The organism is Schumannella sp. 10F1B-5-1 (assembly GCF_006517535.1).
Taxonomy (GTDB): Bacteria; Actinomycetota; Actinomycetes; order Actinomycetales; family Microbacteriaceae; genus Schumannella.
The window spans coordinates 1-230,686 of sequence record NZ_VHQH01000034.1; the positions used below are offsets into that span (position 1 = coordinate 1).

Here is a 230,686-nt window from a genome sequence, read left to right on the forward strand (position 1 = left end):
CCTACCGCACCGTCACCAACCTGCTGACCGAGTACAGCTAGGGCGCGAGGCCCACGGCCCGCAGCGCCCGCAGCAGCGCGCCGTGCTCGCCGCCGCGGTGGTCGGCGCGGTCGAGGGCGCGCTGCGCCGTCGTCATCGCGGCGTAGACCGCGGGCTCGGGCGGAAACGGCGCGGGCCGCTCGCGCACGACCGCGAGCTCGGTCAGCTCGGTGCGCTCGCCCGCGAGCAGGTCGAGCATGACCCGCCCGGCGAAGCGCGCGGTGCCGAGTCCCGTGCCGCTGAAGCCGCCCGCGTAGACGACGCGCCCCTCGCGGGCCGTGCCGTAGTGCCCTGATCCTCGGGTGTCGCGGTCGATCGCGCCCGCCCAGCGGTGGCTGAAGCGCACGCCCTCGAGCTGCGGGAAGGTCGTGAGCAGGTGGGCTGCGAGCGCGCGGTGCAGGTCGGGGCGGTCTTCGTGCGCCGCGCGCAGCCGGCCGCCGTAGTGGTACTGCGCGAAGAAGCCGCCGAACACGACCCGGTCGTCGCCGGTGCGCCGCATCCAGTGCGACCGTCGGCCGAGACCGCGCAGGGCCTGCCGCCGCTCCCACGCGAGGGTCTTCATGCGCCGCGGCTCGAGCGGCTCGGTCGCGAGCGCGTACTCGTAGACGGGCAGCGTGAGCAGGCGCGCGCGACGCAGCAGCGACGGGAACGCGCTCGTCGCGAGGGCGACCGCGCGGGCGCGCACCCGACCGGACGCGGTGACCACATCCATCCCGTCGGGCGTGTCGATCAGGGCGCGCACGGGGGAGCTCTCGACGATCTCGACCCCGAGCTCCTGGGCGACCCGGGCCAGCTCGATCACGAGGCGCGCCGGATCGAGCGTCGCCGCATCCCGGCGCCGCCAGCTGCCGCCGAGAGCGCTGGGGGAGTCGATCTCGCGGCGCACCGCCTCGGCGCCGAGCAGCACGGTGTCGGGCAGCGATCCGTCGGGGTTGGGGCGCGATCCGCGCAGCAGCTCGAGCTGGTGCGGCTCGGCGGCGACGAGCAGCTCGCCGCTGCGGTGCCAGTCGACGTCGAGGCGCAGCGACCCGACCGCGAGCTCGATCTCGTCGAGGTTCTCGCGCCCGAGGCGCTGCAGGCGCGCGGCCTCGCCGGGCCAGCGCTGCGCGGCATGGGCGCCCGCGAGCCGGGAGTCGACGATGCCGCCGCTGCGACCCGAGGCCGCCCATCCCAGCCGTTTGCCCTCGACGAGCAGGATGCGCCGCCCGGGTTCGCGCTGCGCCGCGAGCACCGCGGTCCACAGGCCGGTGAGCCCGCCGCCGACGATGCACAGGTCGGCCGACGCGTCGCCGACCAGCTCGGGGCGCGGGCGCCGCTGCGGCAGCTCGTCGAGCCAGAGCGCGGCGAGGCGGGTGTCGGCGAGGGCGGCGTCGAGCACGGCGTCGCTGGGAGGATAGCGTTCGAAGACGGTCGTGCCGGGCACGCCCCCATCCTGCCGTGGATGCCCGGACGATCCTGGGAAGCGGCGCACGATCCGGACCTCCCGCGCCCGTATCCTGGGCCGGTGCCGCTGACCATCCGCCGAGCCGTGCCCGCCGACCTCGATGCCGTCGTCGCGATCGCGCACCTGACGTTCCCGCTCGCCTGCCCGCCCGACGCCCCCGCCGAGGAGATCGCGGCGCACCTGGCGAACGTGTTGACGCGCGAGGCCTTCGCGGCCTGGCTCGCGGACGACGACCACATCATCCTGCTCGCCGAGCTCGACGACGCCGATGCTGCCGCCGCCGCGGATGACGCCGCGCCCGAGACGGTCGGCTACACGATGCTCGTCGCGGGTGAGCCGACGGATGCCGACGTGGCCGCCGCGATCACGGTGCGTCCCACGATCGAGCTGAGCAAGTGCTACGTGCATCCGGGGCACCACGGCGCCGGGATCGCGCACGAGCTCATGGCCGCGACCGTGACCGCCGCCCGTGAGAGCGGCGTGGCGGGGGTGTGGCTCGGCGTCAACGACGAGAACGCGCGGGCGAACCGCTTCTACGGCAAGCACGGCTTCGAGGTCGTGGGGCGCAAGACGTTCCGCCTCGGGTCGCGCGTCGAGAACGACTACGTGCGCGAGAAGGCGCTGATCTGACGCGGCGGGCGGGCGGCGCGCGCATCGCGCGCGCCGCGGGGACGATCGCGACTCAGGCGCGCACGAGCTCGTCGACCGCGTCGGGGCTGAGCGCCGCGTCGATCGCGAGCATGCTCGCGCCGTAGACGGCGGCGTGCTCGCGCGTCTGCGACAGCGTCACCTGCAGCGCGCGGGTGGCGGCCGGCGTCGAGCGGCTGTAGACGACCTCGCGCACGCCGGCGAGCAGCTGCTCGCCGATGCGGGCGAGCGACCCGCCGATCACGATGACCGAGGGGTTGATCAGGTTCACGCAGGTGGCGAGCACCTCGCCCAGGTCGCGACCCGCCTGGCGCACCGCGGCGACGGCGCGCGCATCTCCGCCCTCGATGGCGCCGACCAGGTCGTCGACGGTCACGACGTCGAGGCCCTCGGCGCGCAGCGCGGCCGCGAGTGCGGGCCAGGCGGCCAGCGCCTCGAGGCAGCCCTCGCCGCCGCAGGTGCAGGCGACGCCGGCGCCGCGCGCGACGCGCACGTGGCCGAGGTCGCCGGCGGTGCCCTGGGCCCCGCGGCGCAGCTCGCCGTCGGCGACGAGGCCGAGGCCGATGCCGGTGGCGACCTTGACGAAGAGCAGGTCGGCGACCTCGGGATGCGCGTGCGAGCGCTCGCCGAGGGCGGCGAGGTTCACGTCGTTGTCGACGAAGACCGGCACGTCGAGGCGGCGGCGCAGCAGCCCGGGCACGTCGGCGTCGTTCCAGCCGGGCATGATCGGCGGGCTGACGGGGCGTCCGCTGCCGTGGTCGACGGGACCGGGAACACCGATGCCGGCCGCGAGCAGGTCGCCGCGGGTGCGGCCGAGGCGGTCGAGCAGCTCGTCGGCGCGGTCGGCGACCCACTCGATCACGGCATCCGGGCCGTCGGCGATGCGGATGTCGGCGCTGAGTTCGGCGAGCGTCACGCCGAGCAGGTCGGTGAGGGCGATGCGCGCGTGGCTGGCGCCGAGGTCGGCGGCGAGCACGACGCGGGCGTCGGGGCGCAGCGCGATGCGGCTGGGCGGCCGACCGCCGGTCGAGACGCCGTCGTCGCCGGGGCCGACCAGTCCGGTGTCGAGCAGGGCGTCGATGCGCAGTCCGAGCGTCGACCGGGCGACGCCGAGCTGCTCGGCGAGCTCGGCGCGCGTGCGGGGGACCCCGTCGCGCAGCAGTCGCAGAAGCTCGCCCGCGCCGGTCGGCACGGGCGGCGCCGGCCGTGCGGTGATGCTCATGCGGAACAGTCAAGCACGATCCGTGCGCCGTCGGACAGATGTATGTCACCGCCCGACGCACTTCTGCTTGACCGTCGACAGAAGTCGGACTAGCGTCTCCCGCAGGTCGACGACGACGTCGGATGCGCGAGCCACCGCAGCAGCGGAGCGAGCGCGCACGGGCACCGCTGCCGGCCGCATCCCCCGACCGCGACCCCTCTGGAGATCGACCCCGTGGCTCAGCCCCTCTCCGTCCAGCTCTACACGGTGCGCGACGCCTTCGGCGCCGACCCCGTCGCCGCGCTGAAGCGCCTCGCCGACATCGGCTTCACCCAGGTGGAGCCGTTCGCCATCGCGAACTTCGCCGACCAGCTCGCCGAGGCCCTGCCCGCATCCGGTCTCGGCGTCTCGAGCGCGCACGCCGGCCTCGTCGCCGACGACGTGGATGCGCACGAGGTGCTCGCCGTCGCGCAGCGCCTGGGCGTTCCGGTCGTCATCGACCCCTTCGTCGCCCCGGAGAAGTGGCAGAGCCGCGACGACGTGCTCGCCACGGCCGCGAAGCTCAACGAGCTCGTCGCCCCGGCCGCCGATCTCGGTCTCAAGGTCGGCTACCACAACCACGCGCACGAGCTGCAGAGCCGCATCGACGGCGTCACCGCGCTCGAGCTCTTCGCCGGAGCGCTGCACGAGGCCGTCGTGCTCGAGGTCGACACCTACTGGTCGGAGATCGGCGGCGAGAGCGCCGTCGCGCTGCTCGGCCGTCTCGGCGAGCAGGTGCAGTTCCTGCACATCAAGGACGGCCCGCGCGTCGACGACGTGAAGACCCAGACCGCGGCCGGCCGCGGCGAGATGCCGATCGCCGAGATCCTCGCGGCGGCGCCGCACGCCACCCCGGTCGTCGAGCTCGACGACCACGCCGGCGGCGACATGTTCGACGACGTGACCGAGAGCTTCCGCTACCTCACCGAGGAGCTCGGGCAGACCGCCGGCACCCGTGCCGGCGGCGCGAACGGGGCAGCGCTCTGATGGCCGGCACCGGCAAGGTCGGCGTCGGGATCATCGGCGCGGGCGTCATCAGCACGCAGTACCTCGACAACCTCACCCGGTTCCCCGACGTGCAGGTGCACGCGATCGGCGACCTGTTCCCCGAGGCGGCGAAGGCGCGAGCCGAGCAGTACGGCATCGCCGAGCACGGCGCGCCCGACGTGGTGCTGAACCACCCCGACATCGAGATCGTCGTCAACCTCACGATCCCGGCGGCGCACGTCGAGGTCGCGACGCAGGCCGTGAACAGCGGCAAGCACGTGTGGAGCGAGAAGCCGTTCTCGATGGACCGCCCGAGCGGCCAGGAGCTGCTCGCGCTCGCCGCGGCGAAGGGCATCCGCCTGGGATGCGCGCCCGACACCTTCCTCGGCGCCGGACTGCAGACCGCCCGGCGCATGCTCGAGCGCGGCGACATCGGCGAACCGCAGTCGGCCTTGACGCTCATGCAGAGCCCCGGCCCGGAGTCGTGGCACCCGAACCCCGCGTTCCTGTTCCAGGAGGGCGCCGGCCCGCTGTTCGACATCGGACCGTACTACCTGACCGCGCTCGTGCAGTTCTTCGGCTCGATCGCGCGCGTCGGCGCCTTCGGCAGTCGCTCGCGCCTGACCCGCACGATCGGCTCGGGCCCCAAGGCGGGCGAGGAGTTCGACGTGACCGTGCCCACGCACGTGAGCGCGATCGCCGAGTTCGCGAGCGGGCAGACCTCGCAGTCGATCTGGAGCTTCGACTCCTTCTCGGGGCGCCCGCCGCTGATCGAGATCACCGGCACGGAGGGCGTGCTCAGCGTGCCCGACCCGAACATGTTCGACGGCGAGATCGGCATCCGCACCCGCGACGACGAGGACTGGCGCACGGTGCCCTCGGTCGGCTCGACCGACAGCCGCGGCGCCGGCGTGCTCGAGATGGCCCGCGCCATCCGCGCCGACCGCCCGCACCGCGCGCCCGGCGAGCAGGCCTTCCACGTCGTCGACGCGATGACCGCGATCACCGAGTCGATCGACCAGAAGCGGTTCGTCGACCTCGAGAGCAGCGTCGCCCCCATCCCCCCGCTGCCGGAGGACTGGGACCCGACCGCCGAGACCCTGTAGGAGTTCCTGAGATGTCGATGACCCCCCGCCGCTCCGGCGCCCCGCTGCGGGTCGCCCTGATCGGCTACGCCTTCATGGGCCGCGCTCACTCGAACGCCTGGCGTCAGGTCGCGTCGTTCTTCGACGTGCCCGCGTTCGAGCGCGCGGTGCTCGTGGGCCGGGATGCGGCGGGGGTGCAGGCGGCGGCCGACGAGCTCGGCTGGGCCGAGGCGGCCACCGACTGGCGCGAGGTCATCGCCCGCCCCGACATCGACATCGTCGACATCTGCACGCCGGGTCACCTGCACGCCGAGGTCGCGATCGCGGCGCTCGCCGCGGGCAAGCACGTGCTCGTCGAGAAGCCGCTCGCGAACACCCTCGACGAGGCCGAGCGGATGGCGGCTGCGGCCGCCGACGCCCGTCGCGATCACGGCGCGGTCGCCATGGTCGGCTTCAACTACCGTCGCGTGCCGGCGCTCGCTCTCGCACGGCAGCTCGTCGCCGAGGGCCGCCTCGGCACGATCCGCCAGATGCGCGCCAGCTACCTGCAGGACTGGCTGGTGGATGCCGACGCGCCCATGACCTGGCGCCTGCGCAAGGAGACGGCCGGCTCGGGCGCGCTCGGCGACCTCGCCTCGCACGCCATCGACCAGCTGCTCAGCCTGAGCGGCGCATCCATCGCCGGGGTGTCGGCGCAGACCGCCACCTTCACGCCCGAGCGCCGCGGCGACCACGGCCTCGAGCGCGTCACCGTCGACGACGCCGCCTGGGCGACGCTGACCTTCGACACCGGCGCCCGCGCCAGCCTCGAGGTCTCGCGCACCGCCACCGGGCGCAAGAACGCGCTGCAGATCGAGCTCTACGGCGACCGCGGCGCGATCCGCTTCGACCTCGAGCGCCTCGACGAGCTGCAGTTCCTCGACCTCGACGAGAGCATCACCACCCAGGGCTTCCGCACGATCCTCGTGACCGAGCCCGAGCATCCCTACCTCGACGCCTGGTGGCCGCAGGGCCACATCATCGGCTGGGAGCACAGCTTCGTGCACGAGGTGCGCGACCTGCTGCACGCGGTCGAGAACGGGGATGCGGTGTCACCCGACTTCGGCGACGGCCTCGCCGTGCAGCGCGTGCTCGATGCGATCGAGCGCAGCGCCGCACAGGGAGGATCCCTCGTCGTGAACGACGTCCCCGACACCGTCGGGGTCGACGGCCGGCAGGAGGCGACCGCCTCGGCCTAGCCGCAGAATCCGCACGACCGCGCGGGTCGACACCACGGAGGTGCCGACCCGGGCCGCACGACAGCTCGACCCGCACGACCAGCTCCACCCCGCAACACCGGCACCACCCGCGCACCTGCACCCCGCGCGGCACCACCACACATGTGCAAGGAGGCACACAGTGAAACGATCCGTTCTGGCGAAGATCGCCGCGGGAATCACGGCGGCGGCCACGCTCGCCGTCCTGTCGGGATGCTCCGGGGGAGGTGCCGGATCGGGTGACGTGCTCACGATCGGCATGCCCAACGGCCCGCAGAGCAACAACTCGAACCCGTTCGCCCCGACCTCGTCGGCGAGCGTGCTCGGCTACCGGGGCATGATGTACGAGCCCCTGGCCCAGATCAACCCGACCCTCCCCGACCGCGACCCGGTTCCGTGGCTCGCCAAGGAGTGGAAGTGGTCGGAGGACTACACGTCGGTCGAGATCACCGCCCGTGACGGCGTGAAGTGGTCCGACGGCGAGAAGTTCACCGCCGACGACATCGCCTACACCTTCGAGATGCTCGAGAAGTACCCCGCGTTCAACACCAACGCGCTGCCCTTCGACGACATCAGCGTCTCGGGCGACACGGTCAAGCTCAGCTTCGACGTGCCTGAGTTCATCAACCAGACCAAGGTCATCAACCAGTTCATCGTGCCCGAGCACATCTGGTCGAAGATCAAGGACCCGGAGAAGGACGCCAACCAGAAGCCGGTCGGCACGGGTCCCTACACGCTGAAGACGTGGACCCAGCAGGCCATCTCCTTCGTGCCGAACACGGATTACTGGGGCGGCAAGCCCAAGGTGCCCGAGGTGCGCTGGACGTCGTACACCGACAACAACGCCATGCTGACAGCGCTGCTCAACGGCCAGGCGCAGTGGAGCTACGTCTTCATCCCCGACATCGAGAAGACCTACGTGTCGAAGTCGGAGACGAACAAGAACTGGCAGCCCACCGGCCTCGGCATCGACGCGCTGTTCTTCAACACGACGACGGCGCCGTTCAACGACGTCGCGGTGCGCAAGGCCGTCAACATGGTCGTCGACCGCAAGGCCATCAACACGCAGGGCTACTCGGGCTTCAAGGGCCTCGTCGACAACGTCAACGGGCTCCCCTCGCCGGCCGGTGACAGCTTCGCCGCCCCGGAGTACAAGGACAAGAAGGCCGAGATCGACGTCGACGGCGCCAAGAAGGTGCTGACGGATGCCGGCTACACCTACTCGGGCGACAAGCTCATGGACCCGAGCGGCAACCCCGTCACCTTCACGCTCGTCGACCCGGCGGGCTGGTCGGACTACCTCGCGTCGCTGCAGATCATCGCCGACAACGTGAAGCAGATCGGCATCGACGCCAAGGTCGACACCGCGACCGTCGACAACTGGACCGCCGCCGTGCAGAACGGCGACTTCCAGGCCACGCTGCACTGGACGAACACGGGCGCGACCCCGTGGGACATCTACTCCAACATCATGGACGGCACTCAGCTGAAGCCGGTCGGCACGACCGCCAACTGGAACTTCGGGCGCTTCGACAGCCCCGAGGCGACGGCGGCGCTCGCGGCCTACGCGAACACGACCGACGACGCCGAGCGCACGACGGCCATGAACACGCTGCAGAAGATCTTCGTCGACGAGGTCCCGGCCATCCCCGTGGCCGCCGGCCCGATGGGCGCCGAGTACAGCACGAAGTACTTCACCGGATGGCCCGACGAGAAGGACCCGTACGCGGTGTCGCAGCCCACGCAGCCCTCGGTCTCGCAGGTGCTCATGAACCTCAAGCCGGTCAAGAAGTAAGGGACCCGTCCCCCACCTTCCCGACCGCACGCGGGGCCCGGTTCGTCACCGGGCCGGGCCCCGCGTCGCTCCCGCCGTCTGCTCCGAGCGCATGAGGATGCCGATGCCCACCGATGACGCCGCGCCCGCGGCACCCCAGAACACCCGCCCGCCCTCGATCCCGAACACGAGCTCCGCGACGACCCCGGTCATCGAGACCGTCGCGCTCACCAAGCACTTCCCGGTGCGCCGCGGACGCGGCACGGTCGTGCACGCCGTCGAAGGCGTCGACCTGCGTCTCGAGGCCGGCAGCGTCGTCGCCCTCGTCGGCGAGTCCGGCTCGGGCAAGTCGACCGTCGCCCGACTGATCGCGCAGCTGCTGCCGCGCACCTCCGGCGAGGTGCTGCTGCACGGCAAGCCCGTGCGCGTGCGGCTCGGCCGCAGCTTCCGGCGCTACGTGCGCAACGTGCAGATGATCCTGCAGGACCCGTTCGCGTCGCTGAACCCGATCCACACCGTGCGCTACGTGCTCACCCGCTCGGTCAGCATCCACAACCCCGGCCTCTCGAAGACCGAGCGCGAGCAGAAGGTGCGCGGTCTGCTCGAGCAGGTCGAGCTGCGGCCCGCCGAGCGCTACCTCGCGAAGTTCCCGCACGAGCTCTCGGGCGGACAGCGCCAGCGCGTCGCGATCGCCCGCGCCCTCGGCGCCACCCCGCAGGCTCTGCTCGCCGACGAGCCCGTGTCGATGCTCGACGTGTCGATCCGCATCGGCGTGCTCAACCTGCTGCAGCGGCTCAAGGAGCAGCTGAACCTCGCGATCCTCTACATCACGCACGACATCGCGTCGGCCCGGTACTTCGCCGACGAGACCGTCGTGATGTACGCCGGCCAAGTCATCGAGCGCGGGCCGAGCGAGGAGGTCACGCAGCGGCCGCGGCATCCCTACACGCAGCTGCTGATCGCCTCCGCACCCGACGCCGACCAGCTGGCCGGCCGCGAGGAGCGCCCCGCGAAGGGCGAGCCGCCGAGCCTCATCGACCCGCCGACCGGATGCCGGTTCAACTCGCGCTGCCCCTTCGCCATGGACGTCTGCCGCCAGGAGCGCCCGCCGATGTTCGAGCTCGAGGACGGCCAGAAGGCCGCCTGCTGGCTCTACTCCGACGACCGCGGCGCCGAGCGCGAGGCCGCGTTCGGCGCGGGCGTCGCCGCCGGGATGCCTGTCGCCGGCCCGGTCGCCGCCGGGATCACGAACGGGGGAGCGAGCGCATGAAGTTCCTCATCCGCCGCGTGATCTTCTACGTGATCACCGCCTGGGCGGCCGTGACGCTCAACTTCTTCATCCCGCGTCTGCTGCCCGGCGACCCCGTGCAGTCGCTCATCAACAAGTACCAGGGCCGACTCTCGACCGACGCGATCCAGTCGCTCTACGTGCTGTTCGGTCTCGACAAGGACTCCAGCCTCTGGGACGACTACGTCAAGTACTGGGCCGGGCTGTTCCGCGGCGACTTCGGCATCTCGTTCACCTACTTCCCGACCCCGGTGAGCGAGATCATCAGCCAGTCGCTGCCGTGGACGCTGCTGCTCGTCGGCATCTCGACCATCCTCGGCTTCGTGCTCGGCACGCTCGCCGGCGTCGGCCTGGGCTGGCGGCGCGGCACCTGGGCCGACGGCCTGCTGCCGGTCGCGAACTTCTTCTCGGCCATCCCGTACTTCTGGCTCGGCCTCATCGCGATCAGCCTCTTCGCCGTCATCATCCCGGTGTTCCCGGCGTCGGGCGGCTACGAGGGCGGACTCATCCCCGAGTTCAGCGGACAGTTCATCGGGTCGGCGATCTATCACGGCATCCTGCCGGCGCTCACGATCGTGATCTCGTCGATCGCCGGCTGGATCCTCAGCATGCGCAACATGATGGTCACCGTCTCGAGCGAGGACTACGTGACGGTCGCGCAGGCCAAGGGCCTGCCCGAGCGCACGGTCATGTTCGGCTACGCCGCCCGCAACGCGGTGCTGCCGAGCATCTCGGGCTTCGCCCTCAGCCTCGGCTTCATCGTCGGCGGCACGCTCGTGACCGAGATGGTGTTCAGCTACCCCGGGATCGGCTTCACGCTGTTCCAGGCGATCAGCTCGAAGGACTACCCGCTCATGCAGGGCATCTTCCTCATCATCACGCTGAGCGTGCTGGTGGCGAACATGGCCGCCGACTTCGCCTACGCCCTGCTCGACCCGCGCACCCGACAGGAGGGCTGAGACATGTCCGTGCAGATCGATCCGGTCACCGCCGATCCCACCTCCACCGCCACCCTGACCGCCGTCGCGGTGCGCTCGAAGCGCGGCCGCCGGGTGCAGCTCGGCATCCTGCGCAACCGCAAGGCGCTCGTCGGCATCATCATCCTCGCCGTCTTCGTCGTGCTGGCGATCATCGGCAAGTGGATCGCGCCCTACAACCCCGACACCGTCAACGCCACGGCGGGTCTGCAGCCGCCCTCGCCCGACCACTGGCTCGGCACCACCGCGACGGGGCAGGACATCCTGTCGCAGCTGCTGGTCGGCACCCAGGGCGTCATGCTCGTCGGCCTCACCGCCGGCATCGTCGCCACGCTGATCTCGGTCATCGTCGGCGTGGTCTCGGGGTTCATCGGGGGCATCGGCGACGAGATCCTGTCGCTGATCTCGAACGTGTTCCTGGTCATCCCGGCGCTGCCGCTGATCATCATCATCACCGGGCTGCTGCCGAGCGCCGGCGGGCTCACGGTCGCCTTCGTGATCGCGATCACGGGATGGGCGTGGGGCGCCCGCGTCATGCGCGCCCAGACGCTGTCGCTGCGCAAGCGCGACTTCGTCGAGGCGGCCCGCGCGAACGGCGAGCCGCTGTGGCGGATCGTGTTCTTCGAGATCATGCCGAACCTCACCGCGATCATCGCGTCGGGCTTCATCGGCACGGTGATCTTCGCGATCCTGTCGGAGGTCACGCTGGCCTTCATCGGCGTCACGAGCATCAGCGACTGGAACTGGGGCACCGTGCTGTTCTGGGCGCAGAGCTCGCAGGCGCTCGTGCAGGGCGCCTGGTGGTGGTTCGTGCCCGCGGGCCTCTGCATCGCCGCCGTCGGCACCTCGCTCACCCTCATCAACTTCGGGATCGACGAGTTCGTCAACCCCCGACTGCGCTCCACGGCCGCCAACGCCGGCGTGCTGCGGCGCAAGAAGATCCGCGCGCGCATCGGGTTCACGCCCGTCTACCGCGGGAAGGACAACCGATGACCCTGCTGGATGCGGCCACCGCCGCGACCCCGCCCCGCGAGCGCAAGCCCGTGCTCGAGATCCGCGGCCTCAGCGTCGACTACGGCTACGACGAGAACGCGGTGCACGCGCTGCAGGGCGTCGACCTGACGCTGCACGCCGGCGAGGTGCTCGGCCTCGCGGGCGAGAGCGGATGCGGCAAATCGACGCTCGCCTACGCCGCCACCCGGCTGCTGCCGCCGCCCGGCGTCATCACCGGCGGCTCGGTCACCTTCACCTCGGCCCGCGACGGCCACGGCGGCGACCTGCTGCGCATGGGCGACGCCGAGCTGCGGGCGCAGCGCTGGCGCGACACGGCGATCGTGTTCCAGGGCGCGATGAACTCGCTCAACCCCGTCTACACGATCGGCCGGCAGCTGATCGACGGCATCCTGGCCCACCGCGGCCGGGGGAGCGGCGCGCGCGACCGGGCACGGGCCCGGGCGCTCGAGCTGCTCGACATGGTGGGCATCCCGAAGGACCGCCTCGGCTCGTACCCGCACCAGCTCTCGGGCGGTATGCGCCAGCGCGTCATGATCGCCATGGCGCTCGCGCTCGAACCCGAGATCGTGATCATGGACGAGCCGACGACCGCGCTCGACGTGGTCATGCAGCGCCAGATCGTCGAGCAGATCATGCAGCTGAAAGACGAGCTCGGCTTCTCGGTCATCTTCATCACGCACGACGTGTCGCTGCTGCTCGAGCTCGCCGACCGCATCGCGATCATGTACGCGGGTCGCATCGTCGAGGACGCGTCGAGCGAGGAGGTCTACCGCCGACCGCGCCACCCCTACACGGCGGGCCTGCTGCACTCCTTCCCGCCGTTGCGCGGTCCCAAGCGCGACCTGGCCGGCATCCCCGGATCACCGCCCGATCTCGTGAATCTGCCCACCGGGTGCAAGTTCCACCCGCGGTGTCCCTACGGTTTCGACGAATGCAAGCTCACCGATCCGGCCCTCGGCCCCACGCGCTTCGGCGACGCGGAGCCGCAGCGCCAGGTCGCGTGCCTCCTCAACGACGAGAAGGCGGCCCCCGGCCCCATCCCCCTCGAGCTGGGCGTGCGCCCGGAAGGAGACCGAATCGCATGACGACCAACCCGGTGACGCTGTTCACGGGCCAGTGGGCCGACCTGACCCTGGACGAGGTGGCGGGCCATGCCGCCTCGTGGGGGTATGACGGTCTGGAGATCGCGTGCTCGGCCGAGCACCTCGACGTCTGGCGCGTGGAGGAGGATCCGGGCTACCTGGATGAGCGGCGCGCGGTGCTCGACAAGCACGGCCTGACGACCTGGGCCCTGTCGAACCACCTCACCGGTCAGGCCGTGTGCGACGACCCGATCGACTTCCGCCACAAGGCGCTGCTGCGCTCGAAGGTGTGGGGCGACGGCGAGCCCGAGGGCGTGCGTCAGCGCGCCGCCGAGGAGCTCAAGCTGACGGCGAAGGCGGCTCGCAAGCTCGGCGTGGATGTGATCACCGGCTTCACCGGGTCGTCGATCTGGCAGTACGTGGCGATGTTCCCGCCGGTCGGGCAGGACGTGATCGACGCCGGCTACGAGGACTTCGCCCGACGCTGGAACGACATCCTGGATGTGTTCGACGGCGAGGGCGTGCGCTACGCCCACGAGGTGCACCCCTCGGAGATCGCCTACGACTACTGGACCTGCCAGCGCGCACTCGAGGCCGTCGACCACCGGTCGGCGTTCGGCTTCAACTGGGACCCGTCGCACATGATGTGGCAGGGCATCGACACGGTCGACTTCATCGTCGACTTCGCCGACCGGATCTACCACGTGGACTGCAAGGACACGCGGATGCGCGATCGCTCGGGCCGGGCCGGAATCCTCGGCTCGCACCTGCCCTGGGGCGACCCGCGTCGCGGCTGGGACTTCGTCTCGACCGGCCACGGCGACGTGCCGTGGGAGGACGCCTTCCGCACCCTGCGACGCGTCGGCTATACCGGCCCGATCTCGGTCGAGTGGGAGGACGCCGGCATGGACCGCATGGTCGGCGCCGAGGAGGCGCAGCGCTTCGTGCGCGGCCTGCTCTGGGACCTGCCCACCGCATCGTTCGACGCGGCGTTCTCGCACAACGCCGACTGACGCGGGGCAGAGGAGGGGCGCCGCGCGAGTCGCGCGGCGCCCCTCCCTCGTACCGCGGCTCGTCAGGCGGCGGCCATGCGCCCGAGCTCGGCCTCGAGCGTGTCGAAGAAGTGCGCGTAGCCCTGGCGCAGCGCCTCCTCGGCGCCCTCGGGGATCGGCGTCTGGGTCATCGTGACCTCGGTCGCCGGGCCGGTCGCGCCGTCGGCGCCCGCGACCTCGGCGAAGTCGACGACGAGGTGCGAGCGCGCCGGGTCGTCGGGCTGGTCGGTGATCGTCAGGCGCAGGTGGCGAGGCGCATCCACCTCGACGAACTCGCCGACCCAGTGGATGCGGTTGCCGTCCGGCAGCACCATGTCGGCCTTCCAGGCGCGGCCGAGCTCGGCGACGTAGTCGAGCGTGTCGAGGGGGACCTCGACCTGGTCGCCGCCGAACCAGGCGGAGAAGTGCTCCGCCGTGGTCCAGGCGCTCCACACGAGCTCGGCGGGGAAGGGGAAGGTGCGGGTGACGGTGAGGTCGGTCATGGGTCTATCCGTTCTGGTCGGTGTTCGTGGTGGTCTCTTCGGGCCCGGCCGTCGACGCGAGCCGGGCGAGGTAGCCGCCGAGTGCGTCGAGGCTGTCGCCCCAGAAGCGCGCGTAGTCGCCGACCCACTGCGCGGCGTCGCGCAGCGGGCGGGCGTCGAGCGTCGCGGGGCGGTACTGCGCCTCGCGACCGCGGGTGACGAGCCCGGCCTGCTCGAGCACCCGCAGGTGCTTCGAGACGGCGGCGAAGCTCATGTCGAAGGGCTCGGCGAGCTCGCCGACCGTGGCCGGTCCGCGGCTGAGCCGGGCCAGGATGTCGCGTCGGGTCGGGTCGGCGAGGGCGGCGAAGGTGCGGCTGAGCTGGTCGTCGGCCATCGTGTCCTCCTCGTCGCGCCGGGTGCGGCAGGCGCCGCGCATCCTGATCTCGATCTCTCAGGTATTGAACCGAATGGTTCAGAACCGATGGGTTGAATATAGATCCGATGAGAGCCCGGGTCAACCCCCTCGTGCGACGAGGTCCGCGACCCGGGCTCGAGGCGCCGCAGCGCCGCATCGCCGAAGTGCTGCGGCTCTACCCCTCGCAGACCTTGAGCACGAGCTTGCCGCGCGTATGACCGCCCTCGAGCGCGCGGTGCGCCTCGGCCGCGTCCGCGAGGTCGTAGACCCCGTCGACGAAGACGCGCACGTCGCGCGACTCGATCAGCCGCGAGATCACGGCGAGGGTCGAGCCGTCCGGCGCGACCCGGTAGCCCGTCGCGCGCACGCCGGCGGCCTCCGCCTCGGTGCGCATGCTCGGCCACGACCCGGTCGGTCCGTTCACGATCAGCCCTCCCGGGCGCAGCACCGTCAGCGAGCGCGACGCGGTGTCGTCGAGCACGTTGCCGATCAGGTCGATCACCACATCCACCTCGTCGAGCACCTCCTCGAAGCGCTCGGTCGAGTGGTCGATGACCTCGCTCGCACCGAGCTCCTTGAGCCAGCGCAGGTTGCGGGTCGATCCGGTCGCGATCACGTGCGCGCCGAAGTAGGCGGCGAACTGCACCGCGAAATGCCCGACGCCGCCGGCGCCGGCGTGGATGAGCATCCGCTGCCCCTCGTGCGCCTTGGCCGTGTCGACCACCATGCCCCAGGCCGTCAGCGCGGCCAGCGGAACTCCGGCGGCTTCGACGTGCGACAGCGTCGGCGGCTTGCGCACGACGCTCAGCTCGGTGACCGTGAGGTACTCGGCGTAGGCGCCGCTCATGCGCGGCACCATGCCCATCCCGTAGACCTCGGTGCCGGGCTGCAGCGCGTGCGCCTCATACGGCGACTCGACGACGATGCCGCTGAAGTCGTTGCCCAGCACCGCCGGGAACGTCGCGATCGCGCCGAACGCCCCGCGCCCCGCGCGGGTCTTCGCGTCGATCGGGTTGACGCCCGCGGCGACGACCTTCACGAGCAGCTCCGCGTTCGTGCGCACCGGCATCGGCACCGAGTCGAGCCGCAGGACCTCCGGCCCCCCGGCGTCCATGAACGTCATGGCGCGCATCCTGCTCACCTGGCCTCCCTGCCTCGTGTCGACCAGTGAACCCGGCGAATGAGTCGCCCGTGTTTCGCGCGCGTCACCGGGGTGGAAAACCCTGTCCGCCCCGCTATGTTCGAGTCACGACGCCGACCGCCGACCCGCTCGGCGGCTGCGGGAGGAGACCGGATGCGCGCCCTGTTCGTGATCGTGAGGCTCGCCGGTGCGGCGGCCGTGATCGCCGCGATCGTGGCCCAGCTGATGCTGAGCCTGCAGGTGTGGGCGGCAGTTCCGGTACGGGATGTGCCGAACCAGATCGCGCACTTCTTCAGCTTCTTCACGATCGACTCGAACCTGCTGTCGCTCGTGTCGTTCCTGGTCGGCGCGGTCTTCCTCATCCTGAAGCGCGACGACTCGGCGGCGTGGGGCGTGTTCCGCGCGAGCGTGACCTCGTACATGGCCGTGACGGGAATCGTCTACAACCTGCTGCTGCGCGGCATCGAGCTGCCGCAGGGCAGCACGGTGGCCTGGTCGAACGAGATCCTGCATGTGGTCGCGCCGATCCTGGTCGTGCTCGACTGGTTCTTCGCGCCCGGCCGTCGCCCGCTGCGCTGGCCGGCGATCTGGGTCGTGATCGCCTTCCCGCTGGTCTGGACGATCTACACGATGATCCGCGGACCGCTCGTCGTCGACGGCGTGACGGGCAACCCCTACTGGTACCCCTATCCCTTCCTCAACCCGAACGTCGCGCCCGAGGGCTACGTCACCGTGTTCTTCTACATGGTGCTGATCGCCGCGATCATCGGCCTGGTCGGCGCGGGCGTGATCTGGGTATCGCGCAAGGGCGGTCGCTGGCCGCTGGCCGCGCGCGCGGCCGACTGACGCCGTGAGCCGCCGATCCGGCCTGCGCCGCGGCGCCGCCGCGCTGGGCGCGCTGCTCGCCGTGGCGGCGCTCGTCGTCATCTGGGCGGCGCGGGCGCGCATCCCGCACGACCTCTACGTGAGCGAGCTCGGCGCCGACGGCATGCCCACGGCAGGGATGTTCCGGGTCGCGTTCCTGCTGCTCGTCGCCGGGGGAGCGCTCGTCGCCGTCGCGGCGCGCGGGGTGCGCAGTCGCGCGCGGCTGCTGCGGCACTGGCCGCCCACCGTCTCGCTGCTGGTGTCGTGCGCCTTCTTCCTCGTGGCATCCCAGGTGCCGTGCACGGCGGGATGCCCGGTGCCGGTTCCCGGGTCGGCCGCGTTCACCTGGCAGGACTTCACGCACACCTCGGCGGCGGTGCTCGCCTTCGCGGCCGCGGCGGTCGCGATGCTGCAGTGCGGCTTCGCGCTCGGGCATCCCGTGCTCGCGGTGCTGTCGCGGGCCTGCGCGATCGCGGTGGGCGGCATCGCCGCGGTCGGCGGGCTCATGTCGGTGCTGAGCTTCTACTCCTGGCTCGGCAGTCGCTTCGAGTTCGTGGCCACGACGATCGGGCTCGGCTGGGTGGCGGTGCTCGGCGTCGCGCTCGCGCTCGAGCGGCGGCGTGACGTCGCCGTCTCGCCCGGGCCCGAGGTCGAGCCGGACGCGGAGCTCAGCGCCGCCGCATGAGCTCGAGCAGCCGGTCGGCCATCACGACCAGGCGGTGGATCTCGCTCTCGTCGCGGTCGACCCAGCGCGACTCGGGCACCGCATCCACCGGCACGAAGTCGCGGTGCTGCTCCCACACGACGAGGGTGCGCTCGGCCCCGAGCACGTACTGCTGCCACCAGACCTGACGCAGGTACGAGCGCGGGATGCTGCGCCACGCCTTCGAGGTCGTCTTGATCTCGCAGAGATCGAGCGCCGACCCGCGCTCGCGCACCCCGTCGGGCGTGGCCAGGTGCGCGCGCTCGCCGTCGGCGTGGAAGAGCTGCGTGCTCGGCTGCATGCCGTGCTCAGCGCGGGCCCAGCGCGCGATCTCGGGTTCGCGGGCCCGGCCGTGGTCGGTGTAGGCGTTGCCGCCGAAGCCGGTGCCGAGCACCTTCTCCATCGCGATGCCGGCGAGCGGACGGTCGCTCGAGAAGCGGGCGACGTCGGTCGCGGTCACGCCGCGGGCGCGGGCGATCAGCCAGCCGCGCCGGTCGGTCGAGTCGGCGACCACGCGCTCGCGCCACGGGACCGGCGGCGCATCCCAGAGGGAGAGCATCGGCTGGGCGGGCGGGGTCACGTCTCCATTGTCGCGCGGGCCGCCGACGTGGATGCGCGACACGGCGCGGGGCGCGACACGGCGGGGGGCGCGACACGGCGGGGGGCGCGACACGGCGCGGGGCGCGACACGGCGGGGCATCCGGGGCGCCACTGGCGTGCCCGCCGTCGAGGGTGACGTAGTGTCGCCCCCAGTCCACGTCATCGTCGCCGGGAGGAGCGCGCGTGCCCGAGCTGATCGCCTGCCTGCCGTGGGTGCCGATCGCGCTCGTGCTGGCGCTCGGCGCGATCACGCTCGTCGGCGTCATGGCGCTGCGGCGCGACCCGGGCGACGACCGCGACGACGAACCTCTCGAGGGCTCCGTCGACCGCGCGCCGGAGGCCTCGGACTGAACCGCGCCGGTTTGCGTTCCGGCATCCGGAGGGGTATTCTCCTCGAGGCCGTAGACCGCTGGTCTCCGCCGCGCACGATCCCCGGATCGGGTGCGACGGACGAAGTCCTTCCTCGTGAAGAGACCCGCGCAGGTGTGTGAAGTGATCAGCCTTCGTGGCTCCAGCTCCGTGCGCTTGCGCCGGAGCTTTTTTTCGTGGCCGGACCTCTGATCCCGAACGGGATGTCCTGCGACCTGCGGCGTCGAATCCAACCACAAGGAGCGCCATGGCGAACAAGGAAGCAACGGTCGCCGAGCTGACGGAGAACTTCCGCAGCTCGAACGCGGTCGTGCTCACCGAGTACCGCGGTCTCACGGTGGCCCAGCTCAAGCAGCTGCGCAACGACCTCCGTGAGCACGCGACCTATGCCGTGGTGAAGAACACGCTGACCAAGATCGCGGCCAACGAGGCGGGAATCACGTCGTTCGACGACGCCCTCGCCGGTCCCTCCGCGATCGCCTTCGTGCACGGCGACACCGTCGCCGTCGCGAAGACTCTGCGTGACTTCGCCAAGGCGAACCCTCTGCTGGTGGTCAAGAGCGGCTACTTCGATGGAGCCCCGCTGACCGCCGACGAGGTGAACAAGCTCGCCGATCTCGAGTCGCGTGAGGTGCTGCTGGCCAAGCTGGCCGGCGCCTTCAAGGCCTCGCTGTTCGGTGCCGCGTACATGTTCAACGCGCCGCTCGCGCAGGCCGTTCGCACGGTCGACGCGCTGCGCGCGAAGCAGGAGTCCGCGGCGTAACCCGCCCGCGGCGAGACATTCAGCACTAAGGAGACAGAAATGGCCAAGCTCACCACCGACGAGCTGCTCGACGCGTTCAAGGAGCTGTCGCTCATCGAGCTCAGCGAGTTCGTCAAGAAGTTCGAGGAGACCTTCGAGGTCACCGCCGCCGCCCCGGTCGCCGTGGCCGCCCCCGCCGCCGGTGGCGCGGGTGCCGCCGCCGCCGAGGAGGAGGAGAAGGACTCGTTCGACGTCATCCTCGAGTCGGCCGGTTCCGCCAAGATCCAGGTCATCAAGGAGGTCCGCGGACTCACGAGCCTCGGTCTCTCGGAGGCCAAGGCTCTCGTCGACGGCGCCCCCAGCGCCGTTCTCGAGGGTGCGAACAAGGAGACCGCCGAGAAGGCCAAGGAGGCCCTCGAGGGCGCCGGCGCCACGGTGACCCTCAAGTAAGGACTTCCCTTACTTCACGACAGCGTCGCTCCCGGATCCGTCCGGGGCGGCGCTGTCGTCGTTAAGCGGCACTGGCGGGGCTCACGGCGTTGCGGCCCGCGAAGAGAGTTGACGAGCGGGGTCCCGGTAACCAGCCGGATCCCCCGCTCGTCGGCGCGCTCGGGCGGCCGGGATCAGGGACGGCCGGGCGAGCGCCCGTTCATTGAATCGGATCGACCTCGGGCGGCGCAGAGTGACCGAGGGGTGATCCGGGGGTGACGTAGAGGCCGAGGGCCTGCGCCTTGCGCACCGCCTCGCCGCGGGAGCCGACGCCGAGCTTGCGGTAGATGTTGCGCAGGTGCGTCTTCATCGTGTTGCCCGAGACGAAGAGCTCCTGAGCGATCGTGGCGACGGTCTTGCCCTGCTTCAGCTGGTGCAGCACGATCGTCTCCCGCGTGGTGAGCGGGGCGAGCATGCCGCCGTCTCCGTCGGCGGAGGCGAGTCGCGCATCCATGGTCTCGCGGATGCGCGTCACCAGATCGGCGACGCCGTGCGGCTGGCGGCGCTGCGAGGCCTGCACCATGAGCTCGCGCACCATGAGCGGCGGCACGATGATGAGCGGCGTGCGGGTGCCGGTGCGGTGCATGTGGTGCAGCGCGCGGTCGCACCAGAGCGCGGACTCGGCGGTCGCGCCCCGCTCGTGCTCGATCGCGGCGCGCAGCAGCTGCACGTCGGCCAGCGTGCGGGCGGCATGCAGCTCGCCCAGGGCGTCGCAGGCCGCGAGGGCCTCGGCGGCGCCCTCGACGTCGCCGTTCACGAGGCGCAGCTGCGCGATGTAGCGACCCGGACAGAGGTCGTGGCGCTCGTCGGCGGGCAGCGTCGACAGCACGGCCCAGGCGGCGTCGCCCTGACCGTGGCGGATGAGGATCGCGGCGCGCAGCAGCTCGCCGAGGGCGGCGCCCGTGCCGGCTGGCGCCCAGGCGCGGTAGTTCTCGCCCGCGCGCCGCAGCAGCTCGAGCGCGCCCGAGAAGTCGCGCTCCATGGCGTGCAGGCGGGCCGTGGTGACCCAGCCGAAGGCCTCCCAGTCGCTGCCTTCGGCCGCGGCGGCGAGCTCGGTCGCGGACTGGTGCGCCGTGGGCGCGTCGATCCGCTCGATCGCGCTCAGCAGCTCGGCCGTGAGCGCGGGGGCGGCGAAGGGGCCGCGCAGCAACAGGGTGCCCTCGGCGGCCCGTCGCGCCCGGTCCGCGAACCCGGCGGCGTCGGCGATCTCGCCCGCCGAGAAGGCGAGCAGGGCCCGGCCGCCCAGGCACTCGACGTGCTCGGCGCGGGTCAGGTGGCGGTCGCCGAGGCCGTCGGCGAAGGCCAGGAGGGGAGCGGCGTCGTCATAGCGCCCGCGGTGCAGGTGCACCATGCCGCGCTGCAGGGCCGCGATCGCGCGCACCGTCACGCGCCATTCGATGCCCGGACCGACGGCGCTCTGCGCCTGTTCGGCGGCGAGATCGAGCGCCTCGTCGGCATCGTCGAGTCGGCCGAGCGCGCGCAGGGCGGCGGCGGACTGCAGCCGCACGATCACGGCATCGGGCGCGTCGGAGGCGAGGGTCGCGAGCGACGCCTCGAAGTAGGCGAGCGCCGACCGCGAGCGGTCGCCGCGGGCGGTGCGGTAGCTCGCGCCGAACGCGGCGGCGATCAGGGGATCGTCGCGCCAGGCGTCGTCGGGGATGGTCTCGATCAGCTCACGCAGGCCCGCCGGGGACTCGGCGGCGAGCGCGCGCCAGACGTCGTGGACGAGCGCGACGGCGCCGGGCGGATCACCCGCGTCGAGTCGGGCATCCACCTCCCGGCGGACGTCGTCGAGGGTGGTGGTTCTGGGCACGGTCTGGAGTCGCTTCCCCACGTCGGGTGCCCGGCGCCGGACCGGATTCGGGGTCGGTCGACGCGGGGGCACGCTTCGGAGTGATGCACACCCCCGGTCGGTTCCCAGTTCCTCGCGGCGGTCTGATCTTCTCCAGGATGCTACTTGCGCCGCGCAAATCGTGTCCACAATAATGGGGACAACTCCGGCGACCCCCCGATCGCCCGAGGGCCGGTTGTCCCCCGCGGCCGGAACAGTACGGCCCTGTGCTGACGCGCTCATCTCAGGACTGGACGGTCTTACCCTCCGCCCAGCCCCGTCCCCCGCGAGCGTGCGCAGCACCGTGCCTTTCGATCCAGAGAGCAAACCCCCGTATGCGCTCGCATGTCTCGTCCCCTGCCCGAATTCTCGATCGGGCCCTCGCGCGTCTGACGCGCCGGGGCCTGCGCACCGCTCGCGGCCGCATCGCGGCCGCGATGGCGGGCCTCGTCGTCGTCGGCCTCGCCGCCTCGGGCATCGCGCTCGTCGGCGCGTCGGCCGAGGCGCACACGCCGAACGTCAGCGCCTCCTGTTCCGCGCTCACGGTCGACCTCAAGAGCTATGCCGGTTCGAAGACCAACGACAACAACAAGCTCGTGGTCACGATCGACGGCGTCGCCCAGAACACCGCGTTCGGCAACTCCTTCTACAAGGTCTACTCCTTCGCCTCGAACTCGAAGGCCCACACCTGGCGTGTGCAGGTCACGGTGAGTGACGACCAGAAGTGGAACCTCGACAAGAGCGGCACCGCGCAGCCCTGCGCGACGCCCACTGTCAAGGTCTCCGCGACCGAGTGCACCGTGACGGGCGGGTCGAGCGACCTCACCGCCTCGTTCGCCGGGCTCACCTCGGGTCGCAGCTACACCGCGCAGCTGCAGAAGAACGGCGACGCGAGCGGCGCCCCGCAGGTCTTCACGGCCGGCGCCACCACGGCGACCCTCACCTGGGCGAAGCAGGCCGCGGGCGCCACCTACAACGTGCTCGTCTACGAGACGGACAACAACGACGTGCAGGCCACCAGCGCCGACGTCACCGTGATCGGCTGCCCCGGCGGCGAGAGCGACGCGCGCGTGTCGGTCGAGCAGTGCGTGGCGCCCGGTCAGGGCACCGTGCCGGCGACCGTCACGATCGACGGCCTCGTTCCGGGTCGCACCTACATCGCGCAGGCCAGCGTCAACGGGCAGAACATCGCCGGCGCCGTCGCCACCTTCCCGGCCGGCTCGTCGAGCGTCACCGTCCCGGTGCCCGTCGACACGAAGGACATCACGATCACCGTCTCGACCGGCGGCGTCAGCGTCGGCACCGTGAAGCTCGACACCGAGAGCTGCCCGATCATCCCGGCCGCCCCCGTCGTCAGCATCGCCCCGTGCACGCTCGACGCCCCCAGCGGCAAGCTCACGGTGCAGTCGACCGGGCTGGTCGACGGCCGCGTCTACGAGGTGCGTCTGGATGGCGGCGTCGCCGACACCTTCACCGCCTCGGGCGACTACAGCACGACCTTCCCCGTCGCGGCCGGCACGCACACCGTGAAGATCGTCGACCAGGTCGCCGGTGACGCCGCGTCGTCGCCGCAGGTCTCGATCGACCAGCCGGTCTGCGCGGTGACCCCGAAGATCGCCGTCACCCCGACCGAGTGCGTCGCACCCGACGGCCAGGGCTCGCTCGGCGGCACCATCACGGGCACGGCCGTCGGCCGCAGCTACACCGTCACGCTCAGCTCGAACGGCAAGCCGGTGACCAATGGCACCAGCACCGTGCAGGGCTCGGTCGCGGGCATCCCGGTCGGCTACGACGACCTGAAGGCGGGCGAGACCTACACGCTGACGGTCGTCGACAGCGACGACTCCGACGCGACGGCGACCACCGAGGTCACGCTCGCCGACTGCCCGAAGAACGTCGACGTGTCGGCGATCGCGGCCGGCTGCTCGGCGACCGACAAGACCTCCGACCTCGAGGTCACGCTGAGCGACCTCGCCCCCGAGAAGGAGTGGACCGTCACGGTCGCCACCGGCTCGGACGACGCCTGGACCGTCGTCGCCGAGAAGCAGATCTCGACCGTCGGCGCCGGCGACGGCTCGGGCAGCGAGCCTCAGGTGGTCACCTTCGACGGCGTCAAGAACGACGCCGACTACCGCGTGATCGTGAAGGACGCCGACGGCGTCTTCGAGAACAGCGCCGACGTGACGGTCAAGGACTGCGGTGTCTCCGACGAGGAGACGACGCCGCCGGGTGACAACCCGTCGACGCCGCCGACCCCGACCCGCCCGCAGGCGGGTGGCGGAACGGGCCTCGCCGCGACCGGTGTCGACGTGCTCGTGCCCGGCCTCGCCGCACTGCTCGTGCTGCAGCTCGGCATCGCGCTGCTCGCCGTCGGAGCGATCCGTCGACGCAAGGCCCGCCAGCAGGGCTGACGCCCGGCTGGTGCAGACCCGGACCCCTGGCTGATGGGACGAGAGGCCGGGGTCCGCAGCTGACGGGGACGATCAGCTGGCCGGGGGCGTGACATCGTTCACGCCCCCGGTGCTCCCCGCCACAACGAGACGACCGGGAGTCGGGTGCCGCGGAGGGCGCCCGGCTCCCGGTCTTCGCTGTTACCGGTTCGGCTGCTCGCACCGAACCACTCCCACCGAGTCGCTCGCACCGCGTCGACCGCGAGCACGCGCCCCTGCGCCATGTCCTCGGCGCGGCTTAGGCTCGCCGCGTGAGCATGCGCGGCGGAGGTGGCGGCGGAGGTGGCCGCGGCGGTCGCATCTCGTCGAGCGATGCCGCCGCGCAGCGGGCCGCGAACGCCGAGGCGCCGCGCATCCCGCACCTGATCGCGCGCATCGCCGATCTGTTCACGCCGCACCGCCGCGCGCTCGTCACGATCGTCGTGCTCGTGCTGATCAGCGCCGGCATCAGCGTGCTGCCCCCGCTGCTCACCCAGCAGGCCTTCGACCGGGGTCTGTTCCCCGCCGGCGGCCGCCCCGACGTGCCCGTGCTGCTCGAGCTCGTCGGCGCCATGGTGTTCCTCTGGGTCGCGTCGGCCGCGCTCGGCGTGTGGCAGACCTGGCTCACGGCCCGCGTCGGCAACAGCGTGATGGGGCGGCTGCGCATCCGGCTGTTCTCGCACCTCGAGGCGATGGAGCTCGGCTTCTTCACCCGCACCAAGACCGGCGTGATCCAGTCGCGTCTGCAGAACGACGTCGGCGGCGTCGCCGGCGTGCTCAGCAACACGGTGCAGAGCGTGATCGGCAACACCGTCACGGTCGCCGCCGCGCTCGTGTCGATGCTCGTGCTGAGCTGGCAGATGACGATCGTCGCGGTCGTGCTGCTGCCCCTGCTCGTGATCGCTCAGCGCCGCGTCGGGCAGGTGCGGGCGCGCATCGCGACGAAGACGCAGGAGTCGCTGTCGGAGATGACCGCGATCACGCAGGAGGCGCTGAGCGTCTCGGGCATCCTGCTGACCAAGAGCTTCGCCCGGCAGAACGCCGAGATCGGCCGCTACCGGGCCGAGAACGAGAACCAGATCGTGCTGCAGGTGCGGCAGGCGATGAGCGGTCAGTGGTTCTTCGCGCTGGTGAACATCTTCCTGTCGATCATCCCGGCGATCGTCTACCTCGTCGCCGCCTGGCTGATCCTCGACCGCGTCGACGTGACCGCCGGCACGGTCGTGGCGTTCACGACGGTGCAGGCGCGCCTCATGTGGCCGCTCATGGGCCTGCTGCGCGTCGCCCTCGACCTGCAGACCTCGCAGGCGCTGTTCGCGCGCATCTTCGAGTACCTCGACCTGAAGCCGGCGATCACCGAGGCCCCGGATGCGCGACCGGTCGATGCCGCGGGGCTCGGCCGCATCGCGTTCGACGACGTCGTCTTCCGCTATCCGGATGCGCCGAGCGACGGCCCGGCGACGCTGCGCGGCGTCAGCTTCACGGTCGAGCCGGGCCAGTACGCGGCCTTCGTCGGCCCCTCAGGTGCCGGCAAGACGACCGTGTCGTATCTGGTGCCGCGCATGCACGACGTGACCTCGGGCCGGGTGCTGTTCGCGGGCGACGACGTGCGCGAGCTGCAGCAGGCGTCCCTCGCCGAGTCGATCGGTCTCGTGAGTCAGGAGACCTACCTGTTCCATGCCTCGATCGCCGACAACCTGCGTTACGCGAAGCCCGACGCGAGCGACGAGGAGCTGGTCGCGGCGGCGCAGGCGGCGAACATCCACACGACGGTCGCGTCGTTCCCCGACGGCTACGACACGATCGTGGGCGAGCGCGGCTACCGGCTGAGCGGCGGCGAGAAGCAGCGCATCGCGATCGCGCGCGTGCTGCTGAAGGACCCGGCGGTGCTCGTGCTCGACGAGGCGACGAGCGCCCTCGACACGGTCAGCGAGCGCATCGTGCAGCACGCGATCGACACCGCCGCCCGCGGGCGCACGACGATCGCGATCGCGCACCGGCTGTCGACCGTCGTCGGCGCCGACGTGATCTTCGTCGTGGATGCGGGCCGCATCGTCGAGCGCGGAACGCACGCCGAGCTGCTCGCCGCCGACGGCGTCTATGCGCGGCTGTTCGCCGAGCAGCTCGCGGCGGCCGGCCCGCGCGACGCGGCGGGCTGAACGCGGGCGCTGAGCGGCCGGCTCTGAGGGGAAGGAGCCTCAGCCCAGCTTCTTCAGCATCTCGCGCAGGGTCGTGATCTCGGCCTTCTGCGACGCGACGATCTGGGTCGCCATCGCGACCACCTGCGATTGATCGGTGCGGTGCAGCACCGACTCGGCCATCTCGACCCCGCCCTGGTGGTGGGCGATCATCAGCGTCAGGAAGAGGCGGTCGGCGTCCTCGCCCTGCGCGGCCGTGAGCTTCGCGATCTGCTTCGCCGTCGCCATGCCGGGCATCGGCCCGCCGGCCTTCTGCGCCGAATCCGCCGAGCCCGACGCTCCGCTCGCGGCGTGCCCGTGGTCGCCGCCGCTGCCGTCGATGGTCGGATACGACATCCACGTCATGCGCGGCTGGGCCGAGGCCTGCGGCAGGTTCCAGGCATCGAGCAGGCCGTACATCTGGCCGGCCTGGGCGCCCTGCCCGGTCGCGATGTCGTACGCCAGCAGGCGCACGGCGTCGTCATCGCTGCGGTCGCGCACGAGCATCGACATCTGCACGGCCTGCGCGTGGTGCACCTGCATGTCGCGCAGGAACCCGGCGGCCGCGCTCTCGCTCGTCGGGGTCGCGGGGGCGGCGCCGACGCGGCCGAGCAGGATGCCCGTCGCGAACAGCAGCAGCGCCACGGCCGCGGCGACGATCCACCAGGGGCGTCCCGGGCGGCGGCCCGCGCCGACGGCGGTGGTCGCGGACTCGGGGTCGCGCGCGTCGCTTCTCATCGGCTCATGCTCTCACCGTCGCCCGGACCGACGTCGGCGCTCAGCCCACCTTGCCCGGAGCGTCGAGCCCGCCGGTGCACGGGGCGCCCGGCTCGGGCGCGTTCGGCGAGCGCCAGTAGTCCTCGATGAACTGCGCGACCTTCGCGTTCTCGGGGTTCGAGAACTTGATCTGCGCGCCCCAGGCCGAGGCGGCCATCGGCGCGTTCAGCCCCGGGTAGGGCGAGAGGGTGGCATAGCTGTCGGGCATGATCGCCTTCAGCGCGTCGAGCTTCACGCCCGAGACGCGGTCGGGGTCGTAGGTGAACCAGATCGCCCCGTGCTCGAGGTCGTGCACCGCGTTCTCGTTCGGCACCGGCTGGTCGTAGACGCCGCAGTTGAGCCAGGTGGCGTTGTGCGGGCCGCCGGCCGGGGGAGACATGCGGTAGTCGACGGTCTTGTTGGTGTGGGTCGACGAGAGCCCGCTCCAGGTCTGCACCTCGTTGAGCTTCGCCGGCGCCGCGGCGTTCCCGCCCCCGGCGCTCAGCGGCAGCACGATCGCGAGCGTGATCGCCACGATCGCGGCGACGCCGGCCGTGATGCCGCCGCCGATCGCGAGCCGGCGGTTGCGGCGGCGGGCGACCTCCTTCTTCTTGAAGGCGGCGACCTTGGCCTCACGCTGGGCGGCGCGCTGCTGCTTGGTGGTGGCCGGGGCGCCGGCGTTCGAGCGGGGGGCGGATTCGTCGCGGGGCACGGTTCTCCTCGGGCGGCGGATGCGCTCCTCGAGCGCGGACGGCAGGTGCAGGTCGACGTCGTCGTCAGGTGGGGCAGGACGGTGACAGGACACATCCTGTCCTCAACAACCTGACAACAGACCCGGGCCTGCCGGGCATTCCCAGCCACGCGTAACAGCCTCGGCGCCGCCGGTACCCTCGACACCATGGAATACGCGGAGTCCGTGCTCGACCTCGTCGGGAACACCCCGCTCGTCAAGCTCACGAAGGTGACCGAGGGCATTCAGGCGACCGTGCTCGTCAAGGTCGAGTACGTGAACCCCGGCGGCTCGTCGAAGGACCGCATCGCGGTGCGCATCATCGACGCGGCCGAGGCCGAGGGCAAGCTGAAGCCCGGCGGCACGATCGTCGAGCCCACGAGCGGCAACACCGGCATCGGCCTGGCGCTGGTCGCCCAGCAGCGCGGCTACCGCTGCGTGTTCGTCTGCCCCGACAAGGTGAGCGCCGACAAGCGCGCCACCCTGCAGGCCTACGGGGCCGAGGTCGTCGTCTGCCCGACGGCGGTCATGCCCGACGACCCGCGCTCGTACTACAGCGTGAGCGACCGGCTGGCCCGCGAGATCCCGGGCGCGTTCAAGCCCGACCAGTACTCGAACGTCAACGGCCCGCGCAGCCACTACGAGACCACCGGTCCCGAGATCTGGCGCGACACCGACCAGAAGGTCACGCACTTCGTCGCCGGCGTCGGCACGGGCGGCACGATCAGCGGCGTCGGGCGCTACCTCAAGGAGGTCAGCGACGGCCGCGTGCAGGTCGTCGGCGCCGACCCCGAGGGCTCGGTCTACTCGGGCGGCACCGGCCGTCCGTACCTGGTCGAGGGCGTCGGCGAGGACTTCTGGCCGACCGCCTACGACCCGAGCGTGGTCGACGAGATCATCGCCTCGAGCGATGCCGAGAGCTTCGACCTGACCCGCCGCCTCGCCCGCGAGGAGGGCCTGCTGGTCGGCGGCTCGAGCGGTCTCGCCGTCGCGAGCGGTCTCAAGGCGGCCCGCCGTCTCGGCCCCGACGACGTCATGGTGATCCTGCTGCCCGACGGCGGCCGCGGCTACCTGGCCAAGGTCTTCAGCGACGAGTGGATGGGCACTCACGGCTTCCTGCCCGCCGGCGAGGGAGCGACCATCGGCGAGGTCGTCGGCCGCAAGGGCGACAGCATCCCGGCGCTCGTGCACGTGCATCCCGACGAGACCCTCGCGACGGCGATCTCGATCCTCGGCGAGTACAACGTCTCGACCATGCCGGTGCTGAGCGCCGAGCCGCCGGTCGTGCTGGGCGAGGTGCTCGGCGCGATCGACGAGCGCACGATCCTCGCGGCGCTCGCCGGGGGAGCCGCCCTCGACGCCCCGGTGCGGGAATTCGTCGGCCCGGCGCTTCGTTCCGTGGGGATGAGCCAGCCGGTCGACGTCGCCACGGCGGCGCTGACCGACGTGGATGCGCTGCTCGTGCTCGACGAGGGCAAGCCCGTCACGGTGCTGACCCGCCACGACCTCCTCGACTTCCGCGACGCCTGAGTCGCGGCCGGCCCGGGTCTCCCGACTCCGAGCCGACCGCTCCGGCACGACCGGCGACCGCATCCGCGAACCGACCCGAAAGACCTGAGCATGTCCGACTTCCTCACGCCCGACTCCGCCCTCGAGACCCGCGCGATCCACGCGGGCCAGGGCTTCGACCCGGCGACCGGCGCGGTCAACCCGCCCGTGCACTTCAGCTCGACCTTCGTGCAGGACGGGATCGGCGGCTTCCGCGGCGGCTACGAGTACGCGCGCGGCGGCAACCCGACCCGCGACCACCTGCAGGAGCTGCTGGCCTCGCTCGAGGGCGGCGAGGTCGCCTACAGCTTCGCGTCGGGGCTCGCCGCCGAAGACGCGCTGCTGCGCGCCGTGCTGAAGCCCGGCGACCACGTGGTCATGGGCAACGACGTCTACGGCGGCACCCACCGCCTGGTGAACCGCGTGTTCGTGCCCTGGGGGGTGCACCTCGACACGGTCGAGATGGGCGACCTGGATGCGGTGCGCGCGGCCGTCAAGCCGGGCGAGACCCGCGTGCTGTGGGTCGAGACGCCGAGCAACCCGCTCATGAAGGTCACCGACATCGCGGGCCTGGCTCAGATCGGCCGCGACGCCGGCGCGATCGTCGTGGTCGACAACACCTTCGCCTCGCCCTACCTGCAGCAGCCGCTGTCGCTCGGCGCCGACGTGGTCGTGCACTCGACCACCAAGTACCTGGGCGGCCACAGCGACCTGCTCGGCGGCGCCGTCATCCTGAAGGACCGCGAGCTGGCCGAGAAGGTCGGCTTCATCCAGTTCGGCGTCGGCGCGGTGTCGTCGCCCTTCGACGCCTGGCTGACGATGCGCGGCATCAAGACGCTGCCGGTGCGCATGGACCGCCACTCGACGAACGCGCAGGCGCTGGCCGAGCGCCTGGTCGGCCACGCGAAGATCGACCGCGTCTACTACCCGGGTCTGCCCGAGCACCCGGGCCACGACATCGCGGCGAAGCAGATGCGCTCCTTCGGCGGCATGATCTCGCTCGGCCTGACCGGCGGCGGGGATGCGGCCCGCAAGCTGGCCGAGTCGACCCGCCTGTTCCAGCTGGCCGAGTCGCTCGGCGGCGTGGAGTCGCTGATCGGCTACCCGACCGAGATGACCCACGCCTCGGTCAAGGGCACGGCGCTCGAGGTGCCCGACAACATCGTGCGCCTCTCGGTCGGGCTCGAGAACCTCGACGACCTGACGGCCGATCTGCTCGGCGCGCTCGATCGACTCTGAGCCCGCGCATCCGGTCGCCGCACCCGCGCTGAGCGAGACCGGGAGGCCGGATGCGCGTGGTTACGTGATCGTTGCGTTCACAGGTTGACGACAAGACGGCGCGTGGGGCACAGTGAACGCCATGAGGACGACGGGGCTCTCTGAGGCAGAGCGACGCCCGCGTCCCGGATCCCAGAGTGCCCTGCGCGGCCGCAATCGACAGCGCATCGTCGACGCGCTGCGCGAGGCCGGGCCGCTGACGCAGGCCGAGCTGTCGCGACGCACCGGACTCAGCGCCGCGACGATCTCGAACATCGTGCGCCTGCTCGCCGACGAGGGCGCCGTCAGCACCGACACGACCACGAGCTCCGGCCGCCGGGCGACCTCGGTGCGGCTCTCCGACGACGGGCGCCTCGTCGTCGGCCTCGACTTCGGCCGGCGCCACGCCCGCATCGTGCTGGTCACCCCCGGCTACGAGGTCGTCGCCGAACGGGCGATCGAGCTGCCCCGCGGCTACCCGGCGCTCGAGGGCGTGCGGGCCGTCCGCGACGTGCTCGACGACCTCATGGCCGAGCGCGGCGTGCGCCGATCCGCCGTGCTCGCGGCCGGCCTCGGCATGCCCGGCCCGATCGACCGGCGCAGCGGCACGGTCGTGCAGGGCACGATCCTGCCCGAGTGGATCGGCGTGACCGCCGACGACCTGAGCGAGCAGCTCGATATCCCGGTTCTGCTCGACAACGACGCCAATCTCGGGGCTCTCGCCGAGGTGAGCTGGGGCGCCTACAGCGAGGTCGAGAACCTCATGTTCGTCAAGATCGGCTCGGGCATCGGCTCGGGGCTGATCATCAACGGCAAGCCCTATTACGGCAACATCGGCGTGACGGGCGAGATCGGGCACACGACGATCAACGAGCAGGGCGCCGTGTGCCACTGCGGCAACCGCGGCTGTCTCGAGACGGTCGCCTCGACCGTCGTCATGCTCGAGCTGCTCTACCGCCGGGCTCCCGGCAGCCGCGGCACGGCCGACATCGTGCGGCGCGCGCTCGAGGGAGATCCCGGCACGCTGCGTGTGCTCGAGGATGCCGGGGCCGCGATCGGCGCCGCGCTCGGCAACACCGCGAACCTGATCAACCCCGAGGTGATCCTGATCGGCGGGCCGCTGGCCCCGATCGGGCCGGCGTTCCTCGAGCCGATCGCGCGCTCGTTCGGTCGGCACGCGGTGCCCCGCGTCGGCGATTCGACGGCGATCGCGATGGGCTCGCTGGGCGACCGGGCCGAGGCCCTCGGCGGGGCGTCGCTGGCGCTGCGTCACGTCGACGCCCTGGCGTTGCTCTAGCCGCACCACGTCTCTCGGGCATTCGTGACCGAACCGTTGCGTTCACAAGTTGACGGCGGGCGCGAGATCCGCGTTACAGTAGTGCCCGCACCACCCGCACCACCACCCGCGACGGCGTCGTCCGCACCCTCGGACACGCCGGCACCACTGCCGTTGCCCCGAGGAGGACTATCCGTGGTCGACGCCCCCTTCATCCTCGAGATGCGCGGCATCACGAAGCGCTTCCCCGGTGTCATCGCTCTCGACGACGTCACCCTGCGCGTGCGCGCCGGCGAGATCCACTCGATCTGCGGTGAGAACGGCGCCGGCAAGTCGACCCTCATGAAGGTGCTCTCGGGCGTCTACGGCTACGGCACCTACGAGGGCGACATCGTCTGGGAGGGCGAGGTGGCGCGCTTCCGCGACATCCGCCAGAGCGAGGCCGCGGGCATCGTGATCATCCACCAGGAGCTCGCGCTCATCCCCGAGCTCTCGATCACCGAGAACATCTTCCTCGGCAACGAGCCCAAGACCCCCTTCGGCTCGATCGACTGGTCGACGGCCCGCCTCCGCGCCCGTGAGCTGCTGCAGCGCGTCGGCCTGCGCGACGACCCCGACACGCAGATCAAGAACATCGGCGTCGGCAAGCAGCAGCTGGTCGAGATCGCCAAGGCGCTCAACAAGAACGTCAAGCTGCTCATCCTCGACGAGCCCACCGCCGCGCTCAACGAGAACGACTCGCAGCACCTGCTCGGCCTGATCCGCGACCTGCGCGACAAGGGCGTCACGAGCATCATGATCAGCCACAAGCTCAACGAGATCGAGGCGATCAGCAACTCGATCACGATCATCCGCGACGGTCACACGGTCGAGAGCCTGGATGTGAAGGCCGACGGCGTCGACGAGGACCGCATCATCCGCGGCATGGTCGGTCGCACCCTCGAGAACCGCTTCCCCGAGCACGATGGCTCGGGCATCGGCGACGTCTTCTTCGAGGTGCGCAACTGGACCGTGCAGCACCCGCTGACCACCGAGCGCCTGGTCGCCAAGAACTCCCACTTCACCGTGCGCCGCGGCGAGGTCGTCGGCTTCGCCGGCCTCATGGGCGCCGGTCGCACCGAGCTGGCGATGAGCATCTTCGGCCAGAGCTACGGCACCGTGCTCTCGGGCGAGATCTACAAGGACGGCCAGGAGATCAAGGTGCCCAACGTGGCCGCCGCGATCAAGCACGGCATCGCCTACGTCAGCGAGGACCGCAAGGCGCTCGGCCTGAACCTGCTCGACGACATCAAGACCTCCGTCGTGTCGGCCAAGCTGTCGAAGATCGCCCCCGCCGGCGTCGTCGACGACCTGCAGGAGCGGGAGATCTCGGAGAACTACCGCAAGGAGCTCCGCATCAAGACCCCGACGGTCGACGAGGGCGTCAACAAGCTCTCGGGCGGCAACCAGCAGAAGGTCGTGCTGGCGAAGTGGATGTTCACCGACCCCGACCTGCTGATCCTCGACGAGCCGACCCGCGGCATCGACGTGGGCGCCAAGACCGAGATCTACGGCATCATCCGCAAGCTCGCCGAGTCCGGCGCCGGCGTGATCCTCATCTCATCGGAGCTGCCCGAGCTGCTCGGCGTCGCCGACCGCATCTACACGATCTTCGAGGGCACCATCACGAGCGAGATCCGCGCGAAGGATGCCGACCCCGAGACCCTCATGAAGAGCATGACCTCCGACAAGAAGAAGGACGCCGCCTGATGACCGACACCGCAGCCGCCCCGAAGAAGTCGGGCGGCATCCGCGACCTGGGCAAGATGTTCGGCGGCGGGCAGTCGAGCCTGCGCCAGTTCGGCATCCTCGGCGCCCTGATCGTGATCATCCTCTTCTTCGAGGTCGCGACCGGGGGGCAGACGCTCAAGCCGGGCAACGTGATCAACATCGTCAACCAGAACGCCTACGTGCTGATCCTGGCGATCGGCATGGTCATGGTGATCATCGCCGGCCACATCGACCTCTCGGTCGGATCGGTCGCCGCGTTCACCGGCATCGTGGTGGCGATCGCCATGAACCGGGGCGGCCTGCCCTGGTGGCTCGGTGTGCTCATCGGCCTCGGCATCGGCGCCGTCGTCGGCGCCTGGCAGGGGTTCTGGGTCGCCTACGTGGGCGTGCCCGCGTTCATCGTGACCCTGGCGGGCATGCTGATCTTCCGCGGCGCCAACCAGTTCATCGGCAACGCGACCACCGAGCCGGTCAAGGACGACGTGTTCCTGCAGATCGGCGGCGGCTACCTGCCCGACCCCGACCTCGGCCTGCCCTACAACGTCCCGACCCTGATCCTGGGTCTGGTCGCCGTCGCGCTCGTCGTCTTCGCCGAGTTCCGCGGCCGCGCCCGCCGCCGCAAGGTCGGCGCCGAGGCGGTGCCGCTGTGGGTCAGCCTGGTCAAGGTCGTGCTGCTCGCCGCGGTCATCCTCTTCGCCGCGTTCCTGTTCGCCGGCGGCCGCGTCGGCACCAGCTTCCCGATCCCCGGCGTCATCCTCGTCGCGCTCGTCGTGATCTACGCCTTCGTGACCAACAACACGGTCACGGGCCGCCACATCTACTCGGTCGGCGGCAACTGGCACGCGGCCGAGCTGTCGGGCGTCAAGATCAAGCGCATCAACTTCTTCGTGATGATGAACATGTCGATCCTGGCCGCGGTCGCCGGCATGGTCTTCATCTCGCGCTCGGCGGCCTCCGGCCCCGGTGACGGCACCAGCTGGGAGCTCGACGCGATCGCGGCGGTCTTCATCGGCGGCGCGGCCGTCTCGGGCGGCATCGGAACCGTCATCGGCTCGATCGTCGGCGGTCTCGTGATCGCGGTGCTCAACAACGGCCTGCAGCTGCTGGGCGTCTCGAGCGACCGCGTGCAGATCATCAAGGGCCTCGTGCTTCTGCTGGCCGTCGGCATCGACGTCTGGTCGAAGCGCTCGGGCGGCCGCTCGATCATCGCCCGGTTCTCGCGCCCCAAGAAGGTCAGCGCGACCGACGACAACATGACCTACCCCCTCAACCGTCCTCTGGTCGAGCCCGGCGACAGCGCCGAGTCGAGCAGCCGACCCTCGAGCACTACGCCGAACGCCTGACGATCAGGTCGAGCGCACGTCGTAGCCATCCCCCCATCGCAGCGTCGCTGGGGAACCTGCACCACCACACATCACAACGAAAGTGACGGAACACATGCGAAAGATCGCACTCACCACCACGGCCGTCGCCGCGGTCGCGCTGCTGGCGCTCTCCGGATGCTCCAGCCGCTCGGCCGACACCGGCAGCGGTGACGCGTCGGGCTTCGAGAAGGGCTCGCTCATCGGCGTCGCGCTTCCGGACAAGACCTCGGAGAACTGGGTGCTCGCGGGCGACCTGTTCACGTCGGCGATCGAGGACGCGGGCTTCAAGGCCGACGTGCAGTACGCCGGTCAGAGCACCCCGGTTCCCGACCAGCAGTCGCAGATCAGCTCGATGACCACCAAGGGCGCGAAGGTCATCATCATCGGCGCCAAGGACGGCGGCCAGCTCGGCACCCAGGTCAAGGACGCGAAGGCCGCCGGTGCGACCGTCATCGCCTACGACCGTCTGCTGACCGACACCAAGGACGTCGACTACTACGTCGCCTTCGACAACTACAAGGTCGGCGAGCTGCAGGGCCAGGCCCTGCTCGACGGCCTCAAGGCGAAGTTCCCCGACAAGAGCACCTACAACATCGAGCTCTTCGCCGGCGACCCGGGTGACGCCAACGCCCCCACCTTCTTCGACGGCGCCATGTCGGTGCTGAAGCCGGAGATCGAGAAGGGCACCCTCAAGGTCGTCTCGGGTCAGACCGAGTTCAAGCAGGTCTCGACGAAGGACTGGCTCGCCCAGAACGCGCAGAACCGCATGGACACCCTGATCCAGGGCAACTACGCCAGCACCGACCTCGACGGCGTCCTGTCGCCGAACGACACGCTGGCCCGCGCGATCCTGCAGTCGGTCTCGAGCGCCGGCAAGCCGGACATCGTGGTCACCGGTCAGGACTCGGAAGAGGCCTCGATCCCGCTCATCATGTCGGGCAAGCAGTACATGACCATCTACAAGGACACCCGCGAGCTGGTCAAGAAGGCCATCGACATGACCACGCAGCTCTCTGAGGGCGGCAAGGCCGACACCACCACGACGACCGACAACGGCGTCAAGAAGGTTCCGACCTACTACCTCGACCCGGTCATCGTCACCAAGGACAACGCGGCCGAGGCCTACAAGAACAACCCCGACCTCGAGGCGCTGACCAAGCAGTAAGCACCCCGGGTCCGCGAGCGCTGCACCGCTCGCACCTCACCACGGCGAAGGCCGCTCGATCCGATCGGGCGGCCTTCGCTGCGTCAGGGGCGCTGTGTCATAGCCGGCCCACAGCGTTCGTCGGGATGCGCACAGGATCGCCCTGCGGCCGCCATAGCGGGCGGTCGGATGCTCGGACGCATGACTTCCGACGGCACGACCGCTCACGGCACCCGGCCCGTCGCATCCACGGTCTCGGCGGATGCGGCCGGTTCGGCCCCGCTGCTCGAGATCGTGGTGCCCGTCTTCGACGAGGAGCGCTCGCTCGAGCAGAGCATCCGCACGCTGCACGCGGCGCTGCGCGGGCAGTTCGGCGATCGCTGGCTGCTGACGATCGCCGACAACGCGTCGACCGATGCGACGCCGGCGATCGCTGACGCCCTCGCCGCCGAGCTCGAGCGGGTGCGCGCCGTGCACCTCGCCGAGAAGGGGCGGGGCCGCGCCCTCAAGCAGGTGTGGCTGGCGAGCGAGGCCGAGGTCGTCGGCTACCTCGACGTCGACCTGTCGACCGACCTCGCCGCGCTCGCGCCGCTCGTGGCGCCGCTGCTCTCGCGCCACTCCGACCTGGCGATCGGCACCCGGCTCTCCGCCGACGCGCGGGTCGTGCGCGGAGCGAAGCGCGAGATCGTCTCCCGCGGCTACAACGCGCTGCTGCGGGCGACCGGCCTGCGCGCCTCCGACGCCCAGTGCGGCTTCAAGGCGATGCGCAGCGACGTCGCCCGGCGCATCCTGCCCTTCGTCGAGGACACCGGCTGGTTCTTCGACACCGAGGTGCTGATGATCGCCGAGCGGTCGGGGCTGCGCATCCACGAGGTCCCCGTCGACTGGGTGGATGACGAGGACAGCAAGGTCGACATCGTCGCCACCGCGCTCGCCGACCTGCGCGGTGTCGTGCGCGTGCTGCGCGGGATCGGCTCGCGGCGCATCCCGGTCGAGGCGATCTACGCCGAGCTGGGGCGTCGGCCCTTCGAGCCCGCGCACCGCCCCGGATTCTTCGGCCAGGTGCTGCGGTTCGGCCTGATCGGCGGGGCGTCGACCGTCGCCTACGCCGTGCTCTACCTGCTGCTGCAGCTGGCGATCGCGCCGCAGGTCGCGAACTTCGCGGCGCTGCTCGTCACCGCGGTCGCGAACACCTGGGCCAACCGTCGCATCACCTTCGGGGTGCGCGGGCGGCCGGGGATCGTCGGCGACCAGCTCAAGGGGCTGCTCGTCTTCCTCCTGGCCTGGTGTCTCACGAGCGGGTCGCTGCTCGTGCTGCACGCCGCACGACCCGAGTCGGGTGCGGTCGCCGAGCTCGTCGTGCTGACCGTCGCCAACCTCGTCGCCACCGTGCTGCGCTTCGTGCTGCTGAGGGCCTGGGTGTTCCGCCGCGCGCGCCGCGGAGTCGCGTCCGCCGCGCTCGACCCGGCGGCCGACGCCGCCACTGCCATCCCCACCTCGCGTCGCGCCGATGATGCCGACGCCGCTCTGCAGAAGGAGGCCGCCGCATGAGCGCCACCACGACGACCAGCACCACGACCCATCCCGTCGGCGTCGCCGACGACGCACCCGGCGCGCGCCTGCGAGCGGGGCTGCGCGAGCGCGCCCGCGCCCTCGTGCTCGGCCGCCGCGGCGCGCTGGTCTGGGAGCGCCCGGCGCTGCTCGGGCTGCTCGCCGTGACCGCCGTGCTCTACGTCTGGAACCTCGGCGCGAGCGGCTGGGCCAACTCCTTCTACTCCGCGGCCGTGCAGGCCGGCAGCGTGGACTGGGAGGCCTTCTTCTACGGCTCCAGCGACGCCGCCAACTCGATCACGATCGACAAGCCGCCGGCGAGCCTCTGGATCATGGCGCTCTCGGTGCGGCTGTTCGGGCTGAGCTCGTGGAGCATCCTGCTGCCCGAGGCGATCATGGGCGTCATCACGGTCGCGATCATCTACGCCACCGTGCGGCGGCGCTTCAGCGCGCCGACCGCGCTGTTCGCCGGCGGGGTGCTGGCGATCACGCCGGTCGCGGCCCTGATGTTCCGCTTCAACAACCCGGATGCGCTGCTCGTGCTGCTGCTCAGCCTCGCCGCGTACTTCACGATCCGCGGCATCGAAGACGGCCGCGTCCGGTGGGTGCTGTGGGCCGGGGCGATGATCGGGCTCGGCTTCCTGACCAAGCAGCTGCAGGCCTTCCTGCTGCTGCCGCCGCTCGCGCTCGTCTACCTGTGGGCGGCGCCGCGTCCGCTGCGCACCCGACTCCTGCACTCGCTCGCCGCGCTCGGCGCCGTGATCGTGTCGGCCGGCTGGTGGGTCGCGATCGTCGAGCTCGTGCCCGAGTCGTGGCGGCCCTACATCGGCGGCTCGCAGACGAACAGCTTCCTCGAGCTGACCTTCGGCTACAACGGCCTCGGTCGCCTCACCGGCGACGAGACCGGCAGCGTGACCGGCGGCGGAGGCGGCACGACGACCGGCGGCATGTGGGGGTCGACCGGCATCACGCGCCTGTTCGACGGCGAGATCGGCGGGCAGATCACGTGGCTGCTGCCGGCGGCTCTCGTGCTGGGCGTGATCGGCCTCATCCTGCTGCGGCGGGCCCCGCGGGTGTCGGTGCGGCGGGCGATCCTCGTGCTGTTCGGCGGGTGGATGCTCGTCACCGGTCTCGCCTTCAGCTTCATGGCCGGCATCTTCCACGCCTACTACACGGTCGCGCTCGCTCCGGCGATCGCGGTGGTCGTCGCGATCGGCGCGACCATGCTCTGGGAGCGTCGGGCCGCGGTGTGGGCGCGGGTCGTGCTCGCCGCGGTGCTGCTCGGCAGTGCCGGGTGGGCCTACGCCCTGCTGACGCGGCCGAGCGAGTGGATGCCCTGGCTCAAGTTCGTCGTCGTCGGGCTCGCCGTGATCGGGGCCGTGCTCCTGCTGCTGCCGCCGCTCGGACGTCGCATCGCCGCCGCCACGGCCGCGGTGTCGCTGCTCGCGGCGCTCGCCGCGCCGGCCGCGTACTCGCTGCAGACGGTGTCGACGGCGCACACGGGATCGATCGTCACGGCGGGACCGAGCGTGTCGTCGGGCGGGATGGGCGGCATGGGCGGATTCGGCGGCGGCGGCCAGGGCGGCCCGGGCAGCGGCCAGGGTGGCACCCCGCCGCAGGGCTTCGGTCAGAACGGCGGAACGGGCACCGGCAACGGCACGCCGCCGGGCTTCGGCCAGAACGGCTCGACCGGCGGCCAGACCGGGCAGAACGCGACCGGAAACGGCGGAACCGGCACGGCTCCGACCGGCGGCTTCGGCGGCGGCCAGGGCGGCCCCGGCGGCACCGGCGGCACCGGCGGCGGGGGAGCGGGCGGCCTGCTCGGCTCGAGCACGGTCAGCGACGAGCTCGCCGCGGCGCTGACGAAGGACGCCTCCGACTACACCTGGGTCGCGGCGACGATCGGCTCGAACAGCGCGTCGGGCTACCAGCTCGCGACCGAGCTGCCCGTCATGGCGATCGGCGGATTCAACGGCAGCGACCCGTCGCCGACCCTCGCCGAGTTCAAGGCCCTCGTGAAAGAGGGGAAGATCCACTGGTTCATCGCCAGCGGCGTGAGCGGTCGGTCGAACGGCGGCTCGGATGCGGCGAGCTCGATCTCGAGCTGGGTCGAGGAGAACTTCGAGTCGACCACGGTCGACGGGGTCACCCTCTACGACCTGAGCTGAGCATCCCGAACCGGCACGATCCCGAACCGACGCGATCCCGAGCCCCGCGCCGACCTCATCCGGTGCGGGGCTCGCGCGTGCTCTCGCCGATCTGCGAAGATCTGACGGTCGTCAGGGAATAGCGGGCCGCGAGCGCCGTTGCACCACGGCAGCGGCGCCACCGGATGCGGGGCGGCCGGATCACCACGACGCCATCCGCGTCACCGCCACCACCACCTTCCGGAGCGCCCAGCCATGTCCGCCCTCGTGCACCCCGGCGACGCGATGTCGCGGGGTCAGCGCATCCTGCACATCATCCTGCTCGGCGCCCTCGTCGGTCTGGGTCCGTTCACGATCGACCTCTACCTGCCGGCGTTCCCGAGCGTCGTCAAGGAGCTGTCGACGACCGAGGCGGCCGTGCAGCTGACGCTGACCGCCACCACGGTCGGCTTCGGGCTCGGCCAGCTCGTCGTCGGACCGTGGAGCGACCGGGTCGGTCGGCGGTTGCCGCTGCTGCTCGCGACGGCGCTGCACGTCGGCGCGAGCATCGGCGTCGCGCTCGCGCCCGACGTGATGTGGGTCGGCGTGTTCCGCGTGCTGCAGGGCATCGGCGCGGCGGGCGGCGGCGTCGTGGCGATGGCGATGGTGCGCGACCTGTTCTCCGGTCACGCGCTCGTGCGCACGCTCGCGCGCATGGCGCTCGTGACCGGGCTCGCGCCCGTGCTGGCTCCGCTGATCGGCTCGCAGATGCTGCGCGTCGTCGACTGGCGCGGCATCTTCGTCGCGCTGGCGATCTACGGCTTCGTGTCGGTCGTCGTGGCCGCGTTCCTGATCGCCGAGACGCGCCCGCGCGGGGCGCACATCCCCTCCGCGTCGACGACGACGCGTCAGCGCTACCGCGCGCTGTTCACCGACCGTGTGTTCATCGGCGTCGCGATCATCGGCGGCATGCAGTTCTCGGGGCTGTTCGCCTACCTGTCGGCGTCGTCGTTCCTGCTGCAGGACGTCTACGGACTCAGCGCTCAGACCTACGGGATCATGTTCGGCGTCAACTCGCTCGGGCTGGTGATCTCGTCGCAGCTCGCCTCGCGACTCATGCGGCGCGTGGGACCGCAGTGGATCCTGGCGGTGGCGGTCGGCATCATGCTGCTCGCGTCGACGTCGATCGCGATCACGGCGCTGCTCGGCGGTGCGCTCGTGCCGATCCTGGTCGCGCTGTTCTTCATGCTCGCGGCCTGCGGACTCGCCTTCCCGAGCGTGCAGGTGCTCGCGCTCGCGCACCACGGCAGCGAGGCCGGCACCGCCGCGTCGCTGCTCGGCGCCGTCAACTTCGGTCTGGCGGGCGCGATCTCGCCCATCGTCGGCGTGCTCGGCATCGACTCGGCGCTGCCGATGGCGGCCGTCATGATCGGCTGCCACGTCGTCGCGAACGTGGTGCTGTGGACGATCGTGCGGCCGACGACGGTGCCGTCGATCGAGTAGCGGATCGGGTCACCCCCGGATCGCCCGCGACACCCCTGAAAGGGGGGGTGGACCGGGCATGGCACGCGACCTGTGCGCTGGCTATGGTGAGCAGGCTTCATCTCGCCGGAGGGTTCCATGCCGCGTACGTCCCGTCTCCTCAGCGTCGCCGTCGCGGGCGTCGCCGCCCTGTCGCTCGCGCTCGCTCCCGCGGTGGTCGCCGTCGCCGCGCCCACGGGGTTCGTCGCGCTGACCCTCACCGGCTCGGGTGCCCCGGTGCCCGGCAGCATGGTCACCCTGCGGGTCAACGGCAGCATCGATCAGACCCAGTTCACCGACCCGGATGGTCTGCTGACCTTCACGGGTGTGCCGGCCGGGCAGATCGATCTCGACGCCGGTGCCGATCGTCAGGGCTGGACCCCGCAGCGCTCGACGGTGGATGTGGTGGCCGACGCGACATCGCAGGTGTCGATCGACCTCGTGCCCAGCCCCGACTTCGTCGTCACGGGGCTCGTCACCGGCCCGGACGGCGCGCCCCTCGTCGGAGCGTCCGTGACGCTGACCGCGCCGTGGGACGGCATCTACGACTCCTGGGGAACGCAGACCGACGAGAGCGGTCGCTACCGGCTCGACGGGATCTGGACTCCCGTCGCCCAGCTCATGGTGACCCCCGTCGACGCCGCGCTCGTGCCGTTCTCCCAGACCATCGACACCACCGTCGGCGGGCGGGACGTGCAGCTCGCGGCCGCGGCGACCGGCACCGCCCGGCTCTCGGGCCGGCTCGTCGACCGTGCGACCGGCGAACCCATCGAGGGCGCCTCGGTGTCGGTCGGCGCGATGAGCGCGAACGGCGGATGGTTCTCGCGCTCGGCGACGACGACCGCCGACGGGCGCTACGACCTGACGGCGCTGCCGGCGGGCGAGTACTCGATCAACGTCTGGGTGCCCGTGCTGCCGGGCGAGACCCCCTGGACTCCGTACTCCTCGCGCATCACGCTGGCCGACGGGCAGGACCGCGCCCGCGACATCTCGATCAAGCGGGTGCGCACCGGCACCGCATCCATCTCGGGTCATCTGCGTGATGACGCCGGCAACCCCCTCCCCAACGTCTGGATGTCGCTGGCCGGGGCCTTCAGCTCGGTGACGACGGATGCCGAGGGCGCGTACACGATCCCGAACCTCGTCGCCGGGCGGTACACCGTCGTGGTCGGCAGCATCGGCGAGCGGTTCAAGCCGCTCGACTGGGCGACCAGCGCCGTCACGGTGCCCACCGACTCGAGCGCGGTCGAGCGCGACTTCACCCTCACGCGCTGGCCAGTGGGGCAGCGCACCGTCTCGGGTGTCGTCACCGACGACCGCACGGGAGCGGCGGTGGCGGGCGCCCAGGTCGGGCTCTACCCGGTCGAGTCGGGCACGGCTCCCTACCGCAACACGACGGCGGATCCGAATGGGCGCTGGAGCTTCACCGACGTCGCCGCCGGCGACTACCGCGTGAGCGTCAACGCGCCGAACGGCGGCGGCAACTGGGCCTGGTCGGCGCCGAGCGACGTCGTGACGGTCGGCGCGACCGACGTCACCCTGCCGCTGCACCTGACCTCGGTCGTCGCGGGCGTCGGCGGAGTCCAGGGCCGGGTCGTCGACGCCGACACCCACCTGCCGATCGCCGGGGTGGAGCTCGCCGCGACCCGCAGCCAGGGCGGGTGGAACGCGCAGACCACCAGCGACGCGCAAGGACGCTACGCGCTCGCTCAGCTGCCGGCCGGCGAGTACTACCTCTCGGCGCAGAGCGACGGGCGACAGGTGCGCGGCGGCGGTGTGCAGGTCTCGATCGCCGACCGCGTCGAGCGCGTCAGCATCCCGATGATCGCCGCGCCGAGCCAGGTCGGCGGCGACGGTCTCGCCGAGGTCAGCGTCGTCGACGCGGCAGGTGATCCGATCACCGGCGCCTCGGTCTGGGTCACGACGCCCCGCGGAGACTGGGTGGCGACGAACGGCTCCTCCTCCGACAGCGACGGCCTCGTCGAGCTCGCGAACCTGCCGGTCGGCGAGGAGCTGATCGTGCACTCCCGCTCGGGCTGGATGGGCGGCAACGATCTCGTCGGATCGGCGCGGCTCACGGTCGCTCCCGGTGATGCCGCGACCGCGCTGACGCTCACCCTCGCCGCGTCGAGCACGATCGCCGGCGCGGTGGACGCGGCCGGCGTCGAGGGCGACCTGATCGTCGCGGCGCTCTCGGGTGACGGCAGCATCCTCGGCACCTCGGCTGTCGAGGACGACGGCACGTATCGCATCGTCGGCCTCGAGCCGGGTTCGTATCGGGTCATGCTCACCGGCGACTCGCTCAGGTTCTCGGGCGAGGCGGGTGAGGCGATCAGCGACGAGCTCGTCGCCGGTCAGCGCTTCTGGTCGTCGAGCTCCGTCACCGGTGTCGCGGCGATCTCCGACGCGGATGCGGTGCCGGTGACCGCCGACGAGGTCAGTCTCGGTCACGACTTCCGCGCGGTGCTCGGCGGAACGATCGCCACGACCGTGCGCGTCAGCACCGGCGACGGCGTCGCCGACCTGCCGGCGGGCAAGTTCCTGCGCGTCGCGGTCTTCGAGCGCCTCGGCGCGACGTGGTCCGAGCGCACGGACTCGGAGACCTGGGTCGCCGCGACGTCGGGCGGTCAGCTGCTCGTGCGCGCGCTTCCCGACGGCGACTACAAGCTCCGTATCGAGGACTCGGTGCAGGGCAACCGCGCGCTCGCGACGGTCTGGAACGGCGGTGCCGCGTCGCGCTCGGCGGCGGCGGTCATCCACGTCACCGGCGGTCACGTCACGCGACCCGACACCACCGTCATGGAGGTCGCCCGACCCGGTGACGACCCCGAGGCGATCGACCTCGACGACTACGACGGCGAGGTCGTGGCCGGACTCGAAGGCGGGGTCGACGCGCCCGCATCCGTGTCCGAGGGCCAGAAGGTCTCGGTCGACGTCGGCACCGAGTTCGCCGGCGAATGGGTCGCCGTCTGGGCGAACTCGACGCCCACGCTCGCCGCCGACTGGGTGCAGGTGCAGGCCGACGGCACGGTGGCCGTGCGAGTGCCCGCCGGGCTCACGTCGCAGGGATCTCAGCACCGGCTGGTCGTGCAGGATGCCGATCAGACAGCGATCGGCTGGGCCCCCGTGACCGTGTCGGCGACGCCCGGCGGCGGTTCCCTGCCGGGTTCCGGTGGCGGGACGATCCCCGGCTCGGTCGGAGACGGGTCGTCGGCCGCACCCGTCGGCGGCGGTATCGGCGCGACGGCGGCATCGGCGCGGGCCTCGCGTCTGGCCGCCACCGGGGTCGAGGGGTCGGGTGACCTCGCGCTCGCGGCGCTGGCGACCGCGGTGCTCGGTGCTGCGCTGCTGATCATGGGACGCCGTCGGCGACGGAGCGCGCGCGTCTGACGCCGCGTTCGCGTCGTGTGATCCGCGTCGTGCGATCCGCGTCGGCGGCGGCGATTCGGGTCGGTCACTCGCGGCAGCGCCGTGACCCGCTCGCTCAGAAGGGCGCGGGCTCGCGCGTAGGTGCGGCTGACGCTGACACGTCGCGCGATGTCCCGTTGTCGGGTGGGTCGTCGGGGTGGGCGGCGTCGTAGGTCCAGTCGGGTCCGGGATCGGGCACTCGGTAGGGGACGAACGCGACCGGTGAGATGGGGGCGTCTTCGCGGTAGATGCGGCCGGTCGGGGAGGTCCATTCCAGGTGACCGTGGGTCTTCTGCTTCACCGTCCACGGCGTGAACTGCTTCATCGAGTGATGCCGCTGGCACAGATGCGCGAGGTTGCTCAGCGCCGTCGGCCCGCCGAGGGCGTGGTCGTGGGTGTGGTCGAGTTCGCAGCGGATCGCCGCCATCCGACATCCCGGCCAGCGACAGTGCTGATCCCGCGCCCGCAGATGCCGACGCTGCGCCCACGCGGGACGGTAGGTGTCGACGGCGAGGACGGTGCCATCGGCGGGGTCGGTGAGCATCCGCGTCAACGACGGGGCGTTGCGGGCGAGGGTTCGGGCGGTGGCCGCGTCGATCGGGGCGCGGCCGATCAGGTCGGCGGGAGTGTCGTCGTGGCCGATGATCGACAGCGCCGACACCACGACCTGCACCTGCGCCCGGATCGCACCCAGCGCACCCTCCCCATCACCGTGCGCGGTGGGGTCGAGGGCGGGCGTGCCGGCGAGGAGGAGATCGGCGAACACATCGGCGCGCACCTGATCCACCGTCCGGCGATCCGCCGAGGAGGGATCTGCCGGATCGGGTTCACGCGCATCGACGATGACCTGCGCCTGACGTGTCAGGCGGTCGAGGATGCCGTCGCCGATCACGGTCGGGACCGTCGCGACGATGTCGCACATCCCATCCCGCCCGAGCACGAGACGCACACCCCGGCCCCGCGCCGCCTCGTCGTGGCGCTCGGTCAGCGTGCGGTCGGTGAGACGTTCGGCGAGCAGTTCGAGAGCGGCCCGCACCCGATTCGGGGTCTCGGACAGGCAGCGGTCGATCGCGGAGAGCTCGAACCGCTCCCGCACCTCGATCGGCACGATCCGCCCCGCATCCACGATCACCCGCACGTGCCCGCGGGTGATGCGGCCGTCCTCCCATGCGGCGAGGGTGGTCGGGAAGCACTCGACGAGCTCGCGGGCTTCGCCGATGCGCGCCTGCACGGTCCGGTCGGTGATCCGCAGCACACCACCGAGCTCCGCCGCGATCGACCTCAGGGCCATGTCATGCGACCGCACATTCGCCGACGCACCCGCAGCATCCAGCTCGGCCAGCTGTCCGGCGCGGGCGAGCATCCGCACCTCCGCGACCTGCGCCGCCGACACCGCCGCCGCGACGCTATCGGCCTCGCCCACGAGCACTCGCAGCGCATCCACCGACGCCCCGAGCACGACGGAAGAGCCGTCGCCTCGAGGTGTCGTCGCGGTTGCTTTCATGACTTCATCGTGGCAACGACCAGCGACATCCCGGGGTACCGGTCACTACCGTCACAACCGCAGGTCAGGGCACGATGTAACGGCCCGGGAAACATGGGGTCCGGCTACTCAGAAGCGACCCCGAGGCAGCCGGATGGCAGCACCGCCAGCTCAGACGATCGGCTGCGACGTCCGTCTTCGAGCCGTCCGCGCGCTGTGCGATCGGCGGTCGGCGCGGCGGCGCCCGCTAGCGTGACGGGATGCCGCCCGCACCCGCCGAACGACCGCATCCCGTCGCGGCGGTGCAGCGCCGCACCCCGATGTTCGCGGCTCTCGTGGTGCTCGGCATGGCCTTCGGTCTCGGCGCGCTGCTCGCGGTGCGCGGCGCGCAGCCGCCGGGATTCGACCGCGAGTGGATGGCCGAGATCATCGAGCACCGCAACCCGATCTGGGAGGCGCCGTCGCTGCTGTTCAACGCGATCGGCGGCGGCTGGTTCGCCGTGTTCGTCGTGCCGCTCGGGGTGCTCGCCGTGCTGCTCATCGTGCGCCGACCGTGGGCGGCGCTCTACTGGGCGCTCGCCTGCGGCGTCAGCGCGCTGCTCGTGCAGGTGCTCAAGGCGCTGTTCGGGAGGGCGCGGCCGGAGGACATCCTGGTCGCCGTCGATCCCGGCTCATTCCCCTCGGGGCATACGGCCAACGCGGCGACGCTCGCGGTCGTGCTGGGCATCGTGATCGGGCGGCGCTGGGTCGGGGTGCTCGGCGTCGTCTACACCGTGGCGATGATGCTGAGCCGCACCTACCTCGGCGCCCACTGGATGACCGACACGCTCGGCGGCCTGCTCATCGGCGTCGCGGTCGGGCTGCTGGGATGGGCGGCGCTCGCCGGTCCGCTGGAACGCGAGCGGGCGCGCCGACGCGAGATCGCGGCGGCGCGGTTCGCGGGCGCGGCGGGTGCCTCGGCTGCCGCGTCATCGGCGTCGTCCAGTCCGTCCGCGACCTCGACCTCGAATCCGCCCTCGCCTGACGACGGAGTCGCGCGCTAGCCTCCCGGCATGAGCGATGCGAGCGCCGCGAGCGACCCGAGCGACGACCTGACCACCCGCCCGATGCGCATCCTGCTGGTCGGGGCCGGCGGCGTCGGCGACGCCTTCGCGCGCATCGCCGCGCGCCGTGCGTTCTACGAGGCGATCGTCGTGACCGACTACGACGCGGCACGGGCCGAGCGCACCGTCGCGTGGATCCGCGAGCGGCACGGCGATGAGGTCGCGGCGCGCTTCACGGCGGCGCGCATCGACGCCTCAGACCCGGCCGACGTCACCCGCGTGGCGCAGGAGCACGGCGCGACGCATGTGATGAACGCCGTCGAGCCGAAGTTCGTGCCGACGATCTTCCGCGGCGCGCTGGATGCCGGCGTCGACTATCTCGACATGGCGATGTCGCTGTCGGAGCCGCATCCCACCGACCCCTACGGCACGACCGGCATCAAGCTGGGCGACGACCAGTTCGCGCAGGCGCCCGACTGGCAGGCCTCGGGTCGGCTCGCGCTCGTCGGCATGGGCGTCGAGCCCGGGCTCTCGGACGTCTTCGCGCGCTACGCCTCCGACCACCTCTTCGACACGATCGACGAGCTCGGCACGCGCGACGGCGCGAACCTGGTCGTGCGCGACGAGGCCGGCAACGAGATCTTCGCCCCGTCGTTCTCGATCTGGACGACGATCGAGGAGTGCCTCAACCCGCCCGTGGTCTTCGAGAAGGACAAGGGCTGGTTCACGACCCCGCCGTTCAGCGAGCCGGAGACCTTCACGTTCCCGGAGGGGATCGGCGAGGTCGAGTGCGTCAACGTCGAGCACGAGGAGGTGCTGCTCATGCCGCGCTGGCTCGACGCGCAGCGCGTGACCTTCAAATACGGCCTCGGCGACGAGTTCATCGGCGTGCTCAAGACCCTGCACCTGCTCGGTCTCGACTCGACGTCGCCGATCCGCGTGCGCAGCGCATCCGGCCCGGTCGAGGTGGCCCCGCGTGACGTCGTCGCGGCGGCGCTGCCCGACCCCGCGACCATCGGACCCCGGATGACCGGCAAGACCTGCGCGGGCGTGTGGGTCACGGGACTCGGCGCGGAGGGCACCGAGTTCGCCGGCCGCCCGCGCGAGGCCTACCTGTACCACGTGAGCGACAACGAGTGGACGATGGCCGAGTACGGCGCCCAGTGCGTCGTCTGGCAGACGGCGCTCAACCCCGTCATCGCGCTCGAGCTGCTCGCCACCGGCGTCTGGTCGGGGCTCGGCGTGCTCGGCCCCGAGGCCTTCGACGCGGCGCCCTTCCTCGAGCTGATGGCGCGCCCCGTCGCCGACGGCGGCTACGGCCAGGCATGGGGTCTCGAGGAGCGCACGCCCGCGAGCTGACGCCTCGTCGTCGAGCGCGGGATGCGCGGGCGAAGGCGGCTGCGACGGGCGAGGGCTCGAGGAGAGCGCCCCAGGCCGCCTGACCGCGGCCGGCCCGCCGCAGCCGCCGCTCAGCTCGCGCTGCCGCCGTGGCCGCGCCCGCCGAGGCGAGGCGTGCGGGCCCGACGCCGGGCGAGCACGAGCCCGCCGGCGCCGAGCACCATCAGCAGCAGTGCGAAGAGCAGGGGCAGCCCGCCGTCGACGCCGGTGCCGGCGAGCCCGCCGGAGCCCGTGCCGCCCGTGCCGGGCGCACCCGGAGTGCCGGGGTCACCGGGCGCGGTCGGAGCGCCCGGGCCGTCGATCGTGAGCACGGCCTGCGACAGCGTGCCCGCCTGGTCGGCCACCTGGTAGCCGATGCTGGCGACGCCGCGGAAGGCGGGGTCGGGCGTGAAGGTGATCGTGCCGTCGGGGTTGGCGACGTAGACGCCGACGCCCGCGACCTCGACGCGCTGCACGGCCGCGCCGCTGACCGGGTCGATAAGGCGCAGCGAGCTGCGCACGAACGGCGAGGCTCCCGGCTGGTCGTTGCCGAGCACGTCGACCGTGACCGGCTGACCGTCGCGGGCCGAGGCCCGGTCGTCGACGGCCTTCGGCGGCGTGACCGACACGGTGAGCGTGGATGCGGTGGTCACTCCGTTGCCGTCGGCCACCCGGTAGGGCGTGGTGACCGAGCCGGTGAACCCGGCCGCGGGCGTGAAGGCGATCTCGCCGGCGACGACCTCGAAGACGCCCTGCGGCACCTCGAGGCGGGTGACCGGGTTGCCGTCGCCGTCGAGCAGCACGAGGGTGGCCGGGTCGAGCGGCGAACTCGTCGCGGTGTCGTTGGCGAGCACATCCACGGTCACGGCGACACCGGGATCGGTGCTGGCGCTGTCGGGCTGCGCGGCCGGCGGGGCGAGCACGGTCGGGGTCAGCGTCGCCTCGGCGGTGCCGCCGATGCTGGTGCCGACCCGGTAGGTGATCGGGGTGCCGGCGCCGACGAAGCCGCTGACGGGCACGAAGCGCACCGTGCCCGCGGCGGTGTCGACCGTGTAGGTGCCCTCGCCCGCGACCGTGAGCGTGGTGACCGGGTCGCCGGTGGCCGGGTCGATCAGCACGAGCGTCGACGGCACGAACGTGACGTCGGGGTCGCCGGTCGCGTCGTTCGCCAGCGGGCTGAAGTCGACCGGGCTGCCGACGGGCGCCGAGGCGACGTCGTCGTTGGCGGCCGGCTGGCCGGGCTCGAGCACGGTGACCGTGATGGTCGACGTGGCGGCGGTTCCGAAGGTCGTCGCGGCGCTGTAGCCGACGGGGCTGGTCTGCCCGACGAAGGTGTTCAGCGGCGTGAAAGTGACCTGGTTGCCGGCGACGCTCCAGGTGCCCTGGTTGGGCACGATGAGCGTCGTGACGGAGTTGCCGCCGCCGTCGAGCAGGCGCACGCCCGCGTCGACGAAGGTCGACTGCGCCGAGCCGGTGCTGTCGTTCGTCGTCGGGTCGAGGGTGACGGCCGTGTCGAACGGCGTGGTGCGCTCGTCGGCACGTCCGGTCGGCGCGGCGCCCGGGGTGACGGTGATCGTCAGCTGGGCGGCGGCGGTGCGACCGAGGGTGTCGGCGGCCTGGTAGCCGACCGGCGCCGCGGTGCCGCTGAAGCCGGGCACCGGCGTGAACCGGATGCCTCCGGCGACGACCGCGTAGTCGCCCTGCCCGGCGACGGTCAGCGCGGTGACCGGCGTGGTGCCGTCGAGCAGGCGCAGCGTGCTCGCGTCGAAGCGGGCGGCGGGGTTGTCGGTGTCGTTCGCGAGCACGTCGGTCGTGACCCCGACGCCCTGCGGCGTCGTGTTCTGGTCGTCGGCCGCGCTGGGCGCCGGCGGGGCGCCGACGGTGACCGTGATGGTCGACGCGGCGGTGCGCCCGAAGGTGGTCGTGGCGCGGTAGCCGATCGGGTCGGCCTGGCCGGTGAACGAGGCGCGCGGGCTGAAGGTGACGACGCCGTTCGCGACGGTCCAGGTGCCCTGGTCGGCGACCATGACGGTCGTCGCGGGCTGACCGCCGGCGTCGATCAGCCGCACGCTCGAGGCGACCCAGGTGGCCGTCGGGGCGCCGGTCGCGTCGTTGTCGGTGGGGCGCACATCCACGCTCGTGTTCCAGGGGGTGGATGCGGTGTCGGGCTGCGCGATCGGAGCGTCCGCCGCCGTCACGGTGACGGTGACGGTCGAGGTCGTGCTGCGGCCGAGGCCGTCGCCGACGCGGTAGCCGACAGGGGTGCCGACTCCGGCGAACTCGGGCACCGGAGCGAAGCGCACCGCGCCGTTCACGACCGAGTAGGTGCCCTCACCGGTGATCGTGCGGGTGCTCACGGCCTGGCCGTCCGCGTCGATCAGCACGAGGGTCGCGGGGTCGAGCGGCGCCGCCGGGGTGGCGGTGTCGTTGTCGAGCACCGGCACCGTGATCGGCGTGTTCTCGGGCGTCGTGGCCGTGTCGGGCTGGGCGCTCGGCGCCGGCGGCGCGCCGACGGTGATCGTCAGCGTCGAGCTGACGGTCGTGCCGAGGTTCGTCGCGGCCGTGTAGGTGACGGCCGGGGCGGCGCCGCGGAACGCGGGATCGGGGTCGAACGACACCGTGCCGTCGGTCGCGACCGTGTACACGCCGACGCCCGCGACCTCGAGGGTCGTGACGGGGGCGTCGCCGTTCGCGGCGTCGATCAGGCGCAGCGTGGTCGGGTCGAACGTCGCGTTCGCCGCGCCCGTGCTGTCGTTGCCCAGCACGGCGATGCCGGTGACCGTCGTGTCGTAGGGCGTGGTCGCCGTGTCGGCCGTGCCCGTGGGCGCGGCGGCCGGCGTGACCGTGTCGGTCAGCGTGGTGCTGGCGAAGCGGCCTAGTCCGTCGGTGACGCGGTAGGTGACGGGCGCGGCCGGGCCGGTGAAGGTCGGCACCGGCGTGAAGCGGATCTGCCCGTCGACGACCTCGTAGAGGCCCTGGCCGGTCACGTTGAGCGACGCGGCCCAGGTGTCCGGTCCCGTCTGCAGCTCGAGCGAGTCGGGGTCGAACACCGCGGCCGGGTTGTCGCTGTCGTTCGCGAGCACGTCGGTCGTCACGGCGACGCCCTGCGGTGTCGTGTCGGTGTCGGGGTCGGCGGTCGGCGCCGGGGGCGCATCCACGGTGATCGTGATGGTCGAGCCGACGGTCTTGCCGAAGTTCGTCTGCACGCGGTAGTCGACCGGCGCGGTCTCGCCGCTGTAGGTCTCGACCGGCGTGAAGTCGACCGTGTTGTCGCTGGTGTCGACGACGTAGGTGCCGACGCCGGGCACGACGAGCGAGGTGACCTCGGTGCCGGAGCCGTCGACGAGCACGAGCGAGCCGACGACGAAGGCGGCGGCCGTCGAGCCCGGCGACGCGCTGTCGTTGGCCGTCGGGGTGACGGTCACGGGCGTGTTCCACGGCGTGCCCTGGGTGTCGGGCGCGGCCGTCGGGTCGGCGGCCGCCGTCACGGTGGGCGTGTAGCGCGAGGTGGCGACGCGGCCCTTCGTGTCGGAGACCTGGTAGGGCACGCCGCTGGTCGTGCCGGTGTAGGTCGGCAGCGGGGTGAAGCGGATGCTGCCGGCCGGCACGGTGCCGCCGACCGAGTAGGTGCCCTGCCCGGCGATCGTGCGCGAGGTGCCGGTCGTGCCGTCGGGGAAGCGCAGCAGCACCGATCCCGGCACGAGCTCGGCATCGGCGGCGTCGGTGTCGTTGCCGACCACGTCGGTGGTCACGGCGACGCCCTGCGCGGTGGTGTCGATGTCGGGGCTGGCCGCGGGGCCGCCCGTCTCGCCGACCTGGATCGTGATGGTCGACTGCGCGGTCTGGCCGAAGGTCGTGTCCTCGCGGTAGGTGACCGGGGTCGTGGTCGCCCCCGCGAAGGTCGACAGCGGCGTGAACACGGCGCGGCCGTTCGCGATCGTCCAGGTGCCCTCGTTCGCGACGACGAGCGTGGTCGACTCGACGCCCGCGGCGTTGACGTAGCGCAGCGTCGAGGCGACGAAGGTCGCGGCCGTCGAGCCCGGGTCGTCGTTCGCGGCCGGGTTCAGGTTGACCGCCGTGTTGTAGGGCGTCAGGCGCGTGTCGGGGTTGCCGGTCGGCGCCGCGGCCGGCACGACCGTGTCGACGAGGGTCGCGCTGGCGTAGCGGCCGAGGCTGTCGGCGACGCGGTAGGTGACGGCGGATGCGGTGCCCGAGAACGTGGGCAGCGGCGTGAAGCGGATCTGCCCGTTCACGACGTCGTAGGTGCCCTGGTTCGCGACGGTCAGGGTCGACGCCCAGGTGCCCGGTCCGGTCTGCAGCTGCAGGGTGCCCGCGTCGAAGCGCGCGGCCGGGTTGTCGGTGTCGTTGGTGAGCACGTTCGTGGTCACCGGCACGCCCTGCGGGGTCGAGTCGGAGTCGTTCGCGGCGGTCGGCGCCGGGGGCGCATCCACCGTGATCGTGATGGTCGACTGTGCGGTCTTGCCGAACGTGGTCGTGGCGCGATACGGCACGGCCGTGGCGACGCCCGAGAAGGTGTCGACCGGCGTGAATCCGACGGTGCCGTCGGCGTTCACGACGTAGCTGCCCTGCCCGGCGACCGTGAGCGACTTGACCGGGTTGGCGCCGTCGAGCAGCACGACCGAGCTCGCGACGAAGCTCGCGGCGGTCGATCCCGGGTTGTCGTTGGTCAGTGGAGAGACGCTGGTGGCGGTGTTCCACGGCGTCGACTTCGTGTCGGGGGTCGCGGTGGGCGCGGGTGCCGGCGTGACGGTGATCGTCAGCGTCGACTGCGCCGTGCGGCCGAGCGAGTCGGCGACACGGTAGGGCACCGAGGTGGCCGTGCCGCTGAAGGTCGGCAGCGGCGTGAAGCGGATCTGGCCGCTCACCACGTCGTAGGTGCCCTCGCCCGCGATCGTGCGGGTCGCGACGGCGTTGCCGGCCCCGTCGAGCAGGGTGAGGCTCGAGCTCTGCAGCGGGAACGCGGCGGGCGCGGTGTCGTTGGCGAGCACGTTCGAGGTGATCGCGACGCCCTGCGGCGTGGTGCCGGTGTCGCTGTTGGCGACCGGCAGCGGCGGCTCGCCGACCGTGATCGTGATGGTCGACTGCACGCTGCGGTTGAACGTGGTGGTGGCGGTGTAGTTCACCGCGGTCGCGGTGCCGCGGAACGACGCGAGCGGCGTGAAGGTGACGATGCCGGTGGTCGTGTCGACCGAGTACGAGCCCTCGTTCGCGACCGTCAGCGACGTGACCGGGGTCGAGCCCTGCAGCAGACGCACGCTCGACTTGGTGAACGATGCCGCCGTCGAGCCGGGGTTGTCGTTCGCGGTCGGGTCGACCGTGGTGGCGGTGTTGTACGGGGTCGACTTCGTGTCGGGCGTCGCGGAGGGCGCGCCCGCCGCGGTGACCGTCGGCGTGATCTTGGCGGCGTTCGAGGTGTGGCCGAGCGAATCCTGCACGGTGTAGCTCGGCGGCGTCGAGACGGTGCCGGTGAAGGTCGGGAGGGGCGTGAAGACGACCTGGCCGCTCTGCACCGTATAGGTGCCCTGCCCGGCGACCGTGACGGTGCTGCCGGTGGCGCCCGAGACCGGGTCGATGAGCGTGATGGTCGACGCGTTGAGCGTGCCGGCGCGGGCGGTGTCGTTGCCGATCACGTTGATCGTGACGGGCGTGCCCTGCGGGGTCGTCGCCGTGTCGTCGGCGGCCAGCGGCGGCAGGTTGATCGTGAACGGCGTCGGGTCGGTCGTGCCGGCGACCGCCGGGTCGTCGGAGGTGACCGTCTGCGAGCCGTACTGCACCGTCGCGGTGTTGGTGTTCGATCCATTCGTCGCCGTGGCGCCGACGAGCGCCTTCGCGGTGAAGGTCAGCTTGCCGGCGCTGGCCCTCGGCACCGTGATCGAGGGGATGCTGAGGGTGCGCCCGCCGTTCGAGATCGCGGGCGTGCCGCCGCCGGGCTGGGCGGGCGAGACGCCGCCGCTGACCCAGGTGAGGCCGGTCGGCAGGGTGTCGAGGAAGTTGATCGCCGACACCGACTGCGCCGTCGGGTTCGACAGCTGGAACGTGAAGGTGAGCTGATCGCCGACGGTCGCGATCGAGGGCGAGACCGACTTGCCGAGCGTCGCCGGCAGGCAGGCGGTGGCGTCGAAGGCGCCGAGGCCGGTCTGCGGGATCGCGCCGAGGTCGGTCAGCACCCGGGCGCTCGGGTCGAACTTCCAGATGTGTCCGGTGCCCGTTCCCGGCGTGTCGCGGTTCTGGTAGTAGTACAGGTTGCCGAGCGCGTCGCTCCACGAGCCGCCCGCGCGCCGGGTCGGCGAGAGCAGCTGCGGGGCCGCCGACATGGTGACCTTGCCGATCGTCGGACCGCCGGCCGCATCCAGGTCAATGTCCCACATCTGACCCGCGTCGTCGGGGGCGTAGAGGTGGCCGTCGTAGGGGTTGAACGAGACGTCGTCGAGCTGCGAGGTCGGCAGCGTGCCGGCGACGGTCGGCGTCAGCGTCTGGCTCGTGCCGACCTTGGTGCTCACGTTGAGCTTGGTGATCTGCGTGTTGTCGGTCGACACCCAGATGAGCTGGTTCTCGTCGTCGATGACGCCGTTCAGCGGCTGGCTCTGCTTCGGGGCGGTGCCCTGGTAGGTGGGCGCGCCGATGTCCTCGAGGTCGCTGCCGTAGCCCGCGCCGAAGCGCAGGATGTGCCCGGCGGTGGCGCCCGTGCCGGTGTCGATGCCGTAGACCAGCCCGTCGTTGACGTTGTAGCCGATCGCGTTCATCGGCCGCGTCAGCGTCACACCTGGCGTGAAGGTCAGTGTTCCGCCGTTGTTGGAGATGCGCGACACGACCGCGTTGGTCGTCGTGCTGGCCGCCGACACGGTGATGCCGGCGTCGGTGCACGGGATGGCCGCGGGCGCCGCATAGGCGGGCTGCGCGGTCTCGACGGTGCCGATGACGACGAGCGCCGTCGCAGCGACCGCCGTGGCGGTGAGGATGGACAGCCCCCGGAGGGCAGGACGATGCGAGGACATCGAGCGCTCTTTTCCCTGATCAGGAAGGGTCCGACGGTGGTGAGTCGCCCGGCCGCACCTCGCCCCCGCGAAGTTCGTTGACAGCCGTGAAGGATCCCCCTTGCGAGGGAGCGTAATGGAGAACCCCTTGCCTGCCTACCCCGTCAGTGAGAGCCACTCACCCGGGTGACGAGGGGTGTCTGCGGCCGTGCCCGAGCGTGTCCGTTCGCCGCCGGACGCACGGGAGGGCGGGACCGACCGTGTCGATCCCGCCCTCCCACGGTGCTCAGCGTGCCTCGGCTCAGCTCGCGGCGTCACCCTCCGCGCGGCGGCGGCGCAGCTGCAGGCTGAGCAGCGCGAGCGCGCCCGCGAGCAGCAGCGACAGCGACACCGTGAGGCCGGCGATCGGGCTCACCCCCGTGGCCGCGAGGCCGCCGGCGCCCGAGCCGGATCCGGCGGGAACCGCATCCGGGCCCTCGATCAGGATGACCGACTCCGACAGCACCCCCGCCTCATCCTCGACCTGGTAGCCGATGCGGTAGTCGCCGGTGAAGCCGGCGACGGGCACGAAGGTGACGGTGCCGTCGGCGTTGACCGAGAACACGCCCACGTTCGGCACGTCGACGCGCGTGACCGGCGCGTGCGTCGTCGGGTCGAGCAGACGCAGCGTGCTGCGCACGAAGGGCGTGCGGCCCGGGGTGTCGTTCGCGAGCGGGTCGATCGTGACCGGGCGACCGGCCTCGACCTTGACGACGTCCTGCGTCGACTCCGGCTCCTTCACGGTGACGGTGACGGTGGATGCGGTGGGCACCCCGTTCTCGTCCTCGACCTGGTACGACGCCACGGCCTTGCCGGTGAAGCCCTGCGCCGGCGTGAAGACGATCTCGCCCGCGACCACCTCGAAGACGCCCTGCGGGGTCTCGAGGCGGGTCACCGGCTTGCTCTCCGCATCCAGCAGCACCAGGGTGCTCGTGTCGAGCGGCGAGGTGGTGGCCTCATCGTTGTCGAGCACGTCGACCGTGACCGCGCGGCCCGGGTCGGTGACGGCCGTGTCGGCCTTCGCCACCGGGGGAGCGAGGATCGTCGGCACCAGGCGCGAGCCCGTCTCGTCGCCGAAGCTGGTCTCGACCGTGTAGGCGACCGCGTCGGCCGTGCCGACGTAGCCGGCGACCGGCGTGAAGGTGACCTCGCCGGTGGTGCGGTTCACGCTCCAGGTGCCCTGGTCGGCGACGGTGACCTCGGTCACGGGGTCGCCGGTCTTCGGGTCGGTGAGCGACAGGGTGTCGAGCTTCCAGCTCGCCGCCGGCACGCCGGTGCTGTCGTTGCTCAGCGGCGTGAAGACGATCGGCTTCTCGAAGGGGCCGCTCTTCTCGTCGATGCTGGCCGTCGGAACGCCCGGTCGGCCGACCTTCACGTGGATGGTCGAGTCGGCCGTGGTGCCCAGGTTCGTCGTCGCGCGGTAGCCGACGGCGTCGGCCGTGCCGGTGAAGTCGGCGTCGGGCGTGAAGGTCACGACGCCGTTCTCGATGGTCCAGACGCCCTGGCCGGCGACCTCGACGCGGTCGGTCGGAACCGGGGTCGCGTCGCGGCTGAGCAGCACGGTCTTCGACGTGTCCCAGGTCGCGTAGGGCGAGCCGAGGTCGGTGTCGTTGGCCGTCGGGGTGATCGAGACCGGGGTGTCGTAGTCCGTCGACGTCTCGTCCTTGACCGCCGCGGGCGCATCCGCTGGCGTCACCGTGATCTGCACGGTGTCGCTCACGTCGCGGCCCAGCGCGTCCTGGGTGACGTAGGTGAGCTTCGTGCCGGTGCCCGAGAAGGTCTTCGCCGGGGTGAAGACGACGTCGCCGTCGATGACCTCGTAGATGCCCTCGTCGAGCACGACCTTCGTCTTCGCCACGTCATCCGCCGGGTCGACGAGCTTCAGCTTCGAGCCGTCGAGCGGCGCCGCCGGGGTGGCGGTGTCGTCGCCGAGCACGTTCACTGTGACCGAGGTGCCCTGGTCGATCGTCTGCGCGTTCGGCTTCGTCGTCGCGACCGGCGGGATGCCGACGGTCGGGGTGATCGTCGAGCTGATCGGCTCGCCGAAGGTCGTCGTGGCCGAGTAGCCGATGCCCTCGTCGGGGGTGCCGGTGAAGGAGGCGTCGGGCGTGAAGGTGACCTCGTCATCCGCGTTCACGGAGTAGGTGCCGACGCCCTGAACGTAGACCGCGTCGCGGGTCGGGCCGTTCGGTCCGGCCAGCATCAGGCTGTTCTTCACGAAGCCCTTCGCGGTCGACGTCGACTCGGGAGCCGGGTCGTCGTTCGCGAGCGGCGAGAGCGTGACCGCCGTGTTCCAGTCGGTCGACGGGGTGTCGGCCGTGGCCTTCGGCGCGGCGGCGGGGTCGACGCTGACGACCACCGTGGATGCCACGGTGCGGTTCAGCGTGTCGGTCACCCGGTAGTCGACGGCCACGCCGGCGCCCGTGTAGGTGGGCAGCGGAGCGAACTCGACCGTGTCATCCGCGGTCACCGTGTAGGTGCCGACGCCCTCGATCGTGACGCTCTTCGCCCACGTCGTGTCGGCGCCGTCGGTCTTCTTCAGCTCGAGCGTGCCCTTCTTGGGCGGGTTCGCGGGGGTGAAGGGGTCGTCGGCGAGCACGTCGACGGTCTTCTTCACACCCTGCGGGGTGCTGTCGCTGTTCGGCAACGCGACCGTGGCGGCCGGGGCCGAGACGGTCACGTCGATCGTCGTCGTCGCGGACTTGCCGTAGGTCGTCGAGGCGGTGTACTTCACCTGCGTGGCCGCGCCCGAGAAGGTGTCGAGCGGGGTGAAGGTGACGCGGCCGTCGGCGCCGACGGTCCAGGTGCCCTCGTCCGCGACCTCGAGGGTCGTGACGGGCTGCGCCGGGTCGCCGTTCTTCAGCAGCTTCACGCTCGTGGCGACCCAGGTCGCGCCGGTCGCGCCGGTGTCGTCCTTGCCGGCCCCGTCGGCATCCCCGTTCAGCACGTCGAGCGTGATGGCGGTGTCATAGGGGGTCGTGCCCGAGTCGGGCTTCGCGACGGGGTTCGGCGCGGCGACGACCGTGTCGGTCAGGCTCGCGGAGGCCGTGCGGCCGAGCGAGTCCGTCACGCGGTACGGGATCGTCGTGCCCTCGCCGGTGAACGTCGCGACCGGCGTGAAGGTGATCTGCCCGTCGGCGGTCGTCTCGTAGACGCCCTCGTTCGGGATCGTGACCTTCGTGCCCCACGCGTTCGTCGCCGGGTCCTGGATCTGCAGGGTCGTCACGTCGAAGCGCGCGGCGGCGTAGTCGGTATCGTCGGCGAGCACCTTCGTGGTCACCGGCGTGTTCTGCGGCGTCTCGTCGGTGTTCGCCTTCGCGGAGGGAGTCGGCGGGGCGCCGACCGTGATCGTGATGGTCGAGCCGGTCGTGCGGCCGAAGCTCGTGCCGACCTCGTAGGAGACGGCCGTGGCCGGGCCGGTGAAGCTGTCGAGCGGCGTGAACTTCACGACGTCGTTGCCATCGCCGTCGACCACGACCTCGTAGGTGCCCTGGTTCGCGACGACGAGCTTCTTCGTGGTGCGGGTCGCGCCGCTGCCGTTCGGGTCGACGAGCACGAGACTGCCGGGGGTGAAGGTCTCGACGGTCGAGCCGGTCTTGTCGTTCGCGAGCGGGTTCACGGTCGTGGCCGTGTTCCAGTCGGTGTCCTTCGTGTCGGCCTGCGGCGCGGGAGCCGGGGCCGGGTCGACCGTGACCTTGACGGTCGAGACGTTCGACCACTGGCCCAGGCTGTCCTTGACGCGGAAGCTCACCGCGCCCGGGTCGCCGGTGAAGGTCGCGACGGGGGTGAAGACGACCTTGCCGTCCTTCACCTCGTAGGTGCCCTTGCCGTCGATCGTGATCTTGCTGACGTCGGCGTTGCCGTTCGCGGTGTCGACGAGGGTCAGGGTGCTCGCCGCGATCGTCGCGGCGGAGCCGCCCGTGGTGGCGTCGGCCAGCACATCCACCGTCTTCGCGACGCCCTGCGGCGTCGTGTCGGCGTGCGACTTCGTGGTCGGCGGGGCCGGTTTGCCGACCGTGATCGTGATGGTCGAGCTCAGCGGGGCGCCGAAGTTCGTGGATGCCGTGTAGGTCACCGCGGTCGCGGTCTTGCCGGCGAAGCTCGCGAGCGGCGCGAAGGTCACGACCCCGTCGACGACCTTGTAGGTGCCCTCGTTCGGGATGCTCAGGGTCGTCACGGGCGCGTTGCCGTTGTTCGGGTCGAGCAGCTTGACGCTCGAGGCGTCGGCGGTCTCGTTCGTACGCAGCGGCACGTCGTTCGCGAGCGGCGAGACGCTCACCGCCGTGTTGTAGGCGGTGTCCTTCGCGTCCGGCGTGGCCGTCGGCGCGCTGCCGGTCGCGGCGGTCACGGTCGGGGTGATCGTGGCCTGGTTCGACTCACGACCCGCGGTGTCCTTGACCGTGTACTTCGCCGGCTTCGTGACCGTGCCCGTGAAAGTGCCGGCGGGGGTGAACACGACCTCGTTCGACACCACCGTGTAGGTGCCCTCGCCGTCGACCGCGACGGTGTTGTTCGTCGCGGCGGTGCCGTCGGGGTTGTAGAGCGTGATGGTGGCGGGGTCGATCGGGCTGGTGCGGGCCGTGTCGCCGGTGCGTACCGGGATGCTGACGGCCTTGCCCTGCGGCGTCGTCGCGGTGTCGTCGTTCGCGAGCGGCGGCATGACGAGCGTGAACGGGGTGCCGTCCTTCTCGCCGAGCTGGTTCGGGTCGTCGGAGGTCACGGTCACGTCGCCGGTCGGCGTCGTGTAGATGACGCTCGCCTGGTTGATGTTCGTGCCGGCGGCAGCGGTGTAGCCGACCTTCGCCTGCGCCGTGATGACGGTGCGTCCGTCGCGCGCGCGGGGCACCGGGATGTTCCCGCTGACGGAGAGGGTCCGACCCGAGATCGAGGCGGTCGCCGAGGCCGGCACGCCGGTCACGCTGCCGGCCACCCAGGAGAGCCCGCTCGGGAGGGTGTCGGCGAAGGCGTGGGCGTTGGTGGCCTGGTTGGTGGGGTTGCTGATCGTGAACGAGAACGTCAGCGTGTCGCCGACGGTCGCCGAGCTCGGCGACACCGTCTTCGACATGGTCGGCGGGAGACAGGCCGTGGCGTCGAACACCGAGGCGGCGGCGATCGCTCCCATGTCGGTGTAGGTGGCGGTGCTCGGGGCGTATTTCCAGAGGTGATGCTGGGCGGCGAGGTTCTGGTAGAAGTACATGTTCCCGACCGAGTCGCTCCACGATCCACCGGCTCGGCCGTTCGGTGCGCCGGGGCTGTTGAACGCGGGCGTGGTCAGGGCCAGCGTCGCCTCGGCCGTCGTCGGATCGATCTTGAGCATTCCGCTGTCGGTCAGGGCGTAGAGCGAGTTGCCGTACGGGTCGAACGAGATGTCGTCGATCTGCGGCACCGTGCCGGTGATCTTGGTCGAGGTCGCAGTGCGCGAAGCGCCCGTGGCGAGCGAGACCTTCGAGACCCACGCGTTGCTGTTGTTGTTGCGGACGATGAAGTACATCGTGTTCGTGTCGTCGACGACACCGTTGAGCAGCTGAAGCGTTCCGACGCCGGAGATGTTCCAGTTGATCAGGCCGAGGTCCTCCTCGCCGGAGCCGTAGTCGCTGCCGAACCGCACCAGATGCCCGGCCGAGTTGACGCCATAGACGAGGCCGTCCATCACGTTGTAGCCGATTCCGTTGACGTTGTCGTTCAGGGTGCCGACCGCCTCGAGCGCACCCGTCGTGTTGTTCACCCGCGAGACGGTGCTCGGGTCGCCGGCGGCGTTGGCCGAGACGGTGATTCCGGCCGTGGTGCAGGTCACCGGCGTCGCCGCCTGCGCGGCCTCGGGTGCGGCGATCGCGCCGAGCACGGCGAGGCTGGACGCGGCGAGCGCTCCGGCGGTCAGGGTCGCCAGGGCACGGATGGGCGTACGGGTGCGCACGAAGAGTTCTCCCCCTGACGCTCCACCGGGTTTCGGGGCCATCGCGTGCGGTCGCCCATCGGGGTCGGGCGGTCGGGGGCACGCGCAGGAGCGTCTCCAGCAGGCTATCCGACGGACATTCGGATTCCAGCCCCGTTTTGAGGGTGATCCGGTCGGTTTCCGGGGTACGCGCGTACCCCGCGAGGCGGTGGATGCGGCCTGTCGCGGGACAGGTCCGCTCAATAGGCTGAGCCCATGAGTGACGCCGAGGACAAGGTCGCGGCCGCCCGCAAGGCGCTCGAGGAGGCGCAGGCGGCGCTCGCCGCCGCCGAGGCGGAGTCGGCGGCCCCGGCGGCGCCCGCCACCCCTGCCGCCCCCGAGCCCGTCGTATCCGACGCCCTCGAGCCCGCGGCGCCCGCGGCCGACGCCCCCGCCGGCCCGCTCGCCCCCGAGCAGATCGACGTGATCCGCGCGGGCTACGCCTTCGACGGGCCCGCCCTCGAGATGGGAGCCCTCGTGAACGGGGATGCGCTGGCTGATGTGCCCGTGCGCATCCCGCTCGGCATGACCAACCGCCACGGCCTCGTCGCCGGCGCCACCGGAACCGGCAAGACCAAGACCCTGCAGGTGCTGGCCGAGCAGCTCAGCGCCAACGGCGTGCCCGTCTTCGCGGCCGACATCAAGGGCGACCTGTCGGGCATCGCCAGCCCCGGCGAGGGCAACGAGAAGCTGCTCGCCCGCACCAAGGGCATCGGGCAGGACTGGACGCCGCAGGCCGCGCCGACCGAGTACTACACGCTCGGCGGACTCGGCACCGGCATCCCGATCCGCGCGACCGTGTCGAGCTTCGGCTCGCTGCTGCTCAGCAAGGTGCTCGGCCTCAACCAGACCCAGGAGTCGAGCCTCGCGCTCGTCTTCCACTACGCCGACCAGGCCGGCCTGCCGCTGCTCGATCTGAGCGACCTGCGCGCCGTGCTCACCTTCCTCACGAGCGACGACGGCAAAGACGAGCTGAGCCAGCTCGGCGGACTCTCGAAGGCGACGGCCGGGGTCATCCTGCGCGAGCTGATCGGCTTCGCGGATGCGGGGGCCGACGTCTTCTTCGGCGAGCCCGAGATCGACACCGCCCAGTTCCTGCGCACCGCGACCGACGGACGCGGAATCGTGAGCCTGCTCGAGGTGCCGAGCGTCGCCGACCAGCCGGCTCTGTTCTCGACCTTCCTCATGTGGCTGCTCGCCGACCTGTTCAACGATCTGCCCGAGGTCGGCGACCTCGACAAGCCGAAGCTCGTGTTCTTCTTCGACGAGGCACACCTGCTCTTCAAAGACGCGTCGAAGGACTTCGTGGCGCAGATCACGCAGACCGTGCGCCTCATCCGCTCGAAGGGCGTCGGCATCTTCTTCGTCACGCAGACCCCGAAGGACGTGCCCTCGGATGTGCTCGCCCAGCTGGGCAGCCGGGTGCAGCACCAGCTGCGCGCCTTCACCCCCGAGGATGCGAAGGCGCTGCGCGCCACCGTCACCACCTACCCGAACAGCGGCTACCAGCTCGGGGACGTGCTGCAGTCGCTCGCGACGGGCGAGGCGATCGTGACGGTCATGAACGAGAAGGGCGCGCCGTCACCCGTCGCCTGGACCCGTCTGCGCGCCCCGCAGGGGTTGATGTCGCCGACCCCGCACGAGCAGATCGCCGCGAGCGTGAACGCCTCGCCCCTGCTCGAGCAGTACGGCACCGCGATCGACCGCGAGTCGGCCCGCGAGATCCTCGCCGCGAAGATGGAGGCCGCGGCGGCCGCCGACCGCGCCGCCGAGGAGAAGGCCGAGGCCGAGGCCGCCGCCGCGCAGAAGGCGAAGGACGACGCGAAGGCGCAGCGCGACTACGACAGGGCGCTCGCCGACGCACGCAGGGCGCAGGGGCGCACGACGACGACCCGCACGACCGCGAGCCGCGCATCCACCCGAACCTCGACGAAACGGCAGAAGACCGTCGTCGAGGAGGTGCTCGGCTCGACGACCGGGCGCACCGTCATCCGCGAGATCGTGCGCGGCATCTTCGGCACGCTGAAGCGCAACTAGGAGCGCGTCGGCGCCGACGGTCGACTCCGCTGCGCGCGGCGGGACGTGCGGGCTCAGCGCCCGAACATCTGCTCTCCGCCGAGCGTGAGCATCGCCCCGGCGGCGACGCCGAGCGCCAGCAGTCCGGCACCCAGGATCGCGGCGACGCGCAGCCAGGGCTTGTTCTCGAACCAGTACTCCGAGCCGGGGTAGGTCGAGAAGAACAGCTTGGCCGGGATCGGCTCGGCGACCACCTGCACCGGAACCGGCATGGCCGCGGCGATCCGCTCGAGCAGACCGTCTTCCCAGAAGTTGCCGCGCAGGCGGAAGAGCCGACGCCCGTTCTCGTCGCGAACCAGCAGCTGCTGCACCGGATCCGGCGCCGCGCCGATGAAGATCGGCACCACCAGCACCTCGTGCACGTCGTCGAGGTCGACCCGCACCATCGGGCTGAAGATGCCGTTGCCGCTCAGCTCGGTCTCGGTCAGGCGGGTGTGGATCGTCAGCTGGCGCAGCCCCAGCGACACGCACGTGGCGATCGCGACGACCTCGACGATCACGGTCGGCAGCCAGTCGTCGCGCAGCACCACCAGCGCCACGGTCACGGGCACGAGGGCCAGCACGAGCGCCGTGATGCCGGTGATCAGCAGCGAGCGCTTGGGGCGCGCGAAGACGAGTGTGGTCGGTGTCGTCATGGTCGTCACCCCGCCATCCCCTCGGGTCGTGTGCCTCGATGGTCGCAATCATCCCGGATGCGCGCGGCTCCCAGTTCGGGGGCGACCTGATTCGGGGGCCGTCGGGTCGGGTTCAGGGCACGTTCCCAGCGCGTAGGCGCGCTGGAACGCCTCGGCGCCGGCGCGCGCGCTCGCCCGCACACGGCGCCGGGTCGGCGGGGCCGGGTCGAACATCCCCCGGTCGAGGTCGGCGCCCATGATGAGGAAGGCGAAGTGCTCGGCGGTGAGGCGGGGGGATGCGGCGCGCAGCAGCCCGCGCTCGGCGAGATCGCCGAAGAGGCGGGCGAGCGCGCGCATCACCGCCTCGGGCGCATGGTCGCGGTACTCGGCGGCGAGCTCGGGGAAGCGGCGCGACTCGCTCGCGAGCAGTCGGCGCAACGGCAGCACGGGGCCGATCAGCACCGACTCGGCCAGGCGCACCGCGATCTGCGACAGCGCCTGGGCGAGGTCGCGGGCCTCGGCGATCGCCGCGACCTCCACAGCCAGCGAGGCGCTGAAGCGGTCGGCCGTCGCGATCGAGCGGAGGATCGTCGCCCGGAACAGCTCGTCCTTGTCGCCGTAGATGTTGTAGATCGTGCGCTTGGCGACGCCGGCCGTCTCGGCGACCTGGTCGACGGTCGCGTCGACGAAGCCCCGCTCGAGGAAGACGGCGGCCGCGGCGTCGAGGATCAGCGCGCGCGAGCGCACCGTGCGCGGGTCCTCGTGCTCGTGCGGCATCCGCGCCCTGCTCTCGTCGATCGCCCTTCTCGGCGGCCCGGCGCTTGCGCGCCGCGATCGCTGCTCGCTACCGTACCGCGCAGTGCAGTAATGCACTCGAGAGTGCAGGAGAGCGCATGCCGGGACCCGACGACGACCTCGACCGCGGCGCCGCCGCGACCCGCAGCCTGCTCGGCTGGGGTGTGGTCGCCGGACCCTTCTACGTCGTGGTCGGGCTGGTGCTCGCCCTCACCCGGCCCGGCTTCGAGCTGAGCCGGCACGCGCTGTCGCTGCTCATGCTCGGCGACCTCGGCTGGCTGCAGCGCGCGAACCTGGCGCTCACCGGACTCATGGTGCTGGCGGCCGCCGTCGGCATCGTGCGCGCCATCCGCAGCGGGCGGGGCCTCGCGATCGGCGTCCTCACCGGGGTGCACGGCGTCGCGCTCGTGCTGAGTGCGGTGTTCGCGCCCGACCCGGTGGCCGGGTTCCCGCCCGGATCGGCGGGCGGCGAGTTCAGCCTCTCCGGCATCCTGCACCTGCTCTTCGGCGCGATCGGCTTCGTCGCGATCGCCGTCGCGGCGTTCGCGCACGCCGCATGGAGCCGCGGTGTCGGTCGGCCGCGCGTCGCCGTGCTCAGCGTCGCGCTGGGAGTGCTCGTGCTGCTCGGCTTCGCCGGCGGCGCCGCGCTCTCGGGCGGACCGGCCGCCTCCGCCGGTATCGCGCTGCTCTGGATCGCCGTGCTCGCCCAGTTCGGCTGGCTCGCCCGCGCGTCGTCGCAGATCTACGCCTGGTCGCCGCATCCGCTGCGCTCGAAGCGCGGCTGAGCCGGCTCAGTCACGGCCGGGTCGGAGCGTGTGCTCATGCCCGGTAGGATGGGCGTCGGCTCCGCCACGGCGGACGCCAGGAGGATTCGCCTAGTGGCCTATGGCGCACGCTTGGAAAGCGTGTTGGGTGAAAGCCCTCGGGGGTTCGAATCCCCCATCCTCCGCAAATCGGGGCGGGACGCGAGTAGTGTCCCGCCCCGATCCCGTTCTCCCCTTGTCGCACGGCTCGTTTATCGTGAGCCGAGGTCCGCTTCGGGCTGCGACGAGAGGGGCGCCGTGCACGTTCAGGAGATCCGACTCCAGCAGGTACTGGAGGGAACCAAGCAGTACCGGGTGCCGCTCTACCAGCGGACGTACTCGTGGACTCCGCGGCAACTGAACCGCCTGTGGAGCGACGTCGCGGCTCTTGCCGAGTCGCGGTTGGCTGATCCCTCAGCGACACACTTCACCGGCTCGCTCGTCCTCTCCACGGGCGAGATCGGGCCCGGCGGCTCCGAGTTTCTGGTCGTCGACGGGCAGCAGCGGTTGACGACCCTCTCGGTGCTGATTGCGGCGATTCGGGACCACATCGCGCGATTCCAGCCGTCTTCGGTGGCCACGGTTGCTCGACTGCACGAGACCTACCTCGTCGACAGGTTCAAGTCCGGCGACGACCGCTTGAAACTCCTCCCGACCCAGGCTGACCGCGCTGCGTTTCGGGCAATCGTCGACGACGCCGTTCCCGATGGAATCCAGTCCGGCGTGGTCGACGCCTACCGCTTCTTCCGCGGGAAACTCGCCCAGGTCGATGATCCCGACGATCCGAATGACATCGACCGAATCGCGTCGGTCGTCTTGGACGGACTCGTCTTCGTCGCAATCACGGCGAATCAGGACGACAACGTCTATCGGATCTTCGAGTCGCTCAACAACACCGGGATGAAGCTCACCCAGGGTGACCTGCTCCGCAATTACATCTTCATGCGGCTCGGGCACCGAGGAGATGAGGTCTACACGTCGATCTGGCTCCCCATGCAGTCGCTGCTCAGCGCGAGTGAATTGGAGAGTCTGTTCTGGATGGAGATGACCTGGAGCCGTCCAGAAGCGAAGGTCGGTGACATCTACGCACTTCAAGAGGGACGGCTGTCGTCGCTTGCTGACGAGCAGATCGAGATCGAAGTCCGGCGATTCGCTCGCCTGTCTGAGCTCCTCGCGCAGATCCGTGAACCCTCGCATGTGCGCGAACCGCAGATCCGATCCGCACTCGAACGGCTCGCGGAGTGGGGGAGCACCGCCACCGACCCACTGGTGCTGAAGCTGCTTTCTTTGCACGCCGATGAGGGCATCAGTGCCGAGGACGTCGCGCGAGCCCTGAAAATCCTCGAGTCCTACCTCGTTCGCCGTCTCGTCATCAACGCTCCCTCGAACGGGCTTTCGCGCATTGTGCTTCGGGCCGCCGGGGAACTGGACCTCAGCGACGTCGTCGGATCTCTCCACCGATATCTCTCGACGGGACGCAAATTCTTCGCCTCCGACCGACAGATCGCGGAAGCCGTCACGTCCAAACCGTTCTATTTCTCGGGTCGGCCGAACCAGCGGAAGACGCTGCTGTCGTGGCTCGAACTCGCTGTCGCGGGAAAGGAACCTGCCTCGTTGAGCAGTGCATCGATTGAGCACGTGATGCCGCAGACATTGAACGAATCCTGGCGCGCCGATCTCGCGGTCGACATGGGTGAGTTCGCAACGGTGGACGATGTGCATGAGGCATACCTCCATTCCCTCGCGAACCTCACCCTCACCGGGTACAACTCGGAACTCAGCAACTCGCCCTTTGCGACGAAGCGTGAACTCTTCGCTCGCAGCAACATCGCGCTGAATTCGTACATCGCTGGGCAGAGCGCTTGGGGCGTTACGGAGCTGAACGCTCGCGGCGCGGACCTCGCGGCTCTCATCAGCCGAGAGTGGACAGCGCCGGTCGACGACGTCTTGGTCCAGGAGTCAACGGTGTCCTGGAGCGTCGCGGCGGAGATCATCGACTCGATTCCCGTTGGCCGTTGGACCACTTACGGCGACGTTGCGAGTCTGGCTGGCACTCACCCTGTACCGCTTGGCGGGTACATCAGCCGAACACCGATTCGTCACGCCTGGCGCGTTCTGCAGGCGGCAGGAACGGTTTCCCCCGGATTCCGCTGGATTCCGGGAAGCGAGCACGAGGGTGCCGATGTGCGCGCCGTGCTCGAGTCGGAGGGGATCGAGTTCGATCTGGACGGTCGCGCCGCCGGAACAGCGCGAGTGAACATCGCGGAACTCGCCGAACTCGCCGGAATTGAATTCGATGACGCGGGCTCGATGGATTTCGGTGACGAACAGGGCGACGAAGAGGTCGTTTTCACTCTCGATGGAATCGAACGCCGTCTGACTCGTGAAGCTGTGCGTGACCGACTCCGATCCGCGACCCCGGGCAAGATCACGACCTATTGGGTGGAGGTCGACGGGATCGTCTGGCCGGTCAAACAGGCCCTCGCCGTCGCGCTCGGGATCGAGGCTACGCAGTTCCAGTCATGGACCGCTCGCCAGCGCTTGAGCACATTGGGTTTCGAGATCGGCGGCGAATGAAGACACTGTGCGGATCCCGCATTCCCAGCAGGTCAGGGCATCCTCACTTCTAGGCTGGTCGGGTGACGACCCGCATCTTCATCGCGTCCGCCGAAGGCCATACGGGAAAGTCGACGGTGGCCCTCGGCGTCGTCGAGCTGCTGCAGCGCCGCGCGACCCGGGTCGGCGTGTTCCGGCCGGTCGCCCGCACGACGCAGGAGCGCGACTACGTGCTCGAGCTGCTGCTGGCGCATTCGAGCGCCGAGCTCGACTACGACACCTGCATCGGCACGACCTACGAGCGCGTTCACAACGACCCCGACGGCGCCCTCGACGAGATCGTGACGCGGTTCGCGGCGGTCGAGGCGGCGAGCGACGCGGTCGTGATCGTCGGCAGCGACTACACCGACATCGGCTCGCCGACCGAGCTGAGCTTCAACGCGCGCGTGGCCGCGAACCTGGGCGCGCCGGTGCTGCTGGTGCTCGGCGGCCGCCAGCAGGACGGCGCGAGCGCCCGCACCCCCGACGAGCTGCGGCAGGTGGCCGAGGTGACCCGCGCCGAGCTGCGGGCCGAGCACGCCGGGCTGCTGGGGCTCATCCTGAACCGCGCCGATCCGGCGCACCTCGACGAGGCGGTCGCCGCAATCGAGAGCGGCTTCGACGTCGAGGCCGAGCGCGTGCCGGTGTGGGCGATCCCCGAGGATCCGGTGCTCGTCGCGCCGTCGTTCCGCACGATCGTCGAGTCGCTGGATGCGCGGCTCATCCGCGGTGAGGAGGCCCTGCTCGATCGCGAGGTGCTCGGCACGGTGATCGCGGCGATGTCGCTGGAGAACGTGCTGCCGCGGCTGCTCGAGGGCGCCGTCGTGATCGTGCCGGGTGACCGCTCCGATGTGCTGCTCGGCACGCTGCTGGCACACGAGTCGGAGACCTTCCCTTCGCTCGCCGGGGTGGTGCTGAACGGCGGTGTCGAGCCGGCCGCATCCATTCAGCGCCTGCTCGACGGACTCGGCTCGCCGCTGCCGATCGCCGCGGTCGGCACGGGCACCTTCGACACCGCGGTCGGCATCACCCGCACGCGCGGGCGCCTGGCGGCCGATTCGGCGCGCAAGCAGGATGTGGCGCTGGGCCTGTTCGAGCGCAGCGTCGACGGCGAGGCGCTGGCGAACCGCCTCGATCTGGCGCCTCCGTCGGTCGTGACGCCGCTGATGTTCGAGCACGGGCTGCTCGACCGCGCGCGGGCGGACCGTCAGCACATCGTGCTGCCCGAGGGCGACGACGACCGCGTGCTGCGTGCCGCGGGCACTCTGCTGCAGCGCGGAACGGCGCAGCTGACGATCCTGGGCGAGGAGGCGGTCGTGCGGGCTCGGGCCGCCGAGCTGGGCGTCGATCTCTCGGATGCGGCGGTCATCAGCCCCTTCGACGAGCAGCTGCGTCAGCGCTTCGCCGAGGAGTACGCCCGCGTGCGATCGCACAAAGGCATCACGGTCGACCAGGCCGCCGACACCGTGACCGACGTGAGCTACTTCGGCACGATGATGGTGCACCTCGGCCTCGCCGACGGCATGGTGTCGGGCGCGAAGCACACGACCGCCCACACGATCCGCCCGGCCTTCGAGATCATCAAGACCAAGCCGGGCGTCTCGGTCGTCTCCAGCGTCTTCCTCATGGCCCTGGCCGACCGGGTGCTCGTCTACGGCGACTGCGCGGTCATCCCCGACCCGACCTCGGAGCAGCTGGCCGACATCGCGATCAGCTCGGCCGCCACGGCCCGGCAGTTCGGCATCGAGCCGCGCGTGGCGATGCTGAGCTACTCGACGGGGGAGTCGGGAACCGGCGCCGACGTCGACAAGGTGCGGGCCGGAACCGCGCTCGTGCGCGAGCGCGCGGGCGACCTGCTGGTCGAAGGGCCGATCCAGTACGACGCGGCCGCCGACCCGACCGTCGCCGCCACGAAGATGCCCGATTCGGCCGTCGCCGGGCGTGCGACCGTGTTCGTATTCCCCGACCTGAATACGGGCAACAACACCTACAAGGCCGTGCAGCGCAGCGCGGGCGCCGTCGCCATCGGACCGGTGCTGCAGGGGCTCAACAAACCCATCAACGACCTCTCGCGCGGAGCCCTCGTGCGCGACATCGTCAACACGGTCGCGATCACCGCGATCCAGGCCCAAGGGAGCGAGCGGTGAGCCGCGTCTTCGTCGTCAACTCCGGATCGTCGTCGATCAAGTACCAGCTGGTCGACCCCGAATCCGGCGAGACGATCCTCTCGGGAACCCTGCAAAGACTGGGCGAGGAGGGCGGCGACGCCGCCGATCACGACGCGGGGATGCGCATCGTGCTCGACCGGCTGGGGCCGGACGCCGGAGTCACCGCGGTCGGCCACCGGGTCGTGCACGGCGGCGCGCGATTCGATCGCGCGGTCGTCGTCGACGACGCTGTGATCGCCGAGATCGAGAAGCTCAACGACCTCGCTCCGCTGCACAACCCGGCGAACCTCGACGGCATCCGCGCGGCCCGCGCCGCGTTCCCCGATGTGCCCCACGTGGCCGTCTTCGACACCGCGTTCCACCAATCCATGCCGGAAGAGGCATGGAGGTATGCGATCGACCGCGAGCTCGCGGATCGGCACGCCGTGCGGCGCTACGGATTCCACGGCACGAGCGTCAAGTACGTCACCGAGCGCGCGGCCGCTTTCCTCGGACGACCGCTCGGCCAGCTCAAGCAGATCGTGCTGCACCTCGGCAACGGCGCGAGCATCACCGCCGTCGACGGCGGACGCAGCGTCGACACCTCGATGGGCCTCACGCCGCTCGAGGGCCTCGTGATGGGCACCCGCTCGGGCGACCTCGACCCGGCGATCGTGCCCTACCTCGGTCGCGTCGCCGGCCTCGATCTGGCCGAGCTGGATGCGCTGCTCAACAAGGGCAGCGGACTGCTCGGGCTCACCGGCACGGGCGACATGCGCGACGTGCAGCGGGCCGCGGCGGAAGGCGAGCCCCGGGCGCAGGAGGCGCTCGCGATCTGGCGCCACCGGGTGAAGCACTACGTCGGCGCCTACGCCGCCATCCTCGGCGGGGTCGACGTGATCGTCTTCACGGCCGGCATCGGCGAGAACAACCCGCTGCTGCGCCGGCGCACGATGTCGGGACTCGAGTTCCTCGGCATCCGCGTCGACGACGATCGCAACGAGCTCGACTCGCGCGCCGAGCGCCGCATCTCGCCCGACCGCGCGCCGGTCGAGGTGCTCGTCATCCCGACCGACGAGGAGCTCGAGATCGCACGGCAGACGGTGGCGCTGACGCGCTGACGCTCAGAGCCCCGCGACCGCCTCGGCGATCGGCGTCGGGCCCGAGGTGAGCTCCACCTGGCGGTGCACGCCGCCGCCCGTGCGCAGCAGCTCGGCGAGCACGGCGGCGACGTCGGCGCGCGGGATGTCGCCGCGTGGCACCTCGTCGGCGACCGCGATCGCTCCGGTGCCCGGCTCGTCGAGCAGGCCGCCGGGCCGCAGGATCGTCCAGTCGAGCTCGTCGCGCTCGCGCACCGCGGCATCCGCCTCGCTCTTGGCGCGCAGGTAGACCTGGAACACGTCGTCGGAGTCGGGATCGAAGCGGTCGGCGCCGATCGCCGACACCAGCAGGTAGCGCGTCACGCCGGCCTGCACGGCGGCGTCGGCCAGCAGGATCGCCCCGTCGCGGTCGAGGGTGAGCTTGCGCGCGGCGCCGCTGTTCGCGCCGGCGCCGGCCGCGAACACGACCGCGTCGGCGCCCGAGATCGCCTCGGCGACCGCGGCGTCGTCGGCCTGCTCGAGATCGAGCACGACGGCCTCGGCACCGGCCGCGGCGAGGTCGTCGGCGTGGTCGGGGTTGCGCACGAGGCCGCGCACGCGGTGTCCGTCGGCGCTGAGCAGAGAGGAGAGGAGGAGGGCGATCTTGCCGTGCCCGCCCGCGATCACGATGTCCATGGCGCCAGTCCACCGCATCCGCCGAGATCACCGCCGCGTCGGGAGTCGATGCGGATGCGACGCCCAGGAACGCGCGCGGGTCGACACCGAGGAACGCGCGCGGGTCGATGCCCAGGATCTCCGGCGGATGGAGCGACGCCGTGCCGCTACACTGAAGCCCGGCTCCCCGCGTGGCGCCATCCAGGCCAACTCCCCCAGGGCGGAAACGCAGCAAGGGCAACCGGGCTCTGGCGGGTGCGCGGGGGGTCCTTTTCTTTGTGCGAGTCTCCGCCGCCCGCGGCTGCTGGAGCATCTGCGACTTCCGCATCCTCGCCCGCAGCCTCAGTCCTGAGCCGCTCTCCGGGCTGCCCCCGAGGGATGCCCGGTCCTGGGATTCGCATGTCCGTTTGGGTTCTCGCCGTGCCCGTTTCGGTGGGCCGAACGGGAAACTGGGGATGCCCGGATAACCGTTCAGGGGGCTTGAAAACGACATTCACCCGCGTATCGTGAGAGTCAGTCACCCGACGGGGAACCCGATCCCGGACCAACCACCCGAGAGCGCTCTCCGTCAGTCGGATCAGGACACGGGGAAGTGTGACGTGGGGGAAATGAATCGCGCGATCCGTCGCGCAGAGAAGTTCAGCAAGTGGGGAAGCCGGGGGCTGGCTCTCCTCGCCGCCGTGATGACCGGGGTCTTCCTGGTCGGCATCGGCGACAGTCAAGCGGCCCCCGGTGACCGCTCGAGCGCGAGCGGCACCTTCCTGTCGGGCTCGCTGCTCGGCGTGGTCGACCCGGTCGTCACGCAGGCCCAGGCGCAGAACCTCGGCACGACCGCGACACAGATCGACCGGCACAGCCTCGATGTCGGGCTGATCGAGGGTCGCGTGCTGCAGCTGCCGGCGAACCTCGGCATCCCGCTGCACCTCGCCGACGCGGGCGCGCTCGGCTCGTACGCCAAGGCAGAGCCGACCGCCAGCTCGGTCGGCGCCTCGGGCCTGGTCGGCAACGACGGCGCCGTCGGCGTCGGCTCGGTGCCGCCGAACCAGGTGCCCGGCAACCTGACCCTCGACCTGCACGACATCATCGGGCCGACCCTCGCTGCCGAGCTCGCCGATCTGCACCTCGACGCCGGCGCGATGAGCGCTCGGGCCGAGTCCGTCGGCGGCGGCGTCCCCAGCGGGACCTACGAGATCGCCGGCGGCAAGCTCCGCATCACGAGCAACACGCTCAAGGGGCTCAACGCGGCCGTCACCCCCGCGGTGAACAACCTGCAGACCAGCCTGCAGGGCACGCTGACGACCAACACCGGCACCGCTCTGACCACCCTGCAGAACAGCCTCAGCACTCTGCTCGGCTCCGTGCTGCCGGTCAGCTTCCCGGCCGCCAACAACAACGCCTCGATCAGCCTCGACCTCGCCTCGGTCGGCACGCTGCCGCAGCAGCTCACGACCTCCGACGGCAGCGTCAGCATCGACCTCGCCACCGGCGAGATCAGCGCCGACCTCAGCAAGATCGGCGGCGGTCTCAACGGCCAGCCCGCCAACACCGAGGTTCTCTCCGCGACGGCGCTGCAGCAGATCTCCGGATCAGTGCTCACCCTGGTCGGCTCCGCCGTGGACCAGCTGCAGAGCAAGCTCAACACCGCCGTGCGCAACGCGGCCGTCACCATGAACGTGCAGCTGCGTGTGGCCGGCGTCAACGTGATCACGCTGCGCGTCGCCGCCCCGCTCGGCCAGTTGGTCGACGGCACGGCGCCCGCCGCATCCATCTCGCTCTCGACGCTCGGCATCGGCCTCGGCATCAGCCTCGGCGCGGTCACGCCGCTCATCGGGGCGGCGCTCGCGCCCGTGCTGACGGCCGGCACCACCGGCGTCGGCACCGCGATCACCAACCTGCGCACGACGCTCGTCACGCCGGTGACGAATCTGCTGCAGCCGGCGCTGACCGCGCTGAACACGATCTTGTCGCTGAAGGTCAACGTGAAGGAGCCACTGCCTGCCCAGGCCGGCCGGCCGTTCAGCCAGACCGCGTTGCGGATCAGCCTGCTGAACTTCGCCAGCCTGCCGGGCGGAGACGGGGGCGCGCCCGGTTCGCCGGGCGTCGCTCGCACGGCGCTCACCGACCCCGGTGTGCTCTTCCTCGACATGGCGAACGCCGAGGTCGGGCAGGCCGTCGACGGCAACGCCGTGGCCGTGCCGCCGCGCGTCGACTCGCTGAGCCCGACCTCCGGCCCCGAGGCCGGCGGCACCGTCGTCACGATCAACGGCGCCGGCTTCAACGGCACCCAGTCGGTCACCTTCGGCGGCACGCCCGCGACGGTGCTGACGCAGACCGACACGCAGCTCACCGTCAAGACGCCGTTCCACGTCGCGGGCGCCGTGCCCGTGATCGTCACGACCGGATCCGGCGCATCCCAGCCCGGCACCTTCACCTACGTGCCCGGTCTCGCGCTGACCACCGCCGTGCCCAACGTGGGTCCGATCGCGGGCGGCACCGTCGTCACCCTCACCGGCTCGTGCCTCGACACCGTCACCGGCGTCACCTTCGGAGGTACAGCGGGGACGATCATCAACCACGTCTCGGCGCAGGAGCTGACCGTGAGCACCCCGGCGCACGCCGCGGGCGCCGTCGACGTGACCGTGACCGGACCCGCCGCGTGCGGCACCAGCGCGACGCTGGCCGGCGGCTTCACCTTCCAGACGCCGCAGCCCCTCGTGCCCGCGATCACCGGCGTCGCCCCGCAGCGCGGACCCGAGACCGGCGGGCAGACCGTCGTCATCACCGGCAGCAACTTCACCGGTGCGAGCGCCGTCACCTTCGACGGCGTCGGAGCCACGGCCTTCACCGTGAACAGCCCGACGCAGATCACCGCCACCACGCCGCCGCACGCGGCCGGCACGATCGGCGTCGCCGTCACGACCCCCGTCGGCACGTCGGGCACCTCGCCCTACGTCTACGAGCCGGTCATCGCGATCACCGCGGTGACGCCGGGCTCCGGACCGACCGCCGGCAACGCGCCCATCACGATCGACGGCCGCTGCTTCACCGGCGCGACCAGCGTCGACATCGGCGGCGCCCCGGCGACGAACCTGACCATCACCGACACCCGCATCACCGCGACGACCCCGGCGGGCGCCGCGGGTCCGGCCGACGTGGTCGTGCACGGTAGCACCGCCTGCTACGGGGATGCGACCGCCGCCGGCGCCTACAGCTACGTCGCTCCGGCCAAGCCGGTCGTGACGGACCACACGCCGATCGAGGGCCCGAGCACGGGCGGCACGACGGTGCTGTTCACCGGCACCGGCTTCACCGGCACGACCGGCGTGCAGTTCGGCGGGGTCCCCGCCACGGACGTGCAGGTCATCAGCGACACGGCCCTGCGCGCCACGACCGCGGCCCGCACGCCCGGCCTGGTGACCATCCTGGTGCAGCACCCGAACGGCGACACGACGATCGCCGACGGCTTCACCTACACGCCGCCGCCCGCGCCCACCGTCAGCGGATTCACCCCGACCAGCGGCCCGACCGCCGGCGGCACCGAGGTGACGATCACCGGAACCGGCTTCACCGGATCCACCGGCGTGACCTTCGACGGCGCCGCGGGCACCGCGTTCGTCATCGACTCCGACACGCAGATCCGCGCCACCACGCCCGCCCACGCGGCCGGCCCGGTGACGGTGGCCGTGCAGCACCCGAGCGGTGACGCCGCAGCCGCGGGCACCTTCACCTACGAGGCGCCGCCCGTTCCGAACGTCACCCAGCTGTCGCCCGCGAGCGGCACGCAGCTCGGCGGCACGCTCGTCACGATCACCGGCACCAACCTCGGCGACACGAGCGGCGTGACCTTCGACGGCCTCGCCGGCACGCTGCAGAGCGTCAGCGCCACCCAGGTGACCGTGCTGACCCCGGCGCACGCGCCCGGCCCGGTGGATGCGGTCATCCAGTCGCCCAGCGGCGACGTGACCCGCTCGTTCACCTACCTGCCCGACGGCGCGCCCTCGGTCACGACGCACACGCCCACGACCGGCCCGACCGCCGGAGGGACGCTCGTCACGATCGACGGCGCCGACCTCGACGGCGTGACCGCCGTGGAGTTCGACGGTCTCGCGGGCACCATCCAGAGCAAGACCGCGACGCAGATCACCGTGCTGACCCCCGGCCACGCCACGGGCGCGGTCGATCTGGTGCTGCGCGACCCGGCCGGCGACGTCACGATCGCGGGCGGCTTCGACTACCGCGACCCGGCCGCGCCGACCATCGCCACGGTCGACCCGACCACCGGCACCACGGCCGGCGGCACGGTCGTCACGATCACGGGCAGCGGCTTCCTCGCCGCCACCGGCGTGACCTTCGGCGGCGACGCCGGCACCGGCTTCACGGTCGTCAGCGACACCGAGATGCGCGTCAGCACCCCGGCGCACGCCGCCGGCGGCGTGCCGATCGTCGTGCAGCACCCCGACGGCACCGCGGCAGCGGGCACCTTCACCTTCACGGCGACCCCGCCGACCGCCACCGCGATCACCCCGAACTCGGGCAGCACCGCGGGCGGGGAGGTCGTGACGATCACCGGCACCGCGATCGGCACCGCCACCTCCGTCGCCTTCGGCGCGGATGCGGGGACCGCCATCGAGGTCGTCGGCCCCGACACGATCCGGGTCACCACCCCGGCGCACGCCGCCGGCACCGTGTCGGTCGTCGTGACGACGCCCGACGGGCAGACCGCGCCGCTCGACTACACCTACGTGCCGGCCCCGCCGACGCCCACGATCGGCGGCATCTCGCCGGTGTCGGGCCCGACCACCGGCGGCACCGCGGTGACGATCACCGGAACCGGGTTCACCGGCGCCACCGGCGTCACCCTGGGCGGCACCGCGGCGACCGGCGTCACGGTCGTCAACGACACGACCATCACGGCCACCACCCCGGCGCACGCCGCCGGCGCGGTCGACGTGGTCGTCACGGCCCCGGGCGGCACGGCGACGCTGACCAACGGCTTCAGCTTCCAGCCCGGCCCGGCCATCACCGGCCTCACGCCGACCAGCGGCGGCGTCGCGGGCGGCACGAGCGTCACGATCATCGGCTCGAATCTGACCGGCACCACCGCGGTCAGCTTCGGCGGCACGGCGGCGGCCGGCTTCACGGTCGACAGCGACAGCCAGATCACGGCGACCACCCCGGCGCACGCCGCCGGCGCGGTCGACGTGCAGGTCACCACGCCCATCGCGGCGACCACGAGCGCGGGCGCGTTCACCTACCTGCCCGCTGCCGCGGCCGCCTCGGTGAGTCCCGCATCCGGACCGGACACCGGCGAGCAGGCCGTCACGATCACCGGCACCGGCTTCACCGGCGCCACCGGCGTGACGATCGGCGGCACCGCCGCGACGAACGTCACCGTGGTCAGCGACACCCAGATCACCGCCACCACGCCGGCCCACACGGCCGGGGTCGTGGATGTGGTGGTGCAGCACCCCGCGGGCGACAGCACCCTCACCGGCGCGTACACCTTCGTCAGCAGCGCTCCGCCGACGGCGACGAGCTTCACGCCGACGACCGGATCGACCGCGGGCGGCACGACCGTGACGATCACCGGAACCGGCTTCATCGGAGCGACGGGCGTGACCTTCGGCGGCACCGCCGGCACGTCCTTCCAGGTGGTCGACGACACGACGATCACGGTCTCCACTCCCGCCCACGCCGCCGGCGACGTCACGGTCGTCGTGCAGCACCCGAACGGCACCGCGGCGCTCGCCGACCCCTTCACCTACACGGGCACGGCGCCGAGCATCCAGTCGGTCTCGCCGGCCACCGGCCCCGCGGCCGGCAGCACGACGGTCACGATCTCGGGCCCCGGCCTGGGTGACGCGACCGGCGTGACCTTCGGCGGACTCGCCGGCACGACCCTCACCCGGGTCGACGCCGACGCGATCACGGTCGTCACGCCGGCGCACTCGGCCGGCACCGTGGATGTGGTGGTCACCCTGCCCACGACGACGCTCACGCAGTCGAACGGCTTCGAGTACACGGGAGCGCCGACGGCGCCCACCGCGAGCTCGATCACGCCGGCGACCGGATCGACGGCGGGCGGCACGACCGTCGAGATCGCCGGCACCGGGTTCACCGGGGCGACGGCCGTGACCTTCGACGGCACCGACGGCACCTCGTTCCAGGTCGTGAACGACACGCTCATCCGGGTCACGACGCCGGTGCACGCGGCCGGCAACGTCGCGGTCGTGGTCGAGCATCCGAACGGCGACGCGACGGTCACGGGCGGCTTCGACTACACGGCGAGCGCGCCGAGCATCGACGGCATCTCGCCCGCCGACGGCCCCGCCGCCGGGAACACGACGGTCACGATCACCGGACCCGGCCTGGGCGACGCGACCGGCGTGACCTTCGGCGGAACCGCCGCGACCGACCTGACCCGCGTCGACGACGACACCATCACGGTCGTCACGCCGACGCACGCGGCCGGGCCCGTGGATGTGGTGGTCACGCTGCCGACGACCACCCTGACCGCGACCAACGGCTTCGAGTACACGGGAGCGCCGACCGCGCCGACCGCCACCGGGATCACGCCGGCGAACGGCGCGGCCGCGGGCGGCACGACCGTCGACATCGCCGGCACCGGGTTCACCGGGGCGACCGGCGTGACCTTCGACGGCACGGACGGCACCTCGTTCCAGGTCGTCAGCGACTCGCTGATCCGGGTCACGACGCCGGCGCACGCCGCCGGGAACGTCGCGGTCATGGTCGAGCACCCGAACGGCGACGCGAGCGTCGCCGGCGGGTTCACCTACGACCCGGTCGCGCCGAGCATCCAGCAGATCGCGCCCACCGCCGGACCGGCGGACGGCGGAACCACCGTCACCATCACCGGCCCCGGCGTCGGCGACGCCACCGGCGTCACCTTCGGCGGCAACGCCGCCTCGACGCCGACCCGGGTGGATGCGAACACGATCACCGTCATCACCCCGGCGCACGCGCCCGGAGCCGTCGACGTGATCGTCACGCTGCCGACCGCCACGCTGACCGCCACGAACGGCTACACCTTCGCCGGCGACGCTCCCGCGATCACCGACGTGACGCCGAGCGCCGGCCCGGCCGGCGGCGGAACCACCGTCACGATCGGCGGCACCGGCCTCACCGGCACCACCGAGGTGCAGTTCGGCGGAACGCCCGGAACCGACGTCACGGTCGTCGACGACAGCACCGTCACGGTGGTCTCGCCGCCGCACCTGCCCGGCAACGTGCACATCCTGCTCGTCAACCCGAAGGGCGACGTGCAGGTCGACGACGGCTACGGCTACGTCGGCGCGAACGACCCGGTCGTCACCGGCGTCAGCCAGGACCCGCTGCCCACGACCGGCGGACGCATCCGCATCTTCGGACGCTTCTTCACCGGAGCCACCGGCGTCACCTTCGACGGCGTGCTCGGCTCGGACTTCGCGGTCATCGACGACAACACCATCGAGGTGACCGCACCGCCGCACGCGCCCGGCCGCGTGCAGGTGCGCATCCTCACCGCGACCGGCGGCTCGCTCCCCTGGGAGATGGAGTACGTGCTCGCCGCAGACCCCGGTGCGCCGGGCGACGGTTCGGGTCCGTCGTCCAGCGCTGCCGGAAGCGGTGGCCTCGCGGCCACCGGCACCGACGGAGGACGCTGGGTATTCGGGGCTCTCGCGATGCTGTTCGCGGGTGCAGCCCTGCTCCTCCGAGGTGCACGTCGCCGGCGGTTCACCGCCGCGTGACCGAGCGGGGGGAGCCCTTCGGGTGGGCTCCCCCCGTTCCGCCCCCTCCCGGGCTGACTGCTCGGGCAGTCCCCCCTCCGACCGACCCGGGTCGGGCATCCGCACCCCCTCTTCAGCGGATGCCCGACCCGGGCCGCACCCCGTGCGGCGCCCGTGCGCCGAGGGGTGGATGCGGGCCTGCCGACGTCGGAGGTCGCCGGTAGTCTGTGCGGGTGGTCACCGCCCTGTATCGCCGCTATCGGCCGGAGAACTTCGCCGAGCTGATCGGGCAGTCGCAGGTGACCGATCCGCTGCGCACCGCCCTGCGCACCGACCGCGTCAATCACGCCTACCTCTTCAGCGGCCCGCGCGGCTGCGGCAAGACCACGAGCGCGCGCATCCTGGCCCGCTGCCTCAACTGCGCCGAGGGCCCCACCGACACCCCCTGCGGCACCTGCGCCTCGTGCGTCGAGCTGGCCCGCGACGGCGGCGGCTCGCTCGACGTGATCGAGATCGACGCGGCCAGCCACAACGGCGTCGACGACGCCCGCGACCTGCGCGACCGCGCGGCCTTCGCCCCGGCCCGCGACCGCTTCAAGATCTTCATCCTCGACGAGGCCCACATGGTCACGAGCGCGGGCTTCAACGCCCTGCTCAAGCTCGTCGAAGAGCCGCCGGAGCACGTCAAGTTCATCTTCGCGACGACCGAGCCCGAGAAGGTCATCGGCACGATCCGCTCGCGCACGCACCACTATCCGTTCCGGCTGGTGCCGCCCGCGACGATGCTCGACTACCTGCAGCAGCTCTGCGAGAGCGAGGGCGTCGAGGTACAGCCCGGCGTGCTGCCGCTCGTCGTGCGCGCCGGCGGCGGCTCGGTGCGCGACACCCTCTCGCTGCTCGACCAGCTCATCGCCGGCAGCGAGGGCGCGCTCGTGCAGTACGAGCGCGCGGTCGCGCTGCTCGGCTTCACGCACGGCGCCCTGCTCGACGAGATCGTGGATGCGCTGGCCGCCGACGACGCGCCGGGCGCCTTCGCCGCGGTCGACCGCGTCATCCAGACCGGTCAGGACCCGCGCCGCTTCGTCGAGGACCTGCTCGAGCGCCTGCGCGACCTGATCGTCGTCGCCGCGACCCGGGAGGGCGCCGCCGCCGTGTTGCGCGGCGTGCCGGCCGACGAGCTCGAGCACATGGGCCGACAGGCGGCGTCGTACGGCTCGGCCGCGCTGTCGCGCGCCGCCGACATCGCCAACGCCGCCCTGACCGAGATGACCGGCGCCACCTCGCCGCGCCTGCACCTCGAGCTGCTGCTCGCCCGCCTGCTCGTGCCCGCCGCCGACGCGACCGAGCGCGGCGCGCTGGCCCGCGTCGAGCGCCTCGAGCGCCGCGTCGGCATCGAGGATGCGACGGGCTCGGGCGCGTCGGGAGGGGCGCGTGCCGCTGTGCCGGCGGCTCCGGAGTCGGCCTCGTCCACACCGTCGGCATCCATATCGACGCCCTCGGCTGCTCCGGCCTCGACCGCTTCGGAGCCGGCCGCTCCGGCGCCTGCTGTCCCGGCGACCGCTGCGGACCCCGCATCCGGCCGGCCCGCGTCGAGCCAGCGCGACGCCGCGCCGACGGAGCCGACCGCACCCGCCGTCGCCGCAGAGACCGCCCCCGAGCCCATCCCGACCTCCGAGCCGCGCCGCGCCGAGCGCCCGGCCGCACCGGCGCCGGTCGGCCCGGTCACCCTGCAGCAGGTGCGCGACGCCTGGCCCGAGGTGCTCGAGGTCGTCCAGGAGTCGAACCGGCGCGCCTGGATGGTCGCGATGACGGGCGTCGTGCGCGACTTCCACGACGAGGTGCTCACCCTCACCTTCCCGAGCCAGCGCGACATCGAGGGCTTCCGCGGCTCGGCGCAGCAGGCGCTCGAGAGCCCGAGCGAGCAGCTGCGCAGTGCGATCCAGAAGGTGCTGGGCGTGCGCGTGAAGTACATCGTCAAGCCGGTCGACGGCCCCGCGGCTCCCGCCGCGGGCGGGTCCCGCCCGGCGGAGCCCGCGGCTCCGCGCGGGGGAGCGTCGTCGGCGCCGGCCGCCCCGGCCACCCCGTCGAGTGCCCCGACCGGCGCGGGCGCCGGCGCGTCGGCGAGCACGACCTCCGCGGGCGGCTGGAACGTCGCGCGCATCCCCGACTCCGACCCGTCCGCGCCCGCCGCGGACCCCGACCCGGCCCCCGCGAGCGCGGCCGCGGGCGCCGCGACGTCCGCAGCGACGCCCGCCCCCGCCGAGCCGGGCGGCATCGACGCCGCGGGATGGGCGGCTCCGGGCCTCGGTGGATCCCCCGGGTTCAGCGCCGCCGCCGACGCGGCGGATCAGGCCGGCGACTCCGCAGCGAAGGCCTCAGCCGGCGACGCGCCGTCCGACGACGACGCCCCGCCGGACTACGACGCCCCGCCCCCGCCCGACGACGGCGTGAGCCGGCCCGCCGCGCGCAGCTCGGCCGCCGCATCCATGCCGACCGCCGCCGCGGCGCCGGCTGCCCGCCGCACGCCGCCGACCGCCCCCCGACGCCCCGCCGCGCCGCAGGGGCAGCGCTACGGCGAGGCCGTCGTGCGCGAGATCCTCAACGCCACCTTCATCGAGGAGCACCAGATCGAGTCGAAGGTGCGCCCCGTCGCCGAACCGCCCCGAGGGGATGACTTCTGATGTACGAGGGCATCGTGCAGGAGCTGATCGACGAGCTCGGCCGCCTCCCCGGCGTCGGACCGAAGTCGGCGCAGCGCATCGCGTTCCACATCGTGCAGACCGAGACCTACGACCCGACGCGGCTGTCGCAGGTGCTCGCCGAGGTGCGCGACAAGGTGCGCTTCTGCCAGCGCTGCGGCAACGTCGCCGAGGGCGAGCTGTGCTCGATCTGCCGCGACCCGCGCCGCGTGCCGACCGTGATCTGCATCGTGGAGGAGGCGAAGGACGTCGTCGCGATCGAGCGCACGCGCGAGTTCCGCGGGCTGTACCACGTGCTCGGCGGCGCGATCAGCCCGATCGACGGCATCGGCCCCGACCAGCTGCGCATCACCCAGCTCGTGCAGCGCCTCGCCGACGGCACGGTCACCGAGGTGATCATCGCGACCGACCCGAACCTCGAGGGCGAGGCGACCGCGACCTACCTGAGCCGCCTGCTCGTGCAGCCGGGCCTGCGGGTCAGCCGCCTCGCCTCGGGCCTGCCGGTCGGCGGCGACCTCGAGTACGCCGACGAGGTCACGCTCGGCCGCGCCTTCGAGGGCCGCCGGCTCGTCGAGAACTGAGCCGCGAGTTGCCCAGTTCTGCCGCGTTCTGGCCCGGGAACCCGGCAGAACTGGGCAACTCGGACGCTCTCGCGGCCCCGCGATGGGCGCGGCGCGCGCGTGCTCGGGAGCGCCGCGCGTGCCGCTGACGCCCGAGCGCCGCGCCGAGCTCACCGCCCTGCGCCGCGCCCGCGACCTCATGGACCGCGAGTTCGCCTCCGGGCTCGACGTCGCCGCGGTCGCGCGCCACGCGCACATGTCGGCGGCGCACTTCTCGCGCCGCTTCCGCGCGGCCTACGGCGAGAGCCCGCACTCCTACCTGATGACCCGGCGCATCGAGCGCGCCATGCTGCTGCTGCGACAGGGCACGAGCGTCACCGACGTCTGCCTCGCGGTCGGCTACAGCTCGCTCGGCTCGTTCAGCACCGCGTTCACGACGATCGCGGGGGAGTCGCCGAGCGCCTATCGCGCCCGCCCGCACTCGCCCTTCGAGGAGATGCCGGGCTGCGTCGCGCGCGCCGTCGCGCGCCCCACCCGGCTGCCGCGTCCGCCGAGCGCCTGACCCGCATCCACCGCGCTCGGCATCGACTGCACCCGCATCCACCGCGATCCGCCGCTGCACCGCGCATCGAGCACGATCCGAGAAGCGGATGCGCGCCCCCGCGCCTAGCGTGAGACCCATGAGCATCGGACTCCGCTTCGTGAACATCACGGTCGACGACGTCGACGCCGCCATCGTCTTCTACCGCGACGGCCTCGGCTACGAGACCCGCAACGACATCGCCTACGGCGACGGCCGCTGGGTCACCCTGGGCGTGCCGGGCGAGGCCGCCGAGCTCGTGCTCTCGCAGCCGCACGCCGGCCGCGCACCCGCCGATGCCGACGCGCTCGGCGAGCTGCTGGTCAAGGGGATGCTGCCGAACCTCGTCTTCCTCAGCGACGACGTGGATGCGGCCTTCGCCCGTCTGCAGCAGCACGGCGCCGAGATCGTGCAGGAGCCGACCGACCAGGACTGGGGCCCGCGCGACTGCGCCGTGCGCGACCCCGCGGGCAACATGATCCGCATCTCGGCGGCCTGAGGCGCGCATCCACGGCCCGCGAGCCGACCCTCGAGCCGGCCCGCGAGCGCGCTCGCGGCGCCCGGTGTCACACGGTCGGGCGCGCATCCCGTGCCTCGGTATGATTCCCGAGGAATCGAGCAACCGGGAGTCGGCGCAGTGAGCCTGATCGTGCAGAAGTTCGGCGGATCGAGCGTCGCCGACGCGGAGAGCATCAAGCGCGTCGCCAAGCGCATCGTCGAGACGCGCAAGGCGGGCAACGAGGTCGTCGTCGCGGTCAGCGCGATGGGCGACACGACCGACGAGCTGATCGACCTCGCTCACGAGGTCACGCCCATCCCCGACGCCCGCGAGATGGACATGCTGCTCACGACGGGCGAGCGCATCTCGATGGCGCTGCTGGCGATGGCGATCAAGAGCCTCGGCCACGAGGCCCGCAGCTACACCGGCAGCCAGGCCGGCATGATCACGGATGCGCAGCACGGCGCCGCCCGCATCGTCGACGTCACCCCGGTGCGCGTGCGCGAGGCCCTCGACGAGGGCGCGATCGCGATCGTCGCCGGCTTCCAGGGCTTCAACCGCGACTCGCGCGACATCACGACGCTCGGCCGCGGCGGCTCGGACACGACGGCCGTCGCGCTCGCCGCGGCGCTGAACGCCGACGTCTGCGAGATCTACACCGACGTCGACGGCGTCTTCACCGCCGACCCCCGCGTGGTGCCCCGCGCGCACAAGATCGACCGCATCACGAGCGAGGAGATGCTCGAGCTCGCGGCGGCCGGGGCCAAGGTGCTCTACATCCGCGCGGTCGAGTACGCCCGTCGTCACGGCGTGACCCTGCACGTGCGCTCGTCGTTCAGCCCTGTCGAGGGCACTCTCGTCGTCAACCCCACCGAGGGAGAGAAAGTGGAAGAGCCGATCATCACCGGTGTCGCCGGCGACCTCAGCGAGGCCAAGATCACCGTCGTCGGCGTGCCCGACGTGCCCGGCAAGGCGGCCGAGATCTTCACGATCGTCGCCAAGACCGGCGCGAACATCGACATGATCGTGCAGAACGTGTCGGCCGCGGCCACCGGCCTCACCGACATCTCGTTCACGCTGCCGAAGGCCGACGGCCAGAAGGTGCTCACGACGCTCAAGGCCGAGCAGCCCGACGTGGGCTTCCAGTCGCTGCAGTACGACGACCAGATCGGCAAGCTCTCGGTCGTCGGCGCCGGCATGCGCACGAACGCGGGCGTCTCGGCGCAGCTGTTCACCTCACTGAGCGACAACGGCATCAACATCGAGATGATCTCCACCAGCGAGATCCGCATCTCGGTCGTGACCCGCGCCGACTCGCTCGCGAAGGCGACGCAGGTCGTGCACACGGCGTTCGGGCTCGACGGCGACGGCGACGCCAAGGTCTACGCCGGCACCGGGCGCTGAGCCTCTGCTGACCGGGACCGGCTGACCGGTCTCTCGGGTCGACCGCCGCATCCACCGATTCGTGCCGATCTCCGTCGAGGTCGTGCCGATCCGGCCCGCGCGGCTCCCCGCGCCACGGCGCCGCTGGGCGTCGCGCCCTACACTCTCCGTAATCCTTCTCGCACCATCGATCGGGCACATCCATGAGCACTTCCGGTATCCGTCTCGGCGTCGTCGGCGCCACCGGCCAGGTGGGCGCCGTCGTGCGTCGTCTGCTCGAGGAGCGCGACTTCCCGATCGCCGAGATCCGCTTCTTCGCCTCGGCGCGCAGCGCGGGCACGACGCTGCCGTTCCGCGGCGAGCAGATCACGGTCGAGGATGCGTCGGTCGCCGACCCGACAGGCCTCGATGTCGCGATCTTCTCGGCCGGCGCGACCATGTCGAAGGTGCAGGCGCCGCGCTTCGCCGCCGCCGGCGTGACCGTCGTCGATAACTCGAGCGCCTGGCGCATGGACCCCGAGGTGCCGCTCGTCGTCAGCGAGGTCAACCCGCACGCGATCGACCACGCGGTCAAGGGCATCATCGCCAACCCGAACTGCACCACGATGGCCGCGATGCCGGTGCTGAAGCCGCTGCACGAGAAGGCCGGCCTGACCCGCCTGATCGTCAGCACCTACCAGGCCGTCTCGGGCGCCGGTCTCGTCGGCGGCGAGGAGCTGCTGGCCGAGGCGACCGCCGCGGTCGGCCAGGATGCGATGGGTCTGGTGCAGGACGGCGCCGCCGTCGCCTTCCCCGCCGCGAAGGCCTTCCCGACCACGATCGCGTTCAACGTCATCCCGCACGCCGGCGACTTCGTCGACGACGGTCTCGACGAGACGGTCGAGGAGCAGAAGCTGCGCAACGAGACGCGCAAGATCCTCGAGATCGACGGGCTGCCGGTCAGCGGAACCTGCGTCCGCGTGCCGGTCTTCACGGGCCACTCGCTGTCGATCAACGCCGAGTTCGCCGCGGCGCTGAGCCCGGCCGAGGCGCGCGACCTGCTGGCCGACGCCCCGGGCGTGCAGCTCGTCGACGTGCCCACGCCGCTCGCGGCCGCGGGCGCCGACCCGAGCCTGGTCGGCCGCATCCGCCAGGACGAGGGCGTCGAGGGCGGTCGCGGCCTCGCGCTGTTCATCTCGAACGACAACCTGCGCAAGGGCGCGGCGCTCAACGCGGTACAGATCGCCGAGCTGCTCGCGTCCCGCGTCAGCGCCTGACCCGCACCCCGACCACACGGTCCGAGTCGCCGTCGTGATCCATCGCAATTCAGCAGGGATCGCGTGCGATGGCCCGAGACGGTCGCCTCGGCGGATCCCTGCTGAGTTGCGCACCCATCCGGTGAGGGTCGCGTGATCGAATACCGGGCATGGATGCGCCGCAGCCCCGCCCCGGACCCCGCACGATCCGCGGGGTGCTGCCGCGCGTGCTGCTCGGGGTCGCCGTCGTGACCGCGCTGAGCGGCTGCGCCGCGGGCGCGGGCGGCGGCGGAACGGGCTCCGGCGGGAGCTCGGGCTCCGCCACCCCCGCGACGACCGCGACGCCGGACGCCGACGGCATCATCCAGCACGGCGCCGCCGACGCCCCGCTCGCCGCGTTCTACGGCGACTCCTACACGATCGGCACGGCGCTCGCCGATCCGCGCGACCGCTGGGCGAGCATCGTCAGCGCCGAACGCGGCTGGCGCGAGTTCAACCCGAGCGTCAACGGGCTCGGCTTCGTCAACAACCGCGGCGACCGCGACCTGCCGGGCGAGATCATCGCGGTGAAGCCCGACATCGTGTTCGTGACGATGGGGCTCAACGACAACTTCAGCTACGACGCGCGCGGCGTCGCCGCCGACGACATCCGCCAGGCCATCGACCGCGACCTCGACCGGCTGCACGACGCCCTGCCCGACGCCCGCTTCATCGTCGTCGAGCCGTTCTGGTACACCGACGACCGGCCGAAATCGCTCGGCGTCATCATCGGCTGGGTGCACGAGGCCGCCGACCGCATCGGCGCCGACTGGGTGAGCGGCGCATCCCACTGGATGGACGACGCGGCGAAGCGCGGCGTGCTCGCCGACGACTACCTGCACCCGAATGCCGCCGGCCACGCCGACTTCGCCCGCCGCATGGACGAGGCGCTCACGAAGCTCGGACTCCCGCCCGACACGACCGGCTGAGCGAGCGCGCTGACGGGGATGCGGCATCCCGGCGTGGTAATGAGGCTCGCGCCCGCGAACTAGACTGACCCGGTGAGCAAGCCCATCGACGTCGTCCTCATCGGCGGCGGGATCATGAGTGCCACCCTCGGAACCCTGCTGCAGCGCCTCGAGCCCGGCTGGTCGATCGAGATCTTCGAGAGTCTCGGCGACATCGCCCAGGAGAGCTCGAACCCCTGGAACAACGCGGGCACCGGCCACTCCGCCCTCTGCGAGCTGAACTACACGCCCGAGAAGAACGGTCAGATCGACGTCTCGAAGGCGATCGAGGTCAACGAGCAGTTCCAGGTGTCGCGTCAGTTCTGGTCGTACCTCGTCGACGAGGGCGCCCTGCCCGACCCCAAGGCCTTCATCAACGAGGTGCCGCACATGAGCTTCGTGTGGGGCGAGAAGAACGTCGACTACCTGCGCCGCCGCTACGAGGCGCTCAAAGACCACCCGCTGTTCGCCGGCATGGAGTTCAGCGAGGACGCGCGCACCATCCGCTCCTGGACGCCCCTGCTCATCCCGGGCCGCGCCAAGAGCGAGCCGATCGCGGCGACCCGCATCGCCGCCGGGACCGACGTCGACTTCGGCGCCCTCACCCGCGCCCTCATCGGCGCGATGACCGAGCGCGGCGCGAAGCTCAAGACCGACCACCGCGTCGTCGGGCTGAAGCGCACCAAGGACGGCCTCTGGAAGATCCGCATCCGCCACGAGGTCGGCGGCACGCACCTCGAGGTCACGGCGCGCTTCGTGTTCGTCGGCGCGGGCGGCGGCGCCCTCAACCTGCTGCAGAAGTCGCGCATCCCCGAGATCAAGGGCTACGGCGGCTTCCCGATCAGCGGCGAGTTCCTGCGCACCGACAACCCCGAGGTCGTGGCGAAGCACCAGGCCAAGGTCTACGGCAAGGCGTCGGTCGGCGCCCCGCCGATGTCGGTGCCGCACCTCGACACCCGCGTCGTGAACGGCCAGGCGAGCCTGCTGTTCGGGCCCTACGCCGGCTTCTCGACCAAGTACCTCAAGAAGGGCTCGCTGCTCGACCTGTTCCAGGCGCTGCGCCCGCACAACCTCGGCACCTTCATCGGCGCCGGCCTCGGCAACCTCGACCTGGTCAAGTACCTGGTGACCGAGGTGTTCGCGACCCGCGCGAAGAAGATGCGCGCGCTGCGCGAGTTCGCCCCGACCGCGGTGGATGCCGACTGGCGCCTGATCACGGCCGGTCAGCGCGTGCAGGTCATGAAGAAGGGCGCCGACGGCAAGGCCGTCATCCAGTTCGGCACCGAGGTCGTCTCGGCCGCCGACGGATCGATCGCCGGTCTGCTGGGCGCCTCGCCCGGCGCCTCGACGGCCGTGCCGATCATGCTGACCCTGGCCGAGAAGTGCTTCCCCGACAAGATCGCCGAGTGGACGCCGAAGCTCACCGAGATGGTGCCCAGCTTCGGCGGCACGGTCGGCGACACGGCCGCGACGGCGAAGAAGACGCTCGCGCGCACGGCGAAGGCGCTGCAGATCCAGGCCTGACGCTCGGCGCGCCCGCAGCGGCTCCTCACGCCCGCGCGCACTCGCTACGCTGACCCCAGCGCGCGATGGAGCGCGGTGGGGCGAGGCGCGCGGCGCCGAGAGAGCAGGATGCGATGGCCCGGCGTGTGGGCATCCATGATGTGGCGACGGCCGCGGGCGTGTCGGTCACGACGGTCTCGCACGCGCTTAACGACCGGGGCCAGGTCAGCGCCGCCACCCGCGAGCGCGTGAAGCTCATCGCCGCGGAGCTCGGCTACGCTCCCAACCGCATCGCGAGCGCGCTTCGCGGCCGCCGCTCGCGCCTCATCGGCTTCGTCAGCGACGAGATCGCGTCGACGCCGTTCGCCGGCCGCCTCATCGCCGGGGCGCAGGACGCCGCCTCCGAGCTCGACCTGCTGCTCATGGCCGTCGACTCGCACGGCGGCGCCGAGGTGGAGCGCCGGCAGATCGACGCGCTGCTCGCCCAGCAGGTGGATGCGATCGTCTACGCGCGCATGTACCACCAGTACGTCGATCCGCCGGCCGCGCTGCACACGCTGCCGTCGATCCTCGTCGACGCGGTCGACCGCGCCGATGCGGCCGCGTCGATCGTGCCCGACGAGCAGCAGATCGGCGCCCTCGCGACCGAGCATCTGCTCGCCGCCGGGCATCGCCGCATCGTGCAGCTCACGATCGAGGAGCCCAGCCCGGCGCGCGAGGGACGCGAGTCGGGCTTCCGCGAGGCGCTCGCCGATCGCGGCCTCACCGGCGCGATCGTGCGCGTGCCGGGCATCGCGGATGCGGACGCCGGGCGTCGCGCGGCCCAGCGCGCCTTCGACGCGCATCCTGGGTTCACGGCCGCGGTCTGCTTCAACGACCAGATGGCGATGGGGCTCTACCAGGTCGCCGGGCGCCACGGCCTGGTGATCCCCGAGCAGCTGTCGGTCGTCGGCATCGACGACTTCCTGCCCGTCTCGGCGGGGCTCGATCCCGGCCTGACCACGGTCGCCCTGCCGCACTACGAGATGGGGCGCCTGGCGATCGAACGGCTCGAGGAGGCGCTGCGCGAGTCGGCGGCGCAGGATGCCGTGGTGCCGGGAGGAGAGTCGTCGGACGCGGCTGCCGGGCCGGCCTCGATGACCACCCGTCTGCAGTGCCGGCTCGTCGTGCGCGACTCTGTGGCGTCGCCCGCGGCGGAGTGAACCGCCTCTATTCCGTCAGCGGAATGTTCGCGATCGTGGTTGACGCATCCCGGAACCGGGTCTAGCGTCGCTCCCCGTGAAGATCTGACTTCGTCCCCGACCCGCGTCCGAGGCTCCAGCCCGGCGGGTAACGCGCGCCCCTGGCGTTCCGCGCGAGCTGCTCTGACCGGCGACGGTCCAGCTCCCGGCCAGGAAGCACCTCTGGTGCGGCGCCGACGACGAAGGAGCTCTCTTTTGCGATCCGTCCACTCCAACCCGACCTCCCCGCCGCCCATCCGGCGGCTCTCCGCGGCGGTCGTCGCCGAGGGCGTCACGCACGCCTACGGCGACCGCCGCGTGCTCGACGGCGTCGCCCTCACCGTCGCCCCGGGCGTCCGCCTGGGGCTGATCGGCGAGAACGGCGCCGGCAAGTCGACCCTGCTGCGCATCCTGGCCGGCGTCGAGCGGCCCGACGAGGGCACGGTGCACGCGCCCGCCGCCACCGGCCTGCTCTGGCAGGAGGCGCCCGTGGCCGGCTCGGCACTGCTCGGCGACCTGGTCGATGCGGCCATCGCGCCGCTGCGCGAGCTCGAGCGCGAGCTCGAGTCGGCCGCCGCGGCGCTCGGCACGAGCCCCGACGCCGACGAGCGCTACGCCCGCGCCCTCGAGCGCGCCGAGGCCGTCGACCTCTGGTCGCTGGATGCACGCCGCGACGAGCTGCTCGACGGGCTCGGCGTCGGCGCGCTCGAGCTCGACCGCCGGGTCGACACGGTCTCGGGCGGGCAGCGCAGCCGCGTGGCGCTGGCCGCGCTGCTGCTCGCGCAGCCCGACGCGCTGCTGCTCGACGAGCCGACGAACCACCTCGACGACGCCGCGGTCGCGTTCCTCGCGACGCGGCTGCGCGCCTGGCGCGGTCCGCTCGTGTTCGCGAGCCACGACCGCGCCTTCCTCGATGAGGTCGCGACCGACCTGCTCGACATCGATCCCGCACGAGCCGGGGCGACGCGCTACGGCGGCGGCTACAGCGACTACCTCGCGGCGAAGGCCGCCGAGCGCGCGCGCTGGGAGCAGCGCTTCGCCGAGGAGGAGGACGAGCTCGAACGGCTCGCCGATGCGGTCGTCACGGTCGCGCCGGCCGTGAGTCACAACCGGGTCATGCGCGACAGGAACAAGCCCGCCTACGACCGCCACGGCGGACGGGTGCAGAAGCAGATCAGCCGTCGCGTGCGCAATGCGCAGGCGCGTCTCGACGAGCTCGACGCGACCCGCGTCGCCGCGCCGCCGCCCCTTCTCACGTTCCAGGGCATCCCACGCGGCTCGCAGATCCTCGACGACGATGAGCCCCTGCTGCGCGTGCACGACGCCCGGGTCGACGGCCGCCTGCGGGTCGACGAGCTGAAGATCGCCCCGGATGCGCGGCTGCTGGTGACCGGACCGAACGGCGCCGGCAAATCCACCCTGCTCTCGGTGCTCGCCGGCGACCTGCCCGTGCGCGGCACGGCCGTGCGGCGGCGCAAGGGACTGCGGATCGGGTTGCTACGGCAGGACGTGCGCTGGCCCGACGGCGCGCGCACACCGCGGGCGCTGTGGGAGGAGCGGCTCGGCGGTGAGCGGGCGGAGCGGCATCCGCTGACCGAGCTCGGACTCATCGCCGAACGCGACCTCGACCGGCCCGTGGGCCGGCTCTCGATCGGGCAGCAGCGGCGCATGGCGCTGGCCCTGGTGATCGCGAAGCCGCCGCACGTGTTCCTGCTCGACGAGCCGACGAACCACCTGTCGCTCGGCCTCGCGACCGAGCTCGAGGATGCGCTGGGCGGCTACCCTGGCGCGGTCGTCATCGCGAGCCACGACCGCTGGCTGCGCCGCCGCTGGCACGGCGCCGAGGTCGGGCTGGCCGGGGGAGTGCTCGGCTCGGCGGCCTAGCGTCGTCGTCGCCACCGTCGGACCGCGACTGCCGCGCGGCGTCGATGCCTCATCCACCGCGCCCGGTGAGGGTGGCCAGATATGCCCGCCCGGTCCGGCGTGTCGCGCGCATTCGTGGCCACCCTCGGGAGAGCTCGCGGCGAGGGTGGCCACGAATGCACGGGCGGGGCGGCGTGTTGTGTGCGTTTGCGGCCACCCTCGGGGCGACTCGACGCGATACGGGGTCAGTGGTCAGTGGACGGCCGTCAGCGGTCGCGATCCCGGTCGCGACCGCGGCGGGTGCTGCGGGAGAGCGGGTAGCGCTCGTCGAGGCGCGGCTCGATCACCGCATCCATGAGGAAGCGACCGAGCAGGGCGCCGCCGGCCCAGTAGGCGGCCGTGACGAAGATCAGCTGGCCCCAGCCGGTGAAGCCGATGACCGCGATCACCGCCAGGCTGACGACCACGCCGAGACCGACGTAGAGGCTGCGCCAGCTGCGGGTGGCGCGGTCGCGCTGCTCCTGCTGCTGCTCGGTGCGGCTGTCGAGGCCGTCGACCGACTCGCCGAAGGCGGCGCCGTCGACCGAGTCGAACAGGTCGCGCACCGGCACGTCGAAGGCGCGGGCGAGCATGGTGAGGGTTTCGAGGCTCGCGTCGCTGCCGCGCTCGAGCCGCTGGATCGTGCGCACGGCCACGCCGCTCTGCTCGGCCAGGCGCTCCTGCGTCCAGCCGCGCTCGCGCCGGAGGGTGCTGATGCGGGTCTCGTTCATGCCCATCACGCTAGGGATGCGCGGCCCGCGCCACCACGACGGCAGCCCGCCAGGCGTGCGCCACCTGCCCGACAGCGGCCCGCCACGGACCCGCCACGCCGCCGGACGGCGGGGTGCGGACTCGCATCGACACCTGTTCGAACATGTGTTCGAATCTCGACATGCGGTGGAGCGGGCAGCAGCTGGACTCGGAGCAGCAGGGCGCGCTGCCCGGGCTGGCCCGCCTGCACGACCTTGTTCGCACCGTGCGCACGCCCGAGTTCGCCGGCATCGCCTTTCACGAGGTGCTGGCCAAGAGCGCGCTCAACCACGTTCCGGCGGCGGCCGCGCTGCCCTTCGGCTGGACCATCAACCCCTACCGCGGCTGCAGCCACGCCTGCGTGTTCTGCTTCGCCCGCCGCACCCACGAATACCTCGATCTGGATGCGGGCCGCGACTTCGACGAGCAGATCATCGTCAAGGTGAACGTCGCCGAGGTGCTGCAGAAGGAGCTGGCGCGACCGAGCTGGCAGCGGCATCCCGTCGCCCTCGGCACCAACACCGACCCCTACCAGCGCGCCGAGGGGCGGTACCGGCTGATGCCCGGCATCATCGCGGCGCTCGCCGCCTCGGGCACGCCCCTCAGCATCCTGTCCAAGGGCACGCTGCTGCGGCGCGACCTGCCGCTGCTGCAGGCGGCGGCCGAGCGGGTGCCGGTCGACCTGGCGATGTCGATCGCGGTGTTCGACCCCGAGCTGCAGAAGTCGATCGAGCCCGGTGCGCCGAGCACCGAGGCGCGGCTGGCGACCATCGCGGCGGCGCGGGATGCGGGCTTCGCGCCGAGCGTCTTCGTCATGCCGGTGCTGCCCTGGCTCACCGACAGCCGCGAGCACCTCGATCGGGCCTTCGGACGCATCGCCGAGGCCGGCGCCGGCTCGGTCGTCTACTCGGCGCTGCACCTGCGGCCGGGCGCGCGGGAGTGGTACTTCGCCTGGCTCGAGCGGGAGCATCCGGATCTCGTGGGGCGCTACCGCGAGCTCTACGCCGGCTCGGACTACGCGCCGAAGGAGTACCGGACGTGGCTGGCCGCCAAGGTGCGCCCGCTGCTGCGCAAGCACGGCGTCGACCGTGCGCCGACCGAGCCGACGACGGGAGCGATCCGCTCGCGGGCCCTGCGCGGAGCCCCGGCGACGCTCGCCGGCGGGCGGCCGGGCGCGGACTCCGACCGGATGCTCGCCGCCGAGCTCGGCGCGGCGGCCGCCGATGCGCTGCAGCCGACGCTGTTCTGATGCGGCACTCCGCACGAGGCACCTCCCGGCACGTCGCCTGCCGGGAAGCGCCCCGTGAACCCTCTAATCTGGACGAATGAGCATGCCGGGAGCCGCATCCGCCCCGGGCGGCGACACCCTCGACAGCCTGTCGACGCGCACGCCTCGGCGCTCGCCCGTGCGCCTCGCGCTGCTCGATGACCACGAGGTGCTGCTCGACTCGCTCAGCAGCTGGATCTCGGGCAACGCCCCCGACTTCGACGTGGTGCTCGCCGCGACGAGCTGGCTGCAGCTCGTGCACAGCCCGGCGTTCCCGACCGAGATGGTCTTCCTCGACCTGCAGCTGGCCGAGCCGGTCAGCATCGAGGCCCGCGTGCGCACCTGCCGCGCCGCCGGCGCCAAGGTCGTCGTGCTCACGAGCCTCGACACTCCCGAGGCGCGGGAGCGGGCGATGGCCGCCGGCGCGGCCGAGTTCCTCTCCAAGACGATGCCGATGGCCGAGGTCATGGAGGCGGCGCGCCGCGTCATGGGCCTCGACGATGCCGGCACCGCCGGGGGATGGCGTCCGCCGCCCTCGGGGCTGAGCGCGCATCCGGAGCACGTGCGCCCGCGGCTCAGCCCGGGCGAGGAGGAGGCGCTGCGTCTCTACGTCGGCGGCCACAGCACCGCCGAGGTCGCCGCCGAGATGAACGTGCAGTACGAGACCGCCAAGACCTACCTGCGCCGCGTGCGCGAGAAGTACGCCAAGGTGGGGCGCCCGGCGGGCAAGAAGGCCGAGCTGATCCGCCGCGCGGCGGAGGACGGGATCCTGGAGTAGCGATGGCGAAGCTCTACTTCCGCTACGGCGCCATGAACAGCGGCAAGAGCACCGCGCTGCTGCAGGCCGCCTTCAACTACGAGGAGCGCGGGCAGAACGTGCTGCTCGCGAAGCCCTCGATCGACTCGAAGGGCGACGCCGCGATCGTCTCGCGCCTCGGCGTCACCCGCGAGGTCGACTTCACGGTCGGGCCGAGCGACGACATCCGTGCGCGGTTCCAGGCCGAGCGTGAGCGCGTGCTCGCCGCCACGCAGCGGGATGTGAGCTGCCTGCTCGTCGACGAGGCGCAGTTCCTCGACGAGAACCAGGTCGACGACCTCTTCCGCATCGCGATCGAAGAGGATGTGCCGGTGCTGGCCTACGGCATCCGCACCGACTTCCAGACGGTCGCCTTCCCCGGCAGCCGCCGCCTGCTCGAGACCGCGCACTCGCTCGAGGAGCTCAAGACGATCTGCCGCTGCGGCCGCAAGGCCGTCTTCAACGCCCGCACGGTCGACGGCCGCTTCGTCTTCGACGGCGAGCAGGTCGCGATCGACGGCGTCGAGGTCGGCTACGAGTCGCTCTGCGGCGCCTGCTACCTCGACGAGAGCGGCGGCGTGCTCAACAACGGGTGGCGTCCGCGCCTCGACTTCAGCTACAAGTCCGGTCCCGACGCCGACTTCGCCTAGGCGAAGTCGGCCAGGGCCGGATACGAAGAAGGGCCGCCCTGCTGGGCGGCCCTTCATCTCTGCTCTCACGAGCACCGGTCGGGGTAACAGGATTTGAACCTGCGACCTCGTCGTCCCGAACGACGCGCGCTACCAAACTGCGCCATACCCCGGTCTCGAGCTGCTGCCGCGAGCGGCAACCTGTCAAGGATAGCCGACATCGGAGGCGGTCAGTGTCACCACGACCGCCTCGGGTGCGCAGGCGAAGCGCACGGGTGCGTAGATCGAGGTTCCCAGGCCCGCCGAGACCTCCAGGAACGCGCTCGCGCGGGCGCTGCGCCACACGCTGAGGCCCTGCGCCTGCGCCGCCGGGATGTCGCAGTTCGTGACCAGCGCGGGCCGGCCCGGGATGCGCACCTGGCCGCCGTGGGTGTGGCCTGCGAAGATTACGTCGGCGCCCTGAGTGGTGAGCGCATCGAGCACGCGGCGGTACGGGGCGTGCGTCACGCCGATGCTCAGCACCGGCTCGGCCTCGTCGGTCGACCACTCGACGTTCTCGCGCAGTTCCTCGACGGCGCCGGGCAGCGCATCCAGGCGATCCCAGCCACGGTGCGCGTCGCCGGTTCCGAAGAACTCGATGCGCGTGCCCTTGAGCTCGATCGCGCGGGCGTGGTTGTTGAGGTCGAGCCAGCCGAAGTCGGCGAACAGGCTGTTCAGCGACTCCGTGTCGATGTCCATCGGGCGACGACTCGTGCCCTGCTCGGGAAAGAAGTATCCGAAGGGGTTTTTCAGCACCGGGCCGTAGTAGTCGTTCGATCCGTGGGCGAAGACGCCGGCGGTTCCCGCGAAGGGCTCGAGCGCGTAGTGGATCGCGTCGAGCGCATCCACGTGGCCGAAGTTGTCGCCGGTGTCGACGATCAGATCGGGCTCGTAGTGCGCGAGCGAGCGGATGAACTCCTGCTTGCCGTGCTGCCACGGCGCCATGTGCAGGTCGCTCAGGTGCAGCACCGTGATGTCGCGACTGCCGGGCGGCAGGATCGGGAGCACCTCTTCGCGCACCGTCCAGCGCACCCGCTCGACGAAGACGCCGTAGGCGGCCACGGCCGCCCCGGCCGCGACGGTCAGCCCGAGGGCGGTGGCGGTCGCGCGGCCGGAGCGCGCCATCAGCACCGGAACTTCTTGACGTCGAGCGTGATCGGCGTCGCCGCGTTGGCCATCGCCCCGCCACCCGGTGTCTGCGCGGTCACCGTCGGTTGCGCATCCCCGGGTTGGTTGCTCGACGTGCACGTTCCTTGCGTCACGTTAGAGAATCCAGCGGATTGCAAGGTCGATTTCGCGTCGTCGAAGGTCTTGCCCGTCACATCGGGTACCGACTTGCCCTGGCCGTTCGAAGTGAACACGGTGACCGTGGTGCCCTTCGCGACCGAGGCGCTGGCGCCCGGATCGGTCCGCACGATCGTTCCGGCCGGCTGGTCGGAGTCGATGGGACCGCCGTCGGCGAAGGCCAGGTCGGCGTTCTCGATGATCGGCTGGGCTTTGTCGACGGTCTGGCCGGTCACGTCGGGCACGATGGTCGGCTTGCCGGTGAGCAGGGCCGGATCGGCCGCAGGCAGGTCGCCGCCGGGGTTCGTCACATCGACGGCGCGCGCGATCGCCTTGAAGATCGGATTGCGCAGCTCTGCCGCTCTCGTCCCCTTCACGTAGATTCGCCGCAAGTTCTGCGAACCCTGGATATTGCCGACCCACAGCGAGGTCGAGGCCGCCGTCGTCGCTCCGTTGGTCCAGGTCTGCTTCGCCTCGTCGGTTGTTCCGGTCTTGCCCATGTACTCCTGGCCGTCGTAGGGGATCGCGGCGACCGCGGTTCCGCCTGACGTGAAGACGCCTCCCATGACGTTTGCGGCGGTATCGGCGACATTGGCCGGAACGGCCTGTGTGCAGTCGCCAGCCTGGCCCGGCAGTTCGGTGCCATCCGGCGCGATGATCTTGTCGACGATCGTGGGCTTGCAGTAGACGCCGTGGTTGACGATGCCGGCGTAGGCGGCCGCCATCATGACAGGGCTCACATTGTTGCCGCAGACTCCGATCGCGCAGGTCAGGAAGGTGTCGAGAGGGGCCTTCGGGTCGTAGGCCTTGTAGATGCCCAGCTTCGACGCCACGTCGGCGATGTCGCACTGATCGACCTGCGTCGCCATCTGCAGGAATACCGAGTTGACCGAACGGGCGGTGCCTCGAGCGACCGTGTAAGGGCCGCTCTCGCCAGCGTCGTTCTGGAACGTGAACGGCGCGCCTCCGCCCGTGTCGCCGCAGGTCTTGACCTTCGACATGTTGATCGAGCGCACGCTCGCGTTGAACACCTGGTTCACGCCGTTTCCTGCCTCGAGATACGCCAGTAGCGTGATGGGCTTGTAAGTCGATCCGGGCTGGAACCCACCCGATCCGCCGTGAGTCACATCGGAGGCGTAGTTGATCGCGGTCGTATTCGGGTCGGCACCCTGCCTGTCGTCGAAGTCCTTGTTCTGGGCCATCACCAGGATGCGCCCGGTGTTCGGCTGGACGGTCGACGCCGCCGCTCCGAGCTGGAATCGAGACTCATCTGCAGGAGCGCGCTCCTGCAGCACCTGGCGCGCGGCCGTCTGCGCCTGGGCATCGATCGACAGATAGAACTTGTATCCGCCGGTCTTGTAGTTCTCTTTGCGCTCCGTCGTGCTCGCGCCGAGCGAGGTCAGCTCGGTGATCGAGTTGCGCAGGTAGTCGCACGGGAGTCGCCATTCCGGGGCGGCGTACGCGCATCCACTGGTCGGCGGTGTGATGTGCACGAAGTTCGCGTCGACGGGGATCGCCAGCGCTTCGTCGAGCTCCTTCTGGGAGATGAACTTCTCGGCGTGCATCTTCTTCAGGATGTAGTCACGACGTTCCTGGTTCGCCTTGTAGTTGTCGGGATTCGACAGGCGCAACTGGTCGGGGCTCTGCGTGATCGCGATGATCGACGCGGCCTGCGCCGGCGTCACATCGGAGGCGTTCACCGAGAAGTACTGGTTCGCGGCGGCCTGCACGCCGTAGGTGTTCACGCCGAAGTTGGCGATGTTCAGGTAGCCCTGCAGGATCTCGTCTTTGGAGTACTGCTTCGCCAGGCTGATGGCGAGCTTCATCTCCTTGAGCTTGCGGCTCGGGGTGGGCTCTGTGGCCTCTTTGTAGGCCTTGTCTTGGGCGTCCTGGTCGCCCTCGTTCTCGTTGAGGGCCTTCTGCACGAGGATGTTGCGCACGGTCTGCATCGCGAGCGTCGAGCCTCCGGTGTCGCCGGTGCCGGTCACGTAGCCGAAGCCCGCGCGCAGCAGCGACTGCAGGTCGACGCCGCCGTGCTCGTAGAAGCGGGCGTCCTCGCCCGCGATCGCCGCATCCTTGAGGTACTTGCTCATCTGATCGAGCTTCACCTCTTGACGGTTCTGGTCGTAGACCGTCGCGATCTTGACCGGCGTTCCGTCGGTCGCGTTGATGTAGATCTCGTTCTGCTGCTTCTGCTGACCGAGGGTGATGTAGTCGGGCAGACCCTCGAAGATGCCGATGGTGCTCGAGGCGGTCATTCCGGTGACGGCGAGGGCCGGGGCGACCATGACGGTCACGAGAACACCGGCGAGCGCGCTGAAACCGACGGTGCCGAGGGTGGCGCCGAGCAGACTGCTCACGCTCTTCTTCTGGGCAGGCATAGGCTCGATGGTACGTTACGGCCCCTCGCCCCCGACTGAATGGATGCCCAACGATGCCCACCTGGGAGTACCTGACGACGCCGCTCCTGATCCACAACACGACGGCGATCCTCAACAACTGGGGATCCCAGGGCTGGGAGCTCGTGCAGATCGTCAACGGACCCGAGGGCGGGCTCGTCGCCTACCTCAAGCGCCCCGTCGCGCCGGCCGGGGCGGAGGCGTGAGCGGCCGCATCGAGGCCCGGCTCGCCGAGCTCGGCCTGACGCTGCCCGCCGTGGCCGCTCCGGTCGCCGCGTACATCCCGGCGCTCACGACCGGGAACCTCGTCTACACCTCGGGCCAGCTGCCGTTCATCGACGGGGCCCTGCCGGCCACGGGCAAGGTCGGGGCGGATGCCGCCGCCGGCCTGGTCGGCGCCGACGACGCCAAGACCTACGCCCGCCAGTGCGCGCTCAACGCGCTCGCCGCCGCCGAGACCGTGATCGGCTCACTCGACCGGGTCACCCGGGTCGTCAAGGTCGTCGGCTTCGTCGCCTCCGACCCCGCCTTCACCGGGCAGCCGGGTGTCATCAACGGCGCCTCGGAGCTGCTCAGCGAGGTCTTCGGCGACGCCGGCGTGCACGCCCGCAGCGCCGTCGGCGTCGCGGTGCTGCCGCTCGACTCGCCGGTCGAGGTGGAGCTCGTGCTCGAGTTCGCCTAAGCGTCGCCCGCCGAGGAGCCGCGCGCCGCGCATCCACGTGACCGGCGCGGCTGCACGACCACGGCGCCAGCCCACGAAGGCCCCCTCCCGCAGTGCGATGAGGGGGCCTTCGCCGTCCCGCCCGATCGGCTCTGGCTGAGTCGGATCGCTCCGGCTACTTCAGCTTGTCGGTGATGATCTGCATCACGTTCGTGTCGGCCAGCGTGGTCGTGTCGCCGACCTCGCGGCCCTCGGCGACGTCGCGCAGCAGGCGCCGCATGATCTTGCCCGAGCGCGTCTTCGGCAGCTCGGTGACGATGAAGATCTGACGGGGCCGGGCGATCGCGCCGATCTGCTGGGCGACGTGGGCGCGCAGCACGTCGGCGGCCTCGGCGGCCGTCGCGACATCCGCCTGGCTGGCCTTGACGATCACGAAGGCGACGACCGCCTGGCCCGTGGTCTCGTCGGCGGCCCCGACGACGGCCGACTCGGCGACCCAGGGATGCGACACGAGCGCCGACTCGATCTCGGCCGTCGACAGGCGGTGGCCCGAGACGTTCATGACATCGTCGACGCGGCCGAGCAGCCAGATGTCGCCGTCCTCGTCCTTGCGGGCGCCGTCGCCGGCGAAGTACTGCGGCGGCTGTCCCTCGCCGCCGGGGAACTTCGACCAGTAGGTCTCGACGAAGCGCTCCGGGTCGCCCCAGATGCCGCGCAGCATGCTCGGCCAGGGCTCGGTGACGACCAGCAGGCCGCCCTCGCCGTTGCCGACCGGCGTGCCGTCTTCGTTGAGCACGTCGACCGAGATGCCGGGCAACGGCACCTGCGCCGATCCGGGCTTCAGCGTCGTCAGACCGGGCAGGGCGCTGATCATGATGCCGCCGGTCTCGGTCTGCCACCACGTGTCGACGATCGGCGCGACGCCGGCGCCGATGATGTCGCGGTACCAGATCCACGCCTCGGGGTTGATCGGCTCGCCCACCGAGCCGAGCAGGCGGATGCTCGACAGATCGAACCTCTGCGGCTCCTGCCGCCCGATCTTCATGAACGAGCGGATCGCGGTCGGCGCCGAGTAGAAGATCGACACCCGGTACTTCTCCACGAGCTCCCACCAGCGCGCCGGGTGCGGGGTGTCGGGGGTGCCCTCGTAGATGACCTGGGTGGCGCCGTTCGCGAGCGGGCCGTAGACGACGTAGCTGTGGCCGGTGATCCAGCCGACGTCGGCCGTGCACCAGTAGACGTCGGTCTCGGGGTGCAGGTCGAACACGTTCTTGTGCGTGTACGCGGCCTGGGTCAGGTAGCCGCCGCTCGTGTGCAGGATGCCCTTCGGCTTCCCGGTCGTTCCTGAGGTGTAGAGGATGAAGAGCGGGTTCTCGGCCTCGAAGGCCTCGGCCTCGTGCTCGTCGCTCGCCTCCTCGACCGTGTCGTGCCACCACAGGTCGCGGCCTTCGGTCCACTCCACCGTGTTCTCGCCGCGGCGCACGACGAGCACGTGCTCGACCGAGCTCTCGCCGTCGGCGATGGCCGCATCCACTGCCGCTTTCAGGGGGAAGACTTTGCCCTTGCGCCAGCCGCCGTCGGCTGTGACGACGAGCTTCGCCTCAGCGTCGTCGATGCGGGCGCGCAGGCTGTCGGCGCTGAAGCCGCCGAACACGACCGAGTGGATGGCGCCCACCCGCGCGACGGCGAGCATGGCCACGACGGCCTCGGGGATCATCGGCAGGTAGATCGCGACGCGGTCGCCGTGACCGACGCCCAGCTCGGCGAGCGTGTTCGCCGCGCGCTTCACGTCGGCGGTCAGCTCCTCGTAGGTGATCGAGCGGCTGTCGCCGGGCTCACCCTCCCAGTGCAGCGCGATGCGCTCGCCGTTGCCGGCCTCGACGTGGCGGTCGAGGCAGTTGTAGGCGACGTTGAGCCGGCCGTCGGCGAACCACTTCGCGAACGGGGCCTCGCTCCAGTCGAGCGTCTGGGTGAAGGGCGTGGACCACGAGAGCAGCTGACGCGACTGGTCGCCCCAGAAGGCGAGGCGGTCGGCCGCGGCGGCCTCGGCCAGCTCGGGCCCGGCGACCGCGTTCGCGGCGAAGTCGGGCGCCGGGGGGAAGCGGCGGGTCTCGTGGAGCAGGCTGTCGATCGAGTTCATGGACGTCGTCATCCTCGGTGTCTGGCGGGACGCCACGACGTGCCTGGTTCGCCGCGGCGGTGCGGTGGTTCGATGTTCTCGATCCTAATCACGGGCGGGTTGCGGGCGGGTTGCGTGACGGGTGGATGCGGCCTCGGAAGGCCTCGGGGAGCGTCGGCGTCGCGGGCGGGGGATGCCTCGTCGGCGTGTCGTCGCCGCCCGGGGTACGTTCTCGCGCGAGGACGAGCCGGATCGTCGAGATCAGGTCACGGATCGCTGAAATCACGGGGTACAGAGCGTTGCGGAGTCCCCCGTTTGGAGTACACTCGTCCCAGCCGAGGGAAACCTCGGATCAGCAACGCACGCGATTCCCCCCGATCCTGTGTTGCCGTGGCGGCGCCTGTTCCCCCCAACGGGCGCCGCCCCTCTTTAACCGGTGTTCTCCGGTTCTCTCGTCTCGTCCGGCTTCCTCGGGTCTTTCCGGCGTCTCAGCATCCCGCGTCCACTGTGCACAGCACGGGTTCTCCACCGATCCGGTTCGCGGCGCTCGCCCTGTTCGCCCCGCACTGCAGTCTCGGGGCATGAGCCCGCCTGATCGGCCCGATCCTCCGAGACCCGCCCCCGCGTCGGCGCCGACGCGGCCGCCGTCCTCTCCTCCTCCGCTGGTCCCGTTCGTGGCCCGGCCCGCATCTCCACGGCATCCGTCGCCGGGTGGCAGCGCGCCCGTCGGCGAGTTCGCGCCGGTGGCGGGGCGCGACGATCTCAGCGACGTCGACTTCGGGCCGCTCAGTCCGCTCGTCGCCGATCCGCGCGCGACGGATGTCTTCCTCACGGCCGAGGGTGCGCTCTGGGTCGACCGGGGCGCCGGGCTCGAGCCCGATGCCGAAGCGCGACTCGCGCCCGAGCAGGCGCGTGAGCTCGCCGTGCGGCTGATCGCCGCGGGCGGCCGCCATCTCGACGAGGCGACGCCGTGCATGGACGTGCGTCTGGGGGAGGGCGTGCGCGTGCACGCCGTTCTCCCGCCCGTGTCACCGCACGGACCCGTGCTCTCCATCCGCCTGCCGCGACGGTCGCCGCCCGACTTCGCGGCGCTCGTCGCCGACGGCTTCTTCGCTCGGGAGGGGGACGTCGAGCGGGCGCGCGCCCTCGTCGTCGAGCGCCGCAACATCCTCGTGACGGGAGCGGGCGGCAGCGGCAAGACGACGCTGCTCGGCGCCCTGCTCGCGCTCGCCCCGCCGACCGAGCGCATCGTCGTGATCGAAGACGTCGGCGAGCTGCGCATCGCGCATCCGCACGTGGTGCCGCTCGAGGCGCGCCAGCCGAACCTCGAGGGCCGGGGCGCGATCGGGCTCGATCGGCTGGTGCGCGAGGCCCTGCGCATGCGCCCCGATCGGCTCGTGGTCGGCGAGTGCCGCGGCCCCGAGCTGCGCGAGCTGCTGTCGGCGCTCAACACGGGCCACGACGGCGGCGCGGGAACCCTGCATGCCAACTCGCTGGCCGACGTGCCGGCGCGGCTCGAGGCCCTCGCCGCCACCGCCGGGCTCGGGGCCGAGGCGCTCGCGCGGCAGGCGGTCAGCGCGATCGACGCCGTGCTGCACCTTGAGCGGCGCGAGGGGCGTCGGCGTCTCGTCGCGATCGGACGACCTGCCCTGGATGCGCGCTCGCGCCTGGTCATGGAGCCGACGTGAGCCGGCGCGGCGCCGCCGACTTCGGCTCGGCCGCGCTCGCCGTGCGCCGGCTCGCGGTCATGCTCGATGCCGGGCTCTCGCCGGAGTCCGCCTGGCGTCAGCTCGCGGCCGCCGACGCGACAGCGGACACCGGGGCGAGTGCCGTGAGACCGGGCGTCGCCGTGCGGGTCGTCGCGGCGATCGACGAGGGGACGCCCCTGGCGACTGCCATCGCCGACGCCCTCGCCGAGTTCGACGCCGACCTCGAGGCCGTCTGGGCGCCGGTCGCCGCCGCCTGGCGGGTCGCCGAGGTCAGCGGCGCGCCGCTCGCGCCCACGCTCGATCGTCTCGCGCGCGTGCTCGCCGGCCTCGACGAGTCGGCCCGCGAGGTGGAGGTCGCGCTGGCCGGGCCGACCGCCTCCGCCCGCATCGTGACCGCGCTGCCGGTGGTCGGCATCCTGTTCGGGCTCGCGATCGGCGCCGACACGATCGCGACCCTGTTCACGACCGGGCCGGGTCTGGTCTGCCTCGTCGTCGGCCTCGGCCTGATGGCGGGCGGCGCGCTGTGGTCGCGCCGGCTCGTGCGCAGCGCGCGCAGCACCGATGCGACGCCGGGCCTGCCGGCCGAGCTGACGGCCGTGGCGGTGTCGAGCGGACTCGGCGCGGAACGCGCCCGCGAGCTCGTGGATGCCGCGCTCGACCAGACCGGTCTGCACCGGTCGGGCGACGCGGTCGCCGAGGCGATCGCCTTCAGTCGACGCGCCGGGGTTCCCGCCGCCGCGCTGCTGCGCGCCGGCGCGGAGCAGGAGCGCGGGCTCGCGGCGACCGGGGCACGGCGGCGCGCCGCGGCGCTCGGCGTGCGGCTCATGCTCCCGCTCGGCGTCTGCGTGCTGCCGGCGTTCCTGGCCCTGGGCGTGCTCCCGGTCGTGCTCTCGCTGGTCTCCTCCACAGCCCGGGTGCTGTGAGCGATGTCCCCCGATCAGCTCGCGTGCGGTTCGCGCCCGCCGCCTGACGCGCATCCTGGATCTGCTCGTGCCCCACGCCGGACCCCCGGCACCGGCCATCCCGGCCGCCCGCCGACATCCCGTCGGCCCCACGGCGTCGCTCGCCCCGAGAGGTCGAGCGGCGCCCCCCCCTATAAGAGGAGCAGAGATGAGCGAGCACAGCGACCACGGCGCCACGACCACGGTGTCGGCCGTCGACCCGGGCGGGCCCCGCGCGCCGAGAACCGTCGCGGTGCGCCGCCTGGCGTCGCGGCTGGCCGACGACGGAGGAGCGGCGACCGCCGAGTACGCGATCACGATCATGGCGGCGGTGGGCTTCGCCGGGCTGCTGGTCGTGATCCTGAAGTCGGGCGAGGTGCAGAAGATCCTGACCGATCTCGTGCACAAGGCCCTCACGGTCGCCGGATGAGCGCGGGCGAGCGTCGCGGCGAGCATCGTTGCGGATTCCGAGTCGCGTCGCTGCGCGGTGACACCGGCGGCGCGGCGGTCGAGTTCGCGATCGTGCTGCCGACCGTGATCGCGGCGCTCGCCCTCTGCCTCGGCGCCGTGCAGCTCGCGGCGACGCAACTGCGGGCGCAGGACGCGGCGGCCGACGCGGCGCGGGCGCTCTCCCGCGGCGACGAGGTGTCGCTCGCCGGGCGCGGGCTGGGGGATGCGCGACTCGCGCGATCCGACTCCGGAGACCTCGTCTGCGCGACCGTGACGGCGAGAGCCGGTGGGGCGGCCGCGGCGCTCGGGATCGCTGTCAGCGCGCGCGGGTGCGCCCTCGGCGGCGGACGGTGAGGCCGTGAGCGGCGGCGTCGCCGCCGTCGGCGTCATCGCGGTGACGGCGACGCTGTCGCTCGCCACGGTCGGCCTCGGCGCCGGCCTCCTGGAGCGGCAGCGTGTGGTCGCGGCGGCCGACTCCGCGGCGCTCGCCGCCGCCGACACGGCGTCGGGCGCGCTCGCGGGGGAGCCCTGCGCCGCGGCGGCCGAGGTCGCCCGCGCGAACGGGGCCGAGCTCGCCGACTGCACGGTCGACGGCGCCTCGGCGACCGTGACCGCCCGCGGGAGCTTCGCCGGCATCCCGCTGATCGCGCGTGCCCGAGCCGGGCCACCGTCGACACCGGCCGCGGGCCGAGGCGCGAGTCGCGCCGAAAGCACTTGACAGTCGGAGATGTGTATGGTGTGCCTCGAAAGACCCGGCCGCGCGCGGTGACGCCGCGACCGGTCATGTCGCAAGGGGGCCCGCCGAGTCCGGCGACGCCGCCGTGCGCATCCGCAGCACTAAGGAGCCCCGTGCCCGCCACGAAGAAACTGGTCATCGTCGAGTCGCCGGCGAAGGCCAAGACGATCGCCCAGTACCTCGGAGACGGCTACGAGGTGCAGGCGTCGGTCGGCCACATCCGCGACCTCATCGAGCCCAAGAACCTGCCGCCCGAGCTCAAGAAGGGCCCGCTCGGCAAGTTCTCGATCGACGTCGAGAACGGCTTCGCGCCCTACTACGTCGTCAGCGACGAGAAGAAGCGCACCGTCACCGACCTCAAGAAGGCGCTGAAGGAAGCCGACGAGCTCTACCTCGCAACGGATGAGGACCGCGAGGGCGAGGCCATCGCGTGGCACCTGCTCGAGGTGCTGAAGCCCAAGGTGCCCGTGAAGCGCATGGTGTTCCACGAGATCACCAAGGATGCGATCCAGGCCGCCCAGGAGAACACCCGCGAGCTCGACACCGCGCTCGTCGACGCGCAGGAGACCCGCCGCATCCTCGATCGCCTCTACGGCTACGAGGTCTCGCCGGTGCTCTGGCGCAAGATCGGCCCCGGCCTGTCGGCCGGCCGCGTGCAGTCGGCCGCGACGCGCCTCGTCGTCGACCGCGAGCGCGAGCGGCTCGCCTTCGTGACCGCGAGCTACTGGGATCTCGACGTCGAGCTCGCCACCTCGGCCGAGGAGAAGGCGCCCCACTTCGCCGCTCGACTCGCCCGCCTCGACGGCAAGCGCATCGCCACCGGGCGCGACTTCACCGACGCCGGTGCGCTGAAGGGCGAGGCCGTCGCGCTCGACGAGGCCGCCGCCTCGGCGCTCGCCGCCGGCATCCGCGACGACCGCGCGAAGCTCACCGTCGCCAAGCTCGAGACCAAGCCCTACACGCGGCGCCCCGCCGCGCCGTTCACGACCTCCACGCTGCAGCAGGAGGCCGCGCGCAAGCTGCGCTTCACCGCCCGCCAGACCATGAGCACGGCGCAGTCGCTCTATGAGAACGGCTTCATCACCTATATGCGCACCGACTCGCCCGGGCTCTCGAAGCAGGCGATCGACGCGGCTCGCGCGCAGGCGACCAAGCTCTACGGTGCCGACACGATCCCCGAGAAGCCGCGCGTCTACAGCGGCAAGTCGAAGAACGCGCAGGAGGCGCACGAGGCGATCCGCCCCTCGGGCGACACCTTCCGCACCCCCGACTCGCTCACCGGAACCCTGCGCGGCAACGAGCTCAAGCTCTACGACCTGATCTGGAAGCGCACCGTCGCCTCGCAGATGGCCGACGCCCGCGGATCCACGGCGACCGTCACGATCGAGGCGGTGACGCCCGAGAACGGCACCGCCGAGCTGACCGCCTCGGGCACCGTGATCACCTTCCGCGGCTTCCTCGCCGCCTACGAGGAGTCGCGCGACGACGACCGCGACGCCCCGGCCGAGCCGAACGAGTCGCGCTTGCCCGAGCTGAGCGAGGGTCAGGCGCTGCACGCGCAGGAGGTCGAGGCCAAGGGCCACGAGACCAGCCCGCCGCCGCGCTACACCGAGGCGAGCCTGGTCAAGACGCTCGAGGAGCTCGGCATCGGGCGCCCCTCGACCTATGCGGCGATCATCTCGACGATCGTCGACCGCGGCTACGTCACCCCGCGCGGCACCGCGCTGGTGCCGAATTGGATCGCGTTCAGCGTGGTGCGCCTGCTCGAAGACCACTTCAGCGAGCTGGTGCAGTACGACTTCACCGCCGCGATGGAGGGTGACCTCGACCGCATCGCCGGCGGTGAGCAGGATCGCACCGACTGGCTCAACGGCTTCTACTTCGGCAACGACGCTCACCAGGGGCTGCGCGGCGTCGTCGACAACCTCGGCGAGATCGACGCGCGCGACATCAACTCGGTGCGCATCACCGACGACATCACCCTGCGCATCGGCAAGTACGGCCCCTACCTCGAGGTGCCCGAGGCCGGCAGCGAGACGCCGCGCCGGGTCAACATCCCCGAAGAGCTGGCCCCCGACGAGCTGACCCCGGCGAAGGCCCGCGAGCTCGTCGACGCCCCCGTGGTCGGCGACCGCGTGCTCGGCACCGACCCGGCCAACGGCAAGCAGATCGTCGTGAAGGACGGCCGCTTCGGCCCCTACGTGACCGAGCTCGATCCCGAGCCGGAGCCCGAGGTGGATTCGGCGACCGGCGAGGTCACCGAGGCCGAGAAGCCCAAGCCGAAGCGCGGTGCCAAGAAGGATGCCGCGCCCAAGCCGCGCACCGCATCCCTGTTCAAGAGCATGGACCCGGCCACGATCGACTTCGAGACCGCGCTCAAGCTGCTGACGCTGCCCCGCGTGGTCGGCAAGGACCCGGCCGACGACGCCGAGATCACCGCCCAGAACGGCCGCTACGGCGCGTACCTCAAGAAGGGCACCGAGACCCGGTCGCTCGAGAGCGAGGACCAGATCTTCGCGATCGACCTGACCAGCGCGCTCGAGCTGCTCGCGCAGCCGAAGTACGGCAACCGCCGTGCCTCGAGCGCCCTCAAGGAGTTCGACGCCGACCCCGTGAGCGGCAAGCCGATCAAGATCAAGGACGGCCGCTTCGGCCCCTACGTGACCGACGGCGAGACCAACGCGACCATCCCGCGCGGCGAGGAGGTCGACGACGTCGACTTCGAGCGCGCCGTGCAGCTGATCGCCGACAAGCGCGCCAAGGGGCCGGCCAAGAAGAAGGCCCCGGCCAAGCGCGCGCCCGCGAAGCGCACCACCGCCGCCAAGAAGAAGTAGTGCCCGGCGACGTGAGCACCGGCCTCTTCATCACCTTCGAGGGCGGCGACGGCTCGGGCAAGACCACGCAGCAGGGCATCCTCGCCGAGTGGCTGGCCGAGCAGGGCGCCACGCTGGTGCGTACCCGCGAACCCGGCGGCAGCGAGCTCGGGCTGGAGCTGCGCGAGATCGTGCTGCATCGCCGCGGCTACATCGCGCCGCGCGCGGAGGCGCTCATCTACGCGGCCGATCGTGCGCACCACATCGCGACCGTCGTGCGCCCGGCGCTCGAGCGCGGCGAGGTCGTGCTGCAGGATCGCTACCTCGACTCCTCCGTCGCGTACCAGGGCGCGGGGCGGGTGCTCGACGGCGGCGAGATCCGCGACCTGTCGCTGTGGGCATCCGAGGGCCTGCTGCCCGACCTGACGGTGCTGCTCGACCTGCACGAGGGCGAGGGCCGCGGCCGGCTCGACGCCGCGCGCGACCGCTACGACCGGCTCGAGGCGGAGAAGAGCGACTTCCACGGCCGGGTGCGCGCCGCCTACCTCGAGCTCGCCGCCGCCGAGCCCGAGCGCTTCCTGGTGCTGGATGCGCGCCGCCCGATCGACGACATCGCCGCCGACATCCGGGCCCGGGTCGCGGCGCTGATCGGCGCGCGCGGCTGAGCACCGCGCGTCCGAGGCCCGCTCCCGGCGGATGCTCGCCGGGCCGCGTCACCCGCTCCGGTTAGGCTGAGCGCGACCCGGGTTCCCGCCCGGATGCGGCGCGCGGCGCGGAAGGATCCCATGGCCTGGAACGACCTCATCGGCCAGACCGATGCCGTCGCCGGCGTGCGCCGCGCCGCCGAGACCGGGCAGGGCCTCGCGCACTCCTGGCTCATCACCGGCCCGCCCGGGTCGGGCCGCTCGACCCTCGCCTACGCCTTCGCCAGCGCCCTGCTCGCGCGGCCCGGCGACGAGGAGGCGACCGACGCCCAGGTGGAGGCGCGCACGCATCCCGACCTCGCCGTGCTCAGCACCGATCGCGTTCAGATCACGATCAAGGAGGTGCGCGACCTCGTCGCGAAGAGCCAGTACTCGCCCTCGGTCGGCCGCTACCGCGTCGTCGTGATCGAAGACGCGGATCGCATGGTCGAGCGCACGAGCAACGTGCTGCTGAAGGCCCTCGAGGAGCCGCCGGAGCGCACGATCTGGATCCTCTGCGCGCCGAGCGAGGCCGACCTGCTGCCGACCATCCGCTCGCGCGTGCGCAGCGTGCGCCTGGGCGTGCCCAGCGTCTCCGACGTCGCCGAGCTGATCCAGCGCCGCGACGGCGTCGCCCCCGATGTCGCGGCCCGCGCCGCGCGCGAGGCGCAGTCGCACATCGGCATGGCGCACCGCCTCGCGACCGACGACGAGGCCCGCCGCCGACGTTCACGCACGCTCGAGCTGGCCCTCGGCATCCGCAGCGTCCCGGGCGCCGTGCGCGCCGCGGCCGAGCTGCTCGAGGTGGCCGGCGCCGACGCCGCCGCGATCGGCGCCGAACGGGATGCGCGTGAGCGCGACGAGGTGCTGCGCTCGCTGGGCGTCGAGCCCGGCGGCACCGTGCCTCCGGCTTTGCGCAGTCAGCTCAAGACCCTCGAAGAGGATCAGAAGCGGCGCGCGACCCGCAGCCTGCGCGACGGGATCGACCGCATCCTGCTCGACCTGCTCTCGCTCTACCGCGACGTGCTGCTGCTGCAGCTCGGCCTCGATCTCGACCGCGCGCAGCTCGTTAATCTGGCCATCCTCGACCAGCTCGAGCAGGCGGCCGCCGCCTGCGCCGCGCCGCAGACCCTCGCCACCCTCGACGGCCTCGCCGAGGCGCGCGAGCGCATCGACGGCAACGTCGCCCCCGCCCTCGCCCTCGAGGCCGCCCTGATCACCGCGGTGCGCCACCGCTCGAGCTCCGGAGCCGCAGCATGACCCGAGCATCCGCGACCCGCGCCGCGCGCCCTTCCCGCACCGAGCGCCCCGCTCGCCCGACTCGCGCCGCCCGCCCGGAGCGCGCACCCCGCCGCCGCGTGCTGGCCGCCGTCGCCCTCGCCGCCGCGATCGGCGTCGGGCTCAGCGGCTGCGTGCAGTGGTTCCTGCCGCCGCAGGGCAGCCGCACCTCGACGCCCTCCGACGAGAAGGTGGATGCGCAGCTCGAGCCCTACTACCAGCAGACCCTGACGTGGAAGGGCTGCGGCGACGGCATGCAGTGCACCACCGCGAAGGCGCCCCTCGACTGGAGCGATCCGGGCGGCGAGCGCATCGACCTGGCGCTGATCCGCCAGCCCGCGACGGGCGGCGACGCGAAGGGCTCGCTGCTCATCAACCCGGGTGGGCCTGGCGGCTCGGGCTACGACTTCGTGCGCGACAGCGTCGACTACGCGACGAGCGAGGGACTGCAGCGCGACTACGACGTGGTCGGCTTCGATCCCCGCGGGGTCGGCCACTCGTCGGCGGTCAGCTGCTACACCGACCCGAAGGCCTTCGACGACTACGTCTACGGCATCACCCCGGGCGAGCCTGGCAGCGACGGCTGGATCGCGGCCGCCGAGCAGAGCAACCAGCAGTTCGGCAAGGACTGCCTCAGCGGAACGGGCGATCTGCTCGGCCACGTCGACACGGTCAGCGCGGCGCGCGATCTCGACATGCTGCGCTCGGCTCTCGGCGACAAGAAGCTCAACTACCTGGGCTATTCCTACGGCACGTTCCTCGGCGCGACCTACGCCGACCTGTTCCCGAAGAAGACGGGACACCTCGTGCTCGACGGAGCGCTCGACCCGGCCACGAGCGACTTCGACGTGACGCTGACGCAGGCGAAGGGCTTCGAGAGCGCCTTCCGCGCCTACCTCGACGACTGCCTGACCCGGCAGGCGTGCCCGTTCTCGGGCTCGACCGACGCGGCGGTGACCGAGGTCGAGAACCTCTTCGCCTCGGTGCAGCGCTCGCCGATCCGCAATTCCGACGGGCGCGAGCTCGGCACGAGCGCCCTGTTCACCGCGATCATCTACCCGCTCTACAGCAAGCAGAGCTGGCCCTACCTCGATCAGCTCTTCGACGACGTCTTCGCCGGCAGCGCGAAGGTCGCCTTCACCCTCGCCGACGCCTACTACGAGCGCGACCAGAACGGCACCTACGCGAACAACTCGACCGAGGCCTTCATCGCGATCAACTGCCTCGACTACAAGAACGACGACGACCCGGCGACGATGCGCTCGCAGGCGCAGCAGCTGGCCACCGAGGCCCCGCTGTTCGGTCCGCAGATGGCCTATGGCGGCGTCGGATGCGCGGGCTGGCCCTTCCCCGGAACCCGCGACCGCGTCGCGATCGCCGCCGAGGGCTCCGCGCCCATCCTGGTGGTCGGCACGACCAACGACCCGGCGACGCCCTATGTGTGGGCGCAGGCCATGGCGAAGCAGCTGCAGAACGGCCACCTGATCACGTATCACGGCGAGGGGCACACGGCCTACAACAAGTCGAACTCCTGCGTCGACGACGCCGTCGACGACTTCTTCCTCGACGACACGGTGCCCTCGAAGGACCCGGACTGCTGATGCCCGACTTCGACGACGCCGAGCCGGTCGGTCTGCGCGAGCGCAAGCGCCGCGCGACCCGGCGCGCGATCCTGGTCGCGACCGCGCAGCTCGTGCGCGAGCGCGGCTTCGACGGCGCGACGGTCGATGAGATCAGCCGTCTCGCCGACGTGTCTCCGCGCACCTTCTTCAACTACTTCGCGTCGAAGGAGGAGGCGATCTCGGGCGAGATCCCCGTGCTGCCCGACCGGGTGCACTGCGAGGCCTTCGTCGCGGCGCGGGGTCCGCTGCTCGACGACCTCGCCGACCTGGTCGTGCACTCGATCGACGCCAGCCTTCCCGACCGCGAGATCGTGCTCCTGCGCCGCGAGATCGCCAAGTCGGCGCCGCACCTCGCCGCGCTGCGCATGAGCAGCATGCGCGAGTTCGAGCTGGCGCTCGCCGAGGTCGTGGCCCGCCGGCTCGCGGCCCAGCATCCCGAGCTGTTCGAGGATGCCGACGCGGCGTTCCTGCGCGCCCGCCTGGTCGTGTTCGCCGCGTCGGGCGCCCTGCGCCACGCCTGGATCGCCTGGGCCGACCATGCGGGCGACGACGACCTCGCGACGATGATCCGCCGCAGCTTCGACGCCCTGCGCGAGACGATCCGCCTCGACGGCTGACCGCGCCCGACGGCCGAGAGCGCCGTGCCCCGCACGCGGTGCGGAGCATCCGCTCACATCGGCTATGCTCGTCTGCTGTGCCACCACTCGCGGTGCACGCCGCCTTAGCTCAGTCGGCAGAGCGTCTCACTCGTAATGAGAAGGTCGTGGGTTCGATTCCCACAGGCGGCTCCATGACCTCACCGTCGTCCGCCCCGCGCGTCACCCTCGTCACCGGGGGAGGCCGGGGGATCGGAGCCGCGATCTGCCGCCGCCTGGCTCGCGAGGGCCATGCGGTCGTCGTCGGATTCCGCTCCGATGCGACGGCCGCCGAGTCGATCGTCGCCGAGATCTCCGACGGCGGCGGGCGCGCGCTCGCGGTGCGCGTCGACGTGACCGATCCGGCATCCCTCGACGCCTTCGTCGCCGCGGGCGAGCGGCTCGGCCCGATCACCGGGGTCGTCGCGAACGCCGGCGCCGCGACGGCCGTCGGCACGCTCGCCGACAACGACCCCGCGGCGATCCGCGCCGACCTCGACGTGAACCTGTTCGGCGTGATCGCGACGGTGCGGGCGGCTCTCGCGCGCATGGATGCCGGGGGCGCGGTCGTGACGATCTCATCGGCCGCCGCGACCCTCGGCAGCCCGGGCAGCTACGTGCACTACGCCGCGGCGAAGGCGGGTGTCGAGGCGTTCACGGTCGGCCTGTCGAAGGAGGTCGCGACCCGGGGCATCCGGGTCAACGCGGTCGCACCGGGCACGATCTGGACCGAGTTCCACCAGGACCCGGAGCGCCCGGCCAAGGTCGCCCCGACCGTGCCGATGGGCCGCGCCGGCGAGCCGGACGAGATCGCGGGCGCCGTCGCCTGGCTGCTCTCGGACGACGCGTCCTATGCGACGGGCGCCGTGCTGAGGGTCGCCGGCGGGCTCTGAGCGAGTCGGTCGGCGGGTCGGTCAGCGGGGATCGCCCCGGGTCGCCCGGCGGGATCGGTCGGATCGGTCGGCGGGGTCGCCCCGGCCAGGTCAGTCGCCGGGATCACTCGCCAGGCGCGAGCCACACTTTCCGCAGCGGCTCGGTGATCGTCCAGCGGGTGCGCTCGCCGGCGTGCAGACGCACGAGCGAGCCCGGTTCGAGCGACAGGATGCGCGGGACGGCTCCAACGTCCGCCGACGCCGCGACGTCCGCCGCATCCAGGAACTCGACCGTGCCGCGCCCCGCGAGCACCACGAACAGCTCGTCGGCCTCGACGTCGCGGGCGGTTCCGGTCGTCATCTCCCAGATGCCGTAGTCGAGCCCGGCGAACGACCCGAGCTCGGCGAGCGCCGTCGTGGGTGCGCCGGCGTCGACCTCGGCCGCGGGCAGCGGCGTGTGCTCGAGGGGCGTGCGGAGCGCATCCACGTGCCGTGCGTCGGCGGAACCCGCCGAGTCCGCGCCGGCGGTCGCGTCGCCCGACGCCCCGGCCCCCGCCCCGCTCACGAGTCGAACCCCAGCCCGAGCGCGTCGAGCCCCCGCAGCAGCAGATTGCGGCGGCCCTCGCTGTGGTCGGCGCGGTCGAGTGACCAGCGGGTCGCATTGATGCCCATCGACGCGGCGGGCTCGGGCGGGAACGGCACGGGGCGCTCGCGCACCATCCGCAGCCGAGTGCGCTCGGTGTCGGCACCGTCGAGCTGGTCGAGCATGACCTGCGCGGCGAAGCGGGTCGCGGCGACGCCGAGCCCGGTGAAGCCGGCGGCGTAGGCGACGCGTCCGCTGCGGGCCGTGCCGTAGAAGGCGCAGAAGCGCGTGCTCGTGTCGATCGCGCCCGCCCAGCGGTGCGTCACGCGGATGCCCTCGAGCTGCGGGAACGTCGTCAGCAGGTGCGAGGTCAGCATCCGGTAGCTGGATGCGCGGTCCTCGTAGGCCGCCCGCACCCGCCCGCCGTAGTGGTAGACCGCGTCGTAGCCGCCGAACACGATCCGGTCGTCGGCCGTCATCCGGTAGTAGTGGAACTGATTCGCCAGGTCGGCGAGACCCTGCCGGTTCGTCCAGCCGATCGCCGCGAGCTGCTCGGCGGTCAGCGGCTCGGTCGCGATCACGTAGTCGTAGACCGGAACCGTCATCAGCCGGTTGCGCTTGAGCAGCGACGGGAACACGTTCGTCGCCAGCACCGCCTGCTCGGCCCGCACGGCGCCGTGCTTCGTGCGCACCCGCACGCCCGCGTCGGCCGGGCCGCTCGGGTCGTCGTCGACGGCCGTCGCGGGGGAGTGCTCGTAGATCTCGACGCCGAGCTCGACCGCGACCCGGGCCAGCTCGAGGGCGAGCTTGGCGGGATGCGCGAGCAGCGTGCCCCGCCTGTCCCAGCTGCCCGCGAGGTACGTGGGCGAGCCGACCTGGGCGCGCACGGCGTCCTGGTCGAGGAACACGTGGTCGTCGTCGACCGGCTCGTCGCGCAGCCACTCCACCTGGTGCGGCTCGACGGCGACCGACAGGGTGCCGGTGCGCTGCGCATCCACCTGCATGCCGTAGCGGGTGATCGTCGCCTCGATCTCGTCGAGGTTGCGGGCGCCGAGCGCGTCGAGCAGCGGCATCTCCTCGGGCCAGCGCCGCCGCCCGTTCTCGTCGCCGTGGGTCAGGCTCGCCTCGACGAAGCCGCCGTTGCGGCCGGATGCGGCCCAGCCGACGCGCTGCGCCTCGAGCACGACGACGCGCAGGCCGAGGTTGCGCTCCTTCGCGAGCAGCGCGGTCCACAGCCCGGTGTAGCCGCCGCCGACGACGACCAGGTCGGCCTCGATCTCGCCGTCGAGGCGGGGATGCGCGGGCCGCTCGACGTCGTCGAGCCAGAAGACCTCGTGGCGGGAGCCGGCGAGCGCGTGGTCGATCGCGCTCGCGGGAGGAGCCTGACGTTCGAAGACGGTGCGGTGCACGGGGGTCCTTCCGTCGTGCCTCGGGGCTCGGCGCCCTCGGTCGCGATCGTTCCCCGCAGGATAGTCGGGGCGCGACGGCGGGATCCAGGGGTTCCGGCGTGTTCGCGCGACGGATTCCGTGGTGCGGGCGGCGTCGACGCGGTGAGGCCCGTTTTCGGGGCTTGTTTGATGTGCAGACGGATCGGATCATGTGGAAGTCGCGAAAAACGGGAGGTGGATATGCGCCGACTCGCTCTAGCGCTCATCGCCGTCGTCGCGGGTGGTTGCCTGAGCGGATGCGAAAGTGTTGCCCCGGCCGATAGCTACATCCGCGGCGCCGATGATTCCGTTCAGATCCTGTCCTGTGGATCGAGCCAAGTCGAGGAGATTCGCATCGAAGTCTTCGACGAGTCGGAGGGCAACGTGGCGATCTATTCGGCGACGGGTGATGTTCACGTTGATGTCGGGCAGATCCTCGACCTCGCACGCCTGCCGACAGGGCTCGCGATCGAGGCGGAGAGTCTCGATCAGATAGAGCCCGGAGCCCAGCTCACGGTGATGCTCAGCACAGATCACGCGCTCAACCCTGCGTATGTGACAGTTCCAGCAGGCGGGCTGCCGTCCCGTCGGTGGTTGGGCGCTGATGGGGTGACCGCCGACCCCTGCGACTAGAGGGCCCGCCCGGCCGTCAGTGCCGCGGCGCCCACTCCGGCAGCGGGTCCACGAGCTTCGCCCAGAGCTCGGGGCCGGCGAGCAGCTCCTGAGAGCGCAGCGTGCAGTCGTCGAGGGCGGCGGTCAGGGCGGGCGCATCCAGGGCGAAGCCGGTGATCGCGAGATCCTGTCCAGCGCTGAGCGGTCCGTCGGCTGTGTCGCGCGCCGCCGGTTCGATGCCGATCGAGCCGCCCGCCTGATCCCAGAAGCCCGTGATGCCCGGCCGCGTCGCGAAGCGCACGAAGCCGGCCGATCGGATGATCGCCCCGAACTCGCCGTCGCCCCAGCCTCCCTGCAGCAGCGCGAGCACCCGCCGGGGATGCAGCGGCAGCGGGTTCGTGTAGCGGAAGGTGCTGACGCGCGGGTCGGCGAAGGCCGGCGCGTGGTCGTCGTTGAGCACCTTGACCCAGCCGGGCTCGGGGAGCACGCGCTCGGTGGATGCGCGGGGGCGTCGGTCCGCGGGGGCGCCGGAGGCGGAGGCTGCGGCTCCCGTGGCCGTGGCGCTGTCGGCCGGCGCGCCCGCACCGCCGTGGCGCTCCGGCTCGCCCGCGCTGCGCGCCCGGTCGCGCCAGCGCGCTCCCCGCGGCAGCACGAGCCGCGCGTCGGGAGCGAGGTGGCTGAGCAGCGACAGCACCCGGCTCAGCGCCTCCGCGTCGCGCACCCGGCGGTGGTCGACGATCAGCGCATCCGCGTGCTCGATCTGCTCGACCAGCACCGACGAGCGCGCGACGAGCGAACCCTGGTGCTCGCCATCGTCGACGAAGCGCTCGTCGGCCAGCTCGACGAGCAGCGTCGCGGGGTCGACGCAGACGAGCAGGCGCACGTGCTCGGCCGCGCCGCCGAGCAGCTCGAGCAGGTGCTGCGGGCGGGTGTCGGCGGGCGCGCTGAGCACGCGCCCGCGGCCGCTGTCGATCGCGGCGACGACGGCGCGGCAGGCGTCGGCGCAGCTGTCGGAGCGGTCGTCGAGGTGCACGGCGCGCAGCTCGTGCAGGTCGGCGAGCCGGTCGGCTGTCGTGCGGCGCAGCGCGGCGTCGGGTCCGAGCACGATGCGGAAGCGGGGCGCGGGGGAATGCATGTCGACGATGCTACGTTATCGACAACAGTTCTCAATAAATGGATGCGCGACCCGGTGCCGATCGCGGGGCCGGCTACCTCGGCCGTGCTGGTGCTCCGCATCCCCTGACGAAAGGATGCGCCATGAAGGTGCGCGCCTCGATCCGCTCTCTCGCCCGCCAGCCCGGAGCCCAGGTGGTGAAGCGCCGCGGCAAGATGTTCGTGATCAACAAGAAGAACCCGCGCATGAAGGGCCGCCAGGGCTGACGCCGCCGGGTCGGGCGCGCCCATATCGGATGCGTCGGGTCAGGGTCTCCGCGGTTCCGGATGCGAATCGGAAGTCCGCGGTTTCGGATGGGCGAATCGGGCGTCCGCGGTTTCGTATGCGCCGGTGGGGTGTCCCTCGTTTCGGATGGGCGACGGCGCCGGGCTGTCCCGGGGCTCGACCCCCCGACCCATCCGAGACCCGTGACCGACGCGGCCTCCCGCCGTCATCGCAGCGGGGTCCGGCCCGAACCATCTCACGGAGTCCCTGTTGCGCGTGTGGCTCGTGTTGCTCATCCGGCACACGAGTCACAGCAACTCCTTGAGACGGATTGGAGTGTGCGGGTGGGGTGAGCGGCGCCCGCCCCGGCGGCGCCCACCCGCCCGCCGGTACCCTGGAGGGGCGCACCGCGCGCGGCGATCCCGCCGCCGGTCGCGCCCCTCTCATGACGCTGACTCCCGCATCCACTCCCGTCTCCACGTCCGACTCGACCGCCGCCGCTGACGCTGGTGACGCTGACGCCCCCGCCGCGAGCCCGTCGGCCCCCGCCCTCACCGCCCCCGACGGCGCCTCCCTCGACGCCCGCCCGCTCAGCACCGCCGAGCTCTTCCGGCTGCGCGCCGACTTCCCGGCATTGCAGCGCCAGGTGAACGGGCATCCGCTCGCCTACCTCGACTCGGGCGCGACCGCCCAGCGCCCCGTCGCGGTGCTGGATGCGGAACGTCGCTACCTCGAGACCGCGAACGCCGCCGTGCACCGCGGCGCGCACCTCATGGCCGCCGAGGCGACCGAGCTGTTCGAGCAGGCGCGCGCGACCGTCGCCGCCTTCGTCGGCGCCGGCGAGGACGAGATCGTCTGGACCTCGAATGCGACCGAGGCCCTCAATCTCGTCGCCTACGGCATCTCGAACGCGAGCCTCGGCCGCGGCGGTGCGGCGGCCGAGCGCCTCCGCATCGGCGACGGCGACGAGATCGTCGTGACGGAGGCCGAACACCACGCGAACCTGGTGCCCTGGCAGGAGCTGTGCGCGCGCACCGGCGCGACGCTGCGGTTCATCCCGGTCGACGACGACGGCGTGCTCGACCTCGATCGCCTCGACGAGATCGTCACCGAGCGCACCCGGGTGCTCGCCTTCGCGCACGTCGGCAACGTGACCGGCGCCATCGCCCCGGTCGAGCGGCTCGTCGCCCGCGCTCGTCAGGTCGGCGCGCTCGTCGTGCTCGACGCCTGTCAGTCGGTTCCGCACGGCCCCGTCGACCTGCGCGCGCTCGACGTCGACTTCGCCGCGTTCTCGGGCCACAAGATGCTCGGACCCACCGGCGTCGGCGTTCTCTACGGCAAGCAGGGGCTGCTGGATGCGCTGCCCCCGTTCCTCACCGGCGGCTCGATGATCACGACGGTGACGCTCGAACGCAGCGAGTACCTGCCCGCGCCGCAGCGCTTCGAGGCGGGCACTCAGAAGGTCTCGCAGTCGATCGCGCTCGCCGCGGCGGTCGACTACCTCGGCGAGATCGGCATGGATCGCATCGCGGCCCACGAGGCCGCCCTCGGTGAGCGGATGGCCGCCGGGCTCGCCGAGATCCCGGGTGTGCGTCTGCTGGGGCCGAAGCCCGGCATCCCGCGCGTGGGCCTGGCGTCGTTCGACGTCCACGGCGTGCACTCGCACGACGTCGGGCAGTTCCTCGACGACCTCGGCATCGCCGTGCGCGTCGGCCACCACTGCGCGCAGCCGCTGCACCGCCGCCTCGGCATCACGTCGTCGACGCGCGCCTCGGGCTACCTCTACACGACCGACGACGACGTCGACCGCATGCTCGACGCGGTCGCCCGCACGGTCGCGTTCTTCGGCGGTGCCGCGTGAGCTCATCGGAGCTGCAGTCGCTCTACCAGCAGGTGATCCTCGATCACTCGAAGCGCCCGCACGGCCGCGGGCTGGTCGGCGACACCGCCGCGAGCTCCCACCAGGTCAACCCGACCTGCGGCGACGAGATCACCCTCGAGCTGCACGTCGGCGACGACGGCACCTTCGAGCGCGTCGCCTGGAATGGCTCGGGATGCGCGATCTCGCAGGCCTCGGCGTCGCTGCTGTCCGGGCTCGCCGAGGACTGGACGCCGGCCGTGCTGCAGGAGCGCATCGGCCAGTTCCGCGAGGCGCTGCGCTCGCGCGGCGCGATCGAGATCGACGAGGACCTGTTCGAGGATGCCGCCGCGCTCGGCGGCGTCTCGCGTTACACCGCCCGCGTCAAATGCGCGATGCTCGCCTGGGTCGCGGCCGAGGACGCGCTCACCCGCCTCGACGCCTGAGTCGCGCATCCCGTCTCTATCTGTCGGTGAGCCGCTGCCGTCGTCGCCCCGATGAGAATCGATCGGTCGATAACCGTCGCCATTTCGAACTCCGAGACGACAGTTATCGACCGATCGATTAGCGGATGCGCGCTGGGCTCGATCGAAAAGCGCGGCGCCGGATATCGGGTGCATTAGTGCAGATATCCGGTAATGCATCGAGCGGAAATCTATTCACCCCCTACTATTCGAATATGGCGCGACGAACCGTGATCCTCTATACCGACGACTTCGATGGCACCGAGCTGCCCGAGGGCACCCGCTCGACGACGTTCTCGCTCAACGGAGTGCAGTACTCGATCGACCTCTCCGACGACAACGCGGCGAAGCTCGAGGAGGCGCTGAAGCCCTTCATCGAGGCCGGCACCCGCGTCGGCGCCCCCGCGGGCGTGCGTCGCTCGGGCGCTCGCGCGGCCGGCTCCAGCTCGCGCTCGTCGAGCCCGAGCGGCAGCGGACGCACCCCCGAAGACCTCGCCGCCATCCGCGAATGGGCGAATGCGAACGGCTACAGCGTCGGCGACCGCGGTCGCATCAAGGGCGAGATCCTCGACGCCTACGACGCGGCGCACTGACCGTCGCACGCCCGCCGGGGCGCGACCGCGTCGGGGAGTGCGTCGGCGGCATCGCCGGGAGTGCGCCGCGCATCCGCAGGACCGCTCCAGGCGCGGAACCTAGGATGACGGCGTGTCGGACGAGAAGCCGTCGCGCGACCGCGACCCGGGTGAGGGCAGCGGTGGGCCGTCGTCGGCCGATCGGCCCGATCTCCCTGTCGATCCCGACGCCCCATCGGCACTGCTCGACCGTGAACGCGGCGGCTCCCGCGTCCCGCGCGACGCCGCCGCGGGCCGGGCGACCGGCGGCATCCTGACCGCCCTGCGCACCCGCCGCACCCTCGTGCTCGGCATCGCGTTCGCCGCGCTCTTCGCGGTGCTCGGCACCGGAGCCGTGATGGGCGGGCACGCGCTCGCCGAGGGCCGCGCGGCCGCGGCCGAGGCGGAGAAGGCGAATGACACCGCGAGCGCGACGCCGAGCGCGCGACCGAAGCCGGGCACGATCGCCGCGCCGCTGCGCTTCCGCAGCTGCTCGATCTCGACGCTCGCCGCCGACGGCCGCCTCGGCGCGCTCGAGGGCACCGTGATCGACGCGACCACGGGTGACACGCTCTTCGACCGCGGCGGCGCCACGCCGGCCCGCATCGGCTCGTCGATGAAGGTGCTCACCGCCGCGGCCGCGCTCAGCGTGCTGGGACCCGACTACCGCATCCCGACCACCGTCGTCGACGCCGGCGACGGCACGATCGCGATCGTCGGCCACGGGGATGCGACACTCAGCGCCCTGCCGAGCGGACAGGAGTCGGTGTATCCGGGCGCGCCGAAGCTCTCGGGTCTCGCGCAGCAGGCGGTCTCGTCGTGGACCAGCCGGCACCCCGGCGAGAAGATCGAGAAGGTGCTGCTCGACGCGAGCTACTGGAGCGAGTCCGACAGCTGGAACACCGGCTGGGACCGCGCGCTGCAGACCGGCGGGACCGTCTCGGAGGTCACGGCGCTGCAGGTCGACGCCGATCGCGCCGATCCGACCGCGGCCACCAGCCCCCGCAGCGACGACCCGGTCGCCGCGGCCGGGGCGAAGTTCGTCGCCGCTCTGAAGAGCGCCGACGAGGATGCGGTGGCCGACGACGTGCAGACCGCCTCGGCGACCGCCCCGACCGGGTCGACCGAGATCGCCAAGGTGCAGTCGCAGCCGGTGTCGCAGCTCGTGCCGCAGATGCTGCAGCTCGACGATGCGACGCTCGCCGAGATGATGGGGCGTCTGGTCTCGAAGCGGCAGGGCGACGGCGGGTCGGCCGCATCCCTCACCGCGACCTACGCCACCGCCCTGGCGAAGTACGGCGTCGCGACCGCGGGCCTGACCGTGACCGACGGCTCGGGGCTGAGCGCGGCGGACGCGGCCTCGGCCGTCTACCTCGCCCGGCTCGCCGTGCAGATCGAGAAGGGCGACGATCAGCTCGCGCTGATCCGCGAGCAGCTCGGCCGCAGCGGCCAGAGCGGCTCGCTCGCGACGCGCTACGCCGGCACGAGCGCGGCGGCCGGCGCGGTGCAGGCCCACTCCGGCGGCGGCGCCGGCGTGCGCACGCTCGTCGGCACGGTGCAGGCGGCCGACGGCACGCAGCTCGCCTTCGCATTCCTGGCGCTCGGCGACGGGGTCACCACCGACGCCGATCCCGCTCTCGACGCGCTCGCCGTGGCTTTGCACGACTGCGGCGCGAACCTGTCCAGCATCTGATCTGCGGCGCGTCCGCGAACGAGGAGGTCCCGATGACCCGAGCACTGCTGATCGTGGATGTGCAGAACGACTTCACCGAGGGCGGTGCGCTCGGGGTGCGCGGCGGCGCGGCCGTCGCCGAGGGCGTGACGCGCCTGCTGCAGGACGACCCCGACCGCTACACGGTCGTCGCGGCGTCGCGCGACTGGCACCACGGCGACGACGACAACGGCGGCCATTTCGCCACCGGCGCGGAGCCCGACTACGTGCAGACCTGGCCGGTGCACTGCGTCGGCGGCACGACCGGAGCCGAGTACCACCCGGCGCTCGACGCCTCGCTGATCGACCTGCACGTGAAGAAGGGGCAGGGCGTTCCCGCCTACTCGGCGTTCGAGGGCACGATCGACGGCGGCAGCGGCGCGGGTGATGGCGACGGCACCGTCGTCGGACTCGCCGAGGCGCTCGCCGCGCGCGACGTCGACCAGCTGGACGTGGTGGGCATCGCCACGGACTACTGCGTGCGGGCGAGTGCGCTCGACGCCCTGCGCGCCGGACTGCGGGTGCGCATCCTGACCTCGCTCGTCGCCGGGGTGGCGGCCGAGTCGTCGAACGCCGCCCTGGCTGAGCTGGCCGAGTCGGGCGCGGTGCTGGTCTAGTCGCGACCCCCTCAGGCCAGCAGCTGGTGTCGCGCGAGCTCGCGGTAGAGCGGCGTCGACTCGAGCAGCTCGTCGTGCGTGCCGACGCCCGCGACGCGTCCGCCGTCGAGCACGATGATGCGGTCGCTGTCGACCACGGTCGACAGGCGGTGCGCGATCACGAGCAGGGTGCGGTCGGCGGCGACGCGGTCGATCGCCTCGCGCAGCAGCTGCTCGTTGACGCCGTCGAGGGATGCGGTGGCCTCATCCAGCAGCAGCACCGGCGGCGCCGCGAGCAGGGCGCGCGCGATCGCGAGCCGCTGGCGCTCGCCCCCGCTCAGCATGACGCCGTCTTCGCCGACCGGCGCGTCCAGGCCGAGCTCGTTGCGCTCCAGCACCGCGCCGAGATTGACCTCGCGCAGCACGGCGACGCAGGCCTCGTCGCTCGCGTCGGGGGCGGCGAGCGTCAGGTTCTGGCGCAGCGTGCCGGCCAGCACCGGCGCATCCTGCTCGACGTAACCCAGCTGCGATCGCAGCTCACCCCGGTCGAGCGTGCGCACATCCCGCTCGCCGAACAGCACGCGGCCCTCGTCGGCGTCGTAGAAGCGCTCGATGAGCGACAGGATCGTGCTCTTGCCGGCACCCGAGGGGCCGACCAGCGCGGTGCGCTGGCCCTTCGGCACCGCGAACGAGACGCCCTTGAGCACGGTGCGGTCGCGCGGCTGGGCGCGCCCGCCTCCGTCGGCGAGCGACCCGACCGCCGCCGCGATCGCCTTCTCGCGCTCGGTGCGGTGCGCCGCCTCGGGGTAGCGGAACACGACGTCGTCGAAGCGGATCGCCGCGTTCACCCGCTCGTCGACCACGAGCGCGGTCGTCTCGCCGGTGACGACGGGCGCGACCGAGAGGCTGGATGCGCGAGCCGACGTGGCGGCATCCCCCTCGCTCTCGCTCGGGATGGCCACGACCTCGCGGATGCGTCCGAGGGCGCCGAGCGCCTGGTTGACCGAGGTGATCGCGCCGAAGGCGGTGCCGAGCGGCATGATCATGAGGAAGAGGAACAGGATGAACGCGACCAGGCTCGCGATCGTGATCGCCCCGCTCGCGACTCGGAAGCCGCCGACGCCGAGCACGACCAGGAACGACGCCTGCATGGCGATGCCGGCGATCGGCACGATCAGCGCCGAGACGCGCGCGACGCGCAGGCCGGCGCCGTAGGCGGCATCCGCGTCCTTCACGATCTCGTCGCTCTCGCGCTCGGTCGCCCCCGCGGCGCGCACGGTGCGGATCGCGCTGACGGCGCGCTCCACCGAGGCGGCCAGGTCGCCGACGCGCTCCTGCTGCTCGCGGCTCGCCACCCGCACCCGCGAGCTGAGCAGCACAACCGCGACGATCGAGATCGCGACGACGAGCACGGTCAGTGAGAGCAGCACCGGGTCGATCACGGCCATGCCGATGATCGCGCCGATGAAGACGACGGCGCCGCCCACCGCATCCACCAGGCCCTGCGTCATGACGGCGTAGAGCAGGGTCGTGTCGCTGCCGACGCGCGACACCAGGTCGCCTGTGCGGCGCAGGTCGAACTCGGTGATCGGCAGGTGCAGGATGCGCCGCACCAGCTGTCGGCGGGCGGAGCGCACGACGCTCGTGCCGGTGCGCTGCAGCAGGTAGTGCTGGGCTCCCGAGAGCAGGGCGCTGACGACGACGAGCGCGATGAGCAGCCAGGTCAGCGGGCCGAGCGAATGGCCGGCCTCGACGCGGCCGATCACCTGGCTCACGAGCGCCGGCTGGGCCAGCGAGGCGGCGGCGCCGAGCAGGCTGAGCACGATCACGACGATCAGCACGCCGCGGTGCTCGGCCAGGTAGGGGAGCAGGTCGCGGAACGAGGCGCGCGGGCCGTCGTCCCTCGACGCGCGGGCGAAGGGGTTGCGGCTGCGGCGGGCCGGCGGCGTCGGCGACGGGGATGCGGTGCTCGCGGCAGCGGCGGGGGTCGCGGGGCGGGGTGCGGGGGAGCTCACGGTTCTCTCCAGAGACACGAGGATGTCAGCGGTTCGGCGGGGCCGGCGCCGGGCGCGGTCCACCGCACAGCGTCGCACATCCCGCCCGCGCGCCCCCTGCGAGCCGCGCGTGACACCATGGCCGCATGACGACCACGGGACCCCGCGTGCTCGGCCCGGTCGTGGACGACGCGACCCGGTGCATCCACTACCGCAGCGAGCTCGACGTGATCGCGATCCGCTTCGCCTGCTGCGGCGAGTACTACCCCTGCCACGCCTGCCATGCCGAGACAGCCGATCACGCGGCGACGGTCTGGCCGCGGGGTGCGCGCGACGAACGCGCCGTGCTGTGCGGCGAGTGCCGCGCCGAGTTGACGATCGCCGAGTACCTGGGGGCGTCGTCGTCGTGCCCGCGCTGCGGCGCCGGCTTCAATCCGGGATGCGCGCTGCACACGCACCTCTACTTCGAGGTCTGAGCGGGGCCGGTCCGCGAGCTGGCGGCGCCCCGCTGTCTCGCGTTGCGGATGGAGCGTGCCCTCGAGCCGTCACGGGGCTCGGCGGTGTCGTGCATCCGAAACGGGTGACGCTGCGCTCGCAAGGTCGTCCGCGTCCGCACCGAGCGCATCCGTGGCCCGCCGTCTCGCGTTGCGGATGGAGCGCGCCCTCGAGCCGTCACAGGGCTCGGCGATGTCGTGCATCCGCAACACGTGACGCCGCCGCGCCGCGTCGCGCTGGCCATGACCGACCGCTCGCCCCGTGACACGCATGTGAACGGCGTTCACAATGTCGGCGGTCGTGCCTAGTGTTGAGCAGGTGAGCGATCCCGTCATCCACGCCGCCGGTCTGCGCAAGGTCTACGGCGACACCGTCGCGGTCGGCGGCATCGACTTCGACGTCGCGCCCGGCGAGTCCTTCGGGTTGCTCGGCCCCAACGGCGCCGGCAAGTCGACGACCATGCGCATGGTCGGGGCGGTGTCGACGCGCAGCGACGGCGAGCTGAGCATCCTGGGCCTCGACCCGGATGCGAGCGGGCCCGAGATCCGCGCCCAGCTCGGCGTGGTGCCCCAGCAGGACAACCTCGACATGGAGCTGCAGGCGCGCGAGAATCTGCTCGTCTACGGCCGCTACTTCGGGCTGCCGCGTCGCACGATCGCGCAGCGCGCCGACGAGCTGCTCGCCTTCGCCCAGCTCGAGGACAAGGCGAAGGCCAAGGTCGACGACCTCTCCGGCGGCATGAAGCGCCGCCTCACGATCGCCCGCGCGCTGATCAACGACCCGCGCATCCTGCTGCTCGACGAGCCGACCACCGGGCTCGACCCGCAGGCCCGGCACATCCTCTGGGACCGCCTGTTCCGCCTCAAGGAGCAGGGCACGACGCTCGTGCTCACGACGCACTACATGGATGAGGCCGAGCAGCTCTGCGACCGCCTCGTCGTGGTCGACAAGGGCGAGATCATGGCCGAGGGCAGTCCCGCGGCGCTGATCCGCGAGCACTCGACGCGCGAGGTGCTCGAGGTGCGCTTCGGCTCCGACCGCAACGCCGAGGCGGCGCGACGCATCGGCGCGATCGCCGGGCTCGGCGGCGACCGCATCGAGGAGCTGCCCGACCGGGTGTTGGTCTACGCCGACAACGGCGAGCACGCGCTGGCCGCGGTCGTCGACAGCGGACTCGAGCCGATCACCTCGCTCGTGCGGCGATCGAGCCTCGAGGATGTCTTCCTGCGGCTGACGGGAAGGTCGCTGATCGAATGAGCACGACACCGAGCAGCACCCCGAGCGCCGCGCCCGCCGCCCGCAGCGCCCCGACGCCTGCCGAGCTGACCGACGCCGCGCGCCGCAGCCGCGCGCTCGGCCCGATCTTCGTGGCCGAGCACCAGCTGCGCACGATGAGCAAGTTCCGCTGGACGATGATCGCGACCGCGATCGGCACCCCGCTGCTCTACCTCTTCGCCTTCGGCGTCGGCCTCGCGACGCTCATCACCGGCAACGTCGGCCCGGGCGGCGCGAACGGCGAGGTCAGCTACCTCGAGTTCGTCGCGCCCGCGCTGCTGGTCACGGCGGCGACGCTCGTCGCGACCGAGGAGTTCACCTTCGGCGTGCTGCTCGGCCTGAAGTGGAACCCGACCTGGATCGGGATGAACGCCTCGCCGCTCACCGGAGCGCAGATCGTCACCGGCCACTTCCTCTTCATCGCCGTGCGCATGGTCATCACGGTGTCGATCTACTACGTCGTCATCCTGCTGTTCGGGGCGATGCCGTCGCCGCTCGGCATCCTGCTCATCCCGGTCGGCCTGCTGGCCGGCTTCGCCTGGACCTTCATCGCCGCCTACAGCGCGACGATCCGGGAAGACAAGGGGCAGTTCGCGGTGCTGCAGCGCGTCGTGATCCTGCCGCTGACGCTGTTCAGCGGAACGGTGTTCCCGCTCGCGCAGCTGCCGTGGTTCCTGCAGCCGCTCGGCTGGGCCTCGCCGCTCTGGCACGCGAGCGAGCTGGGCCGGCAGTTCGCCTACGGACCGACCGAGCCGTTCTGGCTCACCCTCGTGCACGTCGTCTACCTGCTGGCGCTCGCCGCCGGCGGGTGGATGCTGTGCCAGCGCATCGTGAAGCGGAGGCTGGACAAGTGAGCGCCGACACGGGCACGACCACAGCGAGCGGGCGCGCATCCACCCGCCGACCGGCGGCGCGCGGGGTGCGCTCGCTCTACGCCGGCAACGCGCGCTCGGTCGTCGTGCGCGGTCTGGTCGCGACCCGCAGCACCAACTGGATCGTCGTGCTCACGGGCGTCGTCGAGCCGGTGTTCTACCTGCTCTCGCTCGGCGTCGGGCTCGGCAGCTACATCACCGGCGTCACCGACCCGCAGGGCAACCCCATCACCTACGCTGCGTTCATTGCGCCCGCGCTGCTGGCCGTGTCGGCCATGAACGGCGCCGTCTACGACTCGACGTGGAACGTCTTCTTCAAGATGCACTTCGGCAAGCTCTATCAGGGCATGCTCGCCACGAGTCTCGGCCCGCTCGACATCGCGCTGGGCGAGATCCTGCTCGCGCTGCTGCGCGGCGGGGTCTACGGCACGATCTTCCTGGTCGTGATGACGGCGCTCGGGCTGAACCTGTCGTGGACGGCCGTGCTCGCCCTGCCGGCGCTGCTGCTCATCGCCTTCGGCTTCGCGAGCCTCGGGATGGCGGTCACGAGCTACATGAAGACGTTCCAGCACATGGACTGGATCCAGTTCGCGATGCTGCCGATGTTCCTGCTGTCGGCCACCTTCTACCCGCTCAGCGTCTACCCCGAGCCGATCCAGTGGTTCATCCAGGCGATGCCGCTGTGGCACGGGGTCGAGCTGATCCGCAGCCTGACGACCGGCGCGATCGGGCCGATGCTGCTGGTGCACGTGCTCTACTACGCGGTCATGATCGCCGTCGGCATGATCTTCACGACGCGACGGCTGCGGGCGCTGTTCCTCGACTGATTACCGTCTTTTTCCTGATTTATCCGATCCGGATAAACATGGATAATCTCGGTAAGATCATCGCGTGGATCAGCTGACCAACCCGTACACGCCGAACGCCGGAGCGGAGCCGCCGGTCATCGTCGGACGCGAAGATCAGATCGCTTCTTTCAGCCTGCTTCTCGGGCGACTGCAGAGGGGGCGAACCGAGCAGTCCATGATGATCACCGGCCTCCGCGGCGTCGGCAAGACAGTGCTTCTCGGCAAGTTCCGAGAGATCTCTCTCGCCGAGAACTGGGTCGTTCTCGAGCTCGAGGTGAGCAAGCACGACGAGGCGGAGTTCCGGCGGGTCCTGGGCTACCGCGTCCGCACTGCCCTTCTCGAGCTCTCCCCGCGCAGTCGGTGGTCCGAGCGAGCCAAGCGAGCAGCAGCGATCCTCCGATCGTTCAGCGTCTCCGTCGACCCCGCCGGGTCGCTGACCGCGGGCATCGACCTGGAGATCGCCGAGGGCTACGGCGATCACGCCGACCTCGGACTCGATCTCGTCGATCTGCTCGTCGCTGTCGGGGAAGCGGCAGCGGAAGCAGGTCGCGGACTGGTGATGCTGATCGACGAGATCCAGTTCCTCTCGAGCGCGCAGTTCGAAGCGGTGATCGGGGCCATCCACAAGGTGGTGCAGCGCCGACTGCCGGTGACGTTGGTAGGAGCCGGACTGCCGCAGATTCCGGAGCTCGCCGGCGACGCCAAGTCCTACGCGGAGCGCCTCTTCAAGTTCCCCGAGATCGGCTCCCTCGATCGGGGCGACGCCGATGCGGCTCTGGCGTCCCCGGCATCAGAGGAGCAGGTCTCTTTCAGTCCCGAAGCGCTTCGTGCGGCTTTCGAGCTGACGGGCGGGTATCCGTACTTCATCCAGGAGCTGGGCTATGCCGCATGGTCGGCTGCCGCGATCAGCCCGATCGAAGCGGTCGACATCGCGTCCGCTTCGGAGGTCTACGAGTCCAAGCTCGACTCATCCTTCTTCCGCGTGCGCCTCGACCGTGCGACCGCGCTCCAGCGGCGCTACCTCCGCGCGATGGCCGAGCTCGGGCCCGAGCCGCAGAAAGCCTCCGATGTCGCCGAACTCATGGGCCGCAGGTCGACCCAGCTCGGACCGACGCGCGCCGAGCTCATCAACATGGGGCTCCTGTACACGCCGCAGCACGGCTACGCCGCGTTCACCGTTCCGCACTTCGACCGATTCATGCACCGGGCCATGCCGGAAGGCTTCGCTGACTGATTCAGCGGGTCAGCAGGCCCGCCCGCTCGGGATGCGCGTCGAACCACTCGGCCACGTACCAGCACATCGGCACGACCCGGCGCGCGGAGTTCTGCTCCACGTCATCGATCGCGAACTCGACGAGCTTCTCGGCCCAGCCCTGCCCGCGGCGGTGCGGCTTGGTGAAGGTGTGCGGGAACGAGATCTGCGCATCCAGCACGCGGTAGTCGAGCACGCTCACCAGCTCGCCGTCGACGCTGAGGGCGTAGCGCGACGCATCCGTCTGGTTCTCGATCACGACATCGGCCATGACCCCAGTGTGCACAGAAGCCCGGCGCCGCGCTGGGCGGCACCGGGCTCCGGGGCTGATCGACGGGCGAGTGGATGCGCGGCGCACGGGTCGGCGCGCATCCCCTCACCCGGCGGCGATCACTCGACGATGGTCGCGAAGTCGCTGTGCTTGGTCTCCTTCGAGAGACGCAGGGCGATGAAGGTGAGCACGGCGGCGACGCTGAGGTAGATGCCGACGAGGATGACGCTGCCGCCGGCCGAGTTCCACAGCCAGACCGCGATGAACGGCGCCACGGCCGCGCCGATGATGCTCGACACGTTGTAGCTGATGCCCGAGCCCGTGTAGCGCACGTTCGTCGGGAACAGCTCGGGCAGCTGGGCGCCCATCGGGCCGAAGGTGAGGCCCATGAGCGAGAAGCCGATGATGAGCCAGAACATGACGCCCACGAGTCCGCCGTCGGCCAGCGGCACGAACAGGAACCCGAAGACGAAGATGCCCGCGGTGACGGCGGAGAGCATGTTGCGGCGTCCGAAGCGCTCGGCGAGCGGACCGGCGACGAGCGTGAAGACGCCGAAGAACACGACGCCGATGATCAGCATCACGAGGAACTGCGGGCGGGTGTAGCCCAGGCCCTCGACGAAGGTGGCGGCGTTGAAGGCCTTGCCCGCCGCATCCGCCGCCGCCTTGCCGGCCTCGGCCGTCGCGGGCGTCGTGCCGTAGGTGAGCGTGAACGTGGTCATCAGGTAGAAGAGCACGTAGGTCGCCAGCATGATGAAGGTACCCAGGATGAGCTGACGCCAGCTGGTGCGGAAGACCCGGCCGAGCGGCACGCGCGCGACCGCGTTCTGCTCGATGACCTTCGTGAACGCGGGGGCCTCGACGAGACGGAAGCGCACGTAGAGGCCGACGATCACGAGCAGCGCGCTCGCCAGGAACGGGATGCGCCAGCCCCAGGCGGCGAAGGTCTCGGCCGACATCGTCAGGCTCAGGGTGAGGAACAGGCCGTTCGAGATGATGAAGCCGATCGGGGCGCCCAGCTGCGGGAAGGTGCCGTAGATCGCGCGCTTGCCCTCGGGAGCGTTCTCGGTCGCGAGCAGCGCGGCGCCGCTCCACTCGCCGCCGAGGCCGATGCCCTGGGCGAAGCGGAACACGGTCAGCAGCGCGGGCGCGGCGATCGCCCAGCCGGGCGTCGACGCGCCGGGGAGGCAGCCGATGAGGAAGGTCGCGATGCCCATCGTGAGCAGCGCGGCGATCAGCGTCGTCTTGCGGCCGATGCGGTCGCCGAAATGGCCGAACAGGATCGAGCCGAGCGGGCGGCCGATGAAGGCGGCGCCGAAGGAGGCGAACGACGCCAGCAGTGCGGTCGTGTCGTCCTGGTTCGGGAAGAACAGTGCGGGGAAGACGAGCACGGCGGCGGTCGCGTAGGCGTAGAAGTCGTAGAACTCGATCGAGGTGCCGATGAGGCTGGCGAAGACGACGCGCGAGCGCTTGTTGGCCGGGGCGGGGCCGCCGGGGGCGGCCGTGGGCGTCGTGGACGACGCGGACATGCGGGACTCCAGGGAGGGTGAGCGGCGCCACGGGGCCGGAGCCGGCGCGCCGCGGGGGTCCGGCGGCGGCGCTCGCTCGACGGCGGGGCGCGAAGGGTGGTGAGGGTCGGACGCTTGTGGCGTGCCGACGAGAAGGATACGCCTGTTCAGAACCGTGTTCGCACCACTGCGCGACGGCTGTCGCCCGTCGGTGCGAAAAGGATCGCCGCGCGATCCTGGCGGCGCCGCACGATATCGCGCGGCGAGACCAGGATCGCCCGGCGATCCTGAGAGCGACAGCGGGCCGGGGTGGGCCCGCGACTCAGCGGCGGCGGGCCGCCCGGAACCCGATCAGGCCGGGATGCTCGTGGGCGCGTGGCCCGCGATGCGGCGCAGCACGATCGCCGTGGCGAGGGCGGCCTCGGCGGCCTCGGCGCCCTTGTCCTCCTTCGACTCCGGGAACCCGGCGCGGTCGAGGCCCTGCTGCTCGTCCTCGAGCGTGAGCACGCCGAAGCCGACCGGCTTGCCGGTGTCGAGGGCGACGCGGGTCAGGCCGTCGGTGGCCGCCGCGCTCACGTACTCGAAGTGCGGGGTGCCGCCGCGCACGATCACGCCGAGGGCGACCACGGCATCCGCGCCCGCCTCGAGCGCCGCCTTCGAGGCGACGGGCAGCTCGAAGCTGCCGGGAACCTGCACCTCGGTGATGGTCGCGCCCGAGGCCTCGAGCACGCGGCGCGCGCCGGCGAGCAGGCCCTCGGCGATGCGGTGATGCCAGAGTCCGGAGACGATCGTGACCTTGAGGCCGGTGCCGTCGGTGTCGAGAGTGGGCTGTCCTTCGCCGCTCATCGTGCGGTCCTTTCCGTCGTGGCCGAAGCCGGGGTGTTCGAAGTCGTGCCGGCCGGAACCGACGTGCCGGCCGCAGCCGGCGGGATGGGCGAGGCGCCCGAGCGGCCGACCGCGCTGCGGCGGGCCTCGTCGAGCGCGTCGTGCGCGGGCAGCGCGTGACCCATGCGGTCGCGCTTGGCGTCGAGGTAGCCCTCGTTGAACTCGCCGACGCCGACGACCAGCGGAACCAGCTCATCCACCTGGATGCCCCGCTCGCGCAGCTGTCGCGCCTTCTCGGGGTTGTTGCTGAGCAGGCGCACCCGCTCGATGCCGAGATCGTCGAGGATCGCGGTCGCGGCGCCGTAGTCGCGCGCGTCGGCGGGCAGGCCCAGGCGCAGGTTGGCGTCGAGGGTGTCGAAGCCCTCCTCCTGCAGGCGGTAGGCGCGCAGCTTGTTGATGAGGCCGATGCCGCGGCCCTCGTGGCCGCGCAGGTAGATCACGACGCCGCCCTGATCGCGGATCGTCTCGAGCGCCGCATCCAGCTGGGGTCCGCATTCGCACTTGAGCGAGCCGAAGGCCTCGCCGGTCAGGCACTCGCTGTGCACGCGCACGAGGGTGCCGTCGACCGGGGCGACGCCCGCGGGGCCGTCGGAGATCCAGGCGACGTGGTCGGCGCCGGTCGAGCGGTCGCGGTAGGCGCGCACCCGGAAGGTGCCGTGCTCGGTCGGCACGGTCGTCTCGACCTCGAAGGTCACGCGCTGCCACTCGCTCACGTCGACGACCGGCTCGGGGTCTGTCTCGCAGCGGTTGGCCTCCATGAAGCGGATGAGCTCCTCGATCGTGATGACCGGGATGCCCTCCCGCTCGCCGAGGGCGATGAGGCCGGGCAGGCGCTCCATCTCGCCGTTGTCGGCGACGATCTCGCTGATCGCGCCGACCGGGATCAGCCCGGCCAGCTTCATCAGGTCGACCGCGGCCTCGGTGTGGCCGTCGCGCTCGCGCACACCGCCGTCCACGGCGCGCAGGGGCAGGATGTGGCCGGGACGCGACAGCGACGCGGGCGTCGACGCCGGGTCGGCGAGCACGCGCAGCGTGTTGGCGCGGTCGCTGGCGCTGATGCCGGTGCTCAGGCGGTTCGCCGCATCCACGCTGACCGTGTAGGCCGTGCCGCGCGGGTCCTCGTTGTGAGCGACCATCGGCGGCAGGTCGAGCCGGTCGGCGATCTCGTTCGTCATCGGGGCGCAGATGAAGCCCGAGCTGTGCTTGACCGTCCACGCCACCCACTCCTGGCTCGCGGTCTGCGCCGCCAGCACGACGTCGCCCTCGTTCTCGCGGCCCTCGTCGTCGGCGACGATGACCGGCTTGCCCTGTCGCAGCGCCTCGAGCGCCTCGGGGATGCTCGCCAGGCTCATGCGCGCACCTCCCCTTCCTGTTCGGTGTTCTTCGCTGCCGCGGCATCCGCCACGGGCTCGGGCAGGCGGCCCAGGTCGGCCAGACGCAGGATGTGCCGGGCCAGGATGTCGGTCTCGATGTTCACGGCGTCGCCGGCCTGGAGCGCGCCGAGCGTCGTCGCGGCGAGGGTCTCGGGGATGAGCGAGACCTCGAACCAGTCGTCGCCGACGCCGCTGACGGTGAGCGAGACGCCGTCGACCGCGATCGAGCCCTTGCGGGCCACGAGCGGCGCATGCTCCGCATCGAGGCTGAAGCGCAGCACGCGCCAGCCGTCGGCCTGCTCGAGCGTGAGCAGACGTGCGGTTCCGTCGATGTGGCCCTGCACGATGTGGCCGCCGAGGCGGGCGCCCGCGGCCATCGCGCGCTCGAGGTTGACCTCGTCGCCGGCCGTGCGGCCGCCGAGGGTGCTCATCGCGATCGAGACGCCCATGACGTCGGCCGTGAACCAGTCGGCGCCCTGGTCGACGACCGTGAGGCACACGCCGCTGACCGAGATCGAATCGCCGTGGTGCGCGTCGGACGCGGCGAGGGGCGCGCGCACGGTGATGCGGGCGGCGTCGCCCTGCGGCTCCCAGGCGAGGATCTCGCCGCGCTCTTCGATGATTCCGGTGAACATCAGCTCTCCTCGGTGGTGCGGGTGGTGCGGGTCGTGCTCGTGCCGCTCGGGGCGGCGGGCTCGGCCGTCACGAGCAGGTCGTCGCCGAGCTGCTCGACGGCGGTGATGCGCAGGCGGCGCGCGTCGGCGATCGTGCGGATGCCGAGGTCGCCCAGCGCGAGCCGGTCGCCGCCCAGCAGGGCGGGCGCCAGATAGATCAGGTACTCGTCGGCGAGGCCCGCGGCGACGATCGCGCTCGCGAGCGTCGGGCCGCCCTCGACGTAGGCGCGGCGCACGCCGCGCTCGTGCAGGTCGGCGAGCACCGCATCCAGGTCGCGGGTCGCGGTCTCGACCAGGCCGCGCGGATGCCGGCGCAGCACCGCATCCGCGGGAACCGGCGTCGCGCCGACGACGACGGGCAGCGGCTGCGCGGCGAGCAGCTCGCCCGCGTCGCCCCGCGCGGTCAGCGAGGGGTCGTCGGCCAGCACGGTGCCGGTGCCGACGAGGATCGCGTCGCTCGCGGCGCGCTGCTCGTGCACGCGCTGGCGTGCGGCGGCGCCGGTGATCCACTGGCTCGTGCCGTCGGCGGCGGCCGCACGGCCGTCGAGCGTCGACGCCCACTTCACGGTCACCCACGGGCGGCCTCGGCGCACGGCCGTGAGCCAGCGGCGCAGGAAGGCCTCGGCCTCGGCGGCGAGCACGCCGCCCTCGACCTCGACGTCGGCCTCGCGCAAGCGGGTCGCCCCGCCCGAGGAGGTCTCTCCGGGATCGGAGACCGCATAGACGACGCGGGCGACGCCGGCGGCGATGAGCGCCTCGCTGCAGGGGCCGGTGCGGCCGGTGTGGTTGCAGGGTTCGAGGGTGACGACGGCGGTCAGGCCGCGGGCGACGGCCGCCGTCGCTCCTTCGGTCCCCTGTGCGGCGGCGAGCTTCGCGAGCGCGTCGATCTCCGCGTGCGGGGTGCCTGCGCCGTGATGCCAGCCCTCGGCGACGACGCGGCCGTCGGCGTCGAGCAGCACGCATCCCACCTGCGGGTTGCCGCCGGTGACCGGACCCTGCGCGGCCAGCGCGAGAGCGCGGCGCATGGCCCGCTCGATCGCGCCGTCGGCCGCGGGGCTCGCGTCGCGCGCCTGCGTCTCAGTCATCCGGATCTTCCTGCTCGTGTCGAGCACGGGTTCCGGGGATGACGGCGTTCGCCGCGCGGCGTCCACGAATGCGGACGCCCTGCGCTCCTCCCATCCGGACTTTCACCGTCGGCGCTGGAATTCCACCAGCTCGGCCTCACCTGGATGAGGTTCGCGGACTATGACCGCCGGCTCGGATTTTCACCGACCCCGGAGCACATTGCTTCTGTCTGCAGACTACAACGGGCATCCGTCAGTCGTATTCCCGGGCGTCACACGCGGTCGCACGAGCGCGCGGCGGGGCGAGCTGCCGCGTGCAGCGGCGATCTGGCCCGCGTGGTCCGCGCCTACGCGTCGACCAGGTGCCGCGCGGTGTCCTCGTCGACCACGAGGTCGGTCATGATGCCGGCCTCGAGGGCGCCGCGCAGGCTCTCGAGCTTCGAGAGGCCGCTGACGACGCAGAGCCGGCGGGGGATCGCGCGCATCTCATCCAGGCTCGGGCCCGAGGAGCGGGCGTTGAGGGCGATTCCGTCGTCGGAGCCGTCAGCGCGGTAGAACACGGTCGCGACGTCGCCGACGACGCCCTCGGTGCGCAGGATCTCGTGGTCGTCGGCGTCGAAGTAGTCGCCCGCGTAGACGTGGCTCGGCACGACCGCCTGCGGCGAGCCCAGGCCGAACACGGCCAGGTCGGTGCGTCGCTGCAGCTCGAGCACGCGGCGGATGCTGCGCTCGCGGAAGAGCGCCTGCTTCGTCGCGGGGTCGTCGAACAGCGCCGGCACCGGGAACTGGTGCGGCTCGGCCCCGAACGCGGCGCCGAAGCGGCTGAGGATCTCGCCCGCGTAGGGGATGCCCGAGGTGCGGGTGTTGGCGGCGCCGTTGAGCTGCACCAGGTGCACGTTGTGCGTCTTCTTGCTCAGCAGGTGGCGTCCCATCGCGCTGAGCGTCGAGCCCCAGGCGATGCCGATCGTCATGTTCGAGTCGACCAGGCCGCTGAGAATGCGTGCGGCCGAGATGGCCACGCGCTCGAGCCGGTCGACCTCGCTGATGCGATCGGGAACCGGCACGACGTGCGCGGTGACCCCGTGACGGGTGCGGATCTCGTGCTGCGTGCGGGTCGACAGATCGAGGGGCGAGTGGATGCTGATCTCCACGAGCCCGGTCTCGCGGGCGAAGCTGAGCAGCCGCGACACCGAGGACCGCGAGGTGTGCAGCTCCCGGGCGATGGCATCCATCGTCAGGTCCTGCAGGTAGTAGAGCTGGGCCGCCCGCAGGGCCTCCCGCGACTTGATCGAGTCGGGGGCGGTGCTGCGCGCTTCGCTCTGGATCGTCATCATCCGTTCCTCTGCACGTTCGTTCAAACGGCTTGCAAGATCGTGCGTCGCCGGTATGACTGTACCGAGAAACTCCCCGAGGAAGGCAGATCCACGTGAGCCCGTCGACGCCGACGTCCCCCAACCGCTCCGACCTGGCGGCGCTGCGCGCCCGCCCGACCGCCCGAGTGCTCGTCATCGGCGGCGGCATCAACGGCATCGCGACCTTCCGCGATCTCGCTCTGCAGGGCGTGGATGTCGTGCTCGTCGAGCGCGGCGACTTCGTCTCGGGTGCGTCCTCGGCCTCGTCGCACATGGTGCACGGCGGCATCCGCTACCTCGAGAACGGCGAGTTCCGCCTCGTCAACGAGTCGGTCGTCGAGCGCAACGGGCTCATCCGAATCGCGCCGCACTACGTCAAGCCGCTGCAGACGACTGTGCCGATCTTCTCGACGTTCAGCGGCATCCTGTCGGCCCCGCTGCGCTTCGTCACGCACAAGCAGGGCAAGCCGAAGGAGCGCGGCGCCGCGCTCATCAAGGTCGGCCTCACGATCTACGACACCTTCTCGCGCGACGGCGGCAGCGTTCCCCGTCACCGCTTCCTCGGTCGCAGGAAGGCGCTCGCCGACCTGCCGAAGATGAACCCCGGCCTCAAGTACACGGCCACCTACTACGACGCCTCGATGCACGACCCGGAGCGCATCGCCCTCGACGTGCTGCACGACGGCGTCGTCGCCGGCGGCGACCGCGCCCGTGCGGTCAACCACCTCGAGGCCGTCGGCGCCGCGGGTGGCGCGGTCACGGTGAAGGATGCGCTGACCGGCGAGACCTTCGACATCACCGCCGACATCGTGGTCAACACCTCGGGCCCCTGGACCGACCTGACGAACGCCGCCCTCGGCACCCCCACGACGTTCATGGGCGGAACCAAGGGCTCGCACATCGTGCTCGACAACCCCGAGCTCGTCGCCGCGACCAAGGGCCGCGAGATCTTCTTCGAGCACTCCGACGGCCGCATCGTGCTGATCTACCCGCTGAAGGGCCGCGTCATGGTCGGCACGACCGACATCGACGCCGACCCCTCGCAGCCGGTCGTCTGCACCGAGGAGGAGGTCGACTACTTCTTCGACCTCGTCAAGCACGTCTTCCCGACGATCGCCGTCGACCGCTCGCAGATCGTCTACCGCTTCTCGGGCATCCGCCCGCTGCCGCGTCACGACGACACCGCGCCCGGCTTCGTGTCGCGCGACTACCGCATCGAGGAGGGCACGCTCGGCGGAACGCCGACGCTGAGCCTCGTCGGCGGCAAGTGGACGACCTTCCGCGCCCTCGCCGAGCACCTGACGAACGAGGTGCTGCAGCGTCTCGGCGTCGAGCGCACCGTGTCGACCGCGGGGCTCGCGATCGGCGGCGGCAAGGACTGGCCCGCCGACGACGCCGCGCGTCGCGCCTGGGTGAGCGCCAACGCCGCCGGCCTCCCGGCCGAGCGCGTCGAGCAGCTGCTCGAACGCTACGGCACCCGCGCCGTCGAGACGATCGCCGCGGTCACCGCCGCCGGCGCCGCCGCGGCCGGAACGGATGACCAGCCGCTGGTGAACGATCGTGCATACAGCGTGGGCGAGATCGCGCACCTCGTGCGCGCCGAGCAGGTCGTGCACCTCGACGACCTGCTGCTGCGCCGCACCTCGCTCGCCTTCGTCGGCGGGCTCAGCCGCGAACTGCTCGACGAGATCGCGACCATCGCCGCGGCCGAGCTGGGCTGGGACGACGCCCGTCGCACGGCCGAAATCGAGGCCGTCGTCGCCCTGCTGCGCGACGCCCACGGCGTCGAGCTGGGAGTGGTCACCACCACGGGGGCTTGAACAACGGGAGAAATGGACGGATGTGCACGCGTTTCACTTGCCGGTGATCGCGCGCAGTCGTTAGCTTTCCCCTGAAATCACAGACGGCATCCCGGTGTATCGAAGCTCTGGACGCTTCGCCGGCGGAGCCCAAGAAAGGTCAACGTGGACATCAATCTCGGACTGTATTTCGTCTCGGAGCTGGTCGGCACCGCGATGCTGCTGCTCCTCGGTTGTGGTGTCGTCGCGAACGTCGCCCTCACCAAGACCAAGGGCAACGCCGGCGGATTCCTCCTGGTGAACTTCGGCTGGGGCCTCGCGGTCTTCGCCGGCGTCATCGTCTCGCAGTACTCGGGCGCTCAGCTGAACCCGGCCGTCTCGATCGGTCTGCTCATCACCGGCGCGATCACGATCGGTCAGTTCTTCGTCGCGATCCTCGCCCAGCTGCTCGGAGCCATCATCGGCGCCGTGCTCGTCTGGCTCGCCTACAAGCAGCACTTCGACGAGGAGCCCGAGCCCGCCAACAAGCTCGGCGTCTTCTCGACGGGCCCCGGCATCCGCAGCGCCGGATGGAACCTGGTCACCGAGATCATCGCGACCTTCGTGCTCGTGTTCGTCATCCTCGGCTTCGGCGCCGGCAAGCTCGGCGAGGGCGTCAACCTCGGTGCCCTGAGCGCCCTGGCCGTCGCCCTGCTGGTGGTCGGCATCGGCGCCTCGCTCGGTGGCCCCACCGGCTACGCCATCAACCCGGCCCGTGACCTCGGACCCCGCATCGCCCACGCGATCCTCCCCATCAAGGGCAAGGGCTCGAGCGACTGGGGCTACTCCTGGGTTCCGGTCGTCGGCCCGCTGATCGGTGGTGCGATCGCCGCGATCGCCGCGCCGCTGCTCACCCTCGGCTGAACCCCGGCCGAGCGCGCTCGGCTGATTCCCCCGCGGCGCACAGCCCTCACACCGCACCACCTGATCGGCTGACGGGGTCCGGTCGGCCATCCCGGCCGGACCCCGTCAGCGGATGCCCGCTCACCCCGCTTCACCCGCACAAAATCCGACAAAGGAGTCTTCAGCACATGGCTGATTACGTCATCGCGATCGATCAGGGCACGACCTCGTCGCGTGCCATCATCTTCGACAAGAAGGGGAGCATCGTCTCCACCGGTCAGAAGGAGCACGAGCAGATCTTCCCGAAGGCGGGATGGGTCGAGCACAACCCGGTCGAGATCTGGGACAACGTCCGCGAGGTCATCGGCCAGGCCCTCTCGAAGGCCGACCTGACCCGCCACGACATCGCCGCCGTCGGCATCACCAACCAGCGCGAGACCGCCGTCGTCTGGGACAAGACCACCGGCCAGCCGGTCTACAACGCCATCGTCTGGCAGGACACCCGCACCCAGTCGATCGTCGACGAGCTCGCCCAGGGCGACGTCGAGCGCTACAAGTCCATCGTCGGCCTGCCGCTCGCGACCTACTTCTCGGGCACCAAGATCAAGTGGATCCTCGACAACGTCGACGGCGCCCGCGCCAAGGCCGAGGCCGGCGACCTGCTGTTCGGCACGACCGACTGCTGGGTTCTCTGGAACCTGACCGGCGGCACCGACGGCGGCGTGCACGTCACCGACGTCACCAACGCCTCGCGCACCCTGTTCATGGACCTCGAGACGCTCTCGTGGCGCGACGACATCCTCGCCGACTTCGGCGTGCCGAAGTCGATGCTGCCCGAGATCAAGTCGTCGTCCGAGGTCTACGGCACCGTCGAGTCGTCGAACCTGCTGCGCGAGGTGCCGATCTCCGGCATCCTCGGCGACCAGCAGGCCGCCACCTTCGGTCAGGCCGCCTTCGCCGCCGGTGAGAGCAAGAACACCTACGGCACCGGCAACTTCCTGATCTTCAACACCGACACCGAGATCGTGCACTCCAAGAACGGACTGCTGACGACCGTCGGCTACAAGCTCGGCGACCAGCCCACCCACTACGCGCTCGAGGGATCGATCGCCGTGACGGGCTCGCTCATCCAGTGGCTGCGCGACAACCTCGGCATCATCTCCTCGGCCCCCGAGGTTGAGGAGCTGGCGAAGTCGGTCGACGACAACGGCGGCGCCTACATCGTGCCCGCGTTCTCGGGTCTGTTCGCGCCCTACTGGCGTCCGGATGCGCGGGGCGCCCTCGTGGGCCTGACCCGCTACGTCAACAAGGGCCACATCGCGCGCGCCGCGCTCGAGTCGACCGCCTTCCAGACCGCCGAGGTGATCGAGGCCGTCAACGCCGACTCGGGTGTCGAGCTGACCGAGCTCAAGGTCGACGGCGGCATGACCGCCAACGACACGCTCATGCAGTTCCAGGCGGACATCCTGGGCGTGCCGGTCGTGCGTCCGGTCGTCGCGGAGACCACCGCCCTCGGCGCCGCCTACGCGGCCGGCCTCGCGGTCGGCTTCTGGTCGGGCCTCGACGACCTCGCCGCCAACTGGCAGGAGGACAAGCGCTGGGAGCCGAACCTCGACGCCGACGAGCGCGCCCGCCAGCTGCGCCTCTGGAAGAAGGCCGTCACCAAGTCGATGGACTGGGTCGACGCCGACGTGAAGTAAGCACCGCGCCCCTGCGCGAAGGGCCCGGCAGCTGCGGCTGCCGGGCCCTTTCCCGTGCGGGCGCGTCCGCTCGCCCGCCCCCGCCCGCCCGCACGACCGCGCACGCACGCGCCTTCAGAGCGGTGACCAACTCAGGAGATTCGCCGCCAGGTGGGGCGCGCGGCCCACCTCAGCACATATCTCCTGAGTTGCGTCATACCGGGGAGTCCTCCACAGCGGCGCAGCGGGACGTTCTTTCCACGTCGGGCTCGGGCGGCGCGGCTAGCGCCGACATGGTGCTCGAGATTGGTCGCATGGGTAACGACGCCGTGACGCGCGCCGAACTGCTGGCGCGCGGCCTGACCGGATCCGGCATCGCCCGTGCCGTGCATCGTGGCGAATTGATCCGAGTGCGACGGGGTCACTACGCCTCTCCCGAGGACAGCGACGACATGATCCGCGCGGTGCGCGTCGGCGGCCGACTCGACTGCGTGTCCGAACTCCGCGCGCGCGGAGTCTGGGTCGTCGACGATCCGACACTGCACGTGCGGCTGCCGCCCGGCGCCAGCCGACTTCGGGATGCGGACGACCGGAAAGTGCGGATGACCGCGCCGGACATCGCGACGGCTCCGCTACGACTGCATTGGCGAGAGCTGCGGGCGCCGTCTCAGGCGACGGCATCGCACGTGGGACTCATTGATGCGCTCGTCTCTGCAGCCGGGTGTCTCCCGTCCGGCGAGCTGATCGCCGCACTCGACAGTGCCTGTCATCAGCGGGTGATCGGCCCGCAGGAGCTTCGTGAAGCGCTCGCGTTGATCGCCGCGCGGCGCCGACCGACCTCCGAGCGTCTCGACGCCGGCGCGGAGTCGGGTCTCGAGACGATGATCCGCGACCTCTGCGCGCAGCTCGGGCTGCGCGTTCGCATCCAGGTCGAGTTCGACGGCGTCGGTCGGGTCGACATGTTCGTCGAGGACTGGGTCGTGGTCGAATTGGATGGTCGGGCCCATCACAGCGGCGAGGTCGCCACCCGGGATCGTCGGCGCGACGCGGTGCACATGGCGCAGGGACGACTGCCACTGAGATTCGTCTTCGCGCAGGTCGTATTCGACCGGCGCTCGGTGGCGCTGGCGATCATCGGCGCCGTGCGGACGCACCGCCGCATCGCCGATCGCGCCTACCTCGCCGACCGCGCGTTGCGCCGACTCGCCTACCTGGAGCTCGACCGCGCCTGACCCGCACCGGCGTGTCCGGTCTGCGGCGTATTCGCACGACGCACACGTCGGGCCCCGCTCCAGTGACCTCCCCGCGGGCGCCCAACTCAGGAGATCCGTCGTCAGGATGGGCGCGCGCCCCAGCTGGCGCCGGATCTCCTGAGTTGCATCGAGCGGGGAGGTCGTGGGCCGGCGATGCGGCGGGTCAATGGAGCGGGCGCAGGAGGGCGGGGAGCGGGGCCAGGGTCGGGATGATCGGGATGCCACGGGCTACGGCCTCGGCACGCTCGGCTGGCGTCGCGCGGTCGTGGCGGTCGAGCCAGACGCCGAGCAGACCGGCGTGAGCGGCGCCCACGGCATCCGTGCGGAAGCGGTCGCCGATATACGCCGCCTCGTGCGGCTCGACACCGAACAGGTCGACGGCGTGGCGGAAGATCGAGGCGTCGGGCTTCGTGGCGCCGAAGGCACCGCTCGCCACCACGTGCTCGACCCGCGCGGTCAGCTCGACCTGCTCGATCTTGCGGGTCTGGAAGTCGAGCTCGCCGTTCGTGATGATGCCGATGCGCAGAGGCGGGGAGGCGGGCGCAGCGCCGGCGGGCGCGCCGCCGGTCGCCGCGGTGCCGGCGCGCGTCAGCGCATCCAGGCAGACCAGCGCGTCGTCGTGCAGGCGCCACGCCTCGCGATACCGCTCGAAGTAGCGTCCGAACCAGGTCTCGGCGTCGTCGGGGTCGTCGAGCACGAGCCCGTAGGGCGCCGCGAAGTCGCGCGCCCGGGCGGCCCGCTGGCCGAGGAAGTCGAGCTCTCCGGCGAGGTAGCGGTGGTAATGGTGCTCCTCGAGGTCGGTCCAGCGGCGGGCCTCGGCGGTGTCGTCGTCGGCCGACCAGCCCGGCAGCTCGCGGCGATGGCGGGTGATGGCCGCATCCACCGCCGCACGATGCGCGAACAGGGTGTCGTCGAGGTCGAACAGGGCGACGCGGATGCGCGACCCGCTCACACCGGCCACCCCGGCTTGACCGCGCGGTCGTCATCGGGGCCGAGCTCGGCGTGCCACGTGTCGGAGCGCTGCGCCGGCATCCCCTCGGCGCGGCCGGGCGTCGTCTCGAGGAAGGTGAAGCCGAGTCGGCGCGCGATCGCGAGCGACCCGAGGTTGCCGGCCACCGCCTCCCAGCGATATCGCGGCGCGATGCCCTCGGCGAAGCCCCAGTCGACGACGGCACGCGCCGCCTCGGTCGTGAGGCCGGCTCCGCGGTTCGGGCCGCCCATCCAGTAGCCCAGGTTCCACTGCCCGTCGGTCCAACGCGGGTCGTCTTCGCGGCGGATTCCGACCATGCCGAGCAGCTCGCGGCTGCCCGCCGGGCGCAGCGCCCAGGTGAACTCGCGATCCTGCTGCCAGCCGGCGGTCACGTACTCGTTCACGAAGCCGAGCGCGTGCTCGCGCGTGTAGGGCCACGGCGTCGTCATCCAGTGCTCGAAGACCGGATCGGCGCAGTACTCGGCGATCAGGTCGACGTCGGCGAGCACCGGCAGGTCGAGCACGAGCCGCTCGGTGCGCAGGGCGACGGGCTTCACGAGATCACCGGATCAGACCCGCGGCAGCAGGCCCACGCGGTCGTAGGCCGTGCGCAGCGTCACATCGGCGATCGCGGCGGCGCGGTCGGCGTTGTGGGCGAGCAGACGGTCGAGCTCGGCCGGGTCGTCGAGCAGCTCGAGCGTGCGCGCGCGGATCGGCTCGAACTCGGCGACCACCGCATCCGCCGTCTCGCTCTTGAGGTCGCCGTAGCCGCGGCCGGCGAACTGCTCCTCGAGGCGGGGGATCGGGGTGCCGGTCACGCCCGACAGGATCGACAGCAGGTTCGAGACGCCCGGCTTCGCGGCGGGGTCGAAGCGCACCTCGCGGTCGGTGTCGGTGACGGCCGACTTGAGCTTCTTGGCGACGGCCTTCGGCTCGTCGAGCAGCCACACGATGCCCTGCGGCGACTCGCCCGACTTCGACATCTTCGAGCCCGGGTTCTGCAGGTCGTAGATGCGTGCCGCGTCGGCCATGATCTTCGCCTCGGGCACCGCGAAGGTGTCGCCGAAACGCGAGTTGAAGCGGGTCGCCAGGTCGCGCGTCAGCTCGACGTGCTGGCGCTGGTCGTCGCCGACCGGCACGACCTCGGTGTTGTAGAGCAGGATGTCGGCGGCCATCAGCACCGGGTAGGCGAACAGGCCCAGCGTGGTCGCGTCGGCGCCCTGCTTCTGCGACTTGTCCTTGAACTGGGTCATGCGGGCGGCCTCGCCGTACCCGGTGATCGTGTCGAGGATCCACGCCAGCTGCGGGTGCGCGGCCACGTGCGACTGCACGAACAGGATGCTCGACTCCGGGTCGATGCCGGCGGCGATGTACTGCGCGGCGGTGCGGCGGGTCGCATCGCGCAGCTTCGCCGGGTCCTGGGCGACCGTGATCGCGTGCAGGTCGACGACGCAGAACACGGCGTCGTACTCGCTCTGCATCTTCTTCCACTGCAGCAGCGCCCCGATGTAGTTGCCGAGGTGGAGCGAGTCGGCCGAGGGCTGCATGCCGGAGAAGAGTCGAGCGGTCACCGCCCCAGTCTTTCAGGTCGTGCGGGTGGATGCGTCGAGCCGGCCTCGGTGCCGGCGTCGGAGCCGGTCTCAGAGCTGGTAGTCGACGACGACGGGCGCGTGGTCCGACCAGCGCTCGGCGTAGGACGCCGCGCGGTCGACCGTGTAGGCGACGGCCTTCTCGGCGAGCGCGCCGGTCGCGAGCTGGTAGTCGATGCGCCATCCGGTGTCGTTGTCGAAGGCCTGGCCGCGGTTCGACCACCACGTGTACGGGCCCTCGACCTCGCCGGCGAACCGGCGCCCCAGGTCGACCCAGCCGAGGCCGCCGCCGCGGTTGTAGTCGTCGGCCTCCTCGGCGCCGATGAAGCGGTCGAGGTAGGCGCGCTCCTCAGGCAGGAAGCCGGCCTTCTTGACGTTGCCGCGCCAGTTCTTGATGTCGAGCTTGCGGTGGCCGACGTTGAAGTCGCCCATGACGACGGCGAGCGGGTTGTGGGCGGCGAGGGCGGGCAGGCGCTCGCCGAACGCATCCAGGAACTTGAACTTCTCGACCTGCTTGGGGCTGCCGACCTCGCCCGAGTGCACGTAGGCGCTGACGACGGTGACGATCTGGCCGTCGACCTCGTAGTCGGCCTCGAGCCAGCGGCCGGCGCTGTCGAAGTCGTCGGGGCCGAAGGTGACGCGGTGGATGCTGGCCTTGCGACGCGACGCGATCGCGACGCCGGCGCGGCCCTTCGCGGTGGCGGCGTCGTGCAGGATGTCCCACTCCTCGCCGAGCAGCTCGGTCAGGTGCGAGGTCTCGGCCCGCACCTCCTGCAGGGCGAGGATGTCGACGTCGCGGGTCTCGAGCCAGGGGCCCATCCCGTTGCGGAAGGCGGCGCGGATGCCGTTGACGTTGACGCTGGCGATGCGGAGGGGGCGGGGCATGCATCCAGCCTAGGGATGCCCGCCGACACGACGCCCGCTCCGCGTCAGTCGCGCGCGATGCGCAGCCGCCCGCGCCGGCGCTCGAGCACGCGCCCGCTGGCGTAGCCGTGGTCGGCCAGCAGCACCCGCGCATCCAGGATGCGCTTCTGCAGGAACACCGGATCGACGACGAGTCCGCGGTCGTCGAGTCCCACGACGACCCAGGCGGCGCCGATGAGGATCACCTGGCAGACGAAGTTGAAGAAGATCAGCAGACCCAGGATGACGGCGAACGACTTCAGGAGCGGGTTGCTGCCGACGCCGCCGATGATCGCCGCCGAGAACAGCACCTTGAGCACGCCGAGGGCGACCGCGCCGATGATCGCGCCGCCGCGCAGGCGCTCGAACGGGATGGGCACCCCGGAGAGCACGCGGTAGAGCGCGACGAGGGTCACCGCATCCAGGGCGAACATCACCCCGATCGTGACGACGCGGGTCAGCACGAAGCCGATCACCGAGTCGGTGCCGATGCCCAGCCAGCCGAGCACCGTGTCGGTCGCGGTGGTGCCGAAGTACGACAGCGCCGCCGAGGCGACCAGCACGACGGCGAAGCCGAGCCCGACGACGAGGTCCTTCACCTTGAGCAGCACCGGGTTGCCGGTGAGCGCGGGCAGCTCGAAGATCACGCGGATGCCGTCGCGCAGCGAGGCGAGGAACCCGAGCGCCGTCACGAGCAGACCGACGAGCGAGATCACGAGAGTGAGACTGAAGGCGGGCGCGGCGAGCAGCACATCGGGGTCGATCGCGCCGGCGCTGTCGGGTCCGGTCTTGATCAGCCCCGGCACGGCGCCGCCGATCGTCGAGATCAGCTGCTCGCGCAGCACCTGGTCGCCGCTGATGACGAGCCCGGCGATCGAGAAGCCGGCCCAGATCGCGGCGAAGATGGCGAACAGCGCCTGATAGGCCAGACCGCTGGCCAGGATCGGGCCGCGCTGGCCGCTGTAGCGCTGGAACACCCGCACGGCGCGGGTCCGCTGCACCCACGCGATGAGCCGCTTCACCCCGTCCATGCGGTCACGCTAGCGAAGCGGGGATGCGCATCCCGCCCGTTCTCACGTCGCGCTCAGCCCGCGCAGCTCCCGGCCCCTGCTCGGCCTCGGCGACCGCCCGAACCGGCCAGAGGTGCGCGTGCCGTGACCGCGCACGGTCCGCCCGGGCCGACTGGCTAGGCTGACCGGTACCCGTTCGCGGCGCGCCCCCTTCCCACCACCGGCGCCGCACCAGAAGGAGTCATCGTGGAGCTTCGTGGAGTCGGCGTCGGACGCGGCGTCGCGGTCGGTTCGATCCTGAGGATGCCGGAGCCCCTCGCGGCCCCGGCCGACGAGCAGCACGGCGGCGACGCGGCCGCCGAGAAGCAGAAGGTGCAGGATGCGGTGGCCCGGGTCGCCGCCGACCTGGGCGCCCGCGCCGAGAAGGCGGGCGGCGAGGCCCAGCAGGTGCTCGAGGCCGCCGTGATGATGGCGCAGGACCCGATGCTCGCCGATGACGTGAGCGCCCGTGTGGATGCCGGCAAGACCGGCGAGCGCGCTGTTCACGAGGCCTTCGCGTCGTTCCAGGAGCAGCTGGTCGCCCTCGGCGGCTACATGGCCGAGCGCGCGACCGACCTGGCCGATGTCGCCCAGCGCATCATCGCGAGCCTGCGCGGCGTGCCGGCGCCCGGTGTTCCCGAGTCGGACACCCCGTTCATCCTGGTCGCCCGCGATCTCGCCCCCGCCGACACGGCCCTGCTCGACCTGAACAAGGTGCTCGGCCTGGTGACGAGCGACGGCGGCCCGACGAGCCACACGGCGATCCTGGCCCGCTCGAAGTCGATCCCGGCGATCGTCGGCGCGACCGGCGCCCTCGACCTCGCCGACGGCACGAGCATCGTGCTGGATGCGGCGGCCGGCGCGGTCGTCGTCGATCCGTCGTCGGAGCAGGTGGCCGACGCCGAGCAGCGGATCGCCGAGCGCGCGGCGCAGGCCGCCGCGCCGATCACCGACGGCGCCCTGGCCGATGGCACGAAGGTGCCGCTGCTCGCGAACGTGGGCTCGGCGAAGGACGGCCCGGATGCGGTCGAGCTCGGCGCCGAGGGTGTGGGGCTGTTCCGCACCGAGTTCCTGTTCCTCGACTCGAGTGAGGCGCCGAGCGTCGAGACCCAGACGGAGCAGTACACGGCGCTGCTGGAGTTCTTCCCGGGCAAGAAGGTCGTCGTGCGCGCGCTGGATGCGGGCGCCGACAAGCCGCTGAGCTTCCTCAACGACGCCCACGAGGAGAACCCGGCGCTCGGTCTGCGCGGCCTCCGGGCGCTGCGCGCGAGCGAGCAGATCCTGCACGACCAGCTGACCGCGCTGAAGAACGCGCAGGATGCGACCGAGGCCGACCTGTGGGTCATGGCGCCCATGGTCGCCGACGCCGAGGAGACGGCCTGGTTCGTCGAGTACGGCAAGAAGCTCGGGCTCAAGACCGTCGGCGTGATGGCCGAGGTGCCGTCGCTCGCGGTCGTCGCCGACCAGGTGCTCGCGGCCGCCGACTTCGTCTCGATCGGCACGAACGATCTCACCCAGTACACGCTCGCCGCCGACCGCATGCTCGGCAGCGTGGCCTCGTATCAGGACCCGTGGCATCCCGCGGTGCTGCGCCTCGTGAAGGCGCTCGGCGCGGCCGGCGCCGAGGCGGGCAAGGGCGTCGGCATCTGCGGCGAGGCCGCGGCCGACCCGCAGCTCGCCGTGGTGCTCGTCGGGCTCGGCGCGACGACGCTGTCGATGACCCCGGCGGCGCTCGCCGACGTGCGCGCCGAGCTCGCGACGGTGACGCTCGAGCAGGCGAAGGCCAAGGCGGCGGCGGCGCTCGGCGCGCGCACGGCGGCCGAGGCGCGAGAGGTCGCGCGCACCGCCTGAGCGAATCCGCGTGACCCTGCGCGCAGGGTGCCGGCCGGCGCCGATCGCAGCGCCGATCACGATGCCGGGCGACGCGGGGGTAGACCGGATGTCCGATCGCCCCCGCCTCACCCGCCCATCAACCCCGATCGTGTCCGGCTCGGACCCGCTCGGAAGCCGGTAATTCGCAAGTGACCCCCGAAGTGGGGACAACTTCTCACGTCATGATTCCGAACCCCCTGTGTCTCTTGGGGTGACGGAAGTCGAATCCGATGGGGATCGGCGTCGACCGCCGTCGCTTCGAGGGAGATGATGGGAAGAGGCCCGTCTTTCGAGAGAGAAACAAGGGGGAATGAGCGACCAGGAGTCGAAGGTGCAGCCTTCGGATGCGGAGCTGATCGAGCTCGCCCGATCGGGGGATCGTGGTGCGTTCGGTGACCTATGGCGCCGTCATTACCGTCCTGGCGCTCGTGTCGCCCGCCAGATCACGTCGAGCATCGATGCCGACGACCTCGTCAGCGAGGCGTATGTGCGCATCTACCAGCGTGTTCTGGCGGGCGGCGGGCCCACGGGGGCATTCCGGCCGTATCTGTACACGACCATCCGCAACCTGGCCGCCAGCTGGGGCTCGGCGCAGTCGCGCGAGGTCGATGTCGAGGCCATGGACGAGGTCGAGGACGAGCGGATCCCGGGGGATCCCGCCGCCGAGGCCCTCGACCGCACGCTGACCGCCCGCGCGTTCCGCTCGCTGCCGGAGCGCTGGCGCACCGTGCTCTGGTACACCGAGATCGAGGGGATGGACCCGCACGAGGTCGCCCCGATCCTGGGCATCACGCCCAACGCCGTCGCCGCGCTGTCGTATCGCGCGCGCGAGGGCCTGCGTGCCGCCTGGCTGCAGGCGCACGTCAACGACGCCGTCGCCGAGGGGGAGTGCCGGTGGGCGCTCGAGCACCTCGGCGGGAACGCGCGCGGCAGCCTCGCCCCGCGGGAGAAGAAGCGCCTGGATGCGCACCTCGCCGACTGCACGAAGTGCGCGATCATCTCCGAGGAGGTCGAGGAGGTCGGCTCGCACCTGGCCCTGGTCATGGTGCCGCTGATCCTCGGCGGCGTCGTCGGCGGAGCCGTGCTGGCGCAGCTGGCCGCACCCGGCGCCGCGATGGCCGCGACGATCCCGGCCGTGCCGGCGGCGATCGTCGGCGGATCGACGATCGCCGCGAGTGTGGCGGGAGCGTCGACGACGGGCGTCGCGAGCGCGAGCGCCGCGACGGCATCCGGAGCGGTGGCTGCCGGTGCGACGGCGACGGCCGGCGCGGGGATCTTCTCGGGCATCGGCTCGCTCGTCGGCGGCGCGGCTCTCGTGGTCGTGATCGGCGGAGCCGTCGGGCTCGGCGCCGTGGCGCCGTCGACGGCTCAGGATGCGACGGGTGCGGCAGCCGCTCCGTCGTCGGCCATGAGCGCCCTCGGCTTCGATTCCGCGAGCGCGACGCCGGCAGCCTCGGCGGGTGCGGGCTCCGGCGACGCGGGTTCCGCATCCGGATCGGGTTCGGCCGCGGCGGGCGATGGCGCCGGCGGCACGGCGGGTGACCAGACCGGTTCGGGCGGTGTGGTCGGCGGTGTCGTGTCGGGTGTCGATGGCGTGGTCGGCGGGGTCGTGGGCGGCGTCGTCGCCCCGGTCGTCGGCGGCACGGTCGACACGGTGAACGGCGTCGTCGGCGGGGCCGTCGGCGCGGTCACGCCCAGCACCGCGCCTCCGGGCCAGTCGGCGCCGCCGACCGCCCCGGTCACGAGCACCATCGCGCTGAACCTCAGCGGCCGCGGCACGCCCGGTGCGACCGTGGCGGCGCAGGCCGCCGGCACGGTGTGGGCGACGACCACGGTCGGCTCCGACGGACGCTGGGCGCTGCGCATCGACGCGCTGCCCACGACGGCCGGCAGCGTCGCGGTGAGCCAGAAGGCGGGCGGCGCGATCGGCAGCGTGCTCAACCTGCTCGGCATCACGGTGCCGCTGAGCCTCGACACCGGCGGCCTCGGCGTCGTGGTGAACCTGCTCAACTGACGTCCGTCCGTCCCGCAGCCGACGCTCGATCGTCGCCGCCGCGAGATCGGTTCGAGAAAATCTGTCGAACCGCGTCATGATCGGCCGCGCATCCCGTCTCTTGGGGTGCGACGGTCCCAGCGTCGCTCAGCCCTCCGACGTCGAATCGAGGGCGCAGGTCCGGCGCCGACCGAGTGTCCCAGCACCCGGTCGACGCCGGACCTTCATCGTCTCGGTCGCGATGTGCGGATCGGCGAGGTCTCGAACGCCCGCTCAGTCGGCGTCGATCGGCGCGCGCACGTCGCCGGGGCCGAGCCGGCCCGGCGCCTCGACGGCGGGCACGTAATAGCCGATCGCGGGGTCGCCGATGTCGCACGCCTGGCCGGTCCGCGCGATCCGCGTGACCCGCCACGCGGCGGACGACGGGGATGAGGCACCCGACCGCTCGAGCGAGAACGTCACGTGCCCGGTGCGCTCGAAGCTCGGCTTCTCCTGCTCCGACCAGATCGGCCAGCCCCGGTACTCGCAGAACTCGACCGAGGCGGTGTCGTCGTCGGATTCGATCGTGAGCACCGTCATCGGGGTCGGCCCGGGCGCGACGGTCGCCTTGCCGGAGTCGGCGACGCGCAGGAAGCCCTGATAGGCGTCGGCGGCGAGCTGCGAGGTGACGTGGTCGGTCAGCTGGGCGATCGTGAAGTCGCGGTGGATGCGCGCCAGCGCGATGCCCTCGTCGGCGGCCCGTGCCGCCTGCACGATCGGGTCGTCGTCGCGCGGTCCGGCAGGCGGGCCGCCCTCGGTCCAGTCGATCTGCGGGTCGTCGATCACGGTCGGACCGGCCGCGCTCGGCGTGCATCCGTTGAGGCCGACCGCGACGAGCGCGACGGCCGCCAGCACGGCCGCCGACCGCGTCACCAGGGGGTCTGCTCTGGTGCCGCGCCGGGTCTCAGCGATCACTGCACATCGGCGACTCGGTTGTAGTTGGTCTCCATCTGGTTGAAGCCCTGAGTGAAACCGCCCGAGTCGGCCACGAACGACTCGATCAGATCGCGGTTGTCGGTGAACCACTCCTCGCGAGCCGCGTTGTAGGCGCTCAAGGCGGCCGCACCGTCGGTCGCATCGGCGTCGAAGACCGGCGGCGGCGGAACCGGGGTCCCATCCTCGAGGGTCAAGGGCTGGCCAGGCGGCAACTGAGCCGAGGCAGCCAGATAGTCGTAGATCGCCGACGCCGCGCTCATGTTGGCCTGCTCGACGCGATCGCCGTTCTCCGAGCTCCAGTACTCGGCGAGGAAGCGCGCCTCGCTGCTGCCGAGGGCGTGGTGCGCGATGCCATCGACGGCCGCGCCGCCGCTCGCGATGAGCTGGCCCTGGACGAGGTTCCCTCCCCACCGGATCATGAAGCTGGCTCCGTCGCTCACCAGCGAACCGAAAGGGAAGGCGCTTGCGATGGTCACGACGCCCTGGATGGCGGCATCCGTCGTCGCGTCCTCGGCCTGTGCCGCGGCGAGTCGCTCGGTGATCCCGGCGCCGTCGAGCACGGCCTGCGCGGCGATGATCCGGTTGCCCAGGTCGGTCTGCGGCGACTGGCCGGGCTCGAGTGGAGCGGCGGAGTTCACGACGCTCTCGACATAGTGCTGCATGCCGTCGGCGAGCACGATGTTCGCTGAGTCGAAGTGCGAGAGCGTGCCGAGCACGTCGCGGAACTCCGATTCGAGCACCTGGGGGATCGGGATGGTGCCGTCGCCGAAGGGGTTGTTGCCCTCGGAATCGACCCAGGCGGCGTAATCCCACGACCCGCCCGAGTCGGAGGGCAGGCCGTCGATCCCGGCGGTGACCGGCGTCTCCATGAGCCCCTGCCAGTTCAGGCTGATCGCCGCGCCGAAAGCGGCCGACGACTGCTCGTTGAGGAAGACCTCGCTGAAGTACGGGCTGTTCGCGAGCTCGTGCAGGATGACGGCCGAGATGCCCGACTGGGCCTCGGCCGCCGAGCCGGCGCCCGGAGGAGCCTCTCCGGCGCCCATCGCGCCGAACCACAGCTCGGCGGGGCCCTGCCAGTGCTCCGACTCCGGCCACTGGCGGAAGCCGTACCAGAACTCGAGGCGTCCGCCGACGCCGAGATCGCTCGTCGGACCCGAGTCGCTGAGGAACGACAGCGCCGAGTCGGGGTAGCGGGCGAGCGAGCTGAAGATCGTCCCGGCGGGGTCGGTGCGCAGATTCGCCGGGTCGCCGGTGAGCCAGCCGAACCCGTTGTTCTCGACGGGGATGCCGTGGCCGTCGACGCGCGCCATCCGATCGAGCTCGATCGCCGCCGACAGCGTCAGCTCCTCGCCCATCAGCGCGCCATCGGGGTCGCCGAAGAGATAGGCGAGCTCGGGTCCGTGCTCGGCGCCGGTGATCATCGACGTGGCGAAGGGATGGGCCTCGTCGGCTGTCCAGTTCTGCGACGCGACCGAGAGCGATCGGCGCCACGCCTCGATGAGGTTCTGCGAGCCCGGCTCGCCGAGCAGCGTGTTGCCCCGATACAGCGCCTGGCCCAGGTGGCCGAGGAACCCGACGGTCGCGGCTCCGCCCAGGCCGAGGAAGAACATCGACATCTGCGTCTCGTCCTCACCGTACAGCTCGAGGTAGGCGGCGAGTGCGGCGAGGTCGTCGGGGTCGGGCTCCTCGCCGTCGGCGATGCCCTGGGCGATGTCCTGCATGGTCTGGCGGATGTCGGCCGTGCGCAGGTCGTCGACGTTTCGGATCCCGACGGCGGCGAGGGCGGCGCGCTGGTCGGCCCAGCTCGACGGCAGCGCCGACTGGATCACGCTGACGAGTGCATCGTCGGCTTCGCGGCGCCGGGTCGCCAGCTGCTCGACCTGGCGACGGGCCGTCGACGCATCCTGATCGGCCTGGTCCTGCTGCTGCTGGATGCGGTCGAGCTCCTCCTGCGACGGCGGCGAGTTCGTGACGTAGCTGCCGTTCTGACGGCGCTCGGCGTCGGCCAGCTCCTGCACCCAGTAGGTCGCCTCGGTCTGGATCTGCGCCACGGTGCCGGCGTAGGTCGAGATCGCGGTGGTCACGGGATCGACGGTCGACTTGAGCGTCGCGATGCGGCTTACGACGGCCTCCGCGCTGTCGCGCCAGGCATCGGCGGCCTCGCCGGTCCAGACCGCCTCGGTGAGCAGGTCGGCATTCGCCTGGTAGGCGTCGTGCACCTCGCCGATCGTGGTGAGGCTGTCGGCGAAGCGATCGTTGTCGGTGCTCGTCGACCCGCTCCAGAAGACCCCGGGGTCGTCGTCGGTCCAGCGCGCCATCAGATGACCTGCACGCCGCGGGCGGTGCGCACCGAGATCTCGGTGTCGGCCCCGGTGAACGACTGGGCCGCCGTCGCGAGGGCGCGGGCGACGCGGTCGGCCTCGTCGATCGTGAGCTGGGCCGTGATGCGGTAGTACATGGCGAGCCCGCCCATCTCGTCGATCACCCGGCCGCTGCACGAGCCCTCGAGGGCCGGAACCGCGGTGAGCGGGATCCGGAACGGCTGCTGCGACAGCGACGCCGAGACGTTCGCCATCGTGTGGCCGTCGACGACGAGATCTCCTGACATGCGCATCCCCTTCGCGATCCGAGTTCTGATCAGAATGCTACGGGTGTCGAGCGCCGGGAAGGGGGACTTCTCCCCATCCGGGCTGCCCCGGAGACGCCGAACGGCGCGCCCCGGGTGGGACGCGCCGTTCGAACGAGGATGCGGTGGGTCAGACCGTCGCGAGGTCCGACTTCGGGATGTCGGGCTTGCCGCGCAGCACGGCCGCCTTGACCTCGGCGATCGCCTTCGTGACCTCGATGCCGCGGGGGCAGGCCTCGGAGCAGTTGAAGGTCGTGCGGCAGCGCCAGACGCCCTCCTTGTCGTTGAGGATGTCGAGGCGCACCTGCGCCTCCTCGTCGCGGCTGTCGAAGATGAAGCGGTGCGCGTTGACGATCGCGGCCGGGCCGAAGTACTGCCCGTCGGTCCAGAACACCGGGCACGACGAGGTGCACGCGGCGCAGAGGATGCACTTGGTCGTGTCGTCGAAGCGCTCGCGCTGGGCGACCGACTGGATGCGCTCCTTGCCGTCCTTGGGCTTGCTGGTCGCCTGCAGGAAGGGCTGCACCTCGCGGTAGGAGGCGAAGAACGGCTCCATGTCGACGATGAGGTCCTTCTCGAGCGGCAGGCCCTTGATCGCCTCGACGTAGATCGGCTTCGAGATGTCGAGGTCCTTGATCAGCGTCTTGCAGGCGAGGCGGTTGCGGCCGTTGATGCGCATCGCGTCGGAGCCGCAGATGCCGTGCGCGCAGGAGCGGCGGAAGGTGAGCGAGCCGTCCTGCTCCCACTTGATCTTGTGCAGCGCATCCAGGATGCGGTCGGTCGCGAACAGATCGACGTCGTAGTCCACCCAGCGCGGCTCGTCGTCGACCTCGGGGTCGAAGCGGCGGATGATCAGCGTCACCGTGAACGACTGGATCGGCGCCTCGTCGGCGGGGGCGGGGGTGCCCTCGAGAACAGCGGCCTCGGCCATCAGTGCTTCCTCTCGTCGTGGAAGGTCGGCGTGCCGGCCATCAGTACTTGCGCTCCATCGGCTGGTAGCTCGTCACGACGACGGGCTTCCAGTCGAGGGTGATGTGGTCGGCGGCGTCGGCGGAGTGCGGGTCTCCGGTCAGGTACGCCATCGTGTGCTGCATGTAGTTCTCGTCGTCGCGCTTCGGGAAGTCGTCGCGCATGTGGCCGCCGCGGCTCTCCTTGCGGTTGCGGGCCGAGAACACGACGACCTCGGCGAGGTCGAGCAGGAAGCCGAGCTCGATCGCCTCGAGCAGGTCGGTGTTGTAGCGGTGGCCCTTGTCCTGCACCGAGATCTGCTGGTAGCGCTCGCGCAGGGTGTGGATGGTCTGGGTCACCTGGGCGAGCGACTCGTCGGTGCGGAAGACCTGGGCGTTCTTGTCCATCTCCTCCTGCAGCTCCTTGCGGAGCGCGGCGATGCGCTCGGTGCCGTTGGCGTTGCGTACACCCTCGACGAGCTCGCGCACGCCCTTCGCCGGGTCCTCCGGCAGCGGCACGAACTCGGCGGTCGCGGCGTAGGCGGCGGCGTTGTTGCCGGCGCGCTTGCCGAAGACGTTGATGTCGAGCAGCGAGTTGGTGCCGAGGCGGTTCGAGCCGTGCACCGACACGCAGGCGCACTCGCCGGCGGCGTAGAGTCCGGGCACGACGGTCGTGTTGTCGCGCAGCACCTCGGCGCTGACGTTGGTCGGGATGCCGCCCATCGCGTAGTGCGCGGTCGGCATCACGGGCACCGGCTCGACGACCGGGTCGACGCCCAGGTAGGTGCGCGCGAACTCGGTGATGTCGGGCAGCTTCGTCTCGAGCACCTCGGCGCCCAGGTGCGTGCAGTCGAGCAGCACGTAGTCCTTGTGCGGTCCGGCGCCGCGGCCCTCGGCCACCTCCTGCACCATGCAGCGGGCGACGATGTCGCGCGGCGCCAGGTCCTTGATGGTGGGGGCGTAGCGCTCCATGAAGCGCTCGCCCGAGGCGTTGCGCAGGATCGCGCCCTCGCCGCGGGCTCCCTCGGTGAGCAGGATGCCGAGGCCGGCCAGGCCGGTCGGGTGGAACTGGAAGAACTCCATGTCCTCGAGCGGCAGCTTCTTGCGCCAGATGATGCCGACGCCATCGCCCGTGAGGGTGTGCGCGTTCGAGGTGGTCTTGTAGATCTTGCCGAACCCGCCGGTGGCGTAGATGATCGCCTTCGCCTGGAAGACGTGGATCGCGCCGGTCGCGAGCTCGTAGGCGACGATGCCCGACGGCTGCTCGACGCCATCCACCTCGGTCATGACCATGTCGAGCGCGTAGTACTCGTTGTAGAACTCGACGCCGAGCTTGACGCAGTTCTGGAACAGCGTCTGCAGGATCATGTGGCCGGTGCGGTCGGCCGCGTAGCAGGCGCGGCGCACGGGCGCCTTGCCGTGGTCGCGGGTGTGACCGCCGAAGCGGCGCTGGTCGATCTTGCCCTCGGGGGTGCGGTTGAAGGGCAGGCCCATGTTCTCGAGGTCGAGGACCGCGTCGATGGCCTCCTTCGCCAGGATCTCGGCGGCATCCTGGTCGACCAGGTAGTCGCCGCCCTTGACCGTGTCGAAGGTGTGCCACTCCCAGCTGTCCTCCTCGACGTTGGCCAGTGCGGCGGCCATGCCGCCCTGCGCCGCGCCGGTGTGCGAGCGGGTCGGGTAGAGCTTCGTGATGACCGCGGTCTTGGCCTTCGGCCCGGCCTCGATCGCGGCGCGCATGCCGGCGCCGCCGGCGCCGACGATGACCACGTCGTACTGGTGGTAGGTCACGCCGTCGATCACGGCGCCGTCCTCGAACTCCACGCCCATCAGCCCTTCGCCACGCAGAACTTGGCGAGTTCGCCGCCCTGAGCGGCGCCGATGCAGGGGTCGAAGGTGAAGATCACGAGGCTCCCGAGAAGGATCAGCACGATGGTGGAGACGAGGATCGCCCCGAGCAGCACCTTGCGCAGGCGCCCGCGGGCGTAGTCGTTGGTGAGAGTGCGCATGCCGTTGGCGCCGTGGATCAGCGCGAGCCAGAGCATGAGGGTGTCCCAGACGACCCAGAACGGGTCGGCCCACTTGCCCGCGACGAACGCGAAGTCGATCGCGTGCACGCCGTCGCCGGCGACGAGGTTGACGAAGAGGTGGCCGAACACGAGCACCAGCAGCAGCACGCCGCTGATGCGCATGTACATCCACCCCCACTTCTCCCAGTTGACCTTGCGGGGCCGGGATGCGGAGCTGCGCGGGGCGGGGATCGTCGCGGTCATCAGTGGCCTCCGAACACGACAGAGAGGTGGCGCGGCAGGAAGCCGGCCATCGTGACGGCCCAGAGGCCGACCACGATCCAGAACATGAGCCGCTGGTGGCGGGCGCCCCAGGCGGTGAGGTCGATCAGGATGATGCGCAGGCCGTTGAAGGCGTGGAACACGATCGCGGCGACCAGGCCGGCCTCGCCGAGGCCCATGATCGGCGTCTTGTACGTGTTGATCACGGCGTCGTAGGCCTCGGGGCTGATGCGCACCAGAGCGGTGTCGAGGATGTGCACCAGGAGGAAGAAGTAGATCGCGGTACCGGTGATCCGATGCAGCACCCACGACCACATCCCCTCGCGGCCGCGGTACAGAGTTCCGGCGGGACGCTTCGGTGCGGGAATGCGGGGGGCGGTGACGGTGCCGGACTGAACCTGGCTCGACACGGGAGTCCCTCCTCAGAGCCCCGCCCGGCGCAGGGTGGTGGGCGAGGGTCTCGCGACTGCTGCGGAGCTGCGATCAGTCTAGGCCCGGGTCGGGGGCATCGCAGGTCAGGCCACCCTTACTCCTCTCGATGTCGAGATATCCACCGGGCCGCCCAGGATGCGCCCGGTACCGTGTCGGCATGACCGCACCGTCGCCCGGACTCGACCGATTCCACGCCGTGATCCCGGCCGGCGGGGTCGGATCGCGGCTGTGGCCGCTGTCGCGCGCGGCGGCGCCGAAGTTCCTGCACGCGCTGAGCGGCAGCGGCGAGAGCCTGCTGCGCGACACCTGGCAGCGGGTCGCTCCGCTCAGCGGCGAGGGTCGCATCCTCGTCGTCACCGGGCGCGCGCACGCGACGGCGGTGCGCGAGCAGCTGCCCGAGCTCGACGACGCGAACCTCGTGCTCGAGGACGAGCCGCGCGAGTCGTCGGCCGCGATCGGCCTGGCCGCGGCCATCCTCGTGCGTCGCGAGCCCGACGTGATCGTGGGCTCCTTCCACGCCGACCACGTGATCCGCGGCGTCGCGGCGTTCGGCCAGGCCGTGCGCCAGGCGGTCGCCGTAGCCGACGCCGGCTACATCGCCACGATCGGCGTGCCGCCGACCGAGCCGGCGACCGGCTTCGGCTACATCCGCGCGACGCACGCGCTGCCCGACGTGCCGGGCGTGCTGCAGGTCGACAGCTTCGTCGAGAAGCCCGACCTCGAGACCGCGATCGGCTACCTCGCCACCGGCGACTACCTCTGGAACGCGGGCATGTTCGTCTCGCGCGCCGACGTGCTGCTCGAGCGGATGCGCGTCGCCCAGCCCGACCTGGTGGCGGGTCTCGAGGAGCTCGCGAAGGCCTGGGACACCGACGGCCGCGACGAGGCGGTCGCCCGCATCTGGCCCGCTCTGCCGAAGATCGCGATCGACTACTCGGTCGCCGAGCCGGCCGCCGCCGCGGGCCGGCTCGCGGTCGTGCCCGGGCGCTTCACCTGGCACGACGTGGGCGACTTCGCCACGATCGCGCGCCTCGGCGCCGCCGGGCGCCCCGGCCAGCTCGTCACCCTGGGCGAGGCCGACCAGGTCGTCGCCGACGACGCCTCGGGCCTCGTCGTGGCGAGCGGGGGCCGCCTGGTCTCGCTCATCGGCCTGCGCGACGTCGTCGTGGTCGACACCCCCGACGCCCTGCTCGTGACGACCACCGAGCACGCGCAGCGCGTCAAGCAGGCCGTGGAGGCCGTGCGCGCCTCGGGCCGCGGCCACCTGCTCTGAGGCCGCGACGACCGGTCGCCGACCGGCGTTCGCGCGCGTCGTGAGCCGCGCATCCGGGGCCTTCGGTTACGGCCTCGTTTCCCGCCGGTCGCGGCTTTGTAACGCTTGCGCGACGACCCCGCGACCGGGTCTTTCCGTGCGCGCCACGGGAGGTAACGTGTCCCCAAATCCGGCGGGCCTCACCATGCCCGCGCTTCCCAGGAGGACACTCACGTGAAATTCACTTCGCGCAAGACGGCGCTCGCCGGTCTCGCCACCCTCGGCGCGAGCGCGCTCGTGCTCACCGGCTGCGCCGCCGCCCCCAGCGACTCGGGCGACAGCAGCGCCAAGTCCGACTTCCTGCCCTGCATGGTCTCCGACGACGGCGGCTACGACGACCACTCGTTCAACGAGTCGGGTCTGAACGGCCTCGAGGCCGCGGCGAAGGCCATCGGCAGCGAGGAGAAGCACGTCCAGTCCTCCAGCGAGGACGACTACGCGCCGAACATCGACAACCTCCTCAGCGAGGGCTGCAACCTGATCGTCACCGTCGGCTTCAAGCTGTCGGCCGCGACCGTCGAGGCCGCCAAGGCCAACAACGACGTCGAGTTCGCGATCATCGACGACGGCCTCGACAACGAGGGCGCCACCGGCGACGACGGCAAGGCGACCGGCGACGGCAAGGTCGACGTCGAGAACGGCAAGCCGATCCTGTTCGACACCGCCCAGGCGGCCTTCCTCGGCGGCTACGCCGCGGCCAGCTACTCGAAGACCGGCGTCGTCGGCACCTTCGGCGGCATCCCGATCCCGCCCGTGACCATCTTCATGGACGGCTTCGTGGACGGCGTCAAGTACTTCAACGAGCAGAAGGGCAAGGACGTCAAGGTCGTCGGCTGGGACAAGGACAGCCAGAACGGCGTCTTCACCGGCGGCTTCGCGGCCGGCGTCGAGGCCAAGACCGCGGCCCAGGGCCTGCTCGACCAGAACGCTGACGTGCTGATGCCCGTCGGCGGTCCGATCTACCAGAGCGCCGCCGAGGCGATCCGCGACAAGGGCGGCGACATCGCGCTCATCGGCGTCGACGCCGACGTGTACGAGTCCGACCCCTCGGTCAAGGACCTTCTGCTGACCTCGGTCATGAAGGGGATCTCGGCGGGCGTCGAGGACGTCGTCAAGAACGCCGCCGACGGCAAGTTCGACAACACCCCCTACGTGGGCACCCTCGAGAACGACGGCGTCGGCCTGGCGCCGTTCCACGACTTCGAGTCGAAGGTCGACTCGGGTCTGCAGGGTGAGCTCGACGACATCAAGGCGAAGATCATCTCGGGCGACATCACGGTCGAGTCGAAGGCCTCGCCCAAGTAAGGTGCGGCATCGCTGACACGGATCGGGGAGGTCGGATGCGTCCGGCCTCCCCGCTCTGCTGTCCGGCCCGCCGCGCGCGGGCGCCCCGGCGACGCGCGTTTCCGCGCCCGCCCGTTTCCCCGGGTCCGCCCCGCGACATAGATTGACGACATGAAGCTCGAACTCCAGGGCATCACCAAGCGCTTCGGCGCGCTGGTCGCGAACGACCACATCGACCTCGTGGTCGAGCCCGGTGAGATCCACTGCCTCCTCGGCGAGAACGGCGCCGGCAAGTCGACGCTGATGAACGTGCTCTACGGCCTCTACCAGGCCGACGAGGGCAGCATCCTGCTCGACGACGAGGTGCAGCACTTCTCCGGCCCCGGCGACGCGATGGCCGCCGGCATCGGCATGGTGCACCAGCACTTCATGCTCATCCCCGTCTTCACGGTCGCCGAGAACGTCATGCTCGGTCACGAGCAGACCAAGGCGGGCGGACTCCTCGACCTGGCCGCGGCCCGCGCGAAGGTGCGCGAGATCTCGGGCCGGTTCGGCTTCGACGTCGACCCCGACGCCCTCGTCGGCGACCTCCCGGTCGGCGTGCAGCAGCGCGTCGAGATCATCAAGGCCCTGTCGCGGGATGCGCAGGTGCTCGTGTTCGACGAGCCCACCGCCGTGCTGACGCCGCAGGAGACCGACGAGCTGATGGCGATCATGCGCCAGCTCAAGCAGTCGGGCACCGCGATCGTGTTCATCACCCACAAGCTGCGCGAGGTGCGCGAGGTCGCCGACCGCATCACGGTCGTGCGCCTGGGCAAGGTCGTGGGCGAGGCGTCGCCCACCGCATCCAACCCCGAGCTCGCCGCCATGATGGTGGGCCGCTCGGTGTCGCTGACGGTCGAGAAGACGCCCGCGAAGCCGGGCGACGCCGCCCTGGTCGTGCGCGACCTCTCGGTCATCGACGCCCAGAACCAGTACGTCGTGTCGCACGTCGACTTCGAGGTGCGCGCGGGCGAGATCCTCGCGATCGCCGGCGTGCAGGGCAACGGCCAGACCGAGCTCACCGAGGCGCTGCTCGGACTGCAGGCCCGCACCGAAGGCTCGATCACGCTCGACGGCGTCGAGATCGCCGGGGCGACGCCCCGCCGCATCCTGGATGCCGGGGTCGGCTTCGTGCCCGAGGACCGCGGCGAAGACGGTCTGGTCGGCGAGTTCACGATCGCCGAGAACCTCATGCTCGACCGCTCGAACGGCGCGCCCTTCGTGCGGGGCGGGGCCGTGCAGCGCGGCGCGCTCGACGCCTTCGCCGAGGAGAAGGTGCGCGAGTTCGACATCCGCGCGCAGGGCATCACGACCCCGGTCGGCCGTCTCTCCGGCGGCAACCAGCAGAAGGTCGTTCTCGCGCGCGAGCTGTCGCGCGAGCTGCGGCTGTTCGTGGCCGCGCAGCCGACGCGCGGCGTCGACGTGGGCTCGATCGAGTTCATCCACAAGCGCATCGTCGCCACCCGCGACGCCGGCGTGCCGATCATCGTCGTCTCCACCGAGCTCGACGAGGTCGTCGCCCTCGCCGACCGCATCGCCGTCATGTACCGCGGCGGCATCGTCGGCATCGTCCCCGCGGACACCCCCCGCGACGTGCTCGGCCTCATGATGGCCGGCGAGAACCCGACAGGAGCCGCCGCGTGAGCGACGAGAAGGTCCCCGGCGAGAGCCAGCTGCCGACGCCCGGGCAGGTTCCGCCCGCGGCCCCCGAGCCGCAGAGCGCGAAGGGCGTCGAGGAAGGGCAGATGTCGGGCACGACACCCGCCGCCGGCGACGTCCCGCCGCCGCCCGCGGCCAACCGGGTGATGCGCGAGATCCTCTCCAGCAACTGGCTCATGACGGCGCTGGCGATCGTGCTCGCGCTCGTCGTGGCGAGCATCCTCATCGTCGTCACCGACGAGCGGGTGCAGGCCGCCGCCGGCTACTTCTTCGCCCGCCCGCTCGACACCTTCCGGGCGATCGGCGACACGATCGGCGGGGCGTACTCGAGCCTGTTCCAGGGCGCCGTCTACAACTTCCGCCGCCCCGGCTTCGTCAACGGGATCAAGCCGCTGACCGACACCCTGTCGTTCGCGGCGCCGCTCATCGCCGCCGGCCTCGGCGTCGCGGTGGCGTTCCGCGTCGGCCTGTTCAACATCGGCGGCCGCGGCCAGATCCTCATCGCGGCGGCCGTCGCGGGCTGGATCTCGTGGTCGTTCCCGATGCCGCCGTTCATCCACATGCTCGTCGCCGTCGGCGGCGCGCTGCTGGGCGGCGCGATCTGGGGCGGCCTCGTCGGACTGCTGAAGGCCCGCACCGGCGCGCACGAGGTGATCCTCACGATCATGCTCAACTACGTCGCCTGGTACCTGATCCAGTTCCTGCTCAAGACGCCGGGCGCACTGCAGGCCCCCGGCTCGAACAACCCGAAGTCGCCGCCAGCCGACCCCAGCGCGGTCATGCCGACGCTGAGCGACCTGCTGACGCTGCTCAACGGCGGCACGCAGGTCGGGTCGTTCCGCCTCAACGTCGGCTTCCTGCTCGTGATCGTCGCGACGGTCGCCGTCGCCTGGCTGATCAACCGCTCGAGCACCGGATTCCGCTTCCGCGCGGTGGGCGAGAACCCGCACGCCGCCCGCGTCGCCGGCATCGACGTCAAGTGGGTGTTCATCCTCGCGATGATCATCTCCGGCGCGCTCGTCGGCCTCGCCGGCGCCATCCAGGTGCTCGGCACCAACACGGCCGGATTCGGCGACGGCATCGACGCCGGCATCGGCTTCGACGCGATCACGGTCGCCCTGCTCGGCCGCTCGAAGCCCTGGGGCGTGTTCTTCAGCGGCATCCTGTTCGGCGCGCTCAAGGCCGGCGGCTACACGATCCAGGCGTCGCAGGGCATCCCGATCGACATCGTCGTGGTCGTGCAGTCGGTCATCGTGCTCTTCATCGCCGCGCCGCCGCTCGTGCGCGCGGTGTTCCGCCTGCCCGCCCCCGGCTCGAAGCCGAAGGCCCGCACGCCCCGACGACAGAAGCTCGCGACGGAGGCGGCCCGATGAGCGACCAGAACAGCACCGCGCCCGGGTCGTCGACCCCCGTCGTCGAGACGAGCCATGCCGCCGCGCTCGACGCGCCGATCGTGCTCGAGAAGGTGATCGTGCGCAGCCCCAAGTTCCCGATCGTGTTCGGGGTCTTCGCGCTGCTCGGGCTGCTCGCCGCCTTCGTGTTCCCGCGCACCGGAACGACCCGCATCGGGCTCTCCGACAGCAAGGACGCGATCCAGCTCGACCCCATCCCGATCGACAGCCAGCCCTTCGTGGCGGTCGTCGCCGTGCTGCTGGCCCTGCTCGCGATCGCGGCCGCGCTGTTCGTGGCGCGCAGCGCGACCGCGCGCATCCCGCTCGGCCTGACCGTCGCGTTCGCGGTGCTGTTCGTCATCGCGTTCCTGGTCTGGGCCGTGCACGACGGGCTGCTGCCGTTCACCGGCCTGCTGGTCGGCGCGCTCGGCGTCAGCACGCCGCTGATCTTCGGCGCCCTCGGCGGCGTGCTCTCCGAGCGCGTCGGCGTCGTCAACGTCGCGATCGAGGGCCAGCTGCTGTTCGGCGCCTTCGCCGCCGCGCTGATCGGCGTCTACACCGGCAACGCGGCCGCCGCGCTGATCGGCGCCGCCGTCGCGGGCATGCTCGTGTCGTTCGTGCTGGCCGCGTTCTCGATCAAGTACCTCGTCGACCAGGTGATCGTCGGCGTCGTGCTCAACGTGCTCGTCACGGGGCTCACGACGTTCCTCGCCGGCGTGATCGACGTCGACACGATCCCGCGCACCGCCCGCTTCGGCGTCGTGCCGATCCCGCTGCTCAGCGAGATCCCGGTGCTCGGGCCGCTGCTGTTCCGGCACTCGCTCATCGTGTACTTCATGTACATCGCCGTGTTCGCGGTGTGGTTCGGCCTCAACAAGACCCGCTGGGGTCTGCGTCTGCGCGCCGTCGGCGAGCACCCGAAGGCGGCCGACACGGTCGGCATCAACGTCGGGCGCACCCGCTTCTGGAACGTGTCGCTGGCCGGCGCGATCGCCGGCATCGGCGGCGCCTACCTGGCCCTGGATGCGATCGGACTGTTCTCGAAGGAGATGACCAACGGCGCCGGCTTCATCGCCCTCGCCGCCGTCATCTTCGGGCGCTGGGATCCGGTGCGCGCCGTGCTCGCGGCACTGCTCTTCGGCTTCGCCACCAGCCTGCAGAACTCGCTCAGCGCGGCCGGCGTGACCGACGTGCCCAAGGAGTTCCTGCTGATGCTGCCGTACCTGATCACGGTGCTCGCCGTGGCCGGTCTCGTCGGCCAGGTGCGCGGCCCCGCCGCCGCCGGCAAGCCGTACATCAAGTCCTAGGGGGATGCGGATGACCGACGCGGTCGACTGGGCCGGGCTGCACGACGTGGCCGTCGAGGCCTCGAAGCACGCCTACGTGCCGTATTCGAAGTTCCCCGTGGGCGTCGCGGCGGTCGTCGACGACGGCCGCGTGATCTCGGGTGCCAACGTCGAGAACGCCTCCTACGGCCTCACGCTGTGCGCCGAGTGCTCGCTCGTCTCGGCGCTGCACATGTCGGGCGGCGGCAAGCTCGTCGCCTTCGTCTGCGTCGACGGCAACGGCGACGCCCTCATGCCGTGCGGGCGGTGCCGTCAGCTGCTGTTCGAGCATTCGGCCGAGGGGATGCTGCTCGCGACCGTGTCGGGCATCCGCACGATCGACGAGGTCATCCCCGACGCCTTCGGACCGCGCACGCTCGCGGCCTACCGCGGCGAGGACTGAGCCGACGGGCGCCAGCGCGAGCCGGGAGCTCGGCTGGGTGCTCTGACAACGCCGTCGCAGAGTCGGCTGGATGCGCCGGGGCCGGTCGCGCGCCGGGCGTACCGTCGCGCGCATGAGCTCCACCGCATCCCGTCGCCCCACCCGCAGCATCACCGATCCCCGGCCCGCGTCGAACCGCTCGGATCGCCGGGAGCGGCGCGATCGCCGGGCGCTCCTCGCCGGCGCGGCCGTCGTCGCGGCCCTCGGGCTCGCGGGATGCGCGAGCGGCGGCGGAACGTCGGCCGACGGCTCGGCCGCGAGCGCCGCGCCGGGCTCGTCCTCCCCGTCGCCGACCGCCTCGGCCTCCGCACCGGCTCCCTCGCCCGACCCGCAGGATCCCGATGCGCCCGCCGGCCAGTGCGCCGACGACGAGCTGAAGGTCGCCGTGACCGAGGATGCGGGCGGCGCGGCCGCCGGCAGCATCGGCTACCGGGTCTCGTTCACGAACACGGGCTCCGCGGCGTGCGAGCTGCGCGGCTATCCCGGCGTCTCGGTCGTGGGCCACGGCGACGGCACTCAGCTCGGCGAGCCGGCCGAGCGCCCCGGCGCGTCTGGTCCGGCGATCGAGGCCGTCGACATCCCGGTCGGACAGAGCGTCGCCGCCTCCATGACGGTCGTGAACCTCGGCTCCGACGGAGGCGCTCTCGGCTGCGCGACCGAGCAGGGCGACGGCTGGCGCGTCTACCCGCCGCACTCCTTCGCGGCGGTCTTCGTGCCCGACGCCGGCGTCGCCGCGTGCGACGACAGCCAGGTCTGGATGCACCTCACGGCGCCGGTCGCGGCGCGCTGAGCCGCGCATCCGGAGTCGCCCCGGGGCTCGACCGCAGCGCGTACGCTGAACCCGTGGTGGAACGCTTCGATGTCGTCGATCTCATCCGGACCAAGCGCGACAGGGGAACCCTGACGACCGACCAGATCGACTGGCTCGTCGACGCGTACACGCGCGGCTACGTCGCCGACGAGCAGATGTCGGCCATGACGATGGCGATCTTCCTCAACGGGATGCAACGCGACGAGATCCGCGACCTGACCCTCGCGATGATCGCGAGCGGCGAGCGCCTCGACTTCAGCGGCCTGTCGAAGCCGACGACCGACAAGCACTCCACGGGCGGCGTCGGCGACAAGATCACCCTGCCGCTCGCCCCGCTCGTCGCCGCGTTCGGCGTCGCCGTACCGCAGCTCTCGGGCCGCGGCCTCGGCCACACCGGCGGCACCCTCGACAAGCTCGAGTCGATCCCCGGCTGGCGCGCAGCCCTCAGCAACGACGAGTTCATGGCGCAACTCGACTCGGTCGGCGCCGTCGTCTGCGCCGCCGGCTCGGGCCTCGCGCCCGCCGACGGCAAGCTCTACGCCCTGCGCGACATCACCGGCACGGTCGAGTGCATCCCGCTGATCGCGTCGAGCATCATGTCGAAGAAGATCGCCGAGGGCACCGCGTCCTTGGTGCTCGACGTGAAGTTCGGCTCGGGCGCCTTCATGCAGGATCCGGCGCGCGCCCGCGAGCTGGCCGAGACGATGGTGCGCCTCGGCACGGATGCCGGCGTCGCCACCCGCGCCCTGCTCACCGACATGGATGTCCCCCTCGGTCTGGCGATCGGCAACGCCAACGAGGTGCGCGAGTCGGTCGAGGTGCTCGCCGGCGGCGGACCCGCCGATGTGGTCGAGCTGACCGTCGCCCTGGCGAAGGAGATGCTCGACCTGGCCGGCCAGCCGGACGCCGACCCGGCCGCCGCGCTGCAGGACGGCCGCGCGATGGACAGCTGGAACGCGATGATCCGCGCTCAGGGCGGCGACCCGACCGCCGAGCTGCCCGTGCCCTCCGAGACCCACACGGTGCTCGCCGACCGCGACGGCGTCGTCGACCGCCTCGAGGCGCTGCCGTTCGGCATCGGCGCCTGGCGCCTCGGCGCGGGCCGTGCTCGCAAGCAGGACCCGGTCATCCACTCGGCCGGCATCGACCTGCACGTGAAGCCCGGCAGCGTCGTGAAGAAGGGCGACCCGCTCTTCACGCTCGGCGCCGAGGACCCGGCCCGCTTCGAGCGAGCGCTGGAGTCGGTCGAGGGCGCCTGGGCGATCGCCGACACGGCGCCGGAGTCGCGTCCGCTGATCGTCGACCGCATCGTCTGACCGGCCCCGCCGCGGCGGCGCTGACGGCTGACGGCGGCCCGTCGGGCAGTCGCCCCATCAGCCGGTCAGGGCAGGCGGGCCAGCGCGCTCTCGACGAGCGTCCAGAATCGGTCGTTCTCGACACCGAGCGCGACCCAGGTACAGCACGCCTCGGGCGCCTCGGCGCGCAGGTCGGCGACCGTCATGCCGAGGGTGTGGGTGCCCGTGAGCTCCACCGCGAGCGGCGCGCGCACCGTGCGCACGAGCGTCGGGTCGATGACCTGCGCCACCGTCACCGGGTCGTGCACGGGCGGGTGCTCGAAGCCGTACACGGCGTAGGCGGCGCCGTAGAAGTCGAGCAGCTCGCCGACGAAGGCCGCCGAGCGCGTTCCCACCGCATCCAGTCGGGAGCGGATCTCGGGCGTGACGACGGCCTGGTGGGTCGCGTCGAGACCGATCATCGTGACGGGCCAGCCGGCGTCGATCACGATCGCGGCCGCCTCGGGGTCGATCGCCACGTTGAACTCGCTGAACGGACCGTGGTTGCCGACGTGCACGCCGCCGCCCATGAACACGACCTCGCGCACCCGCTCGACGATGCGCGGCTCGAGGCGCACGGCGAGGGCGATGTTCGTGAGCGCCCCCGTCGGCACGAGGGTGATCTCGCCGGGCTCGCTCGCCATGACCGTGTCGATGATGAGCTGCACCGCGTGGCGCGGGTCGAGCGCGCGCGTCGGCTCGGGCAGCCGCGGCCCGTCGAGGCCCGACTCGCCGTGGTACTCGGGGGCGTGCTCGGCCTCGCGCAGCAGCGGGCGGTGCGCTCCCTGCGCGATCGGGATGCGCGCATCCAGCCCCGCCAGCTCGGCGATCTGGAGGGCGTTGCGGGTGACCTTCTCGATGCTCTGGTTGCCGCTCACGGTCGTGATCGCGGCGATCTCGACGCCGGGGTCTCCGGCGGCCAGCAGGATCGCGATCGCGTCGTCATGGCCGGGGTCGCAGTCGAGGATCAGGCGTCGGGTCACCGCACCATCATCCTCTCCTCGCGGCCGTATTCCGCATCCGGCATGCGCGGCGGCCGCCGGTCGCGCGGTGCACGTGCGTGCATCCGTGCGAGAACCGCAGAGAAGCCGGGATGCGTCCAGCCCCGGCCCGGTAGATTCGTGGGCATGAGCAGTGCCGACGACCTCACCGCCGAGTCCTCCGCCGACGCCTCCGACGAGGTCTCGACCACGGTCGAGGGCACGCCCCTCGTCGACCTGCCGAAGGTCGCGCTGCACGACCACCTCGACGGCGGCCTGCGCCCGGCCACGATCATCGAGCTGGCGCGCGAGCGCGGCATCGACGTGCCGGTCGACGACGCCGACGGGCTCGGCTCCTGGTTCCGCGCGCAGTCCGACTCCGGCTCGCTCGTCGAGTACCTCAAGACCTTCGATCTCACGATCGCCGTGATGCAGACCGAGGAGGGTCTGCGCCGCGTCGCCCGCGAGTTCGTCGAGGACCTCGCCGCCGACGGCGTGCTCTACGGCGAGCTGCGCTGGGCGCCCGAGCAGCACCTCAGCCTCGGCCTCAGCGCGGATGCCGCGGTCGAGGCCGTGCAGGCCGGCATCGACGAGGCCGTCGCCGCCGTCGAGGCCCGCGGCGGATGGATCCGCGCCGGCCAGCTGGTGAGCGCCATGCGCCACCTCGACAACGGCGTGGCCATGGCCGAGCTCGCCCTGCGACACCGCGACAGCGGCGTGCACGGCTTCGACATCGCCGGGCCCGAAGACGGCTTCCCGCCGAGCCGCATGAAGCCCGCCTTCGATCTGCTGCTGGGCGAGGGCATGCCGATCACCGTGCACGCGGGCGAGGCGGCCGGAATCGACTCGATCCGCAGCGCCCTGGTCGACGGCCATGCGCTGCGCCTCGGCCACGGCGTGCGCATCCGCGAGGACATCGAGGTCGTCAGCGACGACGGCGAGGCCATGGGCGTGCGCCTGGGCCGCCTGGCGCAGTGGGTGCGCGACCGCCGCGTCCCGCTCGAGGTGAGCCCCTCATCCAACCTGCAGACCGGCGCCTTCGCCGCCTGGGGCTCGGAGTTCGGCGAGCACCCGATCGACACGCTCTACCAGCTCGGCTTCGCCGTGACCGTCAACACCGACAACCGCCTCATGAGCGGCACCAGCATCACCCGCGAGCTCGGCCTGCTGGTGGATGCCTTCGGCTACGACCTCGACGACCTGCTCACCTTCCAGCTCAACGCCGCCGAGGGCGCGTTCCTGCCGCTCGAGGAGCGCATCGAGCTGCAGGCGCGCATCGAAGACGGGTTCGGTCTCGACTGAGATGGCCCTTCCCCCGCTCGACGACGCCGCGATCGTGATCCGCGGCGAGGCGGCCGACTGGCGTGCCGCCGTGCGCCTGGCCGGCGCCGCGCTCGCGCGCACGGGCGCGGCGACGCCCGCCTACGCCGACCAGATGGTGCGCATGATCGACGAGCACGGCCCCTACGCGGTCATCTCGCCCGGGCTCGCCCTAGCGCACGCCCGACCCGGCCCCGACGTGCTGACCGACGGCCTGTCGGTCGTGACGCTCGCCGAGCCGGTCGCGTTCGGGCACCCGCAGAACGACCCGGTGCGGGTCGTGCTCGGGCTCGCCGTCGCGACGCCCGCGCAGCACCTGAGCTACATCGCCGACCTGGCGAACGCCTTCAACGACTCCGACACGACCGAGCGCCTCGCGGCGGCCGACGACGCGGATGCGGTGCGCGCGATCCTCGCGGGCTGACGCGGGGCGCTGCGGGCGGGCGAGCTCCCGACCCATCCCACCCGTGCGGGCGCCGCCCGTTCTCGGGCTGACCATCGCATCCCGGGGCGTGGGATCATCGTGCCCATGAAGATCGTGGCGATCTGCGGTGCGGGCATCGGCACCAGCGGCATCCTCAAGGTGAACGCCGAGCGCGTGCTGCACCGGCTCGGCATCGAGGCCGCCGTCGTCGCGACCGATCTCGACTCGCTGCAGGCCGAGGCCGACGACGCGCAGGTGATCCTGACCAGCCCCGAGTTCGTGAGCGCGATCGGCACGACCTTCGCCGACGTCGTGGTGATCGACAACTACTTCGACACGACCGAGCTCACCGAGAAGCTCGAGGCCGCGCTCGGCTGAGCTGGTCCGTCGTTCCGCGCGCGCTCCTCAGGCGAGCAGCTCGCGCATCCCCGCGTCGAGGCGCGCGACGAGGTCGCGGGCGGCCGCGAGGCGCTCGGCTCCCGTGCCCGACGTGGATGCCGCATCCAGATAGACCTTGAGCTTCGGCTCGGTGCCGCTCGGGCGCACGATCACGCGCGAGTCGCCCGCCAGCCGATAGCGCAGGATGTCGCTCGGCGGGTAGTCGCCGACGCCGTCGAGGAAGTCGTCGATCGACTCGACCGCGACGCCGCCGATCGACGTCGGCGGGGCGGCGCGCAGAGCGCCGACCATGCGCGGGATGTCGGCGAGCTCGGCGACGCGGATCGAGATCTGGCCCGAGGCGTAGCCGCCGACCCGCTCGGCGAGGTCGTCGAGCGCTTCGGCGATCGTGCGGCCCTCGGCGTCGAGCGCGGAGGCGAGGTCGAGCAGCGCGACCGCGGCCGAGATGCCGTCCTTGTCGCGCACCGTGCCGGGGTTCACGAGGTAGCCGAGCGCCTCCTCGAAGCCGAAGGCCAGGTCGGGCGCGCGCGAGATCCACTTGAAGCCGGTCAGCGTCTCGACGTGGCCGAGCCCGGCGGTGCGGGCGATCGCGCCGAGACCGGGGGAGGAGACGAGCGAGCAGGCGAGCGTGCGACCGGTCGCGGCGGCGGCACGCGGCCCGTCGCTCGACGCGTCGCCCGCTACGACGGCCCGCGCCGCCCGGTCGCCCAGCAGCATCCCGACCTCGTTGCCGCTGAGGCGGCGCCAGCCCTCGGTCGTCGACGCGTCGGGGATGCCGACGGCCAGCCGGTCGGCGTCGGGATCGTTCGCGATGATCAGCTTCACCCCGCTGCGGGCGGCGAGCGCGAACGACAGATCCATCGCGCCCTCCTCCTCGGGATTCGGGAAGGGCACCGTCGGGAAGTCGGGGTCGGGGTCGCGCTGCTCGGCGACCACGACCGGCTCGCCGAAGCCCGACGATGCGAACACGCGGGCCGCGGTCTCGTAGCCGACGCCGTGCATCGCGGTGTAGACGAAGGGGATCGGCCGGGCCGCCGCCGAGGCGACGCCGGCGGTCGCGGCGACGTAGTCATCGACGACCGACTCGTCGACGAGCGTCCACGCGTCCGAGCGGGGCAGGTCGGCGATCGACCCGGCGGCGACGCGCAGGATCTGCTCCTGGATCTCGGCGTCCGACGGCGCGACGATCTGCGATCCCGCGTCGGCGCCGCCGAGGTAGACCTTGTAGCCGTTGTCGCGCGCCGGGTTGTGGCTCGCGGTGACCATGACGCCGGCGCTCGCGTCGAGTCGGCGCACGGCGAAGGCGAGCACGGGCGTGGGCAGTCGGCGCGGCAGCAGCCGCGCATCCACCCCGGCGCCCTGCATCAGCTCGACGGTGTCGCGCGCGAAGGCCTCGGAGTTGTGGCGGCCGTCGAAGCCGACCACGATCGACGGATGCGCCTCGCGCGCCAGCAGGAACGCCGCGAGCCCCGCGGCCGCCTGCGACACGAGCACGCGGTTCATGCGCTGCGGTCCGGCACCGAGCTCGCCGCGCAGGCCGGCCGTGCCGAACTCGAGGCGCCCGTCGAAGCGGGCGGCGAGCTCGCGGGAGGCATGCTCGGCCGCATCGTCGCCGCCGGCCGCGCCCGCGCGCCCCGCCGCATCGACGAGCCTCTGCAGCTCGTCGCGCGTGACGGCGTCGGGGTCCTGCGCGATCCAGGCCCGTGCCGACTCGAGCACCGAGCGCGGGCTCACAGCTTCGCCACCACCCGGGCGAGCAGGTCGCTGATCACCGGCTCGGCGTCCTTGCCCGACTGCAGCACCTCGGCGTGGCTGAGCGGCTCGGGCGAGATGCCGGCGGCCAGGTTCGTGATGAGCGAGAAGCCGAGCACCTCCATGCCGGCCTGCCGCGCGGCGATCGCCTCGAGCGCGGTCGACATGCCGACGATGTGGCCGCCGATCGTCTTCGCGTACTGCACCTCAGCGGGCGTCTCGTAGTGCGGGCCGCGGAACTGCACGTAGACGCCGTCGTCGAGGCCCGCATCCACCTCGCGGGCGACCGCGCGCAGGCGGGCCGAGTACAGGTCGGTGAGGTCGATGAACGTCGCGCCCTCGAGCGGGGATGCGCCGGTCAGGTTGAGGTGGTCGCTGATCAGCACCGGGGTGCCAGGCGTCCAGTGCTCCTTGATGCCGCCGGCGCCGTTCGTCAGCACCATCGTCTTCGCGCCCGCGGCGGCGGCCGTGCGCACCGAGTGCACGACCCGACGCACGCCGTGCCCCTCGTAGAAGTGCGTGCGGGCGCCGATCACGAGCGCGTGGCGGTCGTCGGCGAGGCGGATGCTGCGCAGGGTTCCGACATGCCCGGTCAGGGCGGGAGCGCTGAAGCCGGCGATCTCGGTGGCCGGCACCGTCGCGACGGTCTCGCCGATCAGGTCGGCGGCCTTCGCCCAGCCGCTGCCGAGCGTGAGCGCGATGTCGTGCACGGCGACGCCGGTCGCGGCGGCCAGCTGCTCGGCGGCGTGGGCGGCGATCTCGAAGGGGTCGGCCGCGGGATCGTCGAGGGGGTTCTGCTGCGTCGTCGCCATGAGCCGAGCCTAAGCGCTCGTGCTGTCGCGCGAGCGCGGTGGATGCGGGCTGACGTTCATCGCGCATCCACCGCCCGCTCGCCCGCCCCGCGGCGGCGAACGCCCCGTGAACCTGGAAGAATCGGGAGCATGCCCTTTCAGTTCGAGCGGAAGCAGCGGATCGCCGTCCTCGGAGGCGGACCGGGAGGCTATGAGGCGGCCCTCGCGGGCGCCCAGCTCGGCGCCGAGGTGACCCTCGTCGAGCGCGTCGGCGTCGGCGGCTCGGCCGTGCTGACCGACGTCGTCCCCTCGAAGACCCTGATCGCGACCGCCGAGGCCGGCACGCAGGTGGGCGGAGCCGCCGACCTGGGCGTGCAGTTCTTCGCCCGGGGCGAGTCGGGCCGGGCCGTGAAGCCCGAGATCACCGTCAACCTCGGCGCCGTCAACCAGCGCCTGCTCATGCTCGCCCGGCAGCAGTCGGAGGACATGAAGTCGTCGCTCATCAAGGCGGGCGTCAACATCGTCACCGGCGACGGCCGGCTCGACGGCCCCAACCGCCTCGTCGTCTCGACGGGCAAGGGCGCCAAGCGCACCGACTTCGACGAGATCGACGCCGACACGCTCGTCGTCTCGGTGGGTGCGAGCCCGCGCGTGCTGCCCACCGCCAAGCCCGACGGCGAGCGCATCCTGACCTGGACGCAGCTCTACCAGCTGCAGGATGTCCCGGAGCACATGATCGTCGTGGGCTCGGGCGTCACCGGAGCCGAGTTCGCCAGCGCCTACCGCGCGCTCGGCGCCGACGTCACCCTGATCTCGAGCCGCGACCAGGTGCTGCCCGGCGAGGACGCCGACGCCGCCCGCGTGATCGAGGACGTCTTCCGCCGCAACGGCATGCAGGTGCTCTCGAAGAGCCGCGCCGACAGCGTCGTGCGCGAGGGCGACGGCGTGCTCGTCACCCTCAGCGACGGCCGCGAGGTGCGCGGATCGCACTGCCTCATCGCGGTCGGCTCGACCCCGAACACGAAGGGCATCGGCCTCGAGGAGGCCGGCGTGCAGCTGACCGACAGCGGCCACATCCGCGTCAACCGCGTCGCGCGCACCTCGGTGCCCTCGATCTACGGCGCGGGCGACTGCTCCGACTTCCTGCCCCTGGCCTCCGTCGCGTCGATGCAGGGCCGCACGGCGGTCTACCACGCGATGGGCGACGCGGTGAACCCGACCGAGCTGCGCAACGTGACCTCGAACATCTTCACGCAGCCCGAGATCGCGACCGTCGGCTGGTCGCAGAAGCAGATCGAAGACGGCATCGCGCAGGGCGACATCTACAAGCTGCCGCTCGCCTCGAACCCGCGCGCCAAGATGATGGGCATCAAGGACGGCTTCGTGAAGCTGTTCGCCCGCACCGGCTCCGGCACGGTGATCGGCGGCGTCGTCGTCGCCCCGAAGGCGTCGGAGCTCGTGCTGCCCATCGCCCTCGCGGTCGAGCACCGCCTCACGGTCGACCAGCTGGCCCGCGCCTTCAGCGTCTACCCCTCGCTCTCGGGCAGCATCACGGATGCGGCTCGCGCGATGCACATCGTCAGCTGACGCCGGCCTGGGCTGCAGGATCGCGCGGCGATCCTGGCTTCGCCGCACGATGTTCACGCTCCTCCCCAAGATCGCGCGGCGAGGAGCTATCCACCGATAGCGGCTCGGGGCGCCTGGCGTGAATGCGTGAGAGCCAGCATGTGCCCATGCATGGAACCCGACGCCTCGACTGGCTCGACTCGCTGGCACTCGCATCCGAGGCGCGGGCCGTGGGGGCCGAGACGCAGTTCTACCGGGCAGTGACCTCCGGCAGGCTGACGCGATGCGCGACCGGCGTCTACCTGCCGACGGCGGTGTGGGCGCAGCTGTCACCCGAAGAGCGCTTCGTCGCGCGCGTCGAGGCGGCAACCCGTCGTCACGGATTCGACGAGCCCTTCAGCGGGACCACCGCCGCGGTGCTCTGGGAGCTGCCGTTCACCGCACCGATCCCCGAGCGGACCGAGATCGTCATGACCGACCGCGGTGGCGGTCGGAGCAGGCCGGAGCTCGTCCGACGTCTCGGAGCGCCGACCGTCGGAGACGTCGACATCGAGGGCTACCGGGTGACGAGCCTGGCGCGCACGCTCGTCGACGTGAGCCGGCGCGCGCCGCTCGAGGTGTCGGTTCCGATGCTCGATCACGCACTCCGTCCGGTGAAGTCCGGCGAATCGGGAGTGCGCCGACGACGTGTCGAGCGCGACGAACTGACATCGGAGCTCGAACGCTCGGCGACCCGGATCGGTCTGAGCCGCGCACTCTCGGCGATCGCGTTGGCGGACGGTCGGAGCGGGTCACCCGGGGAAGGGCTGAGTCGCGTCACGATGCATCGTCTGGGCATACCGGCACCGACGCTGCAGCAGTCGTTTCACGATGGAGGCCGCCTCGTCGGCATCACCGACTTCTGGTGGCCCGACATCCGGCTCATCGGCGAGTTCGACGGCTATGGCAAGTACATGCGCGAGGAGTTCCTGAACGGTCGGACCCCGGCCGAAGCGGTGATCGACGAGAAGCGCCGCGAAGACGAACTGCGGGCGCTCGGCACGACCGTCGTGAGATGGGGATGGTCGGAGGCGCGCTCCCCACGGAAGCTCGAGCGGCTGCTCGCGCGGTTCGGGCTCGTCGGCTGAACGGAGCGGTCCGGCGTCGAGCTCGCCGCACGATCTTGAACTCGCCGCGGGATATCGTGCGGCGAAACGAGGATCGCCGCGCGATCCTGCGGGAAGCCAGCGCCGGTCAGCGGCGGTGCAGCCGCACGGCGACCTCGTCGCCGAGGTGCGTGCCCCGGGCCGCGAGACGGCGGCGCACGTCGGCACGCAGGGGCAGCATGTGCGCTCCGTCGCCGAAGGGCAGCACCGACGTCGACACCGGCATGTCGTCGACGGTGCCCGCGACCTTGACCGGCATGCGGCTGCCGAGCAGCTCGTAGCTGCCGGGCCAGACCACGACCGTCCACGCCCCCGCGTTGTCGCTGTCGCTCTGCAGACGCGCGCGGAAGGTGAACTCCTCGAAGTCGTCCTCGTCGTCGACCGACCGGGCGCTCGCGTCGTGCGTCATGGCCACATCATGCGCTCGCCCGACGCTCCGCGGAAGCCCGACGTGCTCGGAGCATCCACCCATGCAGCGCCGACAGGATGCTCGGGATGAGCGCCGCCGTCCTGACGACCCTCCCCGTCCTCCCGTCCCCCGCCGATCTGCCTCGCGCGGGGGTTCCGAGCACCTCGAACGCCGACGCCGACCCGGCCGACCTCGACGGACTCGTCGGCGTCGCCGCGCGCGTGATCGACGCGCTGGGGGAGGCGGGCGTCGGGCTGCTGACGCTCGTCGAGACGGTGTTCCCGCCCATCCCGAGCGAGGTGATCCTGCCGCTCGCGGGGTTCCTCGCCTCGCTTGGCGCGATGAACCTGGCGCTCGTGCTCATCGCCGCGACGGCGGGCTCGTACCTCGGCGCGCTCGTGCTCTACGCGCTCGGCGCGCGTCTCGGGCTCGATCGGGCGATCGGCCTGCTGGCGAGGCTGCCGCTCGTCGACCGCGAGGACTTCGAGAAGTCATCGGACTGGTTCCGCCGGCACGGCGGCCGCTCGGTGCTGTTCGGCCGGCTCATCCCCGGCGTGCGATCGCTCGTGTCGATCCCGGCCGGGGCTCAGCGGATGCCGCTCTGGCGGTTCTCGCTGTTCACGATCGTCGGCAGCGCCGTCTGGAACAGCCTGCTCGTCGGGCTCGGGGCGGCGCTCGGATCGCAGTACGAGCTGATCGACGAGTGGTCGGGCGTGCTCGACTGGGTCGTCATCGCCGCGGTCGTCGGGGGCGTCGCGTGGCTGGTCGTGCGGCGCATCCGTCGCTCGCGAGCAGCACGACGACACGTGGATGCGCGCGACGCGCAGGATCCGGCCTGAGCCGAGCGCGTGCGGGCGGGAAGGGAACCCGGGGTCAGTCGGCGATCGTGAGGAGCTGATGGCCCGACGAGACCGTCGCGCCGACCGTCGTCGTGATCGGGCCGACCGTGCCGTCCTTGTGGGCCGAGATGGGCTGCTCCATCTTCATCGCCTCGAGCACGAGCACGAGGTCGCCCTTGACGACCTTGTCGCCCTCGGCCACGGCGATCTTCACGATCGTCGCCTGCATGGGCGACTTGACCGCGTCGCCGGACGCGCCGACCGCACCCGAGCCGCCGCCGCTGCGACGCTTCGGGGCCGGAGCGCTCGACACCGAGCCGCCGCCGCCCGCGGGCAGCAGACGGGTGGGCAGCGAGACGGCGACGCGCTTGCCGTCGACCTCGACGACCACCTCGTGGCGCTTGTCGGCCTCGGGCGCGTCGGGCAGCATCCCGCCCCACGGCTCGATGTCGTTGTCGAACTCGGTCTCGATCCAGCGGGTGTAGACGCCGAAGTGGCCCTCGGGCGCCGTGAACGCGGGGTCGCGCACGATCTTGCGGTGGAACGGCAGCACGGTGGGCAGGCCGGCGACCTCGAACTCGTCGAGGGCGCGGCGGGCGCGCTCCATCGCATCCTCGCGGTCGGATCCGGTGACGATCAGCTTCGCCAGCAGCGAGTCGAACGAGCCCGAGATGACGTCGCCCGTGGTGACGCCGGAGTCGACGCGCACGCCGGGGCCGCCGGGGAAGCGCAGCACCTGCACGGGGCCGGGCATCGGCAGGAAGCCTCGGCCCGGGTCCTCGCCGTTGATGCGGAACTCGATCGAGTGGCCGTGGGTCTCGGGGTCGCCGTAGCCGATCTCCTCGCCCTCGGCGAGGCGGAACTGCTCGCGCACGAGGTCGAGTCCGCTGACCTCCTCCGAGACGGGGTGCTCGACCTGCAGGCGGGTGTTCACCTCGAGGAACGAGACCGTGCCGTCCTTGCCGATGAGGAACTCGCAGGTGCCGGCGCCGAGGTAGCCGACCTCCTTGAGGATCGCCTTCGACGAGCTGTAGAGCAGCTCCTTCTGCTCGTCGGTGATGAACGGCGCGGGCGCCTCCTCGACGAGCTTCTGGTGGCGGCGCTGCAGCGAGCAGTCGCGGGTGGAGACGACGACGACGTTGCCGTGCGCATCCGCCAGGCACTGGGTCTCGACGTGGCGGGGCTCGTCGAGGTACTTCTCGACGAAGCACTCGCCGCGGCCGAAGGCGGCGACGGCCTCGCGGGTGGCCGACTCGAAGAGCTCGGGCACCTCCTCGCGGGTGCGGGCGACCTTGAGGCCGCGTCCACCGCCGCCGAAGGCGGCCTTGATGGCGACCGGCAGGCCGACCTGGTCGACGAACTCGAGCACCTCCGCCGCATCCGCGACGGGGTTGAGGGTTCCGGGGGCGAGCGGCGCGCCGACCTTCTCGGCCACGTGGCGGGCCGAGACCTTGTCGCCGAGGCGCTCGATGGCCTCGGGGCTGGGGCCGATCCAGGTGATGCCGGCGCCGATGACGGCGCGGGCGAAGTCGGCGTTCTCGGCGAGGAAGCCGTAGCCGGGGTGCACGGCGTCGGCGCCGGAGCGGCGGGCGATCGACAGGATCTTGTCGATCACGAGGTAGGTCTCGGCGCTCGTGGTGCCGCCGAGGGCGTAGGCCTCGTCGGCCAGCTTGACGTGCCGGGCGTCGCGATCCTGGTCGGCGTAGACGGCGACGGACCCGAGTCCGGCGTCTCGTGCGGCCCGGATCACCCGGACGGCGATCTCTCCGCGGTTAGCGACAAGGACCTTCGTGATGCGCGCCATGACTCACCAGCCTATTCACACCTCGGGGGCTCTCGGTTGTCGCACCGCCACAAAACGGCGTCGCGCCGCTGTGAGGGGTCGGACAAAGCGACGGGTCAGGCGCGGGTCAGTCGCGGTTCCAGAGCTCCGGCCAGGCGACGCCGAGCCGGCCGGCGAGGCGACGCAGCAGCGGGATGCTCAGCCCCACGACGGTGGACGGGTCGCCGACGATGCGGTCGATGAACGCGGCGCCCCGGGCGTCGATCGTGAACGCGCCCGCGACCTTCAGCGGCTCGCCGGTCGCGACGTAGGCGTCGATCTCCGCCTCGCTGAGGTCGGCCGCGAAGTGCACCTCGGCCGAGGAGGGCTCGCCCACCGCATCCACGACCCGCCCCTCGCGCACGAGGATCAGCCAGTGGCCCGAGTGCAGCACGCCGTGTCGCCCGCGGTAGGCCAGCCAGCGCTCGCGGGCGCGCTCGGGCAGATGCGGCTTGCCGTAGATCGTGCCGTCGAAGGCGAAGGCCGAGTCGCCGCCGAAGACGAGCGCGTCGCCCTCGCCGAGCCCCTCGAGGGCCTCCTCGACGGCGCGCACCACGGCCTCGGCCTTGAGCCGTGCGAGCAGCTGCACCATGTCCGCCGGAGCGAGCGGACCGTCGCGCTCCTCGCGCTCGGCGACCGCCGCCTCCTCGTCGACGCCCGGGGCGATCGCGATCGGCTCAATGCCCGCCGCGTTCAGCGTGGCGAGGCGGGCCGGGGAGGTCGAGGCGAGAAACAGGCGCACAGCGCTCCTATGCTCATCGGGATGAATGACAAGGCGACGCAGTCGAAGACCGACCAGATCGGCCGTGAGGTCGAGCTCGAGGCTACCAACATGGCCCACGGCGGCATCGCGGTCGCGCGCCTCGACGGGCGCGTCGTCTTCGTGCCCGACACGATCCCCGGCGAGCGCGTCCTGGCGCGCATCACCGAGCAGAAGAAGAGCTTCCTGCGCGCCGAGACGCTGAGCGTGATCGAGGCGAGCGAGCACCGCCAGCCGCACGTCTGGGACGCCGCGTCGCTCGAGCGCTCGCCCGGCAAGCGCGCCGGCGGCGCCGACTACGGCCACATCACGCCCGCGCACCAGCGCGCCCTCAAGTCGTTCGTGCTCTCCGACTCGCTGAAGCGGATGGGCGGCATCGACCGCGAGGTCGAGGTCGAGAAGGTCGACGGCCCGGCCGACGGCACCGGATGGCGCACCCGCGTGCGCCTGCACGTGAGCGAGCGCGGCACGCTCGGACCGATGGCGGCCCGGTCGCACAAGGTCGTCTACGTGCCCGACCTGCCGCTCGCCACGCCCGGCGTGCGCGAGACGGCGCCGCTGACCGAGGAGTTCTCGCCCGACCTGCGCACGGTCGACGTGGTCGAGCCGTCGGGCGGCGGGGGAGCGCGCCTCATCCTCGGCGAGCAGTCGCCCTCGACGATCGTCGAGCGCGTCGACGACCGCGAGTTCGTGCTCGACGACGGCGGGTTCTGGCAGGTGCACCGCAGCGCGGCGGCCGTGCTGACCGAGGCCGTGCAGTCGGCGATCGACCCCGAGCTGTTCGATCCGAAGGCGGCGAACCTCGACCTCTACGGCGGCGTCGGACTGCTCGCGGCGGCCGTGGGCGACCGCTTCGGCTCGGGCGTGCGCATCACGAGCGTCGAGTCGGAGGAGCGTGCGACCGAGCACGCCAGCGAGAACCTGGCCGACTGGCTCGGCGCGAGCGCCGTCACCGCCAAGGTCGAGCACTGGGTGCGCGACCTCGCCTCCTGGTCGCCGAACGAGCGCGCCCGCCTGGCCGCGGCGACCGTGGTGCTCGACCCGCCGCGCGCCGGCGCCGGCAAGCAGGTCGTGGATGCGCTGGCCGCGGTCGGCCCCGCGCAGCTGGTCTACGTGGCCTGCGACCCGGTCGCGTTCGCCCGCGACGCGAAGCTGCTGGCCGAGCACGGCTACGAGCTGGGCGCCCTGCGCGCCTTCGACCTCTTCCCGAACACGCATCATCTGGAGACGGTCGGCACCTTCCGCCGCGCCTGACCCGGGCTCCCGCGCATCCACCCGCCGTTCCGCCGCGTCGCGACCCGGGCTGTCGTCCCCCGGCGGGCTACCATGGCGGCGGGGCTGAACCGGCCCCGAGGACCGGGGGTGGGATGAGCGCGCAGATGGTCGATGCAGGCACCGGAACCGAGCAGGGCACCCGGCAGGTGCGGGTGGCCGTCGTCGACGACCACGAGTCGGTGCGACTCGGCCTCAAGGCCGCGTTCACCGACCAGGGCTACGACTTCGTGCTCGCCGCCTCCAACGTCGACGAGCTGATCGGCGGCCTCGGCGGCCGCGAGATCGACGTCGTCGTGCTCGACCTGTCGCTCGGCGACGGCTCCAGCGTGACCGAGAACGTGAAGCGCGTGCAGGCGGCCGGATCGGCCGTGCTCGTGCACTCCATCGCCGACCGCGTCGCGCTCGTGCGCGAGGCGCTCGCCGCGGGAGCCGCCGGCGTGATCCCGAAGGCCTCGGCCACCAGCACGGTCATCCAGGCGGCCGCGACGGTCGCCCGCGGCGACGTGCTCAACAACCTCGAGTGGGCGACCGCGATCGACGCCGACCGCGACTTCGCGAAGGCGCAGCTGGGTCGCCGCGAGCGCGAGATCCTGCACCTCTACGCCTCGGGCCTGCCGCTCAAGCTGGCCGCCGAGAAGCTCGGCATCGGCTACTCCACGGCGCGCGAGTACCTCGACCGCATCCGCTCGAAGTACGTCGAGGTCGGTCGCCCCGCGCCGACCAAGGTCGACCTGCTGCGGCGCGCGGTCGAAGACGGCATCCTGCCGGGGCTCGACCCCGACGCCACCGACGGCCGATGACCGGCACCGCGACCCGGCACGGGATGCGGTGAGCGCCCTCCCGGCCCGCGTCGCGCCCTCGGCGCCCCCGCCCCGCTCGGTCACGAACCCGCTGAGTCTGACCCGGCTCGACACCGCCCTCGCGCGCTCGGCCGCCGGCTTCGGCGTCGCGTTCGTGGTGCAGTCGATCCCCGTCGCGATGGGGCAGCTCGGCAACATCAACATCTGGTGGTCGGCCGTGCTGCTGACCGCCCTGGGCCTCAGCCTCGCGGCCGCCGTGGCGGCGTCGATCGTGCGGCGCTGGGTGCGCAGCACGCAGGCGGCGTTCGCGATCGTCTACACGGTCGCGCTGATCAGCTGGCCGTTCGCCGTGCTCGATCCGGGTGAGGCGCCGAAGACGAGCTTCTTCCTCTACTTCGTGCTGACGATCGCGACGGCGATGGCCACGGTCGGGCTGGATGCGCGCTTCGCGACGCTGTTCGTCGTGCTGCTCCCGGTGATCTACGCCGTGATCCGGGTCACGCCGGCGGGCGGCGGCGTCTCGCTGACGCAGGCGGTGCTCGACTCGGTCTACTCGGTGATCCTCGGCGGGGTCATCACGATCATCATCATCGTGCTGCGCCGTGCGGCGCGCACGGTCGACACCGCCCAGCAGATGGCGCTGCGCCGCTACGGTCACGCGGTGCGCCAGCACGCGATCGAGGCCGAGCGCGTGCAGGTCGACGCGATCGTGCACGACAGCGTGCTGACCACGCTGCTCTCGGCCGCGCGGGCGTTCACGCCCGAGGCCAAGGAGCTGGCGGCGACCATGGCATCCAATGCGATCGGGCACCTGCGCGACGCGGCGGCCGTGGCGCCCGACTCGGATGCCGAGGTGCGGGTGGCGGTCGTCGCGACCCGCGTGGCGGATGCGGCGAGCACGATGTCGCAGCCCTTCGCCGTGTCGGTGGCCGAGGCCGGCCGGGCGGTCGTGCCGATCACGGTCGCCGAGGCCGTCTACTCGGCCGCGGTGCAGGCGATGGTCAACAGCCTGCAGCACGCCGGAGACGGCGTGAAGCGCTGGGTGAGCGTCGAGGCCGAAGGCGACGGCATCCGCATCGAGATCGGCGACGAGGGCCGCGGCTTCGACCCGTCCACGGTCCCGACCGAGCGTCTCGGGGTGCGGGTCTCGATCCTCGAGCGCGTCGCGACCGCCGGCGGCTCGGCCGAGCTGGACTCGGCGCCGGGCGGGGGCACCCGGGTGCGGCTGCGCTGGCCGGCATCCGATGACGCGGCGGGGGCGAGCGGTGCTCCGGGCGGGCGCGACGGCGTCGACGACCTCGACGGGGGCCTCGCATGAAGATCGTCGCCCCCAAGTTCGTGATCATCGCCCTGGCGGCGCTGTTCTCGAGCTACCACGTCGTGCTGGCGGCCTACTCGCTGTCGTTCCCCTTCGCGAGCGACACGGCCCCCGTGATCGTGGCGATCGTGCTCTACGCCGCGGCGACGCTCGTGTCGCTGCTGCCGACCGGGTCGCAGCGGATGCCCGTGTGGGTCTCGGTGTTCGTGCTCGCCGTGTCGGTGTCGCTGCCGCTCATCGTGACGAGCGTGCTCGACCCCGAGCGCGAGGGCGGCAACGGCTACGGCACCTGGTACGTCGCCGCGGTGGGGACCCTGCTGACGATCGCCGCGACGCGCTACCGCGCCGGCTTCGCCTGGGCCGGCATCGCGTTCCTGGTGGTGCAGTCGCTGCTCTGGGCCGGCCCCGCATCCCTCGGCTCGATCGGCGTGATCGGCTCGGCCGCCTGGGTCGGCGTCGCGCACATCATCACGAACACGCTGACGAAGGCGGCGCGCGACTCGCAGCAGTTCGCGATGGCCGAGCGCGAGGCAACGGAGTGGCAGGCGGCGCAGGAGGCGCACCTCAGCGAGCGCCAGTTCCGCCTCGGGCAGACGGGTGTCATGGCCCTGCCGATGCTGCAGACGATCCGCCGTGCCGGCGGCGACCTCAGCGAGGAGGAGCGGCTGGAGTGCCTGCACCTCGAGGGCGCCATCCGCGACGAGATCCGCGGGCGCAAGCTGCTCGACGACCGCGTGCGCGAGCAGGTCATGCTGGCGCGGCGCCGCGGCACGATCGTGACGCTGCTCGACGAAGGCGGCATCGACGAGCTGGATGACGCGGAGCTCGAGCGCGTGCACGGCCGGCTGGCCGAGGCGCTGCGCGGCACGAGCGCCGAGAAGGTCATCGTGCGCACCGTGCCCGAGGGCTCGGAGGTCGCGGTCACGGTGGTCGGCCTCGACGGCACGGGCGACGGCGCGGCCGCGCTGCTCGGCGTCGACGAGGAGGAGGAGGTCTCGCTCTGGCTCGAGATCCCGCGCACCGAGGTCGTCGCCGGCGCCTGATCCCGGCGGGCGCGTGATCCGTCCGGCCCGCGAGGCGCGGCCGATATGATCGGGGATTATGTCCAGCCGCGTCGTACCCCCGCGTCGCCGCACTTTCGACGTCATCCGCGACCTCTGCCTCGTGCACGCGTCGTCGTCGCCGGTGCGGACGATCGCCATCGTCGGGAACGCACCGCAGGAGCCGTCGGCCGAACGCGCGCACCAGATCGATTCCGCAGATCTCGTATTCCGGGTCAACGGCTTTCGTCTCGATCGCGCCGACGAGGCGCCGACGGTGGGGCGCCGAGCCGATGTCGTGATGTTCAACCGAGGACTGCGAGCGACGCCGTGGTTCTTCGAGGGCTATCGCAGTCGGCTGTACCTGATGGTCGAGCCGGGGCGCATGCACTGGGAGAGCGAGGTCGTACCTGCCTGGTGGCCGCCTGACCTCGGGTTCATCACGATGCCCAACGATGAGCTGACCCTGCCGATCTCGGAGGAGATCGGCGTCGACGCCCGCATCGACCCCAGCTGGCCGACGACCGGCACGATGCTGATCTGGACGGCGCATCAGCTGTTCCCCGCGGCCCAGCTGCGCGTCTCCGGATTCTCGTTTCTCGACGACCCCCACCAGACCTCGTGGGAACATTCCTATGGAGCGCCCTCGCCGGTGGGACCCGAGCACCGCATCGACGCCGAGGGAGATCTCGTGCACCGTATCCTCGCCGCCGGTTCAGCCGTGCGCGTCTGACCGAAGGGACCTCTCATGGCCGGACTCTCCCGACTTCCCCTCCTCGGAGGACTGGTGCGTCGGCTTCACGCGACGATCGACAACCGCGTGCTCGATCGGCTCGATGAGCGCGGATCGGCCGACGGTCACGATCTGCGACAGCGGATCGAGCGGCTCGAGGTCGTCACCGAGGCGCTCGATCAGGCCGTGCAGCGGATCTCTCCGCACATCGCGGCTCTCGAGGTGCGCTTCGAAGACCGCCGCATCGACGAGCTCGCCGCCCGCGCAGCTGACCCCATGCCCGGCGAGGTCGGCGCTCTCATCGCGATGGTGCAGCAGCAGCAACGCATCGTGAGCGAACGTCTGAGCGCGCTGTCTCACTATGAGGAACGGCTGCGCCGCCTTGAGCTCACTGACGACTGACCACATTCCCATCGCGTCGACCCGGCGCATCCTGGAGGACTTTCGCATGTCACTGCTCACCGGAAGCTCGGTGCTGATCACCGGTGGAACCGGCTCGCTCGGCAAAGCGCTCATCGCCGAACTGCTCGCGAACCACGATCCGCGCCGTCTGGTGATCTTCAGCCGCGACGAGTTGAAGCAGTTCGAACTGCGCAAGGCCGTCGGAGAGGATCCGCGTCTGCGATGGTTTCTCGGTGACATCCGCAGCCGCGAGCGTCTGACCCGCGCGTTCAGCGGGGTCGACTACGTCATTCACGCCGCGGCACTCAAGCAGGTCGATACGGCCGAGTACAACCCCTTCGAATTCGTCGAGACGAACGTGCGGGGTTCGCAGAACGTCATCGATGCGGCGATCGACGCGGGAGTGAAGCGCGTCGTCGCCCTGTCGACCGACAAGGCGTCGAGTCCCATCAATCTCTATGGGGCGACCAAGCTCACGGGTGACCGGATGTTCATCAGCGGCAACCACTACGCCGGAGCGGCCGAGACCCGATTCTCGGTGGTGCGCTACGGCAACGTCATGGGCTCGCGCGGCAGCATCGTCCCGGTGTGGAAGGCGATGGCCGAACGCGGCGAGTCGCTCCCGATTACCGACAACCGGATGACGCGATTCTGGATCACCCTGCCGCAGGCGGTGGACTTCGTGCTCAGCGCCTTCGAGATCATGCAGGGCGGTGAGCTGTACGTGCCGCGCATCCCGTCGCTCAAGATCACCGACCTCGCCGAGGCGATCGCGCCGGGGGCGCGCACGCACGAGGTCGGCATCCGCCCCGGAGAAAAGCTGCACGAGGAGATGATCTCCTTCGATGACGCGCGGCGCACGTTGCAGTTGCAGGATCGCTACGTGGTCACCCCGCACATCTCCGGCTGGGGTTGGGAGGCGCCGGCGGACGGCGCCCCGGTCGCCGACGGCTTCGCCTACCACTCGAACACCAACGACCAGTGGCTCGACGTCGAAGCGATCCGTACGCTGCTCGCCTCCGCGTGAACGGCGGCGACGGTCAGGACGGTCGACGTCGCGCATCCACTACGCGGTAGTCCTTCTGACGCGCGGTCTCGTGGCGGGCGAACAGCGACGGCTGAGCTTCCGCGAGATCCGCGAGCTCCTGCCAGCGGGACAGCGCGGTGAGGTGAGGTGCCAGTCTGCGCACGATCTCCAGGTCCTCGGCAGTGTCGACGGTGACACGAAGGTGGGAGAGATCGCGGGGCAGGTCGATCAGTTCGATCCCGAACCGGTCGGGGTTCTCATAGAAGTACGGGGTGACGTGCTCGCGTTGGTGGGGCTCCGTCGCTTCGGCGAGTGCGGTCCGCAGCGCTTCGGCGCTCATCGCCTCGACGTCAAGGCCGACCGGAGTGGTCCGCGTCCAGGGTGGTGGAAGGCGGTTGGTGGCGTAGTCGGCGCCACCGACGACCGCGGCGATCACCTCGTCGACGAGCGACGGGTCGAGCAGCGGGCAGTCGGCTGTGACACGCACGATCACGTCGCCGGGCGCTTCCTCGAGGGCAGTGCCGAATCGCCCCAGCACATCGTGCAGGCTGCCGCGGACGACACGGGCGCCGAGCGAGACGGCGGCTCCCACCGTCTCCTGGTCGTCGGCCTGATCGGTCGTCGCCACGATCACCTCGTCCACGAGGGAGGCGGCTCGCAGCCGACGAACCGTGGAGGCGAGCACCGATTCGTCGCCGAGCGACGCGAGGATCTTGCCCGGCAGACGACTCGAGCCCATCCGAGCCTGGATGACGCCGATCGTGGTCACGACGCGGCTCCGCGGCCGATCGCGTGCCGTGCGAGCGCGGGCAGTCGAGCGCTCGTCTGGGCCCAGTCTGCTTCCGCGGCGACCCGCGCGGCGGCGGCCCTGGCGCGGTCGTCTCCCTCCGGGTTCAGCGCAGCGAGGATGCCAGCGGCGGCGCGGGTCGGGTCTCCGACCGGAAAGGTCCACCCGGTCCGCTCGTCGATCCATTCGGCATTGCCGGGGATGTCGCTCACGCAGCAGCGGGTCCCGAGGGCCATCGCCTCGAGAAGTGTGATCGAGCTGCCGTCGGTCAGGGATGCGCTCAGGTACACATCGGAGTCGGCGAGCGCTGCGTCGAGATCGGTCTGGGCGAGCCTGCCGACGAACTCGACGGAGTCGTCGAGACCCAGCTCGTGCGCCAGCCCTCGGAGATGCACCGTCTCGCTGCCATCGCCGGCGATGATCGCGCGCAGATCCGGAACGGACCGCCGGGCGATCGCGATGGCCCGGATGGCGGTCCCGACGTCGTACAGCGGCTCGTGACTGCGCGCGGAGACGACCGTGGGCGCTGGATTCGATCGCGCACGCCGAGTCAAGCCGATGCGCGCGAGATCGACGCCCCAGGCGAATCGTGCGATGCCCGTCGGCTCGGCGCCGAGCTCGAGCACGCGCCGCTCGACTGCGAGGTTGTCGACGAAGAGCAGCTCGGCGCGGCGGATCGCCCGCTCCGCCAGGCTGGCGTCGACACGGTCGGGTCCGATCAGGTCGAACCCCCACGACGTGACGATCAGCGCTCCCTGCCACACCTGCGACACGGCCGCGGTCACCGCACCGATCGGCCCGGCCTGCACCACGTCCGGAGCGAAGCGCCCCAGCTCCCGTTCGAGGTGCGCAGACCCGACGGGCACTGCCAGCGTCTCGACTCCGCTCGCCTCCCAGGCGTCGAGAAAGCGGAGATCGTGGGTGCGGTCGATGCGATCGGACAGGTAGGCGAGCCTCATCGCGCTGGCGTCAGGTCTTCCCAGCCGATGACCGCGTCGCGCGTGAGCTCGCTCGCGAGCACGCGTCCCACGACCTCGTCGACGTGGGCGGCTCCGATCGCGTGACGCGGGGCCGGGCGCAGCACCGAGATGTCGTCGCGGGTGAGGACATGGCCGGCGGGCAGGTTCCGGATGACCCGCAGAGCACGTCGCTGGATGACGACGGTGTCGTGCTCGTTGTCGGCGACGCGCTTCACGGGGCTTCCCAGCGCGAGTTCGAGTTCGCGACTGCGATCGACCATCTCCCGCCAGGTCTCCGGGTCCATCGAGAAGCCGTGGTCAGGGCCGGGACGGGTGGTGTCGTCGGTGAAGTGCTTCTCGACGACGCGAGCGCCGAGGGCGATCGCGCCGAGGGTCGTCGCATGTCCGGGGGTGTGGTCCGACAACCCGAGCACGACGTCGGGGAAGGCCGCGCGGTAGCTGTTCAGGACGTTGAGATGGATGTGGCTGAAGTTGCCGAGGTCGCCGGTGTAGTTCGTGTTGCACTGCATGAGCACGATGTCGGAGGTATGGCGTCGGATGACATCGATCGCGGCGACGACCTCGTCGAAGCTCGAGGCGCCGGTTGCGAGCAGCACCGGCTTGCCTTTCGAAGCAATCCGGTCGACCGCCTCGAGCCAGGAGAGATCACCGCTCCCGATCTTGTAAGCGGGCACCCACGGGTCGAGCATGTCGATCGCGCCGAAGTCGTAGGGGGCCGAGAAGTAGTCGATGCCGGCTCGATCGCAGGCCTCTTTGAGCGTCGGGGTCCACTCGTCTGGAATGGAGGCATCGGCGTAGACGTCGACCACCGAGCGCTCCCAGGCGGCCTGATGACCGATCTGCGTTCCCAGTTCGCGGAATCCGCGGTCGGAGACGATCTGCTCGGCGTGAAAGTTTTGGAACTTGGCGGCATCGGCGCCGGCTTCCGCAGCCAACTCGATCAGCTGTACCGCGCGGCCGAGGTCTCCGTCGTGGCTGGCCGCGATGTCGGCGATGAAGTACGTCGGGCTGTCATGGGAGACAGTCCGTGTGCCGATGGTGAAAGTCATGTCGTCTCCTTGGGGTGCCAGTCGCGGATGAGCTGTGGGACGCCGCGCTCGAACTCGCGGTGGAGTTCGTCGAGTCCGTCCTGCACGGTGGGCAGCTCGGACCCCAGGCGTGTCGCCGTCGCCGTCGTGTCGAGGCTGATGTCGGAGCCTCGGGCGACGACGAGGACATCGCGAGAGCGTGCTGGCCGGATGAGGTTGGGGTCGAAGCCGAAGCGGAGAGCGAGCCGTCGGCCGAAATCGTACTTCGACACGCTGTCGCGGGCGGTCACATGCTGAATCCCGTCGACGGACCGAGCGCTGAGGGCGCGGAGAGCGCCGATGAGGTGACCGACGTGCAGGGTCGACACGCGGACGTCGGTGAATCCGCGCATCACGTCGCCGGCGACGAGACCGCGATGGAAGAACTCGGCCAGGCTGCGACGTCCGCTCGGGCTCCATCCGAAGAAGTCGACTCGCGCCACGAGCGCACTCGGCACGGTATCGAGCACCGCGTGTTCCGATTCCGCTTTCGTCGCTCCGTACACGTGTGTCGGAGAAGTGGTCTCGTCGACCCGGTAGCCTCCGCGCCGGCCGTCGAAGACGGCATCGGTCGAGATGTGGATGAATCGAGCTCCCAGCGCGTCGCCTTCCCGTGCCAGTGCCTCGGCGGCCTCGACGTTCATCCGCCGTGCGAGGTCGGGATCGCGCTCACAGGCTTCGATGTCGGCCAGCGCGGCGGCGTGGAGGATCGTCGACGGTCGAAGGCGCTCGACCACATCGCGACGTGCGGACTCGTCCAGAAGGTCGACCGCGATGACATCGTCTCGATCGGGGGGTCTTCGGGCCACTCCGACCGCGGGGATGCCGGCGGCCTGCAGTGCGTGCATGGCGTTCGCTCCGAGCAACCCTGTCGCTCCGGTGACGAGCCAGGGACGAGCGCTCGAACCCCGATCCATCCGACGATTCAATCAGACCTAGGAAGAGAAGAAGGGCCGGGACTCCCCGTCCCGGCCCTTCTGACGTTTCGAGTCAGGGCGACAACCCGAATATCGCCCTGACTCGCCCCCACATCACCGACTTGCTTACCCTTGTCAGCCGGTGTGTGTCGCGATCGCTAAGAGGATCGCTGTATGACGAGGATGCCTGATCTGTACCCCGCGAAACAGTCATCATTTCGGGGGACTCGCGGGGGACATCCCCCGGAATTCCGGGCGACAACGGGAAATCGCGGGCGGAATCGGGCCTCGGGCGGGCCGAATCTCGGGGTACAGAACGTGAGCGCGGGTCGAATGATCGGTTCACCCCCGCGAAACCGACGGATTCCGCACATCCGAGCTTCGGATCCCGCTTGATGAGGATCGATCGGATGCGGGGACGCGCGGCCTCAGCGCCCGAAGGTGCTCCACGCCCCGACCGTCACACCGCGACGCGGCGCACGCTGACTGCGCCGCGTCGCGGTCGGACGGGGATCGCGCTGCTCGCGGTTCTCGGCGGCCAGCGCATCCAGCGAGGTCGTCAGCACCGCTATGACCGCCGCCAGCTCCTCGTCGCTCGGCCTGCCCGCGACGATGCGCACGTCGGCCACGGCGGGAATCGGCGCGGCGTCGCCGTTCGGGGCGCCGCTCACAGCGGGATGTTCCCGTGCTTCTTGGGGGGCAGCTCCGCGCGCTTGCCGCGCAGCGCTCGCAGCGCCTTGATCACGGCGACGCGCGTCGCGGCCGGCTCGATCACGCCGTCGAGCTCGCCGCGCTCGGCCGCGAGGAACGGCGAGGCGACGTTGTAGGTGTACTCGTTGGCGAGGCGCGTGCGCACGGCGTTGACGTCCTCACCGCGCTCCTCGGCGGCCCTGATCTCGCCGCGGTAGAGGATGTTGACCGCGCCCTGACCGCCCATGACGGCGATCTCGGCGGTCGGCCAGGCGAAGTTGATGTCGGCGCCGAGCTGCTTCGAGCCCATGACGATGTAGGCGCCGCCGTAGGCCTTGCGCGTGATGACCGTGACCAGCGGCACCGTCGCCTCGGCGTAGGCGTAGAGCAGCTTCGCGCCGCGGCGGATCACGCCCGTCCACTCCTGATCGGTGCCGGGCAGGTAGCCGGGCACATCCACCAGGGTCAGCACCGGGATGCCGAAGGCGTCGCAGAAGCGCACGAACCGGGCCGCCTTCTCGCCGGCCTCGATGTTCAGGGTTCCGGCCATCTGGTTCGGCTGGTTGGCGATGATGCCGATGCTGCGGCCCTCGATGCGCGCGAAGCCGACCACGATGTTCGGCGCGAACAGCGGCTGCACCTCGAGGAAGTCGTTGTTGTCGACCAGCTGCTCGATCACGTCGTGCACGTCGTAGGGCTGGTTCGGCGAGTCCGGGATGAGCGTGTTGAGCGTCATGTCGGCGTCGGTGATCTCGAGCTCGACGTCGTTCTCGTACACGACCGGCTCGGCCATGTTGTTGTCGGGCAGGAAGCTGATGAGGCTGCGCGCGTAGTCGAGCGCGTCGTCCTCGTCGTCGGCCATGTAGTGCGAGACGCCCGTGCGGGTGCTGTGGGTGTGCGCGCCGCCGAGCTCCTCCATGCCGACGTCCTCGCCGGTGACGGTCTTGATCACGTCGGGACCGGTGACGAACATCTGGCTGGTCTTGTCGACCATGATCACGAAGTCGGTCAGCGCGGGGGAGTAGACGGCGCCGCCGGCGGCCGGGCCCATGATGATCGAGATCTGCGGGATGACGCCCGACGCGGCCGTGTTCAGTCGGAAGATCTCGCCGTACTTGCCGAGCGCGACCACGCCCTCCTGGATGCGCGCGCCACCCGAGTCGAGCATGCCGATGATCGGCACGCCGGTCTTGAGCGCGAGCTCCATGACCTTGATGATCTTCTCGCCGGCGACCTCGCCGAGCGATCCGCCGAAGATCGTGAAGTCCTGCGCGTAGACGGCGACCTGACGGCCGTGGATCGTGCCGGTGCCGGTGACGACGGCGTCGCCGTAGGGACGGTTGCGCTCCATGCCGAAGGCGTGGGTGCGGTGGCGCACGAACTCGTCGAGCTCGACGAAGCTGCCCTGGTCGAGAAGCTGCTCGATGCGCTCGCGGGCGGTCTTCTTGCCCTTGGCGTGCTGCTTCTGGATCGCGGCCTCGCCGCTGGCGGTGACGGCCTCGTGGTATCGCGCCTTGAGGTCGGCGAGCTTGCCGGCGGTCGTGTACGGATCGGGCGTCGATGCTGCGTCGGTCACGGATGCCAGCCTAGCGAGGCCTCAGCGCTCGGCTCTGGAGGACACCGACAGCGGAACGGGTTCCGGCTGGTGGATCATCCACGAAACGCGTCGGCGGCGGGGTGCCGTCGGTGTCGGCGACGGCGTCAGCGACGGCGTCGGCCGAGCCGGCGCAGCACGCCCCAGCCGGTGACCCGCAGCATCGCCTCGAGCACGATCGCGCCCGACATCTTCGAGCGCCCGGCGACGCGGTCGCGGAAGGTGATCGGCACCTCGACGACCGGGATGCCCGCATCGAGCACCCGCAGCGCCATGTCGATCTGGAAGCAGTAGCCGCGCGAGTGCACGTCGTCGAGGTGCGCCGCGCGCAGCGCCTCGAGGCGGTAGGCCCGGTAGCCCGCGGTCGCGTCGCGCACCGGGATGCCGAGCACGAGGCGCGCGTAGGTGTTGCCGGCGCGGCTCAGCCACCCGCGCCACGGAGCCCAGTCGACGACGCGTCCGCCGGGCACCCAGCGCGACCCGATCGCGAGGCCGGGACCGGCCGGGTCGGCGACGGCCGCCAGCAGCGCCGGCAGGCTCTCGAGCGGGTGCGAGCCGTCGGCATCCATCTCGACCACCACGTCGTAGCCGCGCCGGTCCGCCTCGGCGAAGCCGGCCAGGTAGGCGCGGCCGAGGCCGTCGCGCGTCGTGCGATGCAGCACGCTCACGCGCGGGTCGGCGGCGGCCATCCGGTCGGCGATGTCGCCGGTGCCGTCGGGGCTGGAGTCGTCGACGACGAGCAGGTCGACATCGGCCACGGACGCGAGCAGGGCGCCGGCGACGCGCTCGAGGTTCTCGGCCTCGTCGTAGGTCGGCATCACCACGAGCGATCGCGGGCGCGGGCCTCGGGATGCGGGGCCCTGCGGGCCGGGCGCCGTCGCAGGGTCGTCCATGTCGCGCTCGACCCTAGTCGATGCGATGTCGCCGTCGGCCGTGCACGCGAGGCGGCTTTGCCGAATGCAACACTTCGAGCGGGATGAGGCATGAACCTCTCGACGACCGAGAAGGAGAGATCATGCACGACCTCGACGATGAAGAACGCGCCCTCGAGGAGCGACTGCGCGCACTCGACCCTGCCGGCGCAACCCCGCCCGGACTCGATCGCTTCGTCTCGGCGACACTCTCCGAAGCGCGACCGCGAAGGGTCACTCGGCGCGCGCGCCTCGTGATCGCGAGCATCGCCGCCGCAACGCTCGTATCCGGCGGCGTGACCGCCGGAATCAGCTATCAGGACTATCTGATGTCCCGAGAGCCTTTCGTCGGTCTCGATCCCGGCGAGTACCGCACCGACGCCTCTGCGCGTTTCGTGCCGCCCCTCGGACAAGATGAAGGTGAGCACTGCAACCTCTATCCCGAGTTCCGCGGTCTCACCGGCGACCAGCTCCGGCGCCTTGACGATCTGGTGCGCGAACGCGACTGGAGCGATCTGGGTGCTGACGTGATGGCGGCCGCGCGAACGAGCGGAGCGATCCACGACGGCATGACTGCCGATCAGATCGACGCGACCTATTCGGTCGCCCTTAAGGCCCGGCTCGCGGTCGAGCTGGCGGAGGCCGTGCCCGACCTCCGGGTCTACCCGTCTCCTGCTGGCGACTTCGATGTCGAGGGTCCGTCGCTGGCGGGGTACACGATCGTCTGCCGAGGCGACTGGTGAGCGCGGCTCCCGACGCTCGCCGAGCGCGTGTCGAAGGACTGGTTCGACTCACTTCACCTGCGTTGCTGCGGTACTTCGAACGGCGCGTGCGTCCGGCCGAGGACGCGGCCGATCTGCTCGGCGAGACGCTGCTGGTTCTCTGGCGGAGAGTCGATGCGATCCCTCGAGATGACGCCGAGGCGCGGATGTGGATGTTCGGAGTCGCGCGTCGCGTCCTCCTGCGGCACCTCCGCCAAGCCGTGCGGGGCGGGGAGCTCGTGGAGCGCCTGCGCGACGAACTCATGACTGGTCGTGACGCCGGAGCCGCTGAGTCGAGCGCAACTGACCGGGCAGAGCTGGTTGCGGCGCTCGCGCGACTCGCTCCGCGCGATCGGGAGATCGTCATGCTCGTGGCGTGGGACGGATTCTCTCTCGCCGAGGTCGCGCGTCACCTCCGGGTGCCCGGCGGGACCGTCCGCAGCCGTTATTCGCGCGCGCGAGCTTCACTACGGCGCACCCTCGACGCGGACCCGGGTGACGACGGGGCGATTGCTACCCGGTCGAATGGCCGTCTGCGGGCAGTCCACCCGGCGATGCGCCCCGGCGCCGGCGGCGGTCGCGGCTAGCCTGACGCCATGGACCTCCCGCGCAGCGCTCGCGTCGCCGGACGCCTGATCGCGCGCGAGTCCAGCCCCTCGACCAACGCCGAGCTCGTCGGTCTCGCCGCCGTCGACGACCTGCCCGACCTCACGGCGCTCGTGACGCTCGAGCAGACCGCCGGTCGCGGCCGCCTCGACCGCGTCTGGACGGCGCCGCCCGGCACGAGCCTGGCGATCTCGGTGCTGCTGCGCACGGTCGATCCGGTCGGCCGTCCCGTGGCGTTCGACCGGCTCAGCTGGCTGCCGATCGCCGGCGGCGTGGCGATGACCGAGACGATCGCCGAGCTGCTGCCGCACGCCGGCGTCGGCCTCAAGTGGCCCAACGACGTGCTGATCGGCGACCGCAAGGTCTGCGGCGTGCTGACCGAGCTCGTGCCCGCCACCGCCGGAGGGACCGGAGCCGTCGTCATCGGCGCCGGGGTCAACCTGACCATGAGCGCCGAGCAGCTGCCGGTGCCGACCGCGACCTCGCTCGTGATCGAGGGCGCGGCGGCCGAACCGGGCTCGCTCGATGCCGACCTCGCCGATCGCGTGCTCGCCGACTACCTCGCCCGCCTCCGCTCGCACGTCTCGGCCCTGCTCACCGCGCACGGCGACGCCGAAGGCAGCGGCCTGCGCGCCCGCGCCCGCGAGCTGTGCGGAACCCTCGGCGGCCAGGTGCGCGTCGAGCTGCCCGACGGCACCAGCCGCGTCGGCACCGCCCGCGACCTCGACCTGCTCGGCCGGCTCGTGGTGGCCACCGAGCACAGCGACCTCGTCGTGGCGGCCGGCGACGTCATCCACCTGAGGCACGGGTGATCGCATGAGCGAGCCCGCCCCCGACACCGCCGCGAACCGCACCCAGGAGGTCGTGGTCGCCCGGCTGCGCCCGAGCGCGCGCAGGCTGCTGTGGTCGGCGCTGCTGCTCATCCTGCTCGCGGCCGCCGCGGCCTACGTGCCCTCGCTGCTGCCCGAGTCGTGGATGTCGATCACCGCCCTCGCGCTGGCCGGCGTGATCGCGATCGCCGGGGTGCTCGTGCCGGTTCTGCGCTGGCTCAGCCGCAGCTACACGATCACCACCCGCCGCATCGTGATCCGCGCGGGCGTGCTCGTGCGCACCCGGCAGGAGCTGCTGCACAGCCGCGGCTACGACGTGACCGTGCGGCGCGCCGGCTTCCAGCTCATCGGCAGCGCCGGCGACGTGCTGATCAACACCGGCCTGGATGCGCCCGTGCGGCTGCGCGACGTGCCCCACGCCGAGCTCGTGCAGGAGGCGCTGCAGGACCTGATGGAGCGCAGCCTCAATCCGGTCGCGGCGCGACGGCAGCAGGAGCGCTCGCTGCGGCAGAGCGGGGAGCTCGGGGTGCGCGGCGAGGAGCCGGCGTGGCGGCCGGATCAGTGGGGGCAGAATCAGTGACCGTCGCATCCTCGATCGCCTCGGCCGGGGTGTGCGGCGCGAAGACCCACACCCGGTAGAGCCAGAACCGGAACACCGTGCCGAGCACGAGACCGATCCCGTTGCCCGCGACGTTGTCGGCGACGACGCTGTCGAAGCCGAGCGCGTAGCGCGAGACCCACAGGCAGGCCAGCCCGATGAGCAGTCCGCCGACGCTCACGACGCCGAACTGCAGGCCCTCGCGCCAGACGCGGTGGCCGCGGTGCTCGCGGAAGGTCCAGAAGCGGTTGCCGAGCCAGTTCGCCACGATCGCCACGGTCGTCGAGATCGCCTTCGCGATCAGCGGGCCCTCGTGCAGCTGCGCCGGGTGCAGCACGGTCGCGATCAGCAGGTTGAACAGCCCGACGTCGATCACGAAGCCGACGCCGCCGACGAGTCCGAAGCGCAGCAGCTGCGAGATCAGGCGGCGCATCCGGCTCCTCTTCCTCGCGGCTAGGCTCGACGTCGCGGCAGTCTAACCGCCGCCGCTATGGGGCCGAGCGCCCGCATCCACAGGGCCGCTCCGGCCCGGAACCCCAGGAGGAATCGTGCGAGTCGGCGTCATCGGCGGAGGTCAGCTGGCTCGGATGATGGTGCCCCCCGCGATCGGGCTCGGCGTCGACATCCGCGTGCTCGCCGAGCAGGAGGGCATGTCGGCCCGCATCGCCGCCACGGCCGTCGGCGACTACACCGACGCCGCGACCGTTCTCGCCTTCGCGCGCGAGGTCGACGTGATCACCTTCGACCACGAGCACGTGCCGCAGAACGTGCTGAACGCGCTCGTCGACGCGGGCGTCGCGGTGCATCCGGGGCCGCACGCGCTCGCCGTCGCCCAGGACAAGATCGTCATGCGCGAGCGGCTCACCGCCCTCGGCGCCCCCGTGCCGTCGTGGGGCGTCGTGCGCGACCGCGGCGAGCTCGCCGCCTTCCTGGATGCGCACGGCGGCGCCGCGGTCGTGAAGACCCCGCGCGGCGGCTACGACGGCAAGGGCGTGCGCGTCGTGCGCAGCGCCGACGCCGCCGACGACTGGTTCGAGGTGCTCGACGAGGCCGGCGCCGGCGACGGGCTGCTCGCCGAGGAGCTCGTCGACTTCCGCCGCGAGCTGGCGCAGTCGGTCGCCCGACGCTCGTCCGGCGACGCGGTCGCGTGGACCCTGGTCGAGACCGTGCAGAAGGACGGGGTGTGCGCCGAGGTCACCGCGCCCGCGCAGAACGCCGGAACCCTCGTCGCCGAGGCCCGCGCGCTCGCGTTCTCGATCGCCGAGGGACTCGACGTGACCGGCGTGCTCGCCGTCGAGCTGTTCGAGACCCGCGACGGCCGCCTGCTCGTCAACGAGCTCGCGATGCGTCCGCACAACACCGGCCACTGGTCGATCGACGGCTGCGTCACCAGCCAGTTCGAGCAGCACCTGCGCGCCGTGCTCGACCTGCCGCTCGGCGCGACCGACGAGCTCGCGCCCGTCAGCGTCATGGTCAACGTGCTCGGCGGGCCCGCGTCGGGGTCGATGCTCGACGTGTACCCCGCCGCGCTGGCCGCGCATCCCGACGTGAAGTTCCACTACTACGAGAAGGCCTCGCGCCCCGGGCGCAAGGTCGGCCACGTGACCACGACCGGCGGCGACGCCGACGAGACCCTGGGCCGTGCGCGTGCCGCGGCGGAGTTCTTCAGGGGCTGACTCCTACGATGGCTCCGTGCCATCCACCCCCCTCGTCTCCGTCGTCATGGGATCGGACTCCGACTGGTCCGTGATGCAGGATGCCGCGACCGCCCTCGGCGAGTTCGGCATCCCGTTCGAGGTCGAGGTCGTCTCGGCGCACCGCACGCCCCGCCGCCTGATGGAGTTCGGCTCCGAGGCTGCCGGCCGCGGCATCCGCGCGATCATCGCCGGAGCCGGCGGCGCCGCCCACCTGCCCGGCATGATCGCCTCGGTCACGACCCTGCCCGTCATCGGCGTGCCCGTGCCGCTCGCCCGCCTCGACGGACTCGACAGCCTGCTCTCGATCGTGCAGATGCCCGCCGGCATCCCGGTCGCGACGGTCTCGATCGGCGGGGCCCGCAACGCGGGACTGCTCTCCGCCCGCATGCTCGGCGCGACCGACCCGACGCTCGCCGCCCGCCTCGCCGACTACGCCGCCTCGCTCGAGACGATGGTCGCCGAGAAGAACGCGCGGCTTCAGGCGAGCCTGAGCCATCCGGACGACGCGGGTCCGACCACCGCCTCGTGACCGCCGTCACCCCGGTCCGCTACCCCGACCTCCGGTCGGAGAAGCTGATGACCCGGCGGGCGTGGTGGCTCGTCGTGCTCAACGTGCTCATCCCCGGCTCGGCGCAGGTGCTGGCCGGCAATCGGCGTCTCGGGCGCTTCGCCCTCGGCACCGACCTCGTGTTCTGGGCCATCGGCATCCTGCTGATCGCCGGGCTGCTCGTCGCCCGCAGCACGGTCGTCACGATCGTGACGAACCCGATCGTGCTGTGGATCGTCGTCGCTGCGCTCGTCTTCTACGCCGTGCTCTGGATCGTCTGCACGCTCGACACCCTGCGCCTCGTGCGCTTCGTGCGGGTCAACCGCGTCGCCGGGTCGATCGCGGCGCTGTTCTCGATCGCCGCGCTCGTGATCACGGGCGGCGGCGCGCTGTACGGCGCGTGGAACGCGGGCGTGACCGCCGGCGTCGTCGGCACGGTCTTCGGCGACGGGGACATCGCCGACCCGGTCGACGGGCGCTACAACATCCTGCTGCTCGGCGGAGACGCCGGCGCCGACCGCGTGGGACTGCGGCCCGACAGCATCTCGCTCGTCAGCATCGACGCGGCGACGGGGCAGACGACGATCATCGGCATCCCGCGCAACCTCGAGAACGTGCCGTTCCCGAAGACCTCGCCGATGGCGGAGCAGTTCCCCGACGGCTGGAGCTGCGCCGACTGCCTCATCAACGCGCTCTACACCTACGGCGAGGAGCACCCCGACCTCTACCCGAAGGCGAAGAGCCAGGGATCGAGCCCGGGCATCGAGGCGACGAGCGACGGCGTCGAGGCCGTCACCGGGCTGACGGTGCAGTACTACGCGATGATCGACATGAACGGCTTCTCGCAGCTCATCGACGCGCTCGGCGGCATCGACATCGACGTGAAGACCCGCCTGCCGATCGGCGGAGGGCAGGACTACGACGGCAATCCGACGGGCGTGAAGAAGTGGATCGAGGTCGGGCCGCAGCACATGGACGGCAACACCGCCCTCTGGTACGCCCGATCGCGTCACGCGGACGACGACTACCACCGCATGGCCCGGCAGCGCGAGGTGCAGCAGGCGCTGCTCAAGCAGTTCACCCCGGCGAACGTGCTGACCAAGTTCCAGGCCGTCGCGCAGGCGGGCGGCAACATCGTCGAGACCGACATCCCGCAGCCCATGCTCGGGAAGTTCGTCGACCTGGCCGATCTGTCGCGCAAGCAGAAGATCACCGATCTCGAGCTCGTGCCGCCGCAGGTCGAGACCTGGGACCCCGACTACGACGAGATCCACCAGATGGTGGCCGACGTCACGAAGGTCGCGAGCGCGAGCCCGTCGCCGAACGGCTGAGCTGGCGGCGGCGCGGTCGACTCAGATGTCGGCGTGCAGCTGCCAGACCTTCTCGGCCGCATCCCGCCAGCTGTAGGCGCGCGACCGGTCGGCGCCGGCGGTGCTGAGCCGCTGAGCGACCTCGCCGTCGCGCAGCACGAGCTCGATCCCCTCGCGCAGACGCGCGGCGTACTCGGCGTCGTCGTCGCTGCGCTCGACCAGGTGGGCGGCATCGGCGGCGACCTCGGTCAGCGCCGGAGCATCCGAGCTCACGACCGGGGCGCCGAAGGCGAAGGCCTCGAGCGAGGCGAGGCCGAAGCCCTCATCGCGGCTCGGGTTCACCATCACTCGGGCGCGGCTGTAGGCGACCGCCAGATCGTCGTCGTCGATCGCGCCGAGCGCGACCACCCGGTCGGACGGGATGCCGGACTCGTCGATCGCGCGCTCGAGGGTGTCGTCGCCCCAGGCCGGGTCTCCCGCGATCACGAGCGGTGCCTCCACGTCGCTCATCGCCGTCAGCAGCGGCCGCAGCGCCTTGCGCGGATTGAGCGTGGCGAGCGTGAGCACGTAGGTCTCGGGCAGCCCCAGGCGCTCGAGGCGCTCGGCGACGTCGTCGGGCACGAGCAGTCCCGGCGAGACGGCGCCGCCGATGACCCGCACGCGGTCGCCGAAGTCCGCGTGCTCGGCCAGCTGCGCGGCCACCGCGTGGGTCGGCACGACGATGGCGTCGGCGTAGCGCTCGGCCCGCTTGATCATGTTCTGGTGCCACGACGCCGGGCGGCCCGAGATCGTCTCGGGCGCCGTCCACGGCAGCGCGTCGTGCACCGTCACGATCATCTGATCACCGGTCGCGGCGCGATCGTGCTTGCGCAGCGGAGCGAGCAGGCTCGGTGCGTGGATCATGCCGCCGATCGGCGAGACCGTGAAACCGTGCTGCCAGACGGCCGCCATCTCGCGACGGGCCAGCACGCTCTTGAGCAGGCCCGACATGCCCGGCAATCGCCGCTCGAGCTCGCGGTAGTCGTCGTCGCGCGACGCCGAGACGATGCCCTCGACGTCGCAGTCGCGGGGCGCCGTGGCGATGAGCGCACGCGTCAGATCCTCGGTGTAGCGGGCGAGGCCGCGCGTCGACGGGTCGAGGATGCCGTCGATCACGACGCGGAGGGTCGTCACGAGCGGCTCGCGCGCATCGCGGCCACGGCCTCGGCAGACGGACCGTCGAAAGCCACACGCCCCCGATCGATGAGGATGCCCCGATCGCACAGCCGGGCGACAGTGTCGAGATCGTGACTGACGACCACCATCGTCTTGCCCTGGGTCTGCAGCTCACGGATCTTGGCGAGGCACTTGCGCTGGAACGGCTCGTCGCCGACCGACAGGATCTCATCGACCAGCATGATGTCGAGAGTGCAGTGGATGGCGACGGCGAAAGCGAGCCTGACGAACATGCCCGAGGAGTAATGCTTGACCTCGGTGTCGATGAAATCGCGGATCTCGCTGAACTCGACGATGTCGTCGAAGCGTTCGTCGACCTCGCTGCGGGACATGCCCAGGATCGACGCGTTGAGGTAGATGTTCTCGCGTCCACTCAGATCCGGGTGGAAACCGGCGCCGACCTCGATGAGCCCCGCGACGCGTCCGCGCGTGAGCACCTGACCCTGATCGGGGCGGAGAACGCCGGAGATGAGCTTGAGCATCGTGGACTTGCCGGAGCCGTTGAACCCGAGCAGAGCCACCGACTCGCCCTCGCGGATCTCGAAGTCGATGTCGTGGAGAGCGTCGAAGGTGGTTGTGAGCTTCTTGCGTCGCAGGAGCGCGATGAACGACTCCTTCAGGGAATGGGTGTGACGCAGCACGAAGCGCTTGCGCACGTCGCGCACGATGATGCGCAGGTCGCTGTCGTCAGAGATCTTGGGCAAAGCGACCCTCCAGACGGCGGAAGACGAACTGGCCCACCAACAGGACCGCGACCGAGATCAGCAGAGCGATCGCCGACGTCATCGCGAGATTCGGGGGCAGGGGCAGCTGCTCGCCCGTGGTCGGATACCAGAACCCGGCGTGCATGAGCTCGACAGCGGTGGTGACGGGGTTGATCTGGTAGATGGTCAGCAGCCATCCCGGCACCGCATCGCGAACCGTCGTCCACGTGTACAGCACCGGCGAGGCCCAGGTGACGACGAGGGCGATCAGTTCGACGACGTTCTGCGAGTCTCGGAATGAGACGTTCGCGGCGCCGAAGAGCATGCCGAGACCGGTCGCCAGGATCACGATGATCACCATGGCGAGGATCACCCCGAGAAGCTGCGGCACCGTCGGATGCCAGCCGACGAACAGGCACACCACCACGGTGATGAGCACCTGGGGGAGGAAGTTGACGAAGGCGACGATCGTGGACGAGACCGGGAACATCTCGCGCGGAAGGTAGATCTTCTTGATGAGTGCGGCGTTGTCGACGAGCGAGCGGGTCCCGTTGCCGAACGCCTCGTTGAACAGGTTCACCACGATGAGCCCGCTGAAGAGGTAGATCGGATAGCTCTCGATCCGAGCGTTCTGGCTCAGGAAGACGCCGAGCGCCAAGAAGAACACGATGAACTGCGCCGTGGGCTTGACGTACGACCACAGCCAGCCGAGCACCGAGCCCCGGTAGCGGACCTGCACTTCCTTGCGAACCAGTAGCGTCAGCAGATAGCGGCGACGGAACACGTCGAGGAGCCCGGCGCCGTGACCGGGTTCGACGAACCCGCGGGGCGTTGCGGAAGGGATCACGGACATCCTCGGATGGAGAGCGGGCGAAAGTGCGGGGCCGAGTCTACTCAGCCGGCGTTCGGAGCATCGCAGATAGAGACCCGGTAGAGCCGAGAGGATCCCTCGGCGTCCACTTCAGTGAGCAGACCGGGGGTGGCGACCGCGCGGTCGATCCCGGCCCAGAACTGCGCTTCGGCCGGCTGGCCCCAGAGCAGCTCGGGGTCGTGGACGACCCAATGGGCGTCGAGGCGGTTGACGGCGGCGCAAACCTCCGGGTCGACCGCGGCCTGGTCGAGACGCTGGGCGATCGTGACCGCGTCAGGCGACCACACGCCGGCGAGATGCGGGAAGAGCGATCGACGACTGCCGATCGCCCACGAGAGCGCAGACCCGTCCCACGGGTCGCCGACGACGATATCGCCGGCCGGAACCGTGCGGTCGAGTCGTGCGAGAAGACGGTACTCGTCGCGATCGAGCAGCGCGCCCGACTTCGTCGAGTTGGGCAGCCGGAACACCGCCGCCACGGAGGACGACGTGGAGGGCAGCTGCGCCCCCGCTGTCGCGATCACCGCGGTCGCCACGACGACGGCGACCAGAACCGTGCGGCGCCGCTCCGGGGTGCGGGTGCGGCGCAGCACCGCGTCGGCGAAAACGGTGATCGTGAGCGTGGCGAGCAGGAGCGCGGTGAGAGCGATGAGCGGGAACAGGCGGAACTTGTCCTTGTACCAGACCCCGGTCAGCACCTTCGCGAGATCGGAGTTGCTGCCGGAGGCGAGAACCCAGAGCAGCAGGGAGACCAACCATGCCGCGAGCAGCCAGCGCTGCCCGCGTCGGCGCGCGGCGAACACGGCCCCGACGGCGGCGAGCGCTGCGATGCCGATCGCCGGCGCGAGCACGACCGTGTCGACGCGGGGGTCGAGCGGGGCGAGCCCGACCCCCTGGAGCAGAGCGGGGAGCGGTCCCTGGCGCGCCGTGGCCGGGCCACCGTTGAGGTGATCGGAGATCGGGCGTGCCGCGACATTGAAGGCGCGGTACACATAGATGACGCCCACGGTGCCCACCCCGACCACGAGGGCGGCGACCGAGCCGAGCATGATGACGATGCGACGTCGCAGGCCCCGGTGGGTCCACAGCCTGCTCACCGCGGTGGCCGCTGTCACGACCAGCAGCGGCACGGCGATCACCAGCAGACTGAACATCGAGCGGGGATGCGCGAATGCGGCACCCAGCAGCCACGACACGGCGAGCATGAGCGACGAGATCCGCACGGGCAGGCGGTGGCGGGTGCGGCCGAGGACCCAGCGGCAGAGCCGCACCGTCAAGATCAGGCCCGTCGGAAGAAGCGTGTACGCGAGTCCTGTCGGGTAGAGGGTCCCCCACGCGAGCAGGAGCAGCGGGAATCCGGTCGCACCGACGCTGAGCACGGCCGCTGCGGCGGCCGCCAGACGGCCTCGTGCGGCTGGCGCGAGCTGGGCGGCGAGGGCGGCGACGCCGGGAGTCCAGATCGCCGAGCTCGTGGCGATCCAGGCCACGTTCGTCGCGGTCGGAATACCGCACCCGCTGAGCTGCACGATGCCGGCGACCAGTGCGTGCCACGCCGCCGGGTAAAACTCGTTGCCGTCACCCGGGTGGGTGATCTGATAGAGGTGGAACGACGACGCGTCGCCCGTGTCGAGGATCCAGGCCGCCGCATTCAGGTGGAACAGCCCGTCATACGTCTGGCTGATGCGGTCAAGTCCGCCCATCGCTGCTGCGCCGATACCGGCTCCCGCGACCGCTGCGACGACCACGACCGCGAGCAGCGGGAGGTCGCGTCGCCACACCCCTCGCCCGTGTCGCCGGAGACGCTCGTCCCGTCGCCGGCGCGCTCGTCGCGCTGTGGCGCACGTCACCGCGGCGACGGCGGCGGTGAGCGGCGCGTGCCACCAGGCGAAGGGGATCCCGAGTGCTGCGGCGACGACGCCGAGTGTGCTCGTCAAGCCGATGCTGATCGGACCGGCGAATGCGAGCGCCGGCAGCATCCGCATCCGCAGAGCCGTCGTGATCGCCAGTCCTGGAAGCAGCGTGAGCCCGAAGCCGCCGAGCAGGGCCAGCGCGTCACTCGGCATGCGCCGACCTCGGAACGGCGGAGATCGGGCGGGGCACGGGGACGATTCTCGCAAATGCGGGCTGGAAGGTCCGTCAGCGCGCACCGACCCTCCCGCAGGGACGACCCGTCGGGCCGGATAGGCTCGGGTTCCGTGCCGGAGAATCAGGGCGAGCGCGTCGTCGCCGTCGTCGTCGCATACAACAGGGCCGAGCTGTTGGTCGAGGTGCTCGACGCCCTGCATGCGCAGACCGCGCCGTGCGGAATCGTCGTCATCGACAACGCGAGCGATGACGACACCATCGAGATCGTGCGTCGCACCGCCCCCGAGGCGCACCTGGTGCACCTACCTCGGAACACCGGTGGTGCCGGCGGCTTCGCGGTCGGCGCCGCCGTCGCCCTGGCGCGCGAGGATCCTGACCTGGTGTGGTTCATGGACGACGACACCGTCCCGACACCGACCGCGCTCGCCGAGCTGCTCGAGGCCCGACGCCGGCATCGCGTCCCCCTCGCTCTCCTCGCGTCGCGTGTGGTGTGGACCGACGGCGCGGACCACCCCATGAACCTGCCGCGCCCGCGTCCCCTCGACGGCCGTCGCCGGCGCGAGGCGCAGGACGCCGGACTCGTCGCTGTGCGCTCGGCGAGCTTCGTCTCTCAGTTGGTGGACACGCGGGCGTTGCGTCACCACGGTCTGCCGATCGCCGACTATTTCATCTGGAACGACGACTTCGAGTTCTCGACCAGGCTGCTGCGGCGAGCCTCGGGCGTCTCCGTGCCGGGCAGCGTCGTGGTGCACAAGACGAAGGCTCTCGCCTCGACCGACGCGGACCCGGGAGAGCGCTTCTACTTCGAGGTGCGCAACAAGATCTGGCTGTTCACCCGGGGCCGAACTCTCGGCCCCGTCGAAACACTGCTCTACGGAGCGTCGACCCTGCGCCGGTGGATCCGCACATTCGCCCGCTCGTCGGACCGTGCGGTGCTGCGCCGCGGAATGCTGCGCGGGGTGCGCGACGGAGTGAGCCGCGGCCCGCGCTCCAACGCCGATTCCCTCGCCGACCTCATGCCGATCGTGCCGGAACTCGCCGTCGCTCCCGAGGGCCGATGACCGGCACCCCGGCGTTCTCGCTGCTGCTCCCGCTCTATCGAGGCGACACCGCTGCGCACTTTCGCCGGGCGTTCCTCAGCTCGGTCGAAGGTCAGCGCCTCCGGCCTGACGAGGTGGTCATCGTGCGCGACGGGCCGATCCCCGACGAGCTCGAGGCTGAGCTCGGGGCACGGGTCGCTGCGTCGCCTGTGCCCTGCGTCGTGGTCGAGCTCCCGGAGAACGTCGGTCTCGCCCGCGCCCTGACGGCCGGACTCGAGGCGGTCACGAATGCGGTGGTCGCGCGAATGGATGCCGATGACATCGCTCAGCCGGAGCGCTTCGCTGTTCAGCTGCCGATGATCGCCGATGGGCTCGACCTCGTCGGCTCCGCGATCGACGAGTTCGTCGAAGTCGGCGACGTCACCCGCATCGTGGGGCGGCGCACGCCTCCTCTCGACGAAGCGGCGATCGTCGCGCGAGCGCGCCTGCTCTCCCCGTTCAATCACCCGTCGGTCGTCTTCCGCGTCGACGCGGTGCGGCGCGCGGGCGGATACCGCGACCTGCCCTTGCTCGAGGACTACTGGCTCTTCGGTCGGATGATCCAAGCCGGCGCCCGTGTCGGCAACTCGGCTGAGGCTCTCGTGCTGTACCGCGTCGACTCAGGCGCCTACGGTCGGCGCGGAGGCGGAAGGCTTCTGCGCAGCGAGCTCCGGCTCCAGCTGCTGTTCCGTCGTGACGGCTTCCTCTCGCCGGCGCAGTTCGCGCGCAACGTCCTCGTGCGATGTGGGTATCGGCTCGTGCCCGAGGCGGTACGCCGTCGCCTGTACCGGCGCGCGCTCGTCGACGAGGGCGTGACCCGGGTCTTCTGACCGCTAGCGAGCTCTGCTCGCATCGCTGCGGCCCGTCCGCTGCGCAGAGTCACCCACCCGACATCCGGTAGTCTTCTGGGGTTTTCCGCCCGCCGAACGTTAGGAACACTCCTCGGTGAACAGCGACCTCGTCATCGTCGGATCCGGCTTCTTCGGCCTCACCATCGCGAACCGCGCCGCGACCGAGCTCGGCCTGAAGGTGCTGATCATCGACCGCCGCAGCCACATCGGCGGCAACGCCTACAGCGAGGCCGAGCCCGAGACCGGGATCGAGGTGCACCGGTACGGCGCGCACCTCTTCCACACCTCGAACGACCGGGTCTGGGAGTACGTCAACCGCTTCACGAAGTTCACCTCGTACCAGCACCGCGTCTACTCGAACTACGGCGGCGAGGTGTTCCCGCTGCCGATCAACCTCGGCACCGTCAACCAGTTCTTCCGCGCCGCCCACACGCCCGACGAGGCGAAGGCGCTCATCGCCTCGCAGGCGGCCGAGATCGCCAAGGACGCGGTCTCGAACCTCGAGGAGAAGGCGATCTCGCTGATCGGCCGCCCGCTCTACGAGGCGTTCATCCGCGACTACACCGCCAAGCAGTGGCAGACCGACCCGAAGGAGCTGCCGGCCGAGATCATCAGCCGGCTGCCGGTGCGCTACAACTACGACAACCGCTACTTCAACGACACCCACGAGGGCCTCCCGGTCGACGGCTACACGGCGTGGCTCGAGCGCATGGCCGATCACTCGAACATCGAGGTGCGCCTCGACACCGACTTCTTCGACGCCGACCAGCCGGTCTCGAAGGCGTCGGTCGTCGGACAGCTCCCGGTGGTCTACACCGGCGCCGTCGACCGCTACTTCGACTACTCGGCCGGCGAGCTCTCGTGGCGCACCCTCGACTTCGAGACCGAGGTCAAGCCGGTCGGCGACTTCCAGGGCACCCCCGTCATGAACTACGCGGATGCGACGGTGCCGTACACGCGCATCCACGAGTTCCGCCACTTCCACCCCGAGCGCGACTGGTACCCCAGCGACAAGACGGTCATCATGCGCGAGTTCTCGCGCTTCGCCCAGCGCGAGGACGAGCCCTACTACCCGGTGAACACCCCGCGCGACCGCGAGGGCCTCCTCGCCTACCGCGAGCTGCAGGACGGCGAGGACCGCGTGCTGTTCGGCGGTCGCCTCGGCACCTACCAGTACCTCGACATGCACATGGCGATCGGGTCGGCGCTGTCGATGTTCGACAACAAGCTGAAGCCGCTCTTCGGGGCCGCCGGATGAGCGCCGCCGGGAACGGACTGCTGCAGCAGGTCGTGCTGCCGGTCGTGCACGACCCCGACTCGCTGCCGCTGTATGTCGACGCCGACTACTGGAGCTCGCTGCCGCTCTACGAGTCGCGGGACGACAAGGAGCAGCAACGCGGCTTCGTGCGCGAGGACACCGACCACGCCGTAATCCGGCTCTCCGACTTCGGCGTGCTCAGCGCCATCCGCGGGCGCAAGGGCTTCGTCGTGCCCCACCGCCGGCGCGTGTCGTTCGGCACCTACTTCAACGCCTTCCCCGCCTCCTACTGGCGCAACTCGACCGACCTGACGTCGGTGCGCCTGCGCATCGCCACCCGCGGCACCGGTCAGGTGCTCGTCTCGCGATCGAATGCCCGCGGAGTCACCCAGCGCGTCGAGTCGGCCGCGGTCAGCGGCGAGGTCGCGTCGGAGTTCCTGCTCGACTTCACCAACTTCGGCGACGGCGGCTGGTACTGGTTCGATCTCGTCGCCGAAGACGACGACTTCGAGCTCGTCGACGCGGGTTGGTACGACCCCGCGGACGAGCCCGCCCCGGCGGGCTCGGTCAGCCTCGCCATCACGACGCTCAACCGGGTCTCGTACTGCCTCGACATGCTGGCCACGCTCGCCGCCGACGCCGAGGTGCTGGCGCTGATCGATCGCGTCAACGTCGTCGACCAGGGCAGCGACCGCATCATGGCGTCGCCGCGGTTCAGCGAGGTCGACACGGCCTTCGCCGGCAAGCTGCGCGTGATCGAGCAGGCGAACCTCGGCGGCTCCGGCGGATTCTCGCGCGGCATGTACGAGGCGCTCGAGGCGGGCGAATCCGACTACGTGCTGCTGCTCGACGACGACATCGCGATCGAGCCCGAGAGCGTGCGCCGTGCGGTGCGCTTCGCCGACCACGCGATCACTCCCACGATCGTCGGCGGTCACATGTTCGACATGTACGACAAGTCGAAGCTGCATGCCTTCGCCGAGGGCTTCGACAAGACGAACTTCGTCTGGGGTGCGACGACCCCGACCCGGCACGACTTCAGCAGCGCGAACCTGCGACAGACCCGCTGGATGCACCGCCGGATCGACTCGCAGTACAACGGCTGGTGGATGTGCCTGATCCCCACCTCGGTCGTGCGTGAGATCGGGCTCTCCCTGCCTGTCTTCATCAAATGGGACGACGCGGAGTACGGGCTGCGCGCAGCCGCGCACGGCGTTCCTACCGTGTCGCTTCCGGGAGCTGCCGTCTGGCACGTCTCCTGGGTCGACAAGGACGACTCGATCGACTGGCAGGCGTTCTTCCACGCTCGCAATCGTCTGGTCGCCGCGCTTCTGCACTCGCCCCGTCCGCGGGGCGGGCGTCTCACCCGGGCTAATCTCGCGATCGATATGAAGCACGTGTTCGCGCTGCAGTACTTCGCCGCCGCGGCTCGGATCGAGGCGTACCGGAGCATCCTCGGCGGGCCGGAGAGCCTGCACGGCGACATGGTCGATCGGCTGCCGCGCACCCGTCAGCTCATGTCGCAGTTCCCCGATGCGAACCTCGTGAAGGAGCGCGGTGTGCTGCCGGAGGCGCACGCCGACTCGGCGATCGAAGAGGGACGCTGGGCGCCCGTCTACGCGCCACGCGGTATCGCCACGGTGCGCTGGCTCATGCGCGTCACATGGCGGAACGTGATGAAGCAGGCTGATGAGAGCACGACCGCCCGCCCGCAGGCAGCCGTTCCGTTCAACGACGCCCGCTGGTGGATCATCGGCCACTACGACTCGGTGATCGTGACCAACGCCGAGGGGTCGGGACACATCTGGTATCGCCGTGACCGCAAGCGCTTCTTCCAGCTCACGCGCGAGGCATGGAAGTTGCGCCGGCGCATCCAGAAGCAGTGGCCCGAGCTCAGCCGCCGCTACCGCGAGGCGCTGCCGGACATCGTGTCGGTGGAGCAATGGAAGCGAAGCTTCGGCCTCGACGAGAGCTGACCGGGTCGAGCTGTCGGCCGCCCCGTCAGTCCGCCCGGGGCGCGTCTTCGCGGCCGGTGCCGACGGGCGACGAGAGCCGATGCCGCCAGGATCGCTTGCGCGCGGCGGCGAGCGCGCAGGTGACGAAGAGCAGCAGCCCGCCCTCGAACAGCAGGTAGCTCTCGGCGAGGCTCGTGGCGGCGAGCAGCACGAGCACGAGCGCCGGCCAGGCGTAGGTCGTGTTCGGATTCTCGGTGCCGACCAGCCACGCCCGCGTCATCGCCAGGGCGAAGGCGGCGCCGAGCAGGATGACGCCGATGATGCCGAGCTGGAAGTAGGCATCGAGCGCGGCGTTCAGCGCCGAGTCGAAGCTCTTGCCGTCGTCGCCCTGCGACAGGAATGAGTAGGGGAACACCTCGGGACGCCAGATCCCGACCCAGCCCCACCCCTCGAGCTGGTGCAGCTGCGACAGCTGCAGCACGCGGCTCCACTGCCCCGAGCGGGAGTCGAAATCGCTCGCGGCGTTGAGCAGGTCGATGATCGGGCGCCGCAGCATCCAGGCGGCGACGGCTCCGGCGACGACGATGCCCGCCACGACGAACTGCGCGATCGGCCGTCGGCGGGCCGGCACCCGCCGCAGAGCGTAGACGGCCACCGCGGCGACGCCGATGACGACGAGCACGACGAAGGTCACGGGCGAGCGGGCGAAGAGCAGCGTGACGGCCACGAGCGCGAGCGAGAAGAGGGCGCGCGGACGCTCGACCGAGCGGGTGCGCCACTCGGTGAGGAACGTGATCACCGCCAGACAGGCGAGGTAGCCGAGGTAGTTGCGGGTGCCGGCGATGCCCTGGATCGGCCCGCCGTTCGCGATCGAGCCGGTGATGCCGATCAGGTGCAGCGGAACATCGAGGATGATGCCGCTCAGCACCTCGAGCACGAGACCGACGGCGAGGATCGCCCGCAGCGCGTCGCCGAAGGCGCGGATGACCTGGATGAGGTCGCGCGCCAGAGCGAGCCAGGTGCCGAGCAGGCCGAACAGCACCGCATAGAGCGCGGCGCCGGCGCTGATCCAGCCGTACTGGCTGAAGAACACGCTCACGAGCATCCACGCGAAGAAGGCGAGCACGCTGATCGGCAGCACGCCGCGCCACTCGATGCGGTCGCGCTGCGCCCACAGCGAGACCCCCGCGAGCGCGGCCATGGCGATGAGCGCGGCCAGGAAGCCGCCCCAGCCGAGCAGCGCGCGCAGGAACGCCGACGAGAGCGAGGTCGCCGCGATGACGACGGCGAGCGCCTGGCTGGTGCGCGGGTGCGCGATCAGCTCGAGGACGCCGCGCCCGCGGGCGGCAGCGCGATCCCGGGCGCCCGTCACAGTCCGCGTTCCCCGCGGCGCAGCCATCGGAAGGTGCGCAGATCGCGCGAGCGGGTCGCGATCGCGACGACGACGAGCAGCATGAACTCGCCCTCGATCAGGATGCGGCTCTCGGCCAGGCTCTGCACCAGGAGGACGACCGCGAAGAGCAGGGGAGCGATCGCGAGCGCCGCATCCCGTCGGCTTCGGGCGGCGGTTCCGACCAGCGCCGGGTCGCCGCCGACCGTCTCGTCGCCGCGCCGCGTGTCGATCGCCGACAGCCAGCTGCGGATCAGCAGTCCGAGCGCGAACGTCGCGAACAGCACGAGGCCGACGATGCCGACCTGCAGCCACAGGTCGAGCCAGGCGTCGTGCGCCTGCGAGTAGCGCACGCCCTTGATCAGGAAGGCGTCGGAGTCGAACGGGTGCACGCCGGGGAACCAGTAGGTGATCCAGCCCCAGCCACCCACCGGGCGCTGCTGGGCGAGCTCGATCACCTTCGACCAGATGACGCCGCGGTTCGTCAGGTCGCTGCTCTTGCCGAGCAGGGCGAGCAGCGGGCCGCGGAACACGAGCGCGCCGACGACGCCGAGCACGACGACGCCGGCCGAAACGGCGTAGGCGATCGTGCGGCCGACGCCGCGGGTGCGCCGGATGACGAGCACGACCGCCAGCACGACCGCGGCGGCGAGACCGGCCACGATGACGGTCGACGAGCGGGTCAGGGCGAGCGTCAGCACGGCGACGGCGATCCAGACGACGCCGACCGTGCGGCCGACCAGACCCGCGGCGAGCTGCACCGCGAAGGCGATGAGGGCCAGCAGCGCCGCGATCGCGAGCAGGTTGCTGTTGCCCTGGATGCCCTGGATGCGCCCGCCCTGGAACAGCAGGTCGCGCGACCAGTAGCAGGCGCGCGGGATGTCGCCCGACAGATCGCAGAGGCTGAAGAAGGGCAGCACCTTCTGCCGCACGAACACGGCCACGACGAGCTCGAACAGCAGCGACAGGGCGAGGATGGCGCGGCCCGCGTCGGCGAGGGCCGTGATCACGCCGGTCCAGTCGAGCGCCGAGGCGACGAAGAGTCCGACCGCGACGGCGGCGACCGTGACGACCGTGGCGAGCCCGGTGAGTGCCGGATAGGCCGACCAGGCGGTCGACGCGGCGCACACCCCCAGGAACAGCACGAGCATGACGGGCACCGGATCGAGGCGCATCCGGTGGCGCACCAGCTCGACGACGCAGAGGGCGACGATCAGCCCGACCACGACGCCCCAGCCCGCCCAGCCGATCGCGTAGCGGAAGACGTCGCCGGCGAGGCCGGTGAAGAAGGCGGACGCGGCGAGGGCGCGGTGGTAGCGGCTCGACAGCGTCATGCGGGAAAGCGTATCGGCGGCGGCTCCGCGCTCCGTGAGGGCGCGGGGCCGCCGCCGATGCGGACGGAGGGGCGGGAGCCGTGGATCAGACGAAGGCGCTCTGCCCTGTGATCGCCTTGCCCACGATCAGCGTGTTCATCTCGCGCGTTCCCTCGTAGCTGTAAAGCGCCTCGGCGTCGGCGAAGTGGCGGGCCACGTCGTAGTCGAGCACGATGCCGTTGCCGCCCATGGCCTCACGGGCCCAGGCGACCGTCTCGCGCATCCGGCTCGTGGCGAAGGCCTTCGCCAGGGCGGCGTGCTCGTCGCGCTGGGTGCCGTGGTCGAGCATCTGCGAGACGCGGGTGACCATCGCGATGGAGGCGGTGATGTTGCCGATGCTCTTGGCCAGCAGGTCCTGCACGAGCTGGTGCGCGGCGATCGGCTTGCCGAACTGCTGCCGCTCGGTCGCGTAGCGCAGAGCGGCCTCGTAGGCGCCGATCGAGTTGCCGACGGCGGCCCAGGCGACCTCGGCGCGGGTGAGGCGCAGCACGGCGGCCGTGTCGCGGAACGTGTTCGCGTTCTGCAGCCGCAGCCGCTCGGGCACCCGCACGCCCTCGAGCACGATGTCGGCGTTCTGCACGATGCGCAGGCTCTGCTTGTTCTCGATCTTGGCCGTCGTGAAGCCGGGGGTGTCGTTCGGCACGATGAAGCCGGTGACCTGGCCGTCGTCGGCCTTGCGCGCCCAGATGACGGTCACATCGCTGAAGGTCGCGTTGCCGATCCAGCGCTTCGCGCCGTCGAGGATCCAGTCGTCGCCGTCGCGGCGGGCGACCGTGCGCAGGCCCTGGGCGCTGTCGCTGCCCGAGAGCGGCTCGGTCAGTCCGAAGGCGCCGATCAGCTCGCCCGAGGCGAGCTTCGGCAGCCACTCGGCGCGCTGCTCGGGCGAGCCGGCGACGCCGATCGCGCCCATCGCGAGCCCGTTCTGCACGCCGACGTAGGTGGCGACGCTCGCATCCACCCGCGCCAGCTCGAGCGCGACCCAGCCGCGGTAGACGGCCGAGTTCTCGAACGAGCTGGTCTCGGCCCACTGCATGCCGAACACCGGCTGGCGGTGCAGGCCCGGCAGGATCTCGCGCGGGAACTCCGCCTTCTCCCACGCGCCGTTGACGACCGGCTTGACCTCGGCCTCGAGGTAGGAGCGCAGTCCGGCGAGCGCGGTCTTCTCGTGCTCGGGCAGCAGGTCCTCGAAGCCGTAGAAGTCGCTGCGCAGGGTGCTGAACGCGGTCGCCTCGCTCGCGGCGGCGGCGGGCTCGGAGGTGAGGGTCATCGGTGTCTCCATCGGTCCGATCGTCCCGGGGCGATGCCGGGGTTCTTCCGGGGTGCCCGGGCAGGCTACGCCGGGCACCTGCGGGGTTCGACCGGGTTGGTAGTTTGAACCAACCGCGGCGCACGCCGATCCCGCGGTCTTGTAGGTCGCCACAGCCGCCGCCCGGATGCTGTGTGGACATCCGCCAGGAGACTCGCCGCATGCTCGTGCCCATCACCAACACCCCCCGCGACTACGCCTGGGGCTCGACCACGGCGATCGCCGAGCTGCTCGGCACGACTCCGAGCGGCGGACCGGAGGCCGAGCTGTGGCTGGGCGCGCATCCCGGATCGCCGGCGCGGATCGCCGACGGCTCGGGCACGCTGCTCGACGTGGTCGACGGGCGCCTGCCGTTCCTGCTCAAGGTGCTCGCCGCCGCGTCGCCGCTGTCGCTGCAGGCGCACCCGACGCCCGCGCAGGCGGAGGCCGGCTTCGCGGCCGAGGAGCGCGCCGGCGTCGCGATCGACGACCCGACTCGCAACTACAAGGACGCTTTCCACAAGCCCGAGCTGATCTACGCGCTGAGCGCGTCGTTCCGCGCCCTGTGCGGCTTCCGCTCGACCGCCGAGACCCGCACCGTGCTCGGCAGCGCCGTCGGCGACGCCGCGATCGCCGACCTGTTCGCGCGGCTCGACGACGACGCGCAGCTGCGACCCGTCTTCGAGTGGCTGATCACCCGCGGCGAGGGCGTGGATGCCCTCATCGCCGCCGTCGTCGCGGCCTCGGCCGCCGAGTCGGCGACCGGCCTCAGCTGGGACACCGTCCGCCTGCTCGCCGGCGCCTACCCCGGCGACCCCGGCATCGTCATCTCGCTGCTGCTGCACACGGTCGAGCTGCACCGGGGCGAGGTGCTCTACCTGCCGGCCGGCAACATCCACGCCTACCTCGACGGCCTCGGCATCGAGCTGATGGCGGCGAGCGACAACGTGCTGCGCGGCGGCCTCACACCCAAGCACGTGGACGTGCCCGAGCTGCTGACCGTGCTCGACTTCCGGCCGCTGCCGGTGCCCTACCTGGCGTCCGAGAGCCCGCGCCCGGGCGTGCGGGTGTTCCGGCCCGACGTGCCCGACTTCGTGCTCACCGTGCTCGACGACGCGGCGCTCGCCGAGGGCGTCGACCTCGAGCTCGACGGCCGCCCGGCGATCGCGCTGTGGGCGCAGGGCTCGGGCACGGTGGGGGATGCGGCGGTCGCCCACGGCGGCGCCGTCTACCTGGCCGAGGAACCGGTCGCGACGATGCGCGGCTCGGGTCTGGTGTTCGTCGCGAGCGCCGGCTGAGGGATACCCCGAGAGCGGTGTGCCGCTCGGGTCTACCGCATGTCGGAGGTGATGTTTACGCTGTCCACATGAGGACCTTCGCGCAGATCCTGGTGAACACGGCCCTCGCGAACGTGACGACGAGCTTCCTCTGGTTCGCCCTGACCTTCTGGGTGTACCTCGAGACCCGGTCGGTGCTCGCCACCGGCATCATCGGCGGCGCGTACATGCTGCTGGTCGCCCTGTTCTCGATGCTGTTCGGCACGATCGTCGACCGGCACCGCAAGCACCGCGTCATGGTGTTCGCGGGCGTGACGACGCTCATCTCCTTCGGCATCGCCGGCATCCTCTATCTGCTGTTCCCCGAGTCGGCGCTGCTCGACCTCGGCGGCCCGATGTTCTGGGTGTTCTCGGCGATCATCCTGTTCGGCGCCGTGATCGAGAACATGCGCAACATCGCGCTGAGCACGACGGTCACGCTGCTCGTGCCCGAGGAGCGCCGGCCGAACGCGAACGGCCTGGTCGGCACCGTGCAGGGGCTCGCCTTCATCGTCACGAGCGTGTTCAGCGGCCTCGCGATCGGTCTGCTCGGGATGGGCTGGACCCTCGTGATCGCGATCGCGCTGTCGGCTCTGGCGCTCATCCATCTGCTGTTCCTGACCGTGCCCGAGGAGCAGCCGGAGCGCGAGGGCGACCGGCAGCCGCTCATCGACATCCGCGGCAGCGTGACCGCGGTGCGGGCCGTGACGGGCCTGTTCGCGCTGCTGATCTTCTCGACCTTCAACAATCTGATCGGCGGCGTCTACATGGCGCTCATGGACCCCTACGGCCTCGAGCTGTTCCCGGTCGAGGTCTGGGGTGTCGTGCTGGGGGTCACCTCCACCGGCTTCATCATCGGCGGTCTGCTCGTCGCGAAGTTCGGACTCGGCCGCAATCCGATCCGCACCCTGCTGATCCTGGTGATGGTCATGGGCGTGCTCGGCGCGCTGTTCACGATCCGCGAGTCGTGGTGGATCTACGTGGTCGGCATCTGGATGTACATGACGCTCATCCCGGCCGTCGAGGCCTCGGAGCAGACGGTGATCCAGCGGGTCGTGCCGTTCCGCACGCAGGGCCGCGTGTTCGGCTTCGCGGCGGCGTTCGAGTCGGCGGCCGCGCCGATCACGGCGTTCCTGATCGCGCCGATCGCCGAGTTCGCGATCATCCCCTACATGCAGGGGGATGCGGGCCGCGCGCAGCTCGGCTGGCTCCTGGGCGACGGCGAGGCGCGGGGCATCGCGCTCGTGTTCCTCGTCGCCGGCATCGTCATGGTGATCGCGGCGGCGCTGGCGTTCCTGACCCGGTCGTACCGCACCTTGTCGCGGCAGTACCGTGACAACCCGGCGGAGCAGCCCGAGCAGGCGGGTGGCGGGGGAGCGACGGCGGTGCCCGCGGCCGAGTGAGTCGGGCCCCGCTCAGCTCGCCTCGCGCGCGCCGAACGCCCGCCGGTAGTCGGTCGGCGTCGTGCCGAGCACTTTCAGGAAGTGGTGCCGCATGACGGCGGCCGTGCCGAAGCCGGCGCGCTGCGCGAGCGGCTCGAGGCCGAGGTCGCTCTGCTCGAGCAGCTCCTGCGCGCGGATGAGGCGCTGCCGGTTGAGCCAGGCGGCGGGCGTCGTGCCGAACTCGGCGCGGAAGCGGCGGGCGAAAGTGCGCGACGACATGAGCGCGCGACGGGCGAGCTCGTCGATCGCGAGCTCCTGGTCGAGGTGCTCGAGCATCCAGTCGGCGAGGCCGGCGAGGGAGTCGTCGCGGCACTCGGGCACGCTGACCTGGATGAACTGGGCCTGCCCGCCGTCGCGCTGCGGCGGCACGACCATCCGCCGGGCGATGACGTTGGCGGCGGCGGCGCCGAACTCCTGGCGGATGAGGTGCAGCGCGGCGTCGATCCCGGATGCGGTGCCGGCGCTCGTGATCACGCGGCGGTCCTCGACGAAGAGCACGTCGGGATCGACCACGGTGTTCGGATACTCGGCGGCGAGGCGGTCGGAGTGCATCCAGTGCGTCGTCGACCGGCGGCCGTCGAGGATTCCCGCCTCGGCGAGCACGAAGGCGCCGCTGCAGACGCTCATGATCCAGGCGCCGCGCGCCTCGGCGTCGCGCAGCACCTGCAGGTAGCGCTCGTCGTTGTTCTGGATCAGGTGCGCCGGAACCGTGATGAGGTCGGCGTCGGCGCAGGCGCTGAGGTCGTCGGCGATGTTCATCGAGAAGCCCTGGCTGGTCATGACGGGTCCGGGGTCGGCCGTGACGACGTGGTGCTCGAAGCTCGGACCGCCGGTGGCGCTGCGGTCGATGCCGAAGACCTCGCACATGATGCCGAACTCGAACGGCGCGGTGCCGGGGATGACGAGGGTGGCGACCTTCTTGATCATGCGCTCTCCGAGGTGCGGGCCAGATGGCGGGGTCGAGTGGCAGGGCTGTGTGGCAGGGCTGTGTGGCAGAAATCTGCCGGACTGTGGCGATCCTGCCACTGTTGGCATGATCTGTCCATCCGTAGCGTTCCTGCCATGATCACTCTCGCCTTCTTCTCCCTCCTCGGAGTCGGCGCCGCCCTCGCGACGGCCGCCGCCTTCCGCGACATCGCCCGCGACGGCTACCGTCGCCGCCCGACCCTCGGCTCGCGCATCCCGCGGGTCTGAGCCGCCTCCGGCCCGGGCCGCTCGCCGGCCGCTCGCCGGCCGCCCAGCCGCGCCCCGCTAGCCTGGGTCGCATGACCTGGCTGGTGACCGGCGGCGCCGGATACATCGGCGCGCACGTGCTGCGCGCCCTGCGCGACGCGGGCCTCGAGCCCGTCTCGTTCGACGACTACTCGAGCGGACACGAGGCCTTCGTGCCGGCCGATGTTCCGGCGGTGCGGGGCAGCATCCTCGATGGGGGAGCCCTCGAGCGCGCGATCGTCGAGCACGGCGTGACGGGCGTCATCCACGTCGCCGGCTACAAGTACGCCGGCGTCTCGGTGCAGCGCCCGCTGCACACCTACGAGCAGAACGTGACCGGAACCGCCACGCTGCTGGCCGTCATGGCCGACCGCGGCGTCGACCGCATCGTGTTCTCGTCGAGCGCCGCCGTCTACGGCACCCCCGACGTCGACCTCGTCGTCGAGGAGACGCCGAAGAGCCCGCAGTCGCCCTACGGCGAGTCGAAGCTGATCGGCGAGTGGCTGCTGCGCGACCAGGGCGTCGCGACCGGACTGCGGCACACCAGCCTGCGCTACTTCAACGTCGTCGGATCCGGAGATCCGGCGGTGTCGGACACGAGCCCGCACAACCTCTTCCCGCTCGTCTTCGACGCGCTCGTCGAGGGGCGCACGCCGCGCATCAACGGCGACGACTACGCGACCCCCGACGGCACGAACGTGCGCGACTACATCCACGTCGCCGACCTGGCCGTGTCGCACGCGGCCGCCGCGCGGCGGCTGGATGCCGGCGACACCCTCGAGCCGGCCTACAACCTGGGCAGCGGCGAGGGCGTGTCGGTCGCCGAGATCATGGCGGCGATGTCGCGCGTGACCGGCATCGACTTCACGCCCGAGATCGGCCCCCGCCGGGCCGGAGACCCCGCGCGCATCGTCGCCGCGGGCGAGCTCGCCGCCCGCGATCTGGACTGGGAGATGCGGCACTCGCTCGACGACATGGTGGCGTCGGCGTGGGATGCGCGGCGCGGCGCGTCGCAGGCCGGTTAAGGCGAAGACACGAAATATCATCCGCGACTTGACTCGTGAGAATCACACGGGTGTAATTACCTCAGCGATCGGAGCTGGGAACCGAGAGCGATGAGGGGAGAGGCCTGATGGCGATCAACGAGTACCGCCCGCATGTGCCGGACGACTGGTTCGTCGACCCCGTGCGTCTCGGCGTCCCCGGTGTGCGCAAGCCCGCCGTGGAGGAGGACGAGAACCAGCTCTCCTGGCAGTCGGACGCGCTGTGCGCGCAGACCGACCCCGAGGCGTTCTTCCCCGAGAAGGGCGGATCGACGCGCGACGCGAAGAAGATCTGCACCGGATGCGAGGTGCGCGCCGAGTGCCTGCAGTACGCCCTCGAGAACGACGAGCGCTTCGGCATCTGGGGCGGCCTCTCCGAGCGCGAGCGCCGCAAGCTTCGCCGCAGCCGCATCGCCTGAGCCGGCGAGCGGATCGGGCCGGCTGAGCCGACGGCGGCGTCGGATCCGGGTACGACACGACCGGTCTTGGCGGCCGCCCGGGGCCTGAACCCCGAGCGGGGGTCACCTCTCTGGCGCGCCGCGCGTCATCCCCGGCGATCTGGGCGCCCCGCCTAGCCTCGACTCGATGCAGCCCCGAGTCACCGCGATCCTCGTCGCCCACAACGGCGAGGAGCACCTCGGTCGAACCCTCGCCGCACTCGCAGCCCAGACCCGCCCCGTCGACGCGACGGCGCTGGTCGATGTCGAGTCGAGCGACGGCACGGCCGCGCTGCTCGACGCCGTCGACGGGGCCGTGCGCGTCGACGCGAAGGGGCGCGCCTTCGGCGACGGGGCCCGGGCTGCGGTGCGCGCGCTGCCCCCGAGCGACAGCGCCGACGACTGGATCTGGCTGCTCGCCGCCGACACGGCGCCGGAGCCGGGCGCCCTCGCAGCGCTGCTCGGCGCGGTCGAGGTGGCGCCCTCGGTCGCGATCGCCGGCCCGAAGGTCGTCGATCGCGACGATCACGCGCTGCTGCTCGAGTACGGCGTGACCATGACCTCGCTCGGCACGAGCGTCGCGCTCGTCGACCGCGAGCTCGATCAGGCCCAGTTCGACCGCGACGACGACGTGCTCGGCGTGGGGGCGACGGGGATGCTCGTGCGCCGTCACGTCTGGGAGCGCCTCGAGGGTCTCGATCGCGGTCTGCCCTCCACCGACTCCGGACTCGATCTCTCGGTGCGTGCGCGCCTCGCCGGCCACCGCGTCGTGCGGGTTCCCGGGGCCCGTGTCAGCCGCGTGCATCCGCCCCAGGACTTCGGCCGCCGCCGCCCGGCCACCACGGCGACCCGCCGCCGGCTCGCCCGCCGGGCCCAGCTGCACCGCCGCTTCGCCTACGCGCCGGGCGCGGCCCTGCCCATCCACTGGCTCAGCCTCGTGCCGCTCGCGCTGCTCCGCTCGATCGGGCACCTGCTCGGCAAGCGCCCCTCAGCGGTCGGCGGCGAGTTCGCCGCGGCCTTCGCCGCCGCGTTCGCGCCGCGCGGCGTCGGCGCGGCCCGGCGCCGCATCCACCGCGATCGCGAGCTCGGCTGGGCCGCGGTCGCCCCGCTGCGTCTCGGCGGCAGCGCCCTGCGCGAGCGCCGCTCGTCCCTGCGCGAGCGCGCCGAGGAGGCACGCGCCGGCGAGGCGCCGCTCGTGCGCGCCGAGTTCTTCGGCGGGGGCGGCATCTGGGCGGTGCTGGTCGCCGCGGCCGTCGGCGCCGGCCTGTTCTGGTGGTTGATCGGCGCGAGCGCCGTGCAGGGCGGAGCGCTGCTGCCGCTCTCGGACACGCTGCCCGAGCTGTGGCGCAACGCCGTCGGAGGCTGGCGCGAGATCGGCCTCGGCACGGCCGGGCCCGCCGACCCCTTCGCCGTGCTGCTCGCGCTGCTCGGCTCGATCACGTTCTGGTCGCCGTCGGTGTCGATCGTCGCGCTGTGGATCCTCGCGCTGCCGCTCGCGGCGCTGGGCGCCTGGTGGTGCGCGACCCGCATCAGCCGTCGCGCCTGGCCGCCGGCCGTCGCGGCCCTGCTCTGGGCCTTCGCGCCGCCGCTGCTGGTCGCGCTCGGCGACGGCCGCATCGGCGCCGTGATCGCGCACCTCGTGCTGCCTTGGCTCGTGCTCGCGGGCATCGAGGGGCGTCGCTCGTGGAGCGCCGCCGCCACGGCCGGGCTGCTCATGGCCGTGACGGCCGCCGCCGCGCCCTCGCTGCTGCCCGCGCTGCTCGTCGCCTGGTTCGCCTGGCTGGTCGCGCATCCCCGTGCCCTGCACCGCCTCATCGCGATCCCGCTGCCCACGATCGCCGTGTTCGCGCCGCTCGCGCTCTCCCAGCTCGGGCGGGGCACGCCGCTCGCGCTGCTGGCCGACCCCGGGGTGGTGCTGCGCTACGCCGCCTCGAGCGGCTGGGGGCTCAGCCTGCTCGAGCCGCGCGAGGGAGCCAACGGCTGGGAGGCGATCGCGCAGGCCGTCGGGCTCGGCCACGTCTACGGCCAGGTTCTGATCGCCGCGCTGCTCGCCCCGCTCGCGGCCACCGCCCTCGCCGCGCTCTTCCTGCGCGGATCGCAGCGCGCCATCCCCGCCCTCGCCGTCGCGCTGCTCGGTCTGCTGACCGCCGTCGCGGCCGCGCACCTCACGCTCGTCGCCGACGGCGCCGACCCGGTCGCCGTCTGGCCCGGGGCGGGCCTCAGCCTCTACTGGATGGGACTGGTCGCGGCCGGCGCGATCGCCCTGCAGGCGCTCGATCGTCTCGGCGTGCTGGCCGGCGTGATCGTGCTCGCCTGCGGCGCGCTCGCGGTCGGACCCCTCGGCATCGGGCTCGCGCTGCGGCAGGTTCCCGCGCAGGCCGGAACCGGGCAGACGCTGCCCGCGGCGGTCGGCGCGCAGGCCGACAGCACCCCGCGCATCGCGACGCTGCTCATCACTCCGCTCGCCGACGGCACCGCCTCGGCCGAGCTCGTCCGCGGCGGCGGCGCGACCCTCGACCGTCAGTCGACCTGGGTCTCGACGCGTCCGACGCTGAGCGCCGACGAGCGGCGCCTCGCCGACCTGGCCGGCAACCTCAGCTCGCGCAGCGGACTCGATCCGCGCGACGAGCTGCGCGAGCTCGGCGTCGTCTACGTCGTCGTGCCGCGGGCGGATGACGACGCGAGCCCCGAGCAGGCCGCGGTGCGGTCGCGCATCACCGAGGCCCTCGACGGCACCGCGGCGCTCACGCCGGTCGGCGCGGGGCAGACCCGCTCGGGCGACTCGCTGTGGCGCTTCCCGGCCGCCGAGGTCGACGAGATCCCGGCCGCGCCCGCGGCGCCGCTCGACCCGGTGCTGACGACCGCGCAGCTGATCGTGCTCGGCGCGACCATGCTGCTCGCCATCCCGACGCGTCGCCGTCGCCGCGTCGTATCCGAGACCGGTCTGCCGGGCGAGGACCCCGCCGACACCTTCGCGGAGGACGAGGATGCCTGAGAACCCGACCCCGGAGCGCACGGGCGAGCCCGTCGAGACGGACGAGCCCGTGAAGGCCGTCCGCGCACCGCGCCCGGAGCGCGACGCGGCCGCCCGCAGCGCCGTGGCGCGCCGCCGCGCGCTCGCCGGCCTGCGCGCCACGACCGGGGCGATCGGCGTCGTCATCGCCGCCGGCGTCGTCGCGGCGGTCGGACTGGTCCCGCTCCCCGGCGTCGGCGAGCCCGCCCCCGCGGTCGAGGTCACGCCGCAGCGCGCCGAGCTCGAGCAGGTCTGCCCCGGCGCCCTGCTGCGCCTCGGCGACGACACCGGTCAGGATGCCGGCACCGCGACGGCGGTCGGCGGCGCGGTGGTGCGCAGCGCGGCCACCGACGGCGATCCCGAATCCGCCGGGCTGTCGCAGGCGCCCTCCGCCGCGCGGGTGCTGACGGCCTCGCCCGGCGGCGACGCGCTGCTCGCCGGGGCGCAGTCGCAGCGCGCGGGCAGCGGCGGGCTCTCGGGCTTCGCCGCCGCGAGCTGCCGCGAGGCGGGCTCGAGCGCGTGGCTCGTCGGCGGTTCGACGACCGTCGGTCGCACGACCCTGATCACCCTCACGAACCCGACCGAGGTCGAGGCGACCGTGTCGCTGCGCATCTGGGGCGAGAACGGGGCCGTGTCGGCACCGGGCATGACCGGCATCATCGTGTCGCCCGACAGCCAGCGCGTGCTGTCGCTCGCGGGCTTCGCGCAGAACCTCGCCTCGCCCATGATCGAGGTCACGAGTCGCGGCGGCCAGGTCGTCGCCGAGCTGCAGCAGAGCATCACCCGGGGCGTGGATGCGAGCGGCGTCGACCTCGTCGGCGAGACCACCGCCCCCGCGACCACCCAGGTCATCCCCGGCGTGCAGATGCCCGGTCCCGACACGATCGGCGCCCAGCTCGGCGAGGACGGCTTCGCCGACCTGGCTTCGGCGCTGCGACTCGGCAACCCGGGAGACAGCGAGGCGACGGTCGATGTGGCCGTCGTGCCGGAGGCGAAGGGCGCCGAGGCGACGACCCTGCGCATCCCGGTGCCGGCGGGCAGCACGGTCGACGTGCCCATCGAGGAGCAGCCGGCCGGTGCCTACACGGTGACGCTCGACTCGGATCAGCCGATCGTCGGAGCGATGCGCACCTCGGTCTTCACCGCGGCGGCGAGCGCGAACGCCGCGCCGGTCACCGATGTCGCCTGGTCGGTCGCGGCTCCCGCGCTCGGTGCGCGGGCGGCGTTCACGACCGCGACCGGCGACGCTCCGACACTCCACCTCGTGAACCCGGGCGACGAGGCGGTGACCGTCCGGCTCGAGCCGCTCGACGGCGGCGACGGTCGCGAGATCGCGGTGCCCGCGCGAGGCGCCGCGACGGCCTCGCTCGCCGGCGCCGCGTCGTACCGGCTGATAGATGCCGCCGGACTCAGCGCGGCCGTCACCTTCCGGGCCGCGGGCGTGCTCGCGGGCTACACCGTCGCCTCGCCGGCGCCGATCTCGGGGCCGATCACCATCCGTCGCTGACGCCCGCATCCCGTCGGCGTGCGTTCCGCGGCCGCGGATCCGGGACGGCTCAGAAGTGGCGGTAGCGCTCGGGCGCGATGTCCCAGGGGTCGCGGCCGAGCAGCTCGGCCGTCGCGCGGAACACGCAGCTCTCGATGAACGAGCGGCGGTGCCAGTCGTCTTCGCGGTGCAGGTGCGACAGGCGCTGGATGGGCAGACGGTAGAGCACGACGCGGCGCGCCTTGCGGTCGACGCGCCAGCGGTCGACGCCGTGCGCGGCCGGATCGCCGCCCGGCACCGCGGCGATCTCGAACGAGACGCCGGCCAGCTCCTCGGGCCACAGCCCGCGCACGTACTCGACCGCCTCGGCCGCGCACGACTCGAAGAAGGTGATGCGGCTGGTCAGCAGCGGCAGGTCGGGACCGGTGACGGGGGAGCGCATGCCGCGCCCGTGCCGCTCCCCGGCGCCGCGGCGCACGTGGGCACGTCGAGCGGGGCGGGGCATGGCGTCAGTCTAGGTCGCGGGCGGTCGGGCGAGTGGTCGGGCGGGCGTCGGCGGTGAGGCTCACGGCACGGGCGCGGCATGCGGTCCGCCGGCGACCCCGGACGGGTGCCAGCCGACGTCGGCGGCAGGTCGTAGTCTGATGCCGATGAGCGAGCGCACCTGCAGCAAGGTCGCCTGCACCGAGCAGGCGGTCGCGACGCTCACCTACGTCTACGCCGACTCGATGGCCGTCCTCGGCCCGCTGAGCTTCCGCACCGAGCCGCACAGCTACGACCTCTGCGCCAAGCACGCCGAGAGACTGTCGGTGCCGCAGGGCTGGAGCGTCATCCGCCACGTCGCCGCCGGCGAGCTCTGAGCCGAACCGCCTCGCAGGGGCGCATCCCTACGATGGGATGGTGACCCACCCCATCCGCCTGGCCGATTTCGTCAAGAGCTACGACGTGCGGGGTCTCGTCGGCTCGCAGCTGACCGAGGAGGTCGTGACCGCGATCGGCGCCGCCTTCGTCGACGAGCTCGGGCCCGACGCGGGTGCGACCGTGCTGATCGGCCACGACATGCGCGACAGCTCACCCGGCTTCGCCGCTGCCTTCGCGCGCGGGGCCCAGGCTCGGGGCGCCGACACCGTGAGCATCGGACTCTGCTCGACCGACGAGAGCTACTACGCCTCGGGCGCGCTCGAGCTGCCGGCCGCGATGTTCACCGCCTCGCACAACCCGGCGACCTACAACGGCATCAAGCTGAGCCGCGCGGGGGCGCAGGCGATCTCGATCGACACGGGCCTCGGCGCCGTGCGCGACCGCGCTCAGACCTACCTCGACGAGGGGCTCGAGAGCGTGGATGCGCCGGGCTCCGGCACCGACCGCACGGTGCTGCCCGACTACGCCGCCTACCTGCGCTCGCTCGTCGACCTGGCCGGCATCCGGCCGCTCAAGGTCGTCGTCGACGCCGGCAACGGGATGGGCGGGCTCACGGTGCCCGCCGTGCTCGGCACAGCCGCCGGTCTGCCCGAGCTGCCGCTCGAGATCGTGCCGCTCTACTTCGAGCTCGACGGCACCTTCCCGAACCACGAGGCCAACCCGCTCGACCCGGCCAACCTCGTCGACCTGCAGGCGGCGGTGCGCGAGCACGGCGCCGACCTCGGCCTCGCCTTCGACGGGGATGCCGACCGCTGCTTCGTCGTCGACGAGCGCGGCGAGCCGGTCACCCCCTCCTCGGTCACCGCGATCGTGGCGCTGCGCGAGATCGCCCGCATCCGTCGCGACGAGCCCGACGCCGACATCGCGATCATCCACAACCTGCTCGTCTCGCGGGCCGTGCCGGAGACGATCGAGGAGGCCGGGGCGACGCCGATCCGCACCCGCGTCGGCCACTCGCTCATCAAGGACCGGATGCGCGAGACCGGCGCCCTGTTCGGCGGCGAGCACAGCGCGCACTACTACTTCCGCGACTTCTGGGGCGCCGACAACGGCATGCTCGCGGCGATGCACGTGCTGGCCGAGTTCGGCGGACAGGATCGCCCCCTGTCGGAGTTCGCGGCGCGCTTCGACCCCTACACGCAGAGCGGCGAGATCAATTCGGTCGTCGACGACGTGCCCGCGGCCTACGCGCGCATCGTCGAGTCGTTCGCGCACGAGGCCGAGTTCGACGAGCTCGACGGCCTGACGGTGTCGGGTCAGGACGGCCAGGACTGGTGGTGGTTCACGGTGCGTCCGTCGAACACCGAGCCCTACCTGCGCCTCAACGCCGAGGCGCGCACGCGCCCCGCGCTCGAGCGCCTGCGCGACCGCGTGCTCGCCCTGATCCGCGAGTCCTGACCGCGAGTCCCGGCATCCACCGGGTCTGAGAGAATCGACGCATGCCCGTCGTCGACACCGCCGCCCGCTTCGTCGTGCGCGACCTGAGCCTCGCCGAGGCCGGTCGCCACCAGCTCCGCCTCGCCGAGAACGAGATGCCCGGCCTGATGGCCCTGCGCGAGGAGTTCGGACCGACGCAGCCGCTGAAGGGCGCCCGTATCGCCGGCAGCCTGCACATGACCGTGCAGACCGCGGTGCTGATCGAGACTCTCGTCTCCCTGGGCGCGCAGGTGCGCTGGGCCAGCTGCAACATCTTCTCCACGCAGGACGAGGCGGCCGCGGCCGTCGCCGTCGGCCCCGCCGGAACCGTCGACGCCCCCGCCGGCGTGCCCGTGTTCGCGTGGAAGGGCGAGACGCTCGAGGAGTACTGGGCCTGCACCGAGCGCATCTTCGACTGGAGCGCCGAGGCCGCCGAGGCCGGCGCCGACTGGCGAGGCCCGAACATGATCCTCGACGACGGCGGCGACGCCACCCTGCTCGTGCACAAGGGCCGCGAGTTCGAGCTGGCGGGCGCGGTTCCGGATGCGCAGCCCGGCGATGCGGAGGAGTGGCGCGTCATCCTCGGCGTGCTGCGCCGCTCGCTCGACGCGAGCCCCGACCGCTGGCAGCGCACCGCCGCCGACATCCAGGGCGTCACCGAGGAGACGACCACGGGCGTGCACCGCCTCTACGAGCTGTCGCGCGCGGGCGAACTGCTGTTCCCCGCGATCAACGTGAACGACTCGGTCACGAAGTCGAAGTTCGACAACAAGTACGGCATCCGCCACTCGCTGCCCGACGGAATCAACCGCGCCACCGACGTGCTGATGGGCGGCAAGGTCGCCTTCGTCGCCGGCTACGGGGACGTCGGCAAGGGCGCCGCGGAGGCCCTGCGCGGCCAGGGCGCCCGCGTCATCGTCAGCGAGGTCGACCCGATCAACGCGCTGCAGGCGGCCATGGACGGCTACCAGGTGGCGAAGCTCGAGAGCGTGATCGGGGATGTCGACATCCTGATCACCGGAACCGGCAACAAAGACGTCGTGACCGTCGAGCACCTGCAGGCGCTCAAGCACCTCGCCGTCGTGGGCAACGTGGGCCACTTCGACAACGAGATCGACATGGCCGGCCTCGAGTCGCTGCCGGGCGCCGAGCGCATCGAGATCAAGCCGCAGGTGCACGAGTGGCGCCTGCCGACCGGCCGCAGCATCCTGGTGCTCAGCGAGGGCCGCCTGATGAACCTCGGCAACGCGACCGGGCACCCCTCGTTCGTGATGAGCAACTCCTTCGCGAACCAGGTGCTCGCGCAGATCGAGCTCTACGCGCATCGGGAGGGCTACGCGACCGACGTGCACGTGCTGCCGAAGCACCTCGACGAGAAGGTCGCGCGCCTGCACCTCGACGCGCTCGGCGTCGAGCTGACCACGCTCAGCCCCGAGCAGGCCGCCTACATCGGCGTCGCGGTCGAGGGCCCCTACAAGCCGGACCACTACCGCTACTGAGGCACTACCGCTACTGAGCACCGGATGCGCGGCCGCCGCCCCGGCGGAGGCTGCCGTCTCAGCGTGATGGGCGCGGGCGACGCCCGTCCCGCTCAGCCGCGGTCGGGGAAGCCGTGCGGCAGGCCGCGCAGCGACGGCCGCAGGCGCTCGAGACCGGCGCGCTCCAGCTCGAGGGCGGTCGCCTCGCGCTCACGGCGCAGCACCGTCACGGCGGCGAGGAAGAGCTCCGCATCCACGCCGTAGGGGATCGGCGACACCCAGACGGCGGCCTCGTCGGCGAGCGAGCGCGCCATGATCACGCGGCGGTCGGGCGTCATGCGCGGCGCCTGCGCGAGGAACTGCGACATGCGCCGGGCGACGGGCGAGGGGATGCGGGCCACATCCGCGGTCGTCGCCCAGCTGCTCAGCGCGTACGGCACGCCGAACACGGGCGTCGCGGCCTTCGACACCCGCTCGTACTGGCTGTAGGTGCCGGCGATGAGGTCGCCGAGGCGCTTGCTGCGGCGGTTGAGCAGGCCCGTCAGGGCGGCCATGCCGAAGCTCGTGAACCAGAAGTCGACCAGTCCGGCGAGGCTGCGGATGAAGGCGTGACGGAATCCGATGGCCCCGCCGTCGTCGCGCACGATGCGCGTGCCGAGCGCGAGGCGCCCGACCGACTTGCCGCGGCTCGCGACCTCGACCACGATCGGCGCGACGATGAGGCAGAGCACGAGCAGAGTGATCGAGAGGATGCCGGCCTCGGCGGCGCCGAGCTCGTTCAGAGCCCCGCTCGCCGTCAGCGCGATGATCACCAGCAGGTAGGTGCCGGCGTAGACGACGGCGTCGATCGCGCATCCGGCGGCCCGGATCGCGAAGGAGGCGGGGCGCAGATCGAGGGCGACCGCCTCGCCGACGATCAGCTCGTCCTGGCTGTCGTCGTAGTCGACCGAGTCGGGCTCGACGTGCCGATCGTGCCGGTTCCGCCCCGGGCGTGCGGCCTCGGCGGATCCCGTCTTCGGCGCGCGTGCCATGCGTAGTATCGAACCACATGGATCTCGACGCCTACTCACAAGCGCACGGCGCGAAGTGGGAGCGTCTGCGCCAGCTGGGCGGGATGCGCCGCCTCGACGGGCGCGAATCCGATGAGCTGATCGACCTCTATCAGTCGGGCGCGACGCAGCTGTCGACCATGACCTCGACGATGGGGCGCAGCATCCCCGCCGACCGGCTGTCGCTCGCGATGTCGCGCGCGCGCCTCAAGTTCACCGGCACGCCGGCGAACCCGCTGCGGCAGCTGGCCCGGTTCTTCGTGCTGTCGCTGCCCGCCGCGCTCTACCGCGTGCGCTGGCTGACGCTCGCCGTCACGCTCGCCTGCGTGATCGTCGCCGTGGCCTACGGCGTCTGGCTGGCGTCCGATCCCCGCAACCTGGTCGCGGTGGTGGGGCAGACGAACCTCGAGGCCTACCCCGACCAGTTCGTCGCCTACTACTCCGAGAGCTCGGAGGCGGCGTTCGCCGGGCAGGTCTGGACGAACAACGCCTTCATCGCCGCCCAGTGCATCGCCTTCGGCATCATCGGCGTCTGGGCGCCGTACGCGCTGTTCCAGAACTCGCAGAGCGTCGGCGTCGCGGGGGCGATGATGGCGCACGAGGGCCGGCTCGACGACTTCTTCCTCTACATCTCCCCGCACGGACAGCTGGAGCTCTACTCGATCTTCCTCGCCGGAGCGACCGGCATCATGATCTTCTGGTCGTGGGTCGCACCGGGGCGACGCACGCGCGCGCAGGCGCTGCGCGAAGACGGTCGGGCCCTGTTCACGCTCGTGATCGGCACGACGCTCATGCTGCTCACCTCGGGCATCATCGAGGGCGCCGTGACCCGGCAGGACTGGCCGTGGCCGATCAAGATCGGCATCGGCACGGTCGCCCTGCTGGCGTGGCTCGCCTACCAGTGGATCGTCGGCCGCCGCGCCTGGCGGTCGGGGCAGACCGGCGACCTCGAGCGGTTCGAGGCCGGCGAGGAGCAGCTCGTCGCGGGCTGATTACCGCGCTGCGCCGCGTCGGCCCTACAGCCGACCGGCGGCCTTGAGCGCGAGGTAGCGGTCGGCGAGGGCCGGAGGCAGGTCGGCGGGCGCGGCCGTCACGACCTCGGCGCCGAGCCGGCGGATCGCCGCGGCAACCCGGTTCGCGTCGAGCAGCGCCCGCTCGGCGGCGGCGGCGCGGTAGACCTCGTGCCGGTCGCCGCGCTGCCGGGTCGCGTCGAGCACCTCGGGGTCGGTGACCGAGGCGACGACGACGAGGTGCTTCTGGGTCAGCTGCGGCAGCACCGACAGCAGACCCGTGGATGCACCGGGCGCGTCGACCGAGGTCAGCAGCACCACGAGCGCCCGCTGCGAGGTGATCGAGCGCACGACGCCCGGAACACCCGTCCAGTCGGCCTCGATCAGCTCGGGCTCGACCGGGGCCATGGTGTCGACCATGCGGGCCAGCAGCTCGGCGCCGGTCTGCCCCTGCACGCGGCCGCGCATCCGGCGATCCCAGATGGCGAGGTCGACGCGGTCGCCGGCGCGCGAGGCGAGCGCCGCCAGCAGCAGGCCCGACTCGAAGGCGGT

189 protein-coding genes, 3 tRNA genes, 1 other RNA gene and 1 riboswitch (1 of these 194 cut by a window edge) are annotated in these 230,686 nt (G+C 71.6%); of the genes, 124 read left to right on the forward strand and 69 right to left on the reverse strand.

Translation table 11 applies throughout. The features are described from left to right. Positions 1-37: 37 nt before the first annotated feature. The gene (locus FJ658_RS04250) at positions 38-1,462 is read right to left on the reverse strand and encodes an FAD-binding oxidoreductase (RefSeq protein ID WP_141144140.1); all 1,425 of its coding nucleotides are present in this window, start codon (positions 1,460-1,462) and stop codon (positions 38-40) included. Positions 1,463-1,543: 81 nt separating this feature from the next. Between FJ658_RS04250 and FJ658_RS04255 the strand changes: the two genes are divergently transcribed. Next, positions 1,544-2,113: a GNAT family N-acetyltransferase gene (locus FJ658_RS04255; protein WP_141144141.1), complete on the forward strand. Its 570-nt coding sequence runs from the start codon at positions 1,544-1,546 to the stop codon at positions 2,111-2,113. Between the two features lie 52 nt (positions 2,114-2,165). Here the strand turns inward: FJ658_RS04255 and FJ658_RS04260 are convergent, their stop codons facing one another. Further along, complete coding sequence (locus tag FJ658_RS04260) at positions 2,166-3,353, reverse strand: ROK family protein (protein ID WP_141144142.1); 1,188 nt, start codon at positions 3,351-3,353, stop codon at positions 2,166-2,168. 213 nt (positions 3,354-3,566) lie between these two features. Between FJ658_RS04260 and FJ658_RS04265 the strand changes: the two genes are divergently transcribed. The 9 genes from FJ658_RS04265 (at position 3,567) to FJ658_RS04305 (ending at position 13,847) form a co-directional block, all read left to right on the forward strand. Beyond that, positions 3,567-4,358 (forward strand): sugar phosphate isomerase/epimerase, encoded by a 792-nt coding sequence (locus tag FJ658_RS04265; protein ID WP_141144143.1) that lies wholly within the window; start codon positions 3,567-3,569, stop codon positions 4,356-4,358. Then, a complete protein-coding gene (locus tag FJ658_RS04270; protein ID WP_141144144.1) occupies positions 4,358-5,464 on the forward strand; it encodes a Gfo/Idh/MocA family protein in 1,107 nt (368 codons plus the stop codon). The genes FJ658_RS04265 and FJ658_RS04270 overlap by 1 nt, the downstream gene beginning before the upstream one ends. An 11-nt stretch (positions 5,465-5,475) precedes the next feature. Beyond that, positions 5,476-6,681 carry a Gfo/Idh/MocA family protein gene (locus FJ658_RS04275; RefSeq protein ID WP_141144145.1) on the forward strand — a complete coding sequence of 402 codons (1,206 nt, stop codon included), beginning with the start codon at positions 5,476-5,478 and terminating at the stop codon, positions 6,679-6,681. Positions 6,682-6,841: 160 nt separating this feature from the next. Then, positions 6,842-8,494 carry an ABC transporter substrate-binding protein gene (locus FJ658_RS04280; RefSeq protein WP_255447555.1) on the forward strand — a complete coding sequence of 551 codons (1,653 nt, stop codon included), beginning with the start codon at positions 6,842-6,844 and terminating at the stop codon, positions 8,492-8,494. A 103-nt stretch (positions 8,495-8,597) separates the two neighbouring features. After that, complete coding sequence (locus FJ658_RS04285) at positions 8,598-9,743, forward strand: ABC transporter ATP-binding protein (protein WP_255447556.1); 1,146 nt, start codon at positions 8,598-8,600, stop codon at positions 9,741-9,743. Continuing rightward, positions 9,740-10,720, forward strand: a complete 981-nt coding sequence (locus FJ658_RS04290; RefSeq protein WP_141144147.1) for an ABC transporter permease — start codon at positions 9,740-9,742, stop codon at positions 10,718-10,720. Before FJ658_RS04285 ends, FJ658_RS04290 begins: the two co-directional genes overlap by 4 nt. Positions 10,721-10,723: 3 nt before the next feature. Continuing rightward, complete coding sequence (locus FJ658_RS04295; RefSeq protein WP_141144148.1) at positions 10,724-11,731, forward strand: ABC transporter permease; 1,008 nt, start codon at positions 10,724-10,726, stop codon at positions 11,729-11,731. Continuing rightward, positions 11,728-12,837: an ABC transporter ATP-binding protein gene (locus FJ658_RS04300; RefSeq protein ID WP_141144149.1), complete on the forward strand. Its 1,110-nt coding sequence runs from the start codon at positions 11,728-11,730 to the stop codon at positions 12,835-12,837. The genes FJ658_RS04295 and FJ658_RS04300 overlap by 4 nt, the downstream gene beginning before the upstream one ends. After that, on the forward strand, positions 12,834-13,847 hold the full coding sequence (locus tag FJ658_RS04305) for a sugar phosphate isomerase/epimerase (protein ID WP_141144150.1): 1,014 nt from the start codon (positions 12,834-12,836) through the stop codon (positions 13,845-13,847). Before FJ658_RS04300 ends, FJ658_RS04305 begins: the two co-directional genes overlap by 4 nt. A gap of 62 nt (positions 13,848-13,909) precedes the next feature. On the opposite strand, the gene FJ658_RS04310 is transcribed toward FJ658_RS04305, so the two are convergent. From FJ658_RS04310 to FJ658_RS04320, 3 genes are all read right to left on the reverse strand, one after another. Then, complete coding sequence (locus FJ658_RS04310) at positions 13,910-14,368, reverse strand: SRPBCC domain-containing protein (RefSeq protein WP_141144151.1); 459 nt, start codon at positions 14,366-14,368, stop codon at positions 13,910-13,912. A gap of 4 nt (positions 14,369-14,372) precedes the next feature. After that, complete coding sequence (locus tag FJ658_RS04315) at positions 14,373-14,741, reverse strand: helix-turn-helix transcriptional regulator (RefSeq protein ID WP_141144152.1); 369 nt, start codon at positions 14,739-14,741, stop codon at positions 14,373-14,375. A 196-nt stretch (positions 14,742-14,937) separates the two neighbouring features. Further along, positions 14,938-15,894: an NADP-dependent oxidoreductase gene (locus FJ658_RS04320; RefSeq protein ID WP_141144153.1), complete on the reverse strand. Its 957-nt coding sequence runs from the start codon at positions 15,892-15,894 to the stop codon at positions 14,938-14,940. A 162-nt stretch (positions 15,895-16,056) separates the two neighbouring features. Here FJ658_RS04320 and FJ658_RS04325 point away from each other — a divergent pair, with 162 nt between their 5' ends. Both FJ658_RS04325 and FJ658_RS04330 read left to right on the forward strand, forming a co-directional pair. Then, positions 16,057-16,749, forward strand: coding sequence for a Pr6Pr family membrane protein (locus FJ658_RS04325; RefSeq protein ID WP_141144154.1), 693 nt, complete (start codon positions 16,057-16,059; stop codon positions 16,747-16,749). A gap of 4 nt (positions 16,750-16,753) precedes the next feature. Continuing rightward, entirely contained in the window at positions 16,754-17,452 is a 699-nt protein-coding gene (locus FJ658_RS04330; RefSeq protein WP_141144155.1) for a DUF998 domain-containing protein, read from the forward strand. On the opposite strand, the gene FJ658_RS04335 is transcribed toward FJ658_RS04330, so the two are convergent. Further along, positions 17,436-18,029, reverse strand: coding sequence for a YqaJ viral recombinase family protein (locus tag FJ658_RS04335; protein ID WP_141144373.1), 594 nt, complete (start codon positions 18,027-18,029; stop codon positions 17,436-17,438). The two genes, FJ658_RS04330 and FJ658_RS04335, sit on opposite strands and share 17 nt — an antisense overlap. Positions 18,030-18,253: 224 nt before the next feature. Between FJ658_RS04335 and FJ658_RS16040 the strand changes: the two genes are divergently transcribed. The 3 genes from FJ658_RS16040 to rplL all read left to right on the forward strand — a co-directional run bounded on the left by FJ658_RS16040 (position 18,254) and on the right by rplL (position 19,631). Beyond that, a complete protein-coding gene (locus tag FJ658_RS16040; protein WP_181408322.1) occupies positions 18,254-18,421 on the forward strand; it encodes a hypothetical protein in 168 nt (55 codons plus the stop codon). 265 nt (positions 18,422-18,686) lie between these two features. After that, complete coding sequence (gene rplJ / locus FJ658_RS04340) at positions 18,687-19,202, forward strand: 50S ribosomal protein L10 (protein WP_141144156.1); 516 nt, start codon at positions 18,687-18,689, stop codon at positions 19,200-19,202. A 39-nt stretch (positions 19,203-19,241) separates the two neighbouring features. Further along, positions 19,242-19,631 carry a 50S ribosomal protein L7/L12 gene (gene rplL / locus FJ658_RS04345; protein WP_141144157.1) on the forward strand — a complete coding sequence of 130 codons (390 nt, stop codon included), beginning with the start codon at positions 19,242-19,244 and terminating at the stop codon, positions 19,629-19,631. Positions 19,632-19,830: 199 nt separating this feature from the next. Here the strand turns inward: rplL and FJ658_RS04350 are convergent, their stop codons facing one another. Further along, on the reverse strand, positions 19,831-21,483 hold the full coding sequence (locus FJ658_RS04350; protein WP_141144158.1) for a LuxR C-terminal-related transcriptional regulator: 1,653 nt from the start codon (positions 21,481-21,483) through the stop codon (positions 19,831-19,833). Between the two features lie 455 nt (positions 21,484-21,938). On the opposite strand from FJ658_RS04350, the gene FJ658_RS04355 reads away from it, so the two are divergent. Together FJ658_RS04355 and FJ658_RS04360 are read left to right on the forward strand one after the other, a co-directional pair. Continuing rightward, complete coding sequence (locus tag FJ658_RS04355) at positions 21,939-23,912, forward strand: hypothetical protein (protein WP_141144159.1); 1,974 nt, start codon at positions 21,939-21,941, stop codon at positions 23,910-23,912. Positions 23,913-24,208: 296 nt separating this feature from the next. After that, positions 24,209-26,089: an ABC transporter ATP-binding protein gene (locus tag FJ658_RS04360; protein WP_141144374.1), complete on the forward strand. Its 1,881-nt coding sequence runs from the start codon at positions 24,209-24,211 to the stop codon at positions 26,087-26,089. 39 nt (positions 26,090-26,128) lie between these two features. On the opposite strand, the gene FJ658_RS04365 is transcribed toward FJ658_RS04360, so the two are convergent. Together FJ658_RS04365 and FJ658_RS04370 are read right to left on the reverse strand one after the other, a co-directional pair. Further along, entirely contained in the window at positions 26,129-26,845 is a 717-nt protein-coding gene (locus tag FJ658_RS04365; protein ID WP_141144160.1) for a DUF305 domain-containing protein, read from the reverse strand. A 40-nt stretch (positions 26,846-26,885) separates the two neighbouring features. Next, positions 26,886-27,575: a DUF3105 domain-containing protein gene (locus tag FJ658_RS04370; protein ID WP_141144161.1), complete on the reverse strand. Its 690-nt coding sequence runs from the start codon at positions 27,573-27,575 to the stop codon at positions 26,886-26,888. Positions 27,576-27,761: 186 nt separating this feature from the next. Between FJ658_RS04370 and FJ658_RS04375 the strand changes: the two genes are divergently transcribed. From FJ658_RS04375 to FJ658_RS04420, 10 genes are all read left to right on the forward strand, one after another. Then, positions 27,762-29,123, forward strand: coding sequence for a cystathionine beta-synthase (locus tag FJ658_RS04375; protein ID WP_141144162.1), 1,362 nt, complete (start codon positions 27,762-27,764; stop codon positions 29,121-29,123). 90 nt (positions 29,124-29,213) lie between these two features. After that, positions 29,214-30,380 (forward strand): cystathionine gamma-synthase, encoded by a 1,167-nt coding sequence (locus FJ658_RS04380; RefSeq protein WP_141144163.1) that lies wholly within the window; start codon positions 29,214-29,216, stop codon positions 30,378-30,380. Positions 30,381-30,501: 121 nt separating this feature from the next. Then, complete coding sequence (locus tag FJ658_RS04385) at positions 30,502-31,695, forward strand: ROK family transcriptional regulator (protein WP_141144164.1); 1,194 nt, start codon at positions 30,502-30,504, stop codon at positions 31,693-31,695. A 201-nt stretch (positions 31,696-31,896) separates the two neighbouring features. Then, positions 31,897-33,423 carry a multiple monosaccharide ABC transporter ATP-binding protein gene (mmsA, locus tag FJ658_RS04390; protein WP_141144375.1) on the forward strand — a complete coding sequence of 509 codons (1,527 nt, stop codon included), beginning with the start codon at positions 31,897-31,899 and terminating at the stop codon, positions 33,421-33,423. Next, positions 33,423-34,787, forward strand: coding sequence for a multiple monosaccharide ABC transporter permease (mmsB, locus tag FJ658_RS04395; protein ID WP_141144165.1), 1,365 nt, complete (start codon positions 33,423-33,425; stop codon positions 34,785-34,787). Before mmsA ends, mmsB begins: the two co-directional genes overlap by 1 nt. Positions 34,788-34,881: 94 nt before the next feature. Then, a complete protein-coding gene (locus FJ658_RS04400) occupies positions 34,882-35,973 on the forward strand; it encodes a sugar-binding protein (protein WP_141144166.1) in 1,092 nt (363 codons plus the stop codon). Positions 35,974-36,153: 180 nt separating this feature from the next. After that, complete coding sequence (locus FJ658_RS04405) at positions 36,154-37,503, forward strand: bifunctional glycosyltransferase family 2/GtrA family protein (RefSeq protein ID WP_141144167.1); 1,350 nt, start codon at positions 36,154-36,156, stop codon at positions 37,501-37,503. Further along, entirely contained in the window at positions 37,500-39,671 is a 2,172-nt protein-coding gene (locus tag FJ658_RS04410) for a glycosyltransferase family 39 protein (protein WP_141144168.1), read from the forward strand. The genes FJ658_RS04405 and FJ658_RS04410 overlap by 4 nt, the downstream gene beginning before the upstream one ends. Positions 39,672-39,905: 234 nt before the next feature. Beyond that, complete coding sequence (locus FJ658_RS04415; RefSeq protein WP_141144169.1) at positions 39,906-41,132, forward strand: multidrug effflux MFS transporter; 1,227 nt, start codon at positions 39,906-39,908, stop codon at positions 41,130-41,132. A 117-nt stretch (positions 41,133-41,249) separates the two neighbouring features. Beyond that, positions 41,250-44,540, forward strand: coding sequence for a collagen binding domain-containing protein (locus tag FJ658_RS04420; protein ID WP_141144170.1), 3,291 nt, complete (start codon positions 41,250-41,252; stop codon positions 44,538-44,540). A gap of 94 nt (positions 44,541-44,634) precedes the next feature. Here the strand turns inward: FJ658_RS04420 and FJ658_RS04425 are convergent, their stop codons facing one another. Beyond that, positions 44,635-46,062, reverse strand: a complete 1,428-nt coding sequence (locus FJ658_RS04425) for an HNH endonuclease signature motif containing protein (protein ID WP_141144171.1) — start codon at positions 46,060-46,062, stop codon at positions 44,635-44,637. A gap of 239 nt (positions 46,063-46,301) precedes the next feature. Between FJ658_RS04425 and FJ658_RS04430 the strand changes: the two genes are divergently transcribed. Beyond that, on the forward strand, positions 46,302-47,084 hold the full coding sequence (locus FJ658_RS04430; protein WP_255447557.1) for a phosphatase PAP2 family protein: 783 nt from the start codon (positions 46,302-46,304) through the stop codon (positions 47,082-47,084). Positions 47,085-47,147: 63 nt separating this feature from the next. After that, positions 47,148-48,443 carry a saccharopine dehydrogenase family protein gene (locus tag FJ658_RS04435; RefSeq protein WP_141144377.1) on the forward strand — a complete coding sequence of 432 codons (1,296 nt, stop codon included), beginning with the start codon at positions 47,148-47,150 and terminating at the stop codon, positions 48,441-48,443. A gap of 110 nt (positions 48,444-48,553) precedes the next feature. On the opposite strand, the gene FJ658_RS04440 is transcribed toward FJ658_RS04435, so the two are convergent. Both FJ658_RS04440 and FJ658_RS04445 read right to left on the reverse strand, forming a co-directional pair. Beyond that, a complete protein-coding gene (locus FJ658_RS04440; RefSeq protein ID WP_141144172.1) occupies positions 48,554-55,477 on the reverse strand; it encodes an Ig-like domain-containing protein in 6,924 nt (2,307 codons plus the stop codon). Positions 55,478-55,757: 280 nt separating this feature from the next. Next, positions 55,758-61,409 carry an Ig-like domain-containing protein gene (locus tag FJ658_RS04445; protein ID WP_181408323.1) on the reverse strand — a complete coding sequence of 1,884 codons (5,652 nt, stop codon included), beginning with the start codon at positions 61,407-61,409 and terminating at the stop codon, positions 55,758-55,760. A 234-nt stretch (positions 61,410-61,643) separates the two neighbouring features. Here FJ658_RS04445 and FJ658_RS04450 point away from each other — a divergent pair, with 234 nt between their 5' ends. Continuing rightward, positions 61,644-63,464 (forward strand): helicase HerA-like domain-containing protein, encoded by a 1,821-nt coding sequence (locus tag FJ658_RS04450; RefSeq protein WP_141144174.1) that lies wholly within the window; start codon positions 61,644-61,646, stop codon positions 63,462-63,464. A gap of 53 nt (positions 63,465-63,517) precedes the next feature. On the opposite strand, the gene FJ658_RS04455 is transcribed toward FJ658_RS04450, so the two are convergent. Continuing rightward, positions 63,518-64,147 carry a hypothetical protein gene (locus tag FJ658_RS04455; RefSeq protein ID WP_141144175.1) on the reverse strand — a complete coding sequence of 210 codons (630 nt, stop codon included), beginning with the start codon at positions 64,145-64,147 and terminating at the stop codon, positions 63,518-63,520. Positions 64,148-64,186: 39 nt separating this feature from the next. Further along, positions 64,187-64,894 carry a TetR/AcrR family transcriptional regulator gene (locus FJ658_RS04460; protein ID WP_141144176.1) on the reverse strand — a complete coding sequence of 236 codons (708 nt, stop codon included), beginning with the start codon at positions 64,892-64,894 and terminating at the stop codon, positions 64,187-64,189. Positions 64,895-65,010: 116 nt separating this feature from the next. Between FJ658_RS04460 and FJ658_RS04465 the strand changes: the two genes are divergently transcribed. The 5 genes from FJ658_RS04465 to FJ658_RS04490 all read left to right on the forward strand — a co-directional run bounded on the left by FJ658_RS04465 (position 65,011) and on the right by FJ658_RS04490 (position 71,578). Next, complete coding sequence (locus FJ658_RS04465; protein WP_141144177.1) at positions 65,011-65,697, forward strand: DUF998 domain-containing protein; 687 nt, start codon at positions 65,011-65,013, stop codon at positions 65,695-65,697. A 79-nt stretch (positions 65,698-65,776) separates the two neighbouring features. After that, positions 65,777-65,861, forward strand: a tRNA-Ser gene (locus FJ658_RS04470). A gap of 112 nt (positions 65,862-65,973) precedes the next feature. Continuing rightward, positions 65,974-68,292 (forward strand): DUF262 domain-containing protein, encoded by a 2,319-nt coding sequence (locus FJ658_RS16045; protein ID WP_255447558.1) that lies wholly within the window; start codon positions 65,974-65,976, stop codon positions 68,290-68,292. Positions 68,293-68,354: 62 nt separating this feature from the next. Next, positions 68,355-70,457, forward strand: a complete 2,103-nt coding sequence (pta, locus tag FJ658_RS04485) for a phosphate acetyltransferase (RefSeq protein ID WP_141144178.1) — start codon at positions 68,355-68,357, stop codon at positions 70,455-70,457. Continuing rightward, the gene (locus tag FJ658_RS04490) at positions 70,454-71,578 is read left to right on the forward strand and encodes an acetate/propionate family kinase (RefSeq protein WP_141144179.1); all 1,125 of its coding nucleotides are present in this window, start codon (positions 70,454-70,456) and stop codon (positions 71,576-71,578) included. The genes pta and FJ658_RS04490 overlap by 4 nt, the downstream gene beginning before the upstream one ends. A gap of 3 nt (positions 71,579-71,581) precedes the next feature. Here FJ658_RS04490 and FJ658_RS04495 read toward each other — a convergent pair whose 3' ends face one another. Beyond that, the gene (locus tag FJ658_RS04495; protein WP_141144180.1) at positions 71,582-72,232 is read right to left on the reverse strand and encodes an NAD(P)H-binding protein; all 651 of its coding nucleotides are present in this window, start codon (positions 72,230-72,232) and stop codon (positions 71,582-71,584) included. Positions 72,233-72,389: 157 nt separating this feature from the next. Here FJ658_RS04495 and ffs point away from each other — a divergent pair. The 12 genes from ffs (at position 72,390) to FJ658_RS04555 (ending at position 92,487) form a co-directional block, all read left to right on the forward strand. Then, positions 72,390-72,486: signal recognition particle sRNA small type (gene ffs, locus FJ658_RS04500), an RNA gene on the forward strand. A 408-nt stretch (positions 72,487-72,894) separates the two neighbouring features. Beyond that, entirely contained in the window at positions 72,895-79,959 is a 7,065-nt protein-coding gene (locus tag FJ658_RS04505) for an IPT/TIG domain-containing protein (RefSeq protein WP_255447575.1), read from the forward strand. Positions 79,960-80,171: 212 nt separating this feature from the next. Continuing rightward, positions 80,172-82,619 (forward strand): DNA polymerase III subunit gamma and tau, encoded by a 2,448-nt coding sequence (locus FJ658_RS04510; protein ID WP_141144182.1) that lies wholly within the window; start codon positions 80,172-80,174, stop codon positions 82,617-82,619. Then, on the forward strand, positions 82,619-83,218 hold the full coding sequence (gene recR, locus FJ658_RS04515; protein WP_141144183.1) for a recombination mediator RecR: 600 nt from the start codon (positions 82,619-82,621) through the stop codon (positions 83,216-83,218). The genes FJ658_RS04510 and recR overlap by 1 nt, the downstream gene beginning before the upstream one ends. Before the next feature lie 124 nt (positions 83,219-83,342). After that, the gene (locus FJ658_RS04520; RefSeq protein ID WP_255447576.1) at positions 83,343-83,759 is read left to right on the forward strand and encodes a helix-turn-helix transcriptional regulator; all 417 of its coding nucleotides are present in this window, start codon (positions 83,343-83,345) and stop codon (positions 83,757-83,759) included. Between the two features lie 118 nt (positions 83,760-83,877). Continuing rightward, positions 83,878-84,276: a VOC family protein gene (locus FJ658_RS04525; RefSeq protein WP_141144185.1), complete on the forward strand. Its 399-nt coding sequence runs from the start codon at positions 83,878-83,880 to the stop codon at positions 84,274-84,276. A 138-nt stretch (positions 84,277-84,414) separates the two neighbouring features. After that, complete coding sequence (locus FJ658_RS04530) at positions 84,415-85,680, forward strand: aspartate kinase (RefSeq protein ID WP_141144186.1); 1,266 nt, start codon at positions 84,415-84,417, stop codon at positions 85,678-85,680. 182 nt (positions 85,681-85,862) lie between these two features. Next, positions 85,863-86,915 carry an aspartate-semialdehyde dehydrogenase gene (locus FJ658_RS04535; protein WP_141144187.1) on the forward strand — a complete coding sequence of 351 codons (1,053 nt, stop codon included), beginning with the start codon at positions 85,863-85,865 and terminating at the stop codon, positions 86,913-86,915. Between the two features lie 149 nt (positions 86,916-87,064). Beyond that, positions 87,065-87,862, forward strand: a complete 798-nt coding sequence (locus FJ658_RS04540; protein ID WP_141144188.1) for an SGNH/GDSL hydrolase family protein — start codon at positions 87,065-87,067, stop codon at positions 87,860-87,862. A gap of 72 nt (positions 87,863-87,934) precedes the next feature. Next, positions 87,935-89,404 carry a malate:quinone oxidoreductase gene (locus FJ658_RS04545; protein ID WP_141144189.1) on the forward strand — a complete coding sequence of 490 codons (1,470 nt, stop codon included), beginning with the start codon at positions 87,935-87,937 and terminating at the stop codon, positions 89,402-89,404. A 113-nt stretch (positions 89,405-89,517) separates the two neighbouring features. After that, positions 89,518-90,585, forward strand: coding sequence for a LacI family DNA-binding transcriptional regulator (locus FJ658_RS04550; protein ID WP_141144190.1), 1,068 nt, complete (start codon positions 89,518-89,520; stop codon positions 90,583-90,585). A gap of 234 nt (positions 90,586-90,819) precedes the next feature. Continuing rightward, complete coding sequence (locus FJ658_RS04555) at positions 90,820-92,487, forward strand: ABC-F family ATP-binding cassette domain-containing protein (protein WP_255447559.1); 1,668 nt, start codon at positions 90,820-90,822, stop codon at positions 92,485-92,487. A 245-nt stretch (positions 92,488-92,732) separates the two neighbouring features. On the opposite strand, the gene FJ658_RS04560 is transcribed toward FJ658_RS04555, so the two are convergent. Beyond that, positions 92,733-93,236, reverse strand: coding sequence for a helix-turn-helix domain-containing protein (locus FJ658_RS04560; protein ID WP_141144191.1), 504 nt, complete (start codon positions 93,234-93,236; stop codon positions 92,733-92,735). Between the two features lie 161 nt (positions 93,237-93,397). Between FJ658_RS04560 and FJ658_RS04565 the strand changes: the two genes are divergently transcribed. The 3 genes from FJ658_RS04565 (at position 93,398) to FJ658_RS04575 (ending at position 95,968) form a co-directional block, all read left to right on the forward strand. After that, the gene (locus FJ658_RS04565; RefSeq protein ID WP_141144192.1) at positions 93,398-94,504 is read left to right on the forward strand and encodes an Rv2578c family radical SAM protein; all 1,107 of its coding nucleotides are present in this window, start codon (positions 93,398-93,400) and stop codon (positions 94,502-94,504) included. A gap of 76 nt (positions 94,505-94,580) precedes the next feature. Then, positions 94,581-95,300 (forward strand): response regulator, encoded by a 720-nt coding sequence (locus FJ658_RS04570; protein ID WP_370454760.1) that lies wholly within the window; start codon positions 94,581-94,583, stop codon positions 95,298-95,300. Positions 95,301-95,302: 2 nt separating this feature from the next. Further along, positions 95,303-95,968: a thymidine kinase gene (locus FJ658_RS04575; protein ID WP_141144193.1), complete on the forward strand. Its 666-nt coding sequence runs from the start codon at positions 95,303-95,305 to the stop codon at positions 95,966-95,968. A 78-nt stretch (positions 95,969-96,046) separates the two neighbouring features. On the opposite strand, the gene FJ658_RS04580 is transcribed toward FJ658_RS04575, so the two are convergent. The 3 genes from FJ658_RS04580 to FJ658_RS04590 all read right to left on the reverse strand — a co-directional run bounded on the left by FJ658_RS04580 (position 96,047) and on the right by FJ658_RS04590 (position 99,651). Continuing rightward, a tRNA-Pro gene (locus tag FJ658_RS04580) sits at positions 96,047-96,120 on the reverse strand. A gap of 31 nt (positions 96,121-96,151) precedes the next feature. After that, positions 96,152-97,111 carry a metallophosphoesterase gene (locus tag FJ658_RS04585; protein ID WP_141144194.1) on the reverse strand — a complete coding sequence of 320 codons (960 nt, stop codon included), beginning with the start codon at positions 97,109-97,111 and terminating at the stop codon, positions 96,152-96,154. Next, positions 97,111-99,651: a transglycosylase domain-containing protein gene (locus tag FJ658_RS04590; protein ID WP_141144195.1), complete on the reverse strand. Its 2,541-nt coding sequence runs from the start codon at positions 99,649-99,651 to the stop codon at positions 97,111-97,113. Before FJ658_RS04590 ends, FJ658_RS04585 begins: the two co-directional genes overlap by 1 nt. Before the next feature lie 53 nt (positions 99,652-99,704). On the opposite strand from FJ658_RS04590, the gene FJ658_RS16050 reads away from it, so the two are divergent. Both FJ658_RS16050 and FJ658_RS04595 read left to right on the forward strand, forming a co-directional pair. After that, on the forward strand, positions 99,705-99,875 hold the full coding sequence (locus FJ658_RS16050; RefSeq protein ID WP_181408326.1) for a hypothetical protein: 171 nt from the start codon (positions 99,705-99,707) through the stop codon (positions 99,873-99,875). After that, complete coding sequence (locus FJ658_RS04595; RefSeq protein ID WP_141144196.1) at positions 99,872-100,351, forward strand: RidA family protein; 480 nt, start codon at positions 99,872-99,874, stop codon at positions 100,349-100,351. Before FJ658_RS16050 ends, FJ658_RS04595 begins: the two co-directional genes overlap by 4 nt. 154 nt (positions 100,352-100,505) lie before the next feature. Here FJ658_RS04595 and acs read toward each other — a convergent pair whose 3' ends face one another. Next, entirely contained in the window at positions 100,506-102,470 is a 1,965-nt protein-coding gene (acs, locus tag FJ658_RS04600; protein WP_141144197.1) for an acetate--CoA ligase, read from the reverse strand. Between the two features lie 653 nt (positions 102,471-103,123). On the opposite strand from acs, the gene FJ658_RS04605 reads away from it, so the two are divergent. From FJ658_RS04605 to FJ658_RS04660, 12 genes are all read left to right on the forward strand, one after another. Next, on the forward strand, positions 103,124-104,137 hold the full coding sequence (locus FJ658_RS04605; RefSeq protein WP_370454761.1) for a TadA family conjugal transfer-associated ATPase: 1,014 nt from the start codon (positions 103,124-103,126) through the stop codon (positions 104,135-104,137). Beyond that, a complete protein-coding gene (locus FJ658_RS04610) occupies positions 104,134-105,081 on the forward strand; it encodes a type II secretion system F family protein (RefSeq protein WP_219995710.1) in 948 nt (315 codons plus the stop codon). Before FJ658_RS04605 ends, FJ658_RS04610 begins: the two co-directional genes overlap by 4 nt. 187 nt (positions 105,082-105,268) lie before the next feature. Then, a complete protein-coding gene (locus tag FJ658_RS04615; protein WP_141144199.1) occupies positions 105,269-105,529 on the forward strand; it encodes a DUF4244 domain-containing protein in 261 nt (86 codons plus the stop codon). Beyond that, complete coding sequence (locus FJ658_RS04620; RefSeq protein ID WP_141144200.1) at positions 105,526-105,903, forward strand: TadE family type IV pilus minor pilin; 378 nt, start codon at positions 105,526-105,528, stop codon at positions 105,901-105,903. Before FJ658_RS04615 ends, FJ658_RS04620 begins: the two co-directional genes overlap by 4 nt. Positions 105,904-105,907: 4 nt before the next feature. Further along, positions 105,908-106,267 carry an Rv3654c family TadE-like protein gene (locus FJ658_RS04625; RefSeq protein WP_141144201.1) on the forward strand — a complete coding sequence of 120 codons (360 nt, stop codon included), beginning with the start codon at positions 105,908-105,910 and terminating at the stop codon, positions 106,265-106,267. A gap of 131 nt (positions 106,268-106,398) precedes the next feature. Further along, positions 106,399-109,119 carry a type I DNA topoisomerase gene (gene topA / locus FJ658_RS04630; protein WP_141144202.1) on the forward strand — a complete coding sequence of 907 codons (2,721 nt, stop codon included), beginning with the start codon at positions 106,399-106,401 and terminating at the stop codon, positions 109,117-109,119. An 11-nt stretch (positions 109,120-109,130) separates the two neighbouring features. Beyond that, a complete protein-coding gene (gene tmk / locus FJ658_RS04635) occupies positions 109,131-109,763 on the forward strand; it encodes a dTMP kinase (RefSeq protein WP_141144382.1) in 633 nt (210 codons plus the stop codon). Between the two features lie 120 nt (positions 109,764-109,883). Then, the gene (locus FJ658_RS04640) at positions 109,884-111,041 is read left to right on the forward strand and encodes a DNA polymerase III subunit delta' (protein ID WP_141144203.1); all 1,158 of its coding nucleotides are present in this window, start codon (positions 109,884-109,886) and stop codon (positions 111,039-111,041) included. Next, positions 111,038-112,660: an alpha/beta hydrolase gene (locus tag FJ658_RS04645; protein WP_141144204.1), complete on the forward strand. Its 1,623-nt coding sequence runs from the start codon at positions 111,038-111,040 to the stop codon at positions 112,658-112,660. Before FJ658_RS04640 ends, FJ658_RS04645 begins: the two co-directional genes overlap by 4 nt. After that, complete coding sequence (locus FJ658_RS04650) at positions 112,660-113,298, forward strand: TetR family transcriptional regulator (protein WP_141144205.1); 639 nt, start codon at positions 112,660-112,662, stop codon at positions 113,296-113,298. The genes FJ658_RS04645 and FJ658_RS04650 overlap by 1 nt, the downstream gene beginning before the upstream one ends. Before the next feature lie 98 nt (positions 113,299-113,396). Continuing rightward, positions 113,397-113,472: transfer RNA gene (locus FJ658_RS04655), tRNA-Thr, on the forward strand. Continuing rightward, entirely contained in the window at positions 113,472-114,209 is a 738-nt protein-coding gene (locus FJ658_RS04660) for an SDR family NAD(P)-dependent oxidoreductase (RefSeq protein ID WP_141144206.1), read from the forward strand. The genes FJ658_RS04655 and FJ658_RS04660 overlap by 1 nt, the downstream gene beginning before the upstream one ends. Before the next feature lie 103 nt (positions 114,210-114,312). Here the strand turns inward: FJ658_RS04660 and FJ658_RS04665 are convergent, their stop codons facing one another. Further along, positions 114,313-114,753 carry a cupin domain-containing protein gene (locus FJ658_RS04665; RefSeq protein ID WP_255447560.1) on the reverse strand — a complete coding sequence of 147 codons (441 nt, stop codon included), beginning with the start codon at positions 114,751-114,753 and terminating at the stop codon, positions 114,313-114,315. Further along, on the reverse strand, positions 114,750-116,180 hold the full coding sequence (locus FJ658_RS04670) for an FAD-binding oxidoreductase (protein WP_141144207.1): 1,431 nt from the start codon (positions 116,178-116,180) through the stop codon (positions 114,750-114,752). The genes FJ658_RS04665 and FJ658_RS04670 overlap by 4 nt, the downstream gene beginning before the upstream one ends. 213 nt (positions 116,181-116,393) lie before the next feature. Here FJ658_RS04670 and FJ658_RS04675 point away from each other — a divergent pair, with 213 nt between their 5' ends. Beyond that, positions 116,394-116,831 (forward strand): hypothetical protein, encoded by a 438-nt coding sequence (locus tag FJ658_RS04675; protein ID WP_141144208.1) that lies wholly within the window; start codon positions 116,394-116,396, stop codon positions 116,829-116,831. Between the two features lie 16 nt (positions 116,832-116,847). Here the strand turns inward: FJ658_RS04675 and FJ658_RS04680 are convergent, their stop codons facing one another. Beyond that, complete coding sequence (locus FJ658_RS04680) at positions 116,848-117,945, reverse strand: GTP-binding protein (protein ID WP_141144209.1); 1,098 nt, start codon at positions 117,943-117,945, stop codon at positions 116,848-116,850. Between the two features lie 122 nt (positions 117,946-118,067). On the opposite strand from FJ658_RS04680, the gene FJ658_RS04685 reads away from it, so the two are divergent. The 6 genes from FJ658_RS04685 to FJ658_RS04710 all read left to right on the forward strand — a co-directional run bounded on the left by FJ658_RS04685 (position 118,068) and on the right by FJ658_RS04710 (position 123,449). After that, entirely contained in the window at positions 118,068-118,190 is a 123-nt protein-coding gene (locus FJ658_RS04685; RefSeq protein WP_141144210.1) for a ribosomal protein bL36, read from the forward strand. 443 nt (positions 118,191-118,633) lie between these two features. Next, entirely contained in the window at positions 118,634-120,049 is a 1,416-nt protein-coding gene (locus FJ658_RS04690) for a SufS family cysteine desulfurase (RefSeq protein ID WP_141144211.1), read from the forward strand. Then, positions 120,046-120,492, forward strand: coding sequence for a Fe-S cluster assembly sulfur transfer protein SufU (gene sufU / locus FJ658_RS04695; protein ID WP_141144212.1), 447 nt, complete (start codon positions 120,046-120,048; stop codon positions 120,490-120,492). Before FJ658_RS04690 ends, sufU begins: the two co-directional genes overlap by 4 nt. A gap of 233 nt (positions 120,493-120,725) precedes the next feature. Next, positions 120,726-121,103: an Lsr2 family protein gene (locus tag FJ658_RS04700; protein WP_141144213.1), complete on the forward strand. Its 378-nt coding sequence runs from the start codon at positions 120,726-120,728 to the stop codon at positions 121,101-121,103. 112 nt (positions 121,104-121,215) lie between these two features. Continuing rightward, complete coding sequence (locus FJ658_RS04705) at positions 121,216-122,814, forward strand: D-alanyl-D-alanine carboxypeptidase (protein ID WP_141144214.1); 1,599 nt, start codon at positions 121,216-121,218, stop codon at positions 122,812-122,814. A gap of 32 nt (positions 122,815-122,846) precedes the next feature. Beyond that, a complete protein-coding gene (locus FJ658_RS04710; protein WP_141144215.1) occupies positions 122,847-123,449 on the forward strand; it encodes an isochorismatase family protein in 603 nt (200 codons plus the stop codon). Positions 123,450-123,460: 11 nt separating this feature from the next. Here FJ658_RS04710 and FJ658_RS04715 read toward each other — a convergent pair whose 3' ends face one another. After that, positions 123,461-125,443, reverse strand: coding sequence for an ABC transporter ATP-binding protein (locus FJ658_RS04715; RefSeq protein ID WP_141144216.1), 1,983 nt, complete (start codon positions 125,441-125,443; stop codon positions 123,461-123,463). A 125-nt stretch (positions 125,444-125,568) separates the two neighbouring features. Between FJ658_RS04715 and FJ658_RS04720 the strand changes: the two genes are divergently transcribed. From FJ658_RS04720 to FJ658_RS04740, 5 genes are all read left to right on the forward strand, one after another. Then, positions 125,569-125,898: a CHY zinc finger protein gene (locus tag FJ658_RS04720; RefSeq protein ID WP_141144217.1), complete on the forward strand. Its 330-nt coding sequence runs from the start codon at positions 125,569-125,571 to the stop codon at positions 125,896-125,898. Positions 125,899-126,235: 337 nt separating this feature from the next. Then, positions 126,236-127,174: an ABC transporter ATP-binding protein gene (locus FJ658_RS04725; protein WP_255447561.1), complete on the forward strand. Its 939-nt coding sequence runs from the start codon at positions 126,236-126,238 to the stop codon at positions 127,172-127,174. Beyond that, a complete protein-coding gene (locus FJ658_RS04730; protein ID WP_141144219.1) occupies positions 127,171-128,046 on the forward strand; it encodes an ABC transporter permease in 876 nt (291 codons plus the stop codon). The genes FJ658_RS04725 and FJ658_RS04730 overlap by 4 nt, the downstream gene beginning before the upstream one ends. A 65-nt stretch (positions 128,047-128,111) precedes the next feature. Beyond that, the gene (locus FJ658_RS04735; protein WP_255447579.1) at positions 128,112-128,891 is read left to right on the forward strand and encodes an ABC transporter permease; all 780 of its coding nucleotides are present in this window, start codon (positions 128,112-128,114) and stop codon (positions 128,889-128,891) included. A gap of 64 nt (positions 128,892-128,955) precedes the next feature. Next, positions 128,956-130,146 (forward strand): ATP-binding protein, encoded by a 1,191-nt coding sequence (locus FJ658_RS04740; protein ID WP_141144221.1) that lies wholly within the window; start codon positions 128,956-128,958, stop codon positions 130,144-130,146. A gap of 1 nt (position 130,147) precedes the next feature. Here FJ658_RS04740 and FJ658_RS04745 read toward each other — a convergent pair whose 3' ends face one another. The 7 genes from FJ658_RS04745 to FJ658_RS04775 form a co-directional block, all read right to left on the reverse strand. Next, positions 130,148-130,435, reverse strand: a complete 288-nt coding sequence (locus FJ658_RS04745; protein WP_141144222.1) for a GNAT family N-acetyltransferase — start codon at positions 130,433-130,435, stop codon at positions 130,148-130,150. Positions 130,436-130,554: 119 nt separating this feature from the next. After that, the gene (locus tag FJ658_RS04750) at positions 130,555-131,964 is read right to left on the reverse strand and encodes an MFS transporter (RefSeq protein WP_141144223.1); all 1,410 of its coding nucleotides are present in this window, start codon (positions 131,962-131,964) and stop codon (positions 130,555-130,557) included. 330 nt (positions 131,965-132,294) lie between these two features. Beyond that, positions 132,295-132,789 (reverse strand): 6,7-dimethyl-8-ribityllumazine synthase, encoded by a 495-nt coding sequence (gene ribH, locus FJ658_RS04755; RefSeq protein ID WP_141144224.1) that lies wholly within the window; start codon positions 132,787-132,789, stop codon positions 132,295-132,297. Then, positions 132,786-134,180, reverse strand: coding sequence for a 3,4-dihydroxy-2-butanone-4-phosphate synthase (gene ribB / locus FJ658_RS04760; RefSeq protein WP_141144225.1), 1,395 nt, complete (start codon positions 134,178-134,180; stop codon positions 132,786-132,788). The genes ribH and ribB overlap by 4 nt, the downstream gene beginning before the upstream one ends. Beyond that, positions 134,177-134,836 carry a riboflavin synthase gene (locus FJ658_RS04765; RefSeq protein WP_141144226.1) on the reverse strand — a complete coding sequence of 220 codons (660 nt, stop codon included), beginning with the start codon at positions 134,834-134,836 and terminating at the stop codon, positions 134,177-134,179. The genes ribB and FJ658_RS04765 overlap by 4 nt, the downstream gene beginning before the upstream one ends. Then, positions 134,836-135,960 carry a bifunctional diaminohydroxyphosphoribosylaminopyrimidine deaminase/5-amino-6-(5-phosphoribosylamino)uracil reductase RibD gene (gene ribD / locus FJ658_RS04770; protein WP_255447562.1) on the reverse strand — a complete coding sequence of 375 codons (1,125 nt, stop codon included), beginning with the start codon at positions 135,958-135,960 and terminating at the stop codon, positions 134,836-134,838. Before ribD ends, FJ658_RS04765 begins: the two co-directional genes overlap by 1 nt. 78 nt (positions 135,961-136,038) lie before the next feature. Beyond that, a riboswitch (FMN riboswitch) is annotated at positions 136,039-136,161 on the reverse strand. 125 nt (positions 136,162-136,286) lie between these two features. Continuing rightward, positions 136,287-137,270, reverse strand: a complete 984-nt coding sequence (locus FJ658_RS04775) for a sugar-binding transcriptional regulator (RefSeq protein ID WP_141144227.1) — start codon at positions 137,268-137,270, stop codon at positions 136,287-136,289. 95 nt (positions 137,271-137,365) lie between these two features. Here FJ658_RS04775 and FJ658_RS04780 point away from each other — a divergent pair, with 95 nt between their 5' ends. The 4 genes from FJ658_RS04780 to FJ658_RS04795 all read left to right on the forward strand — a co-directional run bounded on the left by FJ658_RS04780 (position 137,366) and on the right by FJ658_RS04795 (position 142,883). Further along, positions 137,366-139,111 (forward strand): glycerol-3-phosphate dehydrogenase/oxidase, encoded by a 1,746-nt coding sequence (locus tag FJ658_RS04780; RefSeq protein ID WP_141144228.1) that lies wholly within the window; start codon positions 137,366-137,368, stop codon positions 139,109-139,111. 150 nt (positions 139,112-139,261) lie between these two features. Next, positions 139,262-139,993, forward strand: coding sequence for an MIP/aquaporin family protein (locus FJ658_RS04785; protein ID WP_141144385.1), 732 nt, complete (start codon positions 139,262-139,264; stop codon positions 139,991-139,993). A gap of 167 nt (positions 139,994-140,160) precedes the next feature. Continuing rightward, on the forward strand, positions 140,161-141,672 hold the full coding sequence (gene glpK, locus FJ658_RS04790) for a glycerol kinase GlpK (protein WP_141144229.1): 1,512 nt from the start codon (positions 140,161-140,163) through the stop codon (positions 141,670-141,672). 293 nt (positions 141,673-141,965) lie between these two features. Further along, positions 141,966-142,883: a type IV toxin-antitoxin system AbiEi family antitoxin domain-containing protein gene (locus FJ658_RS04795; protein WP_181408328.1), complete on the forward strand. Its 918-nt coding sequence runs from the start codon at positions 141,966-141,968 to the stop codon at positions 142,881-142,883. A gap of 184 nt (positions 142,884-143,067) precedes the next feature. Here FJ658_RS04795 and FJ658_RS04800 read toward each other — a convergent pair whose 3' ends face one another. The 5 genes from FJ658_RS04800 to FJ658_RS04820 all read right to left on the reverse strand — a co-directional run bounded on the left by FJ658_RS04800 (position 143,068) and on the right by FJ658_RS04820 (position 147,397). Further along, entirely contained in the window at positions 143,068-143,856 is a 789-nt protein-coding gene (locus FJ658_RS04800) for an HAD family hydrolase (RefSeq protein WP_141144231.1), read from the reverse strand. Next, on the reverse strand, positions 143,853-144,431 hold the full coding sequence (locus FJ658_RS04805; protein WP_141144232.1) for a GNAT family N-acetyltransferase: 579 nt from the start codon (positions 144,429-144,431) through the stop codon (positions 143,853-143,855). The genes FJ658_RS04800 and FJ658_RS04805 overlap by 4 nt, the downstream gene beginning before the upstream one ends. Before the next feature lie 12 nt (positions 144,432-144,443). Next, on the reverse strand, positions 144,444-145,445 hold the full coding sequence (gene trpS, locus FJ658_RS04810; RefSeq protein ID WP_141144233.1) for a tryptophan--tRNA ligase: 1,002 nt from the start codon (positions 145,443-145,445) through the stop codon (positions 144,444-144,446). Between the two features lie 69 nt (positions 145,446-145,514). Continuing rightward, positions 145,515-146,348, reverse strand: coding sequence for an exodeoxyribonuclease III (locus FJ658_RS04815; protein WP_141144234.1), 834 nt, complete (start codon positions 146,346-146,348; stop codon positions 145,515-145,517). A 44-nt stretch (positions 146,349-146,392) separates the two neighbouring features. Continuing rightward, complete coding sequence (locus FJ658_RS04820; RefSeq protein WP_141144235.1) at positions 146,393-147,397, reverse strand: YihY/virulence factor BrkB family protein; 1,005 nt, start codon at positions 147,395-147,397, stop codon at positions 146,393-146,395. A 222-nt stretch (positions 147,398-147,619) separates the two neighbouring features. On the opposite strand from FJ658_RS04820, the gene ptsP reads away from it, so the two are divergent. After that, positions 147,620-149,266 carry a phosphoenolpyruvate--protein phosphotransferase gene (gene ptsP / locus FJ658_RS04825; protein ID WP_370454765.1) on the forward strand — a complete coding sequence of 549 codons (1,647 nt, stop codon included), beginning with the start codon at positions 147,620-147,622 and terminating at the stop codon, positions 149,264-149,266. Between the two features lie 331 nt (positions 149,267-149,597). Continuing rightward, positions 149,598-151,301, forward strand: a complete 1,704-nt coding sequence (locus FJ658_RS04830) for a sigma-70 family RNA polymerase sigma factor (protein WP_141144237.1) — start codon at positions 149,598-149,600, stop codon at positions 151,299-151,301. Between the two features lie 252 nt (positions 151,302-151,553). Here FJ658_RS04830 and FJ658_RS04835 read toward each other — a convergent pair whose 3' ends face one another. The 7 genes from FJ658_RS04835 to sdhC form a co-directional block, all read right to left on the reverse strand. Continuing rightward, the gene (locus tag FJ658_RS04835) at positions 151,554-152,192 is read right to left on the reverse strand and encodes a hypothetical protein (RefSeq protein WP_141144238.1); all 639 of its coding nucleotides are present in this window, start codon (positions 152,190-152,192) and stop codon (positions 151,554-151,556) included. Positions 152,193-152,230: 38 nt separating this feature from the next. Then, entirely contained in the window at positions 152,231-154,573 is a 2,343-nt protein-coding gene (locus FJ658_RS04840) for a hypothetical protein (protein WP_141144239.1), read from the reverse strand. Further along, a complete protein-coding gene (locus tag FJ658_RS04845) occupies positions 154,573-154,863 on the reverse strand; it encodes a hypothetical protein (protein WP_141144240.1) in 291 nt (96 codons plus the stop codon). The genes FJ658_RS04840 and FJ658_RS04845 overlap by 1 nt, the downstream gene beginning before the upstream one ends. Positions 154,864-155,011: 148 nt before the next feature. Beyond that, positions 155,012-155,812, reverse strand: a complete 801-nt coding sequence (locus FJ658_RS04850; protein WP_141144241.1) for a succinate dehydrogenase iron-sulfur subunit — start codon at positions 155,810-155,812, stop codon at positions 155,012-155,014. A 40-nt stretch (positions 155,813-155,852) separates the two neighbouring features. Continuing rightward, on the reverse strand, positions 155,853-157,649 hold the full coding sequence (gene sdhA / locus FJ658_RS04855; RefSeq protein WP_255447564.1) for a succinate dehydrogenase flavoprotein subunit: 1,797 nt from the start codon (positions 157,647-157,649) through the stop codon (positions 155,853-155,855). Between the two features lie 5 nt (positions 157,650-157,654). Beyond that, complete coding sequence (locus tag FJ658_RS04860) at positions 157,655-158,098, reverse strand: succinate dehydrogenase hydrophobic membrane anchor subunit (RefSeq protein ID WP_141144243.1); 444 nt, start codon at positions 158,096-158,098, stop codon at positions 157,655-157,657. Continuing rightward, positions 158,098-158,526 carry a succinate dehydrogenase, cytochrome b556 subunit gene (gene sdhC / locus FJ658_RS04865; RefSeq protein WP_141144244.1) on the reverse strand — a complete coding sequence of 143 codons (429 nt, stop codon included), beginning with the start codon at positions 158,524-158,526 and terminating at the stop codon, positions 158,098-158,100. Before sdhC ends, FJ658_RS04860 begins: the two co-directional genes overlap by 1 nt. A 179-nt stretch (positions 158,527-158,705) precedes the next feature. On the opposite strand from sdhC, the gene FJ658_RS04870 reads away from it, so the two are divergent. From FJ658_RS04870 to FJ658_RS04905, 8 genes are all read left to right on the forward strand, one after another. Next, a complete protein-coding gene (locus tag FJ658_RS04870) occupies positions 158,706-159,821 on the forward strand; it encodes a mannose-1-phosphate guanylyltransferase (protein ID WP_141144245.1) in 1,116 nt (371 codons plus the stop codon). Between the two features lie 213 nt (positions 159,822-160,034). After that, a complete protein-coding gene (locus FJ658_RS04875; RefSeq protein ID WP_141144246.1) occupies positions 160,035-161,165 on the forward strand; it encodes a BMP family protein in 1,131 nt (376 codons plus the stop codon). Between the two features lie 150 nt (positions 161,166-161,315). Next, positions 161,316-162,830: an ABC transporter ATP-binding protein gene (locus FJ658_RS04880; protein ID WP_141144247.1), complete on the forward strand. Its 1,515-nt coding sequence runs from the start codon at positions 161,316-161,318 to the stop codon at positions 162,828-162,830. After that, positions 162,827-164,218 carry an ABC transporter permease gene (locus FJ658_RS04885; protein ID WP_370454762.1) on the forward strand — a complete coding sequence of 464 codons (1,392 nt, stop codon included), beginning with the start codon at positions 162,827-162,829 and terminating at the stop codon, positions 164,216-164,218. The genes FJ658_RS04880 and FJ658_RS04885 overlap by 4 nt, the downstream gene beginning before the upstream one ends. Continuing rightward, positions 164,215-165,543 carry an ABC transporter permease gene (locus tag FJ658_RS04890; protein WP_141144248.1) on the forward strand — a complete coding sequence of 443 codons (1,329 nt, stop codon included), beginning with the start codon at positions 164,215-164,217 and terminating at the stop codon, positions 165,541-165,543. The genes FJ658_RS04885 and FJ658_RS04890 overlap by 4 nt, the downstream gene beginning before the upstream one ends. Before the next feature lie 10 nt (positions 165,544-165,553). Further along, positions 165,554-165,964 (forward strand): cytidine deaminase, encoded by a 411-nt coding sequence (locus tag FJ658_RS04895; RefSeq protein ID WP_141144249.1) that lies wholly within the window; start codon positions 165,554-165,556, stop codon positions 165,962-165,964. Between the two features lie 112 nt (positions 165,965-166,076). Further along, positions 166,077-166,793 (forward strand): DUF4232 domain-containing protein, encoded by a 717-nt coding sequence (locus tag FJ658_RS04900; RefSeq protein ID WP_141144250.1) that lies wholly within the window; start codon positions 166,077-166,079, stop codon positions 166,791-166,793. A 53-nt stretch (positions 166,794-166,846) separates the two neighbouring features. Next, positions 166,847-168,130: a thymidine phosphorylase gene (locus tag FJ658_RS04905; RefSeq protein ID WP_141144251.1), complete on the forward strand. Its 1,284-nt coding sequence runs from the start codon at positions 166,847-166,849 to the stop codon at positions 168,128-168,130. Between the two features lie 65 nt (positions 168,131-168,195). Here the strand turns inward: FJ658_RS04905 and FJ658_RS04910 are convergent, their stop codons facing one another. Then, positions 168,196-169,131: a nucleoside hydrolase gene (locus FJ658_RS04910; RefSeq protein ID WP_141144252.1), complete on the reverse strand. Its 936-nt coding sequence runs from the start codon at positions 169,129-169,131 to the stop codon at positions 168,196-168,198. A 144-nt stretch (positions 169,132-169,275) separates the two neighbouring features. On the opposite strand from FJ658_RS04910, the gene FJ658_RS04915 reads away from it, so the two are divergent. From FJ658_RS04915 to FJ658_RS04925, 3 genes are all read left to right on the forward strand, one after another. Continuing rightward, positions 169,276-170,430: an adenosine deaminase gene (locus tag FJ658_RS04915; protein ID WP_141144253.1), complete on the forward strand. Its 1,155-nt coding sequence runs from the start codon at positions 169,276-169,278 to the stop codon at positions 170,428-170,430. Position 170,431: 1 nt separating this feature from the next. Further along, positions 170,432-170,872 (forward strand): PTS sugar transporter subunit IIA, encoded by a 441-nt coding sequence (locus FJ658_RS04920; RefSeq protein WP_141144254.1) that lies wholly within the window; start codon positions 170,432-170,434, stop codon positions 170,870-170,872. Positions 170,873-170,977: 105 nt separating this feature from the next. Beyond that, entirely contained in the window at positions 170,978-171,250 is a 273-nt protein-coding gene (locus FJ658_RS04925; RefSeq protein ID WP_141144255.1) for a PTS sugar transporter subunit IIB, read from the forward strand. Between the two features lie 27 nt (positions 171,251-171,277). Here FJ658_RS04925 and FJ658_RS04930 read toward each other — a convergent pair whose 3' ends face one another. After that, complete coding sequence (locus FJ658_RS04930; RefSeq protein WP_141144256.1) at positions 171,278-173,005, reverse strand: phospho-sugar mutase; 1,728 nt, start codon at positions 173,003-173,005, stop codon at positions 171,278-171,280. Beyond that, complete coding sequence (locus tag FJ658_RS04935) at positions 173,002-173,835, reverse strand: purine-nucleoside phosphorylase (protein ID WP_141144257.1); 834 nt, start codon at positions 173,833-173,835, stop codon at positions 173,002-173,004. The genes FJ658_RS04930 and FJ658_RS04935 overlap by 4 nt, the downstream gene beginning before the upstream one ends. Before the next feature lie 129 nt (positions 173,836-173,964). On the opposite strand from FJ658_RS04935, the gene FJ658_RS04940 reads away from it, so the two are divergent. Continuing rightward, entirely contained in the window at positions 173,965-175,401 is a 1,437-nt protein-coding gene (locus FJ658_RS04940) for an NAD(P)H-quinone dehydrogenase (RefSeq protein WP_141144258.1), read from the forward strand. 542 nt (positions 175,402-175,943) lie between these two features. Further along, positions 175,944-176,507 (forward strand): hypothetical protein, encoded by a 564-nt coding sequence (locus tag FJ658_RS04945; RefSeq protein ID WP_141144259.1) that lies wholly within the window; start codon positions 175,944-175,946, stop codon positions 176,505-176,507. Positions 176,508-176,613: 106 nt separating this feature from the next. On the opposite strand, the gene FJ658_RS04950 is transcribed toward FJ658_RS04945, so the two are convergent. Further along, positions 176,614-176,934 (reverse strand): DUF1905 domain-containing protein, encoded by a 321-nt coding sequence (locus FJ658_RS04950; protein WP_141144260.1) that lies wholly within the window; start codon positions 176,932-176,934, stop codon positions 176,614-176,616. An 86-nt stretch (positions 176,935-177,020) separates the two neighbouring features. Between FJ658_RS04950 and FJ658_RS04955 the strand changes: the two genes are divergently transcribed. Next, entirely contained in the window at positions 177,021-177,773 is a 753-nt protein-coding gene (locus FJ658_RS04955; protein WP_141144261.1) for a DedA family protein, read from the forward strand. Positions 177,774-177,807: 34 nt separating this feature from the next. On the opposite strand, the gene FJ658_RS04960 is transcribed toward FJ658_RS04955, so the two are convergent. Together FJ658_RS04960 and FJ658_RS04965 are read right to left on the reverse strand one after the other, a co-directional pair. After that, positions 177,808-179,577 carry a biotin carboxylase N-terminal domain-containing protein gene (locus tag FJ658_RS04960; protein WP_141144262.1) on the reverse strand — a complete coding sequence of 590 codons (1,770 nt, stop codon included), beginning with the start codon at positions 179,575-179,577 and terminating at the stop codon, positions 177,808-177,810. Positions 179,578-179,683: 106 nt separating this feature from the next. Next, the gene (locus tag FJ658_RS04965) at positions 179,684-180,337 is read right to left on the reverse strand and encodes a nucleoside triphosphate pyrophosphatase (protein ID WP_141144263.1); all 654 of its coding nucleotides are present in this window, start codon (positions 180,335-180,337) and stop codon (positions 179,684-179,686) included. Between the two features lie 21 nt (positions 180,338-180,358). On the opposite strand from FJ658_RS04965, the gene FJ658_RS04970 reads away from it, so the two are divergent. From FJ658_RS04970 to FJ658_RS04990, 5 genes are all read left to right on the forward strand, one after another. Then, on the forward strand, positions 180,359-181,609 hold the full coding sequence (locus tag FJ658_RS04970) for a class I SAM-dependent RNA methyltransferase (protein WP_141144264.1): 1,251 nt from the start codon (positions 180,359-180,361) through the stop codon (positions 181,607-181,609). Positions 181,610-181,734: 125 nt separating this feature from the next. Then, complete coding sequence (locus FJ658_RS04975; RefSeq protein WP_181408329.1) at positions 181,735-182,430, forward strand: response regulator transcription factor; 696 nt, start codon at positions 181,735-181,737, stop codon at positions 182,428-182,430. A 28-nt stretch (positions 182,431-182,458) separates the two neighbouring features. Beyond that, positions 182,459-183,748, forward strand: coding sequence for a sensor histidine kinase (locus tag FJ658_RS04980; protein ID WP_141144266.1), 1,290 nt, complete (start codon positions 182,459-182,461; stop codon positions 183,746-183,748). Further along, entirely contained in the window at positions 183,745-184,791 is a 1,047-nt protein-coding gene (locus tag FJ658_RS04985) for a hypothetical protein (protein ID WP_141144267.1), read from the forward strand. Before FJ658_RS04980 ends, FJ658_RS04985 begins: the two co-directional genes overlap by 4 nt. Positions 184,792-184,849: 58 nt before the next feature. Further along, a complete protein-coding gene (locus FJ658_RS04990; protein ID WP_141144268.1) occupies positions 184,850-185,521 on the forward strand; it encodes a glycosyltransferase family 29 protein in 672 nt (223 codons plus the stop codon). Here the strand turns inward: FJ658_RS04990 and FJ658_RS04995 are convergent. After that, the gene (locus FJ658_RS04995; RefSeq protein ID WP_141144269.1) at positions 185,504-185,953 is read right to left on the reverse strand and encodes a hypothetical protein; all 450 of its coding nucleotides are present in this window, start codon (positions 185,951-185,953) and stop codon (positions 185,504-185,506) included. The two genes, FJ658_RS04990 and FJ658_RS04995, sit on opposite strands and share 18 nt — an antisense overlap. Here FJ658_RS04995 and pseB point away from each other — a divergent pair. Next, positions 185,904-186,950 (forward strand): UDP-N-acetylglucosamine 4,6-dehydratase (inverting), encoded by a 1,047-nt coding sequence (gene pseB / locus FJ658_RS05000; RefSeq protein WP_255447565.1) that lies wholly within the window; start codon positions 185,904-185,906, stop codon positions 186,948-186,950. The two genes, FJ658_RS04995 and pseB, sit on opposite strands and share 50 nt — an antisense overlap. Positions 186,951-186,963: 13 nt before the next feature. Here pseB and FJ658_RS05005 read toward each other — a convergent pair whose 3' ends face one another. The 7 genes from FJ658_RS05005 to FJ658_RS05035 all read right to left on the reverse strand — a co-directional run bounded on the left by FJ658_RS05005 (position 186,964) and on the right by FJ658_RS05035 (position 193,878). After that, positions 186,964-187,719 (reverse strand): cytidylyltransferase domain-containing protein, encoded by a 756-nt coding sequence (locus tag FJ658_RS05005; protein ID WP_181408330.1) that lies wholly within the window; start codon positions 187,717-187,719, stop codon positions 186,964-186,966. After that, positions 187,716-188,696: a glycosyltransferase gene (locus tag FJ658_RS05010; RefSeq protein WP_141144271.1), complete on the reverse strand. Its 981-nt coding sequence runs from the start codon at positions 188,694-188,696 to the stop codon at positions 187,716-187,718. Before FJ658_RS05010 ends, FJ658_RS05005 begins: the two co-directional genes overlap by 4 nt. Beyond that, positions 188,693-189,766: an N-acetylneuraminate synthase family protein gene (locus tag FJ658_RS05015; RefSeq protein WP_141144272.1), complete on the reverse strand. Its 1,074-nt coding sequence runs from the start codon at positions 189,764-189,766 to the stop codon at positions 188,693-188,695. Before FJ658_RS05015 ends, FJ658_RS05010 begins: the two co-directional genes overlap by 4 nt. Beyond that, the gene (locus FJ658_RS05020; protein WP_141144273.1) at positions 189,763-190,701 is read right to left on the reverse strand and encodes an SDR family oxidoreductase; all 939 of its coding nucleotides are present in this window, start codon (positions 190,699-190,701) and stop codon (positions 189,763-189,765) included. The genes FJ658_RS05015 and FJ658_RS05020 overlap by 4 nt, the downstream gene beginning before the upstream one ends. 428 nt (positions 190,702-191,129) lie before the next feature. Then, positions 191,130-191,372: an acyl-CoA carboxylase epsilon subunit gene (locus tag FJ658_RS05025; protein ID WP_141144274.1), complete on the reverse strand. Its 243-nt coding sequence runs from the start codon at positions 191,370-191,372 to the stop codon at positions 191,130-191,132. Continuing rightward, positions 191,369-192,976, reverse strand: a complete 1,608-nt coding sequence (locus FJ658_RS05030) for an acyl-CoA carboxylase subunit beta (protein ID WP_141144275.1) — start codon at positions 192,974-192,976, stop codon at positions 191,369-191,371. Before FJ658_RS05030 ends, FJ658_RS05025 begins: the two co-directional genes overlap by 4 nt. A 116-nt stretch (positions 192,977-193,092) precedes the next feature. Beyond that, the gene (locus FJ658_RS05035; RefSeq protein ID WP_141144276.1) at positions 193,093-193,878 is read right to left on the reverse strand and encodes a polyprenol monophosphomannose synthase; all 786 of its coding nucleotides are present in this window, start codon (positions 193,876-193,878) and stop codon (positions 193,093-193,095) included. A 122-nt stretch (positions 193,879-194,000) separates the two neighbouring features. On the opposite strand from FJ658_RS05035, the gene FJ658_RS05040 reads away from it, so the two are divergent. The 4 genes from FJ658_RS05040 to FJ658_RS05055 are packed head-to-tail and all read left to right on the forward strand — an operon-like array spanning position 194,001 to position 196,673. Further along, positions 194,001-194,639, forward strand: coding sequence for a hypothetical protein (locus FJ658_RS05040; protein WP_141144277.1), 639 nt, complete (start codon positions 194,001-194,003; stop codon positions 194,637-194,639). Beyond that, positions 194,636-195,244: an RNA polymerase sigma factor gene (locus FJ658_RS05045; RefSeq protein ID WP_255447566.1), complete on the forward strand. Its 609-nt coding sequence runs from the start codon at positions 194,636-194,638 to the stop codon at positions 195,242-195,244. The genes FJ658_RS05040 and FJ658_RS05045 overlap by 4 nt, the downstream gene beginning before the upstream one ends. A 9-nt stretch (positions 195,245-195,253) precedes the next feature. Beyond that, on the forward strand, positions 195,254-196,075 hold the full coding sequence (locus FJ658_RS05050; protein ID WP_141144278.1) for a biotin--[acetyl-CoA-carboxylase] ligase: 822 nt from the start codon (positions 195,254-195,256) through the stop codon (positions 196,073-196,075). Between the two features lie 4 nt (positions 196,076-196,079). After that, positions 196,080-196,673 carry a PH domain-containing protein gene (locus FJ658_RS05055; protein ID WP_141144279.1) on the forward strand — a complete coding sequence of 198 codons (594 nt, stop codon included), beginning with the start codon at positions 196,080-196,082 and terminating at the stop codon, positions 196,671-196,673. Here the strand turns inward: FJ658_RS05055 and FJ658_RS05060 are convergent. Continuing rightward, a complete protein-coding gene (locus FJ658_RS05060) occupies positions 196,558-197,124 on the reverse strand; it encodes a GtrA family protein (RefSeq protein WP_141144280.1) in 567 nt (188 codons plus the stop codon). The genes FJ658_RS05055 and FJ658_RS05060 overlap by 116 nt on opposite strands. 154 nt (positions 197,125-197,278) lie before the next feature. Here FJ658_RS05060 and FJ658_RS05065 point away from each other — a divergent pair, with 154 nt between their 5' ends. From FJ658_RS05065 to FJ658_RS05075, 3 genes are read left to right on the forward strand one after another with little or no spacing between them, the layout of a single operon-like run. Beyond that, positions 197,279-198,367, forward strand: coding sequence for a 5-(carboxyamino)imidazole ribonucleotide synthase (locus FJ658_RS05065; protein WP_141144281.1), 1,089 nt, complete (start codon positions 197,279-197,281; stop codon positions 198,365-198,367). Between the two features lie 46 nt (positions 198,368-198,413). Next, positions 198,414-198,917, forward strand: a complete 504-nt coding sequence (purE, locus tag FJ658_RS05070) for a 5-(carboxyamino)imidazole ribonucleotide mutase (RefSeq protein WP_141144389.1) — start codon at positions 198,414-198,416, stop codon at positions 198,915-198,917. Further along, positions 198,914-200,266 (forward strand): LCP family protein, encoded by a 1,353-nt coding sequence (locus tag FJ658_RS05075; RefSeq protein WP_141144282.1) that lies wholly within the window; start codon positions 198,914-198,916, stop codon positions 200,264-200,266. The genes purE and FJ658_RS05075 overlap by 4 nt, the downstream gene beginning before the upstream one ends. A gap of 21 nt (positions 200,267-200,287) precedes the next feature. Here FJ658_RS05075 and FJ658_RS05080 read toward each other — a convergent pair whose 3' ends face one another. The 4 genes from FJ658_RS05080 to FJ658_RS05095 are packed head-to-tail and all read right to left on the reverse strand — an operon-like array spanning position 200,288 to position 205,098. Further along, positions 200,288-201,418: a glycosyltransferase family 1 protein gene (locus FJ658_RS05080; RefSeq protein ID WP_141144283.1), complete on the reverse strand. Its 1,131-nt coding sequence runs from the start codon at positions 201,416-201,418 to the stop codon at positions 200,288-200,290. After that, the gene (locus tag FJ658_RS05085) at positions 201,415-202,164 is read right to left on the reverse strand and encodes an ABC transporter ATP-binding protein (RefSeq protein WP_141144284.1); all 750 of its coding nucleotides are present in this window, start codon (positions 202,162-202,164) and stop codon (positions 201,415-201,417) included. Before FJ658_RS05085 ends, FJ658_RS05080 begins: the two co-directional genes overlap by 4 nt. Then, on the reverse strand, positions 202,148-203,017 hold the full coding sequence (locus FJ658_RS05090; RefSeq protein ID WP_141144285.1) for an ABC transporter permease: 870 nt from the start codon (positions 203,015-203,017) through the stop codon (positions 202,148-202,150). Before FJ658_RS05090 ends, FJ658_RS05085 begins: the two co-directional genes overlap by 17 nt. Positions 203,018-203,058: 41 nt before the next feature. After that, positions 203,059-205,098: a DUF6541 family protein gene (locus FJ658_RS05095; protein ID WP_370454764.1), complete on the reverse strand. Its 2,040-nt coding sequence runs from the start codon at positions 205,096-205,098 to the stop codon at positions 203,059-203,061. A gap of 54 nt (positions 205,099-205,152) precedes the next feature. On the opposite strand from FJ658_RS05095, the gene FJ658_RS05100 reads away from it, so the two are divergent. The 4 genes from FJ658_RS05100 (at position 205,153) to FJ658_RS05115 (ending at position 210,284) form a co-directional block, all read left to right on the forward strand. Next, a complete protein-coding gene (locus tag FJ658_RS05100; RefSeq protein ID WP_141144390.1) occupies positions 205,153-206,181 on the forward strand; it encodes a glycosyltransferase in 1,029 nt (342 codons plus the stop codon). Then, the gene (locus FJ658_RS05105) at positions 206,178-207,029 is read left to right on the forward strand and encodes a glycosyltransferase (protein ID WP_141144287.1); all 852 of its coding nucleotides are present in this window, start codon (positions 206,178-206,180) and stop codon (positions 207,027-207,029) included. Before FJ658_RS05100 ends, FJ658_RS05105 begins: the two co-directional genes overlap by 4 nt. A gap of 115 nt (positions 207,030-207,144) precedes the next feature. After that, positions 207,145-208,308 carry a UDP-galactopyranose mutase gene (gene glf / locus FJ658_RS05110; RefSeq protein WP_141144288.1) on the forward strand — a complete coding sequence of 388 codons (1,164 nt, stop codon included), beginning with the start codon at positions 207,145-207,147 and terminating at the stop codon, positions 208,306-208,308. Further along, complete coding sequence (locus FJ658_RS05115) at positions 208,305-210,284, forward strand: glycosyltransferase (protein ID WP_141144289.1); 1,980 nt, start codon at positions 208,305-208,307, stop codon at positions 210,282-210,284. Before glf ends, FJ658_RS05115 begins: the two co-directional genes overlap by 4 nt. 25 nt (positions 210,285-210,309) lie before the next feature. On the opposite strand, the gene FJ658_RS05120 is transcribed toward FJ658_RS05115, so the two are convergent. The 3 genes from FJ658_RS05120 to FJ658_RS05130 all read right to left on the reverse strand — a co-directional run bounded on the left by FJ658_RS05120 (position 210,310) and on the right by FJ658_RS05130 (position 214,293). Then, on the reverse strand, positions 210,310-211,635 hold the full coding sequence (locus FJ658_RS05120) for an O-antigen ligase family protein (protein WP_141144290.1): 1,326 nt from the start codon (positions 211,633-211,635) through the stop codon (positions 210,310-210,312). Beyond that, complete coding sequence (locus tag FJ658_RS05125; RefSeq protein ID WP_141144291.1) at positions 211,632-212,987, reverse strand: O-antigen ligase; 1,356 nt, start codon at positions 212,985-212,987, stop codon at positions 211,632-211,634. The genes FJ658_RS05120 and FJ658_RS05125 overlap by 4 nt, the downstream gene beginning before the upstream one ends. A gap of 85 nt (positions 212,988-213,072) precedes the next feature. Next, a complete protein-coding gene (locus tag FJ658_RS05130; RefSeq protein ID WP_141144292.1) occupies positions 213,073-214,293 on the reverse strand; it encodes an acyl-CoA dehydrogenase family protein in 1,221 nt (406 codons plus the stop codon). A gap of 200 nt (positions 214,294-214,493) precedes the next feature. Between FJ658_RS05130 and manA the strand changes: the two genes are divergently transcribed. Together manA and FJ658_RS05140 are read left to right on the forward strand one after the other, a co-directional pair. Beyond that, on the forward strand, positions 214,494-215,609 hold the full coding sequence (manA, locus tag FJ658_RS05135) for a mannose-6-phosphate isomerase, class I (RefSeq protein ID WP_141144293.1): 1,116 nt from the start codon (positions 214,494-214,496) through the stop codon (positions 215,607-215,609). Between the two features lie 68 nt (positions 215,610-215,677). After that, positions 215,678-217,030: an MFS transporter gene (locus FJ658_RS05140; RefSeq protein WP_141144294.1), complete on the forward strand. Its 1,353-nt coding sequence runs from the start codon at positions 215,678-215,680 to the stop codon at positions 217,028-217,030. Positions 217,031-217,042: 12 nt separating this feature from the next. Here FJ658_RS05140 and FJ658_RS05145 read toward each other — a convergent pair whose 3' ends face one another. Beyond that, on the reverse strand, positions 217,043-217,996 hold the full coding sequence (locus FJ658_RS05145; RefSeq protein WP_141144295.1) for a GlxA family transcriptional regulator: 954 nt from the start codon (positions 217,994-217,996) through the stop codon (positions 217,043-217,045). A gap of 135 nt (positions 217,997-218,131) precedes the next feature. Here FJ658_RS05145 and FJ658_RS16790 point away from each other — a divergent pair, with 135 nt between their 5' ends. The 5 genes from FJ658_RS16790 (at position 218,132) to FJ658_RS05170 (ending at position 224,281) form a co-directional block, all read left to right on the forward strand. After that, the gene (locus FJ658_RS16790; protein ID WP_255447569.1) at positions 218,132-218,263 is read left to right on the forward strand and encodes a hypothetical protein; all 132 of its coding nucleotides are present in this window, start codon (positions 218,132-218,134) and stop codon (positions 218,261-218,263) included. Between the two features lie 71 nt (positions 218,264-218,334). Continuing rightward, a complete protein-coding gene (gene galE / locus FJ658_RS05155; protein ID WP_141144296.1) occupies positions 218,335-219,306 on the forward strand; it encodes a UDP-glucose 4-epimerase GalE in 972 nt (323 codons plus the stop codon). Between the two features lie 107 nt (positions 219,307-219,413). After that, entirely contained in the window at positions 219,414-219,743 is a 330-nt protein-coding gene (locus tag FJ658_RS05160; protein WP_141144297.1) for a WhiB family transcriptional regulator, read from the forward strand. Between the two features lie 166 nt (positions 219,744-219,909). After that, positions 219,910-222,756, forward strand: coding sequence for a glycosyltransferase family 2 protein (locus FJ658_RS05165; RefSeq protein WP_141144298.1), 2,847 nt, complete (start codon positions 219,910-219,912; stop codon positions 222,754-222,756). After that, positions 222,749-224,281: a DUF5719 family protein gene (locus FJ658_RS05170; RefSeq protein WP_141144299.1), complete on the forward strand. Its 1,533-nt coding sequence runs from the start codon at positions 222,749-222,751 to the stop codon at positions 224,279-224,281. The genes FJ658_RS05165 and FJ658_RS05170 overlap by 8 nt, the downstream gene beginning before the upstream one ends. A gap of 49 nt (positions 224,282-224,330) precedes the next feature. On the opposite strand, the gene FJ658_RS05175 is transcribed toward FJ658_RS05170, so the two are convergent. Next, complete coding sequence (locus FJ658_RS05175; protein WP_141144300.1) at positions 224,331-224,765, reverse strand: metallopeptidase family protein; 435 nt, start codon at positions 224,763-224,765, stop codon at positions 224,331-224,333. Positions 224,766-224,910: 145 nt separating this feature from the next. On the opposite strand from FJ658_RS05175, the gene FJ658_RS05180 reads away from it, so the two are divergent. From FJ658_RS05180 to ahcY, 3 genes are read left to right on the forward strand one after another with little or no spacing between them, the layout of a single operon-like run. Next, positions 224,911-225,120 carry a DUF3499 family protein gene (locus FJ658_RS05180; protein ID WP_141144301.1) on the forward strand — a complete coding sequence of 70 codons (210 nt, stop codon included), beginning with the start codon at positions 224,911-224,913 and terminating at the stop codon, positions 225,118-225,120. A 37-nt stretch (positions 225,121-225,157) separates the two neighbouring features. Further along, positions 225,158-226,579: a phosphomannomutase/phosphoglucomutase gene (locus tag FJ658_RS05185; protein ID WP_141144302.1), complete on the forward strand. Its 1,422-nt coding sequence runs from the start codon at positions 225,158-225,160 to the stop codon at positions 226,577-226,579. 41 nt (positions 226,580-226,620) lie between these two features. Beyond that, the gene (gene ahcY / locus FJ658_RS05190; RefSeq protein WP_141144303.1) at positions 226,621-228,096 is read left to right on the forward strand and encodes an adenosylhomocysteinase; all 1,476 of its coding nucleotides are present in this window, start codon (positions 226,621-226,623) and stop codon (positions 228,094-228,096) included. Positions 228,097-228,188: 92 nt separating this feature from the next. Here the strand turns inward: ahcY and FJ658_RS05195 are convergent, their stop codons facing one another. Further along, complete coding sequence (locus tag FJ658_RS05195) at positions 228,189-229,106, reverse strand: RDD family protein (protein ID WP_141144304.1); 918 nt, start codon at positions 229,104-229,106, stop codon at positions 228,189-228,191. A gap of 17 nt (positions 229,107-229,123) precedes the next feature. Between FJ658_RS05195 and FJ658_RS05200 the strand changes: the two genes are divergently transcribed. Continuing rightward, positions 229,124-230,116 carry a stage II sporulation protein M gene (locus tag FJ658_RS05200; RefSeq protein WP_141144305.1) on the forward strand — a complete coding sequence of 331 codons (993 nt, stop codon included), beginning with the start codon at positions 229,124-229,126 and terminating at the stop codon, positions 230,114-230,116. Positions 230,117-230,140: 24 nt separating this feature from the next. On the opposite strand, the gene FJ658_RS05205 is transcribed toward FJ658_RS05200, so the two are convergent. Beyond that, positions 230,141-230,686 carry the final stretch of a DUF58 domain-containing protein gene (locus tag FJ658_RS05205; protein WP_141144306.1) on the reverse strand. It continues 771 nt past the right edge of the window, so 546 of the gene's 1,317 nt are visible here — the last part of the coding sequence; its start codon lies beyond the right edge, outside the window; it ends in the stop codon at positions 230,141-230,143.

Coding starts and splice junctions, on each gene's coding strand:
- FJ658_RS04940 (WP_141144258.1), top strand. CDS start 173,965: ATGCCCTTTCAGTTCGAGCGGAAGCAGCGGATCGCCGTCCTCGGAGGC.
- FJ658_RS04870 (WP_141144245.1), top strand. CDS start 158,706: ATGACCGCACCGTCGCCCGGACTCGACCGATTCCACGCCGTGATCCCG.
- FJ658_RS04385 (WP_141144164.1), top strand. CDS start 30,502: ATGAGGACGACGGGGCTCTCTGAGGCAGAGCGACGCCCGCGTCCCGGA.
- FJ658_RS04820 (WP_141144235.1), bottom strand. CDS start 147,397: ATGGACGGGGTGAAGCGGCTCATCGCGTGGGTGCAGCGGACCCGCGCC.
- FJ658_RS04830 (WP_141144237.1), top strand. CDS start 149,598: ATGAGCGACCAGGAGTCGAAGGTGCAGCCTTCGGATGCGGAGCTGATC.
- FJ658_RS04310 (WP_141144151.1), bottom strand. CDS start 14,368: ATGACCGACCTCACCGTCACCCGCACCTTCCCCTTCCCCGCCGAGCTC.
- FJ658_RS04765 (WP_141144226.1), bottom strand. CDS start 134,836: ATGTTCACCGGAATCATCGAAGAGCGCGGCGAGATCCTCGCCTGGGAG.
- FJ658_RS05010 (WP_141144271.1), bottom strand. CDS start 188,696: ATGAGGCTCGCCTACCTGTCCGATCGCATCGACCGCACCCACGATCTC.
- FJ658_RS05165 (WP_141144298.1), top strand. CDS start 219,910: ATGCAGCCCCGAGTCACCGCGATCCTCGTCGCCCACAACGGCGAGGAG.
- FJ658_RS04970 (WP_141144264.1), top strand. CDS start 180,359: ATGAATGACAAGGCGACGCAGTCGAAGACCGACCAGATCGGCCGTGAG.
- FJ658_RS04730 (WP_141144219.1), top strand. CDS start 127,171: ATGAGCACGACACCGAGCAGCACCCCGAGCGCCGCGCCCGCCGCCCGC.
- FJ658_RS05020 (WP_141144273.1), bottom strand. CDS start 190,701: ATGGATCGGGGTTCGAGCGCTCGTCCCTGGCTCGTCACCGGAGCGACA.
- FJ658_RS04750 (WP_141144223.1), bottom strand. CDS start 131,964: ATGTCCGCGTCGTCCACGACGCCCACGGCCGCCCCCGGCGGCCCCGCC.
- FJ658_RS04925 (WP_141144255.1), top strand. CDS start 170,978: ATGAAGATCGTGGCGATCTGCGGTGCGGGCATCGGCACCAGCGGCATC.
- FJ658_RS04535 (WP_141144187.1), top strand. CDS start 85,863: ATGAGCACTTCCGGTATCCGTCTCGGCGTCGTCGGCGCCACCGGCCAG.
- FJ658_RS04540 (WP_141144188.1), top strand. CDS start 87,065: ATGGATGCGCCGCAGCCCCGCCCCGGACCCCGCACGATCCGCGGGGTG.
- FJ658_RS04990 (WP_141144268.1), top strand. CDS start 184,850: ATGTCCAGCCGCGTCGTACCCCCGCGTCGCCGCACTTTCGACGTCATC.
- FJ658_RS04380 (WP_141144163.1), top strand. CDS start 29,214: ATGTCCGACTTCCTCACGCCCGACTCCGCCCTCGAGACCCGCGCGATC.
- FJ658_RS04365 (WP_141144160.1), bottom strand. CDS start 26,845: ATGAGAAGCGACGCGCGCGACCCCGAGTCCGCGACCACCGCCGTCGGC.
- FJ658_RS04360 (WP_141144374.1), top strand. CDS start 24,209: ATGCGCGGCGGAGGTGGCGGCGGAGGTGGCCGCGGCGGTCGCATCTCG.
- FJ658_RS05065 (WP_141144281.1), top strand. CDS start 197,279: ATGATGGTGCCCCCCGCGATCGGGCTCGGCGTCGACATCCGCGTGCTC.
- glpK (WP_141144229.1), top strand. CDS start 140,161: ATGGCTGATTACGTCATCGCGATCGATCAGGGCACGACCTCGTCGCGT.
- FJ658_RS04415 (WP_141144169.1), top strand. CDS start 39,906: ATGTCCGCCCTCGTGCACCCCGGCGACGCGATGTCGCGGGGTCAGCGC.
- FJ658_RS04285 (WP_255447556.1), top strand. CDS start 8,598: ATGCCCACCGATGACGCCGCGCCCGCGGCACCCCAGAACACCCGCCCG.
- FJ658_RS04450 (WP_141144174.1), top strand. CDS start 61,644: ATGAGTGACGCCGAGGACAAGGTCGCGGCCGCCCGCAAGGCGCTCGAG.
- FJ658_RS05100 (WP_141144390.1), top strand. CDS start 205,153: ATGCGGGCTGGAAGGTCCGTCAGCGCGCACCGACCCTCCCGCAGGGAC.
- FJ658_RS04575 (WP_141144193.1), top strand. CDS start 95,303: ATGGCGAAGCTCTACTTCCGCTACGGCGCCATGAACAGCGGCAAGAGC.
- FJ658_RS04505 (WP_255447575.1), top strand. CDS start 72,895: ATGACCGGGGTCTTCCTGGTCGGCATCGGCGACAGTCAAGCGGCCCCC.
- FJ658_RS04850 (WP_141144241.1), bottom strand. CDS start 155,812: ATGGCCGAGGCCGCTGTTCTCGAGGGCACCCCCGCCCCCGCCGACGAG.
- FJ658_RS04305 (WP_141144150.1), top strand. CDS start 12,834: ATGACGACCAACCCGGTGACGCTGTTCACGGGCCAGTGGGCCGACCTG.
- FJ658_RS04620 (WP_141144200.1), top strand. CDS start 105,526: ATGAGCGCGGGCGAGCGTCGCGGCGAGCATCGTTGCGGATTCCGAGTC.
- FJ658_RS04650 (WP_141144205.1), top strand. CDS start 112,660: ATGCCCGACTTCGACGACGCCGAGCCGGTCGGTCTGCGCGAGCGCAAG.
- FJ658_RS04315 (WP_141144152.1), bottom strand. CDS start 14,741: ATGGCCGACGACCAGCTCAGCCGCACCTTCGCCGCCCTCGCCGACCCG.
- FJ658_RS05185 (WP_141144302.1), top strand. CDS start 225,158: ATGGTGACCCACCCCATCCGCCTGGCCGATTTCGTCAAGAGCTACGAC.
- FJ658_RS04920 (WP_141144254.1), top strand. CDS start 170,432: ATGGCCCTTCCCCCGCTCGACGACGCCGCGATCGTGATCCGCGGCGAG.
- FJ658_RS05175 (WP_141144300.1), bottom strand. CDS start 224,765: ATGCCCCGCCCCGCTCGACGTGCCCACGTGCGCCGCGGCGCCGGGGAG.
- FJ658_RS05130 (WP_141144292.1), bottom strand. CDS start 214,293: ATGACCCTCACCTCCGAGCCCGCCGCCGCCGCGAGCGAGGCGACCGCG.
- FJ658_RS04960 (WP_141144262.1), bottom strand. CDS start 179,577: ATGGCGCGCATCACGAAGGTCCTTGTCGCTAACCGCGGAGAGATCGCC.
- FJ658_RS04300 (WP_141144149.1), top strand. CDS start 11,728: ATGACCCTGCTGGATGCGGCCACCGCCGCGACCCCGCCCCGCGAGCGC.
- ribB (WP_141144225.1), bottom strand. CDS start 134,180: ATGAGCCTGGCGAGCATCCCCGAGGCGCTCGAGGCGCTGCGACAGGGC.
- FJ658_RS04570 (WP_370454760.1), top strand. CDS start 94,581: ATGAGCATGCCGGGAGCCGCATCCGCCCCGGGCGGCGACACCCTCGAC.
- FJ658_RS04355 (WP_141144159.1), top strand. CDS start 21,939: ATGGCGGGCCTCGTCGTCGTCGGCCTCGCCGCCTCGGGCATCGCGCTC.
- FJ658_RS04880 (WP_141144247.1), top strand. CDS start 161,316: ATGAAGCTCGAACTCCAGGGCATCACCAAGCGCTTCGGCGCGCTGGTC.
- FJ658_RS04550 (WP_141144190.1), top strand. CDS start 89,518: ATGGCCCGGCGTGTGGGCATCCATGATGTGGCGACGGCCGCGGGCGTG.
- FJ658_RS04950 (WP_141144260.1), bottom strand. CDS start 176,934: ATGACGCACGACGCGAGCGCCCGGTCGGTCGACGACGAGGACGACTTC.
- FJ658_RS04775 (WP_141144227.1), bottom strand. CDS start 137,270: ATGACGATCCAGAGCGAAGCGCGCAGCACCGCCCCCGACTCGATCAAG.
- FJ658_RS05105 (WP_141144287.1), top strand. CDS start 206,178: ATGACCGGCACCCCGGCGTTCTCGCTGCTGCTCCCGCTCTATCGAGGC.
- FJ658_RS04795 (WP_181408328.1), top strand. CDS start 141,966: ATGGGTAACGACGCCGTGACGCGCGCCGAACTGCTGGCGCGCGGCCTG.
- FJ658_RS04375 (WP_141144162.1), top strand. CDS start 27,762: ATGGAATACGCGGAGTCCGTGCTCGACCTCGTCGGGAACACCCCGCTC.
- FJ658_RS04430 (WP_255447557.1), top strand. CDS start 46,302: ATGCCGCCCGCACCCGCCGAACGACCGCATCCCGTCGCGGCGGTGCAG.
- FJ658_RS04435 (WP_141144377.1), top strand. CDS start 47,148: ATGCGCATCCTGCTGGTCGGGGCCGGCGGCGTCGGCGACGCCTTCGCG.
- FJ658_RS04815 (WP_141144234.1), bottom strand. CDS start 146,348: ATGCCCCGCCCCCTCCGCATCGCCAGCGTCAACGTCAACGGCATCCGC.
- FJ658_RS05145 (WP_141144295.1), bottom strand. CDS start 217,996: ATGATCAAGAAGGTCGCCACCCTCGTCATCCCCGGCACCGCGCCGTTC.
- FJ658_RS04440 (WP_141144172.1), bottom strand. CDS start 55,477: ATGTCCTCGCATCGTCCTGCCCTCCGGGGGCTGTCCATCCTCACCGCC.
- manA (WP_141144293.1), top strand. CDS start 214,494: ATGCTCGTGCCCATCACCAACACCCCCCGCGACTACGCCTGGGGCTCG.
- FJ658_RS05195 (WP_141144304.1), bottom strand. CDS start 229,106: ATGGCACGCGCGCCGAAGACGGGATCCGCCGAGGCCGCACGCCCGGGG.
- FJ658_RS04685 (WP_141144210.1), top strand. CDS start 118,068: ATGAAGGTGCGCGCCTCGATCCGCTCTCTCGCCCGCCAGCCCGGAGCC.
- FJ658_RS05160 (WP_141144297.1), top strand. CDS start 219,414: ATGGCGATCAACGAGTACCGCCCGCATGTGCCGGACGACTGGTTCGTC.
- rplJ (WP_141144156.1), top strand. CDS start 18,687: ATGGCGAACAAGGAAGCAACGGTCGCCGAGCTGACGGAGAACTTCCGC.
- mmsB (WP_141144165.1), top strand. CDS start 33,423: ATGACCGACACCGCAGCCGCCCCGAAGAAGTCGGGCGGCATCCGCGAC.
- FJ658_RS05095 (WP_370454764.1), bottom strand. CDS start 205,098: ATGCCGAGTGACGCGCTGGCCCTGCTCGGCGGCTTCGGGCTCACGCTG.
- FJ658_RS05115 (WP_141144289.1), top strand. CDS start 208,305: ATGAGCGCCGCCGGGAACGGACTGCTGCAGCAGGTCGTGCTGCCGGTC.
- FJ658_RS04660 (WP_141144206.1), top strand. CDS start 113,472: ATGACCTCACCGTCGTCCGCCCCGCGCGTCACCCTCGTCACCGGGGGA.
- FJ658_RS05060 (WP_141144280.1), bottom strand. CDS start 197,124: ATGCGCCGCCTGATCTCGCAGCTGCTGCGCTTCGGACTCGTCGGCGGC.
- mmsA (WP_141144375.1), top strand. CDS start 31,897: ATGCGCGGCATCACGAAGCGCTTCCCCGGTGTCATCGCTCTCGACGAC.
- FJ658_RS04585 (WP_141144194.1), bottom strand. CDS start 97,111: ATGGCGCGCTCCGGCCGCGCGACCGCCACCGCCCTCGGGCTGACCGTC.
- FJ658_RS05055 (WP_141144279.1), top strand. CDS start 196,080: ATGAGCGAGCCCGCCCCCGACACCGCCGCGAACCGCACCCAGGAGGTC.
- FJ658_RS04465 (WP_141144177.1), top strand. CDS start 65,011: ATGCCGGGACCCGACGACGACCTCGACCGCGGCGCCGCCGCGACCCGC.
- galE (WP_141144296.1), top strand. CDS start 218,335: ATGACCTGGCTGGTGACCGGCGGCGCCGGATACATCGGCGCGCACGTG.
- FJ658_RS04325 (WP_141144154.1), top strand. CDS start 16,057: ATGCGCGCCCTGTTCGTGATCGTGAGGCTCGCCGGTGCGGCGGCCGTG.
- FJ658_RS04745 (WP_141144222.1), bottom strand. CDS start 130,435: ATGGCCGATGTCGTGATCGAGAACCAGACGGATGCGTCGCGCTACGCC.
- FJ658_RS04335 (WP_141144373.1), bottom strand. CDS start 18,029: ATGCTCTCCCTCTGGGATGCGCCGCCGGTCCCGTGGCGCGAGCGCGTG.
- FJ658_RS04260 (WP_141144142.1), bottom strand. CDS start 3,353: ATGAGCATCACCGCACGGCCGGCGCCGCCCGTGCCGACCGGCGCGGGC.
- FJ658_RS04270 (WP_141144144.1), top strand. CDS start 4,358: ATGGCCGGCACCGGCAAGGTCGGCGTCGGGATCATCGGCGCGGGCGTC.
- FJ658_RS05015 (WP_141144272.1), bottom strand. CDS start 189,766: ATGACTTTCACCATCGGCACACGGACTGTCTCCCATGACAGCCCGACG.
- FJ658_RS04915 (WP_141144253.1), top strand. CDS start 169,276: ATGAGCAGTGCCGACGACCTCACCGCCGAGTCCTCCGCCGACGCCTCC.
- FJ658_RS04995 (WP_141144269.1), bottom strand. CDS start 185,953: ATGCGCCGGGTCGACGCGATGGGAATGTGGTCAGTCGTCAGTGAGCTC.
- FJ658_RS04640 (WP_141144203.1), top strand. CDS start 109,884: ATGGCCTGGAACGACCTCATCGGCCAGACCGATGCCGTCGCCGGCGTG.
- ahcY (WP_141144303.1), top strand. CDS start 226,621: ATGCCCGTCGTCGACACCGCCGCCCGCTTCGTCGTGCGCGACCTGAGC.
- FJ658_RS05035 (WP_141144276.1), bottom strand. CDS start 193,878: ATGGACGACCCTGCGACGGCGCCCGGCCCGCAGGGCCCCGCATCCCGA.
- FJ658_RS05200 (WP_141144305.1), top strand. CDS start 229,124: ATGGATCTCGACGCCTACTCACAAGCGCACGGCGCGAAGTGGGAGCGT.
- FJ658_RS04565 (WP_141144192.1), top strand. CDS start 93,398: ATGCGGTGGAGCGGGCAGCAGCTGGACTCGGAGCAGCAGGGCGCGCTG.
- FJ658_RS04700 (WP_141144213.1), top strand. CDS start 120,726: ATGGCGCGACGAACCGTGATCCTCTATACCGACGACTTCGATGGCACC.
- rplL (WP_141144157.1), top strand. CDS start 19,242: ATGGCCAAGCTCACCACCGACGAGCTGCTCGACGCGTTCAAGGAGCTG.
- FJ658_RS04900 (WP_141144250.1), top strand. CDS start 166,077: ATGAGCTCCACCGCATCCCGTCGCCCCACCCGCAGCATCACCGATCCC.
- FJ658_RS05090 (WP_141144285.1), bottom strand. CDS start 203,017: ATGTCCGTGATCCCTTCCGCAACGCCCCGCGGGTTCGTCGAACCCGGT.
- ribD (WP_255447562.1), bottom strand. CDS start 135,960: ATGACTGAGACGCAGGCGCGCGACGCGAGCCCCGCGGCCGACGGCGCG.
- FJ658_RS04525 (WP_141144185.1), top strand. CDS start 83,878: ATGAGCATCGGACTCCGCTTCGTGAACATCACGGTCGACGACGTCGAC.
- FJ658_RS04420 (WP_141144170.1), top strand. CDS start 41,250: ATGCCGCGTACGTCCCGTCTCCTCAGCGTCGCCGTCGCGGGCGTCGCC.
- purE (WP_141144389.1), top strand. CDS start 198,414: ATGGGATCGGACTCCGACTGGTCCGTGATGCAGGATGCCGCGACCGCC.
- FJ658_RS04975 (WP_181408329.1), top strand. CDS start 181,735: ATGGTCGATGCAGGCACCGGAACCGAGCAGGGCACCCGGCAGGTGCGG.
- FJ658_RS04495 (WP_141144180.1), bottom strand. CDS start 72,232: ATGGACATCGTGATCGCGGGCGGGCACGGCAAGATCGCCCTCCTCCTC.
- ribH (WP_141144224.1), bottom strand. CDS start 132,789: ATGAGCGGCGAAGGACAGCCCACTCTCGACACCGACGGCACCGGCCTC.
- FJ658_RS16790 (WP_255447569.1), top strand. CDS start 218,132: ATGATCACTCTCGCCTTCTTCTCCCTCCTCGGAGTCGGCGCCGCCCTC.
- FJ658_RS04690 (WP_141144211.1), top strand. CDS start 118,634: ATGACGCTGACTCCCGCATCCACTCCCGTCTCCACGTCCGACTCGACC.
- FJ658_RS04405 (WP_141144167.1), top strand. CDS start 36,154: ATGACTTCCGACGGCACGACCGCTCACGGCACCCGGCCCGTCGCATCC.
- FJ658_RS04710 (WP_141144215.1), top strand. CDS start 122,847: ATGACCCGAGCACTGCTGATCGTGGATGTGCAGAACGACTTCACCGAG.
- FJ658_RS04275 (WP_141144145.1), top strand. CDS start 5,476: ATGTCGATGACCCCCCGCCGCTCCGGCGCCCCGCTGCGGGTCGCCCTG.
- FJ658_RS04985 (WP_141144267.1), top strand. CDS start 183,745: ATGAAGATCGTCGCCCCCAAGTTCGTGATCATCGCCCTGGCGGCGCTG.
- FJ658_RS04295 (WP_141144148.1), top strand. CDS start 10,724: ATGTCCGTGCAGATCGATCCGGTCACCGCCGATCCCACCTCCACCGCC.
- FJ658_RS05125 (WP_141144291.1), bottom strand. CDS start 212,987: ATGACGCTGTCGAGCCGCTACCACCGCGCCCTCGCCGCGTCCGCCTTC.
- recR (WP_141144183.1), top strand. CDS start 82,619: ATGTACGAGGGCATCGTGCAGGAGCTGATCGACGAGCTCGGCCGCCTC.
- FJ658_RS04590 (WP_141144195.1), bottom strand. CDS start 99,651: ATGCCTGCCCAGAAGAAGAGCGTGAGCAGTCTGCTCGGCGCCACCCTC.
- FJ658_RS04845 (WP_141144240.1), bottom strand. CDS start 154,863: ATGTCAGGAGATCTCGTCGTCGACGGCCACACGATGGCGAACGTCTCG.
- FJ658_RS04680 (WP_141144209.1), bottom strand. CDS start 117,945: ATGCATTCCCCCGCGCCCCGCTTCCGCATCGTGCTCGGACCCGACGCC.
- FJ658_RS04645 (WP_141144204.1), top strand. CDS start 111,038: ATGACCCGAGCATCCGCGACCCGCGCCGCGCGCCCTTCCCGCACCGAG.
- FJ658_RS04425 (WP_141144171.1), bottom strand. CDS start 46,062: ATGAAAGCAACCGCGACGACACCTCGAGGCGACGGCTCTTCCGTCGTG.
- FJ658_RS04890 (WP_141144248.1), top strand. CDS start 164,215: ATGAGCGACCAGAACAGCACCGCGCCCGGGTCGTCGACCCCCGTCGTC.
- FJ658_RS04410 (WP_141144168.1), top strand. CDS start 37,500: ATGAGCGCCACCACGACGACCAGCACCACGACCCATCCCGTCGGCGTC.
- FJ658_RS04720 (WP_141144217.1), top strand. CDS start 125,569: ATGACGACCACGGGACCCCGCGTGCTCGGCCCGGTCGTGGACGACGCG.
- FJ658_RS04955 (WP_141144261.1), top strand. CDS start 177,021: ATGAGCGCCGCCGTCCTGACGACCCTCCCCGTCCTCCCGTCCCCCGCC.
- FJ658_RS05140 (WP_141144294.1), top strand. CDS start 215,678: ATGAGGACCTTCGCGCAGATCCTGGTGAACACGGCCCTCGCGAACGTG.
- FJ658_RS04290 (WP_141144147.1), top strand. CDS start 9,740: ATGAAGTTCCTCATCCGCCGCGTGATCTTCTACGTGATCACCGCCTGG.
- FJ658_RS04460 (WP_141144176.1), bottom strand. CDS start 64,894: ATGCCGCACGAGCACGAGGACCCGCGCACGGTGCGCTCGCGCGCGCTG.
- acs (WP_141144197.1), bottom strand. CDS start 102,470: ATGAACTCGATCGACAGCCTGCTCCACGAGACCCGCCGCTTCCCCCCG.
- FJ658_RS04840 (WP_141144239.1), bottom strand. CDS start 154,573: ATGGCGCGCTGGACCGACGACGACCCCGGGGTCTTCTGGAGCGGGTCG.
- FJ658_RS04320 (WP_141144153.1), bottom strand. CDS start 15,894: ATGCGCGCCATGACGTTCATGGACGCCGGGGGGCCGGAGGTCCTGCGG.
- FJ658_RS04895 (WP_141144249.1), top strand. CDS start 165,554: ATGACCGACGCGGTCGACTGGGCCGGGCTGCACGACGTGGCCGTCGAG.
- FJ658_RS04860 (WP_141144243.1), bottom strand. CDS start 158,098: ATGACCGCGACGATCCCCGCCCCGCGCAGCTCCGCATCCCGGCCCCGC.
- FJ658_RS04400 (WP_141144166.1), top strand. CDS start 34,882: ATGCGAAAGATCGCACTCACCACCACGGCCGTCGCCGCGGTCGCGCTG.
- FJ658_RS05180 (WP_141144301.1), top strand. CDS start 224,911: ATGAGCGAGCGCACCTGCAGCAAGGTCGCCTGCACCGAGCAGGCGGTC.
- FJ658_RS04615 (WP_141144199.1), top strand. CDS start 105,269: ATGAGCGAGCACAGCGACCACGGCGCCACGACCACGGTGTCGGCCGTC.
- FJ658_RS04935 (WP_141144257.1), bottom strand. CDS start 173,835: ATGGCGACGACGCAGCAGAACCCCCTCGACGATCCCGCGGCCGACCCC.
- FJ658_RS04560 (WP_141144191.1), bottom strand. CDS start 93,236: ATGAACGAGACCCGCATCAGCACCCTCCGGCGCGAGCGCGGCTGGACG.
- FJ658_RS05040 (WP_141144277.1), top strand. CDS start 194,001: ATGCACGACCTCGACGATGAAGAACGCGCCCTCGAGGAGCGACTGCGC.
- FJ658_RS16050 (WP_181408326.1), top strand. CDS start 99,705: ATGCCCACCTGGGAGTACCTGACGACGCCGCTCCTGATCCACAACACG.
- FJ658_RS05170 (WP_141144299.1), top strand. CDS start 222,749: ATGCCTGAGAACCCGACCCCGGAGCGCACGGGCGAGCCCGTCGAGACG.
- FJ658_RS05050 (WP_141144278.1), top strand. CDS start 195,254: ATGGACCTCCCGCGCAGCGCTCGCGTCGCCGGACGCCTGATCGCGCGC.